Raw genomic sequence first — 230,686 nt, 5'->3', positions numbered from 1 at the left:
AACAACCCCGATATTCGCATGCTCCCTAATAATTTTATCAGTACCAATTTTAGCTGCTTCTTCAAATGGTATTGGATCATTATGCCAAGGGGTATGTACTAATTTGGGACCATTTTCATCCTCATACCCTTTCACACCGTCAATAATATAACCCACACAATCAGCGAATCTTATTTTAAACGGCATGTCTTGATTTCCAACAGTGATTTGCGCTCCATTAGCAGGTACAAATTTAGGTTCAGTCGTCATTATTACTGGGCCTGGAGAACTTTGTGGCAATTCATCTTGTGCCCGTTGACGTTCTTTTTCATCTTGCATGTTTGGTAAGACCATAATATCCATCACACGCTTTGTAAACGTTGATTTTCCAACTCTAACCGGGCCAACTACACCGATATAGATATCACCATTTGTACGTGTCGCCATTTGCTCGTACACTTCTTGTGACATAATCCTTCCCCCTTTTTTTCAGCACTATATCCTATGCAATAAAAAAACGTTTCATGCACAAGACATGAAACGCTTTTTGAAGTTTACTTATTTCTTAGTTGATTTTGTTAAAAATTCAACTTCATTTTTTTCATTTACTGTATAAGGCAATGAATAGGCTGGTAAGATAGGATATTTGTCAGAAAGTAAATAACGTATATCTTCACCGGGCTTCACTTTTACTTTACTTTCGTTGACCATTTTTTGTAATTCTATCGAATAATCGATACAAATTTCGCCACTACCTTTTACTACTAAAGGTAAATTCGTATTAGAATAAGGACTCGGTACTGTCGGTGCCTTTTTATACCCCATCTTCTTATAATCGAATTCATAGACATCATCTTTAAGCTGTCTAGAGATTGGTACAAAGCCGTTTACACCTTTTTTAATATTAAGCTCCCGGATTGTTTCAGAACCTCGTAAATCGACTAATTTTACTTCAGGATTTTTACTTTCGGCATTCCATATTACATATTGATAAATACCGCCTTTTTCAAATGCATTTCCTGGTGTCTTTGCAATATATCCTTGAGTTAATTTTTCAAAATTAATCGGATATTTAATATAGCGATCCACATTTTGATCACGGTTTTGGATAGGTAATAGTCCACCTGTATCCTTTCTAAACTGGTCCACAGCTTTTTGTACTGTTAATAATTGAGCCTCATCTGGTACCTGATTTTCAACTTTTTCCTTATCAGGATACATACAACCTGACAGGGCTACTGTCATAATGAATACGAATAAAATTAAACTTATTTTTTTCATGAACTACCCTCATTTTTTTTGAAGAATCAAAAAGTCATAACAACAAACACCATTGTTAAAAAACCAATGATAAGAAAAACATAAGCTATTAAAGCCACAATTGTACTTATAATTCTATTATTAATTTTTTGTCTACTTAAATATATCAACCCTGATGCAATCAGCAAAAAGCCTATTGAATAAAAGGATATCCACATCATATCCATTGGCGATATACCTGTTCCTGTAAGTAGTACTAACTCTGTCAACAGTACAACCACCCTTCCTATGTATAACGAAAATCATTTCTCACAGATGAAAGTATAACATAAAGTATCACTTTAAACATTGTAGTGATATAATCCTGCTGTTTACCCACATCAACCCGGTAAGACCCTTCTCAAATAATAATTGGTTAGAGAGAATACATTACCTATATAAGCATGATTTCAGTTTACTTTATCAGTTAAATAAGGAAACTTATAGTATTTTGCCCAAATTTATCTTTTTATAGAAACCATTTTTTATTACTATAAATAAAAAAACAAGAGATGTATGGTAACCATCTCTTGTCCTATTTTAACAATTGAGCATAAATAAAGTCATTTGCTAGCTCTAAGATGCTCTTTATAAATCGTACAATTTTGTGAACTACCATTAAAAATCGTAGGTAGCATCCAACTCTTGCGTTTTTTCACGAAGCATTAATTGTTCCACAGCTTTATGTGGATCGATTCCTTCAAAAAGAACCCCGTATAAAATTTCTGAAATAGGCATTGAAACATTATATTTTTTGGATAGCTGATGAGCTGCTTTTGTTGTACGAACTCCTTCAACAACCATACCCATTTGATCAAGAATTTCATCTAATGAAAGTCCTTTACCAAGCATATTCCCAGCTCTCCAGTTACGAGAGTGAACACTTGTACATGTTACGATTAAATCACCCATACCAGCTAATCCGGCAAATGTTAATGGATTCGCTCCTAGTTTTACACCTAAACGTGAAATTTCTGCTAAACCACGTGTTATAAGTGCTGCTTTTGCATTATCACCGAATTCTAAACCATCTACAGCTCCTGCTGCTAATGCAATAACATTCTTCAATGCTCCTCCAATTTCAACTCCAACAACATCTTGGTTTGTGTATACACGGAAGTATTGATTCATGAAAAGATCTTGTATTTTTTCAGCACTTACTAAGTTTTCACATGCAGCAGCCACAGTTGTTGGGTGATGCTGCACGACCTCTTCTGCGTGACTCGGGCCGGATAATACTACAATATCTTCAATCAGTTCTGCTGGAATTTCTTCTCGCATTATTTCTGAAATTCTTAATAATGTGTTTGGTTCAATTCCTTTAGAAACATGAACAAATAACATTTTTTTATCGAGTGTTTCCAGTATTTTTTGACATGTTTCTCGAATACCTTTTGTTGGAACTGCCATTACAATAATATCTGCATGATGAACAGCTTCTGCAATATCTGAAGTTGCTTTTAAATTTTCAGGTAATATTGTTGTAGGTAAATATTTTACATTTGTATGTTGAATATTAATTTCGTTTGCTTGTTCTTTACGATGAGACCATAGTAAAGTATCATGGCCATTTTCAGCTAAGACAATGGCTAAAGATGTTCCCCAAGAACCTGCTCCAAGTACCGATACGCGATTCATGTTGAAATCTCCTTTCGATTTCATGTTCTAATTATTAATCACGTGCTCTTGTGATTAATTTTATTGGTGTACCTTCAAAATCAAATGTTTCACGAATTCTATTTTCTAAGAAACGTTCATATGTGAAATGCATTAATTCTGGATCATTTACAAATACCACAAAAGTTGGTGGTTTGATAGCCACTTGAGTGACATAGTAAATACGTAAACGTCTACCTTTATCTGTTGGCGCAGGATTACGAGCTACTGCATCAGAAATAACTTCGTTTAAGATGCTAGATTGAATACGCATTGAGTGATTTTCATTTACTCGATTGATAATAGGTAAGATAGAATGGACACGTTGTTTTGTTTTTGCTGATACGAAGACAATTGGTGCGTAGTCCAAAAATTGGAATTGTTCTCTAATTTCTTTTGTTTTTTCATTCATTGTCTTTTCATCTTTTTCGACTGCATCCCATTTATTCATGACAATAATTACCGCTTTACCTGCTTGATGAGCATATCCTGCGATTTTCTTATCTTGTTCTTGGATACCTTCTTCACCGTTCAAGACAACTAATACAACGTCTGATCGTTCAATTCCTCTTAATGCACGAAGGACACTATACTTCTCAGTTGACTCGTACACTTTCCCTTTTTTTCGCATACCTGCAGTATCAATAATGACATATTCTTGTCCATCATATTCGTAACTAGTATCAATTGCATCACGAGTTGTACCTGCTACATCACTTACAATGACACGATTATCGCCTAAAAAGGCATTGACAAGGGAAGATTTGCCAACGTTTGGACGGCCTATTAATGAAAACTTAATCACGTTCTCATCATATTGATCCTCATCTTCTTTAGGAAAATGCTTAGCTACTTCATCGAGTAAATCTCCTAATCCAATTCCGTGAGAACCGGAAATTGGGAATGGATCTCCAAATCCTAAAGAATAAAAATCATAAATCATTTGACGCATGTCAGGGTTGTCAATTTTATTGACTGCTAAAACAATTGGTTTCTTTGTTTTATATAAAATTTTTGCTACATGTTCATCCGCTAATGTAACACCTTCTCGACCATTTACCATAAAAATAATAACGTCTGCTTCATCCATAGCAATCTCTGCTTGATGACGTATTTGGTCAATAAAAGGTTCGTCTCCAATATCAATACCGCCAGTATCAATAATATTAAATTCATGTGTTAGCCAATCCGCAGAACTATAAATACGATCACGTGTTACACCTGGAATATCTTCCACGATTGAAACGCGCTCTCCTACAATTCTGTTGAAAATAGTCGATTTACCGACATTTGGACGACCAACAATTGCGACAATTGGTTTCGCCATAACTTTCTTCATCCTTCCGACTTCTAATAAGAGCTATTATACAACAAAAAAGATGATGGTACCTGATAAGTTGACCATCACCTACAATTGAAGTCTTTTGTATACTTATTTTATCAAATATTGCCTGTAATGCAAGAAAAAAAGCAGGCAAAGCCCTGAAAGCATCTGCCTACTTTATTATTTTAATATTTTTTTATGATTCTTTTGAAAAGTTTTTAAGCTTATCACCAATTACATCGCCAAATGAAAAACCATTTGTTTCTTCAGGAAATTCAAATTCATCGACTTCAGGTTCTTCTTTGTTCTCTATTAAAGCTTTAATACTAAGTGACAAACGTTTATCAGCTTTGTTCACAGCTAGAACTTTTACTTGAACTTCTTGACCTTCTTTTAAAACTTCATGTGGTGTTGAAATATGATTATGAGATATTTGGGAAATATGCACAAGTCCTTCTACACCAGGGAAAATTTCTACAAATGCACCGAATGTAACAAGTCGTTTAACAACGCCTGTTAAGACAGACCCAACAGGAGCTTTTTCATCGATTTGTGACCATGGGCCTTCTTGAGTTTCCTTTATAGATAAAGAAATACGTTCTTGTTCAGAATCTACAGATAATACTTTAACTTTCACTTTTTGTCCTTCAGAAAGAACTTTTGAAACATCCTCAACATGATCATGAGACACTTGGGAAATATGCACAAGTCCATCAACTCCACCTAGATCAACAAATGCACCAAAAGTGGCTATACGTTGCACAGTCCCCTCGATAATATCGCCTTCATGAATATTATTAATAACTGCACCTTTTTCTTTTGCCTTTTGTGCTTCAATTACTGCACGATGAGAAAGAATTAAACGATTTTTTTCTTGATCCATTTCAACAATTTTATAGGTTAAAGTTTTTCCTTTATAATCTTCAAAAGATTCAACAAAATGATCTTCAACTAAGGAAGCAGGAACAAAACCTCGTACGCCTAGATCAACTACAAGGCCACCTTTAACGATATCTTTTACTTCAGCTTCAATTACTTCTCCATTGTTAAATTTCTCGGTTAACTCTTTCCATGCATATTTTGCATCTACTTGACGTTTTGAAAGAACATATTGTCCGGGATTCTTTTCGTCAGGCTGTTCAATTTTTGTTACTAAAACTTCTAATTCATCATTTACGGAGACAGCGTCAGAAGCTTTTTCTATATGTAAGCTTGAAAGCTCACTAATTGGAATTACGCCATCAAAAGGTGCACCTGGAATTGTAACTATTGCAACTTTTTCTTCGACCTTTTCAACTTTACCAGTAACAATATCACCTTCACGGATCTCTTTTAACTCGTTTAAGTTCATTTCTTCAGACATATGTAATCCTCCTTCACAATGTTCACTTTCTATTTTATTAGAATTTGCTAGTAAAAACAAAAATTAACCCTTTAAATACAATTATTTTTTATTATCAGGATGATGTTCATCTAATAATTCTTGAATGTGCGCCATTATTACTTCTGTTACTTCTTCTGGTTTTGCTTTTCTCTCACGATACGGTTCTATGTCAATCGGTTTACCAAATACAACTTTTACCTTACGGAATGGTTTGTATGGTCCAACGATTGCACAAGGTACCACATTGGCATTTCCTCTCAATGCAAAAAATCCAGCTCCAGAGAACCCTTTTCCTAGCTTACCCGATTTGTTTCTATGTCCTTCTGGGAAAAGTCCAACAACTTGACCTTCTTTTAAGGTATTAATGGCAGTGCGAAGTGCTTGACGATCACTTAGACCACGTTTAACAGGAAATGCATGTACTTTAGGTAAGATTCCTTTTAAAATTGGTACATTAAAAAGTTCTTCTTTGGCCATAAAGTTAACAGGTCTTGGTGAACAAATACCAACAACAGGTGGATCTAAATTATCAATATGATTAGAACATAATAAGATACCACCTTTTTCAGGGAAATTTTCAACACCTATTACATCCATTCGATAAATGGGCTTCAATACTGTATAAACAACAGACTTTGCAAATTGATAAAAGTCCATATCTATGCCATCCTTTCACTCACTAATTGTAAAATCGCTTCTGCTGCTTGTGTGATTGTTAAATCAGTAGTATCTAAGAATATTGCATCAGGTGCTTGCACAAGCGGAGATGCTTCTCTCTCGCTGTCTAATTTATCTCGCAAAGCAATTTCTTCTTGTAATTTTTCAATAGATGTTTCAATTCCACGTTGCTTATTATCTTCAAAACGACGACGTGCACGTTCTTCCACTGTTGCTGACATATAAACTTTCAATTCAGCTTTTGGTAATACTGCAGTTGCAATATCTCTACCATCCATCACAACGCCACCACGTTCTGCCATTTCACGTTGACGATTGACCATAATTTCTCGCATTGTAGCATGACAAGCAACTCTTGAAACATTTCCAGTAACAACATTAGAACGAATCTCTTTTGATACGTCTTGTCCATCAAGATATACTAATTGTCCTTGTGCTGATGGTTTTAATTCAATAATTGTTTTTGCTAATAAATTGGTGACGCTTTCAGCATTCTCTAAATCTATATGTTCTTTCAAAGCTTTTAATGTAAGTGCTCGATACATTGCCCCAGTATCAATATAAGTGTAGCCTAATTTCTCAGCCACAATCTTAGCAATCGTACTTTTACCAGCCCCTGCAGGACCATCAATAGCAATTTGAATATTCTTCTTCACGGTATCAACCCTTTCTTTCCGTAATATTGTAACACAGAAAAGCGGAGGGCGCTCGTTCTGCTGCGACAAGCACTGGAACCTTCGAATCGAAAGCGTTTTTTCAGCTTTCGACCGAGAAGGTGAAGTGACTCAAGCAGCAAGCGCCCGCAGCTGGACAAGAAAAGCGGAGGCGGCTCGTTTAGACTCGAAAATCATTGGAAGGCCCGAATTGAAAATATTTTATAAAGAAAAAAGCCCTCAATTTGAGGACTAAAAAGCTGTTTCTTTTTTCCGAATTTGCAATTGCCGTTCGAAACAAAAGCGTATAATATTTTGACGATCAATATCATCCGTATTGCTAAATTGTAATGGAGCTATTACAGTGTTATCTTTTTCAATGAACCTCACAACCTTTGCCGAAGTATGGACATATTGAACTCCATCACTTAAATTTGTAAATGGTAATACAATTGTCAATTCGACTTCATCGTTTTCTTTAAAAGGAACTGGTTGATTGATAATAATAGCTAATCCTCCGGCACTAATATCTTCCGTTATAAACTGAAAATACTGATGATTATATTCTATTGCCACATCAACAGGTGTTAGAACTCTTACAAATTCACGTCTTTGAATTTTTATGATTTCATCATCTGTCGGAAAAGAAAGCATAATCATTGGAATATTCGACATTACTCTACCTAAGACTTGCGTTTTAAACGCATGCGCCACTTTTGATTCGTCTACGAATGATGCTCGATATTGACTACCTTCAATTAGAAATGCGGTTTTATTTGTTTTTGTGTTAACGGGATAATCAATATAGATTGTATTATTCTTTTGTTCGACAATTTTACAGCGAAAACTTTCCCTATTTTCTGAAGAAATTGATTCTAAAATGATGTTAGTACCTAATTTCAATTCCATTGCAATCTCCCTTTATGAATCCTAAGTTCTATATATATTATGCCATGGAATAGGTTATATATCTATATAATTATAGGTCGTATGATTCAGGAAAGTTTTTCATTTTTAATAACCTCTCCTGTTTCTGTATCAACTAAAACTTTATATGTGTGTGGAACTTTTGAAGAGTTAACACGAACAGTCAATTCATAACATAACCTTTCAACAAAATCTTTATTTTCTACATACGCTAAATCTTCATTGACAACTGTCGCTTTATTTGTAAAAAATTCGTCCCAATTCATCTTTTTCATCATTTGAGGTTTCAGTTTTTCTTTTTGAATATACTCAACACCATTTAGTCCAACTATTTCTCCTGTATCTTTTGCGATTTTCACTTGCACTCCATCTGCATATACTTTAGCTTTCGTTTTTTCTTCTACACGAGCATAAGTAAAATGCCATACTTCACTATTTTCCCTTGCATCTGTTTCCTTTACATCTTTATAACCTAATTCTTTCAGCCGCTCATCGGCTAAGTTTTTAAGTTTTTCTACTGATAAGGAATTTTTCTCAAAAGGTCTTTCAATTAAATAAGAAAGTAAATGTCCACCTTTTTGGGTAATATCAGCGTACCCAGTGCGTTCACCTTTATGAAAAGCAATATGATAAAAAGAATACGGAGCACCCTTTTTACTTTGTTTCACAGACAAAGTGGCATTTTTAAATTCAGGGAACATTTCATAAAAACGAGTGATTGCTTCATCCTTCGTAATTTTCTTGTCATTGAGATCCCTTAACTCTTTCTTTTTCTCATGATCAGCTTCACTTGCAGTTAATGGAAAATCACTTTCTGTATAAGTTTTTACCGATTTAGATAAATTTTTAAATCCGGAAGTATTTGCATTTGAAGTTTGTTCCTCAAGCCAATTTTTATAATTAGTATCTCCACTTAAGTAATGTGCAGTTGCTATCTGCCAATCAGAAGAGAAATTAGTTAAATTGTTTGAAATTTGACTAACATTCTTCTGCCATTGTTCTGCATTTTCTTGTGAAGTCATAGTCATTTTCGCATTGTTTCCTAATCTTCCTAAATAATTCATCCATTCAGTAGTAAATTCACGATCTAAAGGTAGGTCAGCAATTGAATAACGAATATCTGAAGATAATCTCCAAACGTTTTGTAGAGAATCATGAAAAGCCGTAGGGTCACTAAATAAGAGTGATTGCTGAACTGCCTGCTGTAATTCATTTAGCTGAGTTGAAGCATCTGCCATCTTACCTGTATATTGTCCTTGCAACAAATACTTTAACTCTTGGTTTTCTCGGCTAGAAGCAACACTAAATATTAGGCAAGCAGCTACTGCATAACTTAATAAGAAAATTGTTTTTTTCATCTATATCCACCTCATTTTAAATACAGAAAATATGCTCGCCGATTTCCTTAATTTTCTTTCTCGACCAAATCCATTCGCTAGTAGCAGTTTTAGGATTAAAATAATATAACGCATTTTCAGAAGGGTCCCAACCATTCATAGCATCTAATACTGCCTCTTTTGCTTGCTCATTTGGTTCCAACCAAATTTGGCCATCAGCAACAGCGGTAAATGCCCTAGGTTGGAATATAATCCCGGATATTGTATTTGGAAAATCTGGGCTATCAAGGCGATTTAGTATAACTGCCGCTACAGCTACTTGACCTTCATATGGCTCTCCTCTTGCTTCTCCAAATACTGCATTAGCCATGAGTTTTAAATCCTCTTCCGTAAAATTGCTTGGTACTTGGAAATTTGTACTTGAACCAGTGCCATTGGAACTTTGATTGTCTAAATCCTGATTTCCATAATGAGTGAATGCATTTCCTTTATTTATCTGATCCATAACATAGTCCTTGTTATACTTCGAAACAGAAGTTAGTTTTTGTTTTGTTTTGGAACCAGCTATACCATCAACAGGTAATCCATATTGTTCTTGAAAATCTCTTAATGCCCAATAAGTTCCATAACCAAATCTACCGTCTATAGTACCGTTATAATAGCCTATATATTGTAGTCTAGATTGAAGTTCAATTACATCATCTCCAAAAGCTCCTTTTGTAATGACTTGGTTAGAAAAAGCATCACTATTTTGTGGTGCAATACTAGTGATAAAAACACTTAACAACAACAATAACAATATTTTAGAGCGTCTCATTTCATATCTCCTTTTTTCTTAGGATGGTTCAAGAAAAAATTTTTATACAAAAAAACTGAGAGTAAATTTCTACTCTCAGTTAAAACTATTTATATCTTCTTTTGAACGAACAACATTTGGACTAAATGCTGATGTGCCCTTTTTACTTTTCTTAAGGCAAACCACCATAAGAAGAGCATGAATGGAACCATTATATATGTCCATCTGCCTTCAATTGTAAATATAAAATTATAAATCACATGCAATACAATTGGCGCGAAAAGAGCTAATAGTCGATGTTGCATTGATAAATCTTTTTTAGCAAACTTAGCTCTGCCCAAATAATACCCCATCACAACTCCGAATAATGCATGACTAGAAACTGGCATTAACGCTCTCATAAAGGCTGTATCAACGCCAAATGATAACATATACAAGATATTTTCAACTGTTGCAAACCCTAACGAAATACTAACTCCGTATAAAATACCATCATATGGGTCATCAAATTCAATATGGTGATAAATCGCGATCATTAAAATAAACCATTTAAAAAATTCTTCCACTACTCCCGAAAAGAATACATCTTGAATCATTAAATTTGAAAAAATTTGTTCCTCTGTCATTATATATTGCAAAAATAGAATAGGAAAAGTTAAAATTGCGCCATATATAAAAGTATGGAACAATGTTCTTCTAGGCTCCGTTGCCATCTGATTACGTAGATAGAAAAAGCTAAAGAGAGCTAGAGCAGGAGCAATGGATACTGATAAGAGTACGAACATTTAGTAGCTCCTTTCAATCCATCTCATTTTATTATACCATTCTATTAGTATGGTAATGAAAATTCAGGGGGATTTGTTATGAAAAAAACAATATTACTAATTCACACTGGCGGTACAATCTCTATGCATGTCAGTCAAGAATCAGGCGCTGTTGTACCTGATACCATTAATCCATTAAAGAAAGAAAGTAAAAAACTAGAGTCAATTGCTCATATTATTGAAATTGAAGCTTTTAATTTACCTTCTCCACATATTACTCCTCAAAAAATGCTAGAATTGAGAGATTTAATCTTACATACGATCAAAGAAAATCGTATCGATGGCATAGTTATTACCCATGGGACAGATACACTAGAAGAAACTGCTTATTTTCTTGAGCTAACGACAAAATTGGAAATTCCGATTGTTTTAACAGGTGCTATGCGTTCTTCAAATGAATTAGGAGCAGATGGTGTCTATAACTTAGTAGAAGCAGTGAGAGTAGCTTCTTCGGAGGATGCCAAAAACAAGGGCGTTTTGGTCGTGATGAATGATGAAGTTCATTCGGCAGTGAATGTCACGAAAACTTCAACAAGTTCAGTCTCCACATTTCAATCACCACAATATGGTCCTCTTGGTTTAGTGACAAAAACGATGATTCATTTCCATCAGTCTCCGATGAAAAGAGAGTATGTAGAAGTTTCTAAACTTGATAAAAAGGTTGCGCTATTTAAAGTATTTGCAGGTATGGATGCAGATTTAATCCATGCAGCTATTGATTATCATTACGATGGTGTTGTATTAGAAGGGCTTGGTCAGGGCAATATCCCACCCGCAGTTTTACCAGTTATTGAAGAATTACTTCAACTACATATCCCGGTAGTTTTAGTCTCTCGTTGCTTTAACGGTATAGCACAAGGTGTTTATGGCTATCAAGGTGGAGGTAAAATGTTAGAAGATATGGGTGTTATTTTTGCATTGGGATTGAATGGTCAAAAAGCTCGATTGAAATTATTAATTGGACTTAATCAGGTCGATGAGCCAATAGATGTAAAGAAATTTTTCGTATAAAATTTACACATCTTATAAAACAGTTTGAGTTTTACTTATATTCTTAAAAGAAAAGCAAGTAAGTTCGTTCTCTTTCCTTCCGAGCATCGAACTTGCTTGCTTTTCTTTTAGTTAATCATTAATGTTTTCCTGTATACATTTAGCAATTAGCTCTCCATGGAAACGTCCATTTTCAATAAAGATTTCATTGGCATTGTTTCCAGCAGCAATCACACCTGCGATAAATAATCCTGGTACATTTGTTTCCATTGTTTCTGGATTAAATGTCGGACGGCCTGTTTCTACATCTTCTGTAACACCCATCTCTTGAATAAAAGTATGATCTGGATGATAGCCTGTCATGGCAAAGACATAATCATTTTTTATAGTAAGTTCTTGCCCGTCTTTCGTTATTATAACTTCATCTTCTTTAATCTCTTTAACATTCGTATTGAACATCATATTAATTTCACCATCTCGAGCAAGTGCTGCGAAATCAGGTAGAACCCAAGGTTTAATACTTGATGAATATTCTGAGCCTCTGTAAACAACTGTTACACGAGCTCCAGCTTTATATAGTGCTAACCCAGCATCAATAGCTGAATTCTTCCCACCTATTATTAATACATCTGTATCAAAGTATGGATGGCCTTCCTTAAAGTAATGATGAACTTTAGGCAGCTCCTCACCTGGAATATTCATATAATTTGGATGATCATAATAACCCGTAGCAATAACAACATAAGGTGTTTCATAAGTTTCTTTATTTGTTTGAACGATAAATTTATTATTTTCGGGTGTTACTTTTTTAACTGTTTCAAAACGATTTATTTTAATATTTTTTCTTTTTACCACTTCACGATAATAGACTAGTGCTTGGTTTCTCTTTGGTTTTTGTTGTTCAATGATAAACGGAACATCACCAATTGCTAATTTCTCACTTGAACTAAAAAATGTTTGGTGGGTAGGATAATTATAAATCGCGTTCACGATATTACCCTTTTCAATTACGATTGGGTTTAATCCAATCTCTTGTAGTGAAATAGCAGCTGCTAATCCACAAGGGCCTCCTCCAACAATAATCGCATCTTGTTGTTGCATAAAACCGGTCACTCCTTAAAAATACATTTCGAATTACAAGAAATGTTGTCGAATAATTATAATTGTTTATTATACGCTTGCAGACAATAAAAAAACAGGCATGTGTGCTAATTCACATACCCGTCAAATTATTATTGAGCTGGAATTGCAATCGTTGTTCCTGGTGAAACAGTATCGCCTGTTATTCCATTTGCTTCTTTTATAATAGCGACCCCAGCGTCACTACCATAAAATTTTATCGCGATACTTTCAATTGTTTCTCCCTGTTTTACATTATAAAGTCTTCCTGCTGCCTTTGCCTCATTATAAATTTGTTGTTGTTTTTCTTTGGCTGCAGCATCTTCTTTTTCCTTTTGTTGAGCCTTTTCCTTTTCAGCTTTTTCTTTAGCTGCTGCTTTTTTTGCAGCAAGTTTCTCTGCCCTTTCCTTTTCCGCTTGTTCTTTTTTGGTTAGTTTTTCATCATCATTCGATACTTTAGTAGCATCTTTAGACTGACCATTGTCGTTCGTTTCTATTTGAATTCCGCCATTATCAATCTCTGCTTTTTTACTATTTTCATCTTGCATAAAATAGCCATAGTAAATAAGTGTTGACACCGGAAGTAAGATAAAAATAATCGCTAATAACGTAACTAATCTATTTTTATGATTATTTTTCTTATTCTTATTCTTTTTGCCGTGAAGCTCACTTCTAGTCATTCTTGAAGGGTTGGTCTCTTGTTCAGACTCAATATTGATGGCTTGGCGATGTTCCTCAATTTTTTCACGATAATCTTCTTGAGACATCTTATTATATCCCTCCATTTATTCAGTAATAATACTATTATGACGAAATAATAGTTAAATGTAAATGTATGTTCAGTTACAAGTTGGGAAGTATCAAGTGCAACCTTTCCACCCATGTGTTTAGTTCTTTTTTCTCTGTCATACCATTTCTCTTTTTAATAATATCATTATAATTTATTCCACAATTATGACAGCAATTCGATGGTTTTTGTTCCAACTTTTGATCAAAATATGCAACTAGATGCTCTCGTAAACAATGATCTTCTTTTACAAAAGTTGCCACTTGTGAAATTTGCTCTACTTTTTGTTGTTTTAAACTATTCAATTTTTGGATAGCTTTTTCTGGAGGTAATTGTTCCATCCAGTATGATAGTACTCGATATCCTGTCTCACTAATTTGGTTTAGATCGAGCATTTTTTTAGGATTCTCTCCTCGTTTCACATATTCTTCGTAAAGGCCTACATGAAATGATTCTGGTAACTCTTCAGTTGCAATATATTGTGTGTATTCTTCATCTTTAGGACTATAAACTAAAATGGCTAATGCATCATCACCATTACGTCCAGCTCTACCAACTTCTTGCATATAGTTTGCCATTGTTGCAGGTATATGATCATGAATGACTTGACATACATTATCTTTATGAACCCCCATTCCAAAAGCTGTTGTCGCACAAATCCATTCCAATTCATCAGCTAAAAATTGTTGTTGAATAAATTGACGATCTAAAGCACCCATCCCAGCGTGATATGCTGCAGCTTGAATATGATGTGCTGTTAAAGCTTCCGCATAGGCAACCGTTTTTTTCCTCGATTGTGTATATATAATTCCAGGACCTTCAGTCTTAACGATATGATCAATAATCCAATTGAATTTTTCGTCAACTGATTGTGTTTTTACTATATCATAGTGTAGATTTGCTCTTTCTACAGAATGAATATATTCAAACGGCTGAACAATATGTAAATAATTTTTAATATCATTGACTACCTCTTTTGTGGCAGTGGCACTTAATGCTAATATTGGTGGCCGATGTTGTTTCGGAATCCATTCTGTAATTTTTAAATAATCAGGTCTAAAGTCAAATCCCCACTGAGATATACAATGTGCTTCATCAACTACGATTAATGAAAATTGGATTTTTTGAAACTCTTTTTGAATGATAGGTAGAGCAAGCATTTCGGGTGATGTAAATATAAAACGATAGTTTGTAAGATGTTGTAATACTTTCTGTTTTTCGTTTGCTTTCAAAAATGAATTTAACGCTACAACTCTTTTTTCACCAAAGCGTTTCAATTGTTCAACTTGGTCTTGCATTAATGAAAGTAAAGGCGAAATGATTAACACGGGACCATTTAATATATAACCTGGAAGTTGATAGCAAAGAGATTTCCCCATCCCTGTTGGAAGAAGAGCAATTACATCTTGACCTTGCAACACAGCTTCTATGACTTCTTTTTGACCAGGTCTAAACGTTGAATAGCCGAAGTGTTGCTGCAATAATTGTTCAAGCTCGTACATTGTATTCTCCTCCTTTTGCTGCGATGACTAATCGAATTTGAAAGTAAGAAAATTGTGGGATTTGTTCCCTGATTATTTTTAATCTTTTACTTTCTGTTGTACTTAATACATCCATAACCTTTTCAACATCTGCCTCATCTATAAATTGATGTAGAGGAAAATCCCTTATAATCATTGCCATTTCAACAAAGTGATCTTCTATTGTACTTGTTTTCAAGTGTCTCATCATTGCGATTTGTTCAAGTGAATATCCTCGTTTAAACAAGTCTGCTGTTTTTTGAGTAGAATCTGTCAATAAATTTTCTATCCGAATATTTTCCGTTAATCGGTATAATAATGGAAACTGTGCAGATTCTAGAGTTAGTAGATCGAGCCATGTATGTAATAACTCCACAAACATAAATTGTACATCAAGTTCCCCACAATCGAACTGACTAGCAAGCTGTTGCCAAGTCCATCCTGTAAGATGAAAACCCGTTAAACGAAACATAACAATTTGCTTTGCTTGTTCTGATATGTGTAAATTTTTAATAGAATTTTCTATCTCGTTTCTAAATTGCAAATGGAAACTAGGGTCCTTATATGGGTGACGCATCAAGAAATATTTCACCCAAGCTTGAATTTCTTCATCCTTTTGAATCGGATTAAACCGAAAATCCTTTACTTTTACATATGAGAAGGTTTGTACGATTAGCGATAAACGTTTAAAAAACACATGTTCATTGCCTCTATAAAACCAACCATTAAAGTGAAATGCATTTGACTTTTCTAGAACATCCTTTCCTCTTGTTGTAAGTTGTAGAGTCTTTTGTTCATCGTAAAAAACCCAACCATTTTCAATTAATTGTTCAAAAGCTTCAAGGTATTGTTGTTTCGAAAGTTTCGGCATAATACTAAAATAAGCTTCTAATCCAAATGTTCCTACGTCTTGAATTGTCTGCCCTGACCGCTTCCCGCAAATTAGATGAAATGCAGCAGTTTCAGAGCGTTGTCCATCAAATTTTTGAAATATATCTAACATTAATTGCTGTAAATACATCGATATTCCTCCGATAAAAAGTAATTTAGGTTGAAATGTGAGGAAAAGCGTTTTAGAATAAATAAGTAGCTATTGGGATTGATAGTAAAAGGAGAGATTTAAAATGGCTAAATTTACCATTGTTGATCAAGATACATGTATCGCATGTGGTGCATGTGGGGCAGCAGCACCAGATATTTACGATTACGATGATGAAGGTATTGCCTTCGTTATTTTAGATAATAACACGGGGACTACTGAAGTTCCAGAAGATTTAATGGAAGATATGGAAGACGCATTTGAAGGATGCCCAACTGACTCTATTAAAGTTGCAGACGAATCATTTGAAGGGGACCCTCTTAAATACGAATAATCATTTAATAGATTGTATTTATGGTCATAAAGTGCAAGGGAAAAGATTCTTTTCTCTTGCACTTTTTTATTTGAGTTTGTCAACTATTTTGTTAAACAAGGTAGCGTAATTTCTTATTGCATTCTTCCTTCTGATAAGGTAGTATTTTAGTATCAGGTACTAATAGTAACTAATACAGGAGGCTATTATGGATAATTTATTACAATTAAAAGATAAAAATATCGTGGTCATGGGTGTTGCTAACGATCGAAGCATTGCTTGGGGAATAGCAAAAGCTCTATTTTCAGTTGGCGCAAACGTTATTTTCACATATCGTAAAGAACGTTCTTTAATGAAATTAGAAAAACAACTTGCTAAATACGAAGATTTGCAACCACTTGTCGTACAATGTGATGTAAATAGTGATGAAAGTATACAACAAGCATTCCAAGAAATTGGTGAAAAAGTCGGAACGATTCATGGGATTGTCCACTCAGTTGCTTTTGCACATGCAGATGATTTAAAAAATCGTTTTATCGAAACTTCACGTGATGGTTATGCATTTGCTCAAGATACGAGCGCTTACTCGTTAATCTCCGTTGCGAATGCTGCTAAACCATACATGACAGAAGGTGGCTCTATTGTAACGATGTCTTACTTAGGAGCTGAACGTGTACTTGAAGGTTATAATGTAATGGGTGTAGCAAAAGCCGCACTAGAAGCTTCTGTTAGATATTTGGCTGCTGATGTTGGAAAGGAAGGTATTCGTGTCAATGCTATTTCTGCAGGTGCTATTAAAACTTTAGCTGCAAAAGGTGTTCCATCTTTCAATAAAATATTAAATAAGATGGAAGAAACTGCACCACTTAAACGAAATGTTACACCAGAAGAAGTGGCGAATATGACCGTTGTTATGTTAAGTCAACTTTCAAGCGGTGTAACTGGAGAAGTCATCTATGTAGATGGTGGCTATAATATTATGGGAGTTTAATATTATCTCCTACTACTTTTCTTCAAATAAAAAAGAGGCATCTACTAATCAGATGTCCTCTTTTTTTATTACGATTTTATTTTGTTAATCGATTTACAATATCTTTTACGGATCCTTTTTCTACTAAATGCAAGTTTTTCCCTGCCCACATTGCTAGTAGACTGTAGAATCCTAATTCCTCTGCTCTTAAGCGAATAGTTTTTGTTAAGTCATTTTGATAAGGGTACGGCGCAATTTTATTACCTTCCATGAACACCATAAAATCATTTTCAATACCACGTGCAGGTTTTCCTGAAAAAGCACTAGTCACCGCGGTTACATCTTCTTCAGCCAATAAAATTTGATTTTTATAAACTTCTGAAGCACCACTTTCTTCACTTACTACAAAGGATGTTCCAATCTGTACAGCTTCTGCTCCCGCTTCAATCGCCTGTTGCATTTGTTCTTTTGTTGCAATTCCTCCGGCAGCAATAATAGGAATTGTTATTTTACCTTTTGTTCCTTCAAGGAGCTCTTGTAGTGAGACAAATTGGAATGGTTCGATAAATGACCCTCGATGTCCGCCTGCTTCTTCGCCTTGTAAAACAACTGCATCTAAGCCACATTCTTGTACTAATAACGCTTCTTCAATGGTAGTAGCGGTTCCAATTGTGAAAATATCATGTTCATGTAGTTTTTTTAAGATTTCTTCTGAAGGTAATCCAAAAGTAAACGAACATACTTTCACGCCCTCTTCAATAATGGCATCAACTTGTGCATCGAAATCTGTAGTCGATAGAAGCGCCCCTTCTTCAGCAATCATTAATTTTTTTCGGTATGGTTTTAATACATTATAAGCTTCCTCAAGTTCTTCTTTGCTAGTGTTAACCTTATTCGGTACAAATAGGTTAACTGCAAACGGTTTTGTTGTTTCACTTTTTACCGCTTTGATAAACGCTCTTGTAACATCAGCATTTAAATAACCTGCTCCGATAGAACCTAAAATTCCTGCTTCCGCACTTGCAATAACCATTTCTGGTGTTGTTACACCAGCCATCGGTGCTTGAATTATTGGCCATTTCATATTTAATTTTTCTACTAACGTCATTATAATACCTCTCTTAACTTTTTAGGATTTTTTAATTCAATTATTTAAGTAAAACAAATTACTGCAAAATGCTCTATATAAAAAGTAGTCATTAAATACTGTAACATAAAGGAGAAAAATCCTTGACTAAAATCTCTTACATTCTATAAATTTAAAACTATTCACTTTCTATCACATTAAAGTTAACTAGCCCATTTCCCTTGTGTCTATTTTGTGAACTAACATGAAATCGTAATTTATTAAAAAAATTCTACACTTAATGTAAAACGATGTAAAATGATCTTTATTTAAAAATAAGCTAAGAATTAAGAAAAATAGCGTTTTCATAAGAAATGAAAATCTTACATAAGATTGTAACTATGTTCTATCAGCCTCAAATAATTTTTTTGATTTTTTCTTAATTAATGAAGGATTTTACGTTTATAGGTAGTATTTCTACAAAGTAAGTGTGTTTTTTACATCAAGTATTCCTAGGAGGCTATTTACTATGTTCCAACCTTATGAAACGAAACATTATTATGATGAAATGCTTGAAAATAATGCACCAAAAGATCATTATAAAGCATTTTACGAAAAATTATCAGAATTCTCTGAAGATGAATTACGACAAAAGAATGATGCAGCACAGTCAAGTTTTCTAAAACAAGGAATTACCTTTACAGTATATGGTGCAGAGGGAGGAACCGAACGAACAATGCCCTTTGATTTTGTACCAATCATTATTACTCACAAAGATTGGGAAATAATAAAAAAGGGTATGACGCAACGTGTTGAAGCACTTAACCATTTTTTACATGATATTTATCATGATCAAAAGATATTAAAAGCAGGAATCATACCTGCTGCACTTGCTCTTAATAACCCTTATTACTATAAAGAGGTTATTGGTGCTAATATTCCTCTAAATAATCATATTTTCTTAGCTGGCATCGATTTAATTCGTGATGAAAACGGAACATACCGTGTACTTGAAGATAATTTGAGAAATCCATCAGGAATGGCTTATGTCTATAAAAACCGTGCAATTATGAAACAGGTTTATCCTGAATTTTTTTCTAAATATGCTTTACATACATTTGATAATCAACTAGCAACGATGAGAGAAGCTCTTCTTTCACACCGTCCTAAAAACTTGGCAGCAGATCAAGATCCTCATGCCGTGTTGTTAACTGCAGGTATTTATAATTCTGCTTATTACGATCACGTTTTCCTAGCAAAACAACTTAATATAGCCCTTGTTGAAGGTAAGGATATTATTGTTAAAGACAACATAGTTTATATGAAAACAATTCGGGGGTTAGAGCGAGTAGATATCATTTACCGTCGTATCGACGACGATTTTTTAGATCCTACTGTATTCCGTGAAGATTCTTTACTTGGCGTACCTAATATTTTGGAAGCTTATAAAAAAGGTAATGTAGCTATCTTAAATGCAGTAGGCAATGGTGTTGCTGATGATAAGGCCATATATTCTTATGTACCTGATATGATCCGTTATTATCTAAACGAGGAGCCTATTATAGAAAACGTAGAAACATATATGCTGACGAATCCGGAACAGCGTGAATGGGTACTTGAACACCTTCATGAATTAGTCGTAAAAAACGTAGGTGCTTCTGGTGGCTATGATATGTTAATCGGTCCACATGCCTCACCTGAAGAAATCGATCAATTCCGTGAAAAAATATTGGAAAATCCATCTCAATACATTGCACAACCTACTATCAAGCTTTCTCGAGCACCTGTCTATCAAAATAAACGTTTCTATCCTTGTCATGTGGATTTACGAGTTTTTGTGATGAAAGGCAAAGAAACAAATGTTTTACTTGGAGGATTATCGCGAGTCGCCTTAAAAGAAGGTTCACTTGTCGTGAACTCTTCGCAAGGAGGAGGAGCAAAAGATACTTGGGTATTAAAGGAGGAAGCTCATTATGTTAAGTAGAGTTGCAGGATCATTATTTTGGATGGCACGTTATAGTGAACGAACAGCAGCTAATGCAAATATCATCCGTATCCAGCTTACAAATATGTTGGAGGAATCCGGATATGATATACCATATTTAGAAGATTGGAAAGTAATTTTGAATATTTGTGGTTCTTCAAACGAATTTCTTCACAAATATAACAGACTATCAGTTCGAAATTTAAGTGATTACTTGCTCTATTCAAAAGAAAATTTAAACTCGATCATAAACACAACGTCTAATGTACGTGAAAATGCAAGAATTACGCGTGATATAATTCCACATGCACTATGGGAAGAGTGGAATGAGCTATATCTTTCTATAAAAGATTATCAACATACAAACAAGTTTTCATTATTAGAAGCAAATAAAGTTCTTGAAAAGGTAAATCATACTTTCCTTACATCAGCAGGTATTATTAATACCCTCATGTCTCGTGATGAAAGCTATCATTTCTTTAAAATTGGTCGTTGGATTGAACGCGCAGAGAAAACAACGATTATTTTAAACGAATTACTTCAAAAACAAAAACATGAAGTAAGAAATTGTTCTGCAACTTTTAGTTTACAATTGACACAGACTATAGAGGATTATTCAAAAAAACATAGAATTTGTAATACTGAACATGTTTTGAAATACTTATTAAGTGATGTCACATGTACACATTCCATTACCTATTGCATACAACATATAAAACAAAGTTTATCGATTATTGAGCAAAATAATGTCAATGGTCGCATCTATCCCCTACTGCAAGAAATACAAGCCTTACAACAAGCAACAGAAGTTGACCATGCACACTTGACGAATGAGCAACAGAAAAGTCTATTACAGGATTTACTAAAAAGATGCATTGCAATAGGAAGTGTTTTTTCAAATGTATATTATTTAGACGTAGCCTATGCAAATTTGGAAGTTAGTAGTGAATTCCGGTAACTCTATACAGTCAAAGGAGAATTCTCAATGAAATATAAAATAACTCATTTAAATACCTTTGATTATGATAGTCCTGTTGAGCAAAGTTTAAATACTATACATCTAAAACCGCGCACAAATGAGTGCCAAAGGTTACTGTTTTATGATATTGAAATTTGGCCAAACTCAGTTACCCGCGAGTATATAGATATTTGGCATAATGCAGCTGCCGATTTTTATATTCCACAAAAACATAATAGACTTGAAATTCAAACAACATCTATAGTGAGTATACAGAAGGCTCCCCTCATGGATCAGTTAAGCTTTTCGAACAAAATGAAAGATATTTTCCAATCACAACTATTTAAGGATCATTATTTACACTACTTACAAGCAACGAAATATACCTATTTAACAGAAGAACAAATACATCATATAAATAATATTATTGGCTATCGTAATAATCCAATAGAATTTTCTCTTGCACTTATGACTTATTTACACACAAATATTCGATATGATACAACTGCCACAAATGTAAAAACTACCGCACAAGAAGCTTATAACTTAAAAGCCGGCGTTTGCCAAGATTACGCACATATAATGATTGGTGTTTTACGTGCTAATGGCATTCCTGCCCGTTATATGAGCGGTTATTTATATGTTGGTAAAGAAGATGATTTAATCGGAAATTCAGCAACACATGCTTGGGTAGAAATAATGGTACCTGGAGTTGGATGGTTAGGCCTAGATCCTACAAATGATGTTGAAGCACTTGAGAATCACATTATTTTATGTGCCGGAAGAGACTATACCGATGTTAGTCCAGTTGAAGGTGTATACACTGGAGGAGATCACACATTAACTGTTAAAGTCACTGTAAAGAAGATTGACCATTTGTAAGATGGGGTTATTCATCAAATGAAGACCATTGTGATGCAAACAGTGTAAAAAAGAATAGAAAAAAGGCAACTTTCCGTTCAAAAGCGAACAGAAAGTTGCCTTTTATATAAAACAAACATTTTTCAGTACACCGTAAAATGCAGGTTTAAATCATATGAAACGTATTTAGTTAACGCCAGAAATACGTCCATATCCTACTAAGTATTTGTTCCACCAATCAAGACTTTCATTGACTACACCATTATTTTGAGCATCTAGCATTCTTCCGCCACCAAGATAGATTCCTACGTGTGCTATACCTGAACCATAACTAAAGAATACTAAATCTCCAGCTTTAGCTTCACTTGCACTAACCTTCTTCGTAGCTAAATATTGTTGTGCTGCTGTACGAGGAAGTGATATACCAGCTTGTTTAAAGGACCATTGCGTTAAACCTGAACAGTCAAAACCAGTAGATGGGTTACTTCCACCCCATACATAAGAACGACCAAGATATTTACTAGCTTCTGCAATAGCTGCCTTTGCAGAGCCTGAGCCAGAAACGGTTGGAGCTTGTTGATCACTATCAGTAACTTTTGCTCCATTTGTTCCATTTCCTGCATCGCCTACACTATTTGTATGTACAGGATTGCTTGTAGCACTTACAGATGCTTTTTTTGCTTTATTAGCTTCCTTAACTTTTTTAGCATCTAAGAATTGTTTTTCTTGTAATTTTTTCAATCGCTTAGCTTCTGCTTCACGTTTTTTACGTTCTCTTTCTAGCTTTTCTTGTTGTTTTTTTGTTGCAATTTGTTCTTTCAGTTTTAATGATTTCGCTTTATTCTCAGCTTTTTTCGTTTCTAATTTATTTTCTTGATCTTGCATTTCTTGGAATTGCTTTTGCAATTTCAATTGTTTTTCTTGTAATTCTTGTCTTTCTTTAGCTAATTTTGCTTTATCTTCTTTTTGATCGTCTAATAAGTTTTGATCTGCATCTAATATTGTCTTAACTGAAACAGTTCGACTAACTGCATCACCAATACTATCAGCACCAAGAATAGCTTCAATATATGGACTCATCGCACTATCTTGGTTTTGATATGCTTTTAAACGGTCGTCAATAATTGTCGAACGTTCTTTTATATTTTTTTCTGTTAGTTTAATATCTTTGTTTGTTTCGTCAATTTCTTTTACTGTTTTTTCATATTCTTCTTGTTTTTTATCAAGTTGTTTTTTTAAATGTTTTATTTCTCCATTTAATTTCTTAATCTTTTTATCTATTAAAGCTTTTTTCTGTATCATTTGCGCTGAAGTTTTTGCATTAACTTGCGCTGGTTCAGCGGTATACATAAAGCCGCAAGTTAGGGCAAGGGTAACAACTGCTGTGCGCCCCCATTTTGAACGCATATTCAATTAAATCAACTCTTTTCTTCCTTTTGTCAGTATGTATAATTTTTACTTTCTATTTAATAATAGCATGATTCATATTTTTGTATAGTCTTTTTCTCCTGTTTTAATCGAAGCGTAATCGCTGTTACATATTTGTCATATATTTTTATATTATTTCTCCTTTCGACATATTATCACTTTTTCTCAGACAAAATATTTTCAGAAAGTCAAATCTTATGATAAACTTTTTCATATATTGGAAAGGACTGTTAATAGATGCAATATGCTATACTTGGTGATCTTCATAGTAGCGTTGAGGATACAAAAGCTGTACTTGATGACATTCGTTTAAATGCAAAAAATGCTGAAATCATTGGGTTAGGTGATTTATATGAATGTCGAATAGGAAAGAAAAAGGCAAAAGCTCTTAATAGCATTCCTTTTGAAGAGGCAGCTGAATATTCGGATGAGTTTAAACAACTTTTACAATTCCCATCTGTAAGAGGCAATCAAGAAGAACGGATTATGAAAGTAACTGGTTTAGATTTATTTTTGACATTACCAGAATATATCAAAATAGAAGGAGCTGAAATCATTCACGGGCATCAATTTAAATGGTCATCTGATTGGAAGCCCTTTTTGGAACAAATAGATGCATCAATTGTATTCTTCGGTCATAGTCATGATGCTGCACTATATAGAAAAGGAACAAAAAAAGCTTTTCAATATGGACAACCTATTTATTTAAAGAATAAAAAGTACGGAGTCAACGTTGGTGCAGTCATTGAAAATAGAGAATGGTGTTTATATGATTCAGATGATCGAACTGTTACATTTATGAAAGCACAATAAAAAGACACTGTTGACTATTTCACAGTGTCTTTTTATTGACTTCATTGATATTGTTTTTTATGATTATTAGCAATATGATGAAAAAATGCATGATTGAAGGAGCGAAAATAAATGGAATGGCAACAGCTAGAATACTTCGAAGTACTAGCGAAGATTCAACATATGACGAAAGCTGCAGAGCAACTATCCATTTCTCAACCAGCACTTAGTCGCTCAATAGCCAGATTAGAAGATGAACTAGGCGTTCCTTTATTTGAACGACAAGGACGTTCAATTTCTTTAAACCGCTACGGAGAAATATTCTTAAAACGTGTGCATAATATAATGAGAGAGTACCGCGATGGACTACATGAAATTCAAGAACTTGTCGATCCAAATCGCGGTGAAGTTTCACTTGGTTTTTTACATACATTAGGTACAAATATCGTACCAGATTTAATCATGCATTTTAGAAAACTACATCAAGATATACATTTTAATTTAAAACAAAACCACACGCATTTGCAGCTTAAACAATTACAATCAGGTGAGCTTGATCTTTGTTTAATAGCAGATATGGAAGTTGAAAAACCAATTCAATGGAAAGAACTTTGGCGTGAAGAGTTGTTTGCAATTGTGCCTATTGGACATCCTTTTGCTAGTCGTAGTTCAATAACTTTAAAAGAATTAACAAACGAAACATTTGTATTATTAAAAAAAGGATATGCATTAAGAATTCAATTAGATAGTATTTTTAAAAAAGCCCACTTTACACCAACGATTACATTTGAAGGTGATGAAGTAGCAACAGTAGCTGGCTTTGTAGCTGCTGGACTAGGTGTTTCCATTCTCCCGGATGGTGAAGAGATTAATACAAAAAGAATAGCTAAAATACACATAAGCGATTTAAAACTTGAACGTGTTATTGGTATGGCTTGGTCAGAAGGCCGATACTTATCTCCTGCCACAAAACAATTCCAACAATTCATATTAGATTATTATAAAAAGGATTAAAGAAAAACTCTTTCAAATTTATGAAAGAGTTTTTCTTTAATTTTACTAATTATTCAATGGTGATTGTAATCTGTTCTCCATCAAAATTAGACAACCATTCAATACAATCAAATTCATCAACATCAAAATCATTGGTAAACTTATCGCCACCGTATCCATCTTTTCCTTCAAAGAAAAAAATCTCTGCTAAGCCAGAAACTTCTTTTTCTGCTTTAGGTAATTTCATATGGACCTTCACTTGTTTACCATCAAATTGCAATAACTTCTTGGCTAGCGGCTCATCATCTATATAAAGTAAATTGGGTCCTTTCATAATTTGAAGCTGTAAAATACCTTGTAAAATCATTTTATTGTATCCTCTCTTGAAACTTACTTTACGATATCTATGTTGTAACACAAAATAGTATAAAAATTATATATTTAAGAATTAGTATTTGCAAACTAAATCTAATAGTTTCTAAAACTTATAATTTGATTAATAGATTAAGAGCAATATCTATTGTTTTCCCGGGAAATAAAAAGATTACCTAAATAATTATTTAATCATCTAGGTAATCTTTAAAATTTATATTAATTATGAGTTAATAAAATGTTTTCGTTGTTTGGCAATCCAATTCTTGGAGCTTGAAAATAACAATAACATAATTGCCGTAACTATAGCTCCCTTAATAATATTAAAAGGTAAAACAAACGTAACGATTGATTTTGTTAGAGCTGCTCCTGTTTCAGTAGGTACGTTTAAGAAATAATTGTACATTGGCATAAACAAGAAATAGTTAAGAACACTCATTCCAACTGCCATCGTAATAGTTCCTAAAACTAAACCAGTCGTTAAACCTTTTGCAGATGTTAAACGTTTAAAAATAAAATACACTGGCATGATAAATAATATACCTGTAGTAAAGTTCGCTATTTGTCCTACCGGAACACCTGTTGGACTTCCAACATAAAACCAATTCAATACATTTTTAATAAATTCAACAACAATTCCCGCAACTGGCCCCATTGTAATAGCTGCCATAAGAGCTGGAACATCACTAAAATCTACTTCTAAATAACTTGGAAAAGCTGGAAGTGGAAAATTAAAAATCATTAATACAAATGAGATTGCACTTAACATCCCGATTGAGACCATCTTTTGTAACTTTGTGTTTTTCATCTTATTCTCTCCTTTTGTCGATTCACTTCAAAAAGAGGAGAGGTCCGGCTCATGATATGCAATAAAAAACCCTTAAGCGTATAAGCTTAAGGGAGAACTAGGCATAGTCAAATAAACGTCACTACTATACTATAAAATAGTATAGTTAATAGACGACCGTACCTTCACCTTCTCCCATCCAGACTATACTGTCGGCCTTGGATTCTCACCATGTCCTGCCTTTACGGCTCGCGGGCTCAAGAGTCATTGTTAGTCTCTAATACCGCCGATCGGGAATTTCACCCTGCCCCGAAGATGAATCATATTATTTTGATTACAATGTAACTATATAAAAAAAAGAAGATTTTGTAAAGCTTTTATTCTCTAATTTTCAAAAATAAATAATTCCCACAGGAATAATATGATTTGTGTTTTTCATATTCGAAAAAGGCGAATAATTGCAACCCCAATTACTCGCCTTTTTATCTAAACACTATACTCTAATACGTATTAATTTATTTCAAGGGGTAAGAAGAAAATAAAGCTCGTTCCAACATCAACTTCACTTTCGACTGTAATACGTCCTTTATGGGCTTCAACTATATTTTTGGCAATTGCTAGCCCTAATCCCGTACCACCTTTGCCCCTAGTTCTTGCTTTATCCGCTTTATAAAAGCGTTCAAATACATAATCTAAATCTTCTTTAGGTATACCAGCACCATTATCCTTCACTTGGATACGAGCATAGGAAACTTGTTGGTCAACAATTACTTCTACGGTACCATTTTCTTGCGTATGACGTATTGCATTATCGATTAAGTTTGTTAAGACTTGTTCAATTCGATCTTCGTCTAAAGAAATTTGAATGTTGTCATCAAAAGTAGAAGAATATTTCAACTCTATTTTCTTTTCTTTAGCTGCCTGTACAAATTTTTGTGTTATTCTTTCAAATACAGGCGTAATAGGTACTATATCTTTGTATAAAGTTATATTACCCGATTCCATTCGAGCTAAATCTAATAAATCAGTAACCAATCTTCCCATTCGTTGTGATTCATCATAAATGATTTTAATCATTTCATTACGTTCTTCTTCACTTGAAACGACATCATCTATGATTGCTTCACTATATCCTTGTAACATAGCGATTGGTGTCCTCAATTCATGTGATACATTTGCGATAAAGTCTGAACGCAACTTATCTAAGCGATGTTCTTCCGTTTTATCACGTAATACCGCAACTGCTCCTCGGACCGAATCTCCACTATACAGTGGACTGATTGAAATCATAAAATACGTTCCATCTAATTCTAACTCTTCCTGAAGTTCTTCTTCCATATCTATAACATGCTCTAACATATGATATATCTCTTCTGGAATTGGGCGTTGACTGTCAGAGCCTTTATTGAAGAACCATTTTTGCAATAATATTTCTGCTGGAGGGTTACTCAAAATAACAGAACGATCACTATTAAAAGTTATAACTGCATCAGTCATTGAAGTTAAAATACTTGATAATTGTTCTTTTTCTTGACTAATAACTTCCATATGATGCTTTAACTGACGTCCCATTTGGTTAAAGGCAGTTCCTAATTGGCCAATTTCATCGTTTTGTAAAACCGGCACTTTCTTATCAAAATTCCCTTTAGCTAATTCAAAAGCTGCCTCACGCATTTTTCGAAGTGGTGATGTAATACGTGTAGAGAGGAAAAATGCAAAGAAAGTAGTTAAAATAAATGCAATCGCTGCTGATAGAAAGACGATTTTAGTCGTTTCTTTTGAAGTTCTATGAATAGCATCAGGACTTTGATAGATATATACTACTCCATGATTGATTTTCTGAGCATATAAAGGAAATGCCATTACAATATAGGATTCCACATGGTCCTTCTCTGTCGAAGATGGTAACATCATTTCTTTGACTACAGGTTCAGCTGAGTTAAAAACTTTATTAAAAGATTTTTCACTTAAGATTTTATTTTTGATCTTTTCTTGATTTAGACCTTCTTGCAATGAATATGCAACTTTTCCAGGTGAATCTGCAATGACTGCGTTTGTTTCATCACTTAAAATATCAGTAATAATAGACTTTGTTGCTGCAATTGTTTCATGATCATCAACTACTCTAGCTATAGTTGTAGCTTCTTGACGAAGTAATGCTTCTGATTGTTGTGTATGGTATTTAGATAAAAACTCTAACATTAACACTGTAAAAACAAATAGCACAAATGAAACGAGAAGCAAAATGGTTACCCATAGCTTCCCGACAACACTGTTCGATATTCTAATCATTGACTACCTCAAATTTATAACCAACGCCCCATACAGTTACAATCATTTTCGCCGCGTTTTCAGATACACGATTTAGTTTCTCACGTAAACGCTTAACATGAGTATCGACTGTGCGTAGATCTCCAAAGAAATCATAATGCCAAACTTCTTTTAAAAGTTGCTCACGATCAAACACTTTATCTGGTGCTTTTGCTAAGAAATACAATAATTCATATTCCTTAGGTGTTAAATTGACTTCTACCCCATCTGCTGAAACACGATGTGCATCATGATCAATTGTTAAATGAGGGAAAACTACTAAATCTTTTGAAGATGAAGTGACATTTATTGGGGAGAACGCAGCAGAACGGCGTAAAATCGCTTTAACACGTAATACTACTTCTCTTGGGCTAAATGGTTTTACAATATAGTCATCTGCTCCAATTTCAAAGCCTTGTACTCTATTAGATTCTTCTCCTTTTGCAGTAAGTAAAATAATAGGTGTAGTCTTTTTATCACGTACTTCTTGGCAAACTTCTAAACCGTCCTTTTCAGGCATCATAATATCTAATAAGATACAATGATAATCATTTGTTAAAGCTTTTTCAACAGCTTCTTCGCCATTTTCCGCTTCATCAACTTCATAACCTTCACGTTCTAAATACATTTTCAATAAACGACGAATACGATCTTCATCGTCTACTACTAAAATTGAAATTTGTTCAGTCACAGTAATGCCTCCCAATTCTCTTTAATCCTATTGTACAATCATACTTATTAATTGAAAAGAAAAGCCTTTCCCTCATAGTTGGAAAAGGCTTTTAATAATTCAAAATAAGTTAACCTGCATATGAGTGTAAACCAGCAATGATTAAGTTAACAGCAACAAGGTTAAACATAATAATGACAAATCCTATTACTGCAAGCCAAGCAGATTTTTCACCTTGCCATCCTTTGGATAATCGTAAGTGAAGAAAAGCTGCATAGAACAACCAAGTAATTAATGCCCATACTTCTTTTGGATCCCAACCCCAGAATCTTGACCAAGCTTCTTGTGCCCAAATCATAGCAAAAATCAATGCTCCTAATGTAAATACTGGGAAACCAATTAAAACAGAACGGTAACCTATTTCATCTAATAATTGTAAATTTGCGCGATTAGCAAGCGGTTGTATAAATCTAGAAATAGATTTTCGTAATAATAGTCGAAGTAAAGCATATAAAATTGTACCTACTAGAACAGACCATACAACAGTAGTAAGTTTCTTCGCATTAACAATAGCTGGCATTTCAGCTAAAGGTTCCATCTTACCAGATGATTTTAGTTCATATTGGTGCATACCGAATAGTGCTGGTGTATTATAAGTGATTTCTTGTTGTGCACCATTTTTATCAACATAAGTGAAATCAGCCTCATATCCCATAATTCTAAATGTGGATGTTACAATTACGAAACCAATTACTAATACAGCTGCGTACATTACAACTTCTAACCAAATACTACTTTTAGTACGTTTTGATGTATCAATATTTTTTAGTAAATAGATTATTCCAGCAACAGCACTGATGGCTAAAATAGATTCACCAATTGCTGCTGTTATTACATGGATATATAACCAATAACTTTTTAATGCAGGGATTAATGGTGTTACTTCACGTGGGAACATACTTGCATAAGCAATGATTAATATTGCGATTGGCAATGCAAATAGCCCTAATGATGGTAATCTATAAATAAAGTAAATTAAAATAAATGCACCTACTACAAACATACCAAAAGCAGTAGTAAATTCAAACATATTACTAACTGGTGCATGTCCAGCATAAATCCAACGAGTTATAAAATATCCAAGATTAGCGATAAAACCTATAATAGTAATTGTAATCGCAATTTTGCCCCATTTTTTGTTGGATTTTGAAGCATCCTGTTTTGTACCTTTAATCGCGCCACCAAAGAATAATGTAGCGACTAAATATGCGATAAATGCGATAAATAATAAAGTACCACTTAAACCAATTAAACTCATAAGGTGTTGTCACCTTCCTTTTCCTTTTCTTGCTTTTTCTTAAGATCATCATCATCTTGCTGATCTACCCAGTTAGGTAGGTGTGCAAATTCAGTTACTGTATCTAAATCTTTTTTCATACTAAACCAGTTTTTGTTTGTATGCGCAGCCATCATTAAACGACCATCCACAGTTTTTTGTAACCATAAACGACGATGACTCCAATAAGAGCCCATAACGACACCTATCATAAAGATTATACCACCAAGTGCCAGAATAGGAAGAGTCTTGTCTTTTCTGATAGTTAGTCCTGATACATTTCTTGTTTCAATGTTAGCAAACTGCATCTTATACTTTGTTTCACCTAGAGGTTCTAATGTTTGTTTAATGGCAACAAAACTTGTTTCACCTTTTGGTGTTTCAGGTGTGTACATTTTAAATATAAATGCAGGATTATTTGGAACTGGAGATTCTGATTGAGGTTCTCCATCTTCAAATCCAGAGAATGTTGGATAGTATCCTTTTAATTCAACTTTTGTTTGTTTATCAAGATTATAAACTTTTTTAGGATCTGCTAAATTGATATTGACTTCACCTAATGATTTACCTGTTTTTTTATTTACCAAGTTAAAATTCATCGCTTTTAGTTCGTTCAAGCGGAAATCCATTTGATAAAGAGCAAACCCATCATACTTTAACGGTTCGTTTACTTTAATCGCATGGTGTAATACCTGTTTTAAATCAGTTGTGTCCCCTGCGACAGCATTATCTTTTGCTTTATACAAAACTACATCAGTTTGGTAGTTTTTAGCGACAGAGTTTACGGCAGCTTTGGATTGGTTAAACTCTTCTTTTTGTTCATCTTTTTTGTATGTTTCGAAAGTGAACTTATTACTATGTAGGTAATAACCTTCCATACCAGGCATAGACGCTGTTTCACCTTCTCGAATCCATAAATCTTCATCTACATAAAAACCTGGCATTAATCGTAACATAACACCAAATAAAAATATGATTAAGCCTAAATGATTGACATATGGACCTGAACGAGCAAAGCGACCTTTTTCAGCTAAAAGTACACCATCTTCTCTACGAACATTGTATTTTAGCTCTTTCATTTTCTTTTCAGTTAAATCTAATGTTTTATCAGCTTCAGCTGACGTCATTTCTCTTTCACCAAAAATACGTTGGCGTTTCATAAAGCTTTCATGTCGTCTTACACGTTGGTTTTTCAACGATTTATAAAGTGGAATCCCACGGTCTAAACTAGCCACGATAATTGATATCGCTAACATTCCTATTAAAGTTTGGAACCACCATGAGCTATAAATATCTGTTAGTCCTAAATTATAATAGATTTTCCCAAACGTACCATAGTTGTCGACATAAGCTTGTTTTATATCTTCACCCTCAGTTACATTAACGTAAATTACTTGGGGTAAAAACGTACCAATTGCTGCAGCAATCAATGTAATAACAATGATTGACACTCCAACTTTAACACTTGAAAAGAAGTTCCAAATCTTATCGATAATTGACTTATTATACGTTTTAGAACGAATGGCCCTTCCTTCGTATTTCATGTCGACTATTTTTTGCTTTTTATCTTCGTCAGTTAGAGGTCGTCCACATTTTTCACATAGATGCGTTCCTTCGGGATTAACATGGCCACATTCACAAGTTATACTTTTCATCCTTAAGAACTCCTTATCTAGGGTTTAATACTCTTTAGGTATTTTTCAATATCTGTTTCCGTCATTTCCCCTGTAATAATTTTCACAATCTTACCATCTTTATCGATCAATACAGTTGTTGGTAATGGATCTACATTATATGCACGCATTACACTTTTGGTTTTATCAATTGCAATTGGAAACTCTACACCTAATTTATCAGCATAGCTTGAAACTTCTAAATTAGATTGTGCGATATTAATACCTAAGATTTGAACACCTTGATTTTTAAATTGCTTGTACTGATTGTTGATAGCAGGCATTTCTTTTTTACATGGCTTACACCAAGTTCCCCAAAAGTTTAATAGAACGCCTTGTCCTTTATAATCAGACAGTTTATGTGTTTCTCCATTTAAATCTACTAATGAGAAATCTGGGGCATTATCACCAATTTTCAACAATTGTACATCATCTTTATGGGCGGTATTATACACTGTATAAGCAATAGCAGCTACGAGAACAGCTAAAATGACAATACGTGTATATAATCTTTTTTGTTTTTTCTCCATTGTCGTAGTAAGCCTCCTTAAAAACGACAGAAACAATCCATTCTATTATAACAAAATATCACTTCAATGCTTTATAAGATATGGATGGTTTGTGAACCTTTTGTAACATATAGTAAAAGTTTTCACCTTCAACTTATTTGTTACTAAATGTAAAATCCACTAAAATTCTTTTAGCCAATCTTACCTGTTTCAGAGAGAACGCGAAGTTGTTTTACTTCATGAGCAGTTAGTTCACGAGATTCTCCAGCATTTAACCCATGTAAGCCTAAAAAGGCAAATTGTTCGCGTTTCAACTTTAAGACAGGACAGCCAATTGCCTCGAACATACGACGAACTTGTCTATTACGTCCTTCGTGAATAGTGATGGCAATAATAGATTTTCCTTGTTCTCGATCAGACGAAAGTACTTTTACTTTAGCCGGTGCTGTTTTACCATCTTCTAACATGATACCGCGCTCTAATTTTTTCAAATCTTCTCTTCTTGGTAATCCTTTTATTTTTGCAACATACGTTTTATCTATGTTGTAGCGTGGATGTGTTAATAAGTTTGAAAAATCTCCATCGTTTGTTAATAACAAAACACCTGAAGTTTCGTAATCTAATCGTCCAACAGGGAAAATTCTTTCTTCGACATGTGGAAATAGGTCAACAACTGTCTTCCGACCTCTATCATCTGAAACTGCTGAAATTACTCCTCTAGGTTTATATAGTAAAAAATAAACCTTCTTTTCTTTCTCAATTTTTATACCATTGACTTCAATTGAATCTGAAGCAGTAACTTTTGTACCAAGTTCTCGAATAACTTGACCATTAACTTTTACTTTACCTTCTATGATTAACTCTTCTGCTTTTCTTCTCGATGCAATACCAGCATGAGCAATTACTTTCTGTAGTCTTTCCATTTGGTCACCTCATTAAACTTAAGCTTATAGCCTTCAAAAATTATTGCATACTTTTTCTAATAATAAAAGTATAAGTAACTACAGCTTACTTTTTAAATTAAATTTTAAATTCTTCTTTAGATTGTATTTAATTCTATAGCGAGAATTGCTTTCGTTAATTTTTTAATCAAGCTCGCGAAATTCACCCTAACATTTTATGAGCAAAAAAAGACTGCATTTTGCAGTCTTTTATTTCCATATCATTTGTACCGGTTCCTCAATGATTGGCTTTCCGTCAAGATAAAATGTCCATATACCAATATCTCCATGTGCGATTCTTGGCATTTTAAGAATGGATTTCACTTTCTTTTGTTCATCTTTTGAAATCAGCGCATATACTGGGTGATTCAACTCGACTTGCAAATCGTCTCTCACTTGATATAACCCTTTTTTAGCTAATAACGTTTTATCATATTTTTGGAAAATATTTTCGGCGAAACCTGCATGTACTTGCCAATCATTTGACTCGTTTAGAGTAACAACAATAATACGCTTACCATCTTTTTCAAAGTAGGTAGCTAGTGTACGTCCAGCTACTTTTGTATAGCCCGTTTTACCAGCCTTTGCATATTCGTTATAATGAAGCAGTTTATGCTTGTTTTTCCAAACTGTCGGATTTTTCAAGTCGTTTTTATAATATTTTGTAGTAGCTATTTTTCGAAAATCTTTATTCTGCATCCCGATTCTTAGCATTTGAGCAGTATCATATGCAGAAGACAAATGATTGTCATTATGAAGGCCTGATGGATTTTCAAATCGAGTATTTGATAAACCATATATAACAGCGTAGTCATTCATTAATTTGACAAATCCCTCTTCAGACCCTCCTACTTCTTCCGCAATAGCGGTAGCTGCATCGTTACCTGAACGCAAAAGTAAACCATTTAATAAAGTCTTTAATGTTGTAGTTTCACCTTCAACTAGATAAATGGATGATCCTTCACTTAATGTAGCTTTTTTTGATATTGTCGTTTCTTTATCTAGCTTAGATTCTTTAACCGCTACAAATGCAGTCCACATTTTGGTAAGACTAGCAATCGGTAATTTTTCGTGTTCGTTCATACCAACCAATAATCTTCCGGTATCTGCATCGATTACTGCAAAAGAACTTGAAGCAGCTTCTGCTGTTTTTCCAAATGGCATTAAAGCAATTACACAACATAATATAACAACAATCCAACGACGCAAAATGTCACTCCTTTAGCGATCAGTCTGTTTGTGGTTCTTGAAAAGCTTCTTGGAATTTAGACATAAACAAATCTGGTTGCTCATCTATTTCGCTTGCACTTTCATCAGGAAGCTCTGGTAATTCGTTAATATTCTTCATCCCAAAATAATTCAAGAATTCTTTTGTTGTACCATATAATATGGCACGTCCAGTACCTTCAGCTCGCCCAACTTCATGTACTAAACCTCGTGCACTTAAAGTATGTAACGCTCTTTCACTTTTTACACCTCTTAAATCATCAATTTCAACTCTAGTAATTGGTTGTTTATAAGCAACAATCGCCAAAACTTCAAGTGCCGCCTGCGATAATGATTGACTCGGAGGATTTTCTACCAATTTTTGGATTGTGTCTGCATGTTCTGGTTTTGATATCAGCCGAAAAGTTCCTGCCAATTCTTTAATGGCAATACCTCGTTCTGATTGTTCTTCATAATTTTGTATCATTTGATGAATTGCTTCTGCAATTAGCTCTTCTTTTGCATCAGTCAACATTGAAAGCTGTTGAATGGTTAACCCATCTTCTCCTATTACGAAAAGAAGGCTCTCAATTTTGCTCATCAATCGATTCAAGTTGTTCATCTGTTATTTCTTCCTTCCGTAAAATCACCGTTAAGTTCGCGAAATTATTTTCTTGTTCAACAGCTACCACCTGTCGTTTCATCAATTCTAATAACGATATAAATGTAATAACAAGAGTTCCCTTATCTTCGTATGGAAATAAATCAAAGAAATCTGCACGTCCATGTGCAGCCTTGAGAACTCCAACTACAGCTCGCATTTGATTTTTGATTGAAATATCTTGCTTTGTTACCTTTGTCGTTAGCGGTGCTTTTAACCTTTTACGATTTAACATTTTTTGAAATGCCGCTACCATATCATAGACATTTACAGAAGTATCGAACAAAACTAATTGTTCATCCGGTAAATAAGCAGATAAATCTGCAGGAGGTCTTGTAAAATATTTAGTACGGGTTGCTTCCATCTCTTTTAAATTTACTGCTGCTTCTTTAAATTTTCTATATTCTATTAATCTTGCTACAAGTTCTTCACGAGGGTCAGGTTCGTCTATTTCAAATTCTTCATCTTCGAGTTCCCCTTCATGAATAGGCAGTAACATTTTACTTTTTATCGCTAGTAATGTAGCCGCCATTACTAAATATTCACTCGCTTCATTCAGCTCCAAAACTTGCATCGCTTGAATATGTTCCATATACTGAGCAGTAAGTTCTGCCATAGGAATATCATATATATCAATTTCCAAACGATGGATTAAATGTAATAATAAATCGAGAGGACCTTCAAAAGCCTCTAGTTTAACTTCATATGACATAATTTACCACCTGACAATTTATCTTCAAAATTTAGTATAGAGGAAAGGTGAGCAAAATGCATCCAATGCATCACCCTTTATTTGTCCAATTTCTTACGTATTTCAATGGCAATCAAGATTATTTTGAATGTCATGAAGTATTAGAGGAATATTGGAAAGTAGTCGCACCAAGAGACAAAAAGCATCCACTTACAGGATGGATTCAACTAGCTACAGGTCTTTATCACTGGCGAAGAGATAATTTTAAAGGAGCACATACCATTTTAAAAAAAGCTGAACGAACATTAAGTGCTTCTGTTTATAATCCGTTTTTAGAAGAGATTAATACACAAGATTTGTTACAAAAAATCCATCTCACTCAAGAACATGTATCGAATCATGAATTATTTAGTTGCTGGTACATTGAGATAACCTCTCAATCTTTAAAAGAAAAAGTTGAGCACTCTATATCTCTATTACCACCGAGTGATAACTATTTCATTCAAAATAAACATATGCTTAGAGATCGTTCTAATATTCTTTTAACTAGGGATGAAAAAAGAAGAAGCAGACATTAATACTTATTGTCTGCTCCTTCTAACATCGTTAGACATTTTTGGATAAATGGTTCTGTTAAAGAATCTGGTGCTATCGAACAGCATAAATCCATCTCTGAAAGTTGTCGAATCATTTCTACTCCAAGTCCTTCTCCTCGATGAGAAGGGTCCACTGATATATGTCTAACAATCCATTCACTATCTTTTATCTCCACACCAACAAGACCAATATAATCTTCTGCTTGTTTCCATAAAAACAGTTGCCAGTTCGGATCAGAATTATATATACAAATTGTCTCTTGTAACTTCTTTACATCTTTATGTTCTGGCATAAAAGACAAGAGTCCCATTGCAATTTTTTCGTATGCTTTCTTATAACGACATAACATATATTAGATCCCTCTTTTTTTGCCTTTAAGTATCCTTGAATATCCTACACGAAAAGCAAAAAATGCGCAAATATTTTTCCACTATTTAGAAACTGAATCTGGTGCTATAAAAATCCAATAAATAACACCCCATATAATAGCCATAATAAGCAAGGATATTAAAAGAATAATATTACTTTTTTTCACGTTTAGCTTACCTCCTTCCTATTGCTAACGGAAGGTCTAACTTCACAAGATCCTCATAACTTTCGCGTTCTACTACTAACTGATGTTCTCCATTTTCAACAAAAACAACAGCTGGTCTAGGTAATCTATTATAATTACTTGCCATGGAATAGCCATAAGCTCCTGTACAAAATGTTGCAAGAATATCGTTTGGTTCGGCCTTTGGTAGATTAATGTTCTCAATTAGTTTATCACCGGATTCGCACAGTTTACCAGCAATCGTATATGTAGCAGTTGCAGATTGTGACATTTTGTTGGCAATTACTGCATCATACTTCGCATCATATAGAGCAGGTCTGATATTATCAGACATTCCTCCATCAACAGCTAAGTAATTACGCGTATTTGGTACTACTTTTTGAGAGCCGATAGTATATAGGGTTGTGCCTGCATCACCGACTAGTGATCTTCCAGGTTCTATCCAAATCTCCGGCATTAAAATATTTAATCTATCTGCTTCTTGTTTCACTGTTTGAATCATATCATCAACATAAATAGCTGGTTCTAACGGAGCGTCTTCGTTTGTATATCGAATTCCAAAACCACCGCCTAAATTTAATACATTTGCATGGAATTGATATTCTTCCTGCCATTCGCCCATTTTATCTGTCAATTTTTTTGCAGCAAGACGAAATGCAGCTGTATCAAAGATTTGCGAACCAATATGACAATGCATTCCTTGTAATTCTAGGAAGGGATCATTATATAATGCTTTAAAAGCTTCATCAGCTTGACCATTATTTAAATCAAAGCCAAATTTTGAATCAGATTGACCTGTTGTAATAAAGTCATGGGTATGAGCTTCTACACCCGGTGTTACCCGAATTAAGACATGCATCTTCTGCTTTCTTTCACTAGATAATTGTTTTAATAATTCAATTTCATAAAAATTATCAATAACAATACATCCAATATTAGATTTAAATGCAAACTCTAATTCTTGAGGACTTTTATTATTCCCATGGAAATGAATCTTTTCGCTTGGGAATCCTGCTTTTAAAGCAGTATATAACTCACCGCCAGAGACAACATCAACCGATAATCCTTCTTGTGCTGCTACTTGATAGATTGCCATACTCGAGAATGCTTTACTTGCATAAGCAACTTGAGCTTTTACAGAAGCATTTTTGAAAGTATCTATAAAACCTCGTGCTCTTTTTCTAAATAGAGCAATATCATAAACATATAGAGGTGTTCCATATGCTTTTACTAATTCTATTGTATCGACTCCACCGATAGATAAATGGTCATTTTCTGTAATAGATTGAGTACCGTATAAATACATCTAATCGCTCCTATCGTGTTTCCTTACAATTTCAAGAATACACCGAATTTTCTATATCTTGAACTTTAACACGATAGAAGAATAGATGCAATGCCTCTTAGTTTCGTTTTCGATCCTTAGCTCCAAGGATAAATGGCCTTGGTGAATCATTAGTCATTGGATAACGAATCACCACATGGGCAAACGCAGCTGGGAAGAAAGGAATTAACGGCCATAGATATGGTACCTTCATCGGTTTTAAGGAAGCCATATAAAACACCGTTAACAAAATCCCAATAAAGAAGCCGTTTACTCCAAATGCTGCCGTTAATAGCAGTAATAATATCCTAAAAATCTTAATCGTTACACTTAATTCATACGAAGGAATTGCAAAAGTAAAAATTGCTGATACAGCTGTGTAAAGTACAACCTCTGCAGAAAACAAACCTACGTCAATCGCAATCTGACCTATAATGATACCTGCTATTAATCCCATAGCTGTTGATAATGGGGTTGGTGTATGAATAGCTGCAAGCCTTAAAAATTCTATACCAATATCTGCCGCCAATATTTGAACGAGGAGTGGTACTGAGGATTTCTTATTTATACCAATAAAATCCATAAAAGATGGTATATATTCAGGATGTTTAACAATCAAGAACCATAGTGGTAATAAAAAGAAGCTTAAGAATGCGCCAAAAAATCGCAAAAAACGAATGATTGTTCCAATAGCAGGTGCCTGTCTATACTCTTCTGCATGCTGTAAATGGTGGAACACTGTAACCGGGACTAATATGACTGATGGAGATGTATCAACTACTATTGCGATATGTCCTTCTAGTATATGCGCTGCTACAATATCTGGTCTTTCACTATACCGCACAAATGGTAATGGATGAAAACCTTGCTTAATCAACCATTCTTCTAGTGATTTATCTGCCATTGTTAATCCATCATGTTTTATATCCTTTAAACGCTCTCTGATAAATTCCAAATGTTCATTATTGACAAGATTTTTCAAATAAACAAGTGATACATCCATTTGACTTCTTGTTGATACTTGATGTAGCTCAAAGCGTAAAGATGTATCACGAATTCTTCTACGAATTAAGCCCGTATTTTGAACAATATTTTCAGTAAAACCATCTCTTGAACCACGAATTACTTTTTCATTATCAGGTTCTTCTGGATTTCTTCCAGGATAGCTTCTTAAATCTGCTGTAAAAGCAATACCAGATGGTGTAATAAAAGCAACTTGTCCACTCATAATAGCAGTTAGTAATTTATCTTTAGATGTTTGTACTTCCCATGCAAAGAATGGAAATGAAACAAAAAAATACTCAGCTTCTGCTTGGATTTGTTCTTCATTTGGCGAGCTATTCTCTTTTTCACTATCTTCCTCTTCTTTATGATCCTCATCTTGCTCTTTTTCACCAGAATTTGTTTTGGCTTTACCTGATTGAAATTTATTTCTTTTATATTCTTCAGTCGGCTGTATATTTGTCAATAATTGAGTGTAATTTTGACTATCGATTAAACCGTTTATATTAATCGTAAATACATCCATATTATGAATATGAATATGCTTCATATTGACATCGAAGCTTTCACTTTTCCCAAATTGGGAAATCATGAAAGCTTCTGCTTCTTGACTATTTTTGAAAATTGTTTGTATTTCTTTGTTGTTATTACTACTCATGTTCTGCCGCCTTTACCAATTGTTCGTACTGCTGATCGGTTAACCAAATTTTAAGTTGTGCTAATATTCTCTTTTCTAAACGTGAAACTTGAACTTGTGAGATACCAAGCCTTTCAGCAATGTCACTTTGAGTACAATCAAGATAATAGCGTAAATAAATGACAGATTGCTCACGCTTTCCTAGTCTTTCCAACATATCTTTTAACGGAATATGCTCAAATGGTTTTTCGGATCTTTCGTCTTTCATTTGATCCATTAAACTGATTGGATCGCCATCACTTTCAAAAATTTGCTCATGAAGTGATGCAGGATCACGCAGAGCATCACTAGCCATCGTAATATCATCAATTGACACTTCCAAGATTGTCGCCAATTCCTGTAAAGTAGGTGGTCTTTCATGTTCTTTTAGAAAATCATCTGAAGCATGACGAATTTTATAGTTTAGTTCACGAATAGAACGACTAACTTTGACCATACCATCATCACGAAGAAATCGTTGAATCTCTCCAATAATCATCGGTACAGCATAGGTTGAAAATTTTACAGGATAAGATAAATCGAATTTATCTACAGATTTCATCAGCCCAATACATCCAATTTGAAAAAGATCTTCTAAATCGGCACCCCTTGAAGTAAAACGTTGAACAATAGACCAAACAAGTCTGGTATTTCCCTCTACCATTTCTTTTCTGGCTGCTTCATCCCCTGCCTGCGCTAATTTTATAAGTTCTCTCATTCTTTCCTGTGTTAGAAGTTCTTTTGACGCTTGCGGGTTTGATGTCATTGTTCTCACCTTACATATAGCGGCTCTTCTACTGGTTGAAATTGCTTCTTAAAGGTGACAGCCGTTCCTTTCCCAAGTTCTGATTGCACAGTCAATTGATCTGTGAAGCTTTCCATTATTGTAAAGCCCATACCTGACCTTTCTAACATTGGTTTTGTCGTATATAGTGGTTCCATTGCTTTTGTCACATTTTCAATTCCGATGCCTTGATCTAAGATTGAAATTGTTATTTCTCTCCCATTGCGAGATGCCTGAACAGTTACAATTCCATTTGGATCTTCATCATATCCATGAATAATTGCATTCGTAACTGCCTCAGAAACAACAGTTTTAATCTCTGATAATTCTTCAATTGTAGGGTCTAATATAGATAGAAAACTTGTAATTGCAATTCTAGCAAGTGCCTCATTATCACTAATCGCTCTAAAAGATAACGTCATTTCATTATCCATGTAGAATACCTCCTAAACTTTGGATGGCTTCTTGTTCTGTATCATGCCAAATATATTTTCCTAATCCTGAAAATTGGAAAATTTTCTCCATTGTAGAAGAAGGTTTAATGATTAAAGTACGACCATTGTGTACTTGTAGGTCTCTCATTCTTCCCAAGATTAGTCCTACACCTGCACTATCCATAAACTGTAGCCCCTCTAAATTCCAAATAATATCTTGTACATAGCCACTGTAAATAGCTTGCGAAATATCTTCCCGGATATGACGAGCTGCATGATGATCTAGCTCTCCTCCTAATCTAATAATCGCAATTTTTTCTGAAGTAATTTCAATATGGTGCTGCATTTACATACCTCCTTTTCAAAACCTATTCTACGCAAGAATAGAAGAATCCTATGCCCTGACAATTTAACAATCAAAACGCTAAAGATAGAAAAAATACGACAGCTACCATCCGTTAGTATGGATTTAAATAATGACTTTTAATCATGGGAAACATTTGAAATAAAAATATTTCTTTCGTTTTCGACAAGATTATAAAGAAAGAATCTTTACTCGACTAACGGAAGAAAATATTTCTTCAGCCATTATTAATAGAAATGCCATTATTTAAAGGTATAATTAGTAAAATAAAGGATTATTAGGAGGTTTTTATGTTAAAGAGAAAATACGGAGATCGTTTAGATTGGAAACGAATTTTACAAAGGAGATTTGCTCAATCATTTTTTGACACACAAGAATTTAAAGGTTACATAACATTGCTACATACAATTACTGTATCTAGTCCTCTATTCAAAGTTTATGGCAAAAAGGATATATGCATTGTTGATAATGGCTATATGTGGCTTCAACAATTTCCGTCAGACAAAAATCATTCTGTCACTACAATGTTTGATGCTAAAGGAAATGTGGTTCAATGGTATATAGACATATGCCTTTGTAATGGAATAGACAACGGGAGACCTTGGATGGATGACTTATTTTTAGATATTATTTTATTGCCATCGGGGGAAATAATTGAAAAAGATGCTAATGAACTTGAAGAGGCCTTATCAACTGGAGTGATAGATCAGCAACTTTATGACTTAGCCTGGAGCGAAATGAAAACTCTTAAAAGTTTAATCAGTGCGGGAGAATTTGAATTAGTAAAATTATCTAGTAAACATAAAGATGCATTAACTGAATTTCTTATATAACTTTGAAATAAGTATCTATAAAACGAAAAAACCACATTGATTTAAAAAATAATCAATGTGGTTCTGCTTTTATATTGTCTATTAAAACTATTTTCTACTCTGTAATAATATCTTCGATTAGTTTAGGTGCTGTGATTGCTTCAGAAGATAATTTAATGTTTGCGTAGATTTTTTCTTTAACTTCTTCAACATCTTCACGATTCGCATAAATGGTTACTAGAGATTCTCCAGCTTTTACTTGGTCTCCCACCTTTTTGCGTAATACTAATCCAACGGCTAAATCTATTTCAGATTCTTTCGTTGCGCGACCTGCGCCTAATAACATTGCAGCAGTACCGATTTCATCTGCAACAATATGACTGACAAAGCCTGATTCTTTAGCAGGTACTTCAATCATATATTGGGCTTGAGGTAGCAATGAAGGATCGTCTACTACCGCAGGGTTTCCACCTTGACCTTTGATGAACTTTTTGAAAACGTCAAGAGCTGCACCATTAGCAATTACTTCTTCAAGTTGTTTACGAGCTTCTTCGATTGTTTGTGCATGACCACCAAGAACGACCATTTGTGAACCTAATGTTAAGCAAAGCTCTGTTAAATCTTCAGGTCCTTTGCCGCATAAAGTATCAATTGCTTCTTTCACTTCTAAAGCATTCCCAATAGCGTATCCTAGTGGTTGGTTCATGTCAGAGATAATTGCCATTGTATTACGTCCAACATTCTTACCGATTTGAACCATTGCATGAGCTAACTTTTTAGAATCTTCAACGGTTTTCATAAACGCTCCGTCACCAGTTTTAACATCTAGAACGATTGCATCAGCACCTGCTGCAATTTTTTTACTCATAATAGAACTTGCAATTAGTGGGATACTTGGGACAGTTCCTGTAACATCACGTAGAGCATATAATTTTTTATCCGCAGGTGTTAAGTTACCAGATTGTCCAATTACAGCTAACTTGATGTCATTCACTTGTTGCATGAATTGTTCTGTCGTAAGCTCTACATGGAAGCCTTCAATCGATTCCAATTTATCGATTGTACCACCTGTATGACCTAAACCACGTCCACTCATTTTTGCAACGGGTACACCTACTGCTGCAACTAAAGGTCCTAATACAAGTGTAGTCGTATCACCAACACCACCAGTAGAGTGTTTATCTACTTTTATACCATCTATACCAGATAGGTCAATTTGATCTCCTGATTCAACCATAGCCATTGTTAAATCCGCACGTTCTTTATCTGTCATGTCTTGGAAGTAGATGGCCATTGCTAAACTACTTGCTTGATAATCAGGAATTTCTCCTTTTGTATAACCTTCTATGAAGAAGCGGATTTCTTCGGTAGTCAGTTCAAAACCATCTCGTTTTTTTTCAATAATATCTACCATTCTCATGATAAATCCCCCCTAACTTATTTTAAAGTTTGCAAAAAACTTTCACCGTATTCTGGTAATTTTACATTGAAGTTATCTGCAACAGTCGCACCTAAAGATGCAAATGTACTCATTTTTGGTAATACATTGCCTTCTTTAAAGCGTGGAGAATATGCGATTAATGGAACAAATTCACGTGTGTGATCTGTACCAGGGAAAGTTGGGTCATTACCATGGTCAGCAGTGATCAAAAGTAAATCATCTTCTCCCATTAGCTCTAATGCTTCAGGAAGACGGCGATCAAATTCTTCAAGCGCTTCTCCGTATCCGATTGGATTTCGGCGGTGACCATATTTTGCATCAAAATCAACAAGATTCAAGAATGATAAACCATGGAAGTCTTTTTTCATCACATTCACTAATTGATCCATACCATCCGAATTGTCTTTCGTACGAATAGCCTCAGTTACTCCTTCACCGTTGTATATATCAGAGATTTTACCTAATGCGATTACATCTAGGCCTGCATCTTTCATTTCATTCATAACAGTACGTCCAAATGGTTTTAAAGCATAGTCATGACGATTTGAAGTACGAGTAAAGTTTCCAGGTGTTCCTACGAAAGGACGAGCAATTACACGACCCACTAAATATTCAGGTTTTAAAGTTATTTCACGAGCAATTTCACAAATTCTATACAATTCGTCTAATGGTACAACATCTTCATGAGCTGCGATTTGAAGAACAGGGTCAGCAGATGTATAAACAATAATAGCACCTGTTTCCATATGTTCTTTACCGAAATCTTCGATAACTTGCGTACCAGAAGCAGGTTTATTACATAAAACTTTACGTCCAGTGCGTTCTTCTAATTCATCGATCAATGATTGTGGGAAACCTTCTGAGTAGACTTTAAATGGTTTATTAATATTGAGACCCATTATTTCCCAGTGTCCAGTCATTGTATCTTTACCAACTGAAGCTTCTTGCATATAACCATAATAAGCTGCAGGTTTTTCTACAGATTTCATCCCTTCAAGATCTTTAAGGCCAAGTAAACCACGAATATTTGTATAACCTAAGCGTTCCATATTCGGCATTGTTAGCCCTTTCATTTCATGTGCGATATGTCCAAGTGTATCAGCACCTACATCATTAAATTTTGCAGCATCTGGTGCTTCACCTATTCCAACAGAATCCATAACGATTAAGTGAATACGTTTAAAAGGTTTTGTGTTCATCAATTTATCCTCCTCATTTATACATTCATTCTATCAAATTCTTCAAAAAAATAAAGGTCAGACATCTGACTAATGTAAAAACTATGCTCTAGGATGGAATTGTTTATAAACTTCAGATAATCTAGTTTTACTAATATGTGTATAAATTTGAGTTGTTGCAATATCAGCATGCCCTAACATTTCTTGAACAGCTCTTAAATCTGCACCATTTTCGATTAAATGCGTAGCAAAAGAGTGTCTTAAAATATGTGGTGTTAGTTCTTTTTCTATACCAGCCTTTTCCGCATAGCCCTTCAATAATTTCCAACATCCTTGTCTAGTTAGCCTTTTTCCTCTTTGGTTTATAAATAATGCTTCTGTTCGTAATTTAGGATTCTCCAATTGAAAACGTGCAGTATTTAGATATTTTGTACATGCGTCAATTGCAGTACCGCCTAGAGGAATAATTCTCTCCTTACCACCTTTTCCGAAGACACGTACAAAACCCATTGTTAAATGAATATCTTCTAAATTTAAAGCAATGCATTCACTTACACGCATACCTGTTGCGTAAAGTAATTCTAACATTGCACGATCACGAACACCTTGTGGTTTGGCTACATTTGTAGCTGCAATTAGTCTATCTATTTCTTCAATTGATAATACTCTTGGTAATTTTTGTTCAATTTTCGGCATATCAATATGAATCGTTGGATCGTTACTACATCTTTTTTCTCGAAGCAAAAATTGATGGAAAGAGCGAATTGCTGAAATATGCCTTGAAACTGTACGAGCAGATATTCCTTTATTGCGCAACGTTTGTAAATGCTGCAATATATGATAACGCTCAACATCATCAAATGTTTCAAGTTGTTGGATGTCGAATATATTCTGTGTATAGTCTCTAATATCTCTCTCATAAGATTGCAATGTATTTGTAGATAGTTGACGTTCAACCCGTAAAAAATGTATGTAATCTGCAATCATATCTTGTATTTCTTGTTTCACAGCTTTCATTCCTCCATTAAGCCAAAAACAACCAAGCTTTAGATTTTATTGATGACTTTTCTGTACATCAAATCAGTTTTCTATTCTCCCCACTTAAACTTTTCATAAATCATTGAAATAGTAAAGTGAAAATAAAAAAGGACAGCACCTCCGCCATCCTTTACTTACTTGCTATTAACTTTTCCGTATGTTTACTCTTTGTTTTTGTCTTCTGCAGCGTGCTTTTCATTGCAACGCCAACAAATACCATGAAATGTTAAACGGTGATCTTTGATTTGGAAATTCCATCGTTTTTCGACAACCGCTTCCACATCTTCAAGTAAATCTTCCTGAATTTCATCAACAGCGCCGCATTCGATACATACGAGGTGATGATGAAAGTGAGCTGCTCCCTCTTGTCGTAAATCATAACGAGATACTCCATCACCAAAATTTATTTTGTCGACAATTTTTAGTTCTGTTAGTAACTCTAATGTACGATATACAGTCGCTAGACCGATTTCTGGTGCTTTTTCTTTCACTAAAAGATAAACATCTTCAGCACTTAAATGATCTTCCTCATTTTCTAAAAGTACTCTAACCGTCGCTTCTCGTTGCGGCGTCAGTTTATAGCTAGCACCATGTAATTGTTTTTTTATTCGATCAATTCGGCTCTCCATACGACGCCCCCCTAAACTTCTACCATTATACCAAAGATGTATTTCTCATTACAAGATTAAGCGACCAAATTCTTATAATGACTATTTATTGATAATCATTATCATCTAATAATCAAATTTTAAAACATAAAATGTATTATGACTAATTCTATGAGTAAAATTATCATGGTCATAACACTTATTACGATAATTCTCTTCCAATGTATACCCTTTTTTCGACTATTATAAAATGGTTTTGGAACAAGTACAATTGAAAACAATAATAATAAACAAGTATACAAAAATTGTACTGGAAACCACCAAAGAGCATAATTCCAAAATGCATTTTGGGTAGCTATTAAATACGCTGAACAGAAGCCAAAGAAGGCACTTTTACATACCACAACTAATCTAGTAGCATGTCTAAACCATTGATGCGTAGCAAGTAGCACTAAAAATACATACGGAGTAAATGCCGGCCAAAGTGATTGCCAAATTGCTGGCTTACCTTCCAACAATAATCGTGGATCCATGATAGATATTAACCATTCATTTTGAGATGGAGTTGATAATTTAAATGCGATAATACCACCGATAAATCCAATTGAGATAATTAGGAAAAAATAAGTTATTTGCGAGGAACGATTCAATAGGTCACCTACTTTCTAATAGTACAACCTATGCTCATCATTCTTAAAAATACCTTATTTTAATAGATTATTTTTTGCCCACATAATTGCTAGGATTGTTTTAGCATCGAAAATTCTTTCTTCTTCCACTAATCTTTCAGCTTCTTCAATTGAAACTTCCATGATTTCTACAAATTCATCTTCATCTAAACTCGCAGGTTGTGCTATTTTAAATAAATCTCGTGCAACAAATAAATGAATAACTTCATCAGAAAATCCTGGTGATGTCGCAAATGAGTAAATCTTTTCTAAATGCGAAGCACCATAACCAGTCTCTTCTTCCAATTCTCTTGTTGCGGTGAATGCTGGCTTTTCGCCTGGTTCTAGTTTGCCTGCTGGAATTTCAATAATGCTACGTTCGAGTGGTTTACGAAATTGTTCTACCATTACAATTTTCCCTTCGCTCGTTATTGGAATAATTGCAACAGCTCCAGGATGTTTCACTAATTCTCTTGTAGATTTTTTTCCATTTGGCAAAGTTACTTCATCTACTTGTACTTTAATGACACGTCCTTCAAAAATTTTCTCTGTAGAAATCGTTGTTTCTTCAAATTTATTCATATTTTTATCCACCTTTATTGTTCTTTTTCTATAAATCATTGTACCATTATTAAAAAGGAGGAATATGATTTGAAAACTCGTCAATTAGGTTCTAGCGATTTACATATTTCCGAAATAAGTTTAGGGTGCATGTCCCTACCAACAAACTTACAAGATGCTTCCTATATTATCGATGAAGCACTTGATTTTGGTATCAATTATTTTGATACAGCTGATCTATATAATCACGGTTTGAATGAAGAAATTGTTGGACAACTTATTAAAGAAAAGAGAAAAGATATTGTTTTAGCAACAAAGGTTGGGAATGTGTGGGATAAGCAAGGCAATTCATGGCATTGGGATGCATCAAAGGCTCATATAAAGACTGGGATTAAAGATAGTTTACATCGCTTACAAACTGATTATATCGATGTATACCAACTGCATGGTGGGACTATTGATGATCATTGGGACGAAGTAATAGAAGCTTTTGAAGAACTAAAACAAGAAGGATTGATTCGAGAATATGGCATTTCTTCTATTAGGCCAAATGTCTTGAAACGTTTTTTACCTGCAAGTAATGCTATCTCAGTTATGATGCAATATAGTTTACTTGATAGAAGACCCGAAGAATGGCTTGATTTTATCCAAGAAAATGGTGCATCCATTGTTACTAGAGGCTCAATCGCAAAAGGATTGTTAACAAATGAGTGGCAAAAACGGCTAATAAATACGGATGGGTATCTATCTTATTCTAAAGATGAGCTTCAAAATACTTTAACTAAACTCTCTCAAGCTACACCTTTAATACTTGCAGCTTCACTTAAAACAATTTTAAACCACACTGCAATTGCTTCTGCAGTCGTTGGTGCAAGTACAAAGGAACAACTATCTTCTACAATTCATGCGTATGAAGCTATGGAATCTATTGATAATATTGAAGAAATAATCAGCTTAACAAAACCTGATTTCTACACTTCTCATCGAGACTAAAAAATGAAAATGCGTTAGCGAGAATTATTCTCCTAACGCATTCTTGTAATTCATCAAAATTTAGAGCCTTTATCTCCGTATTCTTCAAGTAACTCTGCAAATGATTTATTTTTTTCGATTTGTTTTTTCTCAAATGCAAGCTGTGCTGCTTTTTCTTCTTGTTGTTTTTGTTCTTTTGCAACTAATTCTTTTTTTGCAAGCTTCAACTTAGCTAATACATCACCATTGAGCTGATCTTGAAGAGTTACTTTTTCTTCTTTATCGACTAAATTTGACTGATTTTGGTTTATTTGTTTTCTCTTTTTCTTTGCCATACCATTCTTCTCCCCTACATAACATAAACGAAACATGCTCCATATGATATATTTTCCTCAATTTTAATACTGAATCATACACTTATCAATAGTTAACAAACTTTAATCATAGGATATAGTAAAAACATTTTTTCTTAAATCGGCTTTCACCTTTTCATCTAACCCACTATAAGTATAGAAAGGAATGCTGTTTATGTTAAACTTACCTAATCAAGTAACAATTATTGAAGTTGGTCCTAGAGATGGCCTTCAAAATACACAACATATCATCCCCACTATTCAAAAACTCAATTTTATCCATAGCCTACAAGATGCTGGTATTAAAGAAATGGAAATCACTTCTTTTGTTTCGCCTAAATGGGTACCTCAAATGGCAGATCATACAGATATCGTGATGAATGTAAATAAAATAGGAAAACAGTATGTATTGGCTCCAAATGAGATAGGAATTCAAAAAGCTCTTTCTTTAAATTCCAAGGCAATAGCAGTTTTCGTTGGAGTAAGTAATACATTCAACAAAAAGAATATAAATCAAACGACACTTGAATCGATGAATACTTTAACTCCTATTATCAAAGACTTAAAAAAAGAGGGCGTCTTTGTTCGTGCATGTATTTCTACAGCATTTTATTGTCCATACGAAGGCGGGATTTTTCCGGAAGATACTTTAGCACTTTGTAGACAATTTGTAGATTTAGGTGTCGATGAATTAAGTGTTGCAGATACAATCGGAATGGCGAACCCAGTAGAAAGCTATTCTCTTTTTTCCTTACTAAAACAAGAATTACCCAACGTATTATTAACGGCTCATTTTCATGATACTCGTCAAATGGCCTTAGCTAATATTTTCGCATCACTTCAAGCTGGTATCAATCGATTTGATAGCTCGGCAGGAGGGTTAGGTGGTTGTCCTTTTGCTAAAGGTGCAACAGGCAATGTAGCTACAGAAGATGTAGTCTTTATGCTTGAACAAATGGGTATTCAAACAGGAATAGATATACAAAAAGTATGTAAATCCTTAAAACATTTGCAACCCTTTTTAAAAGAGGAAATTTCAAGTGCGCAGTATAAATTATATCAACAAAGATAGAAAGTGGTGATGCGTATGAAGAAACGATTTGTTTGGATTTTTGGTCTATTTACAGGAATTGTAGGAGCGATTGTCACAATAATTGGATATATTATCACAAGTAGAATTATATATATTAAGAAAAAAGACGATAATTTTATATTAGAACGTGAAAAAAAGGCATTACGATACGATGAAAAGTGGTACGCTACGGTAGAAAAAGAATACTTGAATATCGATTCACCTAATGGATATACGATAAAAGGTATTTACTTTAAACCATTAAATACTTCAAATACAATGATTGTATGTCATGGCGTAACTGAAAACAAGGTAAATTCTATAAAGTATGTACGATTATTTGAACGTCTCGGTTTTAATACGGTAGTTTATGATCATAGGAGGCATGGAGAAACAGGGGGCGAAACAACAAGTTACGGTTATTATGAGAAATTTGACTTACAAGCAGTTTTACACCACATAAAAGAGCAACTTGATAACAACGCAGTAATTGGTGTTCATGGTGAATCTATGGGTGCTGCAACAACATTATTATACGCGGGCACTTTAGAAGATGAAGCTGATTTTTATATTGCTGATTGCCCTTACTCAGACTTTTCAGAACAGCTTTACTACCTTCTTACAAAACAAACACCATTTAGAAGTACATTGGCTGTAAGACTAGCTGACCTATTTTTACGTTTACGTGAAGGTTATTGGTTAAAAAATATTGCACCACGCACTGCAGTAACGAATATTAAAAAACCTGTTCTTTTTATTCACAGTCTACCAGATGACTTTATCTTACCAGGTATGACAATTGAATTATATCGATTGAAGAATGGTCCCAAGACTTTAAAGTTATTTGAAGAAGGTGAGCATGCCCAATCTTTTAATAAGAACCCTCAAGAATATGAGGAAACGGTAAGAAGTTTCCTTCAAGAATACATTTTAAACCTAGATAAAAAATAGCACTCATCTGAGTGCTATTTTTTTATTTATTGCTTAATTTATTCATTTGATTCATCATTTGTTTGATTTGTTTTTCAGATGGTTTACGTCCCATTTGAGTCATCATCATACGTAACATTTGTTCGTTAATAGGTGGATTTTCTTTTAAATACTTCATCATATATTGACGAGCGATAAAGAATCCTCCAACTAATCCTACGATTAATGCTACTACTATTAAAGTAATCGCTAATGCAGTATTCACTTGTGTTCCTCCTCTAAAATTCGCATACGAGAAAAATATCTCCAAAGAGGATTATACAATAAAAACTATCCCGATACTACTATTTATCGGATTTATCCTACATTTAACGGGTACATGGAATAACTAAATTTTTAAATTTAATTTGCCAGCACTGAAAATTTAGGCGGTTTTAACCATCCGCATTCCATTTCATTTTTGTTAAAACCGATAAAACCTGTACTAAATTTCGATAATGTTGCAAACAAATCTAATTCTAGCATTCGTGATCCTACACAAGTTACGACCATATAATATGGCTGAATTTCAATATGTAGATCTCCTTTAAACTCATTTGCCAAAAATATTTCATGATTTTTCATTTCAATAGTCGAAAAATTATTGGTCAAATATTGCCCTATAAATTCTTCAATCTCTTCTACTGGCAATAGCTCACATAAATAAGCTAATTCTTGTGAAGGATAAAAAGTGTTTTCTTCAGACTTTAAATCATTGATCAATTCGAATAATAATCGTTCTCTCCCGTACACAAATGACTGATGCTTTTTTTTGACATGAAAGATTGAGTAAACACGCATCTATTGCCACTCCTTTCCGTTCTTTCAAGTAATTATACCTTGAACATATCAAATATTTTGTCAATTTGAACTGTAAATAATCCACTTTCTTTGTCAAAAAACAAAAAGTAGAGGCTAATCACCTCTACTTTTTAAAATACTTTAAATTCTTTGTTGTAAATCTTTCGTCGAAATCGATTACCATTCCGAAAAAGTTCTCTCATTCAAATGAAATATGCTTTAAATAACAACATTTTTTAAAGTGGTTATTTCGTTAATAATGCTTTCGTTTTTGCGACAACATTTTCGACTGTAAAGCCGTATTCTTTCATGACTGTTTCACCAGGAGCACTTGCACCAAAACGATCAATAGCAAGGACGTCTCCTTCAAATCCAGTGTATTTATGCCAACCAAATGATGAAGCCATTTCAATTGCTAAACGTTTTTTGACTGTTTTTGGCAATACGCTTTCTTTGTATGCTTTGTCTTGTTCTTCAAAGCGTGCAAAGTCTGGCATAGATACAACTGTTACGTCGATTCCTTCTTTTGCAAGTTCTGCTTTAGCTTGAACTGCCAATTGTACTTCTGAACCTGTTGCAAGAAGAAGTGCATCTGCCACCTCTTTTTTAGCTTTTGCTACAACATAAGCACCTTTTGCTACACCTTCGTAAACAGTTTGTACATCAACATCAAGAACTGGTAAGTTTTGACGTGACAATACTAATGCTGTTGGACGATTTTCAGATGAAACGGCAAGTTTCCATGCTGCTGCTGATTCATTTGCATCTGCTGGGCGAATAACAGATAGATTTGGCATTGCACGTAAAGCAGCTAGTTGTTCGATAGGTTCATGTGTTGGTCCATCTTCTCCAACTGCAATAGAGTCATGTGTAAAGACATAAGTTACTGGTAGACCCATAAGAGCTGCAAGTCGAACTGCTGGACGTACATAATCAGAGAATACGAAGAATGTACCCCCAAAGACATTCACTCCGCCATGTAATGCCATACCATTAAGGGCTGCACCCATTGCAAACTCACGCACACCAAACCAAATATTACGTCCTTCGCGATCAGTTGCTGAGAAATCTCCAGCACCTTTAATAGTTGTTTTATTAGAACCAGCTAGGTCAGCACTTCCCCCGAAGAATGCAGGGATTTTCTTAGCTAATGCATTGATCACTTCTCCAGAAGAAGAACGAGTCGCAATTGACTTACCTACTTCAAAAGTTGGGATTTCAGCATCAAAATCAGCTGGAAGTTTACCAGAGATAGCTTGTTCTAATTGAGAAGCTAGTTCAGGATACTCTTCTTTATAAGATGAGAATTGTGCATTCCAAGCTGATTCTGCATCTTCTCCTTGTACTTTTGCTGCTTGCTTAAATGTTTCATACACTTCTTCAGGAACAAAGAAGTCATCATTTTCCCATTCGTAAGCTTGTTTAGTTAAGACTACTTCGTCCGTACCAAGTGGTGAACCATGTGAAGCTGATTTACCAGATTTGTTCGGTGAACCAAATCCAATTACAGTTTTTACTTCGATTAAAGTTGGTTGACCTTTATGTGCTTTTGCTTGTTCGATTGCAGCGTTAATCGCTTCAATGTCATTACCATCTTCTACTCTCAAATAATTCCAACCATATGCTTTAAAGCGTTCTGCTGTATTATCTGAGAATGATTTATTTAAATCTCCATCTAAAGAGATGTCATTACTATCATAAAGAACAATTAGTTTTTCTAATTGTAAATGACCTGCAAGTGAAGCTGCTTCTGCAGAGACACCTTCCATCAAGTCTCCATCGCCACAAAGTGCAAATGTATAGTGATTGATAATATCATTGTTTGGTTTATTGTAGACGCCAGCTAAATGTGCTTCTGCCATTGCCATTCCGACTGCCATTGAAATACCTTGTCCAAGTGGACCAGTAGTTGCTTCTACGCCAACAGTATGGCCATATTCTGGGTGTCCTGGTGTTAATGAACCCCATTGACGGAAGTTTTTAATCTCTTCCATTGGTAAATCATAACCACCTAAATGTAGTAAGCTATATAATAACATTGAACCATGTCCTGCTGATAACACAAATCGATCACGGTTAAACCATTTAGGGTTTTTAGGATTGTGGTGTAATTGTTTTGTCCAAAGTGTATAAGCCATTGGAGCTGCACCCATTGGAAGACCTGGATGACCAGAGTTTGCTTTTTCAATTGCATCGATAGATAAAGTACGGATTGTATTAATTGCAAGCTGATCTGCTTGTACAGTCATGAATAGACATCCTTTCTAAAAGCAAAATTTAATTCAATTTAAGTGTAGTCAACATTATAAGATAAAACAATGCTTTTTGAGCATTTGTTTTGTTAATTTAATGGTTTGTTTCTTTTTTGGATTGCTTTTACTTTTTCCGGTGTCACTTCATCGCCATTCGGATCGAATACGCGAACATTTTCAATTGTTTTTCGCATCGAAGAACGGAACGCATCTAAATATTCTTTACGAAGAGCAGTTTGTTCTTTTGCTTCTTCGACAGTTAAACCTGATTCTTTGGATTTTTTTGATAAATAATTTATACGTTGAATTTTCTCTTTTGGTAACAAGTAAAACACACCTTTCATAAATACATTAATTTAAAGGTATGAAAAAAAAGCTTCAAGCGCAAGCTTAAAGCTTCATATATTCACAAATTATATGAATTTATTATAATATCTTATTAATAACAAAAAAATCAATCTAAATTTATCAATAGATAAATAGCAGTTCCCCATATAAACAATGCAGATAGTTTGTTGAAAACAATAAATACTTTCCCTGAAATATGTAATTTTTTTAAATAGGCTCCTGTGATTGTTAAACTAAAAAACCATACCCAAGAAACTCCAACACTAGCGGTTGCAAACAGAATTTGATCTATCCCCTTGTATTTTAATGCGCTTGTCCCTATCACACCTACCGTATCAAGAAGCGCATGGGGATTTAGCAAAGAAACAGATAATGCAAAAAGGATTTGCTGTTTTATCGGAAGAGCTCGTCCCTCCTCTAGGTTAGTCACTCCCACCGAACTCCATATAACCTTTCCCATATAACATAAAAAAAGTATGCCACTGATCAATAGGATCAATCGAATCCATTCAAATTGCAAAACAATGATGGATAGGCCAAAAACTGCTAAAAAAATTAATAATGTATCACAAAGTGCTGCAGCTAGAGTTGCAGGTAAAGCCTTATATATATTTGGTTGTGTAACACCTTGTGAAAAAACAAAAATATTTTGAACGCCTAATGGTAAAATTAATCCGAATGCTAAAATGATTCCGTGTACAAATGCTTGCATCGTTCAACACCCTTTCTTTCTACTATCGTACTATGTTATATAAATTATAAAAGGTCCAATTGGTTGGGATTTTACCCACCCAATTTTCGAAAGGGGATTGACGTTTTTGTGGAAACCAAATCGCAACTCATCGAGTAGTTTACACCATCAAATTATAAATTGGATTACGAATCAAATTAATACCGGTAATTGGGTGGTAGGAACAAAACTCCCTACTCAACGACAGCTTGCTTTACAATTTGAAGTTAATAGAAGCACGATTCAACAGGCTTTAGATGAATTAAAAGCAGATGGTATTATAGAAGCTAAAAGGGGAGCAGGCGTATTTGTTGCGAATAATTCTTGGAATCTATTAGCGAAGAAGCAGCAACCTAATTGGCAAAGGTATATTGACGAAAGCATTCATAAACCTAATTATCGTACGATCCAATTAATAAATGAATATGAACAGGAAGATTCCATCATTCGATTAGGAACAGGGGAAATTTCTCCTAACTTATTACCAACAAAGGAACTGTTAGAATCACTTCAGAATCTTTCACTAACTGGAAAGGATATAGGTTATTCTTCGCCACAGGGGCACGAAGAATTACGCATTGCCGTCTGCCAACATGTAAAAAAGAGAGGTATTGCAACTACACCTGACAATATTCTTATTGTTTCAGGTGCACTACAAGCTCTCCAGCTAATGGCAGTGAGTCTCTTTGAACCAGGGTCGATTGTTTTCCAAGAACCCATTTCGTATCTAAATTCTATTCATCCATTTCAATCATATGGTATCCAAATGAAATCGATCAAACGCGATGCCGCTCTCTCAACAACACTATATTCATTGAAAAAGCATCGTCAAACTATTTACTATACTGTACCAACTCTGGATAATCCAACAGGAAAAGTTTGGTCTACTGAAGAAAAGAAACGATTTTATGAAATATGTACATCACTCCAAATACCAATTTTAGAAGATGATGTTTACGCTGACTTGTTATTTGAGACTGACAGTCATTCTATAAAATCTTTTGATTCTTCTGGACAAGTGATTTATATCAGTAGCGTTTCAAAAACGTTAAGCCCTGGATTAAGAATTGGATGGATTATTGGCCCTACTCCTGTTATAAAAAGATTAACAGATATAAAAATGCAAATGGATTATGGATCAAGCGCAATTTCGCAGAAAATTGTAACCTATTGGTTAACTTCAGGGTTATATCAAAAACATTTGGTTGAATTGAAGTCACAGTTAAAATCGCGTGCTAATTTTATGATATCTATACTGTCTGAGTACTTCCATTCAATTGCTACTTGGGAAAGTCCAAAGGGCGGGTTCTATATTTGGCTTAAATACAATAAACCAATTGTTACAAGAGAATTATTTTTGAAGGTTTTGAAAAGAAATGTATTGGTCAATCCGGGGTATATTTATGACACAGAAGATTCAACCCATATACGTTTATCCTATGCGTATGCATCTTTGGACGAATTGAAATATGGATTAATGATTTTATATGAAGAAAGTATTTTAGCCATAAAAGCAGCAGACTTCTATAAATAGAAATTCTGCTGCTTTTATAATTTATCATTTTATTTGTTCAAGGTTTTCTTCATATTCTTTAAAACGCCTATGAACTGTAGCTTTGCTTATTTGAAAACCTAATCCTTTTAAAGTAGCTGTTATTTCTTCAAAGGTCATTCCTGTTTGTCTTAAATTGACGATTTGCTCAATAGGTGCATCAATTCTTTCTCTTCCTTCAGGGTTGCCACGGTCTTTCAAATTATTTTCTGGTCTATAGCCATTTTCTACAGCTCTTCTCATGCCTCGACGTATTTTAGCATTATGTAGTTTCCGCTGATACTCTTCAACTAGTGCTAATATTTCAAGGAGCATCGTGTCCATTTCATTTAACTTCAGATTTCCAGAATCACTTAAAGTGAATATATCAACATTCATCTTTTTCAATAAATGTAAAACTGCCATTCGTCCATTACCACGTCCTAAACGTGTTTCATCCTGAACAAATAAGGTTGGAATGTGATATTCCTTCATATATTCCAATAAATCTAATAAGCCTTCTCTCTCAATATCATACCCACTATGTCTATCAGTAAACACTTCCACTACTTCATATCCTTTTTCTTTTGCGAAGGATTTTAATTCAATTTCTTGTCTCTCGATTGAAGTGTCTTGGGTTTCTTTTTCTGTGCTTACCCGACAGTATATTACTGCTTTTTCATTCATCATTTTTTGTCACTCGCCAATTCTATCCTTTTTTCTGTTATCTTAGTTTGTTTATTTTCAGGAATAACTAAAGTATGACCAGCAATAATTTTATCGTCAATTATATTGTTCTCACTTTTTACTAGACGAACCCATTCTTCGTTAGATAAATCGCCTTTGTGCTGGTTAGCCAAAGACCAAAGTGTATCTCCTTCATGTACTTTAATATTTGTATATGTTGTTGTATCTCTATAAGTTATAAGTAAAATGATCATAGCAATAAACGCAAAAACAAGAAGTAATGTTGTATTTTGATTTCTTTTAATCCAATTCATATAAATCTTCCTTTCATCGAATATTTGTTCGGAATGTATGTTCTCAATATAATACGAACGTTTGTTTTTGTCAAATATGTTTTCGAACTTATGTTTGCACTATTTGTTCGGTAATGCTATACTAATTTTAATAATTAGCAGAATACTAAGATAAGAGGTGATTGGATTGAAAAAAGTATCGAAAAGACAAGAAGATATTCTAGAATTTATCAAAGAAGAAGTTCGTACAAAAGGATACCCACCTTCCGTCCGAGAAATTGGTGAAGCTGTTGGTTTAGCATCAAGCTCTACAGTTCACGGACATTTAAATAGACTTGAAAGCAAAGGCCTTATTCGTCGGGATCCAACAAAACCTCGTGCTATTGAAATTTTGGACCAAGACAACATTTCAAAACAAGGTGTTATTCATGTTCCTCTAGTTGGTAAAGTAACAGCAGGTATGCCAATTACTGCTATCGAAAATATTGAAGAATACTTCCCTATTCCAGATTCTTACGGAACTTCCGATGACAATATTTTTATGCTTGAAATTATGGGTGAATCTATGATTGAAGCTGGCATTTTAGATGGCGACTATGTCATTGTGAAACAACAAGCTTCTGCGAATAATGGTGATATTATAGTTGCCATGACCGAAGAAAATGAAGCTACCGTAAAACGATTCTATAAAGAAGAAGGTTATTTCCGTCTTCAACCTGAAAACTCTTCGATGGATCCAATTATTGTAGAGAATGTTTCTGTACTCGGTAAAGTAGTAGGCTTATATAGAAACGTTAACTAGTAAACCATATGAAAAAGCATTCGAATCTATTCCTAATTTGATAGATTTGAATGCTTTTTTAGTTAGATCAAATCAGTGAAGCTAATAAAGCTAAATATTGCTCTTAATAAAAAAACCTTGCACAAATTGTGCAAAGCATAAAAAAACAAACGCTGGAGTCTAACTAACTAAAAAAGAGAAACCTAATTGAAGGTTTCTCTTTTTTAGATACTTCTAAAACTAACTAATTTTAAAAAATTAAAGTTTTACAATGTTTGCAGCTTGTGGTCCGCGTTGGCCTTGTTCAACTTCGAATTCAACTTTTTGGCCTTCTTCTAAAGATTTGAAACCTTCTCCTTGGATTGCTGAGAAGTGAGCGAATACGTCTTCTCCGCCTTCAACTTCGATGAAACCGAAACCTTTGTCTGCGTTAAACCATTTTACTGTACCTTGTGTCATTTAAATGACCTCCATTATAAATTTATTAATATATAAGCTTTTTAAAAGAAAAAAATTCACATATTACAAAAAGTACCGAACAAACACGATTACTCTTTGTAATATGCGAATTCTACTTTTTTCCTATAAAGGACTTTATTAATTTAATTATATACTATAAATAATCATTTGTCTAATATTAGAAAAACATATTGTATACTAAACTATTTCTCTAAAGTTCTTTTCTTTAGCTTTAAGTATCATCTATGATATAACGCTAATGAATATATGCAAAAGCAACGAAATAATTAATTGTAAAAATTCCGTGGTAAAAAAATGCGGTAACATTCAATTTTGCTTATCACGAATCAAAATTCATGGTAAAAAGAAAAAGCGTTGAGGCTCAAAGCCCCAACGCTTTTAAATATTCTTAATACATTTTCATGTATTGATCGCGTTCCCATTGGTGTACTTGTGTACGGAACATATCAAATTCGATTTCTTTTGCTTCACGGAAGTTTGCGTAGATATGAGCACCAAGAGCTTCTTGGATTACTTTATCTTCTGCAAGTGCAGCAAGTGCGTCATTTAAGTTAGCTGGTAAGTTACCGATACCTGCTTCTACGCGTTCTTCAGCATTCATAACATAGATGTTACGGTCTACTGCTGGTGGTGGTGTAAGTTGTTGTTCGATACCATTTAAACCTGCTTCAAGGATAACAGCCATAGCTAAGTATGGGTTAGCAGCTGGGTCAACTGAGCGTACTTCGATACGAGTAGATAGACCACGAGAAGCTGGGATACGGATTAATGGTGAACGGTTTTGAGCTGACCATGCAACGTAGCAAGGAGCTTCATAACCTGGTACTAAACGTTTGTAAGAGTTTACTGTTGGGTTTGTTACAGCAGTGAAACCTTTTACGTGTTTTAATACGCCAGCCATGAATTGGAAAGCAGTTTCACTTAGTTGTAAATCTGCAGATTCATCATAGAATGCATTTTCTTTACCTTTGAATAGTGAAACGTTACAGTGCATACCTGAACCATTTACACCAAATAAAGGTTTTGGCATGAATGTCGCATGTAAACCATGTTTACGAGCGATTGTTTTAACAACCAATTTGAATGTTTGGATATTATCACATGCTTCAACAGCATTTGCATATTTGAAGTCGATTTCGTGTTGACCAGGAGCAACTTCATGGTGAGAAGCTTCGATTTCAAAGCCCATTTCTTCAAGTTCTAATACGATATCACGTCGGCAGTTTTCACCAAGGTCTGTTGGAGCTAAATCGAAGTAACCACCGTGGTCATTTAGTTCAAGAGTTGGTTCGCCTGCTTCATCTAATTTGAATAGGAAGAATTCTGGTTCAGGTCCTAAGTTAAAGCTTGTGAAGCCCATATCTTGCATACGTTTAAGAACTCGACGTAAGTTGTTACGTGGGTCACCTTCAAAAGGAGTGCCATCTGGACGGTATACATCACAAATGAATCGACATACTGCACCTTTATCTACAGTCCATGGGAAAACGATAAAAGTATCTAAGTCAGGATATAAGTACATATCTGATTCTTCAATTCGTACGAAACCTTCGATAGAAGAACCATCGAACATCATTTTATTATCAAGTGTTTTTTCCAATTGGCTAACTGGAACTTCAACGTTTTTGATAGTACCTAAGATATCAGTGAATTGTAATCGAATAAATTTTACGTCTTTTTCTTCTACAAGTTTACGAATATCATCTTTTGTGTATTTACCCACACTAATCACTCTCCTATTTATATATGAAAATTTTATATGACTCGATTCATTTATAAGAAGAATCGAGATAAATCACCTTGTCTAATAGAACTTTTTTGCATTCTTTGTGCTTGTTGCATTTCTTCTCTTAGAATACGTCTTAAATCATCATCTGTTATATCTGTTTTTGGGTTTGCCACTACTGGCTCATTCTTCATTGCGAAGACTTTTTTAATACCTGCCATGTTAATGCCTTGATCAAGTAAATCTTTAATCTCTAATAAAACATCAACATCGTTTAATGAAAACATTCGGCGATTGCCTTCTGTTCTAGCAGGTGTGATAAGCTCATGTTCTTCGTAATAACGAATTTGTCGAGCAGTTAAATCAGTTAGTTGCATCACTATACTGATTGGTAGCAAAGGCATGGTCTTACGTATTTCTTTACTCATTTCCTTCACCTTACCTTTCACAAGATTTATGATACACGATGTTAGTATTCTTGTCAACACCATGTGAGAATTAGTTACATACATTTTAAACTATTAAAAAAAGCCCGTCAACAATGAGTTTCCAAGCTTTTTTAAATACAAGTGATGTGACTTTCTAAATTTTTCGAATTTTTCTGAATAATAGTAATTCATTACACAATTATGGACAACTGAAATTGGAGGATTGCTTCTCCAATTTCAGTTGTCCTTTTAAATTCCAAATATCAAATAATGTCCTATAATATTTAGTTTTTTATTACTTTTGTAAATTTTGTACTGCATTTAGTATTGCATATTTTACATGTTCATATGTTAGTCCACCTTGTACATATGCTGTATATGGAGGACGAATTGGACCATCAGCTGACAATTCAATGCTTGCACCTTGTACGAATGTACCTGCTGCCATAATTACATCATCTTCGTAACCAGGCATTGGTGCTGGTTGGGGAGCAAATTGAGCATTGACTGGTGAATTTGCTTGAATAGATTGACAGAATTGAATCATTTGTTCTGGTGTATTAAATGAGACAGATTGTATTAAATCTGTACGTTTTGCATCATAACGTGGTGATGGTTTCATACCAATCTCTTCTAATGTAGCCGCAGTAAAGATGGCTCCTTTTAATGCTTGTGCCACTACATGAGGTGATAAGAAGAATCCTTGATACATGTCAAGTAGAGCATTTAAAGAAGGGCCGGCTTCTGCTCCAATCCCTGGTGATGTCATACGATATGAGCATTGTTCTACATATTTTGCTTTACCTGCGATGTAGCCACCAACTTTTGCAAGGCCACCGCCAGGATTTTTGATCAAGGAACCTGCCATTAAATCGGCACCAAGTTCTGTTGGTTCTACAGCATCGACAAACTCACCATAACAATTATCTACGAATATGATGACATCTTCTTTAATCGCACGAATATTTTTGATCATATCTGCAATTTGATCAATGGTAAATGAAGGGCGTGTTGCATAACCTTTTGAACGTTGAATGGCAATCACTTTTGTTTTAGCTGATACTACTTTTTTAACTTTTTCCCAATCAACATCTCGGTCGTCAATTAAATCAACATGTTGGTAACTTATATTAAAGTCTTTTAACGAACCTGTGTCTTTATCTCCACCATCAACTATGGATTGTAATGTATCATATGGTTTCCCCGTAATATAGATAAGTTCATCCCCTGGACGGAGAACACCGAAAAGACTAAGCGTAATCGCATGTGTACCTGAAATAATTTGTGGTCTTACAATAGCAGCCTCTGCCCCAAATGTTTCGGCATATACACGTTCTAATGTATCACGTCCTTCATCATCATAACCATAGCCAGTTGATGGATAGAAGTGACTTTCACTTACATTATTATTTCGAAAAGCAGAGAGTACTTTTTGTTGGTTGTAAAACGCCATTTCATCTGCCTTATCAAAGTAAGGTTTCACTTTCTCCTCTATTTTTTTGGCTAGGGCCATTGTTTCTTCTGTTAAGTTGGACATATATGCCATTTTTATCGACTCCATTTCTAAATTAAGTCCTCTTTAATCTTATCAATTCTTTCTTAAACGTCAACTATACGTACTCTTCGCTAACCCTACCCTTATGATTTACAAATATCTCAACAAATTTGGAAAGAAAAAATGCTCTTCCTCCATTTTATGGAGAAGAGCATTTTTCCCTATAATATGTGAAAAGGTAATTTAACAAAAAGTTGCAAAGTCATAAAATTAGAACTCTAATTCCCCTTGCCAAGCACTCATGCCGCCTTCCATATTAGTTACGTCATAGCCTTCACCTGATAAATACGAGCAAGCACTAAAACTACGGCCCCCTGCATGACATACAAAGATGTATGGGGTATTTTTGTCCAATTCTTCTTTTCTTTCGGGTATTTGTCCCAATGGAATATGAATCGCTCCTGGAATAACACCATTAGCTACTTCCTCATCTTCACGAACATCTACAATATGTAAATCTTCATTGGCATCTAATTTTTCTAATACTTCTTCAGGGGTAATAGTTTTCATAAGAATTCCTCCAATTTAAATATATATAAAGTATATATGGGATTTTCTAATCTTGCTAGTGACTTCTCTTTCAATGTTTGCCAAATAAACTCACAATAATTATTTCAACTAGAAAAGGGGAAGCCCCATAAGTAGAAAACTCATGGGACTTCCCCTCATTTCTATAACAAATATCTAATATGAAATATTGCTTTGCATGGTCGAATCAAGTCTACCAACCTCTACATATAGAATGGCGTGCTATTCTAGACGACGCCTTCGTACCCATAATTCAGATTATTCAGCTTCTTGTTGTTGCAAATCAACGGATTTAGATGGTGCGAACGTTGAGATTGCATGTTTGTAAATCAAATGTTGTTTCCCGTCTACCTCGAGTAATACAGTGAAATTGTCGTATGAACGAATTGTCCCTTTTAACTGAAATCCATTTAATAAGAAGACGGTAACAAATATACCGTTTTTACGCAATTGGTTTAAATACATATCTTGCAAATTCATTGACTTCATGAAGATCCCCCTTAAGCTAATAATAGTATTGTATATTCGCTTTTTTTAGTGAATTCCCTTTATTTTTGTAAAATATTATCAATTATTTTTATTGTACCCAATTGTGCGTCATACCATTCAATATTCATCTTATTACGGAAATATGTGAGTTGTCTTTTCGCATATCGACGTGAATTTTGTTTTAGTTGTTCAATAGCTTCTTGCAATGATACGTTGCCTTCTAAATAAGCATAAATCTCTTTATATCCAATTGCTTTTATAGATTGAACATCTCTTATTCCTCTATTATATAATCCTTTAACTTCTTCTAATAATCCCTTTTCCATCATTAGATCAACTCTTTTGTTAATACGCTCATATAAGCGTTCGCGGTCCATATTTAGACCAATGATTCGATGTTTATATAGTGGTCGATCTCCTAGATGTTGATTTTCATCTGATTTTTGAATTCCACTATGTTCTGCCATTTCTAACGCACGAATAACACGCCGAGTATTATTTGGGTGAATAGTAGCTGCTGTTTTAGGATCAATTGCAGCAAGTTTTTGGTGCATCGCCTCTGGTCCTATTTCTGCTAATTCTTTGTAATAATTATCTCGAATTGTTTGATCAACTTTTTCCTCTGTAAAACGATAATCAAATAAAACAGATTGAATATAAAGTCCCGTTCCACCAATAATGATTGGAAATTTACCCTTTGCCTTTATCTCGTCAATTTTTGCGCGGACTAACTTTTGATAGTCTGCAACTGAAAAAGATTCTGTTGGTTCCTTTATATCTAATAAATGGTGAGGAATTCCTTCCATTTCTTCATTTGTAATTTTCGCTGTACCAATATTCAAATCTTTATAAACCTGCATTGAATCACCATTGATAATTTCCCCGTTAATGACCTTAGCAAGTTCAATACTTAGTGCAGTTTTCCCAACAGCTGTCGGTCCTACTATTGCAATCACATCTAACTCTTGTTGTAACATTATTTTTTCTCCAACCATTTTAATATCGTTTGTATGCATAGGATTATTCATTTGCAAAATGTGTTGCATCGAATAATAATTCTTCTAATTCTTTGCGATATTGTTGTTCTTCCCCTGGTACATAGTGTAAATATTTGCTCATTAGTTGAATAACAGCGTCTTTATATTTTTTTACACTGTCTATATCAAAGAACATTCTTGAAGAACGTCGTACAAAGAAATCTGCTGGTGTATAAGCCATTTCGTATTGCATTGCATAAATTAGCTGTGCATGTAAATCTAATGGTAATTGAGTTGTTTTTTCATGAACGTTTAGTGTATGGATAATTCGATATAAATGGTCAATATTTGTGCCATATTTACGTACTAATTGATATCCTTCTTCCAAAGATAATCCATAGCGAGTACCTTCTTGAGCCTTATATTGTACATACGCATCAAAATTTTGAGAATTAATACCTTTAGCTCCTGAAAGGGCCAATTCTGCGGTTATACAAGGTCCCGCTTTTTTAAATAGCTTGCGTTTTACAATCTGATTAACAATTTTTTCAGCCATTTTACGATAACCAGTTAACTTACCTCCAGCAATTGTTAGTAGTCCTGATGGCGATTCCCATACCTCATCCTTTCTTGATATTTCGGATGGGTCTTTCCCTTCTTCATAAATAAGAGGGCGCACACCAGCCCAACATGATTCAATATCTTGTTTAGAAACTTGAACGTCAGGGAACATGTAGTGGATTGTATCAACTAAATATTCAATATCTTCATCTGTGGCAATAGGTTTAAGCGGGTTATCTTCATAAAAAGTATCCGTTGTTCCGACATACGCTTTTCCATCACGAGGAATCGCAAAAACCATTCGTTTATCAGGTGTATCAAAATAGACGGATTGTTGTAATGGGAATATTGATTGATCTATTACAATATGAACGCCTTTTGTTAAGCGTAATTTTTTGTTGTTATTAATCGTATCTTTTTGACGAATTGTATCAACCCACGGCCCAGTCGCATTGACGACTGCATTCGCTTGAATGGTCCAAGTTTTTTGAGAAATTTGATCACGTACAACTGCACCGACTACTTTTTGATCTTCATATTCAAATTCTTCGACTTTAGCATAGTTTAAGCATATTGCACCAAGTTCGACCGCTTTTTTCAATACTTCAATTGTTAATCGGGCATCATCTGTGCGGTATTCAACATAATAGCCGCCACCTTTAAGGTCTTGCTGTTTTAATAACGGCTCTTTTAGCAATGTTTCCTTAGAATTTAACATTTTACGTCTTTCAGTTTTTTTGACTCCAGCTAAATTATCATACATTTTCAATCCAATTGATGTTGACAAAGGTCCAAATGTGCCACCTTTATAAAAAGGTAATAACATCCATTGTGGTGTAGTAATATGCACACCATTCTCATAAACAATTTCTCTTTCTCTACCTGTTTCTTTTACAACATCAACTTGCAATTGTTTTAAATAACGTAAACCTCCATGCACTAGTTTTGTAGATCGACTAGATGTACCTGCAGCAAAATCTTGCATATCTACTAATGCTACTGATAACCCTCGAGATACTGCATCTAGCGCTATACCAGCACCGGTAATACCTCCACCAACAACTAAAACATCAAATGAATAATCATTTAAAGTTTGAATAACTTGATCTCTCTTTGCAGCTGAAAACATTTTGAATCCTCCTCTGACCTTTACTCATTACATTACACGTTTAAACATTTTTTCAATTTCATACGTTCTAAAATGAACAATTACTGGTCTACCATGTGGACAAGTAAATGGATTTACCCTTGTTTTTAAATCTTGTAATAATCTTTCCATTTGAGTCTTATCTAAATAGTGATTTGCTTTTATCGAACGTTTACAACTCATCATTATAGCAGCTGCTTCTCGAAGTTTTTTTATATCCGTTTTACGTTCTTTTAAGACCTGTTCGATTAATTCTTCAATAATTTCTGATTCAAAGTCTTTTGGAAACCATGTTGGATATTCACGTACTACAAATGAGTTTTGACCGAATTCTTCAAGATAAACGCCTACTTCTTCTAAAGCTTTTTTGTTTTCCTTTAATGTTAATGCTTCATCAGCAGAATAGTGGAAAGTTAATGGCAATAAAAGTGTTTGACGCTCATCAGCATTTACCTCTCCGACCTTCTCTTTAAAATATTCATATTTTATACGTTCTTGTGCAGCATGCTGATCAATTAAATAAAAGCCATCTTCACTTTGTGCAACAATATAAGTCCCATGAATTTGCCCTACAATTTCAAGTTCTGGAAATGGATCTTTAGGTGTTTCAGTTGGGACGATTTCTTCAATTTCTTCATCCTCTGAATTTGTTGACCAAATATCTTGCGTTTCTTCGCTTATTTTATTGATCCCTTGCGACTCTTTAATTTCTTCCCAGCTTTCTTCTACTGTAAAACCTTTTTCTGATTCTGGGTGATTTATTATTTCATCTTGAAGATTAGAAGAAATGGGTTCACTTAAATTTTCGGCTTGTTTAGGTTTTTCGTTGAACTGTGGCATATTCGTCGTATTATAATTAATCGTTTTCCAGAAATTAATCTGCTCTGTAGATGGTGCAGCTTTTTTCTTTTTTTGGGCAATTTCAGGTGCTTGCATTGAATTACGAATAGCTTTATGCAAAGACTGCTCAATTAGCTGCATTAAATCCGCTTCCTTACTCAAGCGAATTTGCTGCTTTGCAGGATGTACATTGACGTCTGTCAAAAATGGATCCCCTTCAATATGAATAACTGAAATTGGGAATCTACCAATAGGTAAAAACGTATGGTAAGCATCGATAATTGCCTTTTGTATAGTGTAATGACGAACCCAACGTCCATTGACAAATATGGACATATAATTTTTGGATGCACGTGTGATTTCCGGTATAGTTGCATAGCCAGAAATCTTATAATCTTTAGACTCTCCTTCAAAATGAACCATTTTTTTGGCATTTGCAACCCCATAAATGGCTGCAAGAACATGACGTAAATCTCCACGCCCGTTTGTTTGTAAAAGTTCATGATCATGATGTGTCAGTTTAAATGCGATATTCGGATAACAAAGCGCTAAACGATTCATCAAGTCAATAGTATGCCCAAGTTCGGTCTGAATTGTTTTCATATATTTTAAACGTGCAGGTGTATTAAAGAAGAGTTGAGAAACTGTTATATCCGTACCCTTTCGAAGAGAACCTGGTTTCTTTTCAATTACATGACCGCCTTCAAGATGAACTTCTATGCCATCTTCTCCATTCGATGTGATTAAATCTACTTTCGATACAGAGGCAATACTCGCTAATGCTTCGCCGCGGAAGCCAAGAGTTCGAATACGAAATAAATCATGTTCATTATTTATCTTACTAGTGGCATGACGTTGGAAAGATACTAAAGCATCATCTTCGTCCATACCACAGCCGTTATCTATGACTTGAATAGAAGTCATTCCAGCTTCTTCTAATACTACTTCAATAGATGTACTTCCTGCATCAATTGCATTTTCGACTAATTCTTTCACAACAGAGGAAGGGCGCTCAACCACTTCACCTGCTGCAATTTTATTGGACAAAAATTCATCCATTATATGAATATGTCCCATATTAAGCATCTCCTATTTTTGTAATAACGATTGCTGTAACGCATAAACAAGTTGTAATGCATCCATAGGTGTTGTTCCTGATATATTTAATCGTTTTAACTGATCAAGAACTTCTTTTTCGACAGTTGATAGTTCAGGCGCCAATTTTTCTTTTTTAACCGGATCCGCCTCTTCAAAAAGAGAGAGTTGTGTGGCATTTTCTTCACGGACAGTTGACTCGTGAGATTTTGGAGTTTCTTCTTTCGGTATCTCTTTTTGGATAGAAACTGTAGCCGCAACCTCTTTATGACGAATAATTGGTTCTACATCTGAAGATTCAAATTCAGCCAATAAGACTCGCGCACGGTTAATAATAGGTTTTGGTAATTGTGCTAATTCTGCAACATGGATACCATAACTTTTATCTGCAGGACCTTTTTTAACTTTGTGCAAGAACACTACTTTACCGTCTTGTTCTGCTGCTGATACATGTACATTTTGAAGTCGCTCTAACTCATTTTCTAATGCTGTTAACTCATGGTAATGTGTTGAGAATAATGTGTTTGCCCCTATTTCGTTATGAATATATTCCATCATAGATTGTGCCAATGCCATACCATCATAAGTAGATGTACCACGACCGATTTCATCGAATAGTAATAGGCTATTAGCTGTCGCATTTGTAATGGCATGTTGTGATTCTAACATTTCTACCATAAAAGTACTTTGTCCACCTGCTAAGTCATCTGCAGCCCCTATTCGTGTGAAAATTTGATCGGTGATTGGAAGCTCTGCTTCGTCTGCTGGTACATAACAGCCCATTTGCGCCATTACTGTTATTAATGCCACTTGACGCATATACGTACTTTTACCAGACATATTCGGGCCTGTAATCAGCATCATGTTTTGAGCTGTATCTAGCACACAATCATTCGGTACATATAAGTTCTTATTAATCATTTTTTCCACAACAGGGTGACGACCATTGATAATTTTTAGCGCACGACCTTCATGGAATGTTGGTTTTGTAAAATGATACTTCTCAGTAACGACTGCAAAACTAGTAAATACATCTAGCTCACTAATATCAGATGCTAATGCTTGTAGACGAGGAATGAATTGTTTTAAGTACTCACGAATTTCTGTAAACAATTGATATTCTAGTTGTAGACTTTCTTCCTCTGCATTTAAAATAATAGCTTCTTTTTCTTTTAGCTCTCCTGTAATATAACGTTCAGCATTTGCTAAAGTTTGTTTGCGTTCATATCTCGTAAGGTCAACTAAGCCAATGTTAGACTTCGTTACTTCGATATAGTATCCAAATATTCGGTTATAACCTATTTTCAAGTTTTTGATGCCTGTTACTTCTCGTTCTTTTCGCTCTAGTTGTGCAATCCAGTCTTTTCCGTTTCGTGAAGCATAGCGTAATTCATCAAGTTTTTCATTGAAACCTTCACGAATCACATCCCCCTCTTTTATAGAAATAGGCGGATGATCCGTAATTGCGTTACTTAAATAGCTTTCTACATCATCACATAAATCTAAAGCTTGACCGAGTGGTACTAAATAGTCTTTTTTTGAATTTAATAGTAGCTCTTTTATAGCTGGAACTTGTCGTAATGATTCACGTAATTGAGCTAAATCACGACCACCAACACTACCAAAAGCTACCCGACCTGCTAAGCGTTCTAAGTCGTAGACGTTTTTAAGTAATTCTTGTAGTTCAGTGCGTATAAAATATTCTTCTAACAAATCTGTTACAATATTTAAACGTTTTTCAATTGCATTGCGATTCGCTAATGGTTGATGTAGCCATTGTTTTAATTTTCTTCCGCCCATTGCTGTTGCAGTTTCATCAAGCAGCCATAGTAAAGTCCCTTTTTGTTCTCCACGTAATGATTGAATCAGTTCTAAATTACGTTTAGAGTTTGTATCAATATTCAAGTAATTTTTCACTTCATGATAGGAAAAAGGTTGAATATGTGAGAGTGAGCGCATTTGTGTACGTTCAATATAGTGAAGTAAAATTCGACAAGCTTCATGTAATTCTTGTGGAGCTTGTTTCAAATAGACAAAGCTATTTTCTTCTGTCATTCCTTCATTTTCAAGAGAAAGTACAATTGAATAAGTTTCAGCTAATTCTTGTATTTCTTCATATAGATCATTTTTAACTACTAATTCACGAATATTAAACGCCTGCAGTTGTTGGATTAAATCTTTTTTATCTCCTTCTACAAATGTAGTCGTCGATTCTCCTGTTGACAAATCCAGATAACAAAATGCAAACTCACTTTCTTTTAGTTTTGTAGCAGAGGCGATAAAGTGATTAGATTTTCCTTCAATCGCTTTACCTTCCATTATTGTCCCAGGTGTAATTAGTTGAATAACTTCTCGTTTTACAACACCTTTCGCCAATTTCGGGTCTTCTGTTTGTTCACAAATTGCTACTTTATAGCCCTTTTGAACAAGTGTTTCGATATAATTTTGTGCTGAATGGTAAGGTACCCCACACATTGGGATGCGTTCTTTCATTCCTGCATCTCTACTTGTCAATGTTATTTCTAAAAGTTGTGATGCCTTTAAAGCATCATCAAAGAACATTTCATAAAAATCTCCTAAACGGAAAAATAAAAAAGCATCTTGATAATCTGCTTTTACTTGTAAATATTGTTGCATCATTGGAGTGTAAGCCATTATATTCCCTCTCTTATGTTCCTATATCATATCTTTATTATAACAAATCAATGTCGAAAAATCGTTTTATAATGTATGATAGATTGTATTTTGAGAAGTCTCTTTTGTCGAAAAAAATAAATAAATACAAATTATTTATGAAACTTTGTCAAATAGATGACTATTATATTATTTCATCCGAATTCCTTTTATTAATTCTTTAAGTCCAGTAATATAGTATAGTAGGAAATATTTTTTCTGAAATATAATATCCAAAAGAAAATATTTTCGATATTCATGTTTTATATAAAGGAGATTAATCTAGCAATGGGAAAAATGGCTTATTATTTAGGCGTTGATATAGGTACTACTTGCACGAAGGCAGTACTTTTTGGTAACAAAGGGCAAGTTATCAGCATGCATCATGCTGGCTATCCATTGTACAGTCCTACCCCAAATGTTGCAGAACAAGACCCTGATGAAATTTTAGTTGCCGTCAAAGAAGCTATTCGCGTAGCTATTCAAAAAAGTAAGATTGATGTAAATACATTAAGACTTGTTTCGTTTAGTGCAGCCATGCATAGTGTTATTGCTATTGATAAAAACGGTAAACCTTTGACAAATTGCATCACTTGGGCAGATACTCGTGCGACAGATTGGTCAGAAAAAATCAAAAATGAAATGAATGGTCATGAAATTTATAGACGTACTGGAACCCCTATTCATCCAATGTCTCCACTTTGTAAAATTACTTGGTTACAACATGAAAAACCAGAGATTTTCCAAAAAACATTTAAATTTATTAGTATGAAGGAATATGTATTCCATGACTTTTTCGGTCGATATCTTGTAGATCACTCTATAGCTTCTGCTACTGGAATGTTCAACCTTAAGAATAACGATTGGGATGAAACCGCTTTAGAAGTAGCCGGGATTTCGTCCGACCAATTGTCTGAGCTTGTTCCAACTACGTATTTTTTAGATGGATTAAAGGAAGAAATCGTAGAGGAAATTGGAATTCCTTCAAACATTCCTTTTGTGATTGGTGCAAATGATGGAGTCCTATCAAACCTAGGGGTCAATGCAATAGATCCTGGGGTTGTTGCTGTTACAATTGGCACAAGTGGTGCTATACGTACAGTAACCGATCACCCTATAACAGATCCAAAAGGGCGTATTTTCTGCTATGTGCTTACCGACAAACATTGGGTAGTTGGTGGCCCGGTAAATAATGGTGGTATGACTTTTAGATGGGTACGAGATGAATTGGCCGCTTCCGAAGTGGAAACTGCTAAACGCTTAGGTATCGATGCTTATGATGTTTTAACTCGCATTGCATCAAATGTAAAACCGGGATCAGATGGCTTATTATTCCATCCTTATTTAGCAGGAGAACGCGCTCCATTATGGAATGCCAATGCTCGTGGATCGTTTTTTGGATTAGGTTTACATCATAAGAAAGAACATATGATTCGTGCAGTATTGGAAGGGGTTATTTTCAATCTCTATACTGTTTTTATCGCCTTACAAGAAGTTATTGGGATACCGAACAAAATTCAAGCTACAGGTGGATTTGCACGTTCTGAACTTTGGCGTCAAATGATGGCTGATATATTCAATCAAGAAGTTTCAGTTCCAGAAAGCTTTGAAAGTTCATGTCTTGGTGCAATTGTACTTGGTATGTATGCATTAGGTGAAATTGATGACTTCTCAATCATATCTGAATGGGTCGGTTCTACTCATATACACAATCCTATTGAAGAAAATGTTAATATATATATTGAACTAATCCCTATCTTTATTCGAATTTCACGTTTACTTGAGCAAGAGTATCAGGATATTACGAAATTCCAAGAAAAATGGGTAAAATAAGGATTAATTTAAAGATATCCAAATTGGAATTAGCGATATCCTTTTTAATTGAATCTTAATACCACACTTATGTGAATATATATTAAAAGTTCTAGTTCGGATTTTTCATGCTAAAACTCAGACTAAAAACAAAGCACCGAAAATTTCACTGATCGTAAAATTTTCGATGCTTTTCATTTTTCCAAGTTAGTTTTTTCCTAACCCTTATAAATCTTAATTTAATTATTTCTTTTCAACAGCATGACCACCAAATTCGTTACGGAGTGCTGCCACTACTTTCCCAGTAAATGTGTCTTCTTCTAAAGAGCGATAACGCATCATTAAAGCAAGTGTTGTCACAGGTACAGGTGCTTTTAACTCTAGAGCTGTTTCAACTGTCCACTTTCCTTCACCAGAAGAATGCATAACCCCTTTAATTTCATCAAGTTTTGGATCTTTAGAAAAAGCATTTTGTGTTAGTTCCATTAACCAAGAACGAATAACAGATCCATGGTTCCACATTTCAGCTACTTTTTCATAGTCATAGTCAAATGGACTTTTTTCAAGCACTTCGAATCCTTCTGCAATTGCTTGCATCATACCATATTCAATTCCATTATGAATCATTTTTAAGAAATGACCACTTCCTGTTTTGCCCGCATATAAGTATCCTTTATCTACACAAATGTCTTTGATAAATGGTTCGATTACCTTAAATGCTTGTTCTTCTCCACCAATCATCATACAAGCTCCATTTAAAGCTCCTGAAGTGCCTCCACTAGTACCGATATCCATGAAAAAGATGCCTTTTTGCTTTAAATCTTCTGCAAAACTAATAGCTTCTTTGTAATGCGAATTTCCTCCATCAATTAAAATATCTCCCGCTTCAAGCATTCCCTTTAATTGTTCAATTGTACTAATTGTAATCTCACCAGCTGGTACCATTAACCATATGACACGAGGTTTTGGAAGAGCATTAACTAATTCTTGTAACGATGAAAAAGTATTTCCACCTTCAGCTGTAAAGTTTTTTGCTGCCTCCTCATTAACATCAAAAGCTGATACTGTATGTTGATGTTTCATTAAATTTAATCCAAGATTATATCCCATTTTCCCTAATCCAACTAAACCAATATTCATCTTAAACGCTCCTCTTTTTTAACAAGTCTTAATCTAATTATACTAAAAATAATTTCATTTGTTAAAACAAATGAAGAAAATTTTTTTCTTATTTTTGAATATGCTATACTACAGGTACTATCATTATTTGAAAGGACTTCCTTTATGACTCAAAATACTATAAAAAAAATCAATTCTCTTTATCCTCGCTTAAGCGAAAAGGAAAAGAAAATTGCAGATTATATTCAAGAAGATCCCTCACGTATCATTAATAAGACTATTAATGAAGTATCTGCTGATTTAAATATTGCAGATGCAACGGTTTTCCGCTTTTGTAAGCGCTTAGGTTTTAAAGGCTACCAAGCAATGAAAATTGCATTAGCCTCTGAAGTAATTACCCCAATCCAACAAATTCATGAGGAAATATCAGATCAAGATAATGAAAAAACAATCTTCGAAAAAATTTTCAAATCAAATATACAAACACTTGAAAATACAATGCATATTTTAGATGAAACTTCTATTAATAAAGCTGTAAAGTTAATGAATCAAGCAAAACATATTTATTTTTATGGTACAGGTGGTTCTTCCGTAATCGCTATGGATGCTTACCATAAATTTATAAGAACTGGTGTTAAATGTTTTGCTTTTATAGATTCACATTTCCAACTAATGTCCGCATCTCAATTATCAAAAGACGATTTAGCTATTGTAATCTCACATTCCGGCCGTAATCGAGATACACTTCAGATTGCAAAAACTGCAAAAGAAAATGGCGCTTCTGTAATCGCCATTACAGGATTTCCAAAATCACCGATTAGTCAATTAGCGCAAGTTGCACTTTATACAAGTTCAGAAGAGACTGAATATCGATCAGAAGCCTTATCTTCAAGAATTGGACAACTAAGTATCATTGATGCTCTATATGTTAACACGATGGTCCGACGAAAAGACATCGCCAACCCTGCACTAAAAAAAATGCGCCAGGCTATTTCACAAACCCGTATTTAAGAAAAAAAGGAGAAGATATTGTGTTATACACAATCTTCTCCTTTTTCATTCTTCCATTCTATTTTTCTAATAACTTAAATGACTGCATTAATAATTAACGCACAAGCAAATGCTACAAATGAAAGAATTGTTTCTAAAGCTGTCCAAGTTTTAAAAGTCTCTTTAATAGATAATCCTAAATACTCTTTCACCATCCAGAATCCAGCATCATTAACATGTGAGAACATTAATGAGCCAGCTCCTGTAACAATTACTAATAATTCTAAATTAACATTTGTCATATTCGCAATAATTGGTGAAACGATGCCAGCAGCAGTTGTTAATGCCACTGTTGCTGATCCTGTAGCAATTCTTATCATTCCTGCAATTACAAATGCTAATACTAGCGGAGAAACCGATAAATTTTCTGCTAAGTGTCCAATTGTTTCGCCAACACCACTGTCAATAAGAACTTGTTTAAATCCACTACCAGCACCAATGATTAATACAATGGAGCCTACCGGTACTAAACAATCCTCTGTAAACTTCTTAATAGCTTTTTTATCTTGTCCAAGTCTATAACCTAGGAAATAATAAGCTGAAAAGACTGAAATAAGTAGTGCTATAATCGGACTACCGATAAATGTAAATGCATCTTTAATAGTTTTGCCAACATGCATATATGGAGCCATTGTTCCCAAAACCATTAAAAGTACAGGAAGTAAAATGGAGAAGAATGAAATAAAAGTACCAGGCATTTGATCATCGTTTTTTTCTTCTACATGCACAAATTCTGGTTCTTCTTCTGGGGCTACTCGTTTACTAATATATTTTGCATAAAGAGGTCCTCCGATAATACCTGCAGGAATTGCAATAATTAATGAATAAAGCAACACTTTACCTAAATTAGCACCGTAGATACCAATTGCAGCCACAGCACCTGGATGTGGAGGTACTAAACCATGAACAATTGATAATCCAGCGATAGCTGGTAATCCAATTAATAATATATTTTTCTTTGAAGCTTTTTGAATAGAGATAACAAGTGGCAGTAAGATTAATATTCCGACTTCGAAAAATACAGGAATACCAATAACAAATCCTGAGAAGAACATTGCCCATGGTAGTTTCTTTTCACCGAATACTTTAATAAAGAAATTGGCAATTTTCAAACCAGCTCCAGATTCTGCTAGCATCTTACCTAAAATCGCACCTAAGGCAATGATTCCAATTAGGTGTCCAAGAGTTCCGCCCACACCTGTTTCATATGCTTGAACAATTTCATCAAGTTTCATGCCGCTAAAAATCGCTAGGAAAAGACTAGCAATAAGTAGACTAATAAATGCGTGCCATTTAAAAACTGATACACCGACTATAACAATAACTATCGCTAATAATGTGATAATTAATAAATATGCGTCCATTTTATCCTCCCCTGTACTCTACAATTTATGTAAGCATTTTCATAGATTCAATTATACGAAAAAAATTTTTCTAAATCAATATTTTTTAAGAAAAAATTTTATTTATAGATACTGTTATAATACATTTGATTTACTCTTACTTTTTGGCGTTTACTTTTGAACGTAATTTTGAGTTGTTTTTTCATTATCTAATTCTTTCTTGAAAAATTTTTCTTTTTAAAAAATGTACTGAAATAAAACATTCTCCATAAAATATAGGGGCAATCCTATTTTACGGATAGCCCCTAAAGTTGTTTATCTATGAAATGATGATGATTCTAAATCAGATAAATCTGATGATGAACTGGATGAGCTCGAACTAGATGAGCCGGATGATTTGTGAGATTTTGGCGATTTTGAAGAACTGGATGATGAACTTTCATCTTCAAAGTTCCAATCTTCTTCATACTCCATTGGGTGAATACTGATACAAATTGTTGTTTCCCCAACCACTTCCGCTAATAACTCTCTTTCAATAGTAACCACAAAAGTTTCACCATCTGGTCCAATTACTGCTTCAATACAATTTGGTTGTTGTAATACGCGAATATGAACTTCTTCTTTTCCTGAAGACTCGTCATCGCGATAATGGAGCTTGATACGATCACGATAAGGAATCGTTTCAGAAAATACCGCTGTTTTACAATGGTTATTATATGCATACCATACATTGATCTCACACTTGCCTGATACTTCTACAAATTTTCCATTCTTCTTAGCGGAGTAAGTATGATTGATCACCCAGCAACCTAAAATACTTGATGGACTATTTGGTGGACGTAATGTTTCACAAGATTCTGTTCTCTTTTTTCCCTTTGCAATCACTGCTTTGGTCACAATATGACGTAACTGTCTCAGCATGATTCCTCCTTTATCTCCCGTTCACCACATCATATGCGCTATTAGCCTAGTGGGTGCCTAATTCGTTAAGAAAATGTCGCAAGCTATAAAAAATCAATTTATTTTGAGACATGAATATGGCTTTGGCGAAAAAAAGGATGCCTATTGTATCGGCATCCTTTTCTTGTATTTATAAATCTATAAAAATTTATTTTTATGAACAACTTCCAGGCTCAGAATTGCGAACTTTAGAGCCTGTTTCACCACGTAAAACATCGCCACCAGTTGATTCGACAATTTCATCTGTCACATTGTTAGCAATAGAATTTGCTACTAGTTGCAATAAATCATTAACGTCACCTTGAGATTGTTTAAATTCAACCACTATTGGAAGAGCATCGATTTCTTTTTCGATTTTTTCAATTTTCTCTTCGATCAATTTTAGCGCTTTTTCTTTTCCGTAATGTTGGAAATTCACCGCTTGCTTTTGTAAACTTTTTAAACTTGCGATTTTTTCTCGAACAAATTGATTTTCGTTTATTTGTGCTTCTGCACGTTTAAAAAATTCAACTTCTTCAGTATTTGCAATCATATGTGCAATTTCATGAGCTTTTTCAATAATATCATCTTTTGTGTATAGTTTTCCTGTCATTATGCTTTCACCTCTTGACTCGATACTACTTCGATAAATTCACCTTGTAAAGACCATGTTTTTGCATCAGTTATTTTAACTTTTACAAGTTCTCCAATGACTTCTTTCGGTGCTACAAAGTTAACGAGTTTATTTTTTCTTGTATATCCAGCTAATACTTCTGGGTTCTTTTTACTTTCACCCTCAACTAATACTTCAACAATTTGACCATCATATTTCTTTAAAGCTTCGGCACAATATTCATTTACTACTTTGTTTAATCGTTGAAGCCTATCCTTTTTCACTTCAAGTGGTACATTATCTTTCATCTTGGCAGCCGGTGTACCTTCACGTGGAGAATATACATAGGTATAAGCCATTTCAAATCCCACTTCTTTATATAAAGAAAGTGTTTCCTCAAACTGTTCTTCTGTTTCATTTGGGAAGCCTACAATAATATCCGTTGTAAGTGCTACATCTGGCATAGCTTTTCGAATTTTTTTGACAAGTTCTAAATAACTTTCACGTGTATATTTACGTGCCATAATTTTCAACATATCACTAGATCCAGATTGTACTGGTAAGTGTATATGCTCTACTAGATTACCTTTTTTCGCTAGTACTTCGATTAAATGATCATCAAAGTCTCTCGGATGACTTGTTGTAAAACGAATACGTGGAATATCTATTAGACGTAATTCATCCATTAAATCACCAAGTCGATAATTACGATTTTCAAAGTCTTTACCATAAGCATTAACATTTTGACCTAGTAAAGTAATTTCTTTGTAACCTTGAGCTGCTAGACTACGAACTTCCTGGATAATATCTTCTGGTAATCGACTTCGTTCTTTTCCGCGTGTATATGGCACGATACAATACGTACAAAATTTGTCGCATCCATACATAATGTTAACCCATGCTTTTGTATGACCTTTTCGTACTTTAGGAAGGTTTTCAATGATGTCTCCTTCTTTAGACCATACTTCAACTACCATTTCTTTAGATAAGTATGCTTCATTTAAAATTTCTGGCAAACGGTGAATATTATGTGTTCCGAAAATCATATCTACTTGGTCATATGTTTTTAATATTTTCTTTACAACTGCTTCTTCTTGTGACATACATCCACAAACACCAATTAATAAATCGGGATTTTCACGTTTTAAAGGTTTTAAATGTCCTAGTTCACCGAAAACTCTATTTTCAGCATTTTCACGAATGGCACATGTATTCATTAAGATTACGTTGGCTTCCTTTACATCTTCTGTTGGCTCATATCCAAGCTGGATGAAAATACCTGCCATCACTTCCGTATCATGTTCATTCATTTGGCAACCATATGTGCGAATTAAAAATTTGCGTCCTGTTCCCATTCCACGGAACTTTTCATCGATTTTAAAATCCTTATGGTATTGCACTTCTTCTTTCCCACGTCTCTTTGCATCTTTTAAAGATGGCGCAGTATAAACAGATTGAAAGTACTTACTATAGTCTTTCTCTGCTGTTGACGTAGATTTTGTATTTACTTGCTGACTGGCAAGTCGTTGTTCTTCATTCATCGGTAAACCCCTTTCGTTCGAGTACCCATTACTATATTATACTGAAAGATATACTATTCTCACAAGAATTAGCATGAATTGTTAAGGAATGTACATATTAATGGTAAATTCATAAAAGAAGGCATATCTATTTACATATATAAATTAAATTTAGGAATTAACGTTTTCTTTCGTTCAAAATAATTCTTAAAAAGAAAAAATCACTCAATCATTTTCATGAATGAGTGATTTTTTTGCTAACGGAATTTAAACTAGATAAATTCTTTCATTAGTTCATTTAGTTCTTCTTCTTTAATCATGATATCAGCTTTATTTAATGGTTCTTCATGATATCCAATTACTTTTTCTTGGTAAGAAAGTTCATCATCATTTTGATAAATGATTCCAGTAACAAGACCTTCGTGTTCCATTACTGTTTTCATCGCTTCTGCACGATTTGATGAATCGTAGCCTTCAATACTTGAAAGTTTTGTAATATGTTCTTTGAACCAATCATATGTGTTCACTTTATTGTAAGTTACGCACGGGCTAAATACATTGATAAATGAGAATCCCTTATGCTTCATACCTGCTTCAATAATTGCTGTTAGTTCTTTCAAGTCTGTTGAGAAACTTTGTGCAACAAATGTAGCTCCAGAAGAAAGTGCTACTTCTAATGGTTTTAATGATGGTTCAATTGCACCACCTGGTGTTGATTTTGTGACAAAGCCAGCAGCTGAACGAGGTGATGTTTGACCTTTTGTTAATCCGTAGATTTGGTTATCCATCACGACATAAGTGATATCGATGTTGCGTCGGATTGAATGGATTGTATGTCCCATACCGATTGCAAAGCCATCTCCGTCACCACCTGTAGCAATAACGTTTAAATCACGATTTGCCATTTTTAATCCTTGTGCGATTGGTAATGCACGACCGTGGATACCGTGTAAGCCATATGAATTGATATAGCCTGATAAACGACCTGAACAACCTATGCCTGAAACTACTGCTAGTTCATGTGGTTGAATGTCAAGATTTGCTGCAGCACGTTGAATTGCTGCTTGCACTGAAAAGTCACCACATCCTGGGCACCAGTTAGGTTTAACTGTATTACGAAAATCCTTAAATGTTACCATCAGTTAGCAACTCCTTTACGCGGCCAAGTAATTCCAATGGTAGGAATGGTGTACCGTCATATTTTGTTAAGTTTATAATTTTATCGTGGTGTCCCATGTTCAATTTCATAATATTAGCTAATTGGCCAGTTGCATTATTTTCAACAACAATAACTTTTTTAGCATGATCGATTAATGGTTTCATTTCTTCAACAGGGAATGGATGGATCAATCGAATATGTGCATGATTTGTTTTAATACCTTCAGCATCTAGCATTGGGCGAATTTCTTCAATTGCACCTTTGGTAGAACCAAAACCTACTAAAAGAACATCAGCCTCTTCGTTTGGTGCATCAGTAAATACCGGTGTATCAAAATGAACATATTGTAATTTACGGAAACGTTTGTCCATTTGTTTCTTACGATTTCCAGCTGCTTCAGAAGGTTTTCCTTCTTCGTTATGTTCTACCCCTGTAACATGGTGAATACCATATTTTTGACCAGGAACTACACGTGTAGAAATACCATCTTCCGTTACTTCATATCGTTTGAAGTATTGTTTATCTTCTAATTCTGGAAGTTCATCCAAGTTTAATTTACCACGGTTAATCTTGATTTTAGAGTAATCGAACGGTTCTACTGTTTGTTTACCAAGTGAAAGTTGTAAATCTGAAAGAACAATTACTGGTAGTTGTAATTCGTCTGCAATATTGAATGCTTGAATCATATCGTAAAACGCTTCTTCACCAGTTGACGGTGCAATAACGACTTTTGGAATTTCACCATGTGTACCATACAACATAGCCATTAAGTCAGATTGTTCTTGTTTTGTTGGAAGACCAGTTGATGGACCACCACGTTGTGTATCTACAACAACAAGTGGTGTTTCTGTCATTCCTGCTAAGCCAAGCGCTTCCATCATTAATGATAAACCAGGACCTGCAGATGCTGTAAATGCACGTACACCACCGTAGCTAGCACCAATGGCCATAGTAGCAGCTGCAATTTCATCTTCTGTTTGAATCACAGTACCACCAAATTTAGGTAACTTTTTAATTAGGTATTCCATAATTTCAGAAGCTGGTGTAATAGGGTATGCACTCATTATACGAGAGCCTGCAGCTAATGCACCTAGAGCAATTGCTTCGTTACCAATCATAAATAATCTGTGTTTACCATCGCCAGGTTCAAGTTCAAATTTACCAACTTGTTCCTTTAATAACTCATTCATCATTTGATGACCTTTTGCAATTGCTTCCATATTCTTTTGAACTACTGCTTCACCTTTACGGCCAAAGATTTCGTTAACAACACTTTGGAAAACTTCATCTTTAAGGTTCATAAGGGCTGCTGTTGCACCTATTGCAACCATGTTTTTCATAAGTGAAGTTCCTAGTTCAGTTGCAATTTCAGTAAATGGAACAATATATAGTTCTGCTAGGCAATCTTCAGGTTTTACAGGTTTAAATTTAGCATCTGCTAAAATAACACCATCTTTTGTTAGTTCTTTATAGTTAACCTCGATTGTTTCTTGGTCAAATGCTACCAAAATATCTAAGTCATCTGGAATCGTATGTACAGTTGACGTACGTACGTTAATTTTATTATTCGTATGGCCACCTTTAATGCGGGAAGAAAAGTGACGATAACCATATAAGTGGTAACCTAAACGGTTCATCGCTGTAGAGAAAATTTCTCCAGTACTTTCAATACCTTCCCCTTGTTGCCCACCGACTTTCCAAGAAAGCTGATGTAACATCGATCAACATCTCCTTAATATATCACGTATAAGCTTTTTATCCTTCATAAGTTTATCACGAACATGCAGATGAAACTATTGTTATTAAATGATTTCTCCTAAAATCAGACCTTTGACGGAAAAGTTCGTTCATAAATTTTCAATAAACTACTTTCTTTTTATGTATTATTTTTAATCAAAAACAGAAAAAAATACCGAAGTAATTATCCGGTATTTTTATTTATTATTTAATTCAATTTTATCATGTAATATTTTTCATCATTTTGAACCAATGAGAATTCACATTAAGTGTATTTATGAATGCGCTTTTTAAGTAATGATCATTCTTACTATAAAATTTTTCACAATTTAGCGGCTTGCACCTCGTGTCAATTTGCTCCCTCATTCGAAAGAATAAAGGAGCTTTCGACTCAGGCAATCCAGTGCTCTTCAAATCAGAGCAAGCCGCCTTCTCTTTTATTATTTACTATCGTCCTTTTTTTTCGACGAGCAATTTTAATGCTGTACGATCTTCACCAGCTATTAAAATATCCGTAAATGCTGGTGAACATGTTAAATCAGTACCACTCGGAGCTACAAAGCCTCTCGCAATTGCGATTGCTTTCACAGCCTGATTGAGGGCACCAGCCCCAACTGCTTGCATCTCTGCATATCCTTGCTCTCTAATCACTGCCACTAATGCACCTGCTACGGAATTTGGGTTGGAGCGAGACGATACTTTCAATGAATCCACAACTATTCCTCCCTTAGTTTGAAAAATCGGGGACATTTTGATTGTCCATGAAGCATTGTATGCTCACCCTGCATAAAATAGACTAGTTTAAGGAACGAAAGGATAATCAGCATTTATATAAATACGTTCAAAGTATTTAGCTTTACCAGATTTGTTATCAAGTTCAACATAAAAGCCACTAAATACTTCTCTGCCTTGTTTTGGTACTTCAAATCGTGTTGGCATATTTGTTTTAAAACGATATATAACTTTATCTTTGTTCATGCCCAGTACTTCATCGTACGGTCCTGTCATACCTACATCAGAAATAAATGCAGTTCCCCCTGGGAAAATACGAGCATCAGCTGTTTGAACATGAGTATGTGTACCAACTACTGCTGAAGCTTTTCCGTCTAAATTCCATCCTAATGCAATTTTTTCACTAGTTGTTTCTGCATGAAAGTCTATGAAAACAAGCGGAGATATTTTTTTTGCTTCCTCTACTAATTCTTCTGCTTTAGCGAATGGATCTCCATGAGGCGGTAAAAATGTTCGACCATGCAAATTAATGACTGTTATCGTTTCGTTATTTTTTGTGACAGATACCATTCCTTTACCTGGTGCTTCATCCGAAAAATTAGCTGGTCGAATTAAATAATCTGCATCATCAATAAAGTCGAAAATTTCTTTTTGGTCCCATGTATGGTTTCCCATTGTTATTACATCTACGCCCATCATAAGTAAATCTTGATAAATTCCTTTAGTTATACCTCTACCTGCAGCTGCATTTTCACCATTTGCTATAACAACATCTACATTATATTTTCTTTTTAGGCGAGGTAAGTATGATTCAACTGCATCTAAGCCAATATCCCCTACGATGTCTCCAATAAATAGTACTTTCATTTCATCCACTCATTTCCATAACAAAAGGCTTCTCGACCGTAGTACTAAGAAGCCTTTTGTCCATTAAATTATATAAATATACAAAATCATTGATTTTGGCTTTTAAATATACAAAACTTGAAGTACTAAATTCTACTTAGCATATTCAACAGCACGAGTCTCTCGAATAACTGTAACTTTAATATGCCCTGGATAATCTAGCTCATCTTCAATTTGTTTACGAATATCACGGGCTAAGCGATGTGAAGCTAAGTCGTCAATTTGATCTGGACGTACTATAATACGAATCTCACGTCCTGCTTGAATAGCATATGACTTTTCTACGCCTTCATAAGATTCTGAAATTTCTTCCAATTTTTCCAATCGACGAATATAATTTTCTAATGTTTCACTACGTGCACCCGGTCTTGCTGCTGATAACGCATCGGCAGCAGCTACTAAAACTGCTATAACAGATGTTGGTTCTGTATCACCATGATGCGAAGCAATACTGTTAATAACTACAGGATGCTCATGGTATTTTGTTGCTAATTCTACACCAATCTCAACATGACTACCTTCTACTTCATGATCGATGGCTTTACCTATATCATGGAGTAAGCCTGCGCGTTTTGCTAAAGTTACATCTTCACCTAATTCAGCTGCCAATAGTCCTGCTAAATGAGCAACTTCTATAGAGTGTTTTAAGACATTTTGACCATAACTTGTCCGATACTTCATTCTACCAAGAATTTTCATTAAGTCTGGGTGTAAATTATGAATTCCAACTTCAAATGTAGTTTGTTCCCCAGTTTCGCGGATTTGTTCGTCTATTTCTCGACGAGATTTTTCCACCATTTCTTCAATACGAGCTGGGTGGATACGACCATCTTGTACAAGTTTTTCTAATGTAAGACGAGCAGTTTCGCGTCTAATAGGGTCAAATCCTGATAGGATAACTGCTTCTGGCGTATCATCGATTATTAAATCGATACCAGTTAATGTTTCAAGTGTGCGGATATTACGTCCTTCACGTCCTATAATTCGACCTTTCATCTCATCGTTTGGTAAGTTAACGACAGATACAGTCGTTTCTGCAACGTGGTCTGCTGCAAAGCGTTGAATGGCAAGTGATAAAACTTCCCTTGCTTTTTTATCAGCACCCTCTTTTGCACGTGTTTCAGCTTCTTTTGTCATTACGGCAATATCAGTTGATAACTCGCTTTCTACTTGTTTAAGAATAATTGCTTTTGCTTCATCACGAGATAATGCTGAAATGCGTTCAATTTCGGATTGTTGTTTAGCAACAAGTTCTTCCACTTTGCTTTCCATCTGTACAATATGCTGTTGTCTTTCAGTTAGAGCTTCTTCCTTACGCTCTAATCCTGTTTCTCTCTTATTCAGAGCGTCATCCTTGCGATCAAGATTTTCTTCTCTTTGCAATAACCGATTCTCTTGTTTAATAATTTCAGACCGGCGTTCACGGATGTCATTTTCTGCTTCAGTTCGAAGTTTGTGAGTTTCATCTTTTGCTTCAAGTAGTGCTTCTTTCTTAAGAGCTTCTGCTTCTCTCTTACCTTCTTCAATAATAAGTTCTGCAGCACTCTTTGCACCGTTCACTTTTGATTCATTCACTTTTTTCATGACGAAATAGATAACAGCGGCACCGACGATAATTCCTAGCAAAGCGGAGAAGATGATTTCCATCATACAAATACCTCCTCTTGCTGTTTTCATACTCTGTTTCAGTCGGCTTTACATTGATCATTCAATATAGTGCCAATTTCATTTCAATTTTAGAAATAATACAATTTAATTGTATAGTTGATATATTGACCTGTCAAGGATTCACAGTTTTTGGATGTATTCTAATCTATCTGTATCAACTTTTGAATCTTTATGTAGCATAAAGTTGTTATTTAAATCAATTATAAATGTAACGAAAATTTTAAATTATCAAACTTAAAGGAGTGCATAAAGATTTTCTTTCTAAAAAAGGTCCTTCAAATTTGAAGGACCTTTAGAAAAATCTATTCTTCATCAAATAATGTTGGATCAACTTCAGAGTCTTCTAAGTTAGCGTCTGTAATCTCTCCATTTTCAGCAATACCTGATGCAACACGGATTTTCTGAGCTATTTCTTCTTTAATTTCAGGATTTTCTTTTAAGAATTGTTTTGCATTTTCACGTCCTTGACCTAGGCGTTCATCATCATAGCCATACCAAGATCCGCTTTTTTGTACAATATCCTTTTCTACACCGATATCAAGAATTTCGCCTTCTTTTGAAATCCCTTCACCATACATGATATCCACTTCTGCAGTTTTAAATGGCGGTGCTACTTTGTTTTTCACAACTTTAATCTTTGTACGGTTACCAACCATTTCGTTACCTTGTTTAATGGTTTCTGCACGACGAACTTCTAAACGTACAGATGCATAGAATTTTAGTGCACGTCCACCAGGAGTAGTTTCAGGGTTACCAAACATAACACCAATTTTCTCACGGACTTGGTTGATAAAGATTGCGATCGTATTTGACTTATTAATAATCCCTGATAGTTTTCGTAAAGCTTGTGACATTAAGCGTGCTTGAAGACCCATATGGGAATCACCCATTTCGCCTTCTATTTCTGCCTTTGGAACGAGTGCAGCAACTGAGTCGATAATAATAATATCAATCGCTCCACTTCGTACTAATGCTTCTGCAATTTCTAAAGCTTGTTCACCAGTATCTGGTTGAGATAATAATAATTCATCAATATTGACGCCAAGTTTAGAAGCATAAACAGGATCAAGGGCATGTTCAGCATCTATGAATGCTGCTTGTCCTCCATTTGCTTGTACTTCTGCAATTGCATGTAATGCTACAGTAGTTTTACCTGAACTTTCAGGTCCATATATTTCAATGACACGACCACGAGGGTAACCACCAACTCCAAGTGCTGTATCAAGCGCTAAAGAACCACTTGAAGATGTAGAAACTCTACGGTCTGCCTGTTCTCCTAATTTCATAACAGACCCTTTACCAAATTGCTTTTCAATTTGCTTAAGGGCCATATCCAATGCCGCTTTACGTTCGTCCAATCTAGTTCCTCCTTTAAAATGAGTTGTCTTATATTTCTGTTTCTACTATACTTCTTTTTTGAGAAAAACACAAGAAAAAAGCGAACGTTTATTCGTCAAAATTAAATTACTATTTAATAATGATTACTTAAAAATTCACGAAATACATATTTTAATAGTCTTTTTAATATCGAATTTATTTTTTGACATATCCTTTTTCTGCTAACAGATGGATTAAATAATGGAATGCAAATTTAACAGCACGTAGGCGATTTGTATTACGCATACCCGTCAATTGTAATTTGTAAGTAAGAGGTGGGTCTTGGTCAATCGCAATACCAATCCACACTGTTCCTGCAGGTTGATCGCCATGAGCTTCAGGTCCTGCAGCACCTGTTAAACCTACACCGATATCCGTGCTAAATTTTCCTTTAACAAGTCGTGCCATTTCTCCAGCACATTCAGCACTTACAACACCATAGTTTTCTAAAATTTCTTTTGGCATTCCTAATTGCTCTTGTTTAACCTGTTCTGTATAGGTTACCATCCCACCTAATAATGATTGGCTAATTCCCGGATTTGCAGCAAGCTCTGATTGGAATAATCCAGCTGTTAAACTTTCTGCTGCTGAAATTGTTAAATTATTCGCAATGAGCATTTCTGCTGCTTTGCTTGATAAAGAATCATCATCTTCCCCGTACAGATAATCTCCAACTCGCTCTATGATTTCATTTTTAGTTTTATTGATCAATAACCACGCTTGTTCTTCATTTTCAGCCTTTGCAGTAATACGCAATGTTACTTCACCATCAGATGCAAGAGGCGCAATTGTTGGATTTGATTGTTCATCTAACAAATCTTGTATACGCACTTCCAATTCTGCTTCACCAATGCCATAAAAACGCAGTACATGTGATACTATTTTGTTATCTTCATGTAGGCGCTCTGCAAGCTTTGGTTTTGCTTCGAATTGAAACATTGGCTCAATCTCTTTTGGTGGTCCTGGTAACAACATATATATTTTGTTATGAACGTCATAAATCATACCCGGAGCCATTCCGTTCTTGTTAGTCAATACTTGGCTTCCCTTTAAAACTAAAGCTTGTTTGCGGTTATTATCAGTCATAATTCGATTTTGTTTTGCAAAGAAATCTTCAATAGATTTCATCGCCTCTTCGTCTTCTACGAGATCTACATTCAAGTGTTTTGCAATTGTTTCTTTCGTTAAATCATCCTTAGTAGGTCCTAAGCCACCAGAAAAGATAAGTAGGTCTGAACGGGATTCCGCAATTTGAATCACTTCTTTTAAACGTGCTGCATTATCCCCCACAACCGTATGATAATAAACATTAATACCCAATTCTGATAATTGACTCGAAATAAAGCGCGCGTTTGTATTGACAATTTGCCCCAACAACAATTCTGATCCTACAGCAACAATTTCCGCATTCATCAATTATTCCCCCTTTTTTGTAGAAAAAAATGGCTCATTCGTTTGAATAAATCAAACGCCACAAAAGTGGTTGCGAAACGAAAATATTATCTTTCGTCATGCAAAATGAGCCAATATTACTTTATTTTGATTCTAATAAAATTTTGCGGTTTAACCAGAAGTAATCAACACCTGACCAAACTGTAAAGAATAATGCTACATATAGCATAATTGTTCCGAATGGAATACCCCACATTGCAAAGATAATGTTATCCATTAATAAGGATGCAATTGCAATGATTTGTGTCCATGTCTTAATTTTGCCGAGTTGGTTAGCGGCTACAACTTCACCTTGTTCCGCACAAATTAAACGTAAGCCTGTTACAGCAAATTCACGGCTAATAATAATGATAATGACCCATGCTGGTGAAGCGCCCATTTCTACTAATAAAATGAAAGCAGATGAAACTAGCAATTTATCTGCTAATGGATCTAAAAACTTCCCTAGGTTTGTAACTAAATTGTACTTTCGTGCATAATGTCCATCAATCCAGTCTGTTACAGAAGCGATGATAAATATCAAAGCACCTACAAAATGTTCAACTGGTAATGTAGCACCTAATATAGACATATTACCCCAGCCAAAGTCTAACACCATCATCAATACGAAAATAGGTATTAAACAAATTCGAGAGACTGTGATTCTATTAGGAATATTCATTTGTTTCACCTTTCTTAACAAAGGAAAAAGTCATCCTGTTCAGATGACTACTTTTCTTCCTCAAATTTAATAACGATATTTTGAGTATAACGTTCTGCAGGAGTTGCTGCAAATTTTATCTTTTCATCATTTACATATACTGTACCATTAGCTGAAGCTCCAAGTCTAACACGAACGCTTTTCTTACCTGTTGCATCTACGTCAATCTCGTCACCATCACTATACATTTGATCAGCCTTAAATGAGTCAGATTCACTTGAGATCTCTTTACCTGTTTCATCTTGAATACCAACCCATGTACTACCCATAACTTTTACTTTCACCTTAAAGTCTTTCGCGCCTGTAAGAGTATAAGTAGTTGTTACACTATCATTTTCTAAAACACCTTTCGAAATTTTTTGTTTAGTTTTTTCTTCTGGTGAATCAGTTTTATCGGTTGTTTTTTCTTTTGCGCTAGTTTCCGTTTTAGTAGCTTCTTTATCCTTATTACTATTTGTCTTGACGTTTGTTGATTCTACCTTAACATCTTCTTGTTTAGGCTCATCCACAACTTCACTGCTTGAATTATGTTGTTTTAAAAACCAAATTGCAGCAATAATAATGATGATAAATAAGGCAACAATGATTTTTGGCATCCAATCAGAACTTTTCTTAGCTGTCTTTTTTGCTAAAGTTCTACGTTGTTGTGGCTGTTGAATGTTAGTTGTTGCAGTTACATTTTGCACTGTATTATTGGCCGGAATTTCCGATTTAAACGTTTCTAATAATTCATTACTATCTAGTCCTACTGCTTCCGCATATTGCTTAATAAATGCACGAACATAAAATGTTCCTGGCATAATACTATAATTACCTTCTTCAATAGCTGATAAATAGCGCTTTTGAATTTTGGTAATTTCTTGTAAATCATCCAGACTATAGCCTTTTGACACTCTCGCTTCCTTTAAACGAGCTCCTAATTCTGTCAATTGTAAACACCTACCTGTTAAAAATTAAATCCTCCAAAACCACCGAAACCATCCGAATCTTGTAAAAAGCTATTATTTCGCTCTAATACTTCGTATGTAATTTCTTCATCTGGATGATGTCTTAATTCGATAATATAATCAAAGTCATCTATTGTATATTCGGAATGCTGCACAAACATATCAGGGTGCTCAATCACGATAATCGCTGGCAATTGCATAATTTCACGAACTAATTGTTGATGTCGCTCGTCCGATGAACGTCTAGTAACAACACCATCTAATATAAATACGTTATTACTATTAAATTCATCTCCAAGTAGTCTATTGCGCACTGTTTGTTTAATCATAGTTGATGATAAAAATAACCAGCGCTTATTTGCACAAACACTTGCAGCAACAATTGATTCCGTTTTTCCAACTCGAGGCATTCCACGAATTCCTATTAACTTACGACCTTCTTTTTTATAAATTTCAGCCATAAAATCGACAAGAATCCCTAGTTCATCTCGCACAAAGCGAAATGTCTTTTTTTCATCTGCTTCTCGTTGAATATATCTGCCGTGTCGAATAGCTAAACGATCTCTTGTAGTAGGTTGTCGAAATTTGGTGACTTTAATCATTTCCATTGTCGAAACAATACTTCTAAATCGTTCAATTTGTTCCTCTTTTTCAGCTCGTAGAAGCATACCTCTTCGAACTTGGTCGACACCATTTATCGTAACTATATTAACCCTAAGCATACCTAATAATGATGCGATATCACCTAATAATCCGGGGCGATTGATTTGTATTTCATATTCAAAATACCATTCTCTCACATACAACGATCCCTTCTATTATAAAACGCATAAAACATATATATGTTCCATAATAGCTGATTTTTCTATAGATGAAAAGGGAAAAAGAAACGGGATGCATTAAAAGTTTAAAAAACACTTTTAATCATTCCCGAGACTTTTATAAAGACAATTTATTTTAACTCTTATATTAAATAAGTTTTTACTGCAAATTTTTATTTTGAACTAATTTAACGACACAATTCGCCAATGCTTCTTTCTCATTTTCAGAAGCAACGCCCCATAAATTAGAAAGTACACGTTCTTGTTCATTTTTCGGATCAACATTGTTGGCTAAGTATTCACCAATTTGTACCGCTGCTTTTTGAATTACTTGATTTGTCATACCAGATTGTTCAGCTTGAGCCACATTTTGCCCTAAAAACGATGTCCATTGTTGCCAATTTTCTAAAATAGGCATAGAACCCCTCCTTTACACAATAAGTATGTGTAAAATCAGTTGTTATATGTACCAGCCGCCGTTAATTCTCAAGATTTGTCCTGTTATATAATCAGCCTTTCCAGATTGTAAAAAGGCTACTAGGTGTGCTACTTCTTCAGGAGATCCAGCACGTTCTAATGGAATTTCAGCCAAGAGTTCACGCATTTCTTCGTCATTTAAATGTCCATTCATTTTTGTATCGATTAGTCCCGGAGCAATTGCATTTACACGGATTCCATTAAAAGATACCTCTTTTGCATAAGCTTTCACAAAAGAGTGAATGGCTCCTTTAACGGTAGAATATAGTGTTTCTCCCGCTCCACCTGCTTCACCCCATATAGAACCAATCATTGTAATATAACTTACTTGATGTTGTCTTAATTTTGCTGACAACATACCAATAATTTGTATAGGTGTCTGAACATGTACTTTCCAAAGTTCAGTCATTTCTTTAACAGTTGTATCTTCCACTAGTTTATAAAGCGCTTGACCACTAGCTATGACAATTGCTTCTAATGAAAACACAGACTGTACAATCGTAGTTGCTGCTGATTCGGATGTTAAATCTGCCTGAATAATCATGAATTCTTGTTCCGGATAAGACTGCATCATTTCTTCAAGTAGACTTTGCACAACTTCACTATGGTGATTGTACTGCAAATAGAGTGACCAACCATTTTCCGCTAGTTCACGACAAATGGCACTTCCGATTGCTCCGGAAGCGCCTAATACTAATGCAAATTTTTTCATTATGCTTTTTTACCTTCTGCCTTTGAATTGTTTTTAGTATTATTGGCTAGTGGTAAAATTTTAAAGACTGTTTGTTGAGATTCTCCTTGCAGAGATTTAAAAGCTTGTTGGACGTCAGCTAAAGTTAGTTCTTCAATTGCCGAAACAGAGTCAAACAGGTTCATATCATTGAATTTATAACGTGTAAATTGATTTGCTATATATTCAATGGAGTTAAGAGCTCTTAAATTAAAGCCTATTCTACGGCGTTTTACACGTTCCAATTCCTCTTCACCAAATGGCCATTTCTCTTCTGTTTTCTTCAATTGCTCTTTTATAGCTTGTATCAATTTGTCAGGTTGATGTGTATCTGAACCTATCATTGCAAAGCCAAATCCATGTTCTAAAGAAAAATCGTAAGAGTAAGATTCATCGATTAAACCTTCTTCATACACTTTTGTATAAAAATCTGAGGATCTTCCAAATAAGATATCCAATGTCAAACTAATTGCAAGCTCATGTTTTAACATTTCTCGTCCTGATAGATTTGTTTCCTTTGCTTTAAGTCCTACAGAAACTTTTGCTTTCGAAACATCCATATTCAATGTACGTTCAGGTATAGCAACTTCAGATGGTTCATCTACTTCAATCCGCTTAATCGGAGTAGGCTTTGCAAATTCTTTCTTATCTTGGTTTTCACGAATAACTTGCATCATTTTTTCAGGTTCTAATGAGCCAATTGCAAATAGCAACATGTTTGAAGGATGATAGAAAGTATGATAGCAAGTATATAAATGTTCTGCCGTAATTTTATCTATCGATTCGACAGTTCCTGCAATATCAATTTTTACAGGATGTTCTTTAAACATATTTTCGATAGTGCCAAAATATAAACGCCAATCAGGTTGATCGTCATACATCGTAATTTCTTGACCAATAATCCCTTTTTCTTTGTTGACGGTTTTTTCTGTAAAATAAGGTTCCTGTACAAAATTTAATAATGTCTCAGTACTTTCATAAATATGATTCGTTGAAGAAAATAGATAAGCAGTTCTTGTAAATGAAGTAAAGGCATTTGCTGATGCACCATACTCACTAAACTTTTGGAATACATCTCCATCCTCTTTTTCAAACATTTTATGTTCTAAAAAGTGTGCTATGCCATCTGGAACTGTAATTGCTTGTTGTTCACCAAGCGGAACAAAAGAACGGTCTACAGATCCATACTTAGTTGTAAATGTGACAAATGTTTTTGAGAATCCTTTTTTCGGCAAAATGTAGACGTCTAACCCATTTTCAAGCTTTTCATAATATAATGTTTCATCTAGTTGATCAAAGCGAATTGTTTCCATTATTTTTCGTCCTCCATTCCACTCAAGAAATAGACGGTTTCTTTGTGCATTTGTTTAGCCATAGCCACAACGTCTTCTTTCGTTACAGCCTGCCATTTCTTTTGCCAATCTTCTACATTGAAATCTTCATCCAAATCTTTATATTGGTCATATATTTCAATTTGACCACGTGCAGAATCTAATGCTTCTTTTAATTGGTTTTGAAGCATTGCTTTTGTTTGTGTCAGTTCCAAATCTGTTATTTCGCCATTTTGCATAGAGGCTAATTGGTCATCAATCAATTGAATCACTTTCTGCTCATTTATAGCATCAATTCCAGACGTTACATAAACTAAACCATATTGTGCAGAATATGAACTTGAACAATAATACGCCATACTTTCTTTTTCACGAACATTCATAAACAATTTAGAATGTGGATATCCTCCAAAAATACCATTAAAGATTTGCATTTTTGGAAAATCTGCATCTTTGAAAAATACCGGTATTGAATAGCCAATATGCAGTTTTCCTTGTCGCATATCTTGCTTTTCTTTCACATAATCATCAGTTGGTTCAATTTTTGGTAAATCTTTTAGTTTAAATGTTGTTTCTCGCTTTCCAAATGGTAGTGCTTTTTTTAGACCCTCTACCATTTTATCTTCATCTATATCTCCCACTACGTAAATATCAATCGCATCTTCTGTAAGCATACGGTGATATGTATCAGTAAGTGATTGAGGTGTAATCGCTTCAATAGCTGGAATTGTACCATTAGCAGAAATAGATGCTGGGTGATTTGGCGCTAAAATTTTTGTTAAGCGATTTTGTGCATAGCGTGATTTATCATCAAATATAGATTGAATACGTTCCTTGACCATTTCTTTCTCACGAGAAACGATATTCTCTTTAAAAGTTCCACCTTCTAAATTCGGCTCAAATAGTACTGTATGCATTAAATCTAATACTTTACCTAGTACATCAACTTGTTTTAAGTATTGGTCATTTACCGTTTCAACATTTAAAATGACAACATGTTCGTTTCCTTTTTTACTTGTATCTAAATACAAAACTGTTCCATATAAATCATCTAAATGCATACGCATACTAGCAGTAGATGGGAATTTGGCATTACTGTGTTGCAATACATTTGTTAAAACAGTTCTTTCCGCTGCCTCCTCTACCTCTAAAGGTCTTCTAAATTTCAGTGAAAAATTCACTGTTTTAAATTGATCAGTTACTCTTGTATGAATATGAACGTCTTTAGCTACTTCTATAGTGTTAAACATTCAAACCCCTCCTATCTACTTAATATAACAAACCATTACCCCAACTATACATGTCAATTGAATAAAATTGCAACTAAAGTAAAAGCAAGTCAATGCATGGCCCTTTAGACATAACAAAAAAGGCCGAGAAGTTGGCTCGGCCTTTTCATAATAATTAGTGATTGCACATGAATTGAAAGATTATCGTTTACCTTTAATATAAGGTTCACCTGATGCTTTTGGTGCTCTTGCTTTACCGATAAATCCAGCTAAAGCAAAGATTGTTAAAAGATAAGGTAAGATTAACAATATCACTTCAGGAACATCTTTGATCACAGGAATAGAAGCACCAGCAATACTCAATGATTGTGCTAATCCAAAGAATAATGCTGCACCTAGAGCACCAAGTGGATGCCATTTCCCAAAAATCATTGCTGCAATGGCAATGAAACCTTGTCCGCTAATAGTACTCTGACTAAAGTTACCTGCAATTGCTTGTGCATAAATTGCACCGCCAATACCACCAAGTGCACCAGAAATCATAACAGCTACATAACGCATTTTCGTAACGTTAACACCCATTGTATCTGCAGCCATTGGATGTTCCCCTACAGCTCGTAAACGCAAACCAAATGGTGTTTTGTAAATAATGTACCAAGCTATAAACGCAACAACAATCGCCAAAATAGACGTACCATAAACATCTGTGAAGAACATTTTCCCTAAAATTGGAATGTCTTTCAAGACTGGGATATCAAATCGTGAAAAACGTTCTGCTATAGAATCTGTTTGACCTTTGTCATAGATCATTTTTACACTAAACACTGCTACAGCTAGTCCCAACATGTTTAGAGCGACACCAGCAACCGTTTGATCTGCTCGGAATGACACAGCTGCAACAGCTAGAATTAAAGAAAATACAATTCCGATTACCATTGCTATAACTAAACCAATCCAAGGTGTAAGTCCACCAAAAGTATCTGCAAATGTTAAGTTAAAAACGATACTACTGAAGGCTCCTATAATCATTACGCCTTCTAGTCCGATATTAACTACACCTGATCGTTCCGTGAATACCCCGCCTATTGCAGTCATAATTAATGGAGCCGCATAGAAGATAGCAGAAGGAATAATGAAATATAACACTTCTAAAAAACTCATGTTATTTTTCCTCCTTTTTTTTCTTACTTATACGTTCAAGTGCTACTCGAATGATATAACCTGAAGCAACAAAGAAAATTATCAATGCGATAACGATTGATACAATTTCTACTGGAATCCCTGCTTCATTTGGCATATTTAGACCACCATTTTTTAATGAACCAAAAAGCATTGCTCCAAGCAATACACCAAATGGTTGGTTAGCACCAAGTAAAGCTACTGCGATTCCATCAAAACCGATACCAGTAAACGCCGTCATCTTCGAGATATTACCGAAAGTACCTAACGCTTCCATCGCGCCGCCAAGACCAGCGAAAATACCTGAAATCACCATTGCTAGAATAATATTTTTGCTAACATTCATACCCGCATACTCTGATGCATGTTGGTTAAATCCAACAGATTTTAGTTCGTAACCGCGAGTTGTCTTTTCTAATATGAACCACATGATAATAACTGCTAAAATTGCAATGATAAAACCCCAATGCAAACGGGAGTAGTCTGTAATAGATTCTAAAAATGGCGAGCGTAATGAAGCAGTCTCATGGATTTTCTCTGTTTTTTCGCCATCAGATAACGTTGCAATAGTTGCATTTACAACATGTAATGCGATATAGTTCATCATAATCGTCACGATTACTTCATGAACTTGTAATTTTGCTTTCAATAAGCCTGGGATAAATGCCCATAATCCCCCAGCAACTGCTGCTGCTAATAATGCTAGTGGGATATGAACAATCTTAGGAAGATCAAATGCATAACCAACATATGCAGCTGCTAACCAACCTACCATTAACTGTCCTTCCACACCAATATTAAATAAACCTGTGCGGAATGCAAAAGCTACTGCCAAACCAGCAAATACATATGGCGTAATTTGACGAATTGTTTCACCAATATTATAGGTGTTACCAAAAACACCATTCCATAATGCAATATAACCATCTACTGGGCTAAATCCACTAATAGCCATTACAATTGCTCCAACAATAATACCCAATAAAATTGAGATAAGAGGGACTAGAATATTTGTCAATCGTTTAGACACTATTCGTCACCTACCTTTTTTGAATCTTGATGTAATTTTTGTCCAGCCATTAATAAACCGAGTTCTTGTTCTGATGTTTCGTGCGGTAGCACTCTATCAATAATTGACCCATCATGGATGACAGCAATACTGTCTGATACATTCATCACTTCATCTAATTCAAATGATATTAATAACACTGCTTTTCCTTTATCCCGTTGTTCAATAAGACGTTTATGAATAAATTCAATCGCCCCTACATCTAAACCACGCGTTGGCAATGCTGCTATTAATAATTCTGGGTCTCGCTCAATTTCACGACCGATAATTGCTTTTTGTTGGTTACCACCTGACAATGCACGTGCAAGTGTCATCTCGCCTGGTGTACGCACATCATATTCATGAATAATTTTTTTTGCAAAATCATTTACTTTCTTATAATCTATAATACCTGCCTTAGAAATAGGTTTTTGATAGTACGTTTGTAAAACTATATTATGGCTAATAGGAAAATCGAGTACAAGTCCATGCTTATGTCGATCCTGAGGAATATGACCGATTCCTGCCTCTGTAATTTTACGAGGTTTGAAACCAGTTATATTCTTACCTTTTAAAGTGATTGTTCCTTTTTTCACCTTGCGAAGACCAGTAATTGCTTCGATTAGCTCTGACTGACCATTTCCGTCTATCCCAGCAATCCCAACAATTTCTCCAGCTCGAACGGTAAGATTTAAATTTTTAACCTTGTCGACACCACGATTGTCTACAACAGTTAAATTTTGGATATTTAATACAACATCAGTCGGTTTTGCTTCCACTTTTTCAGTCTTAAATACAACTTGTCTTCCAACCATCATTTCGGCAAGCTGATCTGGATTTGTATCAGCAGTTACAACTGTACCTATCCCTTTACCTTTGCGTATTATTGTAACGCGATCTGAAACTTCCATAATTTCTTTTAATTTGTGAGTAATTAAAATGATAGATTTGCCTTCATCAATAAGACGTTTCATAATCTGCATCAATTCTGTAATTTCTTGAGGTGTTAGTGATGCTGTAGGTTCGTCGAAGATTAAAATTTCAGCGCCTCGGTATAATGTTTTTAAAATTTCCACACGTTGTTGCATACCGACTGAAATGTCTTCAATTTTAGCATTTGCATCTACATTTAAACCATATTTTTCAGATAGTTCTTGTACTTTTTTTGCCGCATCTCGAATATTGATGGAACCCATCTTCGTAGGTTCACTACCTAAAATGATATTTTCTGTCACCGTAAAATTCTCAACTAACATAAAATGTTGATGAACCATTCCGATTCCAAGATCATTGGCTTTGTTAGGGTCAGTAATCTTAACTTCCTTGCCATGAACTTTAATGGAGCCTGCTTCTGGTTGATATAAACCAAAGAGCACATTCATCAACGTCGATTTCCCTGCACCATTTTCTCCTAATAGTGCATGAATCTCTCCTTTTTTTAGCTGAAGGGTGATGTTATCATTTGCTACGAAATCCCCGAATTGTTTTCGAATTCCAAGCATTTCTATCACATATTCCAATGTGTTCACTCCCTTGGACACTATAAATTTATGGTTGTCATTAATAAATTAACAAAGGTTAAAAAAATTAACACAAGAAGGACTTAAATACACAAATATTTTTTCAGAATATTAATCCAAAACTATATTTTAGAACAACTACATATAATCGTGAATAAGATGGTATATTCTAAAAATTTACTATAATTTAAATTCCTTCGTCTGTTAATTAGAAACTAAAATACATCATAAAGACTAGCATAAGCTAGTCTTTATGATGATGTTAAACCTGATGGTTAAACCTTATTTTTCTGGTTTTTCAGGAACTGTAATTTCACCTTTAATAATTTTTTCTTTGTATTCATCGATTTTCTTTTGTGTATCACTAGTAATTACACCGTGAGAATCTGCTAAATCAACACCATTATCTTTTAAGCCCAAAGTAATAGTTTTACCGCCTGGGAATTTGCCATCTTTTGATTGTTTTGCAACATCTTCTGCAGCAATATCAACACGTTTTAATACAGAAGTGAAAGTAACATTTGTTTTGTCATCTACTTTACCTTCATCGTATTGGTCACGGTCAACACCGATTACCCAAACATCAGCTTTCGGATCTTTTTTCTTACGTTCTTTTGCTTCAGTGAATAAGCCATTACCTGTACCACCTGCTGCGTGGAAGATGATATCAGAACCTGAATCATACATACGTTTTGCAATAGCTTGACCTTTTGCAGCGTCGCCAAATGAGCCTGCATATTGAACATCAACTTTTACTTTTGGATTTGCAGCTTTAGCACCTGCTACGAAACCAGCTTCGAATCCATCAATAATGTCACTTTCCATACCACCGATGAAGCCGATTTTGCCAGTTTTAGATTGTAATGCTGCAGCAGCACCTGCTAAATAAGAAGCTTCATTTGCTTTGAACATAATAGAAGCAACATTATCTTGTCCTTCAACTACTGAGTCGATAATAGCGATTTTAGCATCTTTTTGTTGTTTAGCTACTTCAACTACTGAATCATGTAGTTGGTAACCTACTGCAAATACTAAATCAAAATTACGGCGAACTAAGCTATTTAGGTTAGTGTTGTAATCACTTTCAGATGCAGATTGTAAGTAATCATAACCATTGTTACCTTTAGATAATCCATTATCTTTACCGAATCTTTCGATTCCTTCCCAAGTAGATTGGTTAAATGAACGGTCATCAATACCGCCAGTATCAGTTACCATTGCTACTGAGAATGACTTTTTATCATCCTTTTTAGTATCGCTTGCATTGTCGTCATTACCACATGCTGCTAATAAAGTACCAGAAGCTAGAAGTGCAGAAAGAGCTAAACCAATTTTACGCTTTTTCACTTGAAATCCCCCTAAAAAGTAAAGTTAATTTGTAGATTCGATAGCAGGAATGAGTACGTGTTTTTTTACACACGTTTTCGAACCACATGGAAACTGAATTTATCAGCTCTGAAGTAGTTACGTGAATACAGCACCACACGATCGTTATCATCATAATGGAGCTGTTTTAAAACTAAAAGCGCTGTTTCACGCCCACATTGTAATATTGGAGATACTTGATTGTGATAGCCAATTGGATCTATAAATGTAACAGCGTATGCTACATGTATATCTCCTGACTCTTCTAATGCTGAAAAAATAGAAGAATTATGTCGAGACGAGAAGTTTTTAGGCAAATATTTTGCAGGTACTTGGTCCACACAATACACAACAGGTTCTCCATTTGCTGTACGTACACGTTCAATCGATATTAAAGGTTCATCTTCATCACATTGGAAACGTTTAATATCCTCTTCTTTTGGAAGCAACTCAGTCGTACTAATATAGTTTGTACCAGGCTGCATTCCCGCCTCCTCAATCATAGAGGAGATACTTGATAGTTGTTCAATTCCAGACGTAAATAATGGTTTTGGATTTACAAATGTACCTACACCATGTCTTCGAACAATGATATTTTCTTCTTCCAACAATCTAAGTGCTTCACGAAGTGTTGCACGGCTTACTCCAAGTGATTTGGATAATTCAAATTCTGAAGGCAGTTTTTCATTTTCTTTATATACACCTTGTTCTATATCTGCTTTTAAATGATCAATCACTTGAAGATAGAGATGACGATGATCAGACTTTATTGTCAAACAAACCACCACCAGAAATTAAAGATCAGACATCAGACGTAAAACATTCCTACTAATCAGAAACTACTATACCATTTTTTTTTCTTTAAATAAATAACTTTTGCGAAAACTGTGTTAAAACAGATATTTTTTTCATTGCTTGTAGTAATTTTTGATAACAGTTTAATAAATAAATGATAAATTATACTTAAGTCTCACATAATGGAATTTTTATCGTCTTCTTTAATTTCCTTTTAACCTTGTGTTTTCTTTATCCATAAAATACTTTGTTAGCTAACGATATAGTAATTATTTACCAATCAATACTTCCCTTGGCTTACTCTTTTCAGCAGGTCCAACAATACCTCTTTCCTCCATTTGATCCATAATGCGGGCAGCTCTAGCGTAACCTATTTTGAGCTTTCTTTGTAAGAAAGAAACGGAAGCCGTATCTTGTGCAGCCACTAATTGTACTGCATCTTCATATAATTCATCTGTATCATCTAAATCTGGAACTTCCTCTTCATCAGAAGGAATCATTTCTTCTTGATACTGTGCCTTTTGTTGTGCAATAACAAAATCTACTATTTGTTCAACTTCATGATCAGAGACAAATGCCCCCTGTACACGTACCGGTTTCGACTCACCAGCAGGTAAAAATAGCATGTCCCCTCTACCCAACAAACGTTCTGCGCCACCCATATCTAATATGGTACGAGAATCAATAGCAGAAGAAACAGCGAAAGCGATTCTTGATGGGATATTCGCTTTAATAATACCTGTAATAACATCAACACTTGGTCTTTGTGTAGCAATGATCAAATGAATACCTGCAGCACGAGCCATTTGTGCAAGTCTTGTAATCGAGTCTTCTACATCACTTGAAGCAACCATCATCAAATCAGCCAATTCATCTACAATTACTACGATAAATGGCATTTTCGGGTGTTTTTCTCCATTTGCTTCATTAAATCTATCAATATGCTCGTTATATCCCTCTATATTACGTGTTCCTGTATGTGAGAAAAGATCATACCGTCTTTCCATTTCTGCAACGACCTTTTTCAATGCTTGTGATGCTTTGCGAGCATCTGTTACAACTGGAGCTAGTAAATGAGGAATACCATTATAGACGTTTAATTCGACCATTTTAGGGTCAATCATCATCATTTTAACTTCATGTGGCTTTGCTCTCATCAAAATGCTTATAATAATTGCATTGATACAAACGGATTTACCACTACCAGTCGAACCAGCAACTAGTAGGTGAGGCATTTTGTTCAGTTTTGCCAATTTCGCGTCACCAGTAATATCTCTACCTAGACCGATTAATAGCTTTTCATCTGGTCTATTATTTTGTTTAGATTCTAATACTTCCCTCAGACTGACAATAGCGACTTCTTTATTTGGCACTTCTATTCCTACTGCAGACTTGCCTGGAATTGGCGCTTCAATACGAATATCTTTTGCTGCAAGTGCTAAAGCTAAATCATCTTGTAATCCAACGATTTTGCTAACTTTAACACCTCGATCAGGTAAAACTTCATATTCAGTTACTGCTGGACCAAGATGAACTTGTGTTACAGTTGCTTTGACACCAAATGATTGAAAAGTTTGCTCCAATTTACGTGCATTTCCCTGTATTAACTCAAACTCACCACTTTGGTCAGTATGTGGTGGAAGTTTTAAATTATTCATAGACGGTAATTGATAGGATTCGTTTTCGATTACATCAGATGTAAGTATCGATGACGATTCTACTGGTTGCGCAGTTTCCTCTTGTTCATGAGAGCTTGTAGGTTCTGGGTCTACAACTTCTTGTTGAACTCTTTGTGAGAATGCTGAGATAATTGGTTCTCTTCGTTCTTCTATAACTGAGTCGACTGCAGTTGCTGCTTGATGCTCTTCATCAGGAATACTGGTTTCAGATTTCGCTTTTTTCCTATTTTTACGTGTATTTTCTTTTTTCTCATTCTTTTTCTTCTTGGCTTCTTTGCGTCGACTTACCGTATTATTAGATTCTTCTCTCATTTGTAAAATTATTTTTTTGATTGTTGGCCATTTACTAGCTAAATACGGAAGAAGCGCTTTTCCGGTAATCAATACAATACCTATTAACACCATTAACCAACCTGCAATATTGGCTCCTGCAGAATCAAATAAAGCGTAAAAACAAGCGAATAATAAAGCGCCTATTATCCCTCCGCCTAACGCATGGCTATGCTTTACAATTCCATCACTGGTGATTAAAATCCGCCAAGTTTCTTTTAATACAGAATTACTTTGAATAGCATTTCCCTTGTACAACTGTTCAAACAATGCAATATGGCTAAACAAAGTTAAACCACCAGTTATTAATAAAATCCCTATAATTAGTCGATTTTTCAGACTCGGTACTGTTCTTTTGACCATTAATAATAGAGCGCTTACCACCAATAGAAATGGAACAATGACTGCCCAGTTTCCAAAGAGGAATAAGGATAACCATTGTAATGACTTACCAACAATTCCGTATTCAAAAAATATAATGATAGCAAATCCAATTAGTATTAACCCAATAATTTCATACTTCAAAGGATGAGTTTCCTTTTTTGCTTTTGATGTTGACGCTTTTTTTGTTTTAGCTGTCCCCTTTTTTGCTATTGTCATGACTCCACCTACTTTCTTTCGTTCTATCAAATAGCTCTGTAGAACTTCAAAGAATCTATTGAATCCCTTTCATCAAATATTTTATATATTGAAAGGAAAAAAGGATTTCCTACCAAAGAGAGGTAAGGAAATCCTTTTCGTCCGCTTAATTTTAATATTCCATAATAATAGGGATAATCATTGGGCGGCGCTTTGTTTTTTGGAATAAATAAGAGTTAAGCGTGTCACGGATTTCTTGTTTTATATTTGTCCATTCATATGATCCTTTATTCACATATTTTTCGACAACTTCTTTAACTAAATTAGAAGATTCACTTAATAACTCTTCAGATTCTCTTACATAGACAAATCCACGTGATAAAATTTCTGGGCCTGATGCAATTTTCTTAAGTTGGCGGTTAATCGTAACAACGACGATAAATATACCGTCTTGACTAAGTAACTTTCGATCACGTAATACAATGTTACCAACATCTCCAACGCCAATTCCATCTATAAGTACATTGCCAGCAGTAACTCGTCCACTCATACGCATTTTACCGCCTTTATATTCGACGATGTCTCCCTTATCAGCAATAAAGATTTGTGACTTAGATAAACCTGTTTGTTGTGCTAATTTAGAGTGAGCGATTAGCATGCGATATTCGCCTTGAATCGGGATAAAATATTTTGGCTTCATAAGATTTAACATCAATTTCAAATCTTCTTGGGCTCCATGTCCTGATACATGTACTTTTTTATCTGCAGATAATACTTTAGCGCCTAGCTTTGCAAGACTATTCATCGTATCTGCAATTTGAACTTCCATACCTGGCGAAGGTGTAAATGTTATTAAAACGGTGTCTGTAGATTTAATACGGATATCACGGTGGTGTTTACGGATAATTTTTTCTAATCCTTCTAGTGGTTCACCTTGGTTACCAGTAATTATTGCTACAATTTCATCATCTGGATAATCATTCATTTTGTTGACAGAAATAATTCGATCCTGATCTACAGAAAGATATCCTAAACGCATTCCTATTTCAAAGGCATGTTCTAAACTACGTCCAACAACAGCTATTTTACGATCAGCTGCTGTAGCCTGGTCAAATACTTGTTGAATTCTTATGAAGTTTGATGCATAAAGTGCAACTAAAATTCTTCCTTCAGCTTTATGGAAAGTTTTTGCTAACTTTTCTCGAATGACATTTTCAGGAATTGTATATCCTGGTCGTTCAGCTTCAGTAGAATCAGACATTAAGATAAATACACCTTCTTCACCCAAATTAGCCATTTTAGCTATATCCGGTTTATATTTACCTTGTGCTGATTGGTCAAATTTGAATTCTCCAGTGTGTACAATCGCACCTTCTGAAGTATGGAAAGCAATACCTAATGAGTCTGGAATACTATGAGTTGTATGGAAGAATGTCACATAGGTAGATTGGAAATTCATACGACTCTTACTTGTCACTTCAAAGAATTTTACAGGATATGGTGCAGGTAAATCTTTTAAATGTTCTTTAGCTAATGCGATTGTTAACTTAGAACCGTATACAGGTGCACTAACTTTTTGTAAAAGATATGCTATTGAACCAATCGCATCTTCATGCCCATGAGTAAGGAAAATACCTTTTACACGAGATTTGTTTTCCTCTAAGTATGTCATATCAGGAATAACGTAATCTATTCCTAACATTTCATCCTCAGGAAACATAAGTCCACTATCAACGACAAATAGCTCTTCATCGATTTCAACGACATACATAGCTTTGCCGATTTCACTAACGCCACCTAGTGGAATGACGCGAATAACTTCATTTTTTGTTTTTGCCACTTGATTTCCTCCTAAAATAATCCCGAACACAAACCACTTACTCCCATTATATAGATAGTTGTGAGTTTTCACAAACAAAAAAAAAGAATGGGCTAAGTTGCCCATTCCAAAAAAAATTTTCTAAAATTGTTTTTGTCTTTCCAGGTATTCATGCCATGCAAAATCGTAGGCTGCTTTTTCCTCATCAGTTAACTTAGCAATTGGTAATCTGACATATTCTGAGCCAATTCCTAATTTCGTTAATGCATATTTAAGAGTGGATGGACTCGGTGTTGCAAATAGCGCACGGATTAATGGTAATAATGCTTGGTGAATTGTAGCTGCTTTTTCAAGTTGACCTTCATGAAAAGCTTTGATCATTTTTTGCATATCATTTCCAACTATATGTGATGCAACGGAAACAACACCGTCTCCACCTATGGAGAGTAATGGTAATGTCAAACCATCATCACCTGAATACACTTGGAAGTTTTTTGGTGTATTAGATATAATTTCAGTCATCTGATCTAAACTTCCGCTCGCTTCTTTAACAACTTGGATATTTGGAATTTTACTTAACTGTATAATTGTCTGTGTTTGTATATTGACAACTGATCGGCCGGGAATATTGTATAACATGACAGGAAGTTTTGTTGAATTGGCAATAGCTGCAAAATGCTCATACATGCCCCGTTGACTAGGTTTGTTGTAATATGGTGCAACTAACATAATGCCGTCAACACCAGCAATTTCAGCCTCTTTTGTTAAATCTATTGAAGCTTGTGTATGATTACTTCCAGTACCTGCAATAATAGTGGCTCTATTATTGACTTTCTTAACAGTAAAATCAAATATAGCTACCTTTTCATCATGTGATAATGTCGGTGATTCACCTGTCGTACCACAGACTACTATGCAATCCGTTCCATTAGCTATTAAATGTTCAATAACATCTGAAAGCATTTCAAAGCTGATAGTGCCATCTTCACGAAACGGTGTAATCATAGCAGTAGCGATATTACCAATATCCACTTATTTTGCCTCCTTAGATTAATCCATCTTCAATCATTTTTTCGGCAATTTGAATAGAGTTTAATGCTGCTCCTTTTAACAAGTTATCTGAGACAACCCAAAGATGGAACGCATTATCTTTTGCTAAATCTTTTCGGATACGTCCTACAAATACTTCATCTTCGCCTTCCGTAAAAATAGGCATTGGATATACTTGAGCTGTTATATCATCTTGTACAATGATACCAGGCGCTCCTTGAAGAACATTTTTAATATCTTCAGCAGTAACACCTGATTGTTCGATTTCAATATAAACAGACTCTGAATGTCCAGCTACTACAGGGACACGTACACAAGTTGCTGCAACTGGAAGATCTTGTGCGTGCATAATTTTTTTTGTTTCATTTATCATTTTCATCTCTTCATAGGTGAACCCGTTTTCCGTGAATACGTCAATTTGAGGGATAACATTACGAGCGATTGGATAATGTTTTTTATCACCTTTTACAGGTAGAATATGTGCTTCAACATCTTTTGGATGATCAAATTTCAAGCTTTGTTCTTTTAGTTCTTCTATTGCACTTATACCTGATCCTGATACGGCTTGATATGTAGAGACGATTAAATTTTTTAGACCATACGCTTGACGAATCGGCTCTAAGGCTGCAACCATTTGAATTGTTGAACAGTTTGGATTTGCAATAATTCCTTTATGTTCGGCAATATCTTGTGGGTTTACTTCTGGAACTACTAAAGGAACTTCCGGATCCATACGGAACGCACTTGTGTTATCTATAACAACTGCTCCACGTTCTGCTGCAGCTGGTGCTAATGCCTTTGAAATTGCTCCCCCTGCACTAAATAAAGCAATATCTACTCCTTCAAATGCTTCTGGAGTAGCTTCTTCAATAGTGTATGTTTGACCATTAAATGTTAGTTCCTTACCAGCAGAACGCTTAGATGCTAATAGTTTTAACTTACCTACTGGAAAATTACGCTTAGCAAGTTGTTCCATCATTTTTGTTCCTACTGCACCTGTAGCTCCAACTACTGCTACTGTATATTCTTTAGTCATCATACATCTCTCCTCAACTAATCTTTCGATAATGGCGCTATTGTATCACAATTTATAGAATATTTATATAATTTTTAAATTATTTAGTATATTGAATTATTAAAGGCTGTAATTGTTTCTTTTCTAAAGATGCCTTTACTGTGTCAGCTAACTGTGTAAAATCCGAAATCAACGAATTCGGCTTGTTAATAGGATCATCTTGACCAAAAGGAATAAAAAAGATATTTTTTGTATTTAATAATTTCATAACATTTACTCCATTTAAACCAAGAGCATCATTTGTCGAAATTCCTAATACTACAGGACTCCCATTTCTTAATGTTGCTTTTGCTGCCATCAATACTGGCGAATCTGTTGATGCATTTGCAAATTTACTAATAGAATTCCCAGTCATAGGTGCTATGACCATACAATCTAATGGATTTGAAGGTCCAAAAGGTTCTGCTTCTACTATACTTTTAATGACTTTATGCCCTGCTAGCTTTTCGATTTTCTCAATCCACTCGTCACCTGTTCCAAAACGTGTTGCTGCCGTTAGTACCGAATGCGTAATAATCGGTACAACTGTTGCTCCTAAATCAGTTAGCGAGGTGATTTTAGGTATAACATCAGCATAAGTACAGTGTGATGCAGTAATTCCTAGTCCTACGCGTTTTCCATCTAACATATCATCCCTCCCTTAATTCGTTGTTTTTTCGTATGATTACTTGTGCCAATAAATCCGCTGCATCCTGTGGAAAATACTTTCCTGGTAGTCCTGGTAATAATGTATAATTGATATCACTTTCTATATTTAGACATCCTGGTGCTGAAGCTAAATCAAAAATCTTAGTTTCTTCATCTAATTGTTGATGGAAATCTTCATTTAACCATTTATTTGGTATTGTATTGATTAAATAATAATGTTCTTTAATATTTTCAGGGATTAGTTGGGAAGCAACATAACCATAAGCAATTGCTTCTTGAATTTGACTATTTGAACGTGCTAAAATATGCACATTTGCGCCTAATCTGTGTAACATGAATGCGAGCATTTTAGCGACTCTTCCAAATCCCGTAATATAAAAGGATTTTCCATAAACAGAAGCGGATTCAAGTTCATAAAAAGCACAAAGCATCCCTTCTGATGTTAGTCTTGCATTTAGCCATATATAAGATTCATCTTGTAAATAATGGATAATATGTTTCTCATCTAAATATCGAAGTTCTTGCTGTAAACTTTGATTGCTTTTTCCAACGAATATCGCTGTCTCTTTTGGTAATGATTCAAAAGCAAATTTAGGTAAATCAACTGCATGGATCGGCAATACAATTCTCTCTGGCCTTTCCGTCATTATTATTTGCTGTATCTCATCATTCCATTGATCTGTATATTTATAAATAACATTATTGAAATCCAGCGAAAGTTGTAACGCTAACTCTTTAAAACGTAAATCCTTTCCTAATATCAGCCATGATTCTGTACTCATTTTGTATACCCCGATGTTAAAGGTTGCGTCTTATTAAATAAGATACGGTCTTCACCAATCAACGAAATTTCCGTCCATGGAATAAACGATTGCGCCTTAGGTTCTTTTTGTTTAAAAGGTAGTTTAACACCTTTATTTACTAATTCAAAACCATAGATTTGCCCTGTTTTCGCATTTAGTAAACATTCGGTCTCTGAGAGCAACCCACATCGTACACCATCTTTAATCTGAATCAACTCTTTCTCTGCAAGCTCTGATAAGAGCATTCAATCCCTCCTTTTTCCCGTATTAACAGTGTATGAAGTCGAAGCTTTTCCCGTGCATAAAAAAAGCTAAGGAGATAATTCTTATATCCCCTTAGCTGGTTGAATAACTGATCGAGCAAATGGTTTTGTTAAAAGCCTTTGTATCACACGATTTACACTTTCTTCATCTACTGCATATAACTCTTTTAACGTTTGCTCTACAGTTTTTTCTTCACCATAAAGCAGCTCGTTTTTAGCGTTGCGATTCATAAAGTCATTTGATGTTTCGAGCCCTAATAATAAATTACTTTCTAACTGTTCCTTAGCGTACTGTATTTCGATTGGTGATACTCCGTCTTTTACCATCTTCTCTGTAATTTTTAGTATTGTTTCCTCAAGCACCGTAAGTTTTTCTGGTGAAGTCCCCCCATAAATCATAAAAGCACCTGCATGTTCATATGCAGAATAATAAGAGAAAATGGAGTATGCTAATGCTTGCTCCTCTCGAATTTGCTGAAATAATCTAGAAGATGTTGTATCACCTAAAATATTATTTACGACTAGTAAGCTTACTAAATCCGGATCTTTTACTGTTAAACCTTCAAATCCAATCGCTATATGTGATTGCTCTGTATTACTTTCTTTTTCTATATTCCCTGCTCTAAATACAGGTGGCGCTTTAAGAATTTTCGAATGATGGCTTTTGTTTTGAAATTGGTCAAATAAAGAGATGATTTTATTGACTAGATCATCTGATACATTTCCCGCAACAGAAATTACAACTTTATCTGGCGTGTAATTTTCGTACATATAAGATTCAATCTTTTCTTTCGTAAATGTTTCTAACGTTTCTTCTGTTCCAAGTATTGGTGCGCCTATTGGATGAGTAGGATACATAGTATTCCAGAGGCGTTCATCTACATCATCATCAGGTGTATCTTCCACCATTGCCATCTCTTCAAAAATAACTTGTCGTTCTTTTTCAATATCCGCATCAGTAAATTTCGAATGGAAGAACATATCTGCTAATATTGTAATAGCTTTCTCAGCATGATGATCAAGCGTTACTGCATAATAGCAAGTATTTTCTTTAGATGTAAAAGCATTTAATTGTCCTCCAATTCGATCAAAGGATTCTGCAATTTCTTTAGCTGTTCTACTATATGTACCTTTAAATAGCATATGTTCGATAAAATGGGTAAGCCCGTTTTCTTCTGGGCTTTCGTTTCCAGATCCAACATTGACCCAAATCCCCATTGATACAGAACGCACATAGGGTAACTTTTCCACTAAAATACGTACACCGTTTGGACATGTATATTTTTTTACCATGTAATATCCTCCTTAATGTAAAAACGAGGCTGCAGTAGTAGAGTTCTATTACTGGCAACCTCGTGATTTTATTTTGTAATGATGATGCGATAGCTATAATATTTCCGCTATTATTTTTCTTGACGTTCTTTTTCTTCTTTAAGCACTGCTTTACGAGATAAATTAACGCGACCTTGGCGATCGATTTCGATGACTTTTACTAATAATTCATCGTCAATTTTCAATACATCTTCCACAGCTTTTGTACGTTCTTCTTGAATTTCAGAAATGTGAAGTAAACCGTCTTTTCCTGGGAAAATTTCAAGGAATGCGCCGAATTTTTCAATACGTTTTACTTTACCCATATAGTATTCGCCAACTTTTGCTTCGCGAACAATATTTTCAATGATGCCTTTTGCACGTGTAATCATTTCTTCATCTGAAGATGAGATGAATATAGTACCATCTTGTTCAGTATCAATCTTCACGCCAGTTTCTTCGATAATTTTATTGATTTGTTTACCACCAGGTCCGATAACATCGCGGATTTTATCTGGATTAATATGAATACTTTTGATTTTTGGTGCATATTTTGAAAGATGTTCTCTTGGGCCAGAAAGTGTTGCAAGCATTGAATCGAGAATAATCATACGACCACGTTTTGCTTGAACTAAAGCTTCATGGAGAATTTCACGAGAAAGTCCATCAATTTTAATATCCATTTGAAGTGCAGTTACACCTTTAGCAGTACCTGCTACTTTAAAGTCCATATCACCAAGGTGATCTTCCATACCTTGGATATCTGTTAAGATTGAATAATAATCGCCTTTTTTGACAAGTCCCATTGCAATACCAGCTACAGGCGCTTTAATTGGAACACCTGCATCCATAAGTGCAAGACATGAGCCACAAATACTTGCTTGTGAAGTAGATCCATTAGATTCCAACACTTCAGATACACAACGAATAGTGTAAGGGAAGTCTTTTTCATCTGGAATAATTGCTGATAATGCACGTTCACCTAGAGCACCATGACCAATTTCACGACGACCTGGTGCACGAATTGGACCAGTTTCACCTACAGAGAATTGTGGGAAGTTATAATGGTGCATGAATCGTTTAGACTCTTCAACTCCAAGACCATCAATAATTTGTACGTCGCTTAATGCGCCTAAAGTACAAATAGATAACGCTTGAGTTTGTCCACGAGTGAATAAGCCTGAACCATGAGCACGTGGTAGTAAGCCTACTTCAGAAGATAATGGACGAATTTCATCCAATTTACGGCCATCAGGGCGGATTTTTTCTTCTGTGATTAAACGACGCACTTCTTCTTTTACCATTTTATCTAAAATTTGATTTACTTGTTTTAAAGTATCTTCGTCTGCTTCTTGTTCTTCAAATTTCGCTACAACTTCTGCTTTAACAGCTTCAATTGCTTCATCACGAGCATGTTTTTCGTGAGTTTGGATAGCTGCATTCATTTTTTCTTCATATTCAGAAGTAATAGATGCAGTTAGTTCTGGATCTAATTCATGAAGAACTACTTCGATTTTTTCTTTACCAGCTTCAGCAGTTACTTTTTCTTGGAATGCGATCAATTTTTTGATTTCTTCATGACCGAACATGATTGCTTCAAGCATAGTTTCTTCTGGTACTTCTAACGCACCGGCTTCAACCATATTAATCGCATCTTTTGTACCTGCAACTGTCAAATTGATGACAGAGTCTTTCCATTGTTCAACTGTAGGGTTCACAATGAATTCGTCATTAATCATACCTACTTGAACGCCAGCAATTGGTCCATCAAATGGAATGTCAGATACCATAAGCGCTAATGATGATCCAAGCATTGCTGCCATTTCAGTACTACAATCAGCATCTGCTGACATTACCATAGAGATTACTTGTACTTCGTTACGGAATCCGTCCGGGAAAAGAGGACGAATTGGACGGTCAATTAATCGAGATGTTAATATTGCTTTCTCAGAAGGACGTCCTTCACGTTTGATAAAGCCTCCTGGAATTTTACCAGCAGCATATAATTTTTCTTCATAGTTAACTGTTAATGGGAAGAAATCTGCTTGTTTAGGTTGTTTAGACATCGTTGCATTACATAATACAGCCGATTCTCCATAACGAACCATAACCGCCCCATTAGCTTGTTTTGCGAGCTGACCAACTTCAATTTGTAAAGGTCGTCCTGCCCATTCATAGGTAAAAACCTTTTTTTCGTCCATGTATTGAACTCCTCTCTTAAAAAGAAAACCTAATGACATATATATTTATGTTATGTAGTTACTTGTAGTTTATCAAAAATTATTATGCATTGCGAAACATTTCTCTAAATTCAACTTCTATTAGGATCTAGGAGGTTGTATTTATAGATGGAATTATAGAAGCATAAAGAAAAAGCGGGACAAGCCCGCTTTCACAAAAGTGCATTTTATCGACGTAAGCCGAGTTTTGTAATGATTTCACGGTAACGTGGTACGTCATTTTCACGTAAATATTTTAATAAGTTACGACGACGTCCAACCATTTTGAATAAACCGCGACGAGAGTGGTGGTCTTTTTTGTGAACACGTAAATGTTCGTTTAAGTTGTTAATCTCTTCCGTAAGGACAGCGATTTGAACTTCTGGTGAACCAGTATCACTTTCGTGTGTACGGAATTCAGCAATGATTTCGTTTTTACGTTCTTTTGTTAGTGCCATCCTATTCACCTCCTAAAAATTGAAATATCCCCAATTACTGAGCAACACGTTGGTGATTCGATGTGCCAAGTAAAGGTTTAGTGATATGCGCAAACAAATCACTTTAAAAATATTAACATAAAGATGATGCTCATGCAACTATATTTAATTGGTTAAGTGAATTAGCAATGACTTAAATATTCCATTGCACTTTCTTTATCTAATTCAATTTGTGCCTTTAATGAATCTATCCCATCAAATTTTTTCTCGCCACGAAGATATTTATACCAATCCACTTTAACTTCTTCACCGTAGATATTCTTATCAAAGTTATTAATAAATACTTCAATAGTTAAATTCTTTTCATCAGGATTTTTAAATGTTGGTTTATACCCTACATTACATACGCCATCATGCCATTCATTTTGCACTTGTAATCTTACAGCGTATACGCCAATAGCAGGGATGAATGTTCCTTCAGCTTCTTGTACATTCGCAGTTGGAAAGCCAATTTGACGGCCACGTTTATCTCCGTGTACTACGATACCAGGAATTTGATAAGGTCTTCCAAGAAGTTCACGTACTAACTCCATATCTCCTTCTTTTAAGGCATGTCGGATACGTGTTGAACTAATCTTATCAGAATCCTGTTGCTGTTTTTCAACTATAGATACTTCGTAATCTCCATTACTCATTTCATGTAAATCCTTCATCGTACCACGTCCCATTGCACCAAATGTAAAGTCGAATCCTGCTGTAACATGTTTAATCGTTAAATTGCGAATAAATATATCAACAAATTGTTGTGGACTTAACTTAGCAAAGTCAGAAGTAAATCGAACAACAAATACAGTATCTACTTCAAGTTCTTCTAGTATCTCTAATTTTTGTTTTAAAGGCGTAATATAAAATACCTGTTCCTTACGTTGTCCTAACACAATCGATGGATGTGGATCAAACGTCATAACGGCTAATTTTAAATTTTTTTGCTCTGCTTGTTTCTTTGCTTGTTTAATAACAGCTTGGTGCCCACGATGAACCCCATCGAAGAATCCAATTGCTAAAGAATATGGGCCCTCGATTTTATCTGAACTGATTTGATAAGGGTACATCAGTTGAATAACTTTCATGCGACTGCCTCCTAATCAACTTTAGGGAACATTTTTTCTGGTTTCATAAGTCCCTTTTTCTCCGGATGCTTTACATAGACAGCAACCGCTTTGTCATTTTCCATATAAACTATTTTATCATGTTCTTCAAGAGAAGGATGCATTGGTAATACTTGACCATTTATAATTTTCTTATGATTTTCCGCTGTAATTTCAAACTGAGGGTAATCTATTAATGCATATTCTAATGGCTTAATACATTCGTTTAACTGACCATTTTCCATTAATTCCTGCAATTGAGCTAATGTGACACAATCCTCTTTTGTAAATGTACCAGATTTTGTGCGTACTAAAGAGGCCATATGCGCAGGATAGCCTAGAGCCTCACCTATTTGAACAGCTAATGTTCGAATATAGGTTCCTTTACTACAAGCAATGCGAACAGGGAAAGTAATTGTCTTTCCAAAATAATCTTGACGATCATCTAGTAATTGTAAAGAATAGATTGTTATTTGACGTGTAGGACGTTCAACTGTCTCTCCTTGTCGAGCATATTCATATAATTTGCGTCCATTTACTTTAACTGCCGAAAACATAGGCGGCGTCTGAGAAATTACCCCTGTTAATGAGTTTAGCGCATTTAATAGTTGCTCACGAGTAATATGCTTCTCTGTTGAATCTTCCTCTACAACTTCACCTTCCGCATCTTCTGTTGTGGTAGTTGTCCCAATCTCGATGATTGCTTCATACTCTTTTCCAGCATCAGTTAGATATTCAGCTAGTCTTGTAGCATTACCTATACAAATAGGCAATATGCCTTCAACACCAGGATCTAATGTTCCTGTATGGCCTACTTTTTTGGTATGTAAGATTTTACGTATTTTAAATACGCAATCATGAGAAGTCATACCTCGTTCTTTCCATAATGGAAGAATACCGTGCTGCATGAATGTTCACACCTTTACTTATAAAATACTTTAAAGTTAAACACTCTAATTTAAGAGATGTTGTCTTCGATAATTATATTAGAAAAAGCCTGCAAAAAATGAATCTGCAGGCTTTTTCGATTATTGCTCTTGTGAATCGTTAAGTTGACGTAACAATGTGTCAATTCGATTACCGTACTCAACAGATGAGTCAAACTCAAATGAAATTTCGGGTGTAATTCGTAAACGAATACGATGGCTAATTTCAGAACGAATAAAGCCTTTTGCTTTTTCAAGACCTTTCATAGTATCTTGACGTTCTCTTTCAGTACCTAAGCAAGTAATATATACAGTTGCTTGTTGTAAGTCACCAGTCACATCTACGTCTGTTACAGTAACAAATCCTACTCTTGGATCTTTTAACTTTCGGCTAATGATATCCGCAAGTTCTTTTTTCATTTGTTCTGCAACACGGTTAGAGCGCATTGACATAATCGTTTCACCTCAATTTCTATAAAAACTCTTGATGTATATTGAGACATTGCCATTCGGGATAAGATTCTAAAAAGGCAATTGCGCGTTTCAGTTCTTTTTCAGCCGCTTGTTGGGTAGAAGCAACAGAAACAAGTGCTAAGAGCGTTCTTTGCCAAACATCTTGATGATCAATTTCCGCTATAGAGACATTGTATTTTTGTTTTGTACGAGTAATCATACGTTGTAATACAGCTCTTTTCTCTTTTAGCGAATGCGCAGAAGGGACGATAAATTCACACTCTGCATAAACGATCATTAGCGTTTAATCTCTTCCATAATAAATGCTTCAATTTCGTCTCCAACTTTAATATCGTTGTAGTCTTTAACGGTAAAGCCACATTCGTATCCTTTTGCCACTTCTTTGGCATCGTCCTTGAAACGTTTTAAGGAATCTAATTCCCCTTCAAAGACAACAATACCATCACGGATGACACGAACGCCACTATCACGTGTTAACTTACCTTCAGTGACATAACCACCAGCAATTGTACCCACTTTTGAAACTTTAAATGTTTCACGAATTTCTGCAGAACCAATTACTTTTTCTTCGAATTCAGGATCAAGTAGACCTTTCATCGCAGATTCAATTTCTTCGATTACTTTATAAATGATTTTGTGAAGGCGAATATCTACACCTTCTGCTTCAGCAGCGCGTTTTGCATTAATATCAGGTCGTACATTGAATCCAATTACAATTGCATTTGAAGCTGCTGCAAGTGCGATATCTGATTCAGTAATTGCACCAGCACCCGTGTGAATGATTTTTACATTTACGCCTTCTACATCAATTTTCATCAATGAAGCTGCCATTGCTTCAACAGTACCTTGTACATCAGCTTTTACGATTAGATTTAACTCTTTCATATCGCCTTGTTTCATTTGTTCAAACAAGTTATCTAATGTTACACGTTGTTTTTCTGAACGTTGAGCTTGAATTGCAGTAGATTCACGAGCTTCACCAACTTGACGAGCTGTTTTTTCATCTTCAAAAACAACGAATCGATCGCCTGCTTGAGGCACTTCATTTAAACCAGTAATTTCAACTGGTGTTGATGGACCAGCAGATTTTACACGTCGACCCAAGTCATTGACCATCGCGCGGACACGACCGTATGTATGACCTACTACAATAGGATCACCAACGTTTAATGTACCGTTTTGTACTAATAATGTAGCAACGGAACCGCGTCCTTTATCTAATTGTGCCTCAATAACTGAACCTAATGCACGACGTTTAGGATTTGCTTTTAGTTCTCCTACTTCAGAAACTAGCAAAATCATTTCAAGTAATTGATCGATTCCATCACCTGTAAGTGCTGAAATTGGTACAAAGATTGTATCGCCACCCCAATCCTCAGGAATTAGTCCATGTTCAGTTAACTCTTGCATAACACGGTCAGGGTTTGCAGTAGGTTTATCCATTTTGTTTACCGCTACAATAATTGGAACTTCAGCAGCTTTTGCATGGTTAATCGCTTCAATTGTTTGAGGCATAACACCATCATCAGCAGCAACAACTAAAATTGTTAAATCTGTAATTTTGGCTCCACGTGCACGCATTGTTGTAAATGCTGCGTGTCCTGGTGTATCTAGGAAAGTGATTTTCTTACCTTTTACAACAACTTGATAAGCACCGATATGTTGTGTAATACCACCGGCTTCTCCTTCAGTTACTTTTGTATTACGAATAGAATCAAGTAATGTTGTTTTACCATGGTCAACGTGTCCCATAATTGTTACAACTGGTGGACGTTCTTGAAGATTATCTTGGTCTTCATTTTCGTCTTCTTCAAAATAAGTATCTAAATCTGTAATATCTATACGTACTTCTTCTTCTACTTCAACACCGTAATCAGCACAAATTAGTTCGATGGCATCTTGATCCAATTCTTGGTTAATCGTTGCCATTACACCAAGCATAAATAATTTTTTAATAATTTCAGAAGGTTCACGACCTAATTTTTTTGCTAATTCGCCAACTGATAAAGATTCAAAGAAAGTAATTTTTTCTGGTAATTCTTTTTTAACTGCAGGTTGTGGAGCTGGTTGCGGACGGTTTTTACGACGTTGTCCGCCATGAATGCCCGGTTTTCTTCTTTGGTTGAAGTTACGATTGCCACCTTGAGCATTTCCGTTTCGTCCACCGCGATTTTGGTTATTGTTACTATTTTTCGAATGACTTTGATTATTATTATTATTAGAATTATTTTTTGGTTTTGAATGATCTTTTGAGGTCGAATTATTATTCATGGTACTTCCTTGGGTATTTATTTGTTTTGTTTGAGCAGGACTATTTTTTCTTGCTACAGGACGAGTTCCTGGCTGTCCCTTTTGTTCACTTTTTTGTTGAGTGGTATGATTACTCTTTTTCTTTGAAAATATACCATCCAATTTGCCTATTGCGTCTTTTTCTAACATTGACATATGATTCTTTACGTCAATATGGAGCTTTGATAATTGTTCTATAACTTCTTTACTTGACTTATTTACTTGTTTCGCATATTCATGAACTCGTAATTTTGTCATGCATTCACCCCCGGTTAGATTTCGTTGAGTAGCTCAGACAGCTTTTTAGCAAATCCACTGTCCATAATAGCTACGGAAACTCTCGCCTCCCTACCAATAGCGTGTCCGAGAAAATCTCTTGTTGCAAACTCATGTAGCTCAACGTTAAAAGAATTACATTTATCTTGCATTTTTTTTCGTGTATTTTTCGAAGCATCCGTAGATAAAATAACAAGTTTTGCGTTTTGTCCTCGGACTTCTTTAATAACTTGTTCTTCTCCGGTAACGATTTTTCGTGCACGAGCTGCTAAACCCAATAAATTAAAAATTGCTTGTTGTTGATTCATGCCTTTTGTTCCTTACGAACGATTGCCAATAAATCATCAAATACTTCATCAGGAATTTTCACTTCAAGTTGACGTTCAAAGATATTTCTTTCTTTTGCCATTTTAATTGCATTTTCAGATTTTGAAACGTATGCACCACGGCCAGATTTTTTACCTGTTAAATCAACTGTTACTTCTCCCTCTTTCGAACGGACAACACGAATCATTTCTTTTTTGGGAAGCATTTCGCCTGTTGCGATACATTTTCTTAAAGGTACTTTACGATTGATCGGCATCAGAACTCACCTTTCTTCTGGCGTTAAGAGTTAATGAATAGGATATAAAATCCTACTAATTATTTTCACTCTTCTTATTCTTCGTCGTCTTTATATAAGTCCACTATTACATCTTCGTTATTATCATTTTCTTCATCGATATCTTTATAAACATCAGTTTGTGCTTCTTGGCGAGGATAAATTCCTAACTCTGTAGCATCTGTTTCACTTTTAATATCGATTTTCCAACCAGTAAGTTTTGCAGCAAGTCTTGCATTTTGACCGCGTTTACCAATTGCAAGTGATAATTGATAATCTGGTACAACAACTGTTGTTGACTTTTCTTCTTCGTTCACTTGTACATCTAGTACTTGAGAAGGGCTTAACGCATTGGCTACAAATACAACAGGGTCTTCTGACCATTCCACGATATCAATCTTTTCATCGTGTAATTCATTGACAATTGCTTGAACACGTGCACCTTTTGCACCTACACATGATCCAACTGGATCTACTTCTTCATTATGAGCTAATACAGAAATTTTAGAGCGATCTCCAGCTTCACGAGCGATAGATTTGATTTCTACAACACCTTCGAAGATTTCTGGTACTTCAAGTTCAAATAGACGACGTAGTAAGCCTGGATGAGTTCTTGAAACAAATACTTGTGGTCCACGTGAAGTTCGTTCAACTTTCGTAATATAAACTTTGATACGATCATGTGGTTTATATACTTCACCAGGAATTTGTTCGTTTTGAGGAAGAACCGCTTCAATTTTACCAATTCCTACATAAATGTTACGAGGATCTAAGCGTTCTACAACACCATTAATAATGTCATCTGCACGGTCTACATATTCTTCGTACACAATACCACGTTCAGCTTCACGGAAGCGTTGTGTAACAATTTGTTTTGCAGTTGTAGCAGCAATACGACCAAAGTTACGAGGTGTTTCTTCTTCTTCCACGATATCGCCTATTTCATAATTAGGGTTGATTTTTTTCGCTTCTTCTAAAGAAATTTGTAGACGTTCATCATCCACTTCATCAACAACATCTTTACGAGAGTATAAATGCATTGTACCTCGTTCTAAATTTAAGTCTACGCGGACATTTGCTGCTTGGTTATAATTCTTTTTATATGCATTAATAAGTGCTGCCTCAATTGCTTCGACGATAACCTCTTTTGAGATACCTTTCGCTTCAAGTGCATTAAGAGCACCGACTAATTCCTTACTCATTGACTATTTCACTCCTAAAGTTAACGTTCTGCTGAAAAATCGATTGCTAAGCGAGCTTTTGCAATTTTATCTTTCGGTATTAGAACTGTAATTTTTCTTGTTTTAATCTGTACAGCTAGCTCAGCGCCTTGGTCTGTATACGATTTTAAATACCCTTCAAATTCTTTCATGCCATTAATGGCTTCATATGATTTAATATGCACAAATTGACCGATTGACTTTTCAAAATCTTCATCTTTTTTAAGTGGACGTTCTGCTCCTGGAGAGGAGACTTCAAGAAAATAATTTTGTTCAATTGGATCAACTTCATCCAATTTAACACTTAATAATTCACTTACTTGTGCGCATTGTTCAATGTCAATGCTTCCTTCAGGAGTATCCACATAAACGCGTAGAAACCAATCACGACCTTCTTTGACAAATTCTACTTCAACTAACTCAAGATTCAAGCTTTCTACAATTGGTGTTACGAGTTGTTCTACTTCAGTTGTAACTTTGCTCATACAATCCTCCTGCCTTACTAAGTTGTCATAACAACAGAAAAGAGCGGGAAATCCCACTCTTTTGCTGTCGTACTATCAACAAATAATTGACTAAATAATAACACAATCGAGTAGCAAATGCAACTAACCCTAGAAAAGGGATAGCTGGTTAGCATCTGGCATTCCTTCTAAACAACCTAATTTATCCATATACTCTATCAATGATTTTGAAACGCGGCCTCGAATTTGTAAATCTTCTTTAGAAAGGAATTCTCCTTCTTCTCTAGCTTTTACAATCGAATATGCTACGTTATTTCCTAAACCTGGTATTGAGTTAAATGGTGGTATTAAGCTCTGACCATCAATTACAAATTCAGTTGCTTTAGAACGATACAAATCTACCTTTTGGAATGACATTCCACGTTCGCACATTTCAAGCGCTAACTCTAAAACAGTCAACAAACTTTTTTCTTTTGTTGATGCTTCTAAACCTTTCGCTTCAATTTCTTCAATATGCGCACGAATCATTTGTGGACCATTGACCATAGCTATTAAATCAAAATCATCAGCACGTACAGTAAAATAAGCACAATAATATACAATCGGGAAATGTACTTTAAAGTATGCGATACGAACAGCCATTAATACATAGGCAGCAGCATGGGCTTTCGGGAACATATATTTTATCTTTTTACATGACTCAATATACCATTCTGGAACGCTTTCTTTTCTCATGGCTGCTTCCATTTCTTCTGTTAGCCCTTTCCCTTTACGAACATGTTCCATAATTTTAAACGCTAAAGATGGTTCAAGTCCTTGATAGATTAAATAAACCATAATATCATCACGACAACCGATAACTTCAGATAAAACACAAGTTCCATTTTCGATTAACTCACTTGCATTTCCTAACCAAACATCCGTACCATGTGATAAGCCTGAAATTTGAACTAATTCTGAGAAAGTGGATGGTTTAGTTTCTTCTAACATTTGACGTACAAATCTTGTACCAAACTCAGGTATTCCAAGAGTACCTGTTTTACAATTAATTTGTTCAGCTGTAACTCCTAGAGATTCAGGACCAGTGAAAATTTTCATCACTTCTGGATCGTCTGTTGGAATTGTTTTAGGATCAATACCTGTTAAATCTAGAAGCATACGAATTACTGTCGGGTCATCATGTCCAAGAATATCAAGTTTTAAAACATTATCATGAATAGAGTGGAAATCGAAGTGTGTTGTTCGCCACTCGGCATCTTGTGCATCTGCTGGGTATTGGAATGGTGAAAAATCGTAAATATCCATATAATCTGGTACAACGATAATACCACCTGGATGCTGACCAGTAGTTCGTTTTACGCCTGTACAACCTTGTACAAGTCGATCCACCTCTGCACCACGAAGATTCATATTATGATCTGCAGCATATCCTTTTACATAGCCATAGGCGGTTTTCTCTGCAACTGTACCTATAGTTCCGGCACGATATGCATAATCCTCTCCGAACAAAACTTTCGTGTAGTTATGTGCACGAGGTTGATAACTACCACTAAAGTTTAAGTCGATATCAGGAACTTTATCCCCTTTGAACCCTAGGAATGTTTCGAACGGAATATCATGTCCATCTTTTTTGTAATGTGCACCACATTCAGGACAATCTTTGTTAGGTAAGTCAAATCCTGAACCTACAGAACCATCATTAAAGAATTCAACATGTTGGCAATTTGGACAAATATAATGTGGCGGTAATGCGTTTACTTCTGTGATTTCCATCATTGTGGCAACAAGCGACGAACCTACAGAACCACGCGAACCTACCAAATAACCATCACTTAACGATTTTTTTACAAGCTTATGTGCGATTAAATAAATAACTGAGAAACCATGTCCAATAATTGATCCTAGTTCTTTTTCAAGACGCGCTTCTACAATTTCTGGAAGATTAGGTCCGTAAATTTGATGAGCCATATTATAACTCATTTCACGAACAGTTTCTTCTGCCCCTTGAATACGAGGTGTATATAATTTGTCTTTTACTGGTACCACGTCACCAATCATGTTGGCTATTTTTTGTGTATTAGTAACAACGATTTCTTTCGCTATATCATCACCTAAAAACGCAAAATCTTGGAGCATTTCGTCTGTTGTTCTTAAGTGAACTTTTGGTAGTTCGTAGCGATTTAATGGATTAGCCCCACCTTGTGAACGTAGTAGGATCTTGCGGAATATCGCATCATTTTCACTTAAATAGTGTACATTTCCTGTTGCAACAACTGGTTTGTCCAATTTCTTTCCGATTTTCACGATTTTTCGAATGATATCTTCTAAATTCCATTCATCTCTGATCAACTCAGCCTCAATTAATGGTGCATAAACGTCTTTTGGATGTACTTCTAAATAATCATAGAATTTAGCAACTTCCATTGCTTCATCCATCGACTTTTGCATAACTGCCGTGAAAAACTCACCTTTATCACAAGCTGTTCCCACTAATAATCCTTGTCGATATTTTTGTAAAGAGGAACGTTTAATCCGAGGTACTCTGTAAAAAGTTGATACATGTGATTCACTTACTAACTTAAACAAGTTCTTTAAACCATCATTATCAATAGCTAAAATAGTACAGTGTGTTGGACGAGCTCTTTTATAAGCATCTCCTCCACCTATATGCTTATTAAAATCATCATGATATTTTATATCGTGTTCATCGGCTTCTTTTAATAAATGCAATAATAGATAACCTGTCGCTTCAGTATCATAAATGGCACGGTGATGTTGAGTTAAATCAATATTGAACTTTTTACATAAAGTATTTAAACGGTGATTTTTCATCTCCGGATGTAAAAAACGGGCAAGTTCAAGTGTATCAATAACAGGATGATGAAAACTATCTATTCCTGCTTTTTTATATGCCTCATATAAGAAACCAATATCAAACGTTGCGTTATGCGCTACAACAATACTATCGCCAATAAAATCATGGAATTTCGCAATCATATCGACTACTTCTGGAGCATCTTTGACCATATCATCCGTTATGCTCGTTAATTCTATTGTAGTTGCAGAGAGTGGATGATGCGGATTAGCAAAACTTTCAAATGTATCAATAACTTCTCCGTTCTTAATCTTTACTGCTGCAAGTTCAATAATCGTATCATATGCTGCTGATAATCCTGTTGTTTCCACGTCGAATACGACAAATGTATCTTCTTCAAGTAATCGATGTTGATCATCATAAGCAATTGGCACTCCATCGTTAACCAAGTTTGCTTCTACACCATAAATAATTTTTATCCCATGTTTTTTGCCTGCATTATATGCATCTGGGAAGGATTGGACGGCAGCATGATCGGTAATGGCTATTGCTGGGTGTCCCCATTTAGCCGCTTGACCTACAAGAGAATCGACAGATGATACAGCATCCATTTGACTCATTGGTGAATGTAGATGTAGCTCCACACGTTTTTCATCATCAGGAGCTTTGTCCAGTTTGACTGTTGGTTTAATCTCCATTATATCTTGTGCCATTACGATAAGATCGCGTACAAAAGTATCATTTTGAACAGAACCACGTACTTTTACCCACATACCCTTTTTAGCCATTTGCATAAGTGCTGCATCTTCTTTATCTCGAGAAAACATTTTGACTAAAATAGAGTCCGTGTAGTCAGTTAATTTGAGCGTTAATAATGAACGTCCACTTCTTAACTCTTTCACTTCAGCATCAAATACAAACCCTTCAATGACAACACGACGTTCTTCATCTTGGATTTGATGAATTTCCATCAAGGCTTCATCTGGTTTGATAGGAATCCCCAATTGGAATGGACGATTTGCTATTTCATCTAAATCTGTATGCTCTTGTTTTTCCTGTTCTCGTTTTTGCATATCCATTACTGCTTGCTGTGCAAATTCAGCTTCTTCTTTTCGGCGTTGTTCGAGGAATGCTTGTTGTTGGGCAGCTAAGTCTTCTGTTATTTCTTTTAATTGAAAGTCAACAGCCATATACGGAAAACCAAATTGTTTATAAGCATTTGAAATAACTTCAGCATATTTCGTCTTCAATGTCCTCATTTGAAAATCTTGTTGACAATTCAGCATTAGTTTTTGACCGTTCCATTGTGGGAATTGTTTTGCTAACTCTTCTCTTAATGGTGGGGACATTTCTTCAATATCCTCAACAATCTTGAGCCAATAATCAGAGATTAGCTGTTCAGATATGTCTTGTTGAATAGTTTCTATATCAACAAATACACTTGCAATTCGTGAAAATGCCGCATCTAACCTCATTTGAAAATCTTGAAATACTCTAAAAGGTAATATATTTTGTAATTTCAATGAAAAGCGCCAAACACGATCCTTTTTGTGTACAGTCATGCGTGTCATTTCAGCATCTGTAAAAAAGGGCATATATACATCTTCAGTCATGTTGATTTGTTGTAATAAAAGCTGAAATTTTAGTTTTGAATCTTGTTCGTTTGCCATCTTTCCACCTACTTTCTTAAATTTTCTATTTTAACAAGCTTCTTCTTTTACTTTTTTAAATAAAGAAAAGAAAGCACAAATGTACTTTCTCCTCTAAAAGAACTTGTTTTAATCGCAAATATTATTCAGCGTGAAAAAAGTTATTTAAACGATCAACTAGTTCTTCTTTCGCCCATTCAAAAGTTTCTCCTGTTTGTCGGAATTTCACTTCAACAATTCCTTCAGAAGCTTTTTTACCAACTGTTACTCGAACTGGTAAACCGATTAAATCGGCATCTGCAAATTTAACGCCTGCACGTTCTTTACGATCATCATATAAAACTTCATAGCGATATGATTGTAGTAGTTTGTATAAATCTTCTGTTAAGCCTTTTTGAGCTTCGTCTTTTTCATTGACAGAGATTAAATGAATATCATATGGTGCTATTTGTTTTGGCCAAGCAAATCCGTAGCTATCTTGGAATTGCTCTGCAACTGCTGCCATTACACGAGAAACACCAATTCCATAACATCCCATGATAAATGGTTTTGCACGACCATTTTCATCTAAGTAAGTTGCTTTCATAGATTCACTATATTTAGTGCCTAATTTGAAGACATGTCCAACTTCAATACCTTCTGCAAATTTAATCGTTCCTTTGCCGTCTGGAGTTGGATCACCAACTTGTACAAATCTTAAATCTTCATATCGGTCAATAGCAAAGTCTCTTCCAGGGTTAACATTTACATAATGATAACCATCTTCGTTTGCACCGCATACACCATTGCGAATTGATTTAATAGCATTGTCAGCTATTACTTTCACATTAACTGGTAGTTTCACTGGACCAAGTGAGCCTACATGGCTATTTAGTAATTTGAAAATAGCATCATCTTCAGCTAATTCAACAGATTCTGCATTTAGTGCATGTTTTAGTTTAATATCATTGATTTCATGATCACCACGTGCAAGCACAACAACTAATTCATCATCAACATTAAATACTAATGTTTTAATGCATTGTTCAGCTTTCACATTTAGGAAATCAGTAATTTCGTCAATTGATTTTTGATCTGGTGTAGCTACCTTTTCAAGTGCTTTCATTTCTTCACCTGAATGAGTATAATCTACGTTTACTTCAGCCATTTCGATATTAGCTGCATAGTCTGTTTCATCAGAATACGCAATTGTATCTTCACCAATTTCTGATAACACCATAAATTCATGTGTATCAGTACCACCAATTGAACCAGAATCTGCAATAACTGCACGGAATTTTAAGCCAAGACGAGTAAAGATGTTATTATATGCTTTTACCATAGCTTGGTATGTTTCATCTAAGCTTTCTACACTCGCATGGAAAGAATAAGCATCTTTCATCACAAATTCACGACCACGTAACAATCCAAAACGAGGACGTTTTTCATCTCGGAATTTAGTTTGAATTTGATATAAAGTTAATGGTAATTTTTTATAAGATTTAATCTCATCACGTACTAATGATGTAATAACTTCTTCGTGTGTTGGACCAAGCGCAAATTGACGGTCATGGCGATCAGATAATCGCATTAACTCTGGACCATAGGCTTCCCATCGGCCAGATTCTTGCCATAATTCTGCTTGTTGCAATGATGGCATTAGTAATTCAACAGCTCCAGCTGCATCCATTTCTTCACGAACAATTTGTTCTATTTTTTGTAACACTTTTATACCTAGAGGTAAGTATGAATATACACCACTTGTATTTTGACGGATAAAACCTGCACGTAATAAGAGCTGATGAGACTTAACGTCTGCATCAGCAGGTACTTCGCGCAAAGTAGGGATAAATGTTTTGCTTTGTTTCATTATAAAAACCTCACTTTGAGCTATATTAAATTTTTTAGATTAAAAGAAGAAACGTTGGATATCATTCCATGTTACTGCAATCATGAGAAGCATTAAAAGGACAATTCCAACAAAATGAACCATTCCTTCTTTTTGGCGATCAACTGGTTTACCACGAACAGCCTCGAATCCAAAGAATAATAATCGACCACCATCCAATGCTGGTAATGGTAATAGATTCATTATTCCTAAGTTAATACTTAATACTGCCGCCCAATTCATAATATTGATCACACCGTATTTTGCAACTTCTTCAGTTGCCTTATAAATACCAACAGGACCAGATAATGCATCAATTGTAAATCCGCCAGTGATTAAAGCACCAAGAATTGTAAAGATTTTAATAATCCAATTATATGTTTCGGTAAAACCAAATGAGATAGCCTTCAATGGACTTTTTTCAACGGGACTTTGATATTGAACACCAATTTGTCCTATAGTTTGTCCATCAATTTTCTTCTTTGTTGGCGTTACTTTTACAGTATCACTATCACCATCTCGGTTAATGTTCAGTGTTAACTCTTTTTCAGGATTTTTTTGAATAGCATCTGATAGTTCCTGCCATGTTTCAATCGATTTACCATTGATTGCAGTTACTAAATCGCCTTTTGCTAATCCAGCAGTTGATGCAGGACTATCTTTTACAACTCCCGCAATAACCGGTTCATATGTTGGTACTCCAGTCATGAAAGCTATGACGATAAACACAATGATTGAAAGGATAAAGTTAAATAATGGACCTGCAAAAATAGTCATTGCGCGTTTTCCAACAGATTTCGAATTAAACTGTCTGTCATATGGCGCAATTATTAATTCACTACCATTCTCTTCAATAACTGCATTGCGAGCTATGCTGTAACGGACAAGTTTTTCATCCTCGTCATATCCTTCAATCCATAAATCTTTCTGAAGGTCTGCCTTTTCTACTTCTAAAAAAAGCATATCAGGTAATTGCTTATTTTGATTTAAAACAATTTTTGTAACTTCGTTTTGATTGTTTAACAACATTCCGATTCGATACCCGGGTTGAAGCTCAACCACATCAGCATCGTCTCCTGCCATGCGAACATAGCCTCCCAATGGCAATAAACGTATCGTATATAGTGTTTCGCCTTTGTTAATCCCTAATATTTTAGGACCCATACCAATAGCAAATTCTCTCACTAATATACCTGAACGTTTTGCAAAGATGAAGTGACCTAGTTCATGGAAAAATACGATGGAACCGAATACTACGATAAATGCAATGATAGATTGCATGTAACCCCACCTTCTCAAGCATTATAAAATGACACTACTGCTATTTTAGCATGCTTTGGACTGTTTTTCTCGTTTCTTTATCAACATGCAAAATAGTTTCTAAATCTGGGTGCTGAATATTGACGTGATCGTTCATCATTTTTTCGATAATGTCCTCAATTTCAAGGAATTTAATTTTTTCTTGCAAAAAAGCACCGACTGCAGCTTCATTTGCTGCATTCATCACCGTTAAAATTGTACCACCCATTCTTCCTGCATGATAAGCAAAATCTAAACAACGGAAACGTTTTAAATCTACATGTTCAAAATGTAATTGGCCTATTTTTGCTAAATCTAATCTTTCCGCAGTAGATCGTGGTAATCTTTCAGGATAGCTAAGTGCATATTGAATAGGTGTACGCATATCCGGCGTTCCTAGTTGAGCCATTATACTTGTATCATGATATTCAACCATAGAGTGAATAATGCTTTCTCTATGGATTAAAACATCTATTTTATCATAAGGCATATCATATAATACTGCTGCCTCAATGACTTCTAACCCTTTATTCATCAAAGTTGCAGAGTCAATGGTAATTTTAGCACCCATAGACCAGTTTGGATGATTTAATGCTTCTTTAATGGTGACATTTTTTAAATCCTCACGTGTTTTGTCGCGGAAACTACCACCTGAAGCAGTTAAGATTAAACGAGATATGGATTTACGATTTTCACCTTGCATTGATTGCCAAAGAGCTGAATGTTCACTATCAACTGGTAAAATCGGTGCTCCGTATTTTTTTGCTTCACTTATGACTAAATGTCCAGCAGTCACAAGAGTTTCTTTATTTGCAATGGCAATAGCTTTCTTTTTACGAATCGCTGCTAATGTTGCTTCAAGACCAATACTTCCTAGAACTGCATTTAACAAAACATTTGACTCGCTAAAAGTAGCTACATCCACTAATCCCTTAGAACCAAAAGTAAAATCGATTTGTGGGAACTCTTTAGATAGATTATGTGCATCTTCTTCTAATTGCACAGATACTAACTTAGGTTTAAATTCTCGAATAATTTCCTTTGTTCTTTCGATATTTTTACCAGCTGCAAATGCTACGATTGCAAACTCATCTGAGTGGTCTCTAACAATATCTAATGTTTGTAAGCCAATAGAGCCTGTTGCTCCAAGTAAGCTAATTAATTTCATTTAAAAGATCTCCCTTATCCAATAAAGTGCAAAAAGTAAAGTAATGGTAATACAAATAATAGACTATCAAAACGATCTAATATCCCACCATGACCTGGAAGTATTTTTCCAGAATCTTTTACACCATAATGACGTTTAATAGCTGATTCTACTAAATCGCCTAATTGTCCAAATATTGAAGCCACAATTGATACTACAATTAAAGCACTCCATGATATATCCAAATTCGCAATCCATTGGAATATAATTGCTGAGATTAATGCAACTACAATTCCTCCAACAAATCCTTCAATCGTCTTTTTAGGTGAAATTTCGGGCCACAATTTATTTCTCCCTAGTTTTCGACCAATGAAATATGCTCCTGAATCGGTTGTCCATACTATCACTAAAGCGTATACAACATACGCTAAGCCTTCCTCTCTTGTAGCGATAAAGAAGTGAAAACCAATCCCTACATATAGAGCACTTGCTAATAAGAAACCTACATCATCAAATGTAAATTTATTTTTCACTAAAACAGTATATATAAGCAATAATATTGCACATATAAATAGATACTCAATTCTAGAATATTTCGTAATATCCTGAATCTGTTCTGACCAACTATTCGGCATTAATATTATAAATAATGATAATAATGAAATGATTCCTGGCACCGAAAATAACGAAATCCCTCTCATTTTCAACACTTCAAATAACCCTACTGCTGCCATTGCATATATCAAAATGGTAAATGGTAATTGTCCATAGATAACGAATGGAATAAACAGTGCAGCGGCAATAACTGCCGTAATGATACGCTGTTTCACTCTTTCTTATTCTCCTTTCAATCCCCCAAATCGGCGATTGCGCTTTTGATAATCGATTACTGCCTCATATAATTGTTCAGCTTTAAACTCTGGCCAGTGTACATTCGTAAACCAAAACTCTGTATAAGCAAGCTGCCATAATAAGAAATTACTTAATCGAAATTCGCCACTTGTGCGGATAAGCAAATCTGGGTCTCCAATTTTTGAAGTCATTAGTTTTTCTGAAATTGTTTCTTCTGTTATTGCAGTCGGTTCTAGCAATCCATCTTGAACCATTTCAGCAATCTGTTGCACAGCAAGTACCATCTCTCGGCGACTTCCGTAATTAAAGGCAAAATTCAACACCATTCCTGAATTATCTTTGGTCTTTTCAATTGCATTTTGAACTGCACGGCTTGTACTTTGAGGTAAGCCATCCATTTCACCAATCATTTCGACACGAATATTCAATTCCATCAGCTCTGGTAAAAAGTCTGCCAAAAACTCTTCCGGTAAACGCATCAAAAATTCTACCTCAGTAGATGGTCGCTTCCAATTCTCTGTCGAAAAAGCATAAAGTGTAATGGCCTTTATCCCAATTGCATTTGCAGCAATTGTAATTCGGCGGATATTATGCATACCTTCCCTATGACCGACAAATCGCGGAAGGGCACGTTGCTTTGCCCAACGTCCGTTACCATCCATAATAATTGCAATATGGTTGGGCACTTGTTGTTTACCAATTTTTTCAATTTGTTTTTGCACTGATTGGTCTAGTTTATCTGATTTTCTCCATCCGAGTTTATCTAACATTTAGAATCCTCCACTAACTAACAAATCGGAACATATACTCCCTAATATCATATCAAAAAGAAGAACTTTTTTCCTTATTCTTAATAAAAAAGACGTCCCTGTAGTTATAGGACGTCTTACAAAACACAAGGTTCTAAAAAATAATTACGACTAATCGCAATTAATTTCAGGCTTTAAATAGTATGGTCCAATCAACTCTTTCACCAAGACATTTTACCTTTAGTAGTCGAATAATCGGACAACTTTCTATACAGAAAGTCTTTTCAATGTACTATCTAAAAATTAAACAGACATAATTTCGTTTTCTTTTTCTTTTGCAATTTGATCAAGTTTAACAATATTAGCGTCAGTTAGTTTTTGGATATCATCTGAAAATCCACGTAAATCGTCTTCTGTAATTTCGCCAGCTTTTTCTAATTTTTTATATTCATCATTAGTATCGCGACGTACATTACGTACAACAACTTTTGCTTCTTCTGCTTCTTTTTTCACTTGCTTAACAAGTTCTTTACGACGTTCTTCAGTTAGTGCAGGAATAGTTAAGCGAATAACATTACCATCATTTGTTGGTGTAATACCGATATCTGATTTAAGTAATGCTTTTTCAATATCGCCTAAAATTGTTTTGTCGTATGGTTGGATTACTAAAAGACGAGCTTCTGGAATAGAGATACCAGCCAATTGATTGATTGGTGTTGGTGCGCCATAGTAATCGACACTAACATGATCTAGTAATGATGCATTTGCTCGGCCAGCACGAATAGATGCTAATGCGCGAGTAAATGCTTGAATTGCTTTCGTCATTTTTTCTTCAGCTTTTTTCATAATTTCTTGTGACATTATGAATTCCTCCTAACTACTGTTCCGATAGTTTCGCCTAATACGGCGCGTTTAATATTACCGTTTTCTGTAATTGAGAATACGATTAATGGAATATCATTATCCATACATAATGTGGATGCTGTTGAATCCATAACCTGTAATCCTTGTTGAATTACTTCTAAGTATGTTAGATTATCATATTTTACTGCATCTGCATTAGTTTTAGGGTCTGCAGAGTATACGCCATCTACGTTATTTTTAGCCATTAATATGACATCTGCATTGATTTCAGCTGCACGTAAAGCTGCTGTTGTATCTGTAGAGAAGTATGGGTTACCTGTACCAGCTGCGAAGATTACAACACGTTTTTTCTCAAGATGACGTACTGCTTTTCTTCGAATATAAGGTTCAGCAACTTGTGTCATAACGATTGATGATTGAACACGAGTTGGTACACCTAAATTTTCAAGTGAATCTTGAAGAGCTAATGCATTCATCACTGTTGCTAACATGCCCATATAGTCCGCGTTAGCGCGTTCCATACCCATTTCAGCACCAATTTTACCTCTCCAAATGTTACCACCGCCGACAACTAGCGCTACTTCAACTCCTAGGTCAACAACTTCTTTAACTTGTTCTGCTACTGATTTTACAATTTTAGGTGATAAGCCAAAGCCTTCTTCTCCAGCAAGTGCTTCTCCACTCAGCTTAATGACTACTCTTTTGTACTGTGGCATACTCATTGGAACCTCCATCATGCTTTTTTCTTTAAAAAGAGGGAACACGAAAAGTTGTGCTCCCTACATTTTATATATAAATATTCAATAAATCTCTATTATTTACCTTTAACTTGGCTCATAACTTCTTCAGCAAAGTTATCTTCACGTTTTTCAATACCTTCGCCTACTTCATAACGTACGAATGAAGTAAGTTTAGCGCCTGCTGCTTTAACATAGTCGCCAACTTTTTGATCTGGGTTTTTAACAAATGCTTGGTCAAGAACACAAATTTCTTCGAAGTATTTACGTAGACGACCTTCAACCATTTTAGCAACAATGTTTTCTGGTTTGCCTTCGTTTAATGCTTGTTCAGTTAAAACTTTACGTTCGTGAGCAACTTCTTCTTCAGAAACTTGATCGTGAGCGATATATTTAGGGTTTAAAGCTGCGATGTGCATTGCAACATCTTTAGCAACTTCTTCATCAGTAGTACCTTCAACTACAGCTAGTACACCAATACGTCCACCCATGTGAAGGTAAGAACCAAATGCATCAGCATCAGTTTTTGAAGCTACAGTAAAACGACGAAGAGTGATTTTTTCACCAATTGTTGCGATTGCTGAAGAAATATGTTCAGAAACTTTCGCACCATTGTCCATTTTAGATTCTAAAGCTTCTTCTAATGTAGCTGGTTTTGAAGCTAATAGGTGATCTGCTAATTCTTTAACTAAAGTTTGGAAACCTTCGTTTTTAGCAACGAAGTCAGTTTCAGCATTTACTTCTAAAAGTACTGCGTCATTACCTTTCACTTCGATGAATGTTGTACCTTCTGCTGCGATACGGTCAGCTTTTTTACCAGCTGCAGCTAAACCTTTTTCACGTAGGAAATCTACTGCTGCTTCCATATCTCCATCAGTTTTTACTAATGCTTTTTTACAATCCATCATACCAGCACCAGTTTTTTCACGTAATTCTTTAACCATTTTTGCAGTTACTGCCATTGATAGTTCCTCCTTTAAATACTATATGAAATTAATTATTCTCAAAAAAAGGTGATAAGAGGGTTTAGCCGCTTATCACCTGTTTCTAATCAGAAATTACTCAGCTGCAACCTCTTCAGCTGGAACTGTTGCTTCTTCTTCACCTTGTTTAGATTCGATTAAAGCATCTGCCATTTTAGAAGTTATTAATTTTACAGCACGAATAGCATCGTCATTTGATGGAATAACGTAGTCGATTTCATCTGGGTCACAGTTTGTATCAACCATTGCTACTAATGGAATGTTAAGTTTGCGAGCTTCTGCTACTGCAATACGTTCTTTGCGAGGGTCTACAACAAACATTACGTCTGGTAGATCATGCATGTCACGGATACCGCCTAAGAATTTAACAAGACGTTCGTGTTGTTTTTTAAGTTGAACAACTTCTTTTTTAGGTAGAACTTCAAAAGTTCCGTCTTCTTCCATTTTTTCGATTTCTTTCATACGTGCAACACGTTTTTGAATTGTACCGAAGTTTGTAAGAGTACCACCTAACCAACGTTGGTTGATGAAGTAGTTACCTGAGCGTTCTGCTTCTTCTTGAATAGCTTCTTGAGCTTGTTTTTTAGTACCAACGAAAAGAACTTTACCACCATCTTCGCCAACTTGACGCATGAAGTCGTAAGCTTCTTCTAATTTTTTAACTGTTTTTTGTAAATCGATAATGTAGATACCGTTACGTTCAACAAAAATGTATTTTTTCATTTTTGGGTTCCAACGGCGAGTTTGGTGACCGAAATGTACACCAGCTTCTAGTAATTGTTTCATTGAAATTACTGACATTTGTATTTCCTCCTGATATGGTTTTTTGTCCTCCGCATTCGTCATCTGTAGGAGCAACTCAACTAAGAGCACCTTCTCCTTGCATCAGAATACGTGTGTAATGTAACACCATTTGATAATATATCACAACGCCTTGTCCTCTGCAACTACTTTAATGCTGAAATTTTAATAATAATTCAATTTCAGTCTTTCCTTTTTGCATTAATTTAGCAATTTCTTCAATATCTTTACCATTACGATATAATTCTTGAATTTGCTGTTCTACTGTCAATGATGCTGTAGTGGAATTTGTTTTCTCTTTATCAGCAGCAGGTTCATTTTCTGTAGTAGTAGCTGCTACCGTTGAATTAGGACTATTTTGATAAGCTTTAGCTACCATATTTCGAGGCATATTAAAAGTTGTTTTTATATAGTCTTTATGTTCTTTACCATCGTTTACATTTTCTTCTTTTTCGTATTTTTTATTCATCATTGTTAGTTCTTTAATTAAGCGGTCATTTTCATCACGCATTTCTGCTAAATAAACCCCTATAGCATTGTCCATTTCGTCTTTCAATCTAGATTGACTTTTTTCTACATCCTTCAATTTAGATAGTTTAGTATACAATAAAATGATGAAATAAAAGCTTAATACTTGTCCTATAAATAAAAATAATAATATCGTTGCTACCATGATAACTCCTATCCGCTAAAATCGACAAAATGTCCTTTAAAAGGGTGTTGTGCCTGCTCAAGCGGAGAAGATTTCTGTTCTTTCTTATGTTCATGCTGATTGTCATTTTCTTTTTTATTTGAGGGATCTTCTTCGCTTATTTGAGCAGATTTATCAGATTTCAAAACAGTTGTTCTGTTTTTCTCTAGTTGTTTTTGTAACGCATTATTAGCGAATTCCTGACCGGCATTCACATTTTGTTGTTGTTGTTCTGCTAATTTTCCTGCCTCAAAAGTTTTTGGTAAGGCTATTTGCAATTCCACACCTTTTAAGCTCATAAATTTGCCTCCTGTGAAATCGACTTCGGACTTTACTGCTTTCAAAGTGCTTTACTAGCTTACACGGTTATATGGATGCTCACGTTAAAACTATACATTCTCCATTTCTGCTGACAATAGATTTCTTAATTTAAAAAGTGCCTTTGAATGGATTTGAGAAATTCGAGATGTAGACAAATTTAATAGTTCTCCAATTTCAGTTAACGTTAACTCCTCTGTATAAAATAAACTTAGCACCTGCTGTTCTTTTTCGTTTAAATCTTTTATACATTCAACTAAATCTTCTAATAATTCAGCTTGTACAACTTCCTGTTCTGGCGTCCGAATTTGATCGTCTCTGATGACAAAAGATTTTCCCTCTGAATCATCTTGTTCCGAAGAATATTCATCCATTGATAGAACGTTAGACATAAAATGTTCTTGCATAGTTTGATAAATATCATCTGTATCTACGTCTAATGCCTTTGCAACTTCTTCTGGTGTAACATGACGTTGTAATTGTTGTTCTAACATTTCAATTTGCGATTCTAATTTTTTGGCTTTTTCTCTAGCAGAGCGAGGTAGCCAATCTTCCTTTCGAAGTCCATCGATTATTGCGCCTCGAACACGAAAAGAAGCATATGTATCAAACTTTAGATCTCTCGATAGATCAAATTTGTTAAGTGCATCAAATAATCCCATCATGCCAAGGCTTGTCAATTCATCTCTAGATACATTTTTGGGTAAACCTGTACTAATGCGTTGAACGTGATAAGAGACGAGTGGCGTATATTTTTTTATTAACAAATCTCCCGCACGAGGATCACGTTCAGCTACCCATCTTTGCCAAAGCTGTTGTTCTTCTTTTGAAGTTGGTTGCATCATCGAGACCTCCTCGTTGTATTTTCTAATTCAAATTAATTATATCAAATCACTATTAATAAAGGGAGCTAAATTCAGCTCCCTTTCGAAATTATTCGTCATTTCCCAACATTGTTTTGACAGAATTCGCTAATTTTTCCGCTTGATCTTCAGTAATTTTCTCAGCAGTTTTTTCTTTCTCTATTTCCTCAGCAGTATCACTTTTAGATTGCGCATTCTCATTTTCATCGGTTCCTTGTTCTTGCTCCAATTCTTCTGAAGGATTCTTCATAACAAATGCAATGATAAATCGAACCAAATATGTTACAAAAAATACAACAATCGCAACAACAAACGATTTAACAATAATACTTGTTGGTGTATTTAATGATTGGAACGTCATAAAAAAATAGATTGTAAAAGCAATAACTGCTGCCCAACAATTGTATAAATATGAGCCTACCATTAGATTTCTTTCACTCCTTGGTTTACTGTACGTATATGTAAAATAGAAGTCGTAGTGTCAAACTCTATTGTTCTACCACTACTTCCACCAACATCCTCTGAAACGATTGGTATTGATAGACTTTTTAATTGTTGTTTAACTGCTTCCACATTTCTAGGCCCAATTCGCATAGAGTCACTATTAGAGGCAAATTGGAACATTTGGGCCCCTCCAGCAATTTTTGCTTTCAATTTATATAATTGGGCCCCTTTTTGTTTCAGTTGATTCACCATAGCAGGTATTCCTGTATCGGCAAACTTTGCTTCATTTATCGAATCTCCACGACCTAATTTTGACTCTGGAAGCATAACATGAACTAAACCAGCCATTTTCTTTGATTCATCATAAATAACGACACCTACACATGATCCTAAACCTGAAGTTCTAATTGAATTTGGTGATATTGCAATAGCCATTTGGGCAATTCCTACTTTTACTACTTGAGTATCACTTATTAGCATTTTAAGAGACACCTAAAGCTTTAAAAATGGTTTCAAATGAATCTGGATCTGGGAGTAAGAAAAAATGCCCTCTTACCGTTTCTAAGTCGCCCATATGTTCTTCATAGATTGTCGTATCAATTACTATTACATGATCACCAATTTGCGAAACTTCAACAAGTCCAAAACTAATAATTGCTCCAAACATATCAACAGCTAAAGCAGGTGGAGTCGGATAAATTTTTAGTCCCGTAAAATCTGATAATGCAGATAAATAAGAACCTGATAATATGTTTCCAAGCTCCTGCATAGCTGATAAACCCAATTCTGAAACATTTTCCTTTTTAAAATCAAATAAATCATCATGGGTCAATTTACGAATAAAATGATTTGCTTGCTCTACAGGAAGAATAAAAAACATTCCCCCCTTGGCATCTCCTTCAATTCGTAGATAAATTCCTGCTACTACACTTTCTGCCCCTCCAGCAAATTCCATCATCTCATCAAATGACACCATTTGTACTTTTGGAACTCGCATGTCAATTTTCGTATTTAGCAATCCAGAAAGGGCTGTAGCAGCATGTGCAGCCCCTATATTGCCGATTTCCTTTAAAACATCTAAATGTAAAGACGTAATCCTATTATAAAATGGCATTTGCTTTACCAATCCTTATTTTAAGGTATTTAGAACTTTTTCTAAATTTAATAAAATGAGCAGTCTTTTTTCTACTTTCGCAACACCTGATATAAATTCTTCTTCATAAGATCCCACTACTTCAGGTTGAGGTTCAATAGAAGATGTCGGAATATCCATTACATCGTTCGCAGCATCTACGATAAATCCTACTTCCATATCATCCAGTGTAATAATGATAATGCGTGTATTGTCATCTTCCACTGATGATTTCACATTAAAACGATCCCGAAGGTCAATAATTGGCGTAACGACTCCTCGTAAGTTGATAACGCCCTTAACATATCTTGGTGTCTTCGGTACTCGCGTAATATGCATCGTTTTTTCGATTCCTTGAACTTGACTAACAGGAATCGCATATTCTTTATCCCCTAATTGAAATATAATTACTTTTACACTTTCCACATCAAGTGTAGTTTCCATTAGTAACACCTCTTTCTAAAAAGATATATTATTTAATAAGTGAATTACAGTCTATGATCAATGCAACTTCGCCATTTCCAAGGATAGTTGCACCTGAAATAGCAAATACATTTGTCAAATAGTTTCCTAGAGATTTCAAAACAATTTCTTGTTGTCCAATAAATGAATCGACTACTAAGCCGGCCATTTTTTCTCCTTTTCGAACCAAAACTACAGAATGGAATTCATCATCAGCAGGTTCAGTACGTGTTACTTCAAATATTTCTTCTAAGAAGACAAGTGGAACCACTTTACCACGGAAATCAATTACTTTTTGGTTATGTGCATTCATAATATCTGAATTACGGATGATAGATGTTTCGATAATTGAAGATAGTGGGATTGCATAGATTTCTTTTTCGATTTCAACCAACATAACAGAAATAATAGATAATGTTAGCGGTAATTGAACAGAGAACAATGATCCTTTTCCTTCTGTAGATTCAATTGTGATGTTACCACCTAAAGATTCAATAGTAGATTTTACAACATCAAGGCCTACACCTCGTCCAGATATATCCGAAATTACGTCTGCTGTTGAGAAACCAGATGCCATGATTAACTCATTTGCTTGTTTATCTGTCATTGTTTCGGCTACTTCTGGTGTGACAATCCCTTTAGAAAGGGCTTTTTCTAATACTTTTTCACGATTAACTCCTGCACCATCATCTTCCAGTTCGATAAACACATGATTACCACTATGATAAGCACGTAATTCTACTTTACCTTCTTCTGGTTTTCCAGCAGCCTTACGTACTTCAGGACTTTCAATACCATGATCTAAAGCATTACGAATAAGGTGTACAAGTGGATCTCCTAATTCATCAATTACAGTACGATCTAATTCTGTTTCTGCACCAATTATCTGTAAATTGACTTTTTTATGTAAATCACGAGTTAACTGACGAACCATTTTAGGGAAACGATTAAATACCGTTTCTACTGGAACCATCCTCATTGTCAAAATAATATTTTGTAAATCACCTGATACTCGAGACATTCTTTCCACTGTTTCATTTAATTCACTATGATTCAATTCTGAAGCAATTGATTGTAGACGTCCGCGATCTATAACAAGCTCTTCAAATAGATTCATCAAAATATCTAATCGTTCAATATTAACACGAATTGTTTTACTACTTGCATGAGTAGCTCTCTTTTCAGGAGTTTTCTTTGGTTTTGCCTTTGTCGCTACTGGTTTTGTATTTTTAGGTTCTACGGGTTGAGTAACTTTTTCTTCAGTAGCAGTTGAAGCTAATTCTTGATGGACAAGTGATTGATAATCTAAAGCTTGAATTTTTACATCCTCAACTTCAGATACTTTCAACAATTTTTTTTGTATATCTTCAGAAGTTTCTTTAGTAACTACCGCTACGGAAAATTCACTATCAAATTGTTCTTCTTCTAACTGTTCAACGGTTGGCGATGATTTTATAACATCCCCTAATTTTTCTAAAATATCAAATACCATGTATACGCGTGCAGCTTTTAATAAGCAATCATCACGAAGTTGTATAGCAATTTCATAAGTATTAAAGCCTTGTTCATGGGATTGTTGAATAACGGTTAACTCAAACTCATCAAACTTCATGGAGTCGGTTGTTAATACCTCTTCAACTGTTGGAACTTTTTCTGATTCATTTTTATCAGTATCAGACCCAATTGCTTCACCATTTTCAATTCGTTTTAACTTAGCTACAGTTGCTGATACATCTCGTTTACCGTCTCCACCGTTTGCAATATCATCAATCATCGCTTCTAAATGATCGACTGATTCGAAGACAACATCTAAAATATTTGAGTCTACCGTAATTTTTTCATTTCGAATAGCATCCAAAACGTTTTCCATCTTATGTGTTAAATCTGCTAAATCTTCGAACCCCATTGTTGCTGACATACCTTTTAAGGTATGCGCATTACGGAATATTTCATTGACAATTGCTAAGTCTTGCGGGCTTTGTTCCAATGCTAGTAAATTTTCGTTACAAGATTGAAGATGTTCTTTACTTTCATCTAAAAAAATATCTAAATATTGGTTTGTATCCATTTAATGATCCCCCCTAAGGCAAATATCTCATTATAATAGTCGCAATATCATCAACATCTACTACTTCATCAACTAATCCTGTTGCAACAGCAGATTTAGGCATACCATAAACAACACTTGTATTGGCTGATTCTGCAACAGCAATGACATTACCTTTATTTTTTAAAGCTTGTAATCCTTTTGTCCCATCAGATCCCATGCCTGTCATAATAACAGCAATTTTATCAAAATCATTATAATTACTATTATCTTCAAACATAACATCTACAGACGGCCTATGACCTCCACGTGGTGGTTCAAGATTATCCAGTTCTATGCCATATGACATACCTATTTTGCGGATGCGCAAATGGTAGCCACCTGGTGCGATATACGCCACACCATCTTGCAATAAATCACCTTGCTCAGCCTCTTTAACGGTAATCTTGGACAAATGATCTAAACGATTCGCTAAAGATTTAGTAAAACCTGCCGGCATATGCTGAACGATCAATATAGGTGCTGATATATCTTCAGGCAATCGAGTAATCACTTCTTGTAATGCTCTAGGTCCACCAGTAGAAGTTCCAATCAGAACCATTTTCTTTGAGTGTGAGTTCCAACTTACTTCAGATTTTTTATTAACTACTTTTGAATGGTGCTCTTTATGAAATATTTCCGTAGTTGTATGAGTTGGTATTTTTTCTACTAGACTCTTAGATTTAGTTGTCTTTAACTCAACACTATGTTCTGCATGTCTTAGTTTTGAGACGTGTACAGTTACTGCGTTTTCCACAATTCGAGTAATTTCATCTTGAATCGTTTCGATGTCTAAAGAAATCGGACCACTTGGCTTTGCAATAAAATCGACTGCACCACTTGCCATTGCTTCTAAGGTTATTTGAGCTCCACTCTTTGTTGTACTTGATAGCATGACAACAGGAACTGGACATTCCTTCATAATGACTTTTAATGCCTCAAGACCATTCATCTCTGGCATTTCTACATCCATCGTAACAACATCTGGTTGCAACAATTGAATTTTTTTAATAGCATCTTTTCCATTTCGTGCTGTACCGACAACTCGAATATAGGGATGGTCTACAAAAAACTCTGAAATCATTTTCCTCATAAACGCTGAATCATCAACTATTAAAAGTCTCTTTTGTTGGTCGACTGACAACTAATCACTTCCTTTCGAAAAAATACTCTTTAATTTTGAAATAAACTTATTGGATGAATTTCCGATTACAACTTCACTAATGTTACCTTGCATATATCTAAATGTTATCTTTTTCAACGTCTTTGTAATTTGGGCATTTGGATATAAGATAGAAAAAGGAACTTGTTTTTTAACAGCTTGACGAACTAACTTATCCTCAGGCAATGAGCCTAACACAAAGACATCTTTTGATAAGAATCGAAACATTGTTTTTTTTAATCTATTCAATGTATCGGTACCTTCTTCACTTGTTAAAACCCTATTACATAATAAATAGAAATTTTTTTCTCTATCTTTGTAATGGATATATTTCATCATAGAATAAGCATCTGTAATTGATGTTGGTTCAGTTGTAGAAACAACAATAATATCTTCTACAGCAACTAATAAATCAAGTGACCAATTCGTAGCCCCTGCTCCCATATCAAACAAAATATAATCATAACTAGCTTGTAAATTTTCAAATGCTGTCAACAATCGATCAAACATTAATTCGGACCAATCTAACAATCCTGCAAGACCAGTCCCTCCAGATATATAATGTAAATCATTAGTTCCTTCATAGATAACTTGCTCTAATGTGACGTCTCCTTGCAAATAATCTTTTAAACTACTACGTGTTCCTTTACCTAATAGAATATGGATATTTCCCATTCCTATATCCATATCAACTATAATGACTTTTTTGCCACAGTTAACTAAAGTAATAGCGAAATTAGTAGTGAAATTACTTTTTCCTACACCACCTTTTCCACTTACTACGGCTATCGATTTCCCTACACTTTTACTTTGTTGCATTTTCATACGTAACGATTCAGCTTGGTCTCTCATTTGTTATCTCCTTGAAAAAGTAAATCTATAACATTTTTCACAGACCCTTCTTCAATATCTTCCGGTACTTCTTGACCATTTGTATAGTAAGCAAGTCCCTTCTTATATTTAACCATTAAATTGACTATTGAGCCAATAGTATTTGTTTCATCTAACTTTGTAAATATTAATTTTTCAACTGAAAATGCTAAGAATTGTTCAATTATTGTTGCCATATCACGTTCTTTTGCTGTTGTAGACAAAACTAAATAATTTTCGACATTTTTTTCAATATCAATTATTTGTTCCAAATCTCTTATATATTTCACTTCTTTATAATTTCTGCCGGCTGTATCAATAAATACTAAATCTAGATTTTTAAATTTCAGTAAGGCCATTTCGTAATCTGCTCTGCTATAAACAATTTCTACTGGAGCTTGTAGTAAGTTCGCATATGTTTTGAGTTGCTCAATTGCAGCAATACGATATGTATCTGTAGTGATAAAGCCTATTTTCTTTTTCTCTTTCAATACAGCATGTGCTGCCATTTTTGCAATTGTCGTAGTTTTACCAACACCAGTGGGACCTAATATATTTATATATTTCTTTTGATAAGAGATTCCTCCAAATGGTAAGTCCTTTAACAAATACGAAATTTGTTTTTTTGCCAACTCTTGCACTTCTTGTTCAGTTAAATTGTGTTTACTATTTTTCACAACCGTAAAGAGCTCATCACTTATCTTAGTGATGAGCTCGGGATCTATCTCCTGATACTCTAATTTCTCTATAACAGTTGATAATTCATCCGGATATTGTACACTTGCTGATTGATGTTTCATAGATTGCATCATTTTCTTTAAATCTGCTAGTTCTTGTTTAATCTCATTTGTTTTGTCTTCTGGAACTTTTGAATCTAACATTATAGGTTTTTGAATCGGTTTAGAAGGGTATAACATTTCGTTTCTATCCGCACGTTCAACACCTGCTATTACCTCAAAACTTTTCTTTTTAAACATTCCTAAAAAACCTTTAGAGTATACAACTTTTGAACTTGCGATAATCGCATCATCACCTAAATCGGCTTGTACCTTTTTCATCGCAGTAGCCATTGAAGATGCTATATATTTTTTCATTTTCATTAAACGTTCACCACTCCAACACTTTGAATTTCAATAGACGATTCAAGTTCATTATACGAAAGAATTGGAATTTGAGGGAAGTATCTTTCCGTCAATTGTCGTAAATACATTCGAACTGCTGGTGAGCATAAGATAACAGGTGATTGTTCAAATAGTGCAATACGTTCAACCTCTTGTGCGATTGACTCTAAAATAGTTTGAGAATCATTTGGTTCCATTGCTAAATAATTACCATGATCAGTTTGTTGAATACTATCAGCAATAATTTTCTCCACTTTTGCTGAAACAGTTAGTACTTTTAGTTCTGTTTGTCCACCAGCATATTGTGCAGTAATTTGACGTGCAAGTGATTGACGAACATATTCTGTTAATACATCCACATCAGACGTTAGTTTAGAATAATCTGCTAATGTTTCAAAAATAACCGATAAATTTTTCACTGAAACATTTTCTTTCAATAATTTTGCCAAAACTTTTTGAATTTCACCAATTGATAGCGGTGTTGGTGTTAATTCGTCCACTAATATTGGTGCTGTTTCTCTTAAGTGATCGATCAGTTGTTTTGTTTCTTGACGACCCAATAGTTCAGACGCATTTGCCCGAATAACTTCGGTTAAATGAGTTGACACAACACTAGGCGGATCAACTACTGTATAGCCCAACATTTCAGCTTCTTCTTTAACTTGTTCTGTAATCCATTTAGCTGGTAAACCGAACGATGGTTCTACTGTATCAATACCTTCTATAGAGTCGTCATCGCCAGGACTCATTGCTAAATAATGATCAAGTAATAATTCTCCATGAGCTAATTCGTTTCCCTTAATCTTAATACGATATTCGTTTGGTTGAAGTTGAATATTATCTCGAATACGAACAACTGGAATCACGATTCCTAGTTCAAGTGCTAATTGACGGCGAATCATCACAACCCTGTCAAGTAAGTCCCCACCTTGAGTTGCATCGACTAATGGAATTAAACCATATCCAAATTCAAATTCTATTGGATCTACGTTCAATAAGTTAACAACATTTTCTGGACTTTTTAGATTATCCGTTGTTTCAACCTCTTCTATTTGTTCAAGTTCTTCTATATCTTCTTTTGCGGCATGACTGATACGATACGCCACAATTGCTAATGCTGCTGCAACAGGAATCGTATAGATAATCTTAATAGGGGTTACAATTCCAAGGATAAATATAGTTCCAGCCGCTATGTATATTAATGTTGGATTAGCAAATAACTGACCTGTAATATCTGTACTTAAATTACCTTCTGAAGCAGCTCGAGTTACGACAATACCTGTTGCAGTCGAAATAAGTAATGCAGGAACCTGCGATACAAGACCGTCACCGATAGTCAATGTCGTAAACAAATGAACAGCATCAGAAAAATCCATACCTTTTTGCACAATTCCTATGATTAGTCCTACGATTAAATTGATTAGTACAATAATAATTGCAGCAATGGCATCACCTTTTACAAATTTTGTGGCACCATCCATTGAACCGTAGAAATCAGCCTCATTACCTACTTTTTCTCGTCGATGCCTAGCTTCCGTCTCAGATATAAGACCCGCGTTTAAGTCGGCATCAATTGCCATTTGTTTCCCTGGCATTGCATCTAATGTAAAACGTGCAGCAACTTCTGATACACGTTCAGCACCTTTTGTGATAACAATAAATTGAATAATGATTAATATTACGAATACCACTAAACCTACAATTACGTTACCCCCTACTACGAAGGTACCAAATGTTTCAACGACATTACCCGCATCTCCATCACTTAAGATTGCTCGAGTAGTCGATACGTTTAAACCTAAACGGAACAAGGTTAATAATAATAAGAGGGATGGGAAAATTGAAAATTCTAGTGCTTCTTTCATATTCATCGCTGTTAACAATACAAGTAGTGCTAGCGTAATATTGATAATGATTAAAAAGCTTATCAACCATGGTGGTAAAGGGATGATAAGCATTGCAACAACCATAATTACTGCAGCTAATACTCCTATGTCGCGAAACTTCATGTTTGTCCCCCCGAATTAGATCTTTATATTTTTCTTTTAACACGATATACATATGCTAAGACTTCAGCTACAGCTTTAAAAAATTCATCAGGAATATGTTGTCCAATCTCAACCTGATCGTACATAGCCCGGGCTAATGGTCTATTTTCTACCATCACCACTTCATTTTCTTTTGCAATAAATTTAATTTTCTGAGCGACGAAATCTGTACCTTTTGCAACAACTTTAGGCGCATCCATCGTTTCTTCATCATATTTTAATGCAATCGCATAATGAGTTGGGTTTGTAATAACAACATCCGCTTGAGGAACTTCTTGCATCATACGACGCATAGCCATTTCACGTTGTCGTTGCTTAATCTTAGATTTAATAAGCGGATCCCCTTCGGAATTCTTATATTCATCTTTAATATCCTGCTTTGACATTTTCAAGTTTTTTTCGTACTCAAATTTTTGATAAAAATAATCGAGTACCGCTATTATTAATAAGACAACAGATGCAGCTATTCCCATAAAAACTGTTAACTTCGATACAGTTATAAGGGTTGCCCCTGGTGTTTTAAATGACAAACTTAAAACATCATCAATATTCTTCCACAATATAGCTGTTGTGACAGAACCTATTAACGTAATCTTCAAAATAGACTTTAATAGTTCAATTAACGATTTTACAGAAAACATTCTCTTAATCCCTTTAACGGGATCAAGTTTAGTTAAATCGAATTTTAAAGGTTCTGCAGAAAACAAAAAACCAAATTGTAGAAAGTTCCCTGCAATACCTGCAATCATTGCAATCGCCATGATTGGTAATATAATTACTGCCATTTCTGATAAAACGTCTTTGTATATTTTCACAACTAGCTTGATTGATAAAGTATCGATTAGCATATATTTTGAAAAGGTCTCATTAAAAAAGGACATTATCCCATCTCGCATAGAAGTTCCTGCTATCATTAAAAATAAAAAAACTGAAAGCAAAACTAAAGCACTTGTTACATCCTGACTTTTTAATACTTGCCCTTTTTTACGTGCATCTTGTCTTTTTTTAGGTGTTGCTTTTTCTGTCTTTTCTCCTGCGAAAAATTGCAAGTCTAGTTCGAGCAATTGCATCTTATCCACCACCTAAAAGCACCATAAAATCTCGCATACTAATCATCATAAAATTGAAAAGCTTTTGCATTACCGCAACCATAACGCCCATCATTACAATTAGCACAATAAAGCTTACGCCAATTTTCACAGGAAAACCAACGACAAATATATTCAATTGTGGAACTGTACGTGCTGTTATACCCAATGCTATATCTACTAAAAAAAGTGTAGCTACAATTGGAACAGACATTTGAAATGCAATTCCAAAAAGAGTTCCAAAAGTTTTAAGGATAAATCTAGGTAAATCACTAGAACCAAAAGCAGGCCATACATGATCCATTGGAATATATTGATAACTATAAAAAATTCCATCTAATAGTAAATGATGTCCATCTGTGCCGATTAAAACAAGAAGAGCTAATGTGTTAAAGAATTGACCCATTAATGGACTTTGTGCTCCTGTTTGCGGATCAATTACATTCGCGATTGCGAAACCCATTTGGAAATCGATAAAACCACCTGCAATTTGAATAGCAGACATTATCAAATATCCAATAAGACCTATAGAAATACCTACAACTGCCTCTTTCAAGATTAACAATATGTATTCTCCATCAATATCAAATGGTTTTACATCCAACGTATAATACATCATCCACGATAAAACCACTGCCAATGTAATTCTAACTTTCGTTGGAATCGTTTTATAAGAGAAAAAAGGAACAGTAACAAAAAACGCAGAGATTCTAACAAGAATAAGAAGAAAGATGGTTAATTTCGGGACTAATTCTTCCATTTGCTCACCCTATAAAACGTCCTAAATTTTCAAATATATCTTTTGTATATGAAGTCATTTTCGTAAGCATCCAAGGGCCAAAAAAGATAATAGCAATTAGTACTGCAATAATTTTAGGTACAAAAGCAAGCGTTTGTTCTTGAATTTGTGTAGTCGCTTGAAAAATACTAACTAAAAGACCAGTTACTAATGCAACAAGTAATAATGGACCTGATGTTAGTAGTATTACTTTAATCGCTTCTTCTGCAACTTTAATGACTGTTTCTGCTGTCATAACTTTTCATCCCCTAAAAGCTTTCTAATAGTGATTTCACAACAAGATACCAACCATCTACTAATATAAATAATAATATTTTGAATGGTAAAGAAACCATTACTGGTGGTAACATCATCATCCCCATCGACATAAGGACACTTGCAACAATCATATCAATTACTAAAAACGGTATAAAAATCATAAAGCCCATTTGGAACGCCGTTTTCAATTCACTAATCGTAAATGCAGGTACCATTGTTGTAAGTGGGATTTTTTCAATTGTCTTTGGACGTTCTTTTGCACCAGAATACTTTAGAAATAAATCTAAATCTTTTTGTCTCGTATGCTTACTCATATATTCTTTAAATGGTTTACTAGCTTTTGAGTAAGCTTCATCCAGTGTGATTTTTTCGTCGAATAATGGTTGTAATGCATTTTTATTTACATCTTGAAATGTTGGGGCCATGATGAAAAATGTCAAAAACAAAGCTAAACCTACTATTACTTGGTTCGGTGGCATTTGCTGTGTTGCCAATGCCGTACGTACAAATGATAAGACAATGACTATTCTAGTAAAACACGTCATCAAGATTAAAATACTTGGTGCTAACGATAAGACAGTTAGCATCAACATCAATTTAACTGTTGTGGAGACATTTGCTGGATTGCTATTGGAGAAGTAATTAACAAAATCACTCATTTATTTTCCCTCTCCTTCTGCTTCCATTCTTCTAATTCCTTTCGACGATCCTGTTGAATCTCTGTTAATCTTTGTTGAAACTCTTCATTAAAATCTTTGTTTGATGAATCAATTTCTGATTCAGGATGTTTTCTTTTAAATTTTGACATCATTTCTGCAATGTATGGTACTTGTGCTGTAAGCTCTTGCTTTTCATTGTATAGATTTAATAATTGAGCTTTCTCTTCTTGCGCAGTAACTTCTTTTAAAATATTCACATCATCACCAACTCCAACCAGATACAATGAATCTCCTATTTTTAGTAGTTGAACTGACTTTTGTTGGCCTAGTGAAATTCCGCCTAAATTTTGCATTAACTGACTTTGTTGATATTTGTTGTTGCGACTATTTACAAATTTAAGAACACCGTAAAGTAATGCAATTACAAAAATTAGTGCTAATACCATTTTGATATAATCCCATGTAGACAAACCGACAGCTGTCGATTGATCTTTTGGATCGACAGCTGGCGTATCATCCTTACATTCTTTAGGATTCTTATAACAATCATTCACAGAATTATTGGACTCCGCATAAACAATATTATCCTGTTGAATTGGTTGGTATGAATAAACAGTAAAAAATGATGCAAACAACATCAACTTCAATATTGTTCTATAAAACATTCTATTAACCTAACGCTTTTTGAATAGCTTCAATAACTCTATCAGCTTGGAAAGGTTTTACGATAAAGTCCTTCGCACCAGCTTGAATAGCATCAATAACCATTGCTTGTTGTCCCATTGCTGAACACATAATAATAATAGCACCTGGATCTTTTTGTTTAATTTCTTTTAAGGCTGCAATACCATCCATTTCTGGCATGGTAATATCCATCGTTACAAGATCAGGTTTTAATTCTCCATACTTTTCAACTGCTTGTGCACCGTCACTAGCTTCACCTACTACTTCAAATCCGTTTTTAGTCAAAATATCTTTGATCATCATGCGCATGAATGCTGCATCGTCTACTATTAAAATACGTTTTGCCATGATTAACTCCTCCAAAATGAATTACTATTTAAGATTATTAAGACGATCCGCCTTACTTAAGATGTCTGTAATGCGAACACCGAAGTTCTCATCGATTACAACAACTTCGCCCTTAGCTATTAGTCTACTATTAACTAGTATATCTACTGGCTCTCCAGCTAATTTATCTAGTTCAATAATAGAACCACTTGCTAACTCTAAAATTTCTTTAACGGAACGCTTCGTACGTCCTAATTCAACAGTAACTTGTAATGGTATGTCAAGTAGCATATCTAAATTTCTAGCTTCTGATTGATTTAAACTTGTATTTTCGAAGCTTGTAAATTGTGCTTGTTGAACATTTACAGGTTGTTGAGGTGCACGTTGTTGCATATTGACGACTGGTTGTTCATAAACTGGTTGAGTTGATACTTGTTCAGCTTGAACTGGCTTTTGCATTTGTGGTGCATTAGGCATAACCTGTTGTTGAACTGATGGTTCTTCTTGAACAGCAGTTGCTGTTACGGCTACTTCTTCTTGTTCAGGATTCATTAATTGATGAACCAAAGTCTTACTAAATTCTAATGGCAACAATTGCATAATATTTGAATCGATTAAATTACCAATCTTTAATCGGAATGAAACTTTTACAAGTAATTCATCTGATGGAATATTTTCTGTTCCTTCATTTTGAGAAATATTCATTAGATCGATTGTTGGTGGAGAAATATCCACTTTCTTGTTAAAGATCGTTGACATGGATGTGGCTGCTGAACCCATCATTTGGTTCATAGCTTCTTGAACAGCGCTTAAATGAATTTCCCCTAAATCTTCTGAAGGTGTTTGACCATCTCCACCTAGCATTAAATCAGCGATAATTGCTGCATCAGCTTGTTTGATGACAAGTAAATTGGTGCCCATCAAACCAGTTGTATATTCAACTTGAATCGCTACATATGGATGTGGAAATTCTTCTTCCAATTTATTTCGATTTATCATACTAATTGTTGGTGTTGTAATTTCAACTTTTTGTCCTAGTAGGGAAGATAGTGCAGTTGCAGAACTTCCGAAAGAGATATTTCCAATCTCACCTAATGCATCTTGAGACATTGAATCTAAATAATCACTCACATTAAAACTATTTTCCTGAGAAGACGTTTCATCATCTGTATCGATAGATTCGCCTCTTAACAGGGCTTCAATTTCTTCTTGTGATAACATATCATCACTCATCATCGTCTCCTCCTTTCAAAGACTCTAATACTTGTACAGCCATACTTTTTTTCAACTTACCCGGTTGAACAGTAAATTTAGGGATACCGCCTACATTCAAAATTAACGGTTGACTAATTTTTTGATTGAGTTGTACAACATCACCAACTTGCATCAAAAGGAAATCTTCAATACTAATTTCAGTATTTCCTAGTTCAGCAATAACTTCCAAATCAGACTGTTTCACTCGTCTTTCAATAATTGCTGCTTGCTCTGGTGATACTTCTTTTTTGTTGGATTGCATCCAATAGCGAACAGAGAGATTTGGTACGATTGGTTCTAATACAACATGAGGAATACAAATATTAATCATACCACTTGTTTCACCAATGATTGAATTAAAAGATATAACAACTACTGTTTCATTGGGTGAAATCATTTGTAAAAATTGTGGATTAACTTCAAGTTCCGTTAATATTGGATCTATGTCCGCAATGTTCGCCCAGGCCTCTCTTAAGTTATCAAAAGAACGCTCAAACAGATTAGTCATAATCTTTGTTTCTATTTCTGTAAGATTATCAACATTACTATGACTAGCCCCAGTACCTCCCATTAATCTATCTAACATTGAATACGCAATGTTAGGATTGATTTCCATTAAAATGTTCCCATCTAAAGGTGGGACCTCAAATACATTGATTAAAGTCATATTGGGGATTGACCGTATGAACTCTTCAAATGGTATTTGATCGACTGATGCGACTGTAATTTGCACATATGTTCTTAGCTGAGCAGAGAAAAAAGTCGTTAATAAGCGTGCAAAGTTTTCGTGTATTCGGGTTAAACTTCGAATCTGATCTTTCGAGAAGCGGAGGGCACGTTTGAAGTCATAGACCTTAACTTTTTTTGACTCCTCTTCTTTCTTGATGTCATCTGCTGTCATTTCCCCGGTTGATAACGCCGATAAAAGCGCATCAATTTCGGATTGTGATAACACATCTCCTGCCATTTGCCCACCTCCATTTATGATTTTAAATACATATTATTGAATAATGTACGAAGTGAAGTATACTTGCTGAACTTCACCCTGTTGCATTAGCTCATTAATTTTTGTTTTTAATGTATTCGCAAGCATTTCCTTACCTTTAGTGCCATCAAGATCTTTCTTTGACATCTCTGACAATTGTTCTATTAAGATACTTTTAACTTGGAAATCCCGTTTTTTTAATTCTTCTGCTGAGTCTTTACTTGTTGTTTGGATTTTAAGTGCAATCTTAATATAGTTGTCGCCAGCTATATTCGTTGTTATTTCTTCAATGTCAACTGAAGACTCAACAATGTCATCTATATTCTGAACTTCAGCTGCTGTACCTTTATTTAACTGGGTTACAACAACTACTGCTACAACACCAATGAGTGTAATAGAAACCAAAATGATTAACATAATAGTTAATAACTTGTTATTCTTCATCTTCTTCACCTCTTAAGTACGGGTTTGATAGGAGTTGCACACTGCGATAAAATTCAATTATTTTTTTTTGAACTTCATCTTTCGTTTCTAACACAACATACTTTCGCCCGGTCGTTAACGTGATTGTCGTATCAGGAAACTCCTCGACCGATTCTATGTATAAAGCATTTAATGAGAACGGTTTTTTGTTTAGTTTCGTTAGAGCAATCATAGGATATAAGGGCCGGGTATCAAGAGCCGGCCCAGCCCCCTTCCATATCAATAAATTATTTTATTTAACGTTTTAGATTAACTAATTCTTGAAGAATTTCATCAGAAGTTGTAATAATACGAGAGTTTGCTTGGAACCCGCGTTGTGCAACAATCATTTCTGTAAATTCTTCGGATAAATCAACATTGGACATTTCTAGGAAGCCTGATTCAATTGAACCTCGTCCGTCAGTTTTAGGTGCACCAATTACAGCATCTCCAGAGTTATTAGATGGTTTATAATAATTACCACCTACTTTTGTCAGACCTCCCGTATTGGCAAAACGAGCAATTTGGATTGTTCCTGCTGGTACGAGTGTATTATTTTGAGTGTAAGAAACTGTACCATCTTGGCCAATTGTAATTTCTGTTGCATCAGTAGGTATTGTCGTTTCATTTTCCATTAATACTTTTTTACCATCTGCTGTCACTAGTGTGCCGGCACTATCTAAGTAGAAATTACCTGCACGAGTAAAGTATTGCTCATCTCCCTCTTGAACAACAAAATATCCGTCGCCTTGGATTGCGCAATCCAGTACTCGGTTAGTTGTTTGCATAGAACCTGCATCATGAATAGTATCAATTGCTGCAAGTTGTGAACCAAGTCCAATTTGTTTTGGATTTGTACCTCCAACAGTATCTCCAGGCGCTGTTGCACCTTGTGTTGTTTGCGAGATTAAATCTTTGAAGACTACGCGACCTTTTTTGAAGCCATAAGTGTTAACATTTGAAATGTTATTACCAATTACATCTAATTTTGTTTGGAAATTGCGAAGTCCACTAATTCCAGAATACATAGAACGTAACATAAAATGATTATTCTCCCTTCAATTATAGAGTGTACTACATCAATCATTCAGTAGTACTAGGCACCCTTAAAAGGTCCTGCCTATGCTAATACGATTGTTCCATCAATATTTGTAAATAATTGATCTTGAGCTTCTTGACGATCCATTGCTGTAATAACTGTTGCGTTTTTTGCACTAATTATAAGAGCTGCATTCCCTGTCAATACAAGTGAATCGTTGACGCCTTTGGCTTTTGCTTCAAATACTTTGTTGGTGATTTTTTCCCATTGTCCATCATCGATATGTATATTGCGCTCTTGAAGTCGATTAGTTGCATGTTTACTAACTCTCAATTGTTTTTCCCGTTGCTCTGCTAATAACTCACTAAACGTTGGAGTTGTTATTTGTTTTAAATTCAAAGTCTTTGGGTTATTTTTTGCATGAAACGGAAACTGGTGTTGAATATAGTTAACTGTTGACATCTCGGTCATCCTCCCTATTATTCAGAAATAGAGGATAATTGATCAGCTTTTACTTCCTTGCCATTTGATAATACAAAAAGAATGTTACCATCAGACGATTTTTTAACAGATTTAACACTAGCAGTCGTTTCTGTTTCCGTTTCAGATTTGTAAGCAACATTTTTACCAATTAATAAACTTGCTTCAACTAGTGAGTTTGAAGAAGAGTTTGAGTTTGTATTAGAACCATTAACTTCAGAAATATTTGCTGGTTCTAATGTTTTTCCATCTTCAAGTGTAATCTTCACGCTATCTCCAGAAAAAGCAATTTTGCTTACAATACCATTTCCTGTATTGATAATTGTATTTCCTTTTTCATCTTTTTTATCGCTTGCTTCGTGCCAAGTGACGTCTTTTCCGATGAAGCTATTATATTGCATTAGTTGTGATTGCTTGGCTATTTCGGATAAAGAATCTATGGATTTAGCAACATTTTGCATTTGTTCGAGTGAAGAGAATTGCGCCATTTGAGATATAAATTCTTTATCATCCATTGGACTAGTTGGATCTTGATTTTGCAATTGAGTAACAAGCAATTGCATGAATGCATCTTTATCTAAAGAACTATTGCCTGTTTTCTTGTCGTTTTTTTTATTTGCTAAATAATAATCCGACGTTATTGTATTAGAAGTTGCTGAACTTGTAGCAGTTGTTTCCGCCATTTTCTAAACCTCCAAATCCATTAAGATATCATTGAAGTTTGAGTCATCTTCATCGTTATCTTTTCGTTTTCTTTCTTGTTCTTCTGAATGCTGTTTAAAAGCTTGTTGGAATTGGTGCTGTTGCTCTTTATCAGCTCTGTTTGTTTCTGTTAATGCTTGTGCAACATCAATTCGATCTAATTGAATATTTTGGTTAACTAATCCTTGTTTTAACTGTTGAAGTTGACTTTCAAGCATTTGTTTTCCAATATTCGTCGATGCCAAGAAACGAGCGCTCATTACACCATCTTTTTGGATGAGTTCAACTCGGACAGAACCTAAATTTTCCGGATAAAGTTTAATTAATAACTTCGTACCTGCAGCATTATTTGAAAATTGACTACGATTCATGATTGCTTGAAATTCTTTTACAAAGGCTTCAGCTTGTGAAGCTTTGTTTGTAGGTAATGTTAATGTAATTGTTGTTGTTTTATTTGTAGTTGTTTGTATTGTACTAATATTTTCATTTGTATTTGCATCTACTAACTTAACATTCAGTTGTTGAACCTTATTAATCTTAGTTAGATTTGACTCTTCACTGGATAGCGATTGTTCCACCTTAGACGACAGTTGTGATAGCATCTCTTTAAGTTGGAATGTTTGATATTCTTGCTTTAACATTAAGTCAGTTTTAGGTGCTGTAATTTCTATAAGTTTTAAGACTTGTAACACTTGTGCAGCTTGTGTCTTAGAAATTTTAGCGTTTGAATCTTGCTTAATAGAAGAAAGTAAATTTTGCATAAAATTTAGCTGATTTTGATCAATATTCTCTAACATACTCCAAATATTTTCTGCAGTTGATTTATTGTCTCCTGTTAGCTGTTGAATCGCTTGTTGCAGGGCATTCTGATCAATTCCTAAAGTTTGTAGAATATTATCTAATGATACATCTGATTCTTTTAAATCTAATCCTAAAGCATCGCCTAATTGCCCTAATGATGATGCATTTAATATAGAAGAAAAATCATCGATAGAAGTAGTTTGTTCTTGCTCAGGATTGTCAACAAGTTTTGAAATGGAACCAAGTAAACCCTCTAAACCATTTGAATAATTAAATCTAAATCTACTTGATGCTTCTTCTGATTCCTTACTATCTTCAGTATCTTCTATGCTTTTGTTTGTTTGTATTTCTTGCGGATCAACTTTTTCTACATTTTGTTTTTTTGCAGTTATCTTGTCAGAAATATTATTTTGAGAGGCATTTTGTTCTTGTTTAGCAATTGAATCATTAGCCTTTGATAATATTTTTGAAAAGTTTTTATCGTGTGAAACTGCTTTATAAGAAGTAGATTTACTCTGCATAGTTTTTGATACTTTTAACGATTCTATATTCACATTTTCACCCCCTTTCAATTCAATTTAAAACATTAATTATTTTTAGAAAGTAATTCTGTATAATGTGCCGCTTTGTCTGAAGGCATTTTTTCAAGAATTGCCGCTAATGTTGCTGGTTTTAAACTTGATAAAATTTTCATAGCTTCTGCATCTTTCATATTTGTTATGACTGGTGCGGAAGCTTTTGGTGCCATATTTTCATATGTTTTGACAATATCGCTAAATTCTTTTCTTGTATCATCTTTGCCTTTTTCAAGCTTTTTGATTTGTACTTCTAATCGATGCTTTTCAATTTTTGTTTTAGCATTTGCACTTTTAGAATCCTCTACTTCGCCTTGCAATTTGGCTATTTCAGCTTCTTTTTCTTGAAGTTGCGCTTTTAAATCAGCTATTTGCTTTTCGTTATTAGAGTTTACCTTTTTAATATTGCTTGTTTTTTCAGTTGACGTTGAAGTACCAGTAATTTGTTTAGCTTTTTCAAAAACATTCGTACCAGTAACTTCTGCAGCAATCAGGAGAACAGCAGATATGAAAAGTAATGGTATTATTACCCAAAAGAAAATTTTCTGAATTAAACTCGGTTTCTTTTTTTCAACCACTTCTTCAACTTGTAATTTTGGCTTTCTTCCCTTTTTTCTAGGTTTTGTTGTTGCCATGTTCTCACCTAATTTCTTTGTTGTAATATGCTATAGATGAAAGTTCGTCTAATTCAATCATTTCTAATCGATCTTGTTCTTTGCGATATGATTGATAATCTTTTTCTTTCATCTTTTCATATTTACGACATTCTAATGATTTTTCTATTAGCTTCTCTTTATGCCATTCCATTTTTGAACGGGCTTGAATTACTTTTTGCTGTGTTTCATCTATTGATTTTTCGACACTGCTTAAAAAATTTGAATAATGATGGATTTCATCGATTGTTGATCCTTTTGCTAGTTTCTTCTCTTGGAAATCGATTAAATCTTCCTTTTTTTTTAGAAGTTTATACAGTTTAGTAGCTATATCCTCAAATGACTTTGTAGCATCCTTATAGGCCATTTCATTTTGGTCTTTTTCTTGTTGTTTTACTGTCATTACTTTATCAAAACGATATTGATAAGCCTGCATCTATTTAACACCGCCAGTCGATAATTTCACTAATTCTGCAACGCTATCTTCCATGCTAACTTTATCCATATATCCTTGTTTTAAATAAGATGTAATGAGTGGCTCATAATATATGGCTTCATCGATTTCTTTTGATGTCCCCTTCTTATAAGCCCCTATATTAATCAAATCCTCTGATTTCTCATATGTAAAATAGAGTTCTCTTAAATACTCAGCAGCCTTTACATGTTCAGGTGTTGCGATATGATTCATCAATCGGCTCACACTTTTTAAGATATTGATCGCTGGGTACTGTCCCTTATTTGCTAATGTTCTATCTAAAACAATATGTCCATCTAAAATTCCACGTACGGTATCTGCAATCGGTTCGTTCATATCATCACCGTCGACAAGTACAGTATAAAAAGCAGTAATCGAGCCTTTTTCATTTGTACCCGTTCTTTCTAGAAGCTTTGGCAATATACCAAATACCGATGGTGTATACCCTTTTTGAGCTGGTGGTTCACCAGTTGCAAGGCCAATTTCACGTTGAGCCATAGCAACACGGGTGACAGAATCCATCATTAACATAACGTTTAGTCCCCGATTTCGGAAGTACTCAGCAATTGCTGTTGCAGTAAATGCCCCTTTAATGCGCATTAATGCTGGTTGGTCTGATGTAGCAGCTACAACAATGGACCTTTTTAACCCTTCTTCTCCTAAATCTCTCTCGATAAATTCACGAACTTCCCGTCCACGTTCACCAATAAGAGCGATAACATTTAAGTCTGCAACTGTATTTCTTGCAATCATACCTAGTAGCGTTGATTTTCCTACACCAGAACCTGCGAAAATCCCTACACGCTGACCCTTTCCAACTGTTAGCATTCCATCAATTGCTTTTACCCCAACCTCAAGTATTTCATCTATCGGTGGTCTTGTAAGAGGATTAGGCGGATCTTCCTCTGTTTGAACTGTAGTTAATCCTTTTGGTAAACTACTACCATCTATCGGATATCCCATTGAATCAAGTACTTTTCCAATTAGTTCAGTACCTACCTTTACTTCTAACGGTACGCCTGTTCCTTCTACTAAGCACCCTATTGAAATTTCACGAAGAGATGTATAAGGCATTAGCACAACAATCTCATCTTTAAACCCAACTACTTCAGCAAGAATTTCCTGGTGACCATGTTTGACCGTATTGACATGAATTTTGCAGACATCTCCTATAGAGCTATCTGGTCCTTGGGATTCAATCATTAAACCAACTACTCTTGTTACTCGTCCAAACTTTTTGAACGTTTGAACTGAAGATATGTGCTCTAATAACTCTGCTGCTTTCATTGTCCTCAATCCACGCTTTCTAAAATTTCTCCAAGTTTTAGTCTTAACTCATTTAGCTGTTGGTCTATGCTAACGATGATTCTTCCATGATTTGTTTCAATATAACAATCTGTATCACCAATTTCTTCATTGACAAAGATCATAAAAGGAACACCTATAGGAAACATTTCACTTAACTCTTCACGATGCTCTGAAACGAGCCTGTAATATAGTGGAGAGACATATAATTTAATCTCTTTCATCTCTCTTGCTTCTTTTAATCCTTTTCGAACTATATCGATAAAACGTTCAGGATTTTCTTGCAAGGCTATTCCTAATATTTTTTCTGCAGAGCGAATAGCAATTTCAAGAATGACTTCTTCTTGTTCTTGCAAATATTGCTCTGCGTTTAGTTTAGATTGAATAATTGTATTATTGGCCAATTTAATATCTTCAGCCATATTAGCTTCTGCCTTCAAACGGCCTTCTTCAAGACCTTGCTGAAACCCTTCATCATACGCTTGCTGTTGCAATTCTAATTTTTCTTGCTGCCATTTTTGTTTTTCTTCATCTAACGCTTGATTTTTTTGAAAGCATTGTTGCTCAAATGCCTCTTTTTGGCTTTGTATTTCTTGATGCGCCTCACTCAAAAGTTTATTACGCTCTTCAAAAACATGTTCTAAAGTTATATCTTCCTCTACATTTTCATGTGTACTGAATAATTCTTGTATTTCAATGGTGCGGAAATTTTCTTTATAAGCCTTCGAATCTTCAAAACGGAAAATCTTAGACAATTACGTCATCCCCTCCACCACGAGCAATAATAATTTCACCAGCGTCTTCTAATCGGCGTGTAATTCCTACAATACGTGATTGGGCTTCCTCTACATCTCTCAAACGAACAGGTCCGATTACTTCCATTTCTTCTTTAAATGACTCGGCCATACGTTGTGACATATTCTTGAAAATGATTTCTTTTACTTCTTCGCTTGAAACTTTCATCGCTAAAAGTAAATCCTCGTTTTCGCAATCCCGAATAACACGTTGGATAGAACGGTTGTCGAGTGTAACAATATCTTCGAAAACAAACATGCGCTTTTTGATTTCTTCCGCAAGTTCTGGATCTTGTATTTCGAGTGCATCGAGAATTGTTTTTTCAGTTTGACGATCTACACCATTCAGTACTTCTACGACAGCATCTACGCCACCAGTCTCTGTATAGTCTTGCGTAACCGTTGATGACAATTTTCTCTCTAATACAGATTCAATTTCACTAATTACTTCTGGTGAAGTTGAATCCATAGTAGCTATACGTTTAGCAATATCTGCTTGAACTTCTTGAGGAAGAGATGATAAAATAACTCCCGCCTGCTGCGGTTCAAGATAAGACAAGATTAAAGCAATTGTTTGTGGATGCTCATTTTGTATAAAATTAAATATTTGAGCAGGATCTGTTCTACGTGCAAAATCAAAAGGTCTTACTTGTAAAGATGACGTTAAACGATTAATAATTGCTTGTGCCTGATCATTTCCGAGTGCCTTTTCTAATACCGTTTTAGCATAGCCAATTCCGCCTTGAGAAATATAATCTTGAGCAAGTGCTATATTATGAAATTCTTCTATTATTTCTTCTTTAATCTCTGGTTCAACTTTTTTTACACTAGAAATTTCTAATGTTAGTTTTTCTATTTCCTCTTCATTTAAATGTTTATATACAGCAGCTGATACCTCTGGTCCTAAAGAAATTAATAGGAGTGCTGCTTTTTGTTTTCCTGATAGACCTTTTTCTTTCTTAGCTACCACAGCTTAACCCTCCCATTAATCTTCTGAAATCCATGTTCTTAATAATTTTGCAAATTCATCTGGCTTTTCTTTTGCCATTTTTTCAAGTTGTTTTCTTCTTAAAGTTGTTTCGGTTTCTTTCTCATCAGAAATATCTTCAATATCTAATTCTTCTTCGTCTTCATAATCATATTCATCCTCATCGTACTCTTCTCTTCTAGAACGAACGATAAAGAATACTAGTAAACCAATGACAACTAATAAAATTCCACCTATTACATATATCCACCATGGGATAGAACTTTTTTGTGCAGTTGCCATTTGTGCTTTACCATTCATCTTTTCAACTGCAACTGTTACCTTTTGATTCACTTGTGCATTAGTTAGCTGGCCTGCCTCGTTTTTGTCAATTGACGTACGTACAATTGAAGCCAGCATATTTTTAATATTATCTTGTGTAGCTTGTGGCAATGAAGTTGGATCACCCGGTTTTGGTGGTTCAACTAAAACTTGAATTCCAATATCACGAACTCGATATGGACTTTCTGTAATTTTACGTTTAATACGATTAACTTCGTAATTTACTGTGTCCTCTGTTTTTTCATAATCACCATTGCCATTCGTTGTAGATTGATAATCTGTGAAATTATCCGTATTTTGATCTGCTTCAGGTGTACCACCTGCCGCATTTCCTGTACCTGTATATGTTTCGTTGATTTTTTGAGCACTTATTTGAATACCAGCCATATTTTCCTTATCTACTGGTTCAACTAAATTTTCTTCTCTTTTTTCTTGTGTAAAATCAATATCAGTTGTTACAGTAACAGCAGCTTTTCCAGCTCCCATTAACTGACCTAACATTGTTTGAACTTGACGTTGGAGATCTCGTTCAATTTGCTTTTTAATCTCTAATTGTTTATTTGAATCAGAAGATGAAATACCATCCCCAGTCGAAGCAGTTTGGGTATTTAAATCGTAGTATTCAAAATATTGATTGGTAATAACGATATTTTCTGGTTTTAAATTCGGCACACTTTTTGATGCCAAATTATACAATGTCTTAATTTGAGACTCTGTAAACTGATATCCTGGTTCGGTATTTAATACAATTGATGCACTTGCTTCCTGCTGAGTATCACTAACAAAAACACCCTTTTCAGGTAATGTAATCATTACTTTTGCATCTTTAACGCCTTTTACATCTTTCATAAGATTTGCAAGTTCGGTTTGCATTGACGCTAATTTTAATACGTTGAACTCATTATCCGTCATACCAAACCCGGCATTTTTTGAAAAGAAGGAGTAATCAATTTGCCCCGATTGCGGAAAGCCTTGCGAAGCTAAGTCTACTTTTAAATTATCGACTTGATCTTCCGGTACTGAGATAGCTGTTCCACCATTTGTTACCTGATATTTAACTCCCTTTGAATCTAATTGTTCTTTAATTTGCCCTACTTCAGCAGCTGATAAGTCTGAAAACAAAGGTGCATATGTTACTCTAGTTGTGAAATATGTAATAATTGATGCAATGAGTAATATTGCAATAATAGAACCGATAATGGTTCCTTTTTGCACTTTTGTTCGACTACTCCAAAACCCACTAAAGTTGGCTTTGATATTCTTTAGTCTTTCCTTCATTTTGAGCCTCCGGTCATAGTAAATGATTCATCGTTATAAAAAGCCGATAATCATTTCTATTAAACTGTCATTCGCATGATTTCTTGGTAAGCATCAATGACTTTATTACGAATTGATAGGGCAGTATTTAATGTAATATTCGCTTTTTGCGCCGAAATCATTACATCATGAAGCTCTACATTTTCTCCATTAACTAACTTATTAGTCATAGTATCAGAAGCTACTTGACTATCATTAACGGTTGAAATAGCATCTTTTAACATTGTTCCAAAGCTTTCCTTCTTATCAGATGGAATTGTTTGTGCAACGCTTTGTGTCATTGTTGGTTGCGTTGGTTGTAGAACCGAAATTTGTGAAATAGCCATTTCCCTTCATCCTTCCTTAATTAGAATCACCAGTTACTTACCAATTTCAAGTGCTTTAGAAAGCATTGATTTGTTTGCATTAAATACTGTTACATTTGCCTCATAAGATCTTGTTGCTGAAATAAGATTTACCATTTCTTTTAATGAATCGACATTTGAGGTTTGTACATAACCATCTTTATCTGCATCTGGATTTGTTGGATCGTATACAAGTTTATATGGCGTTGAAGTATCTTCATTTATGCTTGAAACTTTTACACCATTCCCCATTTTGCCATTTCCGCCCATAGCAACATTTAAATAATTCGAAAAACTACCTTCCTTCGGTGTTAATGTAACAGTTTTCCGTGTGTAAGGAACCCATTTCCCATTAACCCTCTTAGCACGTGTAGTATCCGCATTAGCCATATTAGATGATATAACATCCATTCGTAGACGTTGCGCTGTTAAGGCAGAACCAGTGGTGTCCATACTATGAAAAATCGACATCGCTAATTACCTCCTTTAGCAACAGTTAAAAGAGAATTCAGTTTTCCATTTTCTCTTTCAATTAATGCATTGTAATAGATTGTATTTTTCGCTAAACTCGCTTGTTCTTTATCCATATCTACACCATTTCCATTTTCTCTATAAGAGTTATTGGAATAACTATACACGCCTGGGGCTTTAGAATCTGTTTGGAAGTCAATATGCTTATCATTTGTACGATATGCCTTTATGTATGATTCTTTAGCTTCTGTCAACATCTTGCTAAAACTTACATCTTTAGCCTTATAGTTAGGTGTGTCGACATTTGCTATATTTTGTGCGATTGTTTTTTGTTTAACACTCGCATATGATAATCCACTTTCGATATTACTTATTGTTCCGCTAAATAGGCTCAAATTTTTCACCTCAATTCGACTTTTTTTGTCAAATTCTCTTAAATTTCAATACGTTATAATTGTAATAAATATGTTATAAAGTGTCTATCTAAAATAGCTTATTTTTAGTAGGCAAAACAAACTATTTTTGTTCGCAAAATAGTTTGTTTTATTTTTTAACTCAATCCTTAAATACTACTTTTCGATTATAAATGTTTTATACTATTACAATGTTAAATACGTTTAATTGCTTATTTTTAAAGAGTTAATGAAATAAACTCTATTCTTTAAAAACAGTCTGTGAAATATTATCTAGTTCTTTCGTCACTTAATATTAAAACTTTCATTTTACTAGTACTATCACACGTAAAAAATCATTTTTTTAACAAAAACAAAATATTCAGAATGAATAGAAATATTTTTCGTTCTCTCTCTTTTTTTATTATCTTGCGTTTATTACCTACATCGTGGCTACAAATTTCGACAAATTTATATTGGATAATTTTTTACAATCATATATGTATCTTCTTTAAAACAAAAAAACTATCTTTTCTTCAAAAGTAGAAAAGATAGTTTCATCATTAATCAATAAATTTTAGCGCATTTTTATTTCTGCTAATGCAGTAAGGAATTTGTTATTTAATACTTTGATATAAGTACCTTTCATCCCTAGAGAACGTGATTCAATAACACCAGCAGATTCTAATTTACGTAACGCATTAACGATTACGGAACGAGTAATTCCCACTCGATCTGCAATTTTAGAAGCTACTAGTAAACCTTCAGAACCATCTAATTCTTCAAAGATATGTTCGATTGCTTCTAGTTCACTGTATGATAATGAGTTGATAGCCATTTGTACAACAGCTTTACTGCGTGCTTCTTGTTCGATTTCTTCAGATTTTTCACGTAAAATTTCCATTCCAACAACTGTAGCACCGTATTCAGCTAAAATTAGATCATCATCTTCAAATTTACTTTCTAAACGTGCTAGGATTAATGTTCCTAAACGTTCTCCACCACCATTGATTGGTACAATAGTAGTTAAACCTGATTTGAAAATTTCTTGAGCTTCAACCGGAAAAGCACTGTGTTGGTCAAAAACATCTAAATTTGAAGCAGTTTCTGAGAAGTCATATAAGTTGCGAGTATATTCTTCTGGGAATTGGCGTTGTTCAAGCATTTTTTTAAAACGTTCGTTTTCGATTTGTTGGTTCACTGCAATACCTAATAACTTACCTTTACGACTTACAATATATACGTTACTATCGATTACTTCACCAAGCTTTTCTGCCATTTCTTTAAAGTTAACTTGTTTTCCTGCTGATGCTTGTAGCATGGAATTAATTTTTCTTGTTTTAGCTAATAAATTCATTTTTATTTAGCCTCCTGTAAAATTTTCTTAAATTTATGCAATATTCAAAAGGTTTTAAATTTTGCGCAATACATTAGATTATAAACTATAAAATAAACTGTGACAAATCTTTATTCTTAACAATTTTGTTAAGTTTTTCATCGACATACCCTTCTGTAATTTCTATATGTGCTGGTGAAATATCTGCCGCTTCAAATGATAGTTCTTCTAATAACCGTTCAAGTATTGTATGCAAACGTCTTGCACCGATATTGTCTGTATCCTGGTTAACATTTGTTGCAATCTCTGCAATGCGTTCAATTGCTGCATCCGTAAATACAATCTCAATACCCTCCGTTGCAAGAAGCGCTTGATATTGAATAATCAATGAGTGATCTGGTTCTTTTAAAATACGAATAAAATCTTCTTTTGTTAATTTTTCTAATTCAACTCGAATTGGGAATCTCCCTTGTAATTCGGGAATCAGATCCGATGGTTTTGACATATGAAATGCTCCTGCTGCAATAAACAAGATAAAATCCGTACGAACAGGTCCATATTTTGTATTAATTGTTGAACCCTCAACTATCGGAAGTATATCTCGTTGCACTCCTTCTCGAGATACATTTGCACTTCCTCCACTACTATTACTTCTAGTAGCGACTTTATCAATTTCGTCAATGAAAATAATTCCTGTTTCTTCTGCACGACGAATTGCTTCTTCAGATACTTCGTCATTATCGATTAATTTGTTAGCTTCTTCAATCGTTAAAATTCGCCTTGCATCTTTTACTTGTAATCGGCGTTTTTTCTTTTTGGGTGGCATAAAACTTGAAAGCATATCACCCATGTTCGTTCCACCCATATCAAGGCCACCAGGAATCATACCCATCATATTCGGTTGTTGTTCTGTTACTTCAATGGTGATCCATTCGTTTTCTAATTTTCCATCTCGTAATTTCTCAGCAATTTGAGAACGTTTTAAACGAACTTGCGAATCTTCTTCTTGTTTTTCTTCAGAGTCTTCACTTTTTTGTCCAAATAAAGCTTCAAATGGATTTTGTGTAGCTTGCTTTTTTTTCATACTTGGCACTAATAATTTCACAATTTGGTCATTTGCTAATTTTTCAGCTTGTTCTTTAACTTCTTCTTGTTTTTCTTCTTTTACAAGGCGATTGGAGATGTCCACTAAATCTCGAACCATAGATTCAACATCCCGACCAACATAACCTACTTCAGTAAATTTTGTAGCCTCCACTTTAAGAAATGGTGCTTTCGCAAGACGTGCTATACGACGAGCAATTTCAGTTTTACCGACACCAGTTGGCCCTATCATCAATATATTTTTAGGAATTACTTCATTTCGAATTTCTTCAGATAATAATTGTCTACGATAACGATTACGTAAGGCAACGGCTACAGCTCTCTTCGCTTCTGTTTGGCCGACAATATAACGATTTAAATACTCTAACATTTCTCTAGGGGTCTTTTGTTGTATCATACTTCTAGATCCTCCACGATAATATTATGGTTTGTAAATACACAAATATCTGCTGCTATTTCTAACGATGCTTTCGCAATTTCTTTCGCAGTTAATATATTTCCACTATATTGTTTTAAAGCTCTTCCGGCAGATAAAGCATAATTCCCACCAGAACCAATTGCTAAAATGCCATCATCTGGTTCAATCACTTCACCAGATCCAGATACTAATAGTAATGTCTCACTATTCATCACTAGTAAAAGGGCTTCTAACTTTTGAAGCATCTTATCCCCACGCCATTGTTTAGCAACTTCTACAGCAGCTCTTTGCAAATTTCCGTTATATTCCATCAATCTACTTTCGAACATTTCAAATAATGTAAAAGCATCTGCCACAGATCCAGCAAAACCAGCTAGCACTTTACCATTGTATAAACGACGAACTTTTTTTGCTGTATGTTTCATTACTACAGAGTTTCCTAACGTAACTTGCCCATCGCCTGCCATAGCACTTTGACCATTATGCTGTATGGCAAATATTGTTGTTGCATGCAAATCCATAATTTAAAACCTCCTCAAAATATTAAGCTCTTGGGTGAGCATTCATATATGTGTTTCGTAGATGTTCTTTTGTTACATGTGTGTAAACTTGCGTTGACGATAAATTAGAATGTCCTAATAATTCTTGAACAGTTCTCAAATCCGCCCCATTATTTAATAAATGGGTTGCAAACGTATGTCGTAACATATGTGGATATATGTTAGTATGTAACTCCGCTTGTTTCACCATGTCATTTAAAATATATCGAACGCCTCTTGCAGTTAGAGCTCCTCCTCGCATATTTACAAATAGTTTTGTATGCTTTATATCTTTAACAAGTTTAGGACGAGATTCTGCTAGATAGTGTTGCATGGCTTCAGCTGCAAAATGTCCAAATGGAACATACCTCTCTTTTCTACCTTTCCCCATCACTCTTAAGATATTCAATGAAAAGTCAACATCTTTCAGTTCGATTGATGTTAGTTCACTTACTCGGATGCCAGTTGCATAAAGAAGTTCTAATAAAGCCATATTCCTTAGTGCCTTAGGGTCTTCTCCCTCATTTGACTCAAACAGCTTCGTTAGTTCCTCTTCATAAAAAAAGTGGGGTAATCTTAATTCTTTTTTGGGATGATAGAGAGCTTGGAACGCTGTATCGTCCAAATTATATTCTTTATTTAAAAATTTGAAAAAAGAACGGATTGAAGAAATCTTCCTTGATATTGTCGTTCTTGCCTTTTTTTCTTCATACAATTTCGTTACAAAAAGTCTGGCGTGTATGTATTCAACTTGCGTTAAATCTTCCACACCTTCTACTTGAAGGAATGTATAAAAATCAAGTATATCCTTTTGATAATCACGTACCGTTAATGGAGAGAAGTTTTTTTCTAATTGGATATAAGTAACAAACTGTTCAAGTGCCTGTTTAAATTGAATGTTCATAGGAACACCTCATCTACTCACGTTTTCTGTTCTATTTTCTCACTGTAACACAATTAAATAAAGCGAAAACGCTTTCCACAACTTAGACTATGGCAATTTTCAGTAGATTTATGACATTTTTTTGTATGAATATTTTATTAAACATATTTTATGTGTAGTATACCTAATTATGGAAGTATTTATCCTAAAAAAAACCGATTAAACGCAAAAAAAAATAATTGCAAAGAAAAAAGCCCTTAAAAGTATAACAACATTTAAGGACTTACGCAAACTATTAAACAAAATTTTAACAAATTTAAAATCCAAGACACTGGATAATTATATACAATATTATTTTTTATGTCTCATTTGAAATTTATTTTGGATTTTCTACTCATTAAAAGTGTAAAAATCTATAGTACTTCTATTGTGGATTTAAATTGTTTTAATGCATTTAAAGCACGTTCTGCATGCTTTTCTCCACGTTCTTGTTTTGATTTAATTTTTTCACCTAGAGCTGGGAAAAGACCAAAGTTCACATTCATCGGTTGGAAATGTTTTGGATCGGCTTCTGTTATATAACGAGCCATACTTCCTAAAGCAGTTTCAGCAGGGAAGATATATAAATCTTGTTGTAATGCTAAATGAGCTGCATTAATCCCAGCGATTAAACCACTTCCTGCTGATTCTACATAACCTTCTACACCTGTCATTTGACCAGCAAAGAAGATGTTTGGCTTACTTTTTAGTTGATATGTTGGTGCTAAAGCTTTTGGTGAATTGATAAATGTATTTCGATGCATAACTCCATAACGTACAATTTCAACATTCTCTAATCCAGGAATCATACGAAATACTTCTTTTTGTGCACCCCATTTTAAATGTGTTTGGAATCCAACGATATTATATAGTGTTCCTGCTGCATCGTCTTGACGAAGCTGAACTACTGCGAATGGTCGTTTTCCAGTCTTAGGATCTTCTAAGCCTACCGGTTTCATAGGCCCGAAAAGCATTGTTTTTGGTCCTCTTTCTGCCATAACTTCAATCGGCATACAACCTTCAAAATACTTTTCTTTTTCAAATTCGTTTAAGGGTGCTTTTTCTGCTTCAACAAGTGCTTTTTGGAATGCATAGAACTCATCTTCTGTCATAGGACAGTTTAAATAAGCAGCTTCACCTTTATCGTAACGAGATTTTAAGTACACTTTATCCATATCGATACTGTCTTTTTCAATAATAGGTGCTGCAGCATCATAGAAATATAAATAATCTTCTCCTGTTAATTGTTGGATTTTATCAGCTAAAGCTTTTGAAGTAAGTGGACCAGTTGCAATAACTGTAATCCCTTCATCCGGAATTTCTGTTACTTCTTCATGAATTACTTCCACAAGTGGGTGATTTTTTACTTTTTCTGTAATATATCCTGAGAATTCGTGTCTATCTACAGCCAATGCACCACCAGCTGGTACTGAACAATTGTCAGCAGCTTCAATAATGATTGAGTCCAATTGACGCATTTCTTCTTTAATTACGCCTACTGCATTAGTTAAATTATTTGCTCTTAGTGAATTACTACAAACTAGTTCAGCAAATTTATCTGTATGATGTGCGGGTGTTTGTTTTACTGGGCGCATTTCATATAGTCGAACTTGTACGCCTCTTTTCGCGATTTGCCAAGCAGCTTCACTTCCAGCTAAACCTGCTCCGATTACATTTACAATTGGTGTCATTCTATTATTTACCTGCTTTCTAACTAAATCATTGTGTAGTTTCTTCTTTATAATCACAACTTGTACATTGGACTTGAATACCTTTTTTAATTTTCTTTTCTACTAATAATTCATTACATTTCGGACATGGACGGTTGATAGGTTTATCCCATGAGACAAAGTCACAATCTGGATAGCGGTTACATCCGTAAAAAATGCGTTTTGTCTTACTTTTTCTTTCGACGATTTCGCCCTCTTTACATTTTGGACATTTCACACCGATCTCTTTCACAATTGCTTTTGTATTACGGCATTCTGGGAAATTACTACAAGCCATAAATTTTCCATATCGTCCTAACTTAAAGACCATAGGTGATCCACATTGTTCGCAATCCTCACCTGCTGGTTCATCCTTAATCTCTACTTTTTCCATTGCAATTTCTGCATGTCTCAAATCCTTTTCAAATTTCCGATAGAAATCATCAATAATTTGAACCCATTTAACGTTACCATCTTCAATACTATCTAAGTCCTTTTCCATTTGCGCAGTAAATTCAATATCAATAATTCCCGGGAAAAATTCAAGCACTAATGAATGGACAATTTCCCCAAGTTCAGTAGGAACAAATCGTTTCGCTTCTAATGTAACGTAGCCACGCTTTTGAATAGTGTCTAATGTTGGTGCATAAGTAGATGGTCTTCCTATACCTAGCTCCTCTAACGTTTTAACTAGACGTGCTTCTGAGAAGCGTGGTGGCGGTTGAGTGAAATGTTGTTTCGGTTCAATTTCTAAACTATTCACAACATCACCTTGCTCCATTGGAGGAAGAAGTTTATCTTTTTCTTCTTTTTGATCATCAGAACCTTCAATATAAAGCTTCATAAAACCAGGGAATTTTACATTTGAGCCAGATGCACGGAAGATGATTTCACCATTTTGTAAATCTGTGGTTACTGTATCTAATATTGCTGGTGCCATTTGGCTTGCAACAAATCTTTCCCAAATCAAACGATATAATCGCAATTGATCTCTAGATAAGACTGCTTTCAATTGATCAGGATGACGCAATGTACTTGTAGGTCGAATAGCTTCATGCGCATCTTGTGCATTTTCTTTATTTTTTGCTTGTTGAGTAATTAAAGTCGTATACTCAGATCCATAATTTTGTTCAATATATTCATGAGCTTCTTTTTTAGCTGTTTCAGAGATACGTGTAGAGTCTGTACGCATATATGTGATTAAACCTACTGTACCTTCTTTTCCAACATCTATACCTTCGTATAATTGTTGCGCAAGCATCATTGTTTTTCGAGCACGGAAATTCAACTTTCTAGCAGCTTCTTGTTGTAAAGATGAAGTAGTAAATGCAGGTGAAGCATTTCTTTTACGTTCTCTTTTAACAATTTTTTTCACTTGAAAATCGTTGCCATTGATTTGGTTAAGAATTTCTCCTACTTCTTGTTCATTTGATAATTTAATTTTTTCTTTTGCTATTCCATAAAATGAGGCATCAAATGTTTTTTTGCCTTTTTGGAAATTCCCCTCAATTGTCCAGTATTCTTCCGGTTGGAAGTTCTTGATTTCATTTTCACGGTCAATAATCAGACGTAATGCTGTGGATTGAACACGACCTGCTGATAATCCTTTTTTAACTTTCTTCCATAATAAAGGGCTAATATTATATCCAACAAGCCTATCTAAAATTCTTCTTGCTTGTTGCGCATCAACTAAATCCATATCAATTGGACGTGGATGCTTAAAGGACTCTTTAATCGCATCCTTTGTAATCTCATTAAATACTACACGGCAATCTGATTCAATATCAATATTCAAAGCAGTTGCTAAGTGCCAAGCTATTGCTTCCCCTTCACGGTCTGGATCGGCTGCGAGATATATTTTCTTTGCTTTCTTCGCTGCAGATTTCAAATCTTGTAAAACGGGGCCTTTACCACGAATCGTTATATATCTTGGTTCGTAATTGTTTTCTGTATCAATAGCCATTTGACTTTTTGGAAGGTCGCGTACATGACCTATTGAAGCTTTTACTTTATATTTTTTTCCTAAATATCGCTCGATTGTTTTTGCTTTTGCGGGCGATTCCACTATAACTAAATAATCCGACATTAAATTTCCCCCTTATAGAGGTGTTGTTTCATTTTCCAAAAGAAATACCTGTTGCAAAATGTATAACAGAATTTGTATTTTTGCAACCCTTTTTCATTTAGAAAGTAGAAATCCTTCTATTTCTTCTATAATTTGATAACCGTTCCACACAGGCATTGCACCTTCTAATAGCAATTTATGTGGTCCCTTAGAAAGTGGTTTTGTTATATCACCTGGCACAACGAATATATGCTTACCGTTTTCTAAACCATGATCAATCGTACTTAAAGTACCACTTTTTTCTGCTGCCTCAGTAACAAGTATCCCTTCAGACATACCACTTATAATACGATTGCGCATCGGAAAATGCCATTTTTGTGGTTTTACATATGGCGGATATTCGCTTATAAGCAAATGTTCTTTCTCCATAATTTCAGCTAATTTACGATTTTCTTTTGGATAAAGGTGAAACAAACCATGACCTAATACTCCAATTGTTTGACCAGAAAATTTTATTGTTGCTTCATGAGCCATGCGATCTGCACCTTTAGCTAACCCACTAACAATAACATACTTTTGTTCTACTAATGGTGGTATTATATAGTTTAATATTTTTTCAGAATAATTTGTAGCTTGTCTTGAACCAACTATTGCAATTCTACGCCAATTCTTCAAAATATCAACTAATCCTTTTGTATAAAGTACAACTGGTGGGTCATATAATGCAAGTAATTTGTTGGGATATAATGAATGATGAAAAGGTATGGGGAAGATATTATGTGCCATATACGCTTCATTTAATGGGGAATTAAGCGTTTTTATATAGTTTTCTTGTAAAATTCCAGCTTTTTCGACAGATAAATTCAAATATCCAGCTAGTTTTTGAGTAGATATTTGATCTAATTGTGTTAAATCTGGATCTACTTCAAACAATTTCTGCAACCTGTTAAGGGGAACAGGAAACACATAATGTAGTGCAAGTAATCTTTCTGTAAAATTTACATCGTACATAACTTCCCTCCATTAATATGCAATTATACTTTAAACAAACAAGCTTTATCAAAGACTATTTATAAAGAAAGTGCAGTACTATTTTAGTACTACACTCTCATTCTAATGGGTTTTACACTTTTCGTACAAGCCCTTTTCTTTAATCACTCGAATAAATGTTTCGCCAATAACTGATGGTGTTGGAGCTACTTCGATACCGCATTCATTCATCTTTTTGATCTTTTCTTTTGCAGTACCTTTACCACCTGAAATAATAGCTCCTGCATGCCCCATACGTTTACCAGGAGGTGCTGTTTGACCACCGATGAATCCTACAACAGGTTTTGTCATGTTTGCTTTAATCCATTCTGCAGCTTCTTCTTCAGCTGTACCACCGATTTCTCCAATCATGATAACTCCATATGTTTCTGGATCTGCTTCAAATTCTTTTAATACATCTATGAAGTTTGTGCCGTTTACAGGGTCCCCACCAATTCCGACTGCTGTAGTTTGGCCAATGCCTTCTACCGTTAATTGATGTACTGCTTCATATGTTAATGTACCAGAGCGAGATACAACACCTACATGACCTTTTGTATGAATATATCCTGGCATAATACCAATTTTACATTCATCTGCAGAAATGACGCCCGGACAGTTTGGTCCTATTAAACGTGTTTTCTTTCCTTCCATATAACGTTTAACATTTACCATATCAAGTACAGGTATATGTTCTGTAATACAAATCACCATATCAAGTTCGGCATCAACAGCTTCCAAGATTGCATCTGCCGCAAATGGTGCCGGAACATAAATAACAGAAACATTAGCACCTGTTTCATTTTTTGCTTCCAAAACAGTATTAAATACTGGTACACCCTCAACTGAAGTACCAGCCTTCCCTGGAGTCACACCTGCTACTATTTTAGTACCGTATTCAAGCATTTGTTTGGTATGGAAAAGCGCTGTCGAACCTGTAATGCCTTGTACCAATACTTTTGTATCTTTGTTGATATAAATACTCATCCTGATCCCGCCCTTCTTAGCCTACAAGTTCTACGATTTTTTGAGCACCGTCACCCATGGAATCTGCAGCTACAATATTTAAGCCTGATTCATTCAGTAATTTTTTCCCTAAATTAACATTTGTCCCTTCTAAACGGACTACTAATGGTACATTTAACCCCACTTCTTTTGCAGCTACAATTACGCCTTCTGCAATAACATCACATTTCATAATGCCACCAAAAATATTAACGAAAATTCCCTTTACATTTGAATCTGACAAGATAATTTTAAATGCTTCCGTTACTTTTTCAGCAGTTGCACCACCACCAACGTCAAGGAAGTTTGCAGGGTGTCCTCCGTAGTAACTAATGGTATCCATTGTTGACATCGCTAGACCTGCTCCATTTACCATACAACCAATATTACCATCCAAAGTTACATAATTTAGATCATATTTTGAGGCTTCTATTTCTTTTGGATCTTCTTCATCAAAGTCACGCAATTCAACAATATCTTTATGGCGATATAACGAATTGCTATCAAAATTAAATTTTGCATCTAATGCTTGTACTTCATTATCCCCTGTTATTGCTAGTGGGTTAATTTCTAAGATAGACGCATCTTTTTCTGTAAACGCTTTATATAAACCTAGCATTAAATTTGCAGTTTTATTGATTAATTGATTTGGAATATTCATATTAAATGCAAGTCGTCTTGCTTGGAATCCAGTAAGTCCAACAACTGGGTCAACGACTTCTTTGAAAATCTTTTCCGGATTCTTTTCCGCTACTTCTTCGATGTCCATACCGCCTTCTTCTGAGCCCATTACTGTTACTCTTGAAGTAGCTCGGTCTACTAAAAAGCTAAGATAATATTCCTTTTTAATATCAGAACCAGCCTCTATGTATAGGCGTTTTACTTCTTTACCCTCTGGACCTGTTTGATGTGTAACCAGTACTTTACCTAACAGTTCTTTAGCATAAGAACGGACTTCATCTAAATTTTTAGCGATTTTTACCCCGCCAGCCTTTCCACGACCGCCAGCATGGATTTGAGCTTTTACCACTATAACCTTTGAATCTAATTCTTTCGCAACTTTTACAGCTTCTTCTGGTGAGAATGCAACTCGACCTGAAGGAACCGACACCCCATATTGACGAAGAATTTCTTTTCCTTGATACTCATGGATGTTCATACTTAATCCTCCCATCTAAATTTCATAATATTATGAAATACAAGTATATTGTATAAAAATCAGACAATAATGTCCATAGTCTACTTCACTACATTTCTTTATCCAAAAATAACAGATTATCCAATAAACTAAAAAGCCACTAATTTTATATAAAAATTAGTGGCTATTATCGGAGTACTTTTCATGCAATTGATCTAATCTATAAATAAATGCAAATACTTCCGCAACTGCTTGATATAGTTCTTCTGGAATAGCTTCGTTCAAATCTAGTTGTCCTAGTAGTTGGACAAGATTGGGATCTTCTTGAATCGGAATATTATGGGCTTTCGCCTGTTCCAATATGTTTTCAGCGATTTTCCCCTTTCCTTTTGCAATTACCTTTGGTATATCGGCATTCAAGGGATTATAGGAAAGGGCAACCGCCTCTTTTCTTGTTTGTTGTCTTTCATTCATATACGTATATCGACTCCTTGCGTATGCAATTCTGATGCCGATGTTTTCTTGCTATTGGTATTCGTTTGTTCCTTTGCATATTTTTTTATAAAAACACCAGAAAGTTGATAGTCATGTTGTGAAAGGCCATTTTTAAGAACGCTTTTTAATGGCCCAGCTAAAGACTTCAAGTTGTCATTTTCGTTATAAATAGTGACCGAAACAACCCGACTTTGCACTTGCATATCGATTACGGTTTCTTGAATAGAGCTAAGTTGCAAGTAAAAAAGTATGCGTGCATAATCAGCATCAATTTTACCGTCTTTTTTCATACGGCCATTCCATTGTAATGTTGCTTCTGTTTTTTTTCCAAAGAACTCTAATGGTACTTGCATAATTAGTTGATGTTGTGGTCCGTTTTCGCCTGATAAATACTGCATACCATTCATCCGAGCTACGACTTGTTCCGCTACATTTTTTGTCGTACTTGAAATAGAGTCTTCCTGTAAAAGTCCTAATAATTGTGGCTTTAGCTGGCTTGAAATTTGTTCTAGATTTGAAGAATTCTCGCTTAGCTTCGCTTCATAGCTCAGTCCTAAATTTTGTAAAGTTTGTTTGATTGCTGTTTCGAATGTTTTACCATCCAGTTGTTGTGCTAGCTGTTCTTCCGTTTGCATTAGCATGTTCTGAATAAAGTCTGATTTAGAACTAGTTGTTACTTGTACTAGTTTTGTAAATGTACTCCGCTCATCTGCAATATCTGCATTTAATATTTGCATCAATTGTTGCTTCGCAGTCATTCCTTGTTTATCTTCTTGAAATGGTTGTAATTGAGCTGAATCGCTAAAAGCTTTCAACAATTGGTTATGTAATTCCTTCACCACTGATTGAATTGAAGGAGATATACTTTTTTCAATATCAATCTTTTGGATTGTTTGAAGTAATTCTTCCTTTTGTGTTGAAGTTAACAAAGTCTGCTCTTGTATTGCATTTTTTAGTTGTGGTAGCAATTCTGTTATTTCTTTTTTGGACGTCGTGTACAAAGCTGCTGTTAACATTTGAATTGGCGATTTTTGTAATGCCGTTTCTAGATGCTTTGTAACTGCCTGAACATTTTCAATCGTCGGTTGTGTAGTTGCCTTTGTTATAGATTGACGAATCCCCAGTTTTTCAGAATCTAATAATGATGAATTTTGTTGTAATGATTCTTTAACTTGCTGGAGTATCGCTGACACTTCCTTCATATTACCTGTTTGCGATGCTGATGAAAGTTGTTGTAGAAATCCATTGTTAGATGGTTGAATAGCAGTATTCCAGTTAAATAGATTTGAACTTTTCGGCATCATTCCAGCGCTTTTTAGTAGTTGTAAAACTGTTAATTTATCTGCTGGAGATGCTGATGAAGAAGATAAAACATCTAACATTTTGGCTAATAATATGCCTCCAGTTTCTAAGGTCAGCGGTTTGTTGATCATTTGCAGTTGATTTTGAAGCTGTTCCCGCAACGTTGGAGGAATGGAATCATCTTGGAGTAATAATTGTTGTAGATTACCTAAAACCTCTGTAAAGCCTTGTTTCATACTTCCTTGCAATACAGCTTGAAATGTATTTTGTTGGATGGGTAATTTTAGTTCAATCAATTTTTGTATAACTTTCAATGCATCTTTTGAACTTATTGCCTCAGGTAACGTCTTCATAATTTGCTCTGCTTGTTGCATTTGTTCTTTCGTCATCGGTAAATTATTTTTTAGCAGATGCGACGCTAATTCTTTCATTTCATTTGTTTGTGGCAATTGCATCGACTCTAATAATTGAGAAACTTGTTGTGATATAGGTGCTGATGGTGTCATAGGCCCTGAAATGACTTTAAGTTGTAAATCTGGCTCAACCCCTGACACTTGGAAATAATGCGAATTTCCAGCTTGTAATGGGATTTCTAGTTTAGCCATCATTCGTTGTCCACCAATTTGAACCTCTGCCATTTGCTCTGGATATAGTTGTTTAATCGTTCCATGTATAACTTGTCCTTGTTTTAAAACCAATGGTTGTCCAGTCATCGGCCCACTTGACGTTTGTAAATGAACTGATGTCAACGATGGATAATTCAACTCTATTCACTCCTTTTGAAGAATTATAGATTTAATCGGTTCAAACGTTTTCCGATGAATTTCTGTTGGTCCATATTTTTTTAATGCTTCTAAATGTTGTTTTGTCCCATAACCTGCATGCTTTTCAAATCCATACTCTGGATATTGCTTCGCTAATTCTTCCATATAATGATCCCTAGCCGTTTTGGCAAGAATGGATGCTGCTGCGATTGCTAGGCTTTTAGCATCTCCTTTTATAACGGATTGCTGTGGTATATCAATCGGCAAAGTCATAGCATCTGCTAATACAAAATCTGGCTTTGTTGATAATGATTCAATTGATATTTTCATAGATTGTTTTGTCGCTTCATATATATTAACCTCATCAATCACACTGGCGGGTTGAAAGTGAATAAAAGAAGCAATCGCACATTCATTTATTTTTTCAATAAAGCTTTCTCTCGCTTCTTTAGATAATTGCTTTGAATCATTTAATCCGATTAATGTTGGGCAGTCTTCCGGAAGTATGACAGCTGCTGTGACAACTGGTCCAGCTAGAGGTCCTCTACCTGCTTCGTCAGTTCCTGCTACAAGTGCATGTGGAAAAGGTCTATACGATTCATCGAATTCAAGTTTCTTCTTGTGTTCTGATAAGAGATGATCATATTTTTCCTTGCGACGATGCCATTGTTCCAACGCTCTAACAATACCTTGTCTCTCGTCTGTTTCTAATTCATCCATCCAAGGTTGCCATTCTGTTTCTTTCAATAGTGCATCTTTAATTTCTTTAATGGTACTCACTTAAAATTCTCCTTTTACTAAACCCGATTGGTTCACTCATAATCCGTGAAGATGAAGTTAACTTACACCCATTGATACTCTTTTTATCGGCTATCTTTAATTAAAATACAGAAAAAAAACCTTCTTTACACATCGGTAAAAAAGGTCTATTTTTTTATGCAAAATCTTCTACAAAATCAAAGGTTAGCTTACCAAGTTGCTGACTGCGAATATCTCTTACAATTAGTTCAGCTACTTGGTCATAATCAATTTCTCCACCAGATATATAAACGTTTCGTAATTTTCCTATATGATCAAAAGTTTCAACAATTTCATCACTCAAGCTTGAAATATGATATCGATCTTCCATACGCCCTGGATAATGATTACTTAAAAAATTCAAGCCATAAATAGCAAGGTCATCCATATTCGTAATCGTATCTTTTATAGCTCCAGTTAGCGCTAATTTATATCCAACTTCTTGGTCCTCAAATTTCGGCCATAAAATCCCTGGAGTATCTAATAGCTCTAATTCCTTACCAACTTTAATCCATTGTTGAGACTTTGTAACACCAGGAGTATTACCTGTTTTTGCAATATTTTTCTTTGCAAGACGATTGATAAGTGTAGATTTCCCTACATTTGGTATACCTACAATCATTGCGCGAATAGCTCTAGTTTTTAAACCTTTTGCTTTCATACGTGCCCATTTATCCGCTAATAACTGCTGCGCAGCTTTTGTTACTAACTTCAAACCTTTTCCATCCAATGAATTAATGGCAATAGCTTTATGGCCTTTTTGTTCGAAATAAGCAAGCCATTTTTTTGTTTGAGTTTCATCTGCCATATCAGCTTTATTTAATATTAATAATCTTGTTTTTTGATGAATGACTTCGTCAAGCATCGGATTTCTAGATGACATAGGCAGGCGTGCGTCGATTAATTCAAAAATAATATCAACAAGCTTTAAATTTTCCGTAACTTGTCTGCGTGCCTTGGCCATATGTCCAGGAAACCATTGTATAGTCAAGTTTTTCACTCCAATTTGTTAGTTCACTTTGCCTATCTGATTGAAAGGCCAAAAGACAACATTTGTTTTTCCGATAATTTTATCAACAGAAACGATCCCAATATGCCGGCTATCTTTGCTATATCGTCGATTATCGCCCATAACAAAAACATATCCTTGCGGGATAGTATCCCCTTGTACACTTGGAATATCTTTTAATGAAAAGTCTTCTGTTAAAGTTCCACCATCTGTTATTTCATCTTTAAATTTTTTTAAATATGGTTCTTCAATTGCTTTTCCATTTATATATAGTTGGTCATTTTTATACATTAACTTGTCACCGGGTAAACCTATTACACGTTTAATATAATCCTTTTTTTCAGGAGCATGAAATACTACTATATCAAACCTGTGTATCTCTCCAATCCGATAGCCAATTTTATTTACTATCATACGATCCCCGTTTTCAAGTGTAGGCATCATTGATTCACCATCAACTACAATTGGCGTAAATAATAAGTATCGAATGCCAGCTGCAAGTGCAAATGCAATAATAAGTGCTTTTGTCCATTCCCACAACTCATTCTTTTCCCTTTTATGCTTTTCCATCATCGATGCCCCCTTGACATTTCTACTTATATTGTACAAGGATTTATCATTTCAGGCAAAAAGAAAGAGAGCTTGAAATGCAAGCTCTCCATTCTTCAAAAATAAGCTTATCGAATTTCTTTAATACGAGCAGCTTTACCACGTAAGTTACGTAGGTAGTATAATTTAGCACGACGTACTTTACCACGACGAGTAACTTCTAGTTTAGCGATTTTTGGTGTGTGTAATGGGAATGTACGTTCAACTCCAACGCCGTAAGAAATTTTACGAACTGTGAAAGTTTCACTAATACCGCCACCACGACGTTTGATAACTACACCTTCGTATACTTGGATACGTTCGCGAGTACCTTCGACTACTTTAACGTCGATTTTTACTGTATCTCCAGCACGGAATGTTGGGATGTCAGTACGAAGTTGATCTTTAGTGATTTCTGAAATAATGTTTGACATTGTTTTCTCTCCTTAGACAGATGCTCTTGCAGGTCACTGTGGTTGCTACAGCGGAACACCGTAATGCGGCATCTCCATAGAAATGCATCTCAAATATTAGCATATATTTTAACCTGTTGCAAGTCTTTATACTTTACAGTTTTTTTAGTTTTTCAAGATATTTTTGTTGTTCTTTTGTTAACTCTATATGTTCTAGTAAATCCGGTCTACGTTCAATTGTACGCTTTAAAGATTGTTCCATTCGCCATTGTTCAATTTTCGCATGATTACCTGATAATAATACATCCGGTACTTTCATACCACGAAAATCTGCAGGACGGGTGTAATGTGGATGTTCAAGTAATCCAGTTGAAAAAGAGTCAAGTACAGGTGAATCATCATTTCCAAGAACACCCGGTAATAACCTTACAACACTATCGATTATTGTCATAGCCGCTAATTCTCCACCGGTTAAAACAAAATCACCAATTGACAGCTCGTCCGTTACTAAATACTGACGAATTCTTTCATCATACCCTTCATAATGACCACATACAAAAACTAAATCTTCCTCTTGCGCTAATTCTTCAGCTTTTGCCTGTGTATAGCGTTCTCCTTGTGGACACATAAGAATGATGCGGGGTTTCTTTCCCTCTTCCACAAGAGCCTCTACAGCATTAAATAGAGGTTCTGGTTTTAACACCATTCCTGCTCCTCCACCATATGGATAATCATCTACTTGAGCATGTTTATTATTAGAAAATTGTCTGAAATCGGTAACTGATAGTTGCACAGCTTGTTTTTCTTGTGCTTTTTTTAATATGGAAGATCCAAAAACGCCTGTGAACATTTCGGGAAATAAAGATAAGACGTGAATATTCATCATGATAATAGCCCTTCTATTACTTCGATTACTATTTTCTTTTCATCAATATCGATTTCCTTGACAAATTCATCTACAACAGGAATGTAATGATCTTTTCCATCTAATCCTTTAACTGTCCAAACGTCATTTGCAGCAGTTTCAAAGATTTCTTTCACTTTTCCAATTTCTTTTCCATCTTGATCGTAAACTGTACAACCTACTATTTCATGGTAGTAGAATTCGTTATCTTGTAATTGGTCTTCATCGAGTTGCCTTTCACTAACTTTTAGTATTCCGTCTCGGAATGACTCTACATCATTGATATTAGGATACCCTTCGAATGATAATAGAATAAAGTTTTTGTGTGGACGAGAAGAAGCAATTGTTAATAACATTGGCTTTTTCTCACCTTGTTTAAAAAGAGCTAGTTGTTGACCAACAGCATATCTCTCTTCTGGAAAATCCGTTTGAGAAATGACACGAACTTCTCCTCGAATACCATGCGTATTAACAATTTTCCCTACGTTATACCATTCCATATTGTTCACCTCTTTAAAATATTGAATTGTTTAACAAGCGCGTTCCACTTTTATTTATCTAGCTCCACGCGCTAGCCCCTCAATGTTGCTTCGATCCCTTGGTCAAAAGCTGAAAAACGCTTTTGAGTCGGGCTCTCCAGCACTTGTCGGGGCTATTCAAGCGCGTTCCGCTTTTATATAAATATTATATATAAAAAAGGAAGGAACGTTTGCTCCTTCCTAGTTTTAATCTAGAATATCGATATAAGTCTTTTTATGATGGTGGCTGCCTGCGGCTGAGTAAACAATTGTTCGAATTGCTTTAGCAACTCGCCCTTGCTTGCCAATGACCTTTCCAATATCACTTGGATGTACAGAAAGTTTATAAACAATACGATTGTCGTTTTCGTCAGTAATAATTTTTACTTCGTCTGGATAATCGACTAAAGGTTTTACGATTACTTCAATCAGCTGCTGCATAATGCCACCTCCGATTATTTACCGATTTTAGAGTTATGGAATTTTTCCATAATGCCTTGTTCTGAGAACAAGTTACGTACAGTATCAGATGGTTTCGCACCATTTCCTAACCAAGCTAATGCTTTAGCTTCGTCAATTTTAACTTCTGCTGGAGAAGTTAATGGATTGAAAGTACCGATAGTTTCGATTGAGCGACCATCACGTGGTGAACGTGAGTCTGCTACTACGATACGATAGAAAGGAGATTTTTTAGCTCCCATACGTTTTAAACGAATTTTAACTGCCATTGTTTAATTGCACCTCCGAATAGTTTCACACAAGATAGTATAATAGCAAGCTTTGGATTGTTTGTAAAGTGTTTTTTCTTAACACACTATATTTTAGCGTATTTTTTTTATTTAAACAAGGAATCTAAGCCAGGAAGTTTCATTTTTTTCTTCCCTTTTTGCGCCATACCTGTCATTTGTTTCATCATTTTTTTCATATCTTCAAATTGTTTGATTAGTCGGTTTACCTCTTGGACGGATGAACCAGAACCTTTTGCAATACGTTTTCTACGGCTTGCATTAATAATTTCGGGATTTGTTTTTTCAGCTGGGGTCATTGATAAAATAATTGCTTCAATATGGCCAATTTGTTTATCGTCGATTTTAGCATTTTCAAGTCCTTTAATTTTGTTTGCACCTGGTAGCATTTTCAATATTTCATCCAAAGGTCCAAGTTTTTTCACTTGACTCATTTGTTCAAGAAAATCATCTAACGTAAAAGATTGTGTTTTAAATTTTTCTTCTAAAGCCTTTGCTTGTTCTTCATCGACTGCTGCTTGAGCTTTTTCGATTAACGTCATGACATCGCCCATGCCAAGAATTCGTGAAGCCATTCGTTCAGGATGGAACGGTTCTAGTGCATCCATTTTTTCGCCCATACCTACAAATTTAATCGGTTTTTGGGTTACAGAACGAATAGAAAGTGCAGCACCACCACGAGTATCACCATCAAGTTTTGTTAAAACAACCCCTGTAATACCAACAGCTTCATCAAAGCTTTCAGCAACATTTACTGCATCTTGACCTGTCATTGCATCAACTACTAAAAATACTTCATCTGGTTCTTTTAATGCACGAATATCTTTAAGCTCTTGCATTAGTTTTTCATCGACATGTAGTCGACCAGCAGTATCAATCAATACAACATCATGATGTTCCTCTTTTGCTGTTTCTATAGCTTGACGAACAATTTCAACAGGAGAAATATCAGTACCTAAAGAAAATACTGGTAAAGACAATTGTTTTCCTAGCGTTTGCAATTGTTTCACTGCTGCCGGACGATATATATCAGCTGCTACGAGTAATGGTTTACGATTATATTTTTTTCTTAATACGTTTGCCAGCTTACCGGTTGTTGTTGTTTTACCAGCACCTTGCAAACCGACCATCATTATAACAGTTGGTGGTTTTGTTGCAAATTTAATCGGACTTTGTTCGCCACCCATTAAATCTGTTAACTCATCTTGTACAATCTTAATAACTTGTTGACCAGGGGTTAAGCTTTTCATAACATCCTGACCTACAGCACGTTCGCTAACTTTTTTTACAAAGCTTTTCACGACTTTCAAGTTAACGTCAGCTTCGATTAAAGCAAATCGAACTTCACGCATCATTTCTTTGACGTCTTGTTCGTTTACTTTACCTTTGCCTTTAATCTTGTTAATCGTTCCTTGGAGTCGCTCCGCTAAACCTTCAAATGCCATGCATGTCGCCTCCTAATCACATTGCTTTAGTTGTTCAATTAATGATAGCTGTTCTGCATTGTTTGTTTGAGCTACGGTTATACTTTTTTCTAGTTTTGAAAGTATTTGTTGTCTGTTCTGGAATTTTTCAAAAAGTTGAAGTTTTTCCTCGTATTCTTCAAGCATTGATTCTGTTCTACGGATATTATCATAAACAGCTTGACGTGAAACATCATAAGATTCTGCAATTTCTCCAAGTGATAAATCATCTAGATAATAGAGTTGCATATAACTACGTTGTTTTTCTGTCAATAATGCTTGATAAAAGTCAAAGAGAAAGTTCATGCGTGTTGTCTTTTCAAGTAGCATTTCGCAACCTCTCCTCTTTTTTACATATTCTTCTGTATCATAAAGATAATTATTGTTTCTGTCAAGTAAAAATACTTGTCTATTTTATTTTAAAAAAACAGATAACAATTACCTTATTTCCCCCTGCCAATAATCATAAAGACAAGAAGTGGATTTTTTAAACACTACCATTCTCTCAATTGAATAATTTAATAAAAAGTAAAAGGAGTCGCCAAAATTTTTCAGCAACTCCTTTCACTATTCTAAATCTTATTCTTCAGTTTTAGCTATTTGTTCATCAAGTGCATCAGCAAATAGGCCATATACATAACGTTCAGAGTCAAACGGTTGTAAATCATCCATTTGTTCTCCAAGGCCAACGAATTTTACTGGTATATGCAATTTGTTTCGTATCGCAAGGACAATACCACCTTTTGCAGTACCATCTAATTTTGTCAAAACAATTCCTGTAACATTTGTCGCTTCTTTGAAGATTTGCGCTTGTTGTAACGCATTTTGTCCTGTTGTGGCATCAAGCGCAAGTAAAACTTCGTGTGGAGCCGACGGAATTTCCCGGGAAATGACACGATGAATTTTTTCTAATTCGTTCATCAAATTCACTTTGTTTTGCAAACGACCGGCAGTATCACAAATCAATATATCTGCTTTGCGGTTTTTGGCTGCACGAATAGCATCATACATAACTGCAGCTGGATCCGATCCTTCAGATTGTTTTATAACTTCTACTCCTACTCGATCTCCCCATACTTGCAATTGATCAATAGCACCTGCACGGAAAGTATCCCCTGCCGCTAGTAACACGTTTTTACCTTGTTTTTTAAAACGATGTGCTAACTTACCGATTGTAGTTGTCTTTCCAACACCGTTCACACCTACGAACAAGATTACCGTTAAATCGCCTTCTTGAATATTCAACTCTGTAATATCTTCTTCACCTTGTTCATAAATTTCTACAAGTTTCTCAGATATTAATGCTTGTATGCCTTCTGTATCTTTTATATTTTTTCGTTGTACCTCAAATCGAAGTTTTTCAGTTAACTCCATAACTGTTTCCATACCAACATCCGCTTGAAGTAATAAATCTTCAAGTTCTTCGAAGAATTCTTCATCGACATGGCGATAGCGTGCTACTAGATCATTTACTTTTGAAGTAAATGAATCACGTGTTTTAGCTAAACCAGATTTGAACTTTTCTGTGATTGAGAAGGCAGAAAAACCTCTTTTGTTTTTTTCTTCTTTTTGTTGATTATCTTCCTCAATCTCTTTTTCTTGTTCTACTGTTTCTGGCTCTATTTTTTTAGTGCTATCAACAGTTATTTCTTGCACTTCGTTTGTAGAATGTTCTACAACTTCTTGTTCTTCTGTTGTTTGATCCAATAGCTCTTCTTTTTCAGTTTTTGAGCTACCCATCAACTTCTCTTTCATACGTTTTAAAAAGCTCATATTATTCGCTCCTTTGTCTTACGATGGAACAGGTTCTTCCTGTTCTAATTTAACAGATACTAGCTTAGAGACACCAGACTCTTGCATAGTAATACCATACAATACATCTGCACCTTCCATTGTTCCTTTACGGTGAGTAATGACGATGAATTGTGTTTCTGAGCTAAACTTTTTCAAATATTGACTATAACGAGCAACGTTTGATTCGTCAAGGGCAGCCTCAACTTCATCAAGAATGCAGAATGGAACTGGGCGTGTTTTTAAAATGGCAAATAGTAAAGCAATGGCTGTTAACGCCCTTTCTCCACCTGACAATAAGCTTAGTCGTTGAAGTTTTTTGCCTGGGGGTTGTGCCACAATTTCAATGCCTGTTTCTAGAAGATTTTCTGGATCAAGCAATTCTAAATCGGCATGACCTCCACCAAATAATTCACGAAATACATCTTGGAAATGTCGTCGAATTTCATAAAATGTGCTGCTGAAACGATTCGTCATTTCTTCATCCATCTCACGAATTGCCTCGTTTAATGTTTCTTGTGCTTCAAGTAAATCATTCCGTTGGTTTGATAAGAATGAATGACGTTCTGAAACTGTAGCATATTCTTCAATGGCACTAATATTAACAGTGCCTAATTCTGCAATGGACTGTTTTAACAACTTAACTTTACGTCGAGCAGTATCAACATCTACATCTAACGATGGCTCAAGTAATGCTTCCTCAAATGTAAGCTCATATTCTTTTTCAAGTTGTTTGGCTAAATTCTCATGTTCAACATCCAAACGATTTAATTTCACTTCGTAATTACGTAATCCATCAAGAAGTCCTTGATGCACCCGTTGTAATTCTTTTAACTCAATATCTATTGCATCAATTTGTTGTTGAACTTCAGTACGTTGTTGCTTCGTTTGTTCAACAGTTTTAACAAGTTCTTCTCTTCGGCTTTGTAAATCTGTAATCTTAACAATTATTTCTTCTTCAGAAGGACCATTAATGTCTCCACCATTGGTAATCCAGTCTATTTCTTTTGATATATTCGAAACTTCCTCAATAGCTTGTTGCGATTGAGTTACAGCATCAGATACTGCTAATTTTAGTTGGGATACCTGTTCATGTAAAACTGCTAATTCTGAGCGTTTTAAAGCATATTGTTCTTGTAAAACATCACGTTCTGATTCACTTTGTTGTTTTAAAACATTCAATTCTTCAACCGTTTGATTGATTTTAGTTAATTCTTTTGATAACTCTTCTTTTCGACGATTAAAATCTGCTAGTTGTCCTTCTAGTCTTGATTTACGACCAGATGCATCTTGTTGTTCATCACTAAACATAGAAACTCTTAATGACAATCGTTTAGTAGTGGCTTCTAATTCGCGATGACGAGCACTTAACTCTACCTCTTCAGCACGTATTTCTTCACCTTCTATACGTAACTGTTCAAGAAGTGTAGTCTTTTCTGCTACTTGTTCTTTCCATTCTGCAACTACCTTTTCTGCATTTCCGATAGAAGCTTGCATTTGAGATAATTGTGATGTTAAGCTTTCAAGTTCAGCTTTACGACTAAATAATGATGCCTGTTGTTTAACAGAACCCCCGGTCAAAGAACCCCCGGTATTAACAACATCACCATCTAAAGTGACAACGCGATAACGATAACCGCAAGTTTTTGCAATTTGAGAAGCACCTTGTAAATCTTTTGATACTAGTACATGACCTAACAAATTCTCCGCAATTGTACGAAATGCAGGATCATATGTTGCCAATTCATCTGCTGTATTAATAAATGAAGGATGATTTGCAACAGTTTGCAATACATTTGCAGGTACTTTACGAGACTTCATCACATTTTTAGGTAAAAATGTCGCTCTACCTGCTCGTTGTTGTTTTAACCATGTAATTGCTTTACGAGCATCTACATCCGTTTCAGTTACAACATGTTGCATTGCAGCACCTAGAGCAGTTTCAACAGCACGAGCATATTCGCCATCAACATGAATTAGCTCTGCTACCGCACCATGAATACCTTGTAATTGTTGCTTTTCACGTGCAACTAGAACAGCTTTTACACCTTGATAAAATCCTGAAAAATCCGCTTCAAGTTCAGCAAGTGTTTCTTGACGAGATTTCATCTGTTGTAAATGTTGATAGCCTTTAAATAACATAGATTGTTGCTGATCGTACTGTCTTTTTGCATTTTGCAAATCTTGTTGACAATTTTTATATTTTTCAAGCTTCAACGCTACTTGTTTTTCTACATTTTGCAATTTCTCAGCTACCAATTGTTGCTCTTGTTGTAAGCCTTTGAGCTCAGTTACCATTTCTGTGGATTGGCTTGAAATTTTTACAGAATTCTCAGTTTGTTCTTCTAATTGTTTTGTAATATTTTTTACTTCGTTTTTAACAGTAGCTTCTTCATTTAAGCGGTCAATATATGTGTCTTTCCATTTATTAATCTCTGCTTCAATTTCAGAAGTTGAACGATTCAAATTATCTTCAAGTTGTTTTACTGTTTTCTTTAAATTTTGGAGCTCTTGTTGGCGATCTACTAATTGCTTTTCTTTCTCGCTCTTCAATTTATTCCAACTGTCGCTAGAAGTTTTTGCCTTTTGAAGTGATTGTTGTAGTTTTGTTAGTTGTGCCGCTGCATTTATTCGTTTTTCAGCCATTAATACTTTACGGCCTTCAAAACGTTCAACTTCTGCACTTACATCTACAAGTTGATGCTGTGATTCATCTAGTAAACTATCTAGCTCGGTTAATTGTTTTCGAAGTTTTGTAATATAAGACTCTTTTTCAGTAATCTGTGCAGCATGAACTTGTTCTTTTGAAAACAGATTTTCCTTTTCTTTCGCAATACTCTCCATGGCATTGTTTAATTGCTCCATATCATGAACTAAAACTGCGATATCGATATCTTTTAGCTCTGTTGACATTTTCAAATAATCTTCTGCTGCGGATGCTTGGATATGTAATGGTTCGATTCGTTTATCCAACTCATGTAAAATATCTAATACACGATTCAAATTATCATCTGTTTCAAATAATTTATGTTCAGCCTTTTTACGACGCTGTTTATACTTTAATACACCAGCAGCTTCTTCAAAAATTGTACGTCGATCATCAGGACGACTATTTAATATTTCATCTACTCGTCCTTGAGAAATAATTGAGAAAGCTTCTTTTCCTAATCCTGAATCTAAAAATAGATCTGTAATATCTTTTAATCGACATTGTTGCTTATTAAGCAAATACTCGCTTTCCCCAGAACGATAAACACGACGAGTAACGCTTACCTCGTTATATGGAATCGGTAAGCGTTCGTCTTCATTGTCTAAAATTAATGATACTTCTGCAAAGTTAAGCGGTTTGCGTGAATCACTTCCGGCAAAAATAATATCTTCCATTTTTGCACCACGAAGGGACTTAGCTGATTGTTCACCGAGTACCCAGCGAATCGCATCTGTTACGTTACTTTTACCACTACCATTCGGGCCAACGACAGCAGTAACGCCAGGTACAAAGTCTATACCTATTCGATCAGCAAAAGATTTAAAACCAATCACTTCAAGCCGTTTAAGAAACAAAATTAACCCTCCTGATCATTCGCTATTTGTACTTTTAAAGCACGCATAGCGCATTGTGCTGCTTTTTGTTCCGCTTCTTTTTTAGATTTACCGTTGCCTACTCCAAGTTCTTTGTTATTTAACAACACTTGAGAGACGAATGTACGGTTATGTGCTGGACCATTTTCTTTAATGATTTCATATTGTAATGTACCAGAATTATTTTGTTGTACCATTTCTTGTAATTGACTCTTAAAGTCCATAACATGTGAAAATGCACCGAGCTCGACTTTTGGGAAAACAACTTTTTCCAAAAAGCCAACAACTGTTTCTAAACCTTGGTCTAAATATAAAGCACCTATAAATGCTTCAAAACAATCCGCAAGTAATGCTGGACGTTGACGACCACCTGTGATTTCTTCTCCTTTACCTAGTAATACGTATTTACCAAAATTCAACTCATTAGCAAATATCACTAGGGATGGCTCGCAAACCATTGCTGCACGCAATTTTGTTAGTTCGCCTTCAGTCATCTTAGGAAATTTAAGAAATAAAAACTTAGAAACAGTTAGCTCAAGCACAGCGTCTCCTAAAAATTCAAGACGTTCATTGTCTTCAAAAAGCTTTCTACGATGCTCATTTACAAATGATGAATGTGTAAATGCGTTGTATAACAAATTAGGATTATTGAAGTGTAAGCCCAATAAATCTTGTAATTCAGCGAATTTTAGACGTGCCTGCTCTGAAATTGCGCCATTCTTTTGTGAGAGTCCTTGTATTCTCATCTTTTATCAACCTTCTTATTTTCCATTTGGTACAATCTATAGTTTACCTTTTTATTATACAATGTGCAAAAATAAAAAGATAACTTCCCTCACTTTAGAAAAGCGGGGAAGTTTTAAGTATTGTATATTATACGTGAAATTAGCCGAGTTTGCTTTCGATAAAGCTTACTGCATCACCTACAGTAGCAATTTTTTCTGCGTCCTCGTCATCAATTTGCATATCAAATTCTTCTTCAAATTCCATTACTAATTCTACTACGTCTAATGAGTCCGCACCCAAATCATCACGGAAAGAAGCTTCTAGTTTCACTTCGCTTTCGTCAACACCTAAACGGTCAACGACAACTTTAGATACACGTTCTAATACTGTTGCCAAATTGTTCACCTCCTCTCAATGATTTCTTATACATACAAGACGTCTACATGACCATACCGCCATCTACATGAAGCGTTTGACCTGTCATATAGCTTGCTTCATCAGAGGCTAAAAATGCAACTACTTTTGCGACATCTTCTGGTTTACCTAATTTAGCTAGCGGAATTTGAGTAAGCATTTGTGCTTTAATCTGTTCAGGTAACTCTTCTGTCATTTCAGTATCTATAAATCCAGGAGCTACAGCATTGACGTAAATATTACGAGCTGCTAGTTCTTTCGCTGCTGTTTTAGTTAGGCCAATAACACCTGCTTTTGCTGCAACATAATTTGCTTGACCAGCATTCCCTGCAACTCCGACAATGGAAGCAATATTAACAATACGACCTGCACGTTGTTTCATCATTTGACGTGTAACAGCTTTAGTACATAGAAAGACACCTTTAAGATTCGTATTCATAACAGCATCCCAGTCTTCTTCTTTCATACGCATAAGTAAATTATCACGAGTAATGCCAGCATTATTTACTAAAATATCAAGTTTACCATAGTTTTCTATAGCTTGCTTCATCAAATTTGCAACAGCTTCTGCATCCGTTACATTCGCTTGAACTGCAATCGCAGAACCACCTGCATCCTCTATTTCAGATACAACTTCTTCTGCTTTTGTTTGACTACCACTATAGTTCACAACAACTTTAGCTCCTAGTTTAGCTAAGTGAAGTGCAATTGCACGTCCAATTCCTCTAGAGCCACCTGTAATAACAGCTACCTTATTCGTTAAATCTGCCAATTAAGACCACTCCTTTGCCGCTTCTATTAGTTGGTTGAATGTTGCTTCATCATAAACACAATATGTTTTCACTTTACGATCCACTTTTTTGACAAGTCCACTTAAAACTTTACCGGGACCACATTCAATAAAGACATCTACCCCTTCAGCAAGTAAAGTGCGGACTGAATCTTCCCATAGTACTGGAGAATACAATTGTTCAACTAATTGGTTTAGAATCACTGCCTTTGAAGTAACAGGTTGTGCATTAACATTAGCTATAACTGGTACATTAGCATCTTGCATATCAATTTTAGAGAGCATTTGTTGTAGCTTGCTAGCAGCAGGTCTCATTAGCTCGGAATGGAAAGGACCACTAACAACTAATGGAATAGCACGTCTAGCACCTACTTCTTTGGCTTTTTCAGAAGCCAATTCTACACCTTTAGCTGTTCCAGAAATAACAATTTGACCTGGACAGTTGAGATTGGCAAGCTGAACAATTTCCCCTTCAGCTGTAACACTATCAGTAACTTGTTTCAGTTCATCACGATTCAAGCCTAAAATGGCAGCCATTGCACCTTCGCCAGCGGGTACTGCTTCATTCATATAAATACCACGATTATGTACAGCTTGTACCCCATCCGCAAAGGTCATAACACCTGAAGTAACAATTGCAGCATATTCACCTAAGCTATGTCCAGCAGTAAAATCTGGTGTAATCCCAGCTTTTTTTAACTTTTCAGCGATCATAACACCAGTGGTTAATAATGCTGGTTGCGCATGGTAAGTTAGTGTTAAGTCTTCTTGAGGACCTTCTAACATTAACTTCGATAATTCAATCCCTAAAAGTTGATCTGCTTGATCATAAAATTCCTTACACGCAGATTCCTGAGAAATAAATTCTTGACCCATTCCTACAGTTTGTGAACCTTGCCCTGGAAAAATAAAAGCAATTTTCGTCATTTTACATTCCCCTTTGTATAACAACATTAAAAAAGTTATTGTTCATTTTGTTTAGATTTCATAATGGTTGCATCGATTGTTGGAATAACATTATAGTCGACCATTTTGCGTGCTTGACGAATTGCACTTGCAAAAGCTCTTGCATTAGAAGAACCATGTGCTTTAATCACCGGTGCTTTTAAGCCAAACAATGCTGCACCACCGTACTCTGTGTAATCCATTTTATTTTTAAGATTTTTCAAATCATTTTTCATCATCAATGCTGCGACTTTTGATTTTGTGGAAGACATAAAAGCTTCTTTCATCATTTTAAAAATAGCGCCTGCTGTTCCTTCAATGGTTTTTAATACCATATTACCTGTAAAACCATCCGTTACGACTACATCAGCAGCATGATTTAATAATTCTCGTGCCTCTACATTTCCGATAAAATTCACTGGCGCATCTTTTAATAAAGTGAAAGCATGTTTTGCTAGGTCATTGCCTTTTTTATCTTCAGTACCAATATTCAACAAACCTACTGTTGGATTTTGAATACCACGTACTTGTTTTGCATAAATGCTTCCCATTATAGCATATTGCACTAGATTTTCCGGCTTTGCATCTGCATTAGAGCCCAGGTCCAACATATCAAAACCACTACCATCTAACGTAGGTAATGTTGTTGAAAGCGCTGGACGGTCAATACCATCAATACGATGCACAATAAATAATCCAGATGCCATTAAAGCACCCGTATTCCCTGCTGAAATACAAGCTTCTGCTTCACCATCTGCAACAGCTTGAGCCATTTTCACCATTGATGCATCCTTTTTACGTCGTACTGCACGAACAGGCTCATCTGTTCCTTCAATTTCTTCTTGGCAATCTATAATTGTAATACGATTCATATCTTTTAAAAATGGTTGCATTTTTTCTTTTGAACCATATAGTAAAACTTCTAAATCTTTGTTTTCTTCAAGTGCTTCATATACACCATCGATTATGGCTTGAGGTGCGTTGTCCCCACCCATACCATCAACTGCTAATTTCATTTACTTTTCACCTTTACCTTTCGTTCGATACATCTCAAATTGTCCCGTAAAAACTGTATTTCCATCTACTGTAGAGGTAACGGTGACGAACGTACGATTTTTTTCATTATCTTTTCCTGTAACCACGGCTTTAGATACTACGCGTTGCCCTGCTTTTACTGGTTTCAAAAAATGAATGTCAGAATGGACTGTTAATGCAAGATCATCATCAATAACGGCTACTGCTAAAGAATTCGCTTGGGCGAACAAGTGATGTCCTCTTGCAATGCGGTTTCTTTGAAAGACATGTTCTTCCCCAACATCAAAAATAGATAACGCACGTTCATCCAATTCAATATCGATAATTTCTCCAATAACTTCATCTATAGGTAAGGTTTTAACTTCATTTTCAAAATTATTGGCGGCTACATCCTTAATCCGTTCACGCAATTCTGGAATGGATAACTCCATACGATCAAGTCTAATCGTCTGAACACTAACATTAAACTTTGTAGCAAGCTGTTCATCTGTGACGAATGGGTTTTCTTGAATCGTTTGCTGCAATAATAGTTGTCGTTCTTTCTTTGAGTACTTCATATTATTCTTCGTCGCCCCTTAATATTAGCACTTGGTACTAATATCAGTATATAAATATAAAAAAGAGAATGCAAGTGTTGTTTTTCAAAACAGCTTTGCATCCCCCCACTTTTAATCAATTCTTTCGCCATCAAGAGCACCCGATGAAGCAAGATATTCTCGTAAAGCTTTATATTCTTCACTTCGCCAAAATTCAGGTGATTCAATAAGTTTCACTGCATCTTGCCTTGCTACTTCTAACGCTCTATAATCGTGGACTAAATCAGCCATTTTAAATTCCGGTAAGCCACTTTGTTTTTTTCCAAAAAAATCACCAGGTCCACGGAGTTCTAAATCCTTTTCCGCTAAACGGAAACCATCATTCGTTTCCGTCATAGAAATCATACGCTCTTTACCCTCTTCACTTTTCGGATCTGCAATAAGTATGCAGTAAGATTGATGATTTCCCCGTCCTACTCGACCTCGTAATTGATGAAGTTGAGCTAAACCAAATCGCTCAGCATCATATATTACCATAAATGTTGCATTTGGAACATTTACCCCTACTTCTACAACAGTTGTAGAAACGAGAACATCTAGTCTTCCTTCACTAAAAGCACGCATTACCTCATCTTTCTCATTTGCGGGTAAACGTCCATGCATAAGACCTATTTTGAATTTATTTTTATAAATAGTTGAAAGTTGTTGATAAACATCTACTGCATTTTGCACATCAAGCTTATCTGATTCTTCAATGAGCGGACAAATAATATAAGCTTGACGACCATTGGCAAGTTCTTTCGCCATTCGGGTTAACACTTGATTGAATTGTTCACTTTTTACCCAATGAGTTTCAATTTTCTTTCTTCCTGCTGGCATTTCATCAATGATTGAAACGTCCATTTCTCCAAATGCTGTAATCGATAATGTACGCGGAATAGGCGTTGCGGTCATAAAAAGCACATCCGGATTTTCCCCTTTTTCACGCAAAACTCTGCGTTGCTCGACCCCAAAACGATGTTGTTCGTCAGTTATAACAAACCCTAATTTTTTAAATGATACATCCGGTTGTATCAATGCATGTGTTCCAACAAGAATATCAATGTCTCCATTTGATACTCTCTCTAACAACTCTCTTCTTGCCTTTCCCTTAACCGATCCGGACAATAATGCAACCTTGACACCAAAAGGATGCAACCATTCATCAAGTGATGCTGCATGTTGTTCTGCTAAAATTTCAGTTGGCGCCATTAATGCACCTTGAAATCCAGCTGTAACTGAGGAATACAATCCTATTGCTGCCACCACAGTTTTCCCAGATCCTACATCCCCTTGCAATAATCGATTCATGCGTTGGGGGATTAGTAAATCACGTGATATTTCATTGACAACACGTTTTTGGGCATTTGTTAACTCGTATGGTAAAGAACTGATGAATTCACGAACCTTTTCTAAATCATATTGAATGATAATACCATGTTCTTGCTCTCTCCGAGTTTTTCTTAATGCTTGAATTTTCAACTGGAATTGTAACAGCTCTTCGTAAACAAATCTTCGACGTGCTTGTTTTGCATGATTTGCATCTTTTGGAAAATGAACACCTTCTAAAGCATCTGAAAGGGGCAGTAATTTATACTCATTTCTTAACTGTTCAGGTAAAGTCTCTGGAAGCTGATTTTTTGATAAATCCAAGGCTTGACGGATAAATTGGCGGAATTTTTTTTGAGTCAACTTACCCTTTAAACTATATACTGGTTCAAAATCTGCCTGATCTGTTTTAGGGCCAAATGACACATTACTTCCATTTATGATTTGACGGCCCCTATCCCATTTACCTGTTACGGTTACAATGGTACCGAGTGTTAATTTACTTCGTAAATATCCTTGATTGAAAAAAACAACTTTTATCAAATGTCGTCCAACCAACATACGTACTTGTAAGCGTGATTTATTTTTACCTAAATAAAGAACAGTTGGTTCACTTTCGATACGTCCTTCTACTGTAACTCTTTCATTGTGTGGTGTTTCTGCTAAATCTTTTAGACGAAAATCTTCATGACGATACGGAAACGTTAATATCAAATCTTTTATCGTTGCAATGCCCATCAAACTTAATGTATCAGCAGATGTTTTCCCAACACCTTTTAAATCAGTTACTGAATCCAGTAGGTTAGTCACGATGTAACACGGCCCCACCAAAAATCTTCGCTTGAATTGCCTTAGCTGTTGGTGTTGCTGCTAATCCACCTTGTGCGGTTTCCTTTAAAGCTACAGGCATTGTTTGACCAATACGGAACATTGCACCGATTACTTCGTCTGTTGGAATACGACTCGTGATACCTGCCAATGCCATATCTGCTGCTACCATAGCATTTGCAGCTCCCATTGCATTTCTCTTAACACAAGGAACCTCCACTAATCCTGCTACCGGATCACATACAAGACCAAGCATATTTTTAAGTGAAATTGCAAATGCATGTGAACTTTGAGAAGGTGTACCGCCAGCCATTTCAACAATGGATGCAGCAGCCATCGCAGCTGCCGAACCTACTTCAGCTTGACAGCCACCAGCTGCACCTGAAATAGATGCATTATTAGCTACAACAAAACCGAAAGCACCTGCAGTAAACAAATATCGAATCATTTGTTCTCTTGTAGGATTCAATTTATTTTTCACGGCAAAAAGTGTACCTGGTACAACTCCTGCAGAACCTGCAGTGGGTGTTGCACAAATTGTTCCCATGGCTGCATTGACTTCGTTTGTAGCAACAGCTTTACTGACAGCGTCTAGTAAAAGATTTCCTGAAAATCCTTTACCTGATTGTATATATTTTTGTAATAATACGGCATCTCCACCTGTTAAACCTGTTACGGAACGTACTCCTTTTAAACCTCTTTCAACAGCCTCTTCCATGACAGTAAGATTTCGAGACATTTGTTCCATTATTTCATCTCGGCTTCTTTCTGACATTAAAATTTCTTGTTCGATCATAATTTCTGAAATGAGTTTATTTTCTGTTTCTGCACGTTCTACCAATTCTCTAACATTACGAAATAATACTTCCATTTTTTATACCTCCTAGTTTTTAATACGAGTCACTTTCGTAATATTAGGAAGATTTTCGATTTCTCCTAAAATAGCATGTTCGATATTTTGATCTACTTCTATGACCATTAATGCCATATTTCCTCGTTCTTTACGTGACACTTCCATATGACCAATATTAATATTATGTTTTGCAAGGCAATTAGCTACATTGGCGATACAACCAGCTCTGTCATCGTGTACTACTAAGATTGCTGGCATGCCTCCTGATAATCGAAGTGGGAATCCGTTAAGTTCAGTAATTTCAATCGCACCACCACCAATTGAAATACCAACCATTGACATTTCCATATCATCATCACCAATTACGATTCTTGCTGTATTTGGATGCTCTGTATGATCTGTTTCAGGTATGAATTCAAAAGTTAATCCTGCCTCTGCTGCTTCTTTAAATGCAGTCTTAATTCTTTCATCGTAAGTATCATAATCCAGTAATCCACCGATTATTGCTACATCAGTTCCATGTCCCTTATACGTCTCCGCAAAAGAACCATACAAGTGGATTTTAGCCCATTTAGGTTGACGTCCAAATAAATCTCTGGCAACGCGACCAATTCGAGCCGCACCAGCAGTATGTGATGAAGAAGGACCAATCATGACCGGACCGATAATATCAAAAACGGATGTAAATTTCATAATTTCTCCCCACGCATTTCTAGTAATATTCAAAACTTATCTTACACGAATATTCTCATATAACCAAACATTTTAGTCTTTTTCTATTTGACCTCAAACAAGCTATATATAGAAAAACGGCCAAGATTTTTTTCTTAGCCGTTTTACATAGGTTGTTATGATTAATAATTCTAATTGTGACTTATTCTACAGAAATGATATAAGGATATAATGGTTGTTTCCCATCATGTACCTCTACTTCTACATCTGGATATTTTTGTTCTATAAATTCAACATATTCATCAACAGTTTGCTTTTCAACGTCTTCGCCGTATAGTACTGTGACAATTTCTGAATCTTCATCAACCATATCGCTTACTAATATTTCAGAAGCGACTTTTAAAGAAGGTGTAGCTTGGATAATTTGCCCTTCTTTAATAGCCATGAAATCATTTTTGTGAATTTCTACTCCATCAATTGAAGTATCACGTACTGCAAATGTAATTTGTCCTGATTTAACATTTGCATATGCAGCTGTCATATGTTTTTTGTTTTCCTCAACTGATAGCTCTGGGTTGAATGCAAGAATTGCAGACATACCTTGTGGAATTGTTTTTGTTGGTACAACAGCAGCCTCAATATCTAATAATTCAGTTGCTTGTTCAGCTGCCATTACTATATTTTTATTATTTGGTAAGATTAATACTTTTTCTGCCCCTACTTCTTTAATAGCATTGACAATATCTTCTGTAGAAGGGTTCATTGTTTGACCGCCTTCTATCACATATGATGCGCCAACACTTTCTAGAAGTTGTGCAACACCTTCACCCATTGCTACTGTTACGATTGCATATGGTTGTTTTTTCACTTCTTTTTTGGCTACTTTATGATCTTCTCCAACGATTGCTGTATGTTGAAGACGCATGTTATCTACTTTAACTTTTACTAAACTACCATATTGTTGACCATAAGAGATAACTTTCCCTGGTGTTTCAGAGTGAACGTGGATTTTCACCACTTCATCATCAGAAATAACTAGTAGTGAATCACCGAAGTGGCTCATATCTTCTCGGAATTCTGATTCATTAAATGGTTTTTTATCGTCTTCAAAACGCACCATAAATTCTGTACAGTATCCATAGACGATTTCAGAAGTATCCATAAAATCTTGCGCTTTATGATGTTCTGCATTTACTAAATCATCGATTGAATCTATTTTCGTTGGAGCAGGAATTGCTTCACCTTTTAAGGATGCTGCAAAGCCTTCATATACAAAGACTAAACCTTGGCCACCACTATCAACCACTCCTACTTCTTTCAGTACTGGTAATAGGTCAGGTGTTTTAGCTAGCGCTTCTTTTGCTGCAGCTAAAGTTTGTTCCATAATAACAACAATATCTTCTTCTGTTTTTGCAACTTCCACTGCTTTTTCAGCAGCAACACGTGCAACTGTAAGAATTGTTCCTTCAACAGGTTTCATAACGGCTTTATAAGCTGTTTCTACCCCACTTTGAAATGCTTGCGCAAATTTTACTGCATCTAATTCAGTTTCTTTTTCGACAGCTTTACCAAATCCGCGGAATAATTGAGATAATATAACACCTGAATTACCTCGTGCTCCCATTAGCAATCCTTTTGATAATGCTTGCGCTGTCTTTCCAATGTTTGCTACCTTGTTAGCAGCAGTTTCTTTTGCACCTGATGTCATCGATAAATTCATATTCGTTCCTGTATCTCCATCAGGTACAGGGAATACATTTAACGAATCAACATATTCCGCATTTTGAGCTAAATGGCTTGAACCAGCTTGTACCATTTCCGCGAATTTAATCCCGTCTAACGACTTCATTTGAATAAGTTCCTCCTCTTACACGTTCGCTACGCGAACACCTTGCACGTAGATATTAACAGATTTAACTGCCATTCCTAATGTTTTATCTAGTGTATATTTTACTTTTGATTGTACTTGATAGGCTACTTCTGAAATTTTAGTTCCGTAACTAATAATGACATACATATCGATATGTAAATCTTCACCATCTTGACGAACGATTACTCCTTTTGCGAAATTCTCCTTACGAAGAATATCTGTTAAGCCATCACGAATTTGGTGTTTACTTGCCATACCGACGATGCCATAGCATTCAATCGCTGCTCCACCTGCTATTTGTGCAACAACATCATTAGAGATATCAATACTACCGAATTCATTTTTCAATTCTACTGACATTAGAATGCCTCCTGATTTCTTTTTGACTATCTCTTATTGTACTATACAAATTTTGATTATAAAAGAAAACCTATCAATTCGTCTACATTTAGACTGTAAAGGTTTTTTTCTTGAAAGTCTATCAAAATCAGTTGCATTAGGTAAAAGTGTGTGTTAAATTATTAAAGTATGTGAAATACCGAAGTGAAATCATGAATCTTTCAACTTCTTTATGAGGAGGGAAATAATATGCCAAAAAAATGTGTCATTACTGGACGTAAAGCTGTGTCTGGTAACAACCGTTCTCACGCAATGAATGCTAACAAACGTACTTGGGGCGCAAACCTTCAAAAAGTTCGTATTTTAGTAAACGGCAAACCAAAACGTGTATGGGTTTCTGCTCGTGCATTAAAATCAGGTAAAGTTGAACGCGTTTAATCCGTTCTTCCAAATAAAACGCCAAGTTGAAGTTATCAACTTGGCGTTTTTTCGTTTCCTTTTTTCTTTCTAGTAGCTGTTTTTTTAGGACCTGCAGGATCATTTGAAACCATCTGTAAACAAAATCGGGCAAAATTGCTAACTACTTTTGGTAATTGAAATGTGTATACTTTCAACTGGTCACTCCTTATCATCAATACTTCTTATCATTAAACATATGCCACTAGAAAATGAAATAGACGCATAATCGCCTACTATTTCATTACTTGTAAATCGAGTAGTCCCTATATCAATGACTTCATCTGTCGTTTCATAAAAAACATTTCGTAATGTTACATTTCTCACGACATCACCAAATGCAAAAAACGAAAGATATTTGAAATAGTGATCTGATACTATCTTATGTTCTCCAGGCCACAAAAATTGCAAACAATTAAAATTATTTATTATTTTTATTTCAATAGATGGATACATTTTTTGAACACGATATAAAATGTGTAAATTTGCTTCGTAATGGTCGAGTCTTCCACCTGTAACACCTGTTAAAAGAATCTCAGTCGGATTGAATTCTAATGCTTTCAATAGCGCTAGTTCTGTATCTGTTTCATCTTTTTCAGGTTTATGGCGTTGTATATTTGGTACGCGCTCATGAACCAATTGCCACTCTTCATTCGTTAATGAATCGAAGTCACCTACTGCTAAATCTGGAATAATCCCTCTATTCAACAAATAAACAGCTCCGTGATCAGCTCCGATAAATTTAACATCTTGGAAAGAAAAGAGGAAATCGTTCGATACGACTTCCTCCTCTGGACCTCCAGCACATATTATGACAACAGTCATCGTATAGACTGTTCTCCTGCCTCTAGAATGCTTTGTAATGCTTCTTTACGATTTTCTTTACCATAAATCGCAGAACCTGCTACAAAGATTGTAGCACCTGCTTGAGCGCATGGCACGATGGTTTCTGTGTTAATACCGCCATCTATTTCTATTTCCACATTTACATCCTTTTCTTTAATCAAAGCTGAAAGTTCTGCTATCTTTGGTACAACAGAATGAATGAATTTTTGTCCACCAAAACCAGGATTGACTGTCATTAATAATACTAAGTCAACATCTTCTAAAATATGTTTAATGGATTCAATTGGTGTATGTGGATTTAACACAACTCCAGGTTTCACTCCGAAAGAACGAATTAGCTGAATTGTTCGATGCAAATGACGGCATGCTTCAACATGAACAGTAATATAGTTTGCACCAGCTTTTGCAAAATCCTCTATATATTGATCTGGATTTTCAATCATTAAATGGACATCTAACGGAAGATTGGTTATTGGGCGCAATGCTTCTACAACAATTGGTCCCATAGTAATATTAGGTACAAAGTGGCCATCCATGACATCAATATGGATTAACTTAGCTCCTGCTTCTTCTACTTCTTTTACTTCATCTGCTAATTTTGAAAAATTAGCAGCTAAAATAGATGGTGCAATTTGAATCATAGTTTAGTACCTCGGCTTTCTATCAATAATTTCTTGTAAGAATTGTAGATAATGATCATAACGATATTGTTCTACTTTTTTCTCTTCTACGGCTTTTTTTACTGCACATTTTGGTTCTTTTAAGTGCAAGCAGCCTCGAAATTTACAACTTTCCGATAATACAAAAAGCTCAGGGAAACATTGAGTTAATTCTTCTTTTTCTATTCTATCAAAGTCAAATGAGCTAAAACCAGGAGTATCAGCTATTAACCCTCCAGCTATTTCAATTAGCTCTACATGACGAGTTGTATGCTTTCCTCGACCAAGCGCTTCGGATATAATCCCCGTTTTTAGTTCTAGTTCTGGCATTAGTGTATTAAGTAATGTAGATTTACCAACACCTGATTGTCCCGCTAAAACAGTTAATTTACTTTGTAATAAAGGTATCATTTTAGTTAGTAAATTCGGGTCATCTTTATATGTCTCGATTATTCTATAACCAATTGCTTCATAATTGGCTTTATATTTTTCAATCTCTTGTAGTTCTTTTTCAGATAGTAAATCCGTTTTCGTCAAACAAATGATTGGATGCACTTGAAAGGATTCTAAAACCACTAAAAAACGATCCAGTAAAATCGGGTTAAATGCAGGTTTTTTCGTTGAAAATACAAGGATTGCTTGGTCAATATTTGCAACAGGAGGACGTACAAGTTCATTTTTACGTTCTAAAATAGCAGTAATTGTACCATCATTATTTCCTTCAACTTCATATTCTACATAATCTCCTACTAGAGGTGTTATTCCCTTATTACGGAAGACTCCGCGCCCCCGACATTGAATCAGTTGTTCACCATCTTGGACATAATAAAAGCCACTTAAAGCTTTTCTGATTTGGCCTTTTGGCATGTCCTACCTCCTTATTTTAGAATTTAATATGCTACCTTTTCATTAATGATTACTTTACCATCACGCTCTACTTTGTATCTAGCCTCTTGCCCTTCTTCAATTTGAAGTTGAATCCTTTTCTGCTGAGTAGAATATAATTGAAATTCTTGTTCCACATCTTTAATTGAACGTGTATGGTCTTGAATATATATTCTTACCTGTTGAGGTTCACCTTCAACTTCTGGTTCGTAAGGAATCACTACAGATTTAACAAACAATTTAAGAGGTTTTGGTTCTTTTCCTTTTGATAGAACGACATCGATTTTACTACCTATAGCAACTTTTGTCCCTGCTTTTGGCGTTTGAGAAATAACTTGTCCTTTCGGAACGGTCTCTGAATATTCATCGCTTCCAATATGAATATTAAACCCTGAGGTTTTTGCATAAGAATCTAATGCTGTTTTGTCATATCCAAGTAAACTTGCAACTAATTCCTGTTCAACACCTTTACTTATTGTTAGGGTGACTGTCGTGTCTTTTGCTATAACACTTTCCCCTTCTTTAGGAGATTGTTGAATAATTGTCCCTTCAGTTTCATCGGAATAAGATTCTTTAACATTCACATTAAAGCCTTGCTTTTCAAGTAGTTGTTTTACTTGTGTAATATCCTTGCCAACATAATTAGTAATTTCCGTTTTTTTCGGTCCTTCGCTAATAGTTAAGTCAATCTCTGTTCCTTTCGTTCGTTCTTTCCCCGCTACAGGATTTGTCGAAATAATTTTATCTTCTTTAATGTCATCTGAATTTTGCTTTGTTTGGTCCCCGATAACAAATCCTGCATTTTCTAAAGTGCGGATTGCTTTGTCTACGTTTTGATTCGTTACATCTGGTACTTCATATCTTTTTTCAGAAAATAAATCTGGATATAAAAATAATACAATTAGAAAAACAAGTAAAAGACTAAGTAACAATCCTACAAAGATTAAAACTTTGTTTTTTCTTTTTCCTTTTTTCTCTTTTTTTTCATCATTGTACGAATCTTTTTCTTTTATAGGAATAGCTTTTGTCTTTTCTAAATCTTGTATGCTGTCAATTTCAGCTTCTTTTATAACAGGAATAAGCTTCGTCGCATCCTCATCGAAAGGTGGGATGAATTTTGTTTCATGACTTCTTTCATCAGATAAAACCGTTTCTAGATCTTCTTTCATCTCTTCAACTGATAAGTAACGATGAAGCGGATCTTTAGCAGTAGCTTTCAAGACCACATTTTCTAAACTTTGAGGTATTGATGGGACTATAGATCGTACAGAAGGTGTATCTGATTGTAAGTGTTTCAATGCAATTGCAACAGCAGATTCCCCAGAAAAAGGTAGTTCGCCTGTCAATAACTCATAAAGAACAATTCCTAAAGAATAAATATCAGATTTTTTTGTTGCGGTACCACCACGTGCTTGTTCTGGAGATAAGTAGTGTACTGTTCCTAAAACTGAATTGGTTCTTGTAAAGGAAGTATCCTCCAAAGCCATTGCAATACCAAAATCAGTAATTTTCACATTGCCAGATTCGTCCATTAAAATATTCTGTGGCTTAATATCTCTATGAATAATTTGATTTTGATGTGCGCTTGCAATTGCTGAAGTCAATTGTTTCATGATATTCACACATTTAACAGGGGCTAGTGGGGCGTATTTTTGTATGTATTGTTTTAATGTCTGCCCTTTCACGTATTCCATGACTAAATAATGCATATCCCCGTCTTCACCAACATCATAAATACTAACAATATTCGGATGTGTAAGACTAGTGGCTGATAAAGCCTCTCGTTGAAAACGTCGATGCATCTCTTGTTCATTTGAAAAATTATAATGCAATACTTTAATCGCAACATCGCGATCTAAAATCATATCATGTGCTAAGTAGACATTTGACATTCCACCGCCACCAATGACGTCAAGAATTTTATAACGTCCACTGATTCTTTTTCCAACGAGCATCCTTACACCTCCTCAATGTCTTTTGATAGCAGGATGAGTGTAATGTTGTCCTCTCCACCATTATCATTAGCTAATTGCACAAGTTGGCTACCTTTCTCTTGAAGGGTAGCTGAACTCATTATTATATTGTGCATTTCAATATTTGATATTTTGTTGCTTAGACCATCCGAGCAAATTAACATAAATGAATCGTCAAGAATCTCAACTTTATAGCTATCTGGTTCGATAGTAGATTCTGTTCCTAATGATTTAATAATATAGTTTTTCTTTGGATGACTTTCAGCCTCTTCCTCACTAATTTCACCGTTATCTACGAGAATATTGACATACGAGTGATCTCTAGTGACAAGGCGATTCTCTTCTTTAGTAACAAAGTAAACACGACTGTCACCTACATGACAAATAGTCGCATCATTTCCATTAAAAAGAACAGCAATAAGTGTAGTACCCATACCTTGGCAATCTTCATGTGTTAACGAGTATTGATAAAGTATTTTGTTAAGTTCTTTTACTGTTGAAACCAACCATTCTTCAATTGATTCATTTGTTTCAAAACGGGCTTTATCCGCCTTTAAAAATAACTCTTCAAAATGTGTAACAGCCATACGACTTGCAACATCACCTGCATTATGACCACCCATACCATCTGCTACAATAGCCAGTTGGTATGAGTCATCACGCGAGATAAAAGTTGCTGAATCTTCATTTACTGCTCTTTTCTTTCCAATATCACTTACAACAGTATATCTCACAACGTATCACCTCATTAGTGGGTCGTCTCTTCTTTTCTCTCCTTCGCACGTAATTGACCACAAGCTGCATCAATATCTGAGCCGTGCTCACGACGAATAGTAACATTGACACCATGTTTTTTTAGCGTTCTTTCAAAATCGAAAATCTTATTTCTTGGTGTTCGTACATAGTCACGTTCTGGTACATAGTTTACTGGAATTAAATTGACATGACATTTAATATCCTTAACAAGTTGTGCTAATTCCTCTGCATGTGCAACTGTGTCATTAACACCTCCAAATAAACCGTATTCAAAACTGATTCGGCGACCAGTTTTTTCAGTATAATATTTCACTGCTTCGATTAGTTCTGGTAGTTTGTAAGCTTTTGCAATCGGCATTAATTGTTGACGTAATTCTTGGTTCGGTGCGTGTAATGATAAAGCAAAGTTAATTTGTAATTGTTCATCTGCAAATTTATAAATCTTAGGAATAATACCACTTGTAGAAACGGTAATATGGCGAGCTCCAATATTTAACCCTTTCTCATGATTGATGACATGTAAGAATTGCATCATCGAATCATAATTATCAAATGGTTCACCAATTCCCATAATAACAACTGAACTTACACGTTGTTCCTTTTCATCTAATGCTTGTTGCACTTTCACAACTTGTTCTACAATTTCTCCAGGTAAAAGATGGCGTTTTAACCCGCCTAAAGTTGATGCACAGAATGTACATCCAATACGACATCCAACTTGGGTTGTTACACATACAGAATTCCCATAATCATGAGCCATTAGTACAGTTTCAATTGAATACCCATCTTGTAATTGAAACAAAAACTTGATGGTACCATCTTTAGATTCTTGTTTTACTAAAGTATTCAATGTACTAAATGCAAATTTTTGTTGCAATTTTTCACGTAATCCTTTTGAAAGATTAGACATTTCTTCAAAACTTTTTACTCGTTTTATATATAACCAATCAAATATTTGAGCAGCTCTAAATGGTTTCTCTCCATTTTCTTTTAACCATTCTTGTAATTGGTCAGGTAATAATGAATAAATTGATTCGCGAAGTTGTGGTTTTTCTTTTTTAACTCTTGCTGTTGTTTTTATTTCTTGATCCATTAGTTTGTGGATCCTCCTTTTTTTCTGAAAGCAGCAACAAAAAAGCCGTCACTACCAAAATCTTGTGGAAAGACTTGCATCATACCTACTGTTTTTAATGCAGTTAATACTTCTGGTACATCTTTGATTGGAGATAACTCCATATCTGGATGAGCTTGTAGGAAAGCTTCAACAGTACCGTTGTTCTCCATTTTATCAATTGTACATGTACTGTAAACCATTTTGCCTTCATTTTTTAATAAAGTATATGCAGTATTTAATAGTTGAAGCTGAATTTTTTGTAAAGATTCAAAATCCTCTTCTTTTTTGGTGTATTTAATATCCGGTTTACGACGAATAACACCAAGGCCACTACAAGGTGCATCCACCAAAATACGGTCAAATGATTCCTTCTCAAATATTGAACTAGCTTTTCTTCCATCTAAAACTTGAGGTTGAATGATTGATAAACCTAAACGATCCGCATTTTGCTCAATAAGCTTAATCTTATGTGGATGTAAATCTGTTGCGATTAGTTCACCTTCGTTATTCATTTTTTCAGCAATATGCGTTGTTTTTCCTCCTGGAGCTGCACACATATCTAAAACTCTCATACCAGGAAGCACTTCTAACGCATATGAAGGTAACATTGAACTTTCATCTTGTATCGTTATAAGTCCTTCTTTAAATGCTTTAGAACGAGCAGCTTGTCCTTCTATGATGTGAAGACATTCAGGTATCACAGTACTGCGTTTAACTGAAAATTTTTCATCCCATAGACTACGTAAAGCTTCGTCAACTGTCGCTTTTGCAGTATTGACACGCACAGTTTGGATAGGGGGCAAATTATTTTCAAATAACATATTGGATGTTTTTTCTAATCCAAAACCATCAATATATCGACGTACTAGCCATTCAGGATGACTCGTCTCAATCGCTAAACGTTTAGCATCGTCTTCAATATTTGTTGTATCACGAATACCATCACGTAAAATAGAACGCAATATTCCATTAACCGTAGCACTAATACCACGATGACGTGCACGATGTTTTGCAATTTCTACTGCTTCGTTCACAGCTGCATGGTCAGGTATTTTCGTTAAAAATACAATTTGATACAAAGATATTCGTAATAGCCAGCGAACCCAATCCTCCAGCTTACCACGTACATATGGCTCCAAATAATAATCGAGAGTCATTTTATATTGCAATGTACCATACGTAATTTCTGTTAACAAACCACGATCTTTTGCATCGATTTTATATTTTTCTATTGTTTGATGTAACAACAAATTACTATAGGCTTGCTGTTTATCAACAGCAAGTAATATCGTCAATGCTGCATCACGAACATTACCATCCCAGATAGGCATGTTTTTTTTACTTTTACTCATTCAAAGCGGTCCCCTATCTGTAATTTTGAACCTACACCATTTAGGTAATTGACAGCTTCCATACGCTTTTTACCAGCAGGTTGTAAATCCATAATATCGATTGCTTGTCCTTCACCAGTTGCAACAGTAAAGAACTTTTTAGAAATACCAATAACTGTACCAGGTTGTTGCTGATGTGAAACAGAAGATTTTTTTGCCCACCAAATCTTCACATTTTGACCATCAAGAGTTGTATAAGCCGTTGGCCATGGGTGTAAACCACGAATTTGGTTGTAGATAGCTGTATTATTTTTTGACCAATCAATACGTTCTTGTTCACGTGAAATATTATGTGCAAAAGACACTTTTGACTCATCTTGAGGAATTCGTTGATTTGTACCATCAATAATAGATGGAAGCGTAGCTTTAAGTAGGTCTCGGCCAACAATACTTAATTTTTCAAATAGGAGGCCTGTATAGTCTTCTTCTTCAATAGTTAGCGCTTGTTGTGCAATAATATCTCCTGCATCTAATTTTTCTGCCATATACATAATGGTTACGCCAGTTTCTTTTTGACCATCAATAACTGCTTGATGAATTGGAGCGCCACCACGATATGCTGGAAGTAATGATGCGTGTACATTTATGCATCCCAATTTAGGTGTATCTAACAATTCTTTCGGTAAAATTTGACCAAATGCTGCCGTAACGATTAAATCAGGATTTAATGCAATAATTTGTTGTAATTGTTCTGATCCTTTTAATCGTTCAGGTTGAATAACAGGTAATCCAAGTTCTACAGCAGCTGCTTTTACAGGTGGAGGAGTTAGAATATGCTTACGTCCAACGGGGCGATCTGGTTGTGTAACAACTGCTTTTATGTCATACCCTTCGTCATGTAGCATTTGTAGGACAGGAACAGAGAAATCAGGAGTTCCCATAAAAACGATTGATATCATTGTTCTTCATCCTCCTCTGCATACATTTCTTCTATTTCTTGCAATGTATAAGTTCTCGTGATTTTTTTATCAAATAGAATACCATGTAAATGATCAATCTCATGTTGAATAACACGTGCATCGTAGTCGTATGCTTCTAATTCATATAATGCTCCAGTACGGTCTTGTGCTTGTACTTTTACATATAGAGGGCGTTCAACATCTCCATATAAATCTGGAAAACTTAAGCAACCTTCCATATCAACTCCTGTGTCTTCAGAAACTTCTACGATTACAGGATTAATAAGCTCTAGTACATCACGTTCTTCTCCAAGTTCTACCACTGCAGCCTGGATACTTTTATTTACTTGTGGAGCCGCAATACCCACACCATCATTTTCTAGCATTGTTTCATACATATCATCAAGTAATTTAGCTAGATCAGCATTGAATTTTGTCACTTCAGCTGCTTTTGTTTCCAATATCTTCGCGGGATTTTTCACAATTTCTAACAGTGCCATTTGGAACCTCTTTTCTTTATCTTCAAAATTAAATGGTAGAAGGATCTAAATCAACGGTAAGTTGAATACCCTTTTTAATCCATTCTGTACGATATATCCGAATCAATTGTTGTAATGTCTCAATTAAATTCGGTTCTTTTTTATATTTTATCAAACATTGATAGCGATATCGATTTTGCACTCGACTTATAGATGCAGCAGTAGGGCCTATTAAACCTACTTGAGTGGATAATTTCAATTTTAACCAATCCATCACTTTACCCGCATACTCTGCAGCCATCATAACATCTTCATGTGTTACTTGGATTAGTACAACATAAAAGTATGGTGGGTAAGCAAACTTATGTCGCATTGCCATTTCTTGTTCATAGAACGGTTCATAATGCTGCTCTTTTGACAATTGAATCGCATAGTGCTCTGGACTATACGTTTGAATAATCACTTCACCAGGTAAATCATGTCTTCCAGCACGTCCACTAACTTGAGTTAACAATTGGAAAGTACGTTCTGCAGCACGAAAGTCTGGAAGGTTTAAGGACGTATCTGCACTTAAAACCCCTACTAATGTGATTTTAGGAAAATCTAGACCTTTCGCAATCATTTGCGTTCCTAGTAGAATATCCGCCTTACCAGCGCCAAAATCATCCAAAATTCGTTCATGTGCACCCTTTTGCCTTGTTGTATCAACGTCCATTCTTAACACTCTTGCTTCAGGGAACACTTTATGAATTTCAGCTTCAATTTTTTGAGTACCCGTCCCAAAAAAGCGAATATGCTCACTGTGACACTCTGGACATTCTGTTGGAACATGTTGTTCATAACCACAATAATGACATTTTAAAGTTTCAGTTGAACGGTGATATGTCATAGAGATATCACAGTTCTTACATTGAACAACAGTTCCGCAATCGCGACATAAAACAAAAGAAGAATAGCCACGTCGGTTTAAAAATAATACCATTTGCTCCTTTCGAGCAAGTCTTTCTTGAATCGCTTCCGTTAAAGAGGTAGAAAACATCGAACGATTCCCACTATGAAGTTCTTCTCGCATATCTACTACCTGTACACTAGGAAGAGATTGTTTTTTAGCTCTCTCTGATAAAGTGAGCAAAGTGTAAACATTTTTCTTAGCCCTTGCAAAAGACTCAAGTGAAGGTGTAGCACTGCCTAAAATTACAGGACAATGATGAAAATGGCTGCGCCAAATTGCAACATCTCTAGCGTGGTAGCGAGGTGTATCTTCTTGTTTATAAGTAGATTCATGTTCTTCATCTAAAATAATAAGCCCTAGATTAGTAAAAGGAGCAAAAATAGCGGATCGAGCCCCTACTGCTACTTTTACTTCCCCACGGCCGATTTTTCGCCATTCATCATACTTTTCACCCTTAGATAACCCACTATGCATAACTGCTACTAAATCCCCGAAACGGGCTCGAAATCGTTCAGTCATTTGGGGAGTCAATGAAATCTCAGGTACTAGAACGATTGCCTCTTGCCCCTGATTAATAGCCTCTTGAATGGCTTGCAGATATACCTCTGTTTTACCACTACCAGTGATACCGTGTAATAAGAAGGTAGTTGCGGCTTTTTCTTTCATAGATTGCAGGATTTGCGTTAATGCTTCAGTTTGCTCGCCGGTCAATTCAAGTGCTTTCGATTTGTGTGCATCTTTTGCAAATGGATTGCGGTATACTTCCTCTTTGAAATAGCTAGCTGCTCCTTTTTCAATGACTCCATTTAATACGGCCGATGTAATATTTAACATTTCACAAAGCTCATGAGGGATAAACTCCTCACCTGCATGCTCTACCATCCATTCTGCAACTTGCACTTGTTTCTTTGCGCGTGTAGGGATGGATGTAGCAATTTCTTGCAATTTAAACACATCGTCCAATACTTTCACTTTGCGAACAGCTTTTACTTTTCCTTGCTGTTTTACAACTGTTTTCTGTTCAACGAATCCCTGCTTCATACAATATTTAAGGAGTTTTAAAAGATTAGCTGCTTCAACTTTTTTATAAGGAATCATTTCTTTTTGACCAAACAATGACTGCAATTCGTCAGGTAAATTGGTCAGTTCAGTCGTTAGCTTAATCGTTTTCTCATACTTTGCCCGTAATGCAGAAGGTAGCATCACTTGTAAGGCATCTATTTCATAGCATAGAGTATGCACTGTCATCCATTTAGCGAGTTCAAGCATCTCTTCAGTTAGTACTGGTTCTATATCTAATAATTGTGTAATGGCTTTTAGTTTATTGTCAGGCACATCAGTTTGGTCTTTCAATGATATGATAAATCCAAGCACATTTCTCGGACCAAAAGGCACTTTAACACGACAACCAACTTCTACAAGTTCCTCAAGTTCAGCAGGAACTAAATAGTCAAACGGCCTGTCCACAGGATAAGCAGAAACATCAACAATAATTTGCGCAATCATTGTGATATACCTTCTCTTTTTAGGATAGTCAAAAATAACTCAGTAGCAAGTTGTTCCTTAGGCATTGATGCATAGCTTTTTTGGAAATCTTCTTTTCCAACTATTGTAACTGTATTGGAATCTGTTCCAAAGCCGCGATCTAATTTAGAAACATCATTTGCAATAATATAGTCCGCATTTTTTTTGATTAGTTTTCCTTTTGCATATTCTAATACATTATTCGTCTCCGCAGCGAAGCCGATAAGTAACTGATGTTGTTTCCGTTCACCTAAAGTTAGTAAAATATCAGTTGTTCTTTCAAGTTCAATACTTGTATCGCCAGCTTGCTTCTTCATTTTCTGAGGTAGATTCGTTTTAGGACGATAATCTGCAACTGCTGCCGCTTTTACAACAATATCTGAACCATCATATTCTCTTAAAATAGCTTGTAACATTTCTTCAGCGCTTTCTACAGAAATGAGTTTGACACCTACTGGAGGAGTAATATCAACAGGTCCTGAAACAAGTATCGTTTCTGCACCTAACTTCTGTGCTGCTGCAGCCATTGCATACCCCATTTTTCCAGAAGAAAAGTTTGTTAAATATCGTACTGGATCTATTCTTTCTCTAGTTGGGCCAGCAGAAACAACCACTTTTTTTCCTTTCAAAGGCAAGAATTTTGGTTTAAAAAATTGTTCTACTAAGGAAACAATTTTTTCTGGCTCTTCTAAACGACCCTTTCCAACATATCCACAAGCTAAAATCCCTTCAGCAGGCTCTATAAATTCATAGCCATCTTTCACTAAACGTTCAATATTTCGTATTACTGCCGGATGATCATACATATGTACATTCATCGCTGGAGCTATCCAAACTGTTGATGTTGTTGCAAGTAAAGTAGTTGTTACCATATCATCTGCAATACCATTAGCTAGTTTACCAATAATATTAGCTGTTGCTGGGGCAACGATGACAAGATCTGCCCAGTCTGCTAAATCAATATGTGCGATTACTCCTGAATCTTTCTCATCGAATGTATCTGTGTAAACATCATGTTTGGACATAACTTGAAAACTTAAAGGCGTTACAAAACGGGTTGCAGATTCTGTCATCATTACTTTCACATGTGCACCTGCTTGAGTAAGTTTACTAACTAGTGCAACTGCCTTATAAACTGCGATTCCACCTGATACACAAAGTAAAATGTTCTTATTTGCAATCATGTTTTTCTCCCTCTCGAAACAACACAAGCTCCCAAAGAAATAATTCTCTGGGAGCTACAGCGTTTTAGTTAATCAATTACACATCCGGCAAAATACACTAAGATTTTGTCAAATTGTTTTGACTAATATTCATCAAAATCCGTGTCAACTGCCAGAAGTCCAACCCTAATTAATAAATACGATTGAATAATGGTTAAACTTCATCTTCATAAACTTTATTTACATCTTGGTCTTCTATTGAAAGAACACCTGCAGCTACTTCTTCAAGGGCTTTCCCAACATTTTTGTCAGAAACATATGAAGATAAATGTTCTGAACTACCTTCTTGCATAGCACGAGCTCTTTTAGAAGCAAGGCTTACTAGTGAATATTTTGAATCGATTTTAGTTTTTAAAACGTCAACAGATGGAAATAGCATCTATTATTCTCCTCTCAACATAGCTAAATATTGTTTTTCTACACGTTCACGTCTACAATGTTCTGCAAGAACAATCGCATTTACTCGTTCACATGCTAATTGTACTTCATCGTTTTCCACGACATAATCGTACAAATTCATCATTTCTAATTCTTTGTTCGCAGCAGCTATACGTGTTGCAATTACTTCTTCAGTTTCAGTCCCACGGCCTATCAAACGTTGTTGCAATTCAGAAAGACTTGGTGGTGCTAGGAAAATGAATAAACCGTCTGGTACTTTTTCACGAATTTGTGCTGCACCTTGAACTTCAATTTCAAGGAATACATCACGTCCCGCATCCAAAGTAGCATTTACATAGTCAATAGGTGTTCCATAATAATTTCCTACGTATTCAGCATACTCAAGTAATTTACCTTGATCGATTAGCGTTTCAAATTCTTCTCTACTTTTAAAGAAGTAATCCACGCCATCAACTTCTCCCTCACGTGGTTTACGCGTGGTCATAGAAATAGAATATTCATAATTGGTATCTGGTTGTGAAAATAACTCTTTTCTCACTGTTCCTTTGCCGACTCCCGACGGACCAGATAAAACAATTAACAATCCACGTTCTCTTCTCATTATCTCTCCCTCATCGTTCCAAAAAGTTAATCATACAATAATTATTGCTATTATTCAATATTTTGAACTTGTTCTCTCATTTTTTCTATTATTGCTTTGGCTTGTACAACAGCATTTGCTGCATCAACTGACTGGTTTTTTGAACCAATCGTATTAATCTCGCGATGTATTTCTTGCATTAAAAAGTCAAGTTTACGACCAATGGAAGTATCCTCTTGCAATGTTTCATCTAATTGTTTTAAATGACTTGCTAAACGATCTAATTCTTCTGCTATATCCGCTTTTTCAGCAAAAATAGCGACCTCTGTTAAAAGACGGTCTTCTAAATAATCTGCTTGACTAATTTCCTTTATACGCTCTATAAGTTTATCACGATATTTCTCCACAGCTTGTTGAGAAACTTCTTTTATAATAACAATTTGCTCTTCTAAAGCTTTTTTGAAACCTAAAATAGTTTCTAATAATTCCTGACCTTCTCTTTGTCGCATTTGAATAAGAACTTGAGCCGCTTCTTCAACAGCTACTTTCACAGCATTTAAAATTTCTTCTTTTGAAACTTGTTTCATTTCTAAAATCAATGCTTGATCAAGTTGTAAAATTTCAGACATAGACCATTTTTCATCTAGTGGAACTTGTTTTCTTAACTCATCTCTTGCTTCTTTATAAGTGTTGACCAAATTCCAATTGATTTTCACAGTTTGTCCAAGTGGCTCTAATTCTTTCACGTAGACGGATACATCTAACTTTCCCCTCGAAACTTTTGTAGAGAGTACTTTTTTTGCAAATACTTCCGCTTCAGTCCATTCTTTTGGAAATCGTGTAGAAATTTCTAAAAAGCGATGATTTACCGAACGGATTTCTACGGTTAACTGCAATTGATCCGTTGTTGTGACACCCCTGCCAAATCCAGTCATACTTCGTACCAAGGTCAGTCACATCCTTCTTTGCATACTATCCATAAGTATATCATAAGATAAAGTTATTGTGCATAATCATAAATTGGTTTAGAAACATTCTGCATTTCGAATATGTAATAGACATATTTCTATGAAAAAATGTTAAGATAGAGCAAAACGCTTTGAAAGAGGAATTTACATATGGCATATGATGGCTTATTTACACTAGCAATGACAAAAGAATTGCAACAACTGGTCACAGGTCGTATAGCTAAAGTGCACCAACCAAATGCACAAGAAATTATTTTAACAATACGAGCTAATGGCGGTAATCATAAATTATTATTTTCAATCCATTCATCTTACGCACGTGTTCATTTGACAAGTCAAACTGTCGAAAACCCTGCCGAACCACCCATGTTTTGTATGTTGTTACGAAAACATATTGAAGGTGGTTTTATAGAATCGATTGAACAAATCGATGGAGACCGAATAATTGTTTTAACAATCACAAGCAAAAACGAAATTGGAGATCCAATTACAAGAGAACTCCATGCTGAAATAATGGGACGACATAGTAACCTTATTTTGGTTGAAAAAGAATCGAAAAAAATCGTAGATAGTTTAAAACATTTACCACCTGCTATGAATAGCTACCGAACTGTTCTTCCAGGTCAAAATTATGTTGCACCTCCAGCGCAAAATAAAGTGAATCCGGCAGCTGTATCTCCCAAAGAGTTACAAACATTCTTCTCTACTGAGAAAACAGCACAAGAAATTGTTCAACATTTCACCGGCTTTTCTCCACTGCATGCCAATGAATTTTTATATCGTGTGAAAAACGGTGAAAAAACTGCGGCGGAACTTTTCCCTTCCTTTATACAAGAGTTTTCAAATGGTGGTAATTTACCAACTTTTGTGGAAGTGAACGGAAAAACACAATTTTCTCCTATAGAACTTACTCATTTAGAAGGCAAACCAACTACATATCCTTCTTTAAGCACATTACTCGATCGTGTGTTTTTTGCTAGAGCTGAACGTGACCGCGTGAAACAACAAGCCGGGGATCTTGAAAGATGGTTGCAAAATGAAATTAGTAAGTTACGCTTAAAACTAAAAAAACTTCAAAAGGATTTAAATCATGCCTCAAAATTAGACCAATATCAATTATTTGGTGAGTTATTGATGGCCAATCTCTATAACTTTGAAAAAGGACAAAAAGAAGTTACTGTTGCCAATTATTACGATGAGAATGGTGCAGAAGTGAAAATCCCTTTAAGTGAACGAAAAACACCAATTGAAAATGCACAAAGTTATTACACAAAATATAACAAGGCAAAAAATGCATTAATTATGGTGCAACAACAAATTGATAAGACAAATGAAGATTTAGCTTATTTTGAAATGCTTTCACAACAAGTTCAACAAGCAGCTCCACATGATATTGAAGAAATTCGAGAAGAATTAGCAGAACAAGGTTTTATGAAGCTACGTGCTTCTAGACGACGTAAAAAACCGACAAAACCTTCTCCTGAAGAATTTATATCTTCAACTGGAATTCAAATTTCAGTAGGTAAAAACAATAAGCAAAATGATTATCTAACGTTCAAATTAGCAAGAAAATATGAGATTTGGATGCATACAAAAGATATTCCAGGCTCTCATGTCGTCATTCATAGTGCAGAGCCAGATGAACAAACTATAAGAGAAGCTGCTACTTTATCAGCTTATTTCAGTAAAGCGCGTGATTCCTCATCGGTACCGGTCGATTATACTGAAGTTCGTCAAGTGAAAAAGCCTAATGGTGCAAAACCAGGTTTCGTTATTTATTTTGAACAAAAAACAATTTATGTAACTCCTGATGAAGAATTAGTGATGACATTGAAACAAGATTAATATGTAAAATAACAAAGAGGTCGACAGCATAACAAAGGTCGACCTCTTTTAAAAATTTGATTATAAATTATCGGCAAAAAATACTAATCGATTACCACTTGGATCGTTAACAGCAAAATACGTTTCTAAATCTTGCATTTGGATAAACTGTTTTACATGATTTTTCATCTTATAATATGCAGCTTTTGATGGTAATTGAAATTGCACTTCTTGTAAGCCACTGTGTATAGCAATAGGATGTGCAATATTAGTACCAGACCAAGTATTTCCGGCAATATGATGATGATAACCACCTGCTGATACGAAAAATGCATCATCTAAAACAAGCTGAGATTCAAACCCTAATACTTGATTGTAAAATGACAACGTTTCTTTTAAGTTATCTACTCGCAAATGTACATGTCCAACCGTTGTACCTTGTGGTAATTTACCATCGCTTTCAAATTGAGCAATTTCTGCAAGCTCTTTAAAATTTAACGGATTACTCCCTTGAGGGTGCTGATTCCACTCTTCTTTTGGTCGATCAGCGTAAATTTCAATGCCATTACCTTCCACATCCGATAAATAGAATGCTTCACTATAACCGTGATCACTTGCACTATCTAATTTAGCAATTGGAATGATACGTTCGAAATGAGGAAAACGGGTTTCTTGTTCTTGAGGACTATCTACTGTTTGTTTATTTCTCAAAATTTCGAAGAACTTTGTTGCAAATGCCTCTCTACTTGGTACTAGAAAGGCGATGTGAAATAACCCTGTACTTTTTGCGGGTTGCAACTTTTCAGCTGTTTTCCGCAATTCTAAAAGCACCTTTGAATCCCCTTTTACGCCTAAGTATGCATAACTTTCAGTACTACTAAGTAACTCTAAACCTACGACTTGTTCATAGAAAGCTATCTGTCTTGCTAAATCAATCACTTTAAGTACAACTCTTTTAATATTTGTTTGTGGATTAATAGTATACTGAGGTAAAAATTCTTCTAATTGTTCAGCCATTTTCAAACCCTTTCTAAAACCATAGTTTTTTGATAGGTTTTCTTTATTTTAATGTAGTTTGAACAATATGACAAATAAAAAGATTTGTCCGTGGGTAAAATATTGGACGTTTATTGTTAATAAATTGGTTTAAGCGAGAAAGCTCCTATCTCTTGGACAATCTTCTAAGAAATAAGAGCATCTCGCTTTTTATAAACAGCATTATTTTAAATCACTTTATAATTTTCCAGCTTTTAAATCTTTATGCCATTGGAGTAATGCGGGGATATCATTTTCTTGTATTGCACCTGTTTCTTTAGCAGCATCTACAAGTGCTTCAAAATTTGATAAGCTTTTATATGGGACACCTGCTTCATCAAAGTTTTGTTGTGCACGAGGTAGCATATAAGAATAAACAGAAACTACACCTAATACTTCTGCTCCTTCACGACGAAGTGCTTCGACAGCAGTAATACTTGAACCACCTGTTGAAATAATATCTTCGACAACCACTACTTTTTGTCCCTTATGTAATCTACCTTCTGTTTGGTTGCCTCGACCATGATCTTTTGGTTTTGAACGTACATAGACCATAGGTAAATCTAGAATATCGCTAACCCATGCCGCATGAGGAATTCCTGCTGTCGCAGTTCCAGCAACAACTTCAGTTTCAGGAAAGTTTTCTTTGATCAACTCAGCAAGACCATTTGCGATTGTTTTTCGTACTTTTGGATAAGAGATTGTAAGTCGAGTATCACAATAGATTGGTGATTTTATACCTGAAGCCCACGTAAAAAGCTCTGTTGGATTTAACTCAACTGCTCCTACCTCTAACATACCTTGTGCTACATCTTTTTGAATTGTCATTTTATTGTCCTCCCCATGTTGATTGTACGATATGATAGGCTTCCACCACATCATTAGCTTGTGTGATCGCACGACCTACTACGATGTGTGTAGAACCATTTTCTTTTGCAAACGATGGTGTTGCAACACGTTTTTGATCATGTAATGCACCACCAGATAAACGAATGCCAGGTGTTACTTTAAGAAATTCTTTACCACAAACTTTTTCGATAGCTTTTGCCTCTAAAACAGAGCAGACAACACCATCTAGCCCGGATTCCTTTGCTAACTTTGCATAATTTAGAACAGATTCTTCCAATGTAGTTGTGATTTTTTGCTCGCGATGCATTTGCTCCTCACTTGTTGAAGTAAGTTGCGTCACTGCTATTAAGGCTGGGCGTTTTCCCCCTACCGGCGTTCCTTCTTGCAAACCTTCTAATGCCGCTTTCATCATTTCGCTACCTCCAGCAGCATGAACATTAACCACATCTACACCAAGCTTCGCCAAACCTCTCATTGCAGATTTAACAGTATTGGGTATGTCGTGAAGTTTTAAATCAAGAAAAACTTCATGACCTTGCGCTTTTATCTTTTTAATGATGGATGGGCCTTCTTGTAAATAAAGTTCTAGTCCTACTTTCACAAATAATGATTCTTGAAATTGAGATAGAAATTGAAAGACTTTCTCTTCAGACGGAAAATCTAAAGCAATTATCGGCTTATCTGTCATTTATCGATGGCTCCTTCCAACAAGATCTGATATTTTTTCACAGTTTAGTTCATCTAACTTTTGAGGTAACTCGTCGATGATATTCGGGCATACAAAAGGATCCACAAAGTTTGCAGTACCAACAGCAACAGCACTTGCCCCCGCAGATAAGAAATCAATGACATCTTCAGCATTTGTTATACCACCCATACCAATGATTGGAATATTCACTTGTTGACTTACATCATATACCATTCTAATAGCTACTGGTTTAACAGCTGGACCTGATAATCCACCAGTACCATTTGCAATAATAGGCTTTCCTGTTTTTGGATGTAGTCTCATACCGATTAATGTATTAATCATGGTAATACCATCTGCGCCACCAGCTTCAACTGCCTTTGCAATTTCTACTATATTTGTAACATTCGGAGATAACTTCACATATACAGGAACTTTGGATACAGCTTTAACGGCTGCTGTTAGTTCACTTGCTGTTTTAGGATCTGTACCAAATTGAATCCCACCACATTTGACATTCGGACAAGAAATATTTAACTCCAATGCTTTGACATTTGGTGCAGTTGAGATTTTTTCAGCTACAGCTACATAATCAGTTGTATCAGTTCCAGCGACATTTGCGATAATCGGGACATCATATTGTTCAAGCCAAGGCAATTCATATTCCATTACATGTGCCAACCCTGGATTCTGCAGCCCAATCGCATTTAACATTCCAGAAGATGTCTCAGCTACACGAGGTGTTGGATTTCCTTTACGAATCTCCAACGTTGTTGCTTTAATCATAATTGCTCCAAGTTTCGATAAATCATATAATTTTGCATACTCTTGACCAAAGCCAAAACACCCAGATGCAGGTATAATTGGATTTTTCAATGATAATCCTGGCAACTCAACTTGTAATCGATTCATAATGCAACCACCCCTCTCGGAAAGACAGGACCATCTGAACAAACTTTCAAATAGTCATTTTCAACTGCATCAGTTGTTTTACAAACGCATGCATAGCAAGCACCTAGACCGCAGCCCATTCTTTCTTCAAAAGATAGAAAGCCTTTTTTATCAGGATATGTTTGCTCCAAAGCCTTTAACATTGGTAGTGGACCACAACTATAAAAAACATCAAACTCTGGGTTCAGTTGAGCTAATAAATTCGTTACAAAACCTTTTGTGCCGTAGCTTCCATCTGCTGTTACAATGTAAGTCTCACCAAGTTCACTAAATTGTTTTTCATAAAAAACATTATTAATCGATTGGAACCCTAGTACATGGATTGTACGAACACCCTTAGCATTTAGTTGTTTAGATAACTCATACAATGGCGGTACACCGATCCCCCCACCAACTAACAAGGCTGTCTCTCCTGTATTTGCCTCTTCTACAGGAAAACCATTTCCTAATGGACCAAGTATATCTACTTCGTCTCCTGGTTGTTTTAATGATAATAATTTAGTACCTCTACCACCAGCACGATACAACATAGTAAATTCCATATGTTCTGGGTCAATTGAACAAATGCTAATTGGTCTTCTTAATAATGGTTCGAAACTATCAGAGACACGGATATGTACAAATTGTCCAGGTTGTTTCATTTCAAGGGAAAGCTGACCAATTAAGGTCAGCTCAAAAATATCATCTGCTATTTGTTTATGACGTACGACTTTCATTCTCTCTTGTTTAATCATGCATGCACCTCTAATTCTGCCTTTGGCATAGCACTAGCTGTAAATGTCATGGATTCAATAACTCTTAAAATAGCATCTGCTGTATCAAGAGAAGTAAGACAAGCAACACCATTTTCTACGGACTCACGACGAATTCTAAAACCATCACGAGCTGGTTGTTTGCCTTTTGTTAGTGTATTAATAACTAATTGAGCATTACCATTTTGTATTACATCTAGTAATGTCGGGCCATTTGAGCCTATTTTATCAACAATCGTTGACTTAATACCGGCTTGTTTTAAAGATTCTGCTGTTCCAGGTGTTGCTAAAATGGAATAACCGATTTCTACAAAACGTTTTGCGAGTGTAATAGCTTCAGCTTTGTCTTTATCTGCAACGGTCATAAGCACTGCACCATGATCTTCAATTTTCATACCTGCTGCTACAAAACCTTTATACAATGCCTTTTCTAATGTGCTATCCTTACCCATTACTTCACCTGTGGACTTCATCTCAGGTCCTAAAGTTGTATCTACACGACGCAATTTTGCAAAACTAAATACCGGTACTTTTACAAAAACTCCTTTTTTAACTGGCGCTAATCCTGTTGGATAGCCTTGTTGTGGAATTGTATGGCCCAATATAGCTTTGGTTGCTACATTCGCCATAGGAATATTGGTAATCTTACTTAAAAATGGTACTGTACGTGATGCACGTGGATTTACTTCAATTACATAGACAACATCTTGAGAAATGACATATTGAATATTCATAAGTCCAATAATTCCTAATCCTTTTGCCAATCGAGTTGTATAGTCTACTAATGTATCTATATGTTTTTGTGATAAGTTTTGTGGCGGATATACTGCGATTGAGTCACCTGAGTGTACACCTGCACGTTCGATATGTTCCATAATTCCTGGAATTAACACATTTTCGCCATCACAAATTGCATCTACTTCAATTTCTTTTCCTGTTAAATAACGGTCTATTAATACCGGATGTTCTGGTGATGCTTCTACGGCATTTTCCATATAGTGTTTTAATTCATCTGTATTATAGACGATTTCCATTGCACGGCCACCTAGTACATAGGAAGGTCGAACTAAAACCGGATAGCCGATCCCTTCTGCAATTGCAATCGCTTCAGGTGTGTTAGTTGCTGTTTTACCTAGAGGTTGTGGAATACCTAGTTCGTGTAGTGCTTCTTCAAAGCGGTCACGCGATTCAGCTCTATCGATTGAATCAAGTGAAGTCCCTAGAATTTTCACACCACGTGCTTCTAATTTGTCTGCTAGGTTAATCGCTGTTTGACCACCAAATTGAACAACTACCCCTTTTGGTTGTTCTAAATCGATAATATGCATAACATCCTCAATAGTTAGTGGTTCGAAATAAAGCTTATCTGAAATCGAGAAGTCAGTGGATACTGTTTCTGGATTTGAGTTAATAATGATAGCTTCATATCCAGCTTCTTGTATAGCCCATACTGAATGTACCGTTGCATAGTCAAACTCAACCCCTTGACCAATGCGGATTGGGCCTGAACCTAAAACAATTACAGATTCTCGTTCTGAACGGATGGATTCATTTTCATCTTCATATGTTCCATAGAAGTATGGTGTTTCAGACTCAAATTCTGCTGCACATGTATCAACCATTTTGTAAACAGGTATGATGCCATGTTCTTTACGGAAATCATATACTTTGTTTGCTTGTGTATTCCAAAGTTTCGCGATTGTTTCATCTGCAAAGCCTAATTTTTTCGCTTTACGACATACATCTGGATTATTCGGATTCTCTTTTAAAACAGTTTCATAATCAATGATATTTTTAAATTTATCTAAGAAGAATAAATCGATTTGGCTCCATTCATGAATAGTTTCGATTGTGACACCTCTACGTATTGCTTCAGCAAGGAAAAATAGACGTTCATCTCCTGCCTTTTTAACACGTTTTTTAATCCATTCATCGGTTAAGTCTTCTGCATGTTTCATCTCGATATGTTTATGGCCTGTTTCAAGTGAACGTACTGCTTTAAGAATGGCCTCTTCAAAGTTACGGCCAATTGCCATTACTTCACCTGTTGCTTTCATTTGAGTACCTAAGTTTCGCTTTGCAGTTTCAAATTTATCAAATGGCCAACGAGGGATTTTTGCTACGATATAGTCTAAAGCTGGCTCGAAGCACGCATATGTTTTTCCAGTTACAGGGTTAATCATTTCATCTAGCGTTAAGCCAACAGCAATTTTTGCTGCAAGTTTGGCAATTGGGTATCCTGTTGCTTTTGATGCAAGTGCGGATGAACGGGATACACGAGGATTTACCTCGATAATATAGTAATTAAAGCTATTCGGATCAAGGGCTAATTGAACGTTACATCCACCTTCAATACCCAAAGCTCGAATTATTTTCAATGAGACATTTCGTAGCATGTGATATTCACGATCTGATAATGTTTGAGATGGCGCTACAACTATTGAATCACCTGTATGGATACCAACCGGGTCCACATTTTCCATGTTACATACTACAATTGCATTGTCTTTAGAATCACGCATTACTTCATATTCAATTTCTTTAAAACCAGCAATTGATCTTTCCAATAAACATTGAGTAACTGGTGAGTAGTTTAATCCTGAAGTAACAATTTCATGAAGATCTTGTTCGTTATAACAAATACCACCACCAGTACCGCCAAGCGTAAACGCTGGTCGAACGATGACTGGATAGCCGATTCTCTCAACAAATGCTTCGGCTTCTTCAAGGTTATGAATGATATCAGACTCAGGAGTCGGAACACCTAACTCATACATTAAATTTCGGAATAAATCACGATCCTCAGCTTGGTTAATAGCATCTAATTTTGTTCCTAAAATTTCAATTCCTAGCTCATCTAAAATCCCTGAATTATGAAGCTCAATTGCCATATTTAAACCCGTTTGTCCTCCAAGTGTAGGTAGGATTGCATCAGGACGTTCCTTACGTAAAATTCTAGAAACAAATTCAAGTGAGATTGGTTCTATGTATACTTTATCTGCAATCTCAGTATCTGTCATAATTGTAGCTGGATTTGAGTTTATAAGAATAACTCGGTAACCTTCCTCTTTAAGAGATAGGCAGGCTTGTGTACCTGCATAGTCGAATTCTGCAGCTTGACCAATGACAATAGGGCCAGAACCGATTACTAAAATGGATTTAATATCTTGGCGTTTAGGCATGTTGTTTTTGCTCCTCTCTAGTATTGTTATTCATTAACTCTATGAACTCATCAAATAAGTGGTTAGGATCTTCTGGTCCAGGTGAAGCTTCAGGGTGATATTGTACAGTGAATACAGGATATTTTTTATGTCGTAATCCTTCACATGTTCCATCATTTAAAGCGATATGTGTCACTTCCAAATCCGTTCCTTCAAGTGAATCACTATCAATTGCGAAGCCATGGTTTTGAGAAGTTAACTCTGTACGACCAGTACGAAGATCCTTTACAGGATGGTTTGCCCCTCTATGACCAAATTTCAACTTAAATGTCTTAGCGCCACATGCAAGTCCGAACAGCTGTTGACCAAGGCAAATCCCGAAGATTGGCACTTTTCCGATTAGTTCTTTTACAGTTTCTATTGCTTCAGGAACATCTTGTGGATTTCCTGGGCCATTCGATAGCATAATACCATCAGGATGATATGCTAAAACTTCTTTTGCAGTTGTGTTGTACGGTACTACAATAACATCACAATCACGTTTGTTTAGCTCACGGAGAATTCCGTGTTTCATCCCAAAGTCCATCAATACAACACGTTTTCCACGTCCAGGGGAAGGATATGCGCTTTTAGTAGAAACTTGTGCAACTTGATCTGTTGGTAATGTTGTATGACGAAGTTGTTCCACTACTTCATCTATATTCACTTCTTCCCCAGCCGCTGAAAGATAACCTTTTACAGAACCTTCGTTACGTATTAAACGAGTTAGTTTTCGTGTGTCTACACCTTCAATTCCTGGAATATCCTTCATTTTGAAATAGTCATCTAATGTTCCTGCATTACGGAAATTCGATGGGGCTTTTGCCAATTCATGTACGACAAATCCCTTAATTGCTGGTGAAATGGTTTCAAAGTCATCTCGGTTAACGCCATAATTTCCGATTAAAGGATATGTCATTGTAACAATCTGCCCGCAAAATGAGGGGTCAGAAAGCGTTTCTTGATAACCTGTCATCCCTGTAGTAAATACGACTTCGCCTTGTGATCCTTTTTCGCTACCGAAAGCCTGCCCTTCAAATACTTCGCCTGTTTCTAAAATGAGTTTTCTTGTTGTCATTGTGCATCCTCCCATACAATATTTCCTTTTGAAATTGTTAAGACTGGAAAACCTTTTGCCTTCCACCCATTAAAAGGTGTGTTTCTTCCTTTTGAGGCAAATTCTTCTGCATTTACGACTTTCTCTTCTTTCAAATCTAATAGAACTAAATCTGCTGATGCTCCAACTTCAATTTTCCCATATGGTAAATTGAAAAGTTTAGCTGGTTTAATAGACATCCAATCAATTAATTGCTTAAGAGTCCATTTTCCAGTTTCAACAAATTGTGTATATAAAAGCGGGAAAGCTGTTTCAAATCCAACGATTCCAAATGGTGCACCTACCATTCCGCAGCATTTTTCTTCCTGTGTATGAGGTGCATGGTCTGTCGCAATACAATCTATAGTACCGTCAAGTAATCCTTCATGTAGCGCTTGCCAATCGTCATTTGCTCGGAGTGGTGGATTCATCTTCCAATTTGCATCATCAGATGGAATATCCATCTCTTCTAATAACAAATGATGCGGACAGACTTCAGCGGTCACATTGATACCAGCTGCTTTTGCGTCCCGTACCACTCGTACGGATTCTTTTGTTGAAACATGACACACATGATAATGAGCTCCTGCCGCTTCTGCTAAGAGCACATCACGTGCAATTTGAACAGATTCACAAATAGAAGGAATTCCAGGTAGATTCAATTCCTTGTTACGTTTTCCTTCATGCATAACACCGTTATAAATTAGCGAGTTATCTTCACAGTGAGCAACAACTGTCATACCAATTTTTGCAGCATCTTTCATTTGTTCATACATAGTTGCCGCTTCTTGAACACCTACACCATCATCTGAAAAGGCGACAGCACCATGTTCTTTTAAAGCTCTTAAATCTGTTCGAGCATCACCTGATTGTGCTACTGTAAGTGAGCCATATGGAAGTACTCGAACAATCGCACTTTTTTCTATTAAACCATTGATCATATCCAAGTTTTCTATAGAATCAGGTACTGGTTTTGTATTTGGCATTGCACAAATTGTAGTAAATCCACCCTTTGCAGCTGACATAGTGCCTGTTGCAATTGTTTCTTTGTGTTCAAAACCTGGTTCACGTAAATGGACGTGAACATCTACGAACCCCGGCGCAATCACATGACCTTTTCCATCAATTGTTTCATCAGCATTTCGCTCTAAATGCTCACCGATTGCAGCAATTTTACCATCCTCGATAAAAATTTCAGTGGCATTTAAATCTCCTTGCTCATCTAGCATCAGAACGTTCTTTAAAAGTTTTGTCATGGTTAGTTTCGTCCCTTCAAGATATTTTCGACAATTGCCATTCTTACAAAAACTCCATTTTCTATTTGCTTGAAAATCCGTGATCGCTCACATTCTACAAGTGATGAGTCAATCTCTACTCCACGGTTTACAGGTGCAGGATGCATAATAATTGCCCCATCTTTCATTCGTTTCTCTCTTTCCTTTGTCAAGCCATATCTTTTATGGTAACTTTCATCGGAATATCCCTCAAATGCAGCATCTCGTTCGTGTTGTACACGCAACAGCATAATTACATCACTAGTTTCAAGTAAGTCATCCCAATCATGATGGGCTTCAAATTCCGCTTGCCATTGGGGAGGACAAACAATATTGACGTTCGCACCTAGACGACGAAGGGCAATAATATTCGACTTTGCTACTCTACTATGAGACACATCACCTGCTATTGTAATATTTAAGCCTTCAAATTTACCAAACTCTTTGAAAATTGTGTATAAATCTAGCAGAGATTGAGAAGGATGTTGGCCTGCCCCATCTCCTGCATTAATAATCGATACGTTAATACCCTCTAATAATTCTTCATAATAGGCATCCTTTTTATGACGAATAACTACTGCATCCATTCCAATCGACTCTAACGTTTTCACTGTATCGTACAATGTTTCGCCTTTTAAAGTACTTGAAAATCCTGCTTCAAAAGGAATGACGGTTGCACCAATTCGGCGTTCGGCAGTTTCAAAACTTGTTTTTGTTCTTGTACTTGGCTCAAAGAATAGATTTGCTACTAAGTAGTCTCGTTCTAGTTGTGATTTTGATCCTGCTTCAAACTCTGCAGCGCGTTTTAGAATCGCTTCGATTTCTTCGTTAGATACACTTTCCATTGACAGTAAATTTTTCATCATGTGCCTCCTAATATTTATGTAAATAAAAGCCTCCTTGGAATATCAAGGAGGCTCAGGAAGGATATGACATGATAGACTATTACTTTTCACCTATCGTATCAATTCACCCTTCTGTGCCTCTCTGGGCAACTTTTAAAAGGTTGTCTTATTTAATTTTTTTTATGTTTTTCTTGTTCTTCATCAGCTAGTAATTCTAAATCAGGTTGTGCTTTACCGGGTAAAATAAGGTTTAACACAACTCCTACGATGGCAGCTAATGCCATTCCTTGAATTGAGAATGTTTCAGAAAAGATGATCTTCGCACCACCAATACCTAGAATCAGGATTACGGAAGCTATGACTAAATTTCGTTTATCATCAAAATCGATTTTGTTTTCTACTAACATTCGTAAACCACTTGACGCAATTATACCGAATAGTAGGATAGAAACTCCACCAAGTACTGGTGTAGGAATTGTTCCTACTAGTGTCATTAACTTACCCGAAAAGGCTAAGATTATTGCACTTACTGCTGCACCGCCAATTACCCAAACACTGAATACGCGAGTCAAAACAAGTACACCGATATTTTCACCATAAGTCGTTTTTGGAGGTCCACCGATTAATGAGCTAATTAATGTTCCAAGACCGTCACCTAATAATGATCGGTTTAACCCAGGTTCTTTAATGAAGTTACGGCCAACTACTTTACCTAAAACCAACTGATGTCCAATATGCTCTGAAATCGTTACGATGACGATTGGAACCATTGCTAAAAGTAATGTTGATGTAATGTTGAAGTCGTAATCAATTCCAGGAATCAAGAAATCTGGTGCTTGAATCCATTTAGCCTCTATCACTTTGTTGAAGTTGATTAAGTGCGTTCCAAATACAGCATCTGAAATTAGAGATGCAATGTAACCCACAACCATCCCTATCAAAATTGGCATTGTACTAATAACACCCTTAAAGTAGTTGTTACAAATAATAGCTGCGATTAAAGTAATTAAAGCTACTGTAAAGTATGGCAGACTATAAACTGCATCTGGTGTGTTGGCATTTTCATACATTGCCATATTAACTGCAGTGACTGCTAAGCCTAAACCGATTACCATAATAACCGGTGCCACTACAATCGGTGGTAAGATTTTCATAATCCATTTATATCCTGTTTTCCAAATGAATAATGAAACGAGTCCGTATACTAAACCAACGGCCATTGCACCAATCATCGCACTTCCAGGTCCTCCTGCAGCAGATGCTACTTGGATAGGTGCAATAAATGCAAATGATGATCCTAAATAAGCTGGAACTTTAAACTTAGTTACCAATAAAAAAACTAAAGTAGCAATACCACTTGTTAGTAGTGCGATTGCAGGTGATAAATTTGTTAATGTTGGTACAAGAATTGTTGAACCGAACATCGCAAACATATGTTGTAAACTCAACGTAATTAGTTGCCCGGTTTTTGGCTTATCGTTGATATCTAAAACAGCTTTTGACATATCTATAATTCCTCCGTATTTAAAGCTTCATATCTATTCGTAAATGGCTACTAAATCTTGATCATCAACTTCTACCATACTTACGACAATTCGTTCATGGCTTGCTGTTGGAATATTCTTTCCTACAAAGTCTGCTCGTATTGGGAGTTCTCTGTGACCACGGTCTACTAAGACTGCAAGTTGGACTTGTGAAGGTCTACCGATATCCATTACAGCATCCATTGCTGCTCGTACCGTTCTACCAGTATAAAGAACATCATCAACTAAAATTACTTTTTGATTTGTTACATCATAAGTAATATCCACTTGTTGTACAAGAGCTTCTTCATTGATCGTTTTAACTGATAAATCATCTCGATACAAAGAAATGTCCAATTCACCTGAACGAATTTCTTTCTTTTCGATTGTATTTATTTTTTGGGCTAAACGTCTCGCAAGAAAGGCACCTCTTGTTTTAATCCCAACAAGAATACATTCATCAATTCCTTCGTTACGTTCAATAATTTCATGAGCAATTCGCGTTAATGCTCTGTTCATCGCTGCTTGGTCTAGAAGCTCGGCTTTTTTAGTCATATATTTTGCCTCCTTTCTTGGCTAAAAACAAAAAACTCTTGAGCTAAGAGCCCAAGAGGATATAGGTATACTTATAGATATGTCAAATAGACTGTAACTCGTACAGTAATCTCACATTCTTCGCATCCCTTCTCAGCCTCTCTGGACTGTCTTTAAAAGGTGAATATTAGATTTTCACTGAACTAAGTATATTCTTTTATGACTTAAGTAGTCAATAGTTATTTTTCAATTTTTCTAGCAACTGTTGGTAATCTGCAGGAAGCGGTGCTTCAAATTCCAAATATTCTTTTGTTCTTGGATGCACAAATCCTAAAATGCCGGCGTGTAATACTTGACCTCCAAAGTCGATAGTCTTTTTAAGACCATATTTTGGATCTCCAACTAAGGGATAGCCGATATAATTCATATGCACACGAATTTGATGTGTACGCCCTGTTTCTAATCGGCATTCGATTAGTGTATAGTCAACACCAAAGCGGCCAATTACTTGGAAATGTGTGACAGCATGTTTACCATTATCAACAATGCCCATTTTTTGACGATCTTTAGGATCACGACCAATTGGCGCATCAATAGTTCCTTTATCATGTGGAATATGACCATGAACCAATGCTGTGTAACGGCGAGTTACGGTTTTATCTACTAATTGTTGTACAAGAGATTCATGTGCTTGGTCATTTTTCGCAACCATTAAAAGGCCTGAAGTATCTTTGTCAATCCGATGGACAATTCCAGGACGCATCACACCATTAATGCCCGATAAATCTTTACAATGATACATTAGCCCATTTACTAAAGTTCCTTTTGTATGACCAGGCGCTGGATGTACTACCATACCTTTCGGTTTGTTAACAACTAAAACATCTGAATCTTCATAAACAATCTCAAGATTCAAATCCTCAGCAATAATTTCAAGTGGTTCTGGTTCAGGCGGATTTACCTCTATAACGTCCCCTACTTGAACTTTATATTTTCGATTTACTTCCTGTCCATTTACGTTGACAAAACCTCCTTGTACAAAACCTTGAATTTGAGTTCGTGACCATTCTTGTTGCATAGAGGCAAGTGCTTTATCAATTCGTTCACCGTTTACCTCTTCTGTTGCAGTATATATTACTGACATTACTTCACCTTTTTCTTTTCTAATTTATCTTCAAACACCATATAAATAATTAGCAAAATAACACCAAAAGTTAGAGATGCATCTGCAATATTAAATATCGGAAAATCATAATTGATCACCGGAATAATTACATGTACAAAGTCTACTACTTCCCCACGGAATAATCGATCGATAAAGTTTCCAATTGCTCCGCCTAATAATAGCATTAGACTTACTTGAAACATCGGTTTTCCTTTTGCTTCTTTATGGTAGTAATATATAATACCCGCAATTACTATCACTGTGACAAGTGCAAATAACCAAAATTGACCTTGCAACATCCCCCATGCTGCACCACGATTTCGATGTGATAATAATCCAAAATAAGGATCCAAAATCG

At 35.2% G+C, this 230,686-nt stretch carries 228 protein-coding genes and 1 riboswitch (2 of these 229 only partly in view); of the genes, 19 read left to right on the top strand and 209 right to left on the bottom strand.

Annotated features, from left to right (window positions below; genetic code table 11):
- From spoIVA to prsW, 12 genes are all read right to left on the bottom strand, one after another.
- A protein-coding gene (gene spoIVA / locus Q0977_RS01425; RefSeq protein ID WP_299509952.1) for a stage IV sporulation protein A crosses the window boundary here: on the bottom strand, positions 1 to 450 show its 5' portion. The gene continues 1,029 nt to the left of window position 1, outside the view; 450 of the gene's 1,479 nt are visible here — the first part of the coding sequence; its start codon is at positions 448 to 450; the stop codon falls past the left edge of the window.
- Between the two features lie 87 nt (positions 451 to 537).
- The gene (locus tag Q0977_RS01420; RefSeq protein WP_119417089.1) at positions 538 to 1,260 is read right to left on the bottom strand and encodes a hypothetical protein; all 723 of its coding nucleotides are present in this window, start codon (positions 1,258 to 1,260) and stop codon (positions 538 to 540) included.
- A 26-nt stretch (positions 1,261 to 1,286) separates the two neighbouring features.
- The gene (locus tag Q0977_RS01415; protein WP_367269413.1) at positions 1,287 to 1,508 is read right to left on the bottom strand and encodes a DUF2768 domain-containing protein; all 222 of its coding nucleotides are present in this window, start codon (positions 1,506 to 1,508) and stop codon (positions 1,287 to 1,289) included.
- 388 nt (positions 1,509 to 1,896) lie between these two features.
- Positions 1,897 to 2,916, bottom strand: a complete 1,020-nt coding sequence (locus tag Q0977_RS01410; RefSeq protein WP_119417088.1) for an NAD(P)H-dependent glycerol-3-phosphate dehydrogenase — start codon at positions 2,914 to 2,916, stop codon at positions 1,897 to 1,899.
- A gap of 34 nt (positions 2,917 to 2,950) precedes the next feature.
- Entirely contained in the window at positions 2,951 to 4,261 is a 1,311-nt protein-coding gene (der, locus tag Q0977_RS01405) for a ribosome biogenesis GTPase Der (protein WP_124218647.1), read from the bottom strand.
- A gap of 193 nt (positions 4,262 to 4,454) precedes the next feature.
- Positions 4,455 to 5,621, bottom strand: coding sequence for a 30S ribosomal protein S1 (gene rpsA, locus Q0977_RS01400; RefSeq protein ID WP_119417087.1), 1,167 nt, complete (start codon positions 5,619 to 5,621; stop codon positions 4,455 to 4,457).
- 81 nt (positions 5,622 to 5,702) lie between these two features.
- Complete coding sequence (locus Q0977_RS01395) at positions 5,703 to 6,299, bottom strand: 1-acyl-sn-glycerol-3-phosphate acyltransferase (RefSeq protein WP_119417086.1); 597 nt, start codon at positions 6,297 to 6,299, stop codon at positions 5,703 to 5,705.
- Between the two features lie 2 nt (positions 6,300 to 6,301).
- Entirely contained in the window at positions 6,302 to 6,976 is a 675-nt protein-coding gene (gene cmk / locus Q0977_RS01390) for a (d)CMP kinase (protein ID WP_119417085.1), read from the bottom strand.
- A gap of 249 nt (positions 6,977 to 7,225) precedes the next feature.
- A complete protein-coding gene (locus Q0977_RS01385; RefSeq protein WP_119417098.1) occupies positions 7,226 to 7,882 on the bottom strand; it encodes a flagellar brake protein in 657 nt (218 codons plus the stop codon).
- An 86-nt stretch (positions 7,883 to 7,968) separates the two neighbouring features.
- Positions 7,969 to 9,258: a PepSY1/2 domain-containing protein gene (locus Q0977_RS01380; protein WP_124218772.1), complete on the bottom strand. Its 1,290-nt coding sequence runs from the start codon at positions 9,256 to 9,258 to the stop codon at positions 7,969 to 7,971.
- Positions 9,259 to 9,274: 16 nt separating this feature from the next.
- Positions 9,275 to 10,054: a spore cortex-lytic enzyme gene (gene sleB, locus Q0977_RS01375; RefSeq protein WP_124218773.1), complete on the bottom strand. Its 780-nt coding sequence runs from the start codon at positions 10,052 to 10,054 to the stop codon at positions 9,275 to 9,277.
- A gap of 89 nt (positions 10,055 to 10,143) precedes the next feature.
- Positions 10,144 to 10,818, bottom strand: a complete 675-nt coding sequence (gene prsW, locus Q0977_RS01370) for a glutamic-type intramembrane protease PrsW (RefSeq protein ID WP_119417237.1) — start codon at positions 10,816 to 10,818, stop codon at positions 10,144 to 10,146.
- A 78-nt stretch (positions 10,819 to 10,896) separates the two neighbouring features.
- Here prsW and Q0977_RS01365 point away from each other — a divergent pair, with 78 nt between their 5' ends.
- On the top strand, positions 10,897 to 11,868 hold the full coding sequence (locus Q0977_RS01365; RefSeq protein WP_119417238.1) for an asparaginase: 972 nt from the start codon (positions 10,897 to 10,899) through the stop codon (positions 11,866 to 11,868).
- Positions 11,869 to 11,979: 111 nt separating this feature from the next.
- Here the strand turns inward: Q0977_RS01365 and Q0977_RS01360 are convergent, their stop codons facing one another.
- The 4 genes from Q0977_RS01360 to Q0977_RS01345 all read right to left on the bottom strand — a co-directional run bounded on the left by Q0977_RS01360 (position 11,980) and on the right by Q0977_RS01345 (position 16,294).
- Positions 11,980 to 12,948 (bottom strand): YpdA family putative bacillithiol disulfide reductase, encoded by a 969-nt coding sequence (locus Q0977_RS01360; protein ID WP_299509939.1) that lies wholly within the window; start codon positions 12,946 to 12,948, stop codon positions 11,980 to 11,982.
- A gap of 131 nt (positions 12,949 to 13,079) precedes the next feature.
- Positions 13,080 to 13,733: a LysM peptidoglycan-binding domain-containing protein gene (locus Q0977_RS01355; protein WP_164489529.1), complete on the bottom strand. Its 654-nt coding sequence runs from the start codon at positions 13,731 to 13,733 to the stop codon at positions 13,080 to 13,082.
- A 76-nt stretch (positions 13,734 to 13,809) separates the two neighbouring features.
- Positions 13,810 to 15,255, bottom strand: coding sequence for an ATP-dependent DNA helicase RecQ (locus Q0977_RS01350; protein WP_119417241.1), 1,446 nt, complete (start codon positions 15,253 to 15,255; stop codon positions 13,810 to 13,812).
- A complete protein-coding gene (locus tag Q0977_RS01345) occupies positions 15,242 to 16,294 on the bottom strand; it encodes a helix-turn-helix domain-containing protein (RefSeq protein ID WP_119417242.1) in 1,053 nt (350 codons plus the stop codon). The genes Q0977_RS01350 and Q0977_RS01345 overlap by 14 nt, the downstream gene beginning before the upstream one ends.
- Before the next feature lie 103 nt (positions 16,295 to 16,397).
- Between Q0977_RS01345 and Q0977_RS01340 the strand changes: the two genes are divergently transcribed.
- Positions 16,398 to 16,646 (top strand): ferredoxin, encoded by a 249-nt coding sequence (locus tag Q0977_RS01340; RefSeq protein WP_119417243.1) that lies wholly within the window; start codon positions 16,398 to 16,400, stop codon positions 16,644 to 16,646.
- 187 nt (positions 16,647 to 16,833) lie between these two features.
- Entirely contained in the window at positions 16,834 to 17,616 is a 783-nt protein-coding gene (locus Q0977_RS01335) for an enoyl-ACP reductase (RefSeq protein WP_119417244.1), read from the top strand.
- 76 nt (positions 17,617 to 17,692) lie between these two features.
- Here Q0977_RS01335 and Q0977_RS01330 read toward each other — a convergent pair whose 3' ends face one another.
- Positions 17,693 to 18,703 carry a nitronate monooxygenase family protein gene (locus Q0977_RS01330; protein WP_119417245.1) on the bottom strand — a complete coding sequence of 337 codons (1,011 nt, stop codon included), beginning with the start codon at positions 18,701 to 18,703 and terminating at the stop codon, positions 17,693 to 17,695.
- Between the two features lie 487 nt (positions 18,704 to 19,190).
- Between Q0977_RS01330 and Q0977_RS01325 the strand changes: the two genes are divergently transcribed.
- The 3 genes from Q0977_RS01325 to Q0977_RS01315 are packed head-to-tail and all read left to right on the top strand — an operon-like array spanning position 19,191 to position 22,485.
- Complete coding sequence (locus Q0977_RS01325; RefSeq protein WP_299509916.1) at positions 19,191 to 20,645, top strand: circularly permuted type 2 ATP-grasp protein; 1,455 nt, start codon at positions 19,191 to 19,193, stop codon at positions 20,643 to 20,645.
- Positions 20,635 to 21,603, top strand: a complete 969-nt coding sequence (locus Q0977_RS01320) for an alpha-E domain-containing protein (RefSeq protein ID WP_119417247.1) — start codon at positions 20,635 to 20,637, stop codon at positions 21,601 to 21,603. The genes Q0977_RS01325 and Q0977_RS01320 overlap by 11 nt, the downstream gene beginning before the upstream one ends.
- A 27-nt stretch (positions 21,604 to 21,630) precedes the next feature.
- The gene (locus tag Q0977_RS01315) at positions 21,631 to 22,485 is read left to right on the top strand and encodes a transglutaminase family protein (protein ID WP_119417457.1); all 855 of its coding nucleotides are present in this window, start codon (positions 21,631 to 21,633) and stop codon (positions 22,483 to 22,485) included.
- Between the two features lie 165 nt (positions 22,486 to 22,650).
- Here the strand turns inward: Q0977_RS01315 and Q0977_RS01310 are convergent, their stop codons facing one another.
- On the bottom strand, positions 22,651 to 23,871 hold the full coding sequence (locus Q0977_RS01310; protein WP_119416450.1) for an NlpC/P60 family protein: 1,221 nt from the start codon (positions 23,869 to 23,871) through the stop codon (positions 22,651 to 22,653).
- Between the two features lie 258 nt (positions 23,872 to 24,129).
- On the opposite strand from Q0977_RS01310, the gene Q0977_RS01305 reads away from it, so the two are divergent.
- A complete protein-coding gene (locus tag Q0977_RS01305; RefSeq protein WP_119416447.1) occupies positions 24,130 to 24,705 on the top strand; it encodes a metallophosphoesterase in 576 nt (191 codons plus the stop codon).
- A gap of 111 nt (positions 24,706 to 24,816) precedes the next feature.
- Positions 24,817 to 25,698, top strand: coding sequence for a LysR family transcriptional regulator (locus Q0977_RS01300; protein WP_119416446.1), 882 nt, complete (start codon positions 24,817 to 24,819; stop codon positions 25,696 to 25,698).
- 49 nt (positions 25,699 to 25,747) lie between these two features.
- Here the strand turns inward: Q0977_RS01300 and Q0977_RS01295 are convergent, their stop codons facing one another.
- From Q0977_RS01295 to Q0977_RS01245, 11 genes are all read right to left on the bottom strand, one after another.
- The gene (locus Q0977_RS01295; protein WP_299509897.1) at positions 25,748 to 26,044 is read right to left on the bottom strand and encodes a hypothetical protein; all 297 of its coding nucleotides are present in this window, start codon (positions 26,042 to 26,044) and stop codon (positions 25,748 to 25,750) included.
- Between the two features lie 228 nt (positions 26,045 to 26,272).
- Positions 26,273 to 26,857 carry an ECF transporter S component gene (locus Q0977_RS01290; protein WP_119416444.1) on the bottom strand — a complete coding sequence of 195 codons (585 nt, stop codon included), beginning with the start codon at positions 26,855 to 26,857 and terminating at the stop codon, positions 26,273 to 26,275.
- 162 nt (positions 26,858 to 27,019) lie between these two features.
- Positions 27,020 to 27,157, bottom strand: a riboswitch (FMN riboswitch).
- Between the two features lie 189 nt (positions 27,158 to 27,346).
- On the bottom strand, positions 27,347 to 29,128 hold the full coding sequence (locus Q0977_RS01285) for an ATP-binding protein (RefSeq protein ID WP_299509894.1): 1,782 nt from the start codon (positions 29,126 to 29,128) through the stop codon (positions 27,347 to 27,349).
- A complete protein-coding gene (locus Q0977_RS01280; RefSeq protein ID WP_299509892.1) occupies positions 29,121 to 29,837 on the bottom strand; it encodes a response regulator transcription factor in 717 nt (238 codons plus the stop codon). The genes Q0977_RS01285 and Q0977_RS01280 overlap by 8 nt, the downstream gene beginning before the upstream one ends.
- Before the next feature lie 109 nt (positions 29,838 to 29,946).
- Complete coding sequence (gene ccsB, locus Q0977_RS01275; protein WP_124217291.1) at positions 29,947 to 31,134, bottom strand: c-type cytochrome biogenesis protein CcsB; 1,188 nt, start codon at positions 31,132 to 31,134, stop codon at positions 29,947 to 29,949.
- Positions 31,131 to 32,807: a cytochrome c biogenesis protein ResB gene (locus tag Q0977_RS01270; protein ID WP_299509888.1), complete on the bottom strand. Its 1,677-nt coding sequence runs from the start codon at positions 32,805 to 32,807 to the stop codon at positions 31,131 to 31,133. Before Q0977_RS01270 ends, ccsB begins: the two co-directional genes overlap by 4 nt.
- Before the next feature lie 17 nt (positions 32,808 to 32,824).
- Complete coding sequence (gene resA / locus Q0977_RS01265) at positions 32,825 to 33,355, bottom strand: thiol-disulfide oxidoreductase ResA (protein ID WP_119416439.1); 531 nt, start codon at positions 33,353 to 33,355, stop codon at positions 32,825 to 32,827.
- 170 nt (positions 33,356 to 33,525) lie between these two features.
- A complete protein-coding gene (locus tag Q0977_RS01260) occupies positions 33,526 to 34,257 on the bottom strand; it encodes a pseudouridine synthase (RefSeq protein ID WP_119416438.1) in 732 nt (243 codons plus the stop codon).
- Positions 34,258 to 34,485: 228 nt separating this feature from the next.
- Complete coding sequence (locus tag Q0977_RS01255; RefSeq protein ID WP_233548103.1) at positions 34,486 to 35,484, bottom strand: D-alanyl-D-alanine carboxypeptidase family protein; 999 nt, start codon at positions 35,482 to 35,484, stop codon at positions 34,486 to 34,488.
- Positions 35,485 to 35,503: 19 nt separating this feature from the next.
- The gene (gene scpB / locus Q0977_RS01250; RefSeq protein WP_119416437.1) at positions 35,504 to 36,103 is read right to left on the bottom strand and encodes an SMC-Scp complex subunit ScpB; all 600 of its coding nucleotides are present in this window, start codon (positions 36,101 to 36,103) and stop codon (positions 35,504 to 35,506) included.
- Positions 36,069 to 36,854 carry a segregation/condensation protein A gene (locus Q0977_RS01245; protein WP_119416436.1) on the bottom strand — a complete coding sequence of 262 codons (786 nt, stop codon included), beginning with the start codon at positions 36,852 to 36,854 and terminating at the stop codon, positions 36,069 to 36,071. Before Q0977_RS01245 ends, scpB begins: the two co-directional genes overlap by 35 nt.
- Positions 36,855 to 36,910: 56 nt before the next feature.
- Here Q0977_RS01245 and Q0977_RS01240 point away from each other — a divergent pair, with 56 nt between their 5' ends.
- A complete protein-coding gene (locus Q0977_RS01240) occupies positions 36,911 to 37,411 on the top strand; it encodes a DUF309 domain-containing protein (RefSeq protein WP_119416435.1) in 501 nt (166 codons plus the stop codon).
- Here the strand turns inward: Q0977_RS01240 and Q0977_RS01235 are convergent.
- From Q0977_RS01235 to Q0977_RS01210, 6 genes are all read right to left on the bottom strand, one after another.
- Positions 37,408 to 37,779 carry a GNAT family N-acetyltransferase gene (locus tag Q0977_RS01235; protein WP_119416434.1) on the bottom strand — a complete coding sequence of 124 codons (372 nt, stop codon included), beginning with the start codon at positions 37,777 to 37,779 and terminating at the stop codon, positions 37,408 to 37,410. The genes Q0977_RS01240 and Q0977_RS01235 overlap by 4 nt on opposite strands.
- 193 nt (positions 37,780 to 37,972) lie before the next feature.
- On the bottom strand, positions 37,973 to 39,289 hold the full coding sequence (lysA, locus tag Q0977_RS01230; RefSeq protein ID WP_119416433.1) for a diaminopimelate decarboxylase: 1,317 nt from the start codon (positions 39,287 to 39,289) through the stop codon (positions 37,973 to 37,975).
- A 97-nt stretch (positions 39,290 to 39,386) separates the two neighbouring features.
- Complete coding sequence (locus tag Q0977_RS01225) at positions 39,387 to 40,967, bottom strand: spore germination protein (RefSeq protein ID WP_241155033.1); 1,581 nt, start codon at positions 40,965 to 40,967, stop codon at positions 39,387 to 39,389.
- The gene (locus Q0977_RS01220; protein WP_119416432.1) at positions 40,960 to 41,751 is read right to left on the bottom strand and encodes a SigF/SigG family RNA polymerase sporulation sigma factor; all 792 of its coding nucleotides are present in this window, start codon (positions 41,749 to 41,751) and stop codon (positions 40,960 to 40,962) included. Before Q0977_RS01220 ends, Q0977_RS01225 begins: the two co-directional genes overlap by 8 nt.
- A gap of 5 nt (positions 41,752 to 41,756) precedes the next feature.
- Positions 41,757 to 42,203 (bottom strand): anti-sigma F factor, encoded by a 447-nt coding sequence (gene spoIIAB, locus Q0977_RS01215; protein ID WP_119416431.1) that lies wholly within the window; start codon positions 42,201 to 42,203, stop codon positions 41,757 to 41,759.
- Complete coding sequence (locus tag Q0977_RS01210) at positions 42,196 to 42,549, bottom strand: anti-sigma factor antagonist (protein ID WP_119416430.1); 354 nt, start codon at positions 42,547 to 42,549, stop codon at positions 42,196 to 42,198. Before Q0977_RS01210 ends, spoIIAB begins: the two co-directional genes overlap by 8 nt.
- Before the next feature lie 308 nt (positions 42,550 to 42,857).
- Here Q0977_RS01210 and Q0977_RS01205 point away from each other — a divergent pair, with 308 nt between their 5' ends.
- Positions 42,858 to 43,400 carry a DUF402 domain-containing protein gene (locus Q0977_RS01205; RefSeq protein ID WP_299509847.1) on the top strand — a complete coding sequence of 181 codons (543 nt, stop codon included), beginning with the start codon at positions 42,858 to 42,860 and terminating at the stop codon, positions 43,398 to 43,400.
- Positions 43,401 to 43,494: 94 nt separating this feature from the next.
- On the opposite strand, the gene Q0977_RS01200 is transcribed toward Q0977_RS01205, so the two are convergent.
- The 6 genes from Q0977_RS01200 to Q0977_RS01175 form a co-directional block, all read right to left on the bottom strand.
- Positions 43,495 to 44,799 carry a pyrimidine-nucleoside phosphorylase gene (locus Q0977_RS01200; protein ID WP_299509844.1) on the bottom strand — a complete coding sequence of 435 codons (1,305 nt, stop codon included), beginning with the start codon at positions 44,797 to 44,799 and terminating at the stop codon, positions 43,495 to 43,497.
- Positions 44,800 to 44,816: 17 nt separating this feature from the next.
- Positions 44,817 to 46,019 (bottom strand): phosphopentomutase, encoded by a 1,203-nt coding sequence (deoB, locus tag Q0977_RS01195; RefSeq protein ID WP_299509841.1) that lies wholly within the window; start codon positions 46,017 to 46,019, stop codon positions 44,817 to 44,819.
- Between the two features lie 81 nt (positions 46,020 to 46,100).
- Entirely contained in the window at positions 46,101 to 47,015 is a 915-nt protein-coding gene (gene xerD / locus Q0977_RS01190; protein ID WP_119416426.1) for a site-specific tyrosine recombinase XerD, read from the bottom strand.
- A gap of 182 nt (positions 47,016 to 47,197) precedes the next feature.
- The gene (locus tag Q0977_RS01185; RefSeq protein WP_119416425.1) at positions 47,198 to 47,665 is read right to left on the bottom strand and encodes a Fur family transcriptional regulator; all 468 of its coding nucleotides are present in this window, start codon (positions 47,663 to 47,665) and stop codon (positions 47,198 to 47,200) included.
- A gap of 119 nt (positions 47,666 to 47,784) precedes the next feature.
- Positions 47,785 to 48,294 carry a hypothetical protein gene (locus tag Q0977_RS01180; RefSeq protein ID WP_119416424.1) on the bottom strand — a complete coding sequence of 170 codons (510 nt, stop codon included), beginning with the start codon at positions 48,292 to 48,294 and terminating at the stop codon, positions 47,785 to 47,787.
- Between the two features lie 54 nt (positions 48,295 to 48,348).
- Complete coding sequence (locus tag Q0977_RS01175; protein WP_119416423.1) at positions 48,349 to 48,894, bottom strand: NUDIX domain-containing protein; 546 nt, start codon at positions 48,892 to 48,894, stop codon at positions 48,349 to 48,351.
- A gap of 69 nt (positions 48,895 to 48,963) precedes the next feature.
- On the opposite strand from Q0977_RS01175, the gene Q0977_RS01170 reads away from it, so the two are divergent.
- Entirely contained in the window at positions 48,964 to 49,866 is a 903-nt protein-coding gene (locus Q0977_RS01170) for an aldo/keto reductase (protein WP_119416422.1), read from the top strand.
- 53 nt (positions 49,867 to 49,919) lie between these two features.
- Here Q0977_RS01170 and Q0977_RS01165 read toward each other — a convergent pair whose 3' ends face one another.
- Complete coding sequence (locus tag Q0977_RS01165; protein WP_119416421.1) at positions 49,920 to 50,180, bottom strand: YqkE family protein; 261 nt, start codon at positions 50,178 to 50,180, stop codon at positions 49,920 to 49,922.
- Positions 50,181 to 50,373: 193 nt separating this feature from the next.
- On the opposite strand from Q0977_RS01165, the gene Q0977_RS01160 reads away from it, so the two are divergent.
- Together Q0977_RS01160 and Q0977_RS01155 are read left to right on the top strand one after the other, a co-directional pair.
- Positions 50,374 to 51,270, top strand: a complete 897-nt coding sequence (locus Q0977_RS01160; protein ID WP_119416420.1) for a hydroxymethylglutaryl-CoA lyase — start codon at positions 50,374 to 50,376, stop codon at positions 51,268 to 51,270.
- A gap of 15 nt (positions 51,271 to 51,285) precedes the next feature.
- Positions 51,286 to 52,221, top strand: a complete 936-nt coding sequence (locus Q0977_RS01155) for an alpha/beta hydrolase (RefSeq protein WP_119416419.1) — start codon at positions 51,286 to 51,288, stop codon at positions 52,219 to 52,221.
- A gap of 22 nt (positions 52,222 to 52,243) precedes the next feature.
- Here Q0977_RS01155 and Q0977_RS01150 read toward each other — a convergent pair whose 3' ends face one another.
- From Q0977_RS01150 to Q0977_RS01130, 5 genes are all read right to left on the bottom strand, one after another.
- A complete protein-coding gene (locus tag Q0977_RS01150) occupies positions 52,244 to 52,465 on the bottom strand; it encodes a YneF family protein (protein ID WP_119416418.1) in 222 nt (73 codons plus the stop codon).
- Between the two features lie 137 nt (positions 52,466 to 52,602).
- The gene (sirA, locus tag Q0977_RS01145) at positions 52,603 to 53,040 is read right to left on the bottom strand and encodes a sporulation inhibitor of replication protein SirA (RefSeq protein ID WP_119416417.1); all 438 of its coding nucleotides are present in this window, start codon (positions 53,038 to 53,040) and stop codon (positions 52,603 to 52,605) included.
- A gap of 245 nt (positions 53,041 to 53,285) precedes the next feature.
- Positions 53,286 to 55,289: a transketolase gene (gene tkt, locus Q0977_RS01140; protein WP_299509822.1), complete on the bottom strand. Its 2,004-nt coding sequence runs from the start codon at positions 55,287 to 55,289 to the stop codon at positions 53,286 to 53,288.
- Between the two features lie 92 nt (positions 55,290 to 55,381).
- Positions 55,382 to 55,618 (bottom strand): DUF896 domain-containing protein, encoded by a 237-nt coding sequence (locus tag Q0977_RS01135; RefSeq protein ID WP_119416415.1) that lies wholly within the window; start codon positions 55,616 to 55,618, stop codon positions 55,382 to 55,384.
- 128 nt (positions 55,619 to 55,746) lie between these two features.
- Positions 55,747 to 56,352, bottom strand: coding sequence for a LysE/ArgO family amino acid transporter (locus Q0977_RS01130; protein ID WP_119416414.1), 606 nt, complete (start codon positions 56,350 to 56,352; stop codon positions 55,747 to 55,749).
- A gap of 106 nt (positions 56,353 to 56,458) precedes the next feature.
- Here Q0977_RS01130 and Q0977_RS01125 point away from each other — a divergent pair, with 106 nt between their 5' ends.
- Positions 56,459 to 57,904, top strand: coding sequence for a PLP-dependent aminotransferase family protein (locus Q0977_RS01125; RefSeq protein WP_119416413.1), 1,446 nt, complete (start codon positions 56,459 to 56,461; stop codon positions 57,902 to 57,904).
- A 24-nt stretch (positions 57,905 to 57,928) separates the two neighbouring features.
- Here Q0977_RS01125 and Q0977_RS01120 read toward each other — a convergent pair whose 3' ends face one another.
- Together Q0977_RS01120 and Q0977_RS01115 are read right to left on the bottom strand one after the other, a co-directional pair.
- Complete coding sequence (locus Q0977_RS01120) at positions 57,929 to 58,591, bottom strand: recombinase family protein (RefSeq protein WP_119416412.1); 663 nt, start codon at positions 58,589 to 58,591, stop codon at positions 57,929 to 57,931.
- On the bottom strand, positions 58,588 to 58,902 hold the full coding sequence (locus Q0977_RS01115; RefSeq protein ID WP_299509811.1) for a LysM peptidoglycan-binding domain-containing protein: 315 nt from the start codon (positions 58,900 to 58,902) through the stop codon (positions 58,588 to 58,590). Before Q0977_RS01115 ends, Q0977_RS01120 begins: the two co-directional genes overlap by 4 nt.
- Positions 58,903 to 59,068: 166 nt before the next feature.
- On the opposite strand from Q0977_RS01115, the gene lexA reads away from it, so the two are divergent.
- On the top strand, positions 59,069 to 59,683 hold the full coding sequence (lexA, locus tag Q0977_RS01110) for a transcriptional repressor LexA (RefSeq protein ID WP_119416410.1): 615 nt from the start codon (positions 59,069 to 59,071) through the stop codon (positions 59,681 to 59,683).
- A 237-nt stretch (positions 59,684 to 59,920) separates the two neighbouring features.
- Here lexA and Q0977_RS01105 read toward each other — a convergent pair whose 3' ends face one another.
- The 10 genes from Q0977_RS01105 to mutS all read right to left on the bottom strand — a co-directional run bounded on the left by Q0977_RS01105 (position 59,921) and on the right by mutS (position 72,146).
- Complete coding sequence (locus tag Q0977_RS01105; RefSeq protein ID WP_119416409.1) at positions 59,921 to 60,121, bottom strand: cold-shock protein; 201 nt, start codon at positions 60,119 to 60,121, stop codon at positions 59,921 to 59,923.
- A 409-nt stretch (positions 60,122 to 60,530) separates the two neighbouring features.
- Positions 60,531 to 61,865: a type I glutamate--ammonia ligase gene (glnA, locus tag Q0977_RS01100; RefSeq protein ID WP_124217285.1), complete on the bottom strand. Its 1,335-nt coding sequence runs from the start codon at positions 61,863 to 61,865 to the stop codon at positions 60,531 to 60,533.
- Positions 61,866 to 61,915: 50 nt separating this feature from the next.
- Complete coding sequence (locus Q0977_RS01095; protein WP_119417439.1) at positions 61,916 to 62,296, bottom strand: MerR family transcriptional regulator; 381 nt, start codon at positions 62,294 to 62,296, stop codon at positions 61,916 to 61,918.
- Positions 62,297 to 62,591: 295 nt separating this feature from the next.
- Positions 62,592 to 63,842, bottom strand: coding sequence for a methionine gamma-lyase family protein (locus Q0977_RS01090; RefSeq protein ID WP_119414370.1), 1,251 nt, complete (start codon positions 63,840 to 63,842; stop codon positions 62,592 to 62,594).
- Between the two features lie 219 nt (positions 63,843 to 64,061).
- Complete coding sequence (locus Q0977_RS01085; RefSeq protein WP_119414369.1) at positions 64,062 to 64,361, bottom strand: rhodanese-like domain-containing protein; 300 nt, start codon at positions 64,359 to 64,361, stop codon at positions 64,062 to 64,064.
- 276 nt (positions 64,362 to 64,637) lie between these two features.
- Positions 64,638 to 64,868 (bottom strand): RNA chaperone Hfq, encoded by a 231-nt coding sequence (gene hfq / locus Q0977_RS01080; RefSeq protein ID WP_119414368.1) that lies wholly within the window; start codon positions 64,866 to 64,868, stop codon positions 64,638 to 64,640.
- A 59-nt stretch (positions 64,869 to 64,927) separates the two neighbouring features.
- On the bottom strand, positions 64,928 to 65,863 hold the full coding sequence (miaA, locus tag Q0977_RS01075) for a tRNA (adenosine(37)-N6)-dimethylallyltransferase MiaA (RefSeq protein WP_119414378.1): 936 nt from the start codon (positions 65,861 to 65,863) through the stop codon (positions 64,928 to 64,930).
- 25 nt (positions 65,864 to 65,888) lie between these two features.
- Positions 65,889 to 67,535: a glycerol-3-phosphate dehydrogenase/oxidase gene (locus Q0977_RS01070; protein ID WP_119414367.1), complete on the bottom strand. Its 1,647-nt coding sequence runs from the start codon at positions 67,533 to 67,535 to the stop codon at positions 65,889 to 65,891.
- A 27-nt stretch (positions 67,536 to 67,562) separates the two neighbouring features.
- A complete protein-coding gene (mutL, locus tag Q0977_RS01065; protein ID WP_299509785.1) occupies positions 67,563 to 69,470 on the bottom strand; it encodes a DNA mismatch repair endonuclease MutL in 1,908 nt (635 codons plus the stop codon).
- 12 nt (positions 69,471 to 69,482) lie between these two features.
- Positions 69,483 to 72,146, bottom strand: coding sequence for a DNA mismatch repair protein MutS (mutS, locus tag Q0977_RS01060; RefSeq protein ID WP_299510018.1), 2,664 nt, complete (start codon positions 72,144 to 72,146; stop codon positions 69,483 to 69,485).
- 303 nt (positions 72,147 to 72,449) lie between these two features.
- Between mutS and gntK the strand changes: the two genes are divergently transcribed.
- A complete protein-coding gene (gntK, locus tag Q0977_RS01055) occupies positions 72,450 to 73,994 on the top strand; it encodes a gluconokinase (protein ID WP_299509782.1) in 1,545 nt (514 codons plus the stop codon).
- Between the two features lie 222 nt (positions 73,995 to 74,216).
- Here gntK and gnd read toward each other — a convergent pair whose 3' ends face one another.
- Positions 74,217 to 75,113, bottom strand: a complete 897-nt coding sequence (gene gnd / locus Q0977_RS01050; protein WP_119414364.1) for a phosphogluconate dehydrogenase (NAD(+)-dependent, decarboxylating) — start codon at positions 75,111 to 75,113, stop codon at positions 74,217 to 74,219.
- A gap of 144 nt (positions 75,114 to 75,257) precedes the next feature.
- On the opposite strand from gnd, the gene Q0977_RS01045 reads away from it, so the two are divergent.
- Complete coding sequence (locus Q0977_RS01045) at positions 75,258 to 76,103, top strand: MurR/RpiR family transcriptional regulator (protein WP_119414363.1); 846 nt, start codon at positions 75,258 to 75,260, stop codon at positions 76,101 to 76,103.
- A 74-nt stretch (positions 76,104 to 76,177) separates the two neighbouring features.
- Here the strand turns inward: Q0977_RS01045 and Q0977_RS01040 are convergent, their stop codons facing one another.
- From Q0977_RS01040 to Q0977_RS00440, 121 genes are all read right to left on the bottom strand, one after another.
- Positions 76,178 to 77,506 (bottom strand): GntP family permease, encoded by a 1,329-nt coding sequence (locus tag Q0977_RS01040; protein WP_119414362.1) that lies wholly within the window; start codon positions 77,504 to 77,506, stop codon positions 76,178 to 76,180.
- A 294-nt stretch (positions 77,507 to 77,800) separates the two neighbouring features.
- The gene (cotE, locus tag Q0977_RS01035) at positions 77,801 to 78,403 is read right to left on the bottom strand and encodes an outer spore coat protein CotE (RefSeq protein ID WP_124217363.1); all 603 of its coding nucleotides are present in this window, start codon (positions 78,401 to 78,403) and stop codon (positions 77,801 to 77,803) included.
- A 196-nt stretch (positions 78,404 to 78,599) separates the two neighbouring features.
- Positions 78,600 to 79,037 (bottom strand): RicAFT regulatory complex protein RicA family protein, encoded by a 438-nt coding sequence (locus tag Q0977_RS01030; protein ID WP_119414361.1) that lies wholly within the window; start codon positions 79,035 to 79,037, stop codon positions 78,600 to 78,602.
- Positions 79,037 to 80,578, bottom strand: a complete 1,542-nt coding sequence (gene miaB / locus Q0977_RS01025; RefSeq protein WP_299509771.1) for a tRNA (N6-isopentenyl adenosine(37)-C2)-methylthiotransferase MiaB — start codon at positions 80,576 to 80,578, stop codon at positions 79,037 to 79,039. The genes Q0977_RS01030 and miaB overlap by 1 nt, the downstream gene beginning before the upstream one ends.
- A 251-nt stretch (positions 80,579 to 80,829) precedes the next feature.
- Positions 80,830 to 81,696 (bottom strand): 2-oxoacid:ferredoxin oxidoreductase subunit beta, encoded by an 867-nt coding sequence (locus Q0977_RS01020; RefSeq protein WP_119414359.1) that lies wholly within the window; start codon positions 81,694 to 81,696, stop codon positions 80,830 to 80,832.
- Complete coding sequence (locus Q0977_RS01015; protein ID WP_119414358.1) at positions 81,683 to 83,434, bottom strand: 2-oxoacid:acceptor oxidoreductase subunit alpha; 1,752 nt, start codon at positions 83,432 to 83,434, stop codon at positions 81,683 to 81,685. Before Q0977_RS01015 ends, Q0977_RS01020 begins: the two co-directional genes overlap by 14 nt.
- Positions 83,435 to 83,900: 466 nt before the next feature.
- Positions 83,901 to 84,167, bottom strand: a complete 267-nt coding sequence (locus tag Q0977_RS01010; RefSeq protein WP_119414357.1) for a stage V sporulation protein S — start codon at positions 84,165 to 84,167, stop codon at positions 83,901 to 83,903.
- A gap of 87 nt (positions 84,168 to 84,254) precedes the next feature.
- Positions 84,255 to 85,052 carry a TIGR00282 family metallophosphoesterase gene (locus tag Q0977_RS01005; RefSeq protein WP_119414356.1) on the bottom strand — a complete coding sequence of 266 codons (798 nt, stop codon included), beginning with the start codon at positions 85,050 to 85,052 and terminating at the stop codon, positions 84,255 to 84,257.
- 132 nt (positions 85,053 to 85,184) lie between these two features.
- Positions 85,185 to 86,738, bottom strand: coding sequence for a ribonuclease Y (gene rny / locus Q0977_RS01000; protein WP_299510015.1), 1,554 nt, complete (start codon positions 86,736 to 86,738; stop codon positions 85,185 to 85,187).
- 323 nt (positions 86,739 to 87,061) lie between these two features.
- Positions 87,062 to 88,117 carry a recombinase RecA gene (gene recA / locus Q0977_RS00995; RefSeq protein ID WP_299509766.1) on the bottom strand — a complete coding sequence of 352 codons (1,056 nt, stop codon included), beginning with the start codon at positions 88,115 to 88,117 and terminating at the stop codon, positions 87,062 to 87,064.
- A gap of 175 nt (positions 88,118 to 88,292) precedes the next feature.
- Positions 88,293 to 89,549: a competence/damage-inducible protein A gene (locus Q0977_RS00990; protein WP_299509763.1), complete on the bottom strand. Its 1,257-nt coding sequence runs from the start codon at positions 89,547 to 89,549 to the stop codon at positions 88,293 to 88,295.
- 121 nt (positions 89,550 to 89,670) lie between these two features.
- The gene (gene pgsA / locus Q0977_RS00985) at positions 89,671 to 90,249 is read right to left on the bottom strand and encodes a CDP-diacylglycerol--glycerol-3-phosphate 3-phosphatidyltransferase (RefSeq protein ID WP_119414353.1); all 579 of its coding nucleotides are present in this window, start codon (positions 90,247 to 90,249) and stop codon (positions 89,671 to 89,673) included.
- 47 nt (positions 90,250 to 90,296) lie between these two features.
- Positions 90,297 to 91,217 (bottom strand): RodZ domain-containing protein, encoded by a 921-nt coding sequence (locus Q0977_RS00980; RefSeq protein WP_119414352.1) that lies wholly within the window; start codon positions 91,215 to 91,217, stop codon positions 90,297 to 90,299.
- Between the two features lie 17 nt (positions 91,218 to 91,234).
- Entirely contained in the window at positions 91,235 to 92,035 is an 801-nt protein-coding gene (locus tag Q0977_RS00975) for a DUF3388 domain-containing protein (protein ID WP_119414351.1), read from the bottom strand.
- A 181-nt stretch (positions 92,036 to 92,216) separates the two neighbouring features.
- A complete protein-coding gene (locus tag Q0977_RS00970; RefSeq protein WP_299509748.1) occupies positions 92,217 to 92,474 on the bottom strand; it encodes a DUF3243 domain-containing protein in 258 nt (85 codons plus the stop codon).
- Positions 92,475 to 92,516: 42 nt separating this feature from the next.
- Entirely contained in the window at positions 92,517 to 93,245 is a 729-nt protein-coding gene (locus tag Q0977_RS00965) for an elongation factor P 5-aminopentanone reductase (protein WP_119414349.1), read from the bottom strand.
- Positions 93,245 to 94,576, bottom strand: coding sequence for an EF-P 5-aminopentanol modification-associated protein YfmH (locus Q0977_RS00960; protein ID WP_119414348.1), 1,332 nt, complete (start codon positions 94,574 to 94,576; stop codon positions 93,245 to 93,247). The genes Q0977_RS00965 and Q0977_RS00960 overlap by 1 nt, the downstream gene beginning before the upstream one ends.
- A complete protein-coding gene (locus Q0977_RS00955; RefSeq protein WP_299509742.1) occupies positions 94,576 to 95,844 on the bottom strand; it encodes an EF-P 5-aminopentanol modification-associated protein YfmF in 1,269 nt (422 codons plus the stop codon). The genes Q0977_RS00960 and Q0977_RS00955 overlap by 1 nt, the downstream gene beginning before the upstream one ends.
- A 180-nt stretch (positions 95,845 to 96,024) precedes the next feature.
- Positions 96,025 to 96,984, bottom strand: coding sequence for an ABC transporter permease (locus Q0977_RS00950; RefSeq protein ID WP_119414346.1), 960 nt, complete (start codon positions 96,982 to 96,984; stop codon positions 96,025 to 96,027).
- A 1-nt stretch (position 96,985) separates the two neighbouring features.
- Positions 96,986 to 98,032 carry an ABC transporter permease gene (locus Q0977_RS00945; protein ID WP_124217274.1) on the bottom strand — a complete coding sequence of 349 codons (1,047 nt, stop codon included), beginning with the start codon at positions 98,030 to 98,032 and terminating at the stop codon, positions 96,986 to 96,988.
- Positions 98,032 to 99,570, bottom strand: coding sequence for an ABC transporter ATP-binding protein (locus Q0977_RS00940; RefSeq protein ID WP_299509738.1), 1,539 nt, complete (start codon positions 99,568 to 99,570; stop codon positions 98,032 to 98,034). Before Q0977_RS00940 ends, Q0977_RS00945 begins: the two co-directional genes overlap by 1 nt.
- Before the next feature lie 282 nt (positions 99,571 to 99,852).
- Complete coding sequence (locus Q0977_RS00935; protein WP_124217272.1) at positions 99,853 to 100,917, bottom strand: BMP family protein; 1,065 nt, start codon at positions 100,915 to 100,917, stop codon at positions 99,853 to 99,855.
- A gap of 65 nt (positions 100,918 to 100,982) precedes the next feature.
- Complete coding sequence (locus tag Q0977_RS00930; RefSeq protein ID WP_119414342.1) at positions 100,983 to 101,711, bottom strand: GntR family transcriptional regulator; 729 nt, start codon at positions 101,709 to 101,711, stop codon at positions 100,983 to 100,985.
- 288 nt (positions 101,712 to 101,999) lie between these two features.
- Entirely contained in the window at positions 102,000 to 104,339 is a 2,340-nt protein-coding gene (locus Q0977_RS00925; protein ID WP_299509724.1) for a DNA translocase FtsK, read from the bottom strand.
- A 151-nt stretch (positions 104,340 to 104,490) separates the two neighbouring features.
- Entirely contained in the window at positions 104,491 to 106,158 is a 1,668-nt protein-coding gene (locus tag Q0977_RS00920) for a ribonuclease J (RefSeq protein WP_299509721.1), read from the bottom strand.
- Positions 106,159 to 106,278: 120 nt separating this feature from the next.
- Positions 106,279 to 107,169, bottom strand: a complete 891-nt coding sequence (gene dapA / locus Q0977_RS00915; RefSeq protein ID WP_119414339.1) for a 4-hydroxy-tetrahydrodipicolinate synthase — start codon at positions 107,167 to 107,169, stop codon at positions 106,279 to 106,281.
- Between the two features lie 13 nt (positions 107,170 to 107,182).
- Positions 107,183 to 108,223 (bottom strand): aspartate-semialdehyde dehydrogenase, encoded by a 1,041-nt coding sequence (locus Q0977_RS00910; protein WP_299509716.1) that lies wholly within the window; start codon positions 108,221 to 108,223, stop codon positions 107,183 to 107,185.
- Between the two features lie 79 nt (positions 108,224 to 108,302).
- Positions 108,303 to 108,890 carry a dipicolinate synthase subunit B gene (locus Q0977_RS00905; protein WP_124217267.1) on the bottom strand — a complete coding sequence of 196 codons (588 nt, stop codon included), beginning with the start codon at positions 108,888 to 108,890 and terminating at the stop codon, positions 108,303 to 108,305.
- A 1-nt stretch (position 108,891) separates the two neighbouring features.
- Complete coding sequence (locus tag Q0977_RS00900; RefSeq protein ID WP_119414336.1) at positions 108,892 to 109,692, bottom strand: dipicolinate synthase; 801 nt, start codon at positions 109,690 to 109,692, stop codon at positions 108,892 to 108,894.
- Entirely contained in the window at positions 109,689 to 109,958 is a 270-nt protein-coding gene (locus Q0977_RS00895) for a YlmC/YmxH family sporulation protein (protein ID WP_119414335.1), read from the bottom strand. Before Q0977_RS00895 ends, Q0977_RS00900 begins: the two co-directional genes overlap by 4 nt.
- Positions 109,959 to 110,039: 81 nt before the next feature.
- Positions 110,040 to 111,269: a pitrilysin family protein gene (locus tag Q0977_RS00890; RefSeq protein WP_119414334.1), complete on the bottom strand. Its 1,230-nt coding sequence runs from the start codon at positions 111,267 to 111,269 to the stop codon at positions 110,040 to 110,042.
- A gap of 110 nt (positions 111,270 to 111,379) precedes the next feature.
- Positions 111,380 to 113,488 (bottom strand): polyribonucleotide nucleotidyltransferase, encoded by a 2,109-nt coding sequence (gene pnp / locus Q0977_RS00885; RefSeq protein ID WP_119414333.1) that lies wholly within the window; start codon positions 113,486 to 113,488, stop codon positions 111,380 to 111,382.
- 206 nt (positions 113,489 to 113,694) lie between these two features.
- Positions 113,695 to 113,964: a 30S ribosomal protein S15 gene (gene rpsO / locus Q0977_RS00880; protein WP_119414332.1), complete on the bottom strand. Its 270-nt coding sequence runs from the start codon at positions 113,962 to 113,964 to the stop codon at positions 113,695 to 113,697.
- A 161-nt stretch (positions 113,965 to 114,125) separates the two neighbouring features.
- Positions 114,126 to 115,073, bottom strand: coding sequence for a bifunctional riboflavin kinase/FAD synthetase (locus tag Q0977_RS00875; protein ID WP_119414331.1), 948 nt, complete (start codon positions 115,071 to 115,073; stop codon positions 114,126 to 114,128).
- 11 nt (positions 115,074 to 115,084) lie between these two features.
- Positions 115,085 to 115,999 (bottom strand): tRNA pseudouridine(55) synthase TruB, encoded by a 915-nt coding sequence (gene truB, locus Q0977_RS00870; RefSeq protein WP_119414330.1) that lies wholly within the window; start codon positions 115,997 to 115,999, stop codon positions 115,085 to 115,087.
- Between the two features lie 120 nt (positions 116,000 to 116,119).
- The gene (rbfA, locus tag Q0977_RS00865; RefSeq protein ID WP_119414329.1) at positions 116,120 to 116,470 is read right to left on the bottom strand and encodes a 30S ribosome-binding factor RbfA; all 351 of its coding nucleotides are present in this window, start codon (positions 116,468 to 116,470) and stop codon (positions 116,120 to 116,122) included.
- Positions 116,471 to 116,489: 19 nt separating this feature from the next.
- Entirely contained in the window at positions 116,490 to 116,768 is a 279-nt protein-coding gene (locus Q0977_RS00860) for a DUF503 domain-containing protein (RefSeq protein ID WP_119414328.1), read from the bottom strand.
- On the bottom strand, positions 116,768 to 119,038 hold the full coding sequence (gene infB / locus Q0977_RS00855) for a translation initiation factor IF-2 (protein WP_299509682.1): 2,271 nt from the start codon (positions 119,036 to 119,038) through the stop codon (positions 116,768 to 116,770). The genes Q0977_RS00860 and infB overlap by 1 nt, the downstream gene beginning before the upstream one ends.
- A gap of 14 nt (positions 119,039 to 119,052) precedes the next feature.
- Entirely contained in the window at positions 119,053 to 119,364 is a 312-nt protein-coding gene (locus Q0977_RS00850; RefSeq protein ID WP_119414326.1) for a YlxQ family RNA-binding protein, read from the bottom strand.
- Entirely contained in the window at positions 119,361 to 119,639 is a 279-nt protein-coding gene (locus Q0977_RS00845) for an RNase P modulator RnpM (RefSeq protein ID WP_119414325.1), read from the bottom strand. The genes Q0977_RS00850 and Q0977_RS00845 overlap by 4 nt, the downstream gene beginning before the upstream one ends.
- A 74-nt stretch (positions 119,640 to 119,713) precedes the next feature.
- Entirely contained in the window at positions 119,714 to 120,859 is a 1,146-nt protein-coding gene (nusA, locus tag Q0977_RS00840; protein ID WP_119414324.1) for a transcription termination factor NusA, read from the bottom strand.
- Between the two features lie 20 nt (positions 120,860 to 120,879).
- Positions 120,880 to 121,362: a ribosome maturation factor RimP gene (gene rimP, locus Q0977_RS00835; protein ID WP_299509678.1), complete on the bottom strand. Its 483-nt coding sequence runs from the start codon at positions 121,360 to 121,362 to the stop codon at positions 120,880 to 120,882.
- Positions 121,363 to 121,491: 129 nt separating this feature from the next.
- Entirely contained in the window at positions 121,492 to 125,826 is a 4,335-nt protein-coding gene (locus Q0977_RS00830) for a PolC-type DNA polymerase III (RefSeq protein ID WP_119414322.1), read from the bottom strand.
- Between the two features lie 121 nt (positions 125,827 to 125,947).
- Positions 125,948 to 127,654: a proline--tRNA ligase gene (locus Q0977_RS00825; protein WP_119414321.1), complete on the bottom strand. Its 1,707-nt coding sequence runs from the start codon at positions 127,652 to 127,654 to the stop codon at positions 125,948 to 125,950.
- A 39-nt stretch (positions 127,655 to 127,693) separates the two neighbouring features.
- The gene (rseP, locus tag Q0977_RS00820; RefSeq protein WP_119414320.1) at positions 127,694 to 128,953 is read right to left on the bottom strand and encodes an RIP metalloprotease RseP; all 1,260 of its coding nucleotides are present in this window, start codon (positions 128,951 to 128,953) and stop codon (positions 127,694 to 127,696) included.
- A 40-nt stretch (positions 128,954 to 128,993) separates the two neighbouring features.
- A complete protein-coding gene (dxr, locus tag Q0977_RS00815; RefSeq protein WP_299509673.1) occupies positions 128,994 to 130,139 on the bottom strand; it encodes a 1-deoxy-D-xylulose-5-phosphate reductoisomerase in 1,146 nt (381 codons plus the stop codon).
- Positions 130,140 to 130,153: 14 nt separating this feature from the next.
- The gene (locus tag Q0977_RS00810; RefSeq protein ID WP_299509670.1) at positions 130,154 to 130,948 is read right to left on the bottom strand and encodes a phosphatidate cytidylyltransferase; all 795 of its coding nucleotides are present in this window, start codon (positions 130,946 to 130,948) and stop codon (positions 130,154 to 130,156) included.
- A gap of 6 nt (positions 130,949 to 130,954) precedes the next feature.
- Positions 130,955 to 131,740 (bottom strand): isoprenyl transferase, encoded by a 786-nt coding sequence (locus Q0977_RS00805; RefSeq protein ID WP_119414317.1) that lies wholly within the window; start codon positions 131,738 to 131,740, stop codon positions 130,955 to 130,957.
- A gap of 282 nt (positions 131,741 to 132,022) precedes the next feature.
- The gene (gene frr, locus Q0977_RS00800; RefSeq protein ID WP_119414316.1) at positions 132,023 to 132,580 is read right to left on the bottom strand and encodes a ribosome recycling factor; all 558 of its coding nucleotides are present in this window, start codon (positions 132,578 to 132,580) and stop codon (positions 132,023 to 132,025) included.
- Entirely contained in the window at positions 132,580 to 133,305 is a 726-nt protein-coding gene (pyrH, locus tag Q0977_RS00795) for a UMP kinase (RefSeq protein ID WP_119414315.1), read from the bottom strand. The genes frr and pyrH overlap by 1 nt, the downstream gene beginning before the upstream one ends.
- A 92-nt stretch (positions 133,306 to 133,397) precedes the next feature.
- The gene (gene tsf, locus Q0977_RS00790) at positions 133,398 to 134,282 is read right to left on the bottom strand and encodes a translation elongation factor Ts (RefSeq protein ID WP_119414314.1); all 885 of its coding nucleotides are present in this window, start codon (positions 134,280 to 134,282) and stop codon (positions 133,398 to 133,400) included.
- A 96-nt stretch (positions 134,283 to 134,378) separates the two neighbouring features.
- Complete coding sequence (gene rpsB, locus Q0977_RS00785; protein ID WP_119414313.1) at positions 134,379 to 135,104, bottom strand: 30S ribosomal protein S2; 726 nt, start codon at positions 135,102 to 135,104, stop codon at positions 134,379 to 134,381.
- Between the two features lie 151 nt (positions 135,105 to 135,255).
- Positions 135,256 to 135,777 carry a hypothetical protein gene (locus tag Q0977_RS00780; RefSeq protein ID WP_119414312.1) on the bottom strand — a complete coding sequence of 174 codons (522 nt, stop codon included), beginning with the start codon at positions 135,775 to 135,777 and terminating at the stop codon, positions 135,256 to 135,258.
- 8 nt (positions 135,778 to 135,785) lie between these two features.
- Positions 135,786 to 136,094, bottom strand: a complete 309-nt coding sequence (locus Q0977_RS00775) for a hypothetical protein (RefSeq protein ID WP_119414311.1) — start codon at positions 136,092 to 136,094, stop codon at positions 135,786 to 135,788.
- Positions 136,095 to 136,184: 90 nt separating this feature from the next.
- Positions 136,185 to 136,958 carry a FliA/WhiG family RNA polymerase sigma factor gene (locus Q0977_RS00770; protein WP_299509659.1) on the bottom strand — a complete coding sequence of 258 codons (774 nt, stop codon included), beginning with the start codon at positions 136,956 to 136,958 and terminating at the stop codon, positions 136,185 to 136,187.
- Between the two features lie 88 nt (positions 136,959 to 137,046).
- Positions 137,047 to 137,400: a hypothetical protein gene (locus Q0977_RS00765; RefSeq protein WP_299509656.1), complete on the bottom strand. Its 354-nt coding sequence runs from the start codon at positions 137,398 to 137,400 to the stop codon at positions 137,047 to 137,049.
- On the bottom strand, positions 137,400 to 137,900 hold the full coding sequence (locus Q0977_RS00760) for a chemotaxis protein CheD (protein WP_119414308.1): 501 nt from the start codon (positions 137,898 to 137,900) through the stop codon (positions 137,400 to 137,402). Before Q0977_RS00760 ends, Q0977_RS00765 begins: the two co-directional genes overlap by 1 nt.
- 1 nt (position 137,901) lies before the next feature.
- Positions 137,902 to 138,534 (bottom strand): chemotaxis protein CheC, encoded by a 633-nt coding sequence (locus Q0977_RS00755; RefSeq protein WP_119414307.1) that lies wholly within the window; start codon positions 138,532 to 138,534, stop codon positions 137,902 to 137,904.
- Positions 138,535 to 138,549: 15 nt separating this feature from the next.
- Positions 138,550 to 138,996, bottom strand: a complete 447-nt coding sequence (locus Q0977_RS00750) for a chemotaxis protein CheW (protein WP_119414306.1) — start codon at positions 138,994 to 138,996, stop codon at positions 138,550 to 138,552.
- A gap of 28 nt (positions 138,997 to 139,024) precedes the next feature.
- A complete protein-coding gene (locus tag Q0977_RS00745; protein WP_299509650.1) occupies positions 139,025 to 141,082 on the bottom strand; it encodes a chemotaxis protein CheA in 2,058 nt (685 codons plus the stop codon).
- Positions 141,083 to 141,095: 13 nt separating this feature from the next.
- Positions 141,096 to 142,244, bottom strand: coding sequence for a chemotaxis response regulator protein-glutamate methylesterase (locus tag Q0977_RS00740; protein WP_119414304.1), 1,149 nt, complete (start codon positions 142,242 to 142,244; stop codon positions 141,096 to 141,098).
- A complete protein-coding gene (locus Q0977_RS00735) occupies positions 142,245 to 143,114 on the bottom strand; it encodes a MinD/ParA family protein (protein WP_124217260.1) in 870 nt (289 codons plus the stop codon).
- Complete coding sequence (gene flhF / locus Q0977_RS00730; RefSeq protein ID WP_119414302.1) at positions 143,111 to 144,232, bottom strand: flagellar biosynthesis protein FlhF; 1,122 nt, start codon at positions 144,230 to 144,232, stop codon at positions 143,111 to 143,113. Before flhF ends, Q0977_RS00735 begins: the two co-directional genes overlap by 4 nt.
- Positions 144,232 to 146,262, bottom strand: a complete 2,031-nt coding sequence (flhA, locus tag Q0977_RS00725; RefSeq protein WP_299509628.1) for a flagellar biosynthesis protein FlhA — start codon at positions 146,260 to 146,262, stop codon at positions 144,232 to 144,234. Before flhA ends, flhF begins: the two co-directional genes overlap by 1 nt.
- Before the next feature lie 23 nt (positions 146,263 to 146,285).
- Positions 146,286 to 147,371, bottom strand: coding sequence for a flagellar biosynthesis protein FlhB (flhB, locus tag Q0977_RS00720; protein ID WP_299509625.1), 1,086 nt, complete (start codon positions 147,369 to 147,371; stop codon positions 146,286 to 146,288).
- 1 nt (position 147,372) lies between these two features.
- Positions 147,373 to 148,149 (bottom strand): flagellar biosynthetic protein FliR, encoded by a 777-nt coding sequence (fliR, locus tag Q0977_RS00715; RefSeq protein WP_119414299.1) that lies wholly within the window; start codon positions 148,147 to 148,149, stop codon positions 147,373 to 147,375.
- A 4-nt stretch (positions 148,150 to 148,153) separates the two neighbouring features.
- The gene (gene fliQ, locus Q0977_RS00710) at positions 148,154 to 148,423 is read right to left on the bottom strand and encodes a flagellar biosynthesis protein FliQ (protein WP_119414298.1); all 270 of its coding nucleotides are present in this window, start codon (positions 148,421 to 148,423) and stop codon (positions 148,154 to 148,156) included.
- 13 nt (positions 148,424 to 148,436) lie between these two features.
- Positions 148,437 to 149,105, bottom strand: coding sequence for a flagellar type III secretion system pore protein FliP (fliP, locus tag Q0977_RS00705; protein WP_124217255.1), 669 nt, complete (start codon positions 149,103 to 149,105; stop codon positions 148,437 to 148,439).
- Positions 149,102 to 149,770: a flagellar biosynthetic protein FliO gene (locus Q0977_RS00700; protein ID WP_124217254.1), complete on the bottom strand. Its 669-nt coding sequence runs from the start codon at positions 149,768 to 149,770 to the stop codon at positions 149,102 to 149,104. Before Q0977_RS00700 ends, fliP begins: the two co-directional genes overlap by 4 nt.
- Before the next feature lie 4 nt (positions 149,771 to 149,774).
- The gene (locus Q0977_RS00695; protein ID WP_119414295.1) at positions 149,775 to 150,137 is read right to left on the bottom strand and encodes a response regulator; all 363 of its coding nucleotides are present in this window, start codon (positions 150,135 to 150,137) and stop codon (positions 149,775 to 149,777) included.
- Positions 150,138 to 150,161: 24 nt separating this feature from the next.
- Positions 150,162 to 151,349 (bottom strand): flagellar motor switch phosphatase FliY, encoded by a 1,188-nt coding sequence (gene fliY, locus Q0977_RS00690; RefSeq protein ID WP_299509610.1) that lies wholly within the window; start codon positions 151,347 to 151,349, stop codon positions 150,162 to 150,164.
- Positions 151,342 to 152,337, bottom strand: a complete 996-nt coding sequence (gene fliM / locus Q0977_RS00685) for a flagellar motor switch protein FliM (protein ID WP_119414293.1) — start codon at positions 152,335 to 152,337, stop codon at positions 151,342 to 151,344. The genes fliY and fliM overlap by 8 nt, the downstream gene beginning before the upstream one ends.
- Positions 152,338 to 152,370: 33 nt before the next feature.
- Complete coding sequence (gene fliL / locus Q0977_RS00680; RefSeq protein WP_119414292.1) at positions 152,371 to 152,799, bottom strand: flagellar basal body-associated protein FliL; 429 nt, start codon at positions 152,797 to 152,799, stop codon at positions 152,371 to 152,373.
- Positions 152,789 to 153,010 (bottom strand): flagellar FlbD family protein, encoded by a 222-nt coding sequence (locus Q0977_RS00675; protein WP_119414291.1) that lies wholly within the window; start codon positions 153,008 to 153,010, stop codon positions 152,789 to 152,791. The genes fliL and Q0977_RS00675 overlap by 11 nt, the downstream gene beginning before the upstream one ends.
- 64 nt (positions 153,011 to 153,074) lie before the next feature.
- A complete protein-coding gene (gene flgG, locus Q0977_RS00670; RefSeq protein ID WP_299509604.1) occupies positions 153,075 to 153,857 on the bottom strand; it encodes a flagellar basal body rod protein FlgG in 783 nt (260 codons plus the stop codon).
- An 80-nt stretch (positions 153,858 to 153,937) separates the two neighbouring features.
- Positions 153,938 to 154,318 (bottom strand): TIGR02530 family flagellar biosynthesis protein, encoded by a 381-nt coding sequence (locus Q0977_RS00665; RefSeq protein ID WP_119414289.1) that lies wholly within the window; start codon positions 154,316 to 154,318, stop codon positions 153,938 to 153,940.
- Between the two features lie 17 nt (positions 154,319 to 154,335).
- On the bottom strand, positions 154,336 to 155,019 hold the full coding sequence (gene flgD / locus Q0977_RS00660; protein WP_299509602.1) for a flagellar hook assembly protein FlgD: 684 nt from the start codon (positions 155,017 to 155,019) through the stop codon (positions 154,336 to 154,338).
- A gap of 3 nt (positions 155,020 to 155,022) precedes the next feature.
- On the bottom strand, positions 155,023 to 156,393 hold the full coding sequence (locus Q0977_RS00655) for a flagellar hook-length control protein FliK (RefSeq protein ID WP_299509601.1): 1,371 nt from the start codon (positions 156,391 to 156,393) through the stop codon (positions 155,023 to 155,025).
- Between the two features lie 32 nt (positions 156,394 to 156,425).
- Positions 156,426 to 157,049 (bottom strand): MotE family protein, encoded by a 624-nt coding sequence (locus tag Q0977_RS00650; RefSeq protein ID WP_299509600.1) that lies wholly within the window; start codon positions 157,047 to 157,049, stop codon positions 156,426 to 156,428.
- 4 nt (positions 157,050 to 157,053) lie between these two features.
- A complete protein-coding gene (gene fliJ, locus Q0977_RS00645) occupies positions 157,054 to 157,503 on the bottom strand; it encodes a flagellar export protein FliJ (protein WP_299509599.1) in 450 nt (149 codons plus the stop codon).
- Positions 157,504 to 158,829: a flagellar protein export ATPase FliI gene (gene fliI / locus Q0977_RS00640; RefSeq protein WP_119414284.1), complete on the bottom strand. Its 1,326-nt coding sequence runs from the start codon at positions 158,827 to 158,829 to the stop codon at positions 157,504 to 157,506.
- Positions 158,830 to 158,834: 5 nt separating this feature from the next.
- Entirely contained in the window at positions 158,835 to 159,602 is a 768-nt protein-coding gene (fliH, locus tag Q0977_RS00635; protein WP_124217250.1) for a flagellar assembly protein FliH, read from the bottom strand.
- Positions 159,595 to 160,611: a flagellar motor switch protein FliG gene (gene fliG / locus Q0977_RS00630; RefSeq protein ID WP_119414282.1), complete on the bottom strand. Its 1,017-nt coding sequence runs from the start codon at positions 160,609 to 160,611 to the stop codon at positions 159,595 to 159,597. Before fliG ends, fliH begins: the two co-directional genes overlap by 8 nt.
- A gap of 15 nt (positions 160,612 to 160,626) precedes the next feature.
- Complete coding sequence (fliF, locus tag Q0977_RS00625; RefSeq protein ID WP_299509598.1) at positions 160,627 to 162,228, bottom strand: flagellar basal-body MS-ring/collar protein FliF; 1,602 nt, start codon at positions 162,226 to 162,228, stop codon at positions 160,627 to 160,629.
- A gap of 59 nt (positions 162,229 to 162,287) precedes the next feature.
- Complete coding sequence (gene fliE / locus Q0977_RS00620) at positions 162,288 to 162,593, bottom strand: flagellar hook-basal body complex protein FliE (RefSeq protein WP_119414280.1); 306 nt, start codon at positions 162,591 to 162,593, stop codon at positions 162,288 to 162,290.
- Between the two features lie 33 nt (positions 162,594 to 162,626).
- Entirely contained in the window at positions 162,627 to 163,082 is a 456-nt protein-coding gene (gene flgC, locus Q0977_RS00615; RefSeq protein WP_124217248.1) for a flagellar basal body rod protein FlgC, read from the bottom strand.
- A gap of 2 nt (positions 163,083 to 163,084) precedes the next feature.
- The gene (gene flgB / locus Q0977_RS00610; RefSeq protein ID WP_124217247.1) at positions 163,085 to 163,477 is read right to left on the bottom strand and encodes a flagellar basal body rod protein FlgB; all 393 of its coding nucleotides are present in this window, start codon (positions 163,475 to 163,477) and stop codon (positions 163,085 to 163,087) included.
- Between the two features lie 574 nt (positions 163,478 to 164,051).
- Positions 164,052 to 164,831, bottom strand: coding sequence for a GTP-sensing pleiotropic transcriptional regulator CodY (codY, locus tag Q0977_RS00605; protein WP_119414277.1), 780 nt, complete (start codon positions 164,829 to 164,831; stop codon positions 164,052 to 164,054).
- 85 nt (positions 164,832 to 164,916) lie between these two features.
- Positions 164,917 to 166,311: an ATP-dependent protease ATPase subunit HslU gene (gene hslU, locus Q0977_RS00600; protein WP_299509590.1), complete on the bottom strand. Its 1,395-nt coding sequence runs from the start codon at positions 166,309 to 166,311 to the stop codon at positions 164,917 to 164,919.
- Positions 166,308 to 166,856: an ATP-dependent protease subunit HslV gene (gene hslV / locus Q0977_RS00595; protein WP_119414275.1), complete on the bottom strand. Its 549-nt coding sequence runs from the start codon at positions 166,854 to 166,856 to the stop codon at positions 166,308 to 166,310. Before hslV ends, hslU begins: the two co-directional genes overlap by 4 nt.
- Before the next feature lie 19 nt (positions 166,857 to 166,875).
- On the bottom strand, positions 166,876 to 167,775 hold the full coding sequence (xerC, locus tag Q0977_RS00590) for a tyrosine recombinase XerC (RefSeq protein ID WP_119414274.1): 900 nt from the start codon (positions 167,773 to 167,775) through the stop codon (positions 166,876 to 166,878).
- A 392-nt stretch (positions 167,776 to 168,167) separates the two neighbouring features.
- Positions 168,168 to 169,484: an FADH(2)-oxidizing methylenetetrahydrofolate--tRNA-(uracil(54)-C(5))-methyltransferase TrmFO gene (gene trmFO, locus Q0977_RS00585; RefSeq protein WP_119414273.1), complete on the bottom strand. Its 1,317-nt coding sequence runs from the start codon at positions 169,482 to 169,484 to the stop codon at positions 168,168 to 168,170.
- A gap of 28 nt (positions 169,485 to 169,512) precedes the next feature.
- The gene (gene topA, locus Q0977_RS00580; protein WP_299509582.1) at positions 169,513 to 171,588 is read right to left on the bottom strand and encodes a type I DNA topoisomerase; all 2,076 of its coding nucleotides are present in this window, start codon (positions 171,586 to 171,588) and stop codon (positions 169,513 to 169,515) included.
- Positions 171,589 to 171,681: 93 nt separating this feature from the next.
- Entirely contained in the window at positions 171,682 to 172,578 is an 897-nt protein-coding gene (dprA, locus tag Q0977_RS00575) for a DNA-processing protein DprA (RefSeq protein ID WP_124217245.1), read from the bottom strand.
- 102 nt (positions 172,579 to 172,680) lie between these two features.
- Complete coding sequence (gene sucD / locus Q0977_RS00570) at positions 172,681 to 173,583, bottom strand: succinate--CoA ligase subunit alpha (protein ID WP_119414270.1); 903 nt, start codon at positions 173,581 to 173,583, stop codon at positions 172,681 to 172,683.
- 16 nt (positions 173,584 to 173,599) lie between these two features.
- A complete protein-coding gene (gene sucC / locus Q0977_RS00565) occupies positions 173,600 to 174,760 on the bottom strand; it encodes an ADP-forming succinate--CoA ligase subunit beta (RefSeq protein WP_119414269.1) in 1,161 nt (386 codons plus the stop codon).
- A 156-nt stretch (positions 174,761 to 174,916) separates the two neighbouring features.
- Positions 174,917 to 175,213: an EscU/YscU/HrcU family type III secretion system export apparatus switch protein gene (locus Q0977_RS00560; RefSeq protein ID WP_119414268.1), complete on the bottom strand. Its 297-nt coding sequence runs from the start codon at positions 175,211 to 175,213 to the stop codon at positions 174,917 to 174,919.
- Positions 175,210 to 177,300: a hypothetical protein gene (locus Q0977_RS00555; protein WP_299509569.1), complete on the bottom strand. Its 2,091-nt coding sequence runs from the start codon at positions 177,298 to 177,300 to the stop codon at positions 175,210 to 175,212. The genes Q0977_RS00560 and Q0977_RS00555 overlap by 4 nt, the downstream gene beginning before the upstream one ends.
- 6 nt (positions 177,301 to 177,306) lie before the next feature.
- Positions 177,307 to 178,080, bottom strand: coding sequence for a ribonuclease HII (locus tag Q0977_RS00550; protein ID WP_299509567.1), 774 nt, complete (start codon positions 178,078 to 178,080; stop codon positions 177,307 to 177,309).
- A gap of 154 nt (positions 178,081 to 178,234) precedes the next feature.
- Positions 178,235 to 179,089 carry a ribosome biogenesis GTPase YlqF gene (gene ylqF / locus Q0977_RS00545; RefSeq protein ID WP_119414265.1) on the bottom strand — a complete coding sequence of 285 codons (855 nt, stop codon included), beginning with the start codon at positions 179,087 to 179,089 and terminating at the stop codon, positions 178,235 to 178,237.
- A gap of 18 nt (positions 179,090 to 179,107) precedes the next feature.
- The gene (gene lepB / locus Q0977_RS00540) at positions 179,108 to 179,677 is read right to left on the bottom strand and encodes a signal peptidase I (protein ID WP_119414264.1); all 570 of its coding nucleotides are present in this window, start codon (positions 179,675 to 179,677) and stop codon (positions 179,108 to 179,110) included.
- 107 nt (positions 179,678 to 179,784) lie between these two features.
- Positions 179,785 to 180,129: a 50S ribosomal protein L19 gene (gene rplS, locus Q0977_RS00535; RefSeq protein ID WP_119414263.1), complete on the bottom strand. Its 345-nt coding sequence runs from the start codon at positions 180,127 to 180,129 to the stop codon at positions 179,785 to 179,787.
- A gap of 133 nt (positions 180,130 to 180,262) precedes the next feature.
- Positions 180,263 to 180,991 carry a tRNA (guanosine(37)-N1)-methyltransferase TrmD gene (gene trmD, locus Q0977_RS00530; RefSeq protein WP_119414374.1) on the bottom strand — a complete coding sequence of 243 codons (729 nt, stop codon included), beginning with the start codon at positions 180,989 to 180,991 and terminating at the stop codon, positions 180,263 to 180,265.
- Complete coding sequence (gene rimM, locus Q0977_RS00525) at positions 180,991 to 181,512, bottom strand: ribosome maturation factor RimM (RefSeq protein ID WP_299509560.1); 522 nt, start codon at positions 181,510 to 181,512, stop codon at positions 180,991 to 180,993. The genes trmD and rimM overlap by 1 nt, the downstream gene beginning before the upstream one ends.
- Before the next feature lie 225 nt (positions 181,513 to 181,737).
- The gene (locus tag Q0977_RS00520) at positions 181,738 to 181,971 is read right to left on the bottom strand and encodes a KH domain-containing protein (protein ID WP_119414261.1); all 234 of its coding nucleotides are present in this window, start codon (positions 181,969 to 181,971) and stop codon (positions 181,738 to 181,740) included.
- Between the two features lie 14 nt (positions 181,972 to 181,985).
- Positions 181,986 to 182,258 (bottom strand): 30S ribosomal protein S16, encoded by a 273-nt coding sequence (gene rpsP / locus Q0977_RS00515; protein WP_119414260.1) that lies wholly within the window; start codon positions 182,256 to 182,258, stop codon positions 181,986 to 181,988.
- A gap of 107 nt (positions 182,259 to 182,365) precedes the next feature.
- Positions 182,366 to 183,721: a signal recognition particle protein gene (ffh, locus tag Q0977_RS00510; RefSeq protein ID WP_119414259.1), complete on the bottom strand. Its 1,356-nt coding sequence runs from the start codon at positions 183,719 to 183,721 to the stop codon at positions 182,366 to 182,368.
- 12 nt (positions 183,722 to 183,733) lie between these two features.
- Positions 183,734 to 184,069, bottom strand: a complete 336-nt coding sequence (locus Q0977_RS00505; protein ID WP_119414258.1) for a putative DNA-binding protein — start codon at positions 184,067 to 184,069, stop codon at positions 183,734 to 183,736.
- 249 nt (positions 184,070 to 184,318) lie between these two features.
- Entirely contained in the window at positions 184,319 to 185,512 is a 1,194-nt protein-coding gene (gene ftsY / locus Q0977_RS00500; protein WP_299509549.1) for a signal recognition particle-docking protein FtsY, read from the bottom strand.
- Between the two features lie 18 nt (positions 185,513 to 185,530).
- Positions 185,531 to 189,094, bottom strand: coding sequence for a chromosome segregation protein SMC (gene smc / locus Q0977_RS00495; protein WP_119414256.1), 3,564 nt, complete (start codon positions 189,092 to 189,094; stop codon positions 185,531 to 185,533).
- A 2-nt stretch (positions 189,095 to 189,096) separates the two neighbouring features.
- On the bottom strand, positions 189,097 to 189,858 hold the full coding sequence (rnc, locus tag Q0977_RS00490; protein WP_119414255.1) for a ribonuclease III: 762 nt from the start codon (positions 189,856 to 189,858) through the stop codon (positions 189,097 to 189,099).
- Between the two features lie 139 nt (positions 189,859 to 189,997).
- Positions 189,998 to 190,234: an acyl carrier protein gene (locus tag Q0977_RS00485; RefSeq protein ID WP_119414254.1), complete on the bottom strand. Its 237-nt coding sequence runs from the start codon at positions 190,232 to 190,234 to the stop codon at positions 189,998 to 190,000.
- 43 nt (positions 190,235 to 190,277) lie between these two features.
- Complete coding sequence (gene fabG / locus Q0977_RS00480; protein WP_124217230.1) at positions 190,278 to 191,024, bottom strand: 3-oxoacyl-[acyl-carrier-protein] reductase; 747 nt, start codon at positions 191,022 to 191,024, stop codon at positions 190,278 to 190,280.
- On the bottom strand, positions 191,025 to 191,969 hold the full coding sequence (gene fabD, locus Q0977_RS00475; RefSeq protein WP_299509541.1) for an ACP S-malonyltransferase: 945 nt from the start codon (positions 191,967 to 191,969) through the stop codon (positions 191,025 to 191,027). It abuts the gene before it with no gap.
- Positions 191,970 to 192,004: 35 nt separating this feature from the next.
- A complete protein-coding gene (gene plsX / locus Q0977_RS00470) occupies positions 192,005 to 193,003 on the bottom strand; it encodes a phosphate acyltransferase PlsX (protein ID WP_119414251.1) in 999 nt (332 codons plus the stop codon).
- Positions 193,004 to 193,579 (bottom strand): transcription factor FapR, encoded by a 576-nt coding sequence (gene fapR, locus Q0977_RS00465; RefSeq protein ID WP_119414250.1) that lies wholly within the window; start codon positions 193,577 to 193,579, stop codon positions 193,004 to 193,006.
- Positions 193,580 to 193,690: 111 nt separating this feature from the next.
- Positions 193,691 to 195,739, bottom strand: a complete 2,049-nt coding sequence (recG, locus tag Q0977_RS00460; RefSeq protein ID WP_299510010.1) for an ATP-dependent DNA helicase RecG — start codon at positions 195,737 to 195,739, stop codon at positions 193,691 to 193,693.
- A complete protein-coding gene (gene sdaAA / locus Q0977_RS00455; RefSeq protein ID WP_299509537.1) occupies positions 195,729 to 196,625 on the bottom strand; it encodes an L-serine ammonia-lyase, iron-sulfur-dependent, subunit alpha in 897 nt (298 codons plus the stop codon). Before sdaAA ends, recG begins: the two co-directional genes overlap by 11 nt.
- A gap of 12 nt (positions 196,626 to 196,637) precedes the next feature.
- On the bottom strand, positions 196,638 to 197,300 hold the full coding sequence (sdaAB, locus tag Q0977_RS00450; protein ID WP_299509535.1) for an L-serine ammonia-lyase, iron-sulfur-dependent subunit beta: 663 nt from the start codon (positions 197,298 to 197,300) through the stop codon (positions 196,638 to 196,640).
- A 181-nt stretch (positions 197,301 to 197,481) separates the two neighbouring features.
- Positions 197,482 to 199,128 (bottom strand): DAK2 domain-containing protein, encoded by a 1,647-nt coding sequence (locus Q0977_RS00445; protein WP_119414247.1) that lies wholly within the window; start codon positions 199,126 to 199,128, stop codon positions 197,482 to 197,484.
- Positions 199,129 to 199,146: 18 nt separating this feature from the next.
- Positions 199,147 to 199,509 carry an Asp23/Gls24 family envelope stress response protein gene (locus Q0977_RS00440; protein WP_119414246.1) on the bottom strand — a complete coding sequence of 121 codons (363 nt, stop codon included), beginning with the start codon at positions 199,507 to 199,509 and terminating at the stop codon, positions 199,147 to 199,149.
- A 228-nt stretch (positions 199,510 to 199,737) separates the two neighbouring features.
- On the opposite strand from Q0977_RS00440, the gene rpmB reads away from it, so the two are divergent.
- A complete protein-coding gene (gene rpmB / locus Q0977_RS00435) occupies positions 199,738 to 199,926 on the top strand; it encodes a 50S ribosomal protein L28 (RefSeq protein WP_102692702.1) in 189 nt (62 codons plus the stop codon).
- Positions 199,927 to 199,961: 35 nt separating this feature from the next.
- Here the strand turns inward: rpmB and spoVM are convergent, their stop codons facing one another.
- The 15 genes from spoVM to Q0977_RS00360 all read right to left on the bottom strand — a co-directional run bounded on the left by spoVM (position 199,962) and on the right by Q0977_RS00360 (position 214,571).
- On the bottom strand, positions 199,962 to 200,102 hold the full coding sequence (spoVM, locus tag Q0977_RS00430; RefSeq protein ID WP_233547996.1) for a stage V sporulation protein SpoVM: 141 nt from the start codon (positions 200,100 to 200,102) through the stop codon (positions 199,962 to 199,964).
- A gap of 4 nt (positions 200,103 to 200,106) precedes the next feature.
- Positions 200,107 to 200,769, bottom strand: coding sequence for a thiamine diphosphokinase (locus Q0977_RS00425; protein WP_299509525.1), 663 nt, complete (start codon positions 200,767 to 200,769; stop codon positions 200,107 to 200,109).
- Entirely contained in the window at positions 200,766 to 201,431 is a 666-nt protein-coding gene (gene rpe / locus Q0977_RS00420; protein ID WP_119414244.1) for a ribulose-phosphate 3-epimerase, read from the bottom strand. Before rpe ends, Q0977_RS00425 begins: the two co-directional genes overlap by 4 nt.
- 3 nt (positions 201,432 to 201,434) lie before the next feature.
- On the bottom strand, positions 201,435 to 202,316 hold the full coding sequence (gene rsgA / locus Q0977_RS00415; protein ID WP_299509521.1) for a ribosome small subunit-dependent GTPase A: 882 nt from the start codon (positions 202,314 to 202,316) through the stop codon (positions 201,435 to 201,437).
- 23 nt (positions 202,317 to 202,339) lie between these two features.
- On the bottom strand, positions 202,340 to 204,289 hold the full coding sequence (pknB, locus tag Q0977_RS00410; protein ID WP_119414242.1) for a Stk1 family PASTA domain-containing Ser/Thr kinase: 1,950 nt from the start codon (positions 204,287 to 204,289) through the stop codon (positions 202,340 to 202,342).
- Between the two features lie 2 nt (positions 204,290 to 204,291).
- Positions 204,292 to 205,041 carry a Stp1/IreP family PP2C-type Ser/Thr phosphatase gene (locus Q0977_RS00405; RefSeq protein WP_119414241.1) on the bottom strand — a complete coding sequence of 250 codons (750 nt, stop codon included), beginning with the start codon at positions 205,039 to 205,041 and terminating at the stop codon, positions 204,292 to 204,294.
- Positions 205,042 to 205,055: 14 nt separating this feature from the next.
- A complete protein-coding gene (gene rlmN, locus Q0977_RS00400; RefSeq protein WP_119414240.1) occupies positions 205,056 to 206,156 on the bottom strand; it encodes a 23S rRNA (adenine(2503)-C(2))-methyltransferase RlmN in 1,101 nt (366 codons plus the stop codon).
- Positions 206,156 to 207,529, bottom strand: a complete 1,374-nt coding sequence (rsmB, locus tag Q0977_RS00395; RefSeq protein WP_124217227.1) for a 16S rRNA (cytosine(967)-C(5))-methyltransferase RsmB — start codon at positions 207,527 to 207,529, stop codon at positions 206,156 to 206,158. The genes rlmN and rsmB overlap by 1 nt, the downstream gene beginning before the upstream one ends.
- Entirely contained in the window at positions 207,526 to 208,467 is a 942-nt protein-coding gene (gene fmt, locus Q0977_RS00390) for a methionyl-tRNA formyltransferase (RefSeq protein WP_119414238.1), read from the bottom strand. The genes rsmB and fmt overlap by 4 nt, the downstream gene beginning before the upstream one ends.
- A complete protein-coding gene (gene def, locus Q0977_RS00385) occupies positions 208,464 to 208,967 on the bottom strand; it encodes a peptide deformylase (protein ID WP_299509513.1) in 504 nt (167 codons plus the stop codon). The genes fmt and def overlap by 4 nt, the downstream gene beginning before the upstream one ends.
- Positions 208,968 to 208,995: 28 nt before the next feature.
- Entirely contained in the window at positions 208,996 to 211,404 is a 2,409-nt protein-coding gene (priA, locus tag Q0977_RS00380) for a primosomal protein N' (protein WP_124217226.1), read from the bottom strand.
- On the bottom strand, positions 211,401 to 212,606 hold the full coding sequence (gene coaBC, locus Q0977_RS00375; protein ID WP_124217225.1) for a bifunctional phosphopantothenoylcysteine decarboxylase/phosphopantothenate--cysteine ligase CoaBC: 1,206 nt from the start codon (positions 212,604 to 212,606) through the stop codon (positions 211,401 to 211,403). The genes priA and coaBC overlap by 4 nt, the downstream gene beginning before the upstream one ends.
- A gap of 193 nt (positions 212,607 to 212,799) precedes the next feature.
- Positions 212,800 to 213,024 carry a DNA-directed RNA polymerase subunit omega gene (gene rpoZ, locus Q0977_RS00370; RefSeq protein ID WP_119414234.1) on the bottom strand — a complete coding sequence of 75 codons (225 nt, stop codon included), beginning with the start codon at positions 213,022 to 213,024 and terminating at the stop codon, positions 212,800 to 212,802.
- A 3-nt stretch (positions 213,025 to 213,027) separates the two neighbouring features.
- The gene (gene gmk, locus Q0977_RS00365) at positions 213,028 to 213,645 is read right to left on the bottom strand and encodes a guanylate kinase (RefSeq protein WP_119414233.1); all 618 of its coding nucleotides are present in this window, start codon (positions 213,643 to 213,645) and stop codon (positions 213,028 to 213,030) included.
- Between the two features lie 50 nt (positions 213,646 to 213,695).
- On the bottom strand, positions 213,696 to 214,571 hold the full coding sequence (locus tag Q0977_RS00360; protein WP_299509504.1) for a YicC/YloC family endoribonuclease: 876 nt from the start codon (positions 214,569 to 214,571) through the stop codon (positions 213,696 to 213,698).
- A gap of 171 nt (positions 214,572 to 214,742) precedes the next feature.
- Between Q0977_RS00360 and Q0977_RS00355 the strand changes: the two genes are divergently transcribed.
- Positions 214,743 to 216,437 (top strand): NFACT family protein, encoded by a 1,695-nt coding sequence (locus Q0977_RS00355; protein ID WP_299509502.1) that lies wholly within the window; start codon positions 214,743 to 214,745, stop codon positions 216,435 to 216,437.
- A 60-nt stretch (positions 216,438 to 216,497) separates the two neighbouring features.
- Here the strand turns inward: Q0977_RS00355 and Q0977_RS00350 are convergent, their stop codons facing one another.
- The 13 genes from Q0977_RS00350 to lspA all read right to left on the bottom strand — a co-directional run.
- The gene (locus tag Q0977_RS00350; protein ID WP_119414230.1) at positions 216,498 to 217,433 is read right to left on the bottom strand and encodes a VOC family protein; all 936 of its coding nucleotides are present in this window, start codon (positions 217,431 to 217,433) and stop codon (positions 216,498 to 216,500) included.
- 216 nt (positions 217,434 to 217,649) lie between these two features.
- Positions 217,650 to 218,279 (bottom strand): orotate phosphoribosyltransferase, encoded by a 630-nt coding sequence (gene pyrE, locus Q0977_RS00345; RefSeq protein WP_119414229.1) that lies wholly within the window; start codon positions 218,277 to 218,279, stop codon positions 217,650 to 217,652.
- Position 218,280: 1 nt separating this feature from the next.
- Positions 218,281 to 218,988 (bottom strand): orotidine-5'-phosphate decarboxylase, encoded by a 708-nt coding sequence (pyrF, locus tag Q0977_RS00340; RefSeq protein WP_119414228.1) that lies wholly within the window; start codon positions 218,986 to 218,988, stop codon positions 218,281 to 218,283.
- Positions 218,989 to 219,900, bottom strand: a complete 912-nt coding sequence (locus Q0977_RS00335) for a dihydroorotate dehydrogenase (protein ID WP_119414227.1) — start codon at positions 219,898 to 219,900, stop codon at positions 218,989 to 218,991.
- Entirely contained in the window at positions 219,897 to 220,673 is a 777-nt protein-coding gene (locus tag Q0977_RS00330; RefSeq protein ID WP_124217221.1) for a dihydroorotate dehydrogenase electron transfer subunit, read from the bottom strand. Before Q0977_RS00330 ends, Q0977_RS00335 begins: the two co-directional genes overlap by 4 nt.
- Positions 220,670 to 223,873, bottom strand: a complete 3,204-nt coding sequence (gene carB / locus Q0977_RS00325) for a carbamoyl-phosphate synthase large subunit (RefSeq protein ID WP_124217220.1) — start codon at positions 223,871 to 223,873, stop codon at positions 220,670 to 220,672. Before carB ends, Q0977_RS00330 begins: the two co-directional genes overlap by 4 nt.
- A complete protein-coding gene (locus Q0977_RS00320) occupies positions 223,866 to 224,969 on the bottom strand; it encodes a carbamoyl phosphate synthase small subunit (protein ID WP_119414224.1) in 1,104 nt (367 codons plus the stop codon). The genes carB and Q0977_RS00320 overlap by 8 nt, the downstream gene beginning before the upstream one ends.
- Positions 224,966 to 226,243, bottom strand: a complete 1,278-nt coding sequence (locus tag Q0977_RS00315) for a dihydroorotase (protein WP_124217219.1) — start codon at positions 226,241 to 226,243, stop codon at positions 224,966 to 224,968. Before Q0977_RS00315 ends, Q0977_RS00320 begins: the two co-directional genes overlap by 4 nt.
- A 2-nt stretch (positions 226,244 to 226,245) precedes the next feature.
- Positions 226,246 to 227,124: an aspartate carbamoyltransferase catalytic subunit gene (locus Q0977_RS00310; RefSeq protein WP_124217218.1), complete on the bottom strand. Its 879-nt coding sequence runs from the start codon at positions 227,122 to 227,124 to the stop codon at positions 226,246 to 226,248.
- Positions 227,125 to 227,276: 152 nt separating this feature from the next.
- Entirely contained in the window at positions 227,277 to 228,611 is a 1,335-nt protein-coding gene (locus Q0977_RS00305) for a uracil-xanthine permease family protein (RefSeq protein ID WP_119414221.1), read from the bottom strand.
- A 33-nt stretch (positions 228,612 to 228,644) separates the two neighbouring features.
- On the bottom strand, positions 228,645 to 229,184 hold the full coding sequence (pyrR, locus tag Q0977_RS00300; protein ID WP_119414220.1) for a bifunctional pyr operon transcriptional regulator/uracil phosphoribosyltransferase PyrR: 540 nt from the start codon (positions 229,182 to 229,184) through the stop codon (positions 228,645 to 228,647).
- Positions 229,185 to 229,395: 211 nt separating this feature from the next.
- On the bottom strand, positions 229,396 to 230,307 hold the full coding sequence (locus Q0977_RS00295; protein ID WP_299509473.1) for an RluA family pseudouridine synthase: 912 nt from the start codon (positions 230,305 to 230,307) through the stop codon (positions 229,396 to 229,398).
- Positions 230,307 to 230,686, bottom strand: partial view of a signal peptidase II gene (gene lspA / locus Q0977_RS00290; RefSeq protein ID WP_119414218.1) — the 3' portion only. 97 nt of this gene lie beyond the right edge of the window; the window shows 380 of its 477 coding nt (coding positions 98-477); the start codon falls outside the window, past its right edge; the stop codon is at positions 230,307 to 230,309. The genes Q0977_RS00295 and lspA overlap by 1 nt, the downstream gene beginning before the upstream one ends.

The organism is uncultured Rummeliibacillus sp., assembly GCF_934216135.1.
In the GTDB taxonomy this organism is placed as follows: domain Bacteria; phylum Bacillota; class Bacilli; order Bacillales_A; family Planococcaceae; genus Rummeliibacillus.
Note: the sequence above shows the minus strand (reverse complement) of the source record. Positions and strands in the feature narration are given on the sequence as shown.

What these genes read in the sequence shown, in the direction of transcription:
- Q0977_RS01420 (WP_119417089.1), bottom strand. Translation starts at nt 1,260, where the DNA reads ATGAAAAAAATAAGTTTAATTTTATTCGTATTCATTATGACAGTAGCC.
- Q0977_RS01410 (WP_119417088.1), bottom strand. Translation starts at nt 2,916, where the DNA reads ATGAATCGCGTATCGGTACTTGGAGCAGGTTCTTGGGGAACATCTTTA.
- der (WP_124218647.1), bottom strand. Translation starts at nt 4,261, where the DNA reads ATGGCGAAACCAATTGTCGCAATTGTTGGTCGTCCAAATGTCGGTAAA.
- rpsA (WP_119417087.1), bottom strand. Translation starts at nt 5,621, where the DNA reads ATGTCTGAAGAAATGAACTTAAACGAGTTAAAAGAGATCCGTGAAGGT.
- Q0977_RS01395 (WP_119417086.1), bottom strand. Translation starts at nt 6,299, where the DNA reads ATGGACTTTTATCAATTTGCAAAGTCTGTTGTTTATACAGTATTGAAG.
- Q0977_RS01385 (WP_119417098.1), bottom strand. Translation starts at nt 7,882, where the DNA reads ATGGAATTGAAATTAGGTACTAACATCATTTTAGAATCAATTTCTTCA.
- Q0977_RS01380 (WP_124218772.1), bottom strand. Translation starts at nt 9,258, where the DNA reads ATGAAAAAAACAATTTTCTTATTAAGTTATGCAGTAGCTGCTTGCCTA.
- sleB (WP_124218773.1), bottom strand. Translation starts at nt 10,054, where the DNA reads ATGAGACGCTCTAAAATATTGTTATTGTTGTTGTTAAGTGTTTTTATC.
- prsW (WP_119417237.1), bottom strand. Translation starts at nt 10,818, where the DNA reads ATGTTCGTACTCTTATCAGTATCCATTGCTCCTGCTCTAGCTCTCTTT.
- Q0977_RS01365 (WP_119417238.1), top strand. Translation starts at nt 10,897, where the DNA reads ATGAAAAAAACAATATTACTAATTCACACTGGCGGTACAATCTCTATG.
- Q0977_RS01360 (WP_299509939.1), bottom strand. Translation starts at nt 12,948, where the DNA reads ATGCAACAACAAGATGCGATTATTGTTGGAGGAGGCCCTTGTGGATTA.
- Q0977_RS01355 (WP_164489529.1), bottom strand. Translation starts at nt 13,733, where the DNA reads ATGTCTCAAGAAGATTATCGTGAAAAAATTGAGGAACATCGCCAAGCC.
- Q0977_RS01350 (WP_119417241.1), bottom strand. Translation starts at nt 15,255, where the DNA reads ATGTACGAGCTTGAACAATTATTGCAGCAACACTTCGGCTATTCAACG.
- Q0977_RS01345 (WP_119417242.1), bottom strand. Translation starts at nt 16,294, where the DNA reads ATGTATTTACAGCAATTAATGTTAGATATATTTCAAAAATTTGATGGA.
- Q0977_RS01340 (WP_119417243.1), top strand. Translation starts at nt 16,398, where the DNA reads ATGGCTAAATTTACCATTGTTGATCAAGATACATGTATCGCATGTGGT.
- Q0977_RS01335 (WP_119417244.1), top strand. Translation starts at nt 16,834, where the DNA reads ATGGATAATTTATTACAATTAAAAGATAAAAATATCGTGGTCATGGGT.
- Q0977_RS01330 (WP_119417245.1), bottom strand. Translation starts at nt 18,703, where the DNA reads ATGACGTTAGTAGAAAAATTAAATATGAAATGGCCAATAATTCAAGCA.
- Q0977_RS01325 (WP_299509916.1), top strand. Translation starts at nt 19,191, where the DNA reads ATGTTCCAACCTTATGAAACGAAACATTATTATGATGAAATGCTTGAA.
- Q0977_RS01320 (WP_119417247.1), top strand. Translation starts at nt 20,635, where the DNA reads ATGTTAAGTAGAGTTGCAGGATCATTATTTTGGATGGCACGTTATAGT.
- Q0977_RS01315 (WP_119417457.1), top strand. Translation starts at nt 21,631, where the DNA reads ATGAAATATAAAATAACTCATTTAAATACCTTTGATTATGATAGTCCT.
- Q0977_RS01310 (WP_119416450.1), bottom strand. Translation starts at nt 23,871, where the DNA reads ATGCGTTCAAAATGGGGGCGCACAGCAGTTGTTACCCTTGCCCTAACT.
- Q0977_RS01305 (WP_119416447.1), top strand. Translation starts at nt 24,130, where the DNA reads ATGCAATATGCTATACTTGGTGATCTTCATAGTAGCGTTGAGGATACA.
- Q0977_RS01300 (WP_119416446.1), top strand. Translation starts at nt 24,817, where the DNA reads ATGGAATGGCAACAGCTAGAATACTTCGAAGTACTAGCGAAGATTCAA.
- Q0977_RS01295 (WP_299509897.1), bottom strand. Translation starts at nt 26,044, where the DNA reads ATGATTTTACAAGGTATTTTACAGCTTCAAATTATGAAAGGACCCAAT.
- Q0977_RS01290 (WP_119416444.1), bottom strand. Translation starts at nt 26,857, where the DNA reads ATGAAAAACACAAAGTTACAAAAGATGGTCTCAATCGGGATGTTAAGT.
- Q0977_RS01285 (WP_299509894.1), bottom strand. Translation starts at nt 29,128, where the DNA reads ATGATTAGAATATCGAACAGTGTTGTCGGGAAGCTATGGGTAACCATT.
- ccsB (WP_124217291.1), bottom strand. Translation starts at nt 31,134, where the DNA reads ATGAGTTTAATTGGTTTAAGTGGTACTTTATTATTTATCGCATTTATC.
- Q0977_RS01270 (WP_299509888.1), bottom strand. Translation starts at nt 32,807, where the DNA reads ATGAAAAGTATAACTTGTGAATGTGGCCATGTTAATCCCGAAGGAACG.
- resA (WP_119416439.1), bottom strand. Translation starts at nt 33,355, where the DNA reads ATGGAGAAAAAACAAAAAAGATTATATACACGTATTGTCATTTTAGCT.
- Q0977_RS01260 (WP_119416438.1), bottom strand. Translation starts at nt 34,257, where the DNA reads ATGGAAAGACTACAGAAAGTAATTGCTCATGCTGGTATTGCATCGAGA.
- scpB (WP_119416437.1), bottom strand. Translation starts at nt 36,103, where the DNA reads ATGAACAACTTGAATCGATTGATGAGCAAAATTGAGAGCCTTCTTTTC.
- Q0977_RS01245 (WP_119416436.1), bottom strand. Translation starts at nt 36,854, where the DNA reads ATGTCATATGAAGTTAAACTAGAGGCTTTTGAAGGTCCTCTCGATTTA.
- Q0977_RS01240 (WP_119416435.1), top strand. Translation starts at nt 36,911, where the DNA reads ATGCATCCAATGCATCACCCTTTATTTGTCCAATTTCTTACGTATTTC.
- Q0977_RS01235 (WP_119416434.1), bottom strand. Translation starts at nt 37,779, where the DNA reads ATGTTATGTCGTTATAAGAAAGCATACGAAAAAATTGCAATGGGACTC.
- lysA (WP_119416433.1), bottom strand. Translation starts at nt 39,289, where the DNA reads ATGTATTTATACGGTACTCAATCTATTACAGAAAATGACCATTTATCT.
- Q0977_RS01225 (WP_241155033.1), bottom strand. Translation starts at nt 40,967, where the DNA reads ATGAGTAGTAATAACAACAAAGAAATACAAACAATTTTCAAAAATAGT.
- Q0977_RS01220 (WP_119416432.1), bottom strand. Translation starts at nt 41,751, where the DNA reads ATGACATCAAACCCGCAAGCGTCAAAAGAACTTCTAACACAGGAAAGA.
- spoIIAB (WP_119416431.1), bottom strand. Translation starts at nt 42,203, where the DNA reads ATGGATAATGAAATGACGTTATCTTTTAGAGCGATTAGTGATAATGAG.
- Q0977_RS01210 (WP_119416430.1), bottom strand. Translation starts at nt 42,549, where the DNA reads ATGCAGCACCATATTGAAATTACTTCAGAAAAAATTGCGATTATTAGA.
- Q0977_RS01205 (WP_299509847.1), top strand. Translation starts at nt 42,858, where the DNA reads ATGTTAAAGAGAAAATACGGAGATCGTTTAGATTGGAAACGAATTTTA.
- Q0977_RS01200 (WP_299509844.1), bottom strand. Translation starts at nt 44,799, where the DNA reads ATGAGAATGGTAGATATTATTGAAAAAAAACGAGATGGTTTTGAACTG.
- deoB (WP_299509841.1), bottom strand. Translation starts at nt 46,019, where the DNA reads ATGAACACAAAACCTTTTAAACGTATTCACTTAATCGTTATGGATTCT.
- xerD (WP_119416426.1), bottom strand. Translation starts at nt 47,015, where the DNA reads ATGAAAGCTGTGAAACAAGAAATACAAGATATGATTGCAGATTACATA.
- Q0977_RS01185 (WP_119416425.1), bottom strand. Translation starts at nt 47,665, where the DNA reads ATGGAGAGCCGAATTGATCGAATAAAAAAACAATTACATGGTGCTAGC.
- Q0977_RS01175 (WP_119416423.1), bottom strand. Translation starts at nt 48,894, where the DNA reads ATGAATAAATTTGAAGAAACAACGATTTCTACAGAGAAAATTTTTGAA.
- Q0977_RS01165 (WP_119416421.1), bottom strand. Translation starts at nt 50,180, where the DNA reads ATGGCAAAGAAAAAGAGAAAACAAATAAACCAAAATCAGTCAAATTTA.
- Q0977_RS01160 (WP_119416420.1), top strand. Translation starts at nt 50,374, where the DNA reads ATGTTAAACTTACCTAATCAAGTAACAATTATTGAAGTTGGTCCTAGA.
- Q0977_RS01155 (WP_119416419.1), top strand. Translation starts at nt 51,286, where the DNA reads ATGAAGAAACGATTTGTTTGGATTTTTGGTCTATTTACAGGAATTGTA.
- sirA (WP_119416417.1), bottom strand. Translation starts at nt 53,040, where the DNA reads ATGCGTGTTTACTCAATCTTTCATGTCAAAAAAAAGCATCAGTCATTT.
- tkt (WP_299509822.1), bottom strand. Translation starts at nt 55,289, where the DNA reads ATGACTGTACAAGCAGATCAGCTTGCAATTAATACAATCCGTACTTTA.
- Q0977_RS01130 (WP_119416414.1), bottom strand. Translation starts at nt 56,352, where the DNA reads ATGCAAGCATTTGTACACGGAATCATTTTAGCATTCGGATTAATTTTA.
- Q0977_RS01120 (WP_119416412.1), bottom strand. Translation starts at nt 58,591, where the DNA reads ATGATGAATGAAAAAGCAGTAATATACTGTCGGGTAAGCACAGAAAAA.
- Q0977_RS01115 (WP_299509811.1), bottom strand. Translation starts at nt 58,902, where the DNA reads ATGAATTGGATTAAAAGAAATCAAAATACAACATTACTTCTTGTTTTT.
- Q0977_RS01105 (WP_119416409.1), bottom strand. Translation starts at nt 60,121, where the DNA reads ATGACACAAGGTACAGTAAAATGGTTTAACGCAGACAAAGGTTTCGGT.
- Q0977_RS01095 (WP_119417439.1), bottom strand. Translation starts at nt 62,296, where the DNA reads ATGAGTAAAGAAATACGTAAGACCATGCCTTTGCTACCAATCAGTATA.
- Q0977_RS01090 (WP_119414370.1), bottom strand. Translation starts at nt 63,842, where the DNA reads ATGGCATATATGTCCAACTTAACAGAAGAAACAATGGCCCTAGCCAAA.
- Q0977_RS01085 (WP_119414369.1), bottom strand. Translation starts at nt 64,361, where the DNA reads ATGAAAACTATTACCCCTGAAGAAGTATTAGAAAAATTAGATGCCAAT.
- hfq (WP_119414368.1), bottom strand. Translation starts at nt 64,868, where the DNA reads ATGAAGTCAATGAATTTGCAAGATATGTATTTAAACCAATTGCGTAAA.
- miaA (WP_119414378.1), bottom strand. Translation starts at nt 65,863, where the DNA reads ATGGTTGGAGAAAAAATAATGTTACAACAAGAGTTAGATGTGATTGCA.
- Q0977_RS01070 (WP_119414367.1), bottom strand. Translation starts at nt 67,535, where the DNA reads ATGTTTTCAGCTGCAAAGAGAGATCAAGTTATTCAAACTTTAAATGAT.
- mutL (WP_299509785.1), bottom strand. Translation starts at nt 69,470, where the DNA reads ATGGGACATATTCATATAATGGATGAATTTTTGTCCAATAAAATTGCA.
- gntK (WP_299509782.1), top strand. Translation starts at nt 72,450, where the DNA reads ATGGGAAAAATGGCTTATTATTTAGGCGTTGATATAGGTACTACTTGC.
- gnd (WP_119414364.1), bottom strand. Translation starts at nt 75,113, where the DNA reads ATGAATATTGGTTTAGTTGGATTAGGGAAAATGGGATATAATCTTGGA.
- Q0977_RS01045 (WP_119414363.1), top strand. Translation starts at nt 75,258, where the DNA reads ATGACTCAAAATACTATAAAAAAAATCAATTCTCTTTATCCTCGCTTA.
- Q0977_RS01040 (WP_119414362.1), bottom strand. Translation starts at nt 77,506, where the DNA reads ATGGACGCATATTTATTAATTATCACATTATTAGCGATAGTTATTGTT.
- Q0977_RS01030 (WP_119414361.1), bottom strand. Translation starts at nt 79,037, where the DNA reads ATGACAGGAAAACTATACACAAAAGATGATATTATTGAAAAAGCTCAT.
- miaB (WP_299509771.1), bottom strand. Translation starts at nt 80,578, where the DNA reads ATGAATGAAGAACAACGACTTGCCAGTCAGCAAGTAAATACAAAATCT.
- Q0977_RS01020 (WP_119414359.1), bottom strand. Translation starts at nt 81,696, where the DNA reads ATGGTAACATTTAAGGATTTTCGTAATACAGTTAAACCTAACTGGTGC.
- Q0977_RS01015 (WP_119414358.1), bottom strand. Translation starts at nt 83,434, where the DNA reads ATGTTACATCAGCTTTCTTGGAAAGTCGGTGGGCAACAAGGGGAAGGT.
- Q0977_RS01005 (WP_119414356.1), bottom strand. Translation starts at nt 85,052, where the DNA reads ATGAAAGTACTATTTATTGGAGACATCGTAGGGGATATTGGCTTAGAT.
- rny (WP_299510015.1), bottom strand. Translation starts at nt 86,738, where the DNA reads ATGGAAATCATCTTCTCCGCTTTGCTAGGAATTATCGTCGGTGCCGCT.
- Q0977_RS00990 (WP_299509763.1), bottom strand. Translation starts at nt 89,549, where the DNA reads ATGAATGCGGAAATTGTTGCTGTAGGATCAGAATTGTTGTTGGGGCAA.
- pgsA (WP_119414353.1), bottom strand. Translation starts at nt 90,249, where the DNA reads ATGAATATTCCTAATAGAATCACAGTCTCTCGAATTTGTTTAATACCT.
- Q0977_RS00970 (WP_299509748.1), bottom strand. Translation starts at nt 92,474, where the DNA reads ATGCCTATTTTAGAAAATTGGCAACAATGGACATCGTTTTTAGGGCAA.
- Q0977_RS00965 (WP_119414349.1), bottom strand. Translation starts at nt 93,245, where the DNA reads ATGAAAAAATTTGCATTAGTATTAGGCGCTTCCGGAGCAATCGGAAGT.
- Q0977_RS00960 (WP_119414348.1), bottom strand. Translation starts at nt 94,576, where the DNA reads ATGGAAACAATTCGCTTTGATCAACTAGATGAAACATTATATTATGAA.
- Q0977_RS00955 (WP_299509742.1), bottom strand. Translation starts at nt 95,844, where the DNA reads ATGTTTAACACTATAGAAGTAGCTAAAGACGTTCATATTCATACAAGA.
- Q0977_RS00950 (WP_119414346.1), bottom strand. Translation starts at nt 96,984, where the DNA reads ATGAGTTTTTTAGAAGTGTTATATTTCATTATTCCTTCTGCTATCTTC.
- Q0977_RS00925 (WP_299509724.1), bottom strand. Translation starts at nt 104,339, where the DNA reads ATGACAATAGCAAAAAAGGGGACAGCTAAAACAAAAAAAGCGTCAACA.
- Q0977_RS00910 (WP_299509716.1), bottom strand. Translation starts at nt 108,223, where the DNA reads ATGACTAAAGAATATACAGTAGCAGTAGTTGGAGCTACAGGTGCAGTA.
- Q0977_RS00905 (WP_124217267.1), bottom strand. Translation starts at nt 108,890, where the DNA reads ATGTTAGATGGAAAACGCGTAGGACTAGGAATTACTGCATCACACTGT.
- Q0977_RS00900 (WP_119414336.1), bottom strand. Translation starts at nt 109,692, where the DNA reads ATGAGTACAGAATCATGGCTGATATTAGGAAAGGATTTACGTTTTAAA.
- Q0977_RS00895 (WP_119414335.1), bottom strand. Translation starts at nt 109,958, where the DNA reads ATGCTCTTATCAGAGCTTGCAGAGAAAGAGTTGATTCAGATTAAAGAT.
- Q0977_RS00890 (WP_119414334.1), bottom strand. Translation starts at nt 111,269, where the DNA reads ATGGTAAAAAAATATACATGTCCAAACGGTGTACGTATTTTAGTGGAA.
- pnp (WP_119414333.1), bottom strand. Translation starts at nt 113,488, where the DNA reads ATGGACGAAAAAAAGGTTTTTACCTATGAATGGGCAGGACGACCTTTA.
- rpsO (WP_119414332.1), bottom strand. Translation starts at nt 113,964, where the DNA reads ATGGCACTAACAAAAGAACGTAAAAACGAAATCATTGCTGAATTCCGT.
- Q0977_RS00875 (WP_119414331.1), bottom strand. Translation starts at nt 115,073, where the DNA reads ATGAAAGTTATTCAACTGATGTACCCTTATCAAATCAGTTCAGATAAA.
- truB (WP_119414330.1), bottom strand. Translation starts at nt 115,999, where the DNA reads ATGCAGCACGGTATTCTTCCATTATGGAAAGAACGAGGTATGACTTCT.
- rbfA (WP_119414329.1), bottom strand. Translation starts at nt 116,470, where the DNA reads ATGTCAATGCGCTCTAACCGTGTTGCAGAACAAATGAAAAAAGAACTT.
- Q0977_RS00860 (WP_119414328.1), bottom strand. Translation starts at nt 116,768, where the DNA reads ATGATCGTTTATGCAGAGTGTGAATTTATCGTCCCTTCTGCGCATTCG.
- infB (WP_299509682.1), bottom strand. Translation starts at nt 119,038, where the DNA reads ATGACAAAATTACGAGTTCATGAATATGCGAAACAAGTAAATAAGTCA.
- Q0977_RS00850 (WP_119414326.1), bottom strand. Translation starts at nt 119,364, where the DNA reads ATGAATCAACAACAAGCAATTTTTAATTTATTGGGTTTAGCAGCTCGT.
- Q0977_RS00845 (WP_119414325.1), bottom strand. Translation starts at nt 119,639, where the DNA reads ATGCCGATCAATCGTAAAGTACCTTTAAGAAAATGTATCGCAACAGGC.
- nusA (WP_119414324.1), bottom strand. Translation starts at nt 120,859, where the DNA reads ATGAGTAAGGAATTAGTCGGTGCTCTTAATGCACTTGAAGCGAAAGGT.
- rimP (WP_299509678.1), bottom strand. Translation starts at nt 121,362, where the DNA reads ATGAGCAAAGTTACAACTGAAGTAGAACAACTCGTAACACCAATTGTA.
- Q0977_RS00830 (WP_119414322.1), bottom strand. Translation starts at nt 125,826, where the DNA reads ATGGCAAACGAACAAGATTCAAAACTAAAATTTCAGCTTTTATTACAA.
- Q0977_RS00825 (WP_119414321.1), bottom strand. Translation starts at nt 127,654, where the DNA reads ATGAAACAAAGCAAAACATTTATCCCTACTTTGCGCGAAGTACCTGCT.
- rseP (WP_119414320.1), bottom strand. Translation starts at nt 128,953, where the DNA reads ATGCAATCTATCATTGCATTTATCGTAGTATTCGGTTCCATCGTATTT.
- dxr (WP_299509673.1), bottom strand. Translation starts at nt 130,139, where the DNA reads ATGAAATTAATTAGCTTACTTGGAGCAACAGGCTCTATTGGCTTACAA.
- Q0977_RS00805 (WP_119414317.1), bottom strand. Translation starts at nt 131,740, where the DNA reads ATGTTAGATAAACTCGGATGGAGAAAATCAGATAAACTAGACCAATCA.
- frr (WP_119414316.1), bottom strand. Translation starts at nt 132,580, where the DNA reads ATGTCACAAGAAATTATGAAAAAAGCTGAAGAAAAAATGACGAAAGCA.
- pyrH (WP_119414315.1), bottom strand. Translation starts at nt 133,305, where the DNA reads ATGAGTATGCCACAGTACAAAAGAGTAGTCATTAAGCTGAGTGGAGAA.
- tsf (WP_119414314.1), bottom strand. Translation starts at nt 134,282, where the DNA reads ATGGCAGTAACTGCAAAAATGGTTAAAGAATTACGTGAAAAAACTGGT.
- rpsB (WP_119414313.1), bottom strand. Translation starts at nt 135,104, where the DNA reads ATGTCAGTAATTTCAATGAAACAATTACTAGAAGCTGGTGTACATTTC.
- Q0977_RS00780 (WP_119414312.1), bottom strand. Translation starts at nt 135,777, where the DNA reads ATGGTAGCAACGATATTATTATTTTTATTTATAGGACAAGTATTAAGC.
- Q0977_RS00775 (WP_119414311.1), bottom strand. Translation starts at nt 136,094, where the DNA reads ATGAGCTTAAAAGGTGTGGAATTGCAAATAGCCTTACCAAAAACTTTT.
- Q0977_RS00770 (WP_299509659.1), bottom strand. Translation starts at nt 136,958, where the DNA reads ATGATGCAACCAACTTCAAAAGAAGAACAACAGCTTTGGCAAAGATGG.
- Q0977_RS00765 (WP_299509656.1), bottom strand. Translation starts at nt 137,400, where the DNA reads ATGGTAGGCTCATATTTATACAATTGTTGGGCAGCAGTTATTGCTTTT.
- Q0977_RS00760 (WP_119414308.1), bottom strand. Translation starts at nt 137,900, where the DNA reads ATGCTAATAAGTGATACTCAAGTAGTAAAAGTAGGAATTGCCCAAATG.
- Q0977_RS00755 (WP_119414307.1), bottom strand. Translation starts at nt 138,534, where the DNA reads ATGCCATTTTATAATAGGATTACGTCTTTACATTTAGATGTTTTAAAG.
- Q0977_RS00750 (WP_119414306.1), bottom strand. Translation starts at nt 138,996, where the DNA reads ATGGAAACTACACTTGATGTGGAAAGTGTAAAAGTAATTATATTTCAA.
- Q0977_RS00745 (WP_299509650.1), bottom strand. Translation starts at nt 141,082, where the DNA reads ATGGATACAAACCAATATTTAGATATTTTTTTAGATGAAAGTAAAGAA.
- Q0977_RS00735 (WP_124217260.1), bottom strand. Translation starts at nt 143,114, where the DNA reads ATGAGAGACCAAGCTGAATCGTTACGTATGAAAATGCAACAAAGTAAA.
- flhF (WP_119414302.1), bottom strand. Translation starts at nt 144,232, where the DNA reads ATGAAAATGAAAAAATATATAGCATCTTCAATGGCTACTGCGATGAAA.
- flhA (WP_299509628.1), bottom strand. Translation starts at nt 146,262, where the DNA reads ATGAAGTTTCGCGACATAGGAGTATTAGCTGCAGTAATTATGGTTGTT.
- flhB (WP_299509625.1), bottom strand. Translation starts at nt 147,371, where the DNA reads ATGCAATTGCTCGAACTAGACTTGCAATTTTTCGCAGGAGAAAAGACA.
- fliR (WP_119414299.1), bottom strand. Translation starts at nt 148,149, where the DNA reads ATGGAAGAATTAGTCCCGAAATTAACCATCTTTCTTCTTATTCTTGTT.
- fliQ (WP_119414298.1), bottom strand. Translation starts at nt 148,423, where the DNA reads ATGACAGCAGAAACAGTCATTAAAGTTGCAGAAGAAGCGATTAAAGTA.
- fliP (WP_124217255.1), bottom strand. Translation starts at nt 149,105, where the DNA reads ATGAGTGATTTTGTTAATTACTTCTCCAATAGCAATCCAGCAAATGTC.
- Q0977_RS00700 (WP_124217254.1), bottom strand. Translation starts at nt 149,770, where the DNA reads ATGTTTTATAGAACAATATTGAAGTTGATGTTGTTTGCATCATTTTTT.
- Q0977_RS00695 (WP_119414295.1), bottom strand. Translation starts at nt 150,137, where the DNA reads ATGGCAAAACGTATTTTAATAGTAGACGATGCAGCATTCATGCGCATG.
- fliY (WP_299509610.1), bottom strand. Translation starts at nt 151,349, where the DNA reads ATGAGTGATGATATGTTATCACAAGAAGAAATTGAAGCCCTGTTAAGA.
- fliM (WP_119414293.1), bottom strand. Translation starts at nt 152,337, where the DNA reads ATGGCAGGAGATGTGTTATCACAATCCGAAATTGATGCGCTTTTATCG.
- fliL (WP_119414292.1), bottom strand. Translation starts at nt 152,799, where the DNA reads ATGAAGAATAACAAGTTATTAACTATTATGTTAATCATTTTGGTTTCT.
- Q0977_RS00675 (WP_119414291.1), bottom strand. Translation starts at nt 153,010, where the DNA reads ATGATTGCTCTAACGAAACTAAACAAAAAACCGTTCTCATTAAATGCT.
- flgG (WP_299509604.1), bottom strand. Translation starts at nt 153,857, where the DNA reads ATGTTACGTTCTATGTATTCTGGAATTAGTGGACTTCGCAATTTCCAA.
- Q0977_RS00665 (WP_119414289.1), bottom strand. Translation starts at nt 154,318, where the DNA reads ATGTCAACAGTTAACTATATTCAACACCAGTTTCCGTTTCATGCAAAA.
- flgD (WP_299509602.1), bottom strand. Translation starts at nt 155,019, where the DNA reads ATGGCGGAAACAACTGCTACAAGTTCAGCAACTTCTAATACAATAACG.
- Q0977_RS00650 (WP_299509600.1), bottom strand. Translation starts at nt 157,049, where the DNA reads ATGGCAACAACAAAACCTAGAAAAAAGGGAAGAAAGCCAAAATTACAA.
- fliJ (WP_299509599.1), bottom strand. Translation starts at nt 157,503, where the DNA reads ATGCAGGCTTATCAATATCGTTTTGATAAAGTAATGACAGTAAAACAA.
- fliI (WP_119414284.1), bottom strand. Translation starts at nt 158,829, where the DNA reads ATGAAAGCAGCAGAGTTATTAGAGCACATATCTTCAGTTCAAACGTTC.
- fliF (WP_299509598.1), bottom strand. Translation starts at nt 162,228, where the DNA reads ATGAAGGAAAGACTAAAGAATATCAAAGCCAACTTTAGTGGGTTTTGG.
- fliE (WP_119414280.1), bottom strand. Translation starts at nt 162,593, where the DNA reads ATGGCTATTTCACAAATTTCGGTTCTACAACCAACGCAACCAACAATG.
- flgC (WP_124217248.1), bottom strand. Translation starts at nt 163,082, where the DNA reads ATGTCGATTTTTCATAGTATGGACACCACTGGTTCTGCCTTAACAGCG.
- codY (WP_119414277.1), bottom strand. Translation starts at nt 164,831, where the DNA reads ATGAATTTATTAGCTAAAACAAGAAAAATTAATTCCATGCTACAAGCA.
- hslU (WP_299509590.1), bottom strand. Translation starts at nt 166,311, where the DNA reads ATGATACAACAAAAGACCCCTAGAGAAATGTTAGAGTATTTAAATCGT.
- xerC (WP_119414274.1), bottom strand. Translation starts at nt 167,775, where the DNA reads ATGAACATTCAATTTAAACAGGCACTTGAACAGTTTGTTACTTATATC.
- trmFO (WP_119414273.1), bottom strand. Translation starts at nt 169,484, where the DNA reads ATGACACCAATTGTAAATGTAATCGGAGCAGGTTTAGCTGGAAGTGAA.
- topA (WP_299509582.1), bottom strand. Translation starts at nt 171,588, where the DNA reads ATGTCGGATTATTTAGTTATAGTGGAATCGCCCGCAAAAGCAAAAACA.
- dprA (WP_124217245.1), bottom strand. Translation starts at nt 172,578, where the DNA reads ATGTACGATGTAAATTTTACAGAAAGATTACTTGCACTACATTATGTG.
- sucD (WP_119414270.1), bottom strand. Translation starts at nt 173,583, where the DNA reads ATGAGTATTTATATCAACAAAGATACAAAAGTATTGGTACAAGGCATT.
- sucC (WP_119414269.1), bottom strand. Translation starts at nt 174,760, where the DNA reads ATGAACATCCATGAGTATCAAGGAAAAGAAATTCTTCGTCAATATGGG.
- Q0977_RS00560 (WP_119414268.1), bottom strand. Translation starts at nt 175,213, where the DNA reads ATGAATGAAAGACAACAAACAAGAAAAGAGGCGGTTGCCCTTTCCTAT.
- lepB (WP_119414264.1), bottom strand. Translation starts at nt 179,677, where the DNA reads ATGGAAAAGCATAAAAGGGAAAAGAATGAGTTGTGGGAATGGACAAAA.
- rplS (WP_119414263.1), bottom strand. Translation starts at nt 180,129, where the DNA reads ATGTCAAACATTATTTCAGAAATCACTAAAGATCAACTTCGTACTGAC.
- trmD (WP_119414374.1), bottom strand. Translation starts at nt 180,991, where the DNA reads ATGAATATTCACGTCTTATCTTTATTTCCCGAAATGTTCACAGGCGTT.
- rimM (WP_299509560.1), bottom strand. Translation starts at nt 181,512, where the DNA reads ATGGAATGGTATAACGTAGGGAAAATTGTTAATACGCATGGTATTCGA.
- Q0977_RS00520 (WP_119414261.1), bottom strand. Translation starts at nt 181,971, where the DNA reads ATGCAGCAGCTGATTGAAGTAATCGTAAAACCTTTAGTCGATTATCCA.
- rpsP (WP_119414260.1), bottom strand. Translation starts at nt 182,258, where the DNA reads ATGGCAGTTAAAATTCGTTTAAAACGTATGGGAGCTAAAAAATCTCCT.
- ffh (WP_119414259.1), bottom strand. Translation starts at nt 183,721, where the DNA reads ATGGCATTTGAAGGTTTAGCGGAGCGACTCCAAGGAACGATTAACAAG.
- Q0977_RS00505 (WP_119414258.1), bottom strand. Translation starts at nt 184,069, where the DNA reads ATGCTACTTGAAAAGACAACACGCATGAACTTTCTCTTTGACTTTTAT.
- ftsY (WP_299509549.1), bottom strand. Translation starts at nt 185,512, where the DNA reads ATGAGCTTTTTAAAACGTATGAAAGAGAAGTTGATGGGTAGCTCAAAA.
- rnc (WP_119414255.1), bottom strand. Translation starts at nt 189,858, where the DNA reads ATGAGAATACAAGGACTCTCACAAAAGAATGGCGCAATTTCAGAGCAG.
- fabD (WP_299509541.1), bottom strand. Translation starts at nt 191,969, where the DNA reads ATGACGAAAATTGCTTTTATTTTTCCAGGGCAAGGTTCACAAACTGTA.
- plsX (WP_119414251.1), bottom strand. Translation starts at nt 193,003, where the DNA reads ATGAAATTAGCAGTTGATGGTATGGGTGGGGACAACGCACCTCAAGCC.
- fapR (WP_119414250.1), bottom strand. Translation starts at nt 193,579, where the DNA reads ATGAAGTACTCAAAGAAAGAACGACAACTATTATTGCAGCAAACGATT.
- sdaAA (WP_299509537.1), bottom strand. Translation starts at nt 196,625, where the DNA reads ATGGAAGTATTATTTCGTAATGTTAGAGAATTGGTAGAACGTGCAGAA.
- sdaAB (WP_299509535.1), bottom strand. Translation starts at nt 197,300, where the DNA reads ATGAAATTTACATCCGTTTTTGATATTATCGGTCCGGTCATGATTGGT.
- Q0977_RS00445 (WP_119414247.1), bottom strand. Translation starts at nt 199,128, where the DNA reads ATGAAGTCGTTAGACGGGATTAAATTCGCGGAAATGGTACAAGCTGGT.
- Q0977_RS00440 (WP_119414246.1), bottom strand. Translation starts at nt 199,509, where the DNA reads ATGTCAGTAGAATTGAAAAATGAATTCGGTAGTATTGATATCTCTAAT.
- rpmB (WP_102692702.1), top strand. Translation starts at nt 199,738, where the DNA reads ATGCCAAAAAAATGTGTCATTACTGGACGTAAAGCTGTGTCTGGTAAC.
- Q0977_RS00425 (WP_299509525.1), bottom strand. Translation starts at nt 200,769, where the DNA reads ATGACTGTTGTCATAATATGTGCTGGAGGTCCAGAGGAGGAAGTCGTA.
- rpe (WP_119414244.1), bottom strand. Translation starts at nt 201,431, where the DNA reads ATGATTCAAATTGCACCATCTATTTTAGCTGCTAATTTTTCAAAATTA.
- rsgA (WP_299509521.1), bottom strand. Translation starts at nt 202,316, where the DNA reads ATGCCAAAAGGCCAAATCAGAAAAGCTTTAAGTGGCTTTTATTATGTC.
- pknB (WP_119414242.1), bottom strand. Translation starts at nt 204,289, where the DNA reads ATGCTCGTTGGAAAAAGAATCAGTGGACGTTATAAAATTCTTGACGTC.
- rlmN (WP_119414240.1), bottom strand. Translation starts at nt 206,156, where the DNA reads ATGGATCAAGAAATAAAAACAACAGCAAGAGTTAAAAAAGAAAAACCA.
- rsmB (WP_124217227.1), bottom strand. Translation starts at nt 207,529, where the DNA reads ATGAGTAAAAGTAAAAAAAACATGCCTATCTGGGATGGTAATGTTCGT.
- fmt (WP_119414238.1), bottom strand. Translation starts at nt 208,467, where the DNA reads ATGATATCAATCGTTTTTATGGGAACTCCTGATTTCTCTGTTCCTGTC.
- def (WP_299509513.1), bottom strand. Translation starts at nt 208,967, where the DNA reads ATGGCACTGTTAGAAATTGTGAAAAATCCCGCGAAGATATTGGAAACA.
- priA (WP_124217226.1), bottom strand. Translation starts at nt 211,404, where the DNA reads ATGATTGCGCAAATTATTGTTGATGTTTCTGCTTATCCTGTGGACAGG.
- coaBC (WP_124217225.1), bottom strand. Translation starts at nt 212,606, where the DNA reads ATGATTGCAAATAAGAACATTTTACTTTGTGTATCAGGTGGAATCGCA.
- rpoZ (WP_119414234.1), bottom strand. Translation starts at nt 213,024, where the DNA reads ATGCTATTTCCATCTGTTGACGTTTTAAAAACTAAAATCGATTCAAAA.
- gmk (WP_119414233.1), bottom strand. Translation starts at nt 213,645, where the DNA reads ATGAGAAGAGAACGTGGATTGTTAATTGTTTTATCTGGTCCGTCGGGA.
- Q0977_RS00355 (WP_299509502.1), top strand. Translation starts at nt 214,743, where the DNA reads ATGGCATATGATGGCTTATTTACACTAGCAATGACAAAAGAATTGCAA.
- Q0977_RS00350 (WP_119414230.1), bottom strand. Translation starts at nt 217,433, where the DNA reads ATGGCTGAACAATTAGAAGAATTTTTACCTCAGTATACTATTAATCCA.
- pyrE (WP_119414229.1), bottom strand. Translation starts at nt 218,279, where the DNA reads ATGACAATTCAAAAAGATGTAGCACAAGGTATGTTAGAGGTAGGAGCA.
- pyrF (WP_119414228.1), bottom strand. Translation starts at nt 218,988, where the DNA reads ATGACAGATAAGCCGATAATTGCTTTAGATTTTCCGTCTGAAGAGAAA.
- Q0977_RS00335 (WP_119414227.1), bottom strand. Translation starts at nt 219,900, where the DNA reads ATGAATCGATTACAAGTTGAGTTGCCAGGATTATCATTGAAAAATCCA.
- Q0977_RS00330 (WP_124217221.1), bottom strand. Translation starts at nt 220,673, where the DNA reads ATGATTAAACAAGAGAGAATGAAAGTCGTACGTCATAAACAAATAGCA.
- carB (WP_124217220.1), bottom strand. Translation starts at nt 223,873, where the DNA reads ATGCCTAAACGCCAAGATATTAAATCCATTTTAGTAATCGGTTCTGGC.
- Q0977_RS00320 (WP_119414224.1), bottom strand. Translation starts at nt 224,969, where the DNA reads ATGACAACAAGAAAACTCATTTTAGAAACAGGCGAAGTATTTGAAGGG.
- Q0977_RS00315 (WP_124217219.1), bottom strand. Translation starts at nt 226,243, where the DNA reads ATGACAAAACTTTTAAAGAACGTTCTGATGCTAGATGAGCAAGGAGAT.
- Q0977_RS00310 (WP_124217218.1), bottom strand. Translation starts at nt 227,124, where the DNA reads ATGAAAAATTTACTGTCAATGGAAAGTGTATCTAACGAAGAAATCGAA.
- Q0977_RS00305 (WP_119414221.1), bottom strand. Translation starts at nt 228,611, where the DNA reads ATGTCAAAAGCTGTTTTAGATATCAACGATAAGCCAAAAACCGGGCAA.
- pyrR (WP_119414220.1), bottom strand. Translation starts at nt 229,184, where the DNA reads ATGACTAAAAAAGCCGAGCTTCTAGACCAAGCAGCGATGAACAGAGCA.
- Q0977_RS00295 (WP_299509473.1), bottom strand. Translation starts at nt 230,307, where the DNA reads ATGTCAGTAATATATACTGCAACAGAAGAGGTAAACGGTGAACGAATT.